At 45.4% G+C, this 230,686-nt stretch carries 187 protein-coding genes, 11 tRNA genes, 8 rRNA genes, 9 pseudogenes and 1 other annotated feature (2 of these 216 running past the window's edge); of the genes and pseudogenes, 152 read left to right on the forward strand and 63 right to left on the reverse strand.

The window, feature by feature from the left end; genetic code table 11:
* From MKX38_RS00945 to MKX38_RS01020, 16 genes are all read left to right on the forward strand, one after another.
* Window positions 1–79 (forward strand): 23S ribosomal RNA (locus tag MKX38_RS00945) (it extends 2,849 nt beyond the left edge of the window).
* A gap of 55 nt (window positions 80–134) precedes the next feature.
* A 5S ribosomal RNA gene (gene rrf, locus MKX38_RS00950) occupies window positions 135–250 on the forward strand.
* A 45-nt stretch (window positions 251–295) separates the two neighbouring features.
* Window positions 296–370 (forward strand) — tRNA-Asn (locus MKX38_RS00955).
* A 2-nt stretch (window positions 371–372) separates the two neighbouring features.
* Window positions 373–445: transfer RNA gene (locus tag MKX38_RS00960), tRNA-Thr, on the forward strand.
* Window positions 446–505: 60 nt separating this feature from the next.
* Window positions 506–580, forward strand: a tRNA-Gly gene (locus MKX38_RS00965).
* A gap of 31 nt (window positions 581–611) precedes the next feature.
* A tRNA-Arg gene (locus MKX38_RS00970) sits at window positions 612–688 on the forward strand.
* 27 nt (window positions 689–715) lie between these two features.
* Window positions 716–792 (forward strand) — tRNA-Pro (locus MKX38_RS00975).
* A gap of 8 nt (window positions 793–800) precedes the next feature.
* A tRNA-Ala gene (locus MKX38_RS00980) sits at window positions 801–876 on the forward strand.
* 171 nt (window positions 877–1,047) lie between these two features.
* Window positions 1,048–2,597: ribosomal RNA gene (locus MKX38_RS00985) — 16S ribosomal RNA — on the forward strand.
* Between the two features lie 170 nt (window positions 2,598–2,767).
* Window positions 2,768–5,695 (forward strand): 23S ribosomal RNA (locus tag MKX38_RS00990).
* A 55-nt stretch (window positions 5,696–5,750) separates the two neighbouring features.
* Window positions 5,751–5,866, forward strand: a 5S ribosomal RNA gene (gene rrf, locus MKX38_RS00995).
* A gap of 187 nt (window positions 5,867–6,053) precedes the next feature.
* A 16S ribosomal RNA gene (locus MKX38_RS01000) occupies window positions 6,054–7,603 on the forward strand.
* A gap of 170 nt (window positions 7,604–7,773) precedes the next feature.
* Window positions 7,774–10,701: ribosomal RNA gene (locus tag MKX38_RS01005) — 23S ribosomal RNA — on the forward strand.
* A gap of 55 nt (window positions 10,702–10,756) precedes the next feature.
* Window positions 10,757–10,872, forward strand: a 5S ribosomal RNA gene (rrf, locus tag MKX38_RS01010).
* The 16S, 23S and 5S rRNA genes sit together here with 6 tRNA genes alongside, the layout of an rRNA operon.
* 770 nt (window positions 10,873–11,642) lie before the next feature.
* On the forward strand, window positions 11,643–13,079 hold the full coding sequence (locus tag MKX38_RS01015) for a SulP family inorganic anion transporter (protein WP_015252977.1): 1,437 nt from the start codon (window positions 11,643–11,645) through the stop codon (window positions 13,077–13,079).
* A gap of 145 nt (window positions 13,080–13,224) precedes the next feature.
* Complete coding sequence (locus MKX38_RS01020; protein WP_167407840.1) at window positions 13,225–14,145, forward strand: bile acid:sodium symporter family protein; 921 nt, start codon at window positions 13,225–13,227, stop codon at window positions 14,143–14,145.
* Between the two features lie 9 nt (window positions 14,146–14,154).
* Here MKX38_RS01020 and MKX38_RS01025 read toward each other — a convergent pair whose 3' ends face one another.
* The 13 genes from MKX38_RS01025 to MKX38_RS01085 all read right to left on the reverse strand — a co-directional run bounded on the left by MKX38_RS01025 (window position 14,155) and on the right by MKX38_RS01085 (window position 28,586).
* Window positions 14,155–14,907, reverse strand: coding sequence for an alpha/beta hydrolase (locus tag MKX38_RS01025; protein ID WP_327847395.1), 753 nt, complete (start codon window positions 14,905–14,907; stop codon window positions 14,155–14,157).
* The gene (gene feuC, locus MKX38_RS01030) at window positions 14,904–15,914 is read right to left on the reverse strand and encodes an iron ABC transporter permease FeuC (protein ID WP_003234980.1); all 1,011 of its coding nucleotides are present in this window, start codon (window positions 15,912–15,914) and stop codon (window positions 14,904–14,906) included. Before feuC ends, MKX38_RS01025 begins: the two co-directional genes overlap by 4 nt.
* Window positions 15,907–16,911: an iron ABC transporter permease gene (locus MKX38_RS01035; protein WP_327847394.1), complete on the reverse strand. Its 1,005-nt coding sequence runs from the start codon at window positions 16,909–16,911 to the stop codon at window positions 15,907–15,909. Before MKX38_RS01035 ends, feuC begins: the two co-directional genes overlap by 8 nt.
* Window positions 16,912–16,929: 18 nt before the next feature.
* Complete coding sequence (gene feuA / locus MKX38_RS01040) at window positions 16,930–17,883, reverse strand: iron ABC transporter substrate-binding protein FeuA (protein ID WP_128992326.1); 954 nt, start codon at window positions 17,881–17,883, stop codon at window positions 16,930–16,932.
* 90 nt (window positions 17,884–17,973) lie between these two features.
* Window positions 17,974–19,563: a bacillibactin transport transcriptional regulator Btr gene (btr, locus tag MKX38_RS01045; protein WP_339188313.1), complete on the reverse strand. Its 1,590-nt coding sequence runs from the start codon at window positions 19,561–19,563 to the stop codon at window positions 17,974–17,976.
* Window positions 19,564–19,753: 190 nt separating this feature from the next.
* On the reverse strand, window positions 19,754–20,998 hold the full coding sequence (locus MKX38_RS01050) for an exo-beta-N-acetylmuramidase NamZ domain-containing protein (protein WP_064911734.1): 1,245 nt from the start codon (window positions 20,996–20,998) through the stop codon (window positions 19,754–19,756).
* Between the two features lie 13 nt (window positions 20,999–21,011).
* A complete protein-coding gene (nagZ, locus tag MKX38_RS01055) occupies window positions 21,012–22,940 on the reverse strand; it encodes a beta-N-acetylhexosaminidase (protein WP_339188317.1) in 1,929 nt (642 codons plus the stop codon).
* A 27-nt stretch (window positions 22,941–22,967) separates the two neighbouring features.
* Complete coding sequence (amiE, locus tag MKX38_RS01060; protein ID WP_339188320.1) at window positions 22,968–24,293, reverse strand: N-acetylmuramoyl-L-alanine amidase; 1,326 nt, start codon at window positions 24,291–24,293, stop codon at window positions 22,968–22,970.
* 56 nt (window positions 24,294–24,349) lie between these two features.
* Entirely contained in the window at window positions 24,350–25,717 is a 1,368-nt protein-coding gene (locus MKX38_RS01065) for a PTS transporter subunit EIIC (RefSeq protein WP_339188322.1), read from the reverse strand.
* A 25-nt stretch (window positions 25,718–25,742) separates the two neighbouring features.
* Window positions 25,743–26,594 carry a MurR/RpiR family transcriptional regulator gene (locus tag MKX38_RS01070; protein ID WP_032722858.1) on the reverse strand — a complete coding sequence of 284 codons (852 nt, stop codon included), beginning with the start codon at window positions 26,592–26,594 and terminating at the stop codon, window positions 25,743–25,745.
* Between the two features lie 16 nt (window positions 26,595–26,610).
* Window positions 26,611–27,525, reverse strand: coding sequence for an N-acetylmuramic acid 6-phosphate etherase (murQ, locus tag MKX38_RS01075; protein ID WP_043940263.1), 915 nt, complete (start codon window positions 27,523–27,525; stop codon window positions 26,611–26,613).
* Window positions 27,526–27,635: 110 nt separating this feature from the next.
* Window positions 27,636–28,118, reverse strand: coding sequence for a GNAT family protein (locus MKX38_RS01080; protein WP_014475628.1), 483 nt, complete (start codon window positions 28,116–28,118; stop codon window positions 27,636–27,638).
* Window positions 28,119–28,130: 12 nt separating this feature from the next.
* Complete coding sequence (locus MKX38_RS01085; RefSeq protein WP_021481932.1) at window positions 28,131–28,586, reverse strand: DUF523 domain-containing protein; 456 nt, start codon at window positions 28,584–28,586, stop codon at window positions 28,131–28,133.
* Window positions 28,587–28,765: 179 nt separating this feature from the next.
* Here MKX38_RS01085 and MKX38_RS01090 point away from each other — a divergent pair.
* The 12 genes from MKX38_RS01090 to MKX38_RS01145 all read left to right on the forward strand — a co-directional run bounded on the left by MKX38_RS01090 (window position 28,766) and on the right by MKX38_RS01145 (window position 36,827).
* Window positions 28,766–28,840: transfer RNA gene (locus tag MKX38_RS01090), tRNA-Glu, on the forward strand.
* Between the two features lie 3 nt (window positions 28,841–28,843).
* A tRNA-Val gene (locus MKX38_RS01095) sits at window positions 28,844–28,919 on the forward strand.
* A gap of 4 nt (window positions 28,920–28,923) precedes the next feature.
* Window positions 28,924–28,996 (forward strand) — tRNA-Thr (locus tag MKX38_RS01100).
* A gap of 22 nt (window positions 28,997–29,018) precedes the next feature.
* Window positions 29,019–29,103, forward strand: a tRNA-Tyr gene (locus tag MKX38_RS01105).
* A gap of 4 nt (window positions 29,104–29,107) precedes the next feature.
* Window positions 29,108–29,179 (forward strand) — tRNA-Gln (locus MKX38_RS01110).
* A 230-nt stretch (window positions 29,180–29,409) separates the two neighbouring features.
* Complete coding sequence (gene sigW, locus MKX38_RS01115) at window positions 29,410–29,973, forward strand: RNA polymerase sigma factor SigW (protein WP_264099428.1); 564 nt, start codon at window positions 29,410–29,412, stop codon at window positions 29,971–29,973.
* 13 nt (window positions 29,974–29,986) lie between these two features.
* On the forward strand, window positions 29,987–30,613 hold the full coding sequence (gene rsiW, locus MKX38_RS01120) for an anti-sigma-W factor RsiW (protein ID WP_106074128.1): 627 nt from the start codon (window positions 29,987–29,989) through the stop codon (window positions 30,611–30,613).
* Between the two features lie 160 nt (window positions 30,614–30,773).
* Window positions 30,774–31,595: a diadenylate cyclase CdaA gene (gene cdaA, locus MKX38_RS01125; RefSeq protein WP_003223651.1), complete on the forward strand. Its 822-nt coding sequence runs from the start codon at window positions 30,774–30,776 to the stop codon at window positions 31,593–31,595.
* Window positions 31,588–33,039, forward strand: a complete 1,452-nt coding sequence (gene cdaR / locus MKX38_RS01130) for a CdaA regulatory protein CdaR (protein WP_046380735.1) — start codon at window positions 31,588–31,590, stop codon at window positions 33,037–33,039. The genes cdaA and cdaR overlap by 8 nt, the downstream gene beginning before the upstream one ends.
* Window positions 33,040–33,057: 18 nt before the next feature.
* Entirely contained in the window at window positions 33,058–34,404 is a 1,347-nt protein-coding gene (gene glmM, locus MKX38_RS01135) for a phosphoglucosamine mutase (protein ID WP_014478651.1), read from the forward strand.
* A gap of 433 nt (window positions 34,405–34,837) precedes the next feature.
* Window positions 34,838–36,640, forward strand: a complete 1,803-nt coding sequence (gene glmS, locus MKX38_RS01140) for a glutamine--fructose-6-phosphate transaminase (isomerizing) (RefSeq protein WP_015252962.1) — start codon at window positions 34,838–34,840, stop codon at window positions 36,638–36,640.
* A 46-nt stretch (window positions 36,641–36,686) separates the two neighbouring features.
* Window positions 36,687–36,827 carry a hypothetical protein gene (locus MKX38_RS01145; protein WP_129010101.1) on the forward strand — a complete coding sequence of 47 codons (141 nt, stop codon included), beginning with the start codon at window positions 36,687–36,689 and terminating at the stop codon, window positions 36,825–36,827.
* 266 nt (window positions 36,828–37,093) lie between these two features.
* Here the strand turns inward: MKX38_RS01145 and alkA are convergent, their stop codons facing one another.
* Entirely contained in the window at window positions 37,094–38,005 is a 912-nt protein-coding gene (alkA, locus tag MKX38_RS01150) for a DNA-3-methyladenine glycosidase II (protein WP_032722864.1), read from the reverse strand.
* Window positions 38,006–38,277: 272 nt separating this feature from the next.
* On the opposite strand from alkA, the gene adaA reads away from it, so the two are divergent.
* The 21 genes and pseudogenes from adaA (at window position 38,278) to MKX38_RS01255 (ending at window position 57,792) form a co-directional block, all read left to right on the forward strand.
* The gene (adaA, locus tag MKX38_RS01155) at window positions 38,278–38,913 is read left to right on the forward strand and encodes a bifunctional transcriptional activator/DNA repair enzyme AdaA (protein ID WP_069322324.1); all 636 of its coding nucleotides are present in this window, start codon (window positions 38,278–38,280) and stop codon (window positions 38,911–38,913) included.
* Window positions 38,900–39,439 carry a methylated-DNA--[protein]-cysteine S-methyltransferase gene (gene adaB / locus MKX38_RS01160; protein WP_015252959.1) on the forward strand — a complete coding sequence of 180 codons (540 nt, stop codon included), beginning with the start codon at window positions 38,900–38,902 and terminating at the stop codon, window positions 39,437–39,439. The genes adaA and adaB overlap by 14 nt, the downstream gene beginning before the upstream one ends.
* A 518-nt stretch (window positions 39,440–39,957) precedes the next feature.
* Window positions 39,958–41,475 carry an NADH dehydrogenase subunit 5 gene (locus MKX38_RS01165; protein ID WP_072173700.1) on the forward strand — a complete coding sequence of 506 codons (1,518 nt, stop codon included), beginning with the start codon at window positions 39,958–39,960 and terminating at the stop codon, window positions 41,473–41,475.
* Between the two features lie 14 nt (window positions 41,476–41,489).
* A complete protein-coding gene (locus MKX38_RS01170) occupies window positions 41,490–44,102 on the forward strand; it encodes a YbcC family protein (RefSeq protein WP_339188338.1) in 2,613 nt (870 codons plus the stop codon).
* A 76-nt stretch (window positions 44,103–44,178) separates the two neighbouring features.
* The gene (locus MKX38_RS01175) at window positions 44,179–44,709 is read left to right on the forward strand and encodes a carbonic anhydrase (RefSeq protein ID WP_088325228.1); all 531 of its coding nucleotides are present in this window, start codon (window positions 44,179–44,181) and stop codon (window positions 44,707–44,709) included.
* A gap of 60 nt (window positions 44,710–44,769) precedes the next feature.
* Complete coding sequence (locus tag MKX38_RS01180; RefSeq protein WP_014475635.1) at window positions 44,770–45,060, forward strand: DUF6407 family protein; 291 nt, start codon at window positions 44,770–44,772, stop codon at window positions 45,058–45,060.
* Window positions 45,061–45,117: 57 nt separating this feature from the next.
* On the forward strand, window positions 45,118–45,492 hold the full coding sequence (locus MKX38_RS01185) for a DUF2294 domain-containing protein (protein WP_003246482.1): 375 nt from the start codon (window positions 45,118–45,120) through the stop codon (window positions 45,490–45,492).
* Between the two features lie 496 nt (window positions 45,493–45,988).
* Window positions 45,989–46,291, forward strand: coding sequence for a metalloregulator ArsR/SmtB family transcription factor (locus tag MKX38_RS01190; protein ID WP_003234907.1), 303 nt, complete (start codon window positions 45,989–45,991; stop codon window positions 46,289–46,291).
* A 126-nt stretch (window positions 46,292–46,417) separates the two neighbouring features.
* Window positions 46,418–47,590: an MFS transporter gene (locus tag MKX38_RS01195; RefSeq protein ID WP_339188341.1), complete on the forward strand. Its 1,173-nt coding sequence runs from the start codon at window positions 46,418–46,420 to the stop codon at window positions 47,588–47,590.
* 95 nt (window positions 47,591–47,685) lie between these two features.
* Window positions 47,686–48,028, forward strand: a pseudogene (locus MKX38_RS01200) (glutamine--fructose-6-phosphate aminotransferase); the annotation flags it as partial.
* Between the two features lie 471 nt (window positions 48,029–48,499).
* Window positions 48,500–48,667: a sporulation killing factor gene (gene skfA, locus MKX38_RS01205; RefSeq protein WP_009966416.1), complete on the forward strand. Its 168-nt coding sequence runs from the start codon at window positions 48,500–48,502 to the stop codon at window positions 48,665–48,667.
* Window positions 48,668–48,733: 66 nt separating this feature from the next.
* A complete protein-coding gene (skfB, locus tag MKX38_RS01210; RefSeq protein WP_003234902.1) occupies window positions 48,734–49,966 on the forward strand; it encodes a sporulation killing factor system radical SAM maturase in 1,233 nt (410 codons plus the stop codon).
* Window positions 49,963–51,453 carry a sporulation killing factor biosynthesis protein SkfC gene (gene skfC, locus MKX38_RS01215; protein WP_003246417.1) on the forward strand — a complete coding sequence of 497 codons (1,491 nt, stop codon included), beginning with the start codon at window positions 49,963–49,965 and terminating at the stop codon, window positions 51,451–51,453. The genes skfB and skfC overlap by 4 nt, the downstream gene beginning before the upstream one ends.
* An 18-nt stretch (window positions 51,454–51,471) precedes the next feature.
* Window positions 51,472–52,191: a sporulation killing factor ABC transporter ATP-binding protein SkfE gene (skfE, locus tag MKX38_RS01220; protein WP_003234899.1), complete on the forward strand. Its 720-nt coding sequence runs from the start codon at window positions 51,472–51,474 to the stop codon at window positions 52,189–52,191.
* On the forward strand, window positions 52,184–53,599 hold the full coding sequence (gene skfF / locus MKX38_RS01225) for a sporulation killing factor system integral membrane protein (protein WP_003234898.1): 1,416 nt from the start codon (window positions 52,184–52,186) through the stop codon (window positions 53,597–53,599). Before skfE ends, skfF begins: the two co-directional genes overlap by 8 nt.
* Before the next feature lie 46 nt (window positions 53,600–53,645).
* On the forward strand, window positions 53,646–54,161 hold the full coding sequence (gene skfG, locus MKX38_RS01230; protein WP_003234897.1) for a sporulation killing factor biosynthesis/export protein SkfG: 516 nt from the start codon (window positions 53,646–53,648) through the stop codon (window positions 54,159–54,161).
* A gap of 4 nt (window positions 54,162–54,165) precedes the next feature.
* Complete coding sequence (gene skfH / locus MKX38_RS01235; RefSeq protein WP_003246390.1) at window positions 54,166–54,591, forward strand: sporulation killing factor biosynthesis/export protein SkfH; 426 nt, start codon at window positions 54,166–54,168, stop codon at window positions 54,589–54,591.
* A gap of 248 nt (window positions 54,592–54,839) precedes the next feature.
* Complete coding sequence (locus MKX38_RS01240; protein ID WP_015715154.1) at window positions 54,840–55,817, forward strand: alpha/beta hydrolase; 978 nt, start codon at window positions 54,840–54,842, stop codon at window positions 55,815–55,817.
* Window position 55,818: 1 nt separating this feature from the next.
* Entirely contained in the window at window positions 55,819–56,490 is a 672-nt protein-coding gene (gene ybdJ, locus MKX38_RS01245) for a two-component system response regulator YbdJ (protein WP_003234895.1), read from the forward strand.
* Window positions 56,487–57,473: a two-component system sensor histidine kinase YbdK gene (gene ybdK / locus MKX38_RS01250; protein ID WP_017694961.1), complete on the forward strand. Its 987-nt coding sequence runs from the start codon at window positions 56,487–56,489 to the stop codon at window positions 57,471–57,473. The genes ybdJ and ybdK overlap by 4 nt, the downstream gene beginning before the upstream one ends.
* Window positions 57,474–57,531: 58 nt before the next feature.
* Entirely contained in the window at window positions 57,532–57,792 is a 261-nt protein-coding gene (locus MKX38_RS01255) for a hypothetical protein (protein WP_339188344.1), read from the forward strand.
* On the opposite strand, the gene MKX38_RS01260 is transcribed toward MKX38_RS01255, so the two are convergent.
* Together MKX38_RS01260 and MKX38_RS01265 are read right to left on the reverse strand one after the other, a co-directional pair.
* Window positions 57,777–58,547, reverse strand: coding sequence for a protein kinase (locus MKX38_RS01260; RefSeq protein WP_017694962.1), 771 nt, complete (start codon window positions 58,545–58,547; stop codon window positions 57,777–57,779). The genes MKX38_RS01255 and MKX38_RS01260 overlap by 16 nt on opposite strands.
* 85 nt (window positions 58,548–58,632) lie before the next feature.
* Window positions 58,633–59,490, reverse strand: coding sequence for a hypothetical protein (locus MKX38_RS01265; RefSeq protein ID WP_101501811.1), 858 nt, complete (start codon window positions 59,488–59,490; stop codon window positions 58,633–58,635).
* 131 nt (window positions 59,491–59,621) lie between these two features.
* Between MKX38_RS01265 and MKX38_RS01270 the strand changes: the two genes are divergently transcribed.
* From MKX38_RS01270 to MKX38_RS01285, 4 genes are all read left to right on the forward strand, one after another.
* Window positions 59,622–60,806, forward strand: a complete 1,185-nt coding sequence (locus MKX38_RS01270; protein WP_339188348.1) for a DUF4885 domain-containing protein — start codon at window positions 59,622–59,624, stop codon at window positions 60,804–60,806.
* Between the two features lie 317 nt (window positions 60,807–61,123).
* Window positions 61,124–62,512, forward strand: a complete 1,389-nt coding sequence (locus MKX38_RS01275; RefSeq protein ID WP_015252942.1) for an amino acid permease — start codon at window positions 61,124–61,126, stop codon at window positions 62,510–62,512.
* A gap of 111 nt (window positions 62,513–62,623) precedes the next feature.
* Window positions 62,624–62,872 (forward strand): sigma-G-dependent sporulation-specific acid-soluble spore protein CsgA, encoded by a 249-nt coding sequence (gene csgA / locus MKX38_RS01280; protein ID WP_003234887.1) that lies wholly within the window; start codon window positions 62,624–62,626, stop codon window positions 62,870–62,872.
* Between the two features lie 16 nt (window positions 62,873–62,888).
* On the forward strand, window positions 62,889–63,080 hold the full coding sequence (locus tag MKX38_RS01285; protein WP_003234886.1) for a DUF5370 family protein: 192 nt from the start codon (window positions 62,889–62,891) through the stop codon (window positions 63,078–63,080).
* 26 nt (window positions 63,081–63,106) lie between these two features.
* Here the strand turns inward: MKX38_RS01285 and blaOXA are convergent, their stop codons facing one another.
* Window positions 63,107–63,910, reverse strand: coding sequence for a class D beta-lactamase (gene blaOXA, locus MKX38_RS01290; protein ID WP_339188351.1), 804 nt, complete (start codon window positions 63,908–63,910; stop codon window positions 63,107–63,109).
* Window positions 63,911–64,082: 172 nt separating this feature from the next.
* Here blaOXA and cypC point away from each other — a divergent pair, with 172 nt between their 5' ends.
* Entirely contained in the window at window positions 64,083–65,336 is a 1,254-nt protein-coding gene (gene cypC, locus MKX38_RS01295) for a fatty-acid peroxygenase (protein WP_021481914.1), read from the forward strand.
* Between the two features lie 40 nt (window positions 65,337–65,376).
* Here cypC and MKX38_RS01300 read toward each other — a convergent pair whose 3' ends face one another.
* Entirely contained in the window at window positions 65,377–65,637 is a 261-nt protein-coding gene (locus MKX38_RS01300; RefSeq protein WP_003234883.1) for a hypothetical protein, read from the reverse strand.
* Window positions 65,638–65,904: 267 nt separating this feature from the next.
* Between MKX38_RS01300 and MKX38_RS01305 the strand changes: the two genes are divergently transcribed.
* Complete coding sequence (locus tag MKX38_RS01305) at window positions 65,905–67,524, forward strand: APC family permease (RefSeq protein ID WP_003246447.1); 1,620 nt, start codon at window positions 65,905–65,907, stop codon at window positions 67,522–67,524.
* 46 nt (window positions 67,525–67,570) lie between these two features.
* Here MKX38_RS01305 and MKX38_RS01310 read toward each other — a convergent pair whose 3' ends face one another.
* Both MKX38_RS01310 and glpT read right to left on the reverse strand, forming a co-directional pair.
* Complete coding sequence (locus MKX38_RS01310; RefSeq protein WP_003246382.1) at window positions 67,571–68,452, reverse strand: glycerophosphodiester phosphodiesterase; 882 nt, start codon at window positions 68,450–68,452, stop codon at window positions 67,571–67,573.
* Between the two features lie 98 nt (window positions 68,453–68,550).
* Complete coding sequence (glpT, locus tag MKX38_RS01315) at window positions 68,551–69,885, reverse strand: glycerol-3-phosphate transporter (RefSeq protein ID WP_003246460.1); 1,335 nt, start codon at window positions 69,883–69,885, stop codon at window positions 68,551–68,553.
* A 296-nt stretch (window positions 69,886–70,181) separates the two neighbouring features.
* On the opposite strand from glpT, the gene MKX38_RS01320 reads away from it, so the two are divergent.
* The 3 genes from MKX38_RS01320 to MKX38_RS01330 all read left to right on the forward strand — a co-directional run bounded on the left by MKX38_RS01320 (window position 70,182) and on the right by MKX38_RS01330 (window position 72,686).
* Complete coding sequence (locus MKX38_RS01320; protein ID WP_003234879.1) at window positions 70,182–70,430, forward strand: YbeF family protein; 249 nt, start codon at window positions 70,182–70,184, stop codon at window positions 70,428–70,430.
* 91 nt (window positions 70,431–70,521) lie between these two features.
* Entirely contained in the window at window positions 70,522–71,439 is a 918-nt protein-coding gene (locus MKX38_RS01325; RefSeq protein ID WP_003246419.1) for a helix-turn-helix domain-containing GNAT family N-acetyltransferase, read from the forward strand.
* A complete protein-coding gene (locus tag MKX38_RS01330) occupies window positions 71,436–72,686 on the forward strand; it encodes an MFS transporter (RefSeq protein ID WP_339189365.1) in 1,251 nt (416 codons plus the stop codon). The genes MKX38_RS01325 and MKX38_RS01330 overlap by 4 nt, the downstream gene beginning before the upstream one ends.
* Before the next feature lie 256 nt (window positions 72,687–72,942).
* Here the strand turns inward: MKX38_RS01330 and MKX38_RS01335 are convergent, their stop codons facing one another.
* Both MKX38_RS01335 and MKX38_RS01340 read right to left on the reverse strand, forming a co-directional pair.
* Window positions 72,943–73,863: a DMT family transporter gene (locus MKX38_RS01335; protein WP_041339995.1), complete on the reverse strand. Its 921-nt coding sequence runs from the start codon at window positions 73,861–73,863 to the stop codon at window positions 72,943–72,945.
* Entirely contained in the window at window positions 73,860–74,687 is an 828-nt protein-coding gene (locus MKX38_RS01340; protein ID WP_282915647.1) for an AraC family transcriptional regulator, read from the reverse strand. The genes MKX38_RS01335 and MKX38_RS01340 overlap by 4 nt, the downstream gene beginning before the upstream one ends.
* Before the next feature lie 215 nt (window positions 74,688–74,902).
* Here MKX38_RS01340 and purT point away from each other — a divergent pair, with 215 nt between their 5' ends.
* The 11 genes from purT (at window position 74,903) to MKX38_RS01395 (ending at window position 84,507) form a co-directional block, all read left to right on the forward strand.
* Window positions 74,903–76,072, forward strand: coding sequence for a phosphoribosylglycinamide formyltransferase 2 (gene purT / locus MKX38_RS01345; protein ID WP_339189367.1), 1,170 nt, complete (start codon window positions 74,903–74,905; stop codon window positions 76,070–76,072).
* A 143-nt stretch (window positions 76,073–76,215) separates the two neighbouring features.
* Entirely contained in the window at window positions 76,216–77,157 is a 942-nt protein-coding gene (gene mpr, locus MKX38_RS01350) for an extracellular metalloprotease Mpr (RefSeq protein WP_088325242.1), read from the forward strand.
* Window positions 77,120–77,518: a YbfJ family protein gene (locus tag MKX38_RS01355; protein ID WP_088325243.1), complete on the forward strand. Its 399-nt coding sequence runs from the start codon at window positions 77,120–77,122 to the stop codon at window positions 77,516–77,518. The genes mpr and MKX38_RS01355 overlap by 38 nt, the downstream gene beginning before the upstream one ends.
* Before the next feature lie 165 nt (window positions 77,519–77,683).
* On the forward strand, window positions 77,684–78,574 hold the full coding sequence (gene cesB, locus MKX38_RS01360) for an enantioselective carboxylesterase CesB (RefSeq protein WP_088325244.1): 891 nt from the start codon (window positions 77,684–77,686) through the stop codon (window positions 78,572–78,574).
* Between the two features lie 195 nt (window positions 78,575–78,769).
* Window positions 78,770–79,303: a CDP-diacylglycerol--serine O-phosphatidyltransferase gene (gene pssA / locus MKX38_RS01365; RefSeq protein ID WP_009966430.1), complete on the forward strand. Its 534-nt coding sequence runs from the start codon at window positions 78,770–78,772 to the stop codon at window positions 79,301–79,303.
* Entirely contained in the window at window positions 79,294–79,782 is a 489-nt protein-coding gene (locus MKX38_RS01370; RefSeq protein ID WP_003234861.1) for a DedA family protein, read from the forward strand. The genes pssA and MKX38_RS01370 overlap by 10 nt, the downstream gene beginning before the upstream one ends.
* A complete protein-coding gene (locus MKX38_RS01375; protein WP_003234858.1) occupies window positions 79,775–80,566 on the forward strand; it encodes a phosphatidylserine decarboxylase in 792 nt (263 codons plus the stop codon). Before MKX38_RS01370 ends, MKX38_RS01375 begins: the two co-directional genes overlap by 8 nt.
* A gap of 55 nt (window positions 80,567–80,621) precedes the next feature.
* Window positions 80,622–80,900 (forward strand): hypothetical protein, encoded by a 279-nt coding sequence (locus tag MKX38_RS01380; RefSeq protein ID WP_014478692.1) that lies wholly within the window; start codon window positions 80,622–80,624, stop codon window positions 80,898–80,900.
* 103 nt (window positions 80,901–81,003) lie between these two features.
* Window positions 81,004–82,344 carry an erythromycin esterase family protein gene (locus tag MKX38_RS01385; RefSeq protein ID WP_339188357.1) on the forward strand — a complete coding sequence of 447 codons (1,341 nt, stop codon included), beginning with the start codon at window positions 81,004–81,006 and terminating at the stop codon, window positions 82,342–82,344.
* Window positions 82,345–82,451: 107 nt separating this feature from the next.
* Window positions 82,452–83,339, forward strand: coding sequence for an AraC family transcriptional regulator (locus MKX38_RS01390; RefSeq protein ID WP_003246240.1), 888 nt, complete (start codon window positions 82,452–82,454; stop codon window positions 83,337–83,339).
* 199 nt (window positions 83,340–83,538) lie between these two features.
* Complete coding sequence (locus tag MKX38_RS01395; RefSeq protein WP_003234849.1) at window positions 83,539–84,507, forward strand: rhodanese-related sulfurtransferase; 969 nt, start codon at window positions 83,539–83,541, stop codon at window positions 84,505–84,507.
* Window positions 84,508–84,543: 36 nt separating this feature from the next.
* On the opposite strand, the gene gltP is transcribed toward MKX38_RS01395, so the two are convergent.
* From gltP to nagB, 3 genes are all read right to left on the reverse strand, one after another.
* Window positions 84,544–85,788, reverse strand: a complete 1,245-nt coding sequence (gene gltP / locus MKX38_RS01400; protein WP_003234847.1) for a glutamate-aspartate/proton symporter GltP — start codon at window positions 85,786–85,788, stop codon at window positions 84,544–84,546.
* Window positions 85,789–85,932: 144 nt separating this feature from the next.
* Entirely contained in the window at window positions 85,933–87,828 is a 1,896-nt protein-coding gene (ptsG, locus tag MKX38_RS01405; RefSeq protein ID WP_069322333.1) for a glucose-specific PTS transporter subunit IIBC, read from the reverse strand.
* A gap of 20 nt (window positions 87,829–87,848) precedes the next feature.
* A complete protein-coding gene (gene nagB, locus MKX38_RS01410; RefSeq protein WP_339188361.1) occupies window positions 87,849–88,598 on the reverse strand; it encodes a glucosamine-6-phosphate deaminase in 750 nt (249 codons plus the stop codon).
* A 218-nt stretch (window positions 88,599–88,816) separates the two neighbouring features.
* Between nagB and gamR the strand changes: the two genes are divergently transcribed.
* The 3 genes from gamR to MKX38_RS01425 all read left to right on the forward strand — a co-directional run bounded on the left by gamR (window position 88,817) and on the right by MKX38_RS01425 (window position 91,111).
* Entirely contained in the window at window positions 88,817–89,524 is a 708-nt protein-coding gene (gene gamR / locus MKX38_RS01415) for a transcriptional regulator GamR (protein ID WP_003234841.1), read from the forward strand.
* A 33-nt stretch (window positions 89,525–89,557) separates the two neighbouring features.
* Entirely contained in the window at window positions 89,558–89,833 is a 276-nt protein-coding gene (locus tag MKX38_RS01420) for a DUF1648 domain-containing protein (RefSeq protein WP_043858201.1), read from the forward strand.
* A 207-nt stretch (window positions 89,834–90,040) separates the two neighbouring features.
* Entirely contained in the window at window positions 90,041–91,111 is a 1,071-nt protein-coding gene (locus MKX38_RS01425) for a branched-chain amino acid aminotransferase (protein ID WP_273796438.1), read from the forward strand.
* 36 nt (window positions 91,112–91,147) lie between these two features.
* Here the strand turns inward: MKX38_RS01425 and mmuP are convergent, their stop codons facing one another.
* From mmuP to MKX38_RS01445, 4 genes are all read right to left on the reverse strand, one after another.
* Complete coding sequence (gene mmuP, locus MKX38_RS01430) at window positions 91,148–92,560, reverse strand: S-methylmethionine permease (RefSeq protein WP_339188365.1); 1,413 nt, start codon at window positions 92,558–92,560, stop codon at window positions 91,148–91,150.
* 119 nt (window positions 92,561–92,679) lie between these two features.
* Window positions 92,680–93,627: a homocysteine S-methyltransferase gene (gene mmuM, locus MKX38_RS01435; protein ID WP_339188368.1), complete on the reverse strand. Its 948-nt coding sequence runs from the start codon at window positions 93,625–93,627 to the stop codon at window positions 92,680–92,682.
* Window positions 93,628–93,750: 123 nt separating this feature from the next.
* Entirely contained in the window at window positions 93,751–95,187 is a 1,437-nt protein-coding gene (locus MKX38_RS01440; protein WP_003234831.1) for an alanine/glycine:cation symporter family protein, read from the reverse strand.
* A 22-nt stretch (window positions 95,188–95,209) separates the two neighbouring features.
* Entirely contained in the window at window positions 95,210–96,193 is a 984-nt protein-coding gene (locus tag MKX38_RS01445; protein WP_076458359.1) for a glutaminase, read from the reverse strand.
* Window positions 96,194–96,493: 300 nt separating this feature from the next.
* Here MKX38_RS01445 and glnK point away from each other — a divergent pair, with 300 nt between their 5' ends.
* From glnK to MKX38_RS01520, 15 genes are all read left to right on the forward strand, one after another.
* Window positions 96,494–97,726: a two-component system sensor histidine kinase GlnK gene (gene glnK, locus MKX38_RS01450; protein WP_339189371.1), complete on the forward strand. Its 1,233-nt coding sequence runs from the start codon at window positions 96,494–96,496 to the stop codon at window positions 97,724–97,726.
* A gap of 10 nt (window positions 97,727–97,736) precedes the next feature.
* The gene (gene glnL, locus MKX38_RS01455) at window positions 97,737–98,681 is read left to right on the forward strand and encodes a glutamine utilization two-component system response regulator GlnL (protein ID WP_339188371.1); all 945 of its coding nucleotides are present in this window, start codon (window positions 97,737–97,739) and stop codon (window positions 98,679–98,681) included.
* A gap of 228 nt (window positions 98,682–98,909) precedes the next feature.
* Window positions 98,910–99,836 carry a 5-dehydro-4-deoxyglucarate dehydratase gene (gene kdgD, locus MKX38_RS01460; RefSeq protein WP_339188374.1) on the forward strand — a complete coding sequence of 309 codons (927 nt, stop codon included), beginning with the start codon at window positions 98,910–98,912 and terminating at the stop codon, window positions 99,834–99,836.
* Window positions 99,837–99,865: 29 nt separating this feature from the next.
* A complete protein-coding gene (gucD, locus tag MKX38_RS01465) occupies window positions 99,866–101,332 on the forward strand; it encodes an alpha-ketoglutaric semialdehyde dehydrogenase GucD (protein ID WP_339188377.1) in 1,467 nt (488 codons plus the stop codon).
* Between the two features lie 84 nt (window positions 101,333–101,416).
* The gene (gudP, locus tag MKX38_RS01470) at window positions 101,417–102,784 is read left to right on the forward strand and encodes a glucarate transporter GudP (protein WP_128992362.1); all 1,368 of its coding nucleotides are present in this window, start codon (window positions 101,417–101,419) and stop codon (window positions 102,782–102,784) included.
* A 36-nt stretch (window positions 102,785–102,820) separates the two neighbouring features.
* The gene (gene gudD, locus MKX38_RS01475) at window positions 102,821–104,188 is read left to right on the forward strand and encodes a glucarate dehydratase (protein ID WP_339188381.1); all 1,368 of its coding nucleotides are present in this window, start codon (window positions 102,821–102,823) and stop codon (window positions 104,186–104,188) included.
* Window positions 104,189–104,257: 69 nt separating this feature from the next.
* The gene (locus tag MKX38_RS01480) at window positions 104,258–104,959 is read left to right on the forward strand and encodes a FadR/GntR family transcriptional regulator (protein WP_003246338.1); all 702 of its coding nucleotides are present in this window, start codon (window positions 104,258–104,260) and stop codon (window positions 104,957–104,959) included.
* A gap of 90 nt (window positions 104,960–105,049) precedes the next feature.
* Window positions 105,050–106,582 carry a galactarate dehydratase gene (gene garD, locus MKX38_RS01485; RefSeq protein ID WP_014478709.1) on the forward strand — a complete coding sequence of 511 codons (1,533 nt, stop codon included), beginning with the start codon at window positions 105,050–105,052 and terminating at the stop codon, window positions 106,580–106,582.
* Between the two features lie 278 nt (window positions 106,583–106,860).
* Window positions 106,861–107,781, forward strand: coding sequence for a macrolide 2'-phosphotransferase MphK (mphK, locus tag MKX38_RS01490; RefSeq protein ID WP_015252911.1), 921 nt, complete (start codon window positions 106,861–106,863; stop codon window positions 107,779–107,781).
* Between the two features lie 56 nt (window positions 107,782–107,837).
* Window positions 107,838–108,085, forward strand: a binding site (T-box leader).
* A 97-nt stretch (window positions 108,086–108,182) separates the two neighbouring features.
* Window positions 108,183–108,344 carry an anti-TRAP regulator gene (gene rtpA, locus MKX38_RS01495; RefSeq protein ID WP_003234807.1) on the forward strand — a complete coding sequence of 54 codons (162 nt, stop codon included), beginning with the start codon at window positions 108,183–108,185 and terminating at the stop codon, window positions 108,342–108,344.
* Between the two features lie 20 nt (window positions 108,345–108,364).
* Window positions 108,365–109,303 (forward strand): EamA family transporter, encoded by a 939-nt coding sequence (locus tag MKX38_RS01500; RefSeq protein ID WP_003246325.1) that lies wholly within the window; start codon window positions 108,365–108,367, stop codon window positions 109,301–109,303.
* Window positions 109,304–109,399: 96 nt separating this feature from the next.
* The gene (ycbL, locus tag MKX38_RS01505; RefSeq protein WP_076458515.1) at window positions 109,400–110,080 is read left to right on the forward strand and encodes a two-component system response regulator YcbL; all 681 of its coding nucleotides are present in this window, start codon (window positions 109,400–109,402) and stop codon (window positions 110,078–110,080) included.
* A gap of 1 nt (window position 110,081) precedes the next feature.
* A complete protein-coding gene (ycbM, locus tag MKX38_RS01510; protein ID WP_015252907.1) occupies window positions 110,082–111,017 on the forward strand; it encodes a two-component system sensor histidine kinase YcbM in 936 nt (311 codons plus the stop codon).
* Window positions 111,018–111,108: 91 nt separating this feature from the next.
* Entirely contained in the window at window positions 111,109–112,032 is a 924-nt protein-coding gene (locus MKX38_RS01515) for an ABC transporter ATP-binding protein (protein WP_076458364.1), read from the forward strand.
* An 18-nt stretch (window positions 112,033–112,050) separates the two neighbouring features.
* A complete protein-coding gene (locus MKX38_RS01520) occupies window positions 112,051–112,737 on the forward strand; it encodes an ABC transporter permease (RefSeq protein ID WP_080121049.1) in 687 nt (228 codons plus the stop codon).
* On the opposite strand, the gene MKX38_RS01525 is transcribed toward MKX38_RS01520, so the two are convergent.
* Together MKX38_RS01525 and MKX38_RS01530 are read right to left on the reverse strand one after the other, a co-directional pair.
* Window positions 112,698–112,832, reverse strand: coding sequence for a hypothetical protein (locus tag MKX38_RS01525; RefSeq protein WP_119122840.1), 135 nt, complete (start codon window positions 112,830–112,832; stop codon window positions 112,698–112,700). The genes MKX38_RS01520 and MKX38_RS01525 overlap by 40 nt on opposite strands.
* Window positions 112,792–113,178 (reverse strand): YndM family protein, encoded by a 387-nt coding sequence (locus tag MKX38_RS01530; RefSeq protein ID WP_014478718.1) that lies wholly within the window; start codon window positions 113,176–113,178, stop codon window positions 112,792–112,794. The genes MKX38_RS01525 and MKX38_RS01530 overlap by 41 nt, the downstream gene beginning before the upstream one ends.
* A gap of 313 nt (window positions 113,179–113,491) precedes the next feature.
* Between MKX38_RS01530 and cwlJ the strand changes: the two genes are divergently transcribed.
* The 6 genes from cwlJ (at window position 113,492) to tatC (ending at window position 117,799) form a co-directional block, all read left to right on the forward strand.
* The gene (cwlJ, locus tag MKX38_RS01535) at window positions 113,492–113,920 is read left to right on the forward strand and encodes a cell wall hydrolase CwlJ (protein WP_003246500.1); all 429 of its coding nucleotides are present in this window, start codon (window positions 113,492–113,494) and stop codon (window positions 113,918–113,920) included.
* Window positions 113,921–114,025: 105 nt separating this feature from the next.
* Window positions 114,026–114,757, forward strand: coding sequence for a VWA domain-containing protein (locus tag MKX38_RS01540; RefSeq protein WP_003246379.1), 732 nt, complete (start codon window positions 114,026–114,028; stop codon window positions 114,755–114,757).
* A gap of 81 nt (window positions 114,758–114,838) precedes the next feature.
* A complete protein-coding gene (locus MKX38_RS01545) occupies window positions 114,839–115,015 on the forward strand; it encodes a hypothetical protein (RefSeq protein ID WP_003246278.1) in 177 nt (58 codons plus the stop codon).
* 18 nt (window positions 115,016–115,033) lie between these two features.
* Complete coding sequence (gene phoD / locus MKX38_RS01550) at window positions 115,034–116,785, forward strand: alkaline phosphatase PhoD (RefSeq protein WP_038427315.1); 1,752 nt, start codon at window positions 115,034–115,036, stop codon at window positions 116,783–116,785.
* 12 nt (window positions 116,786–116,797) lie between these two features.
* Window positions 116,798–117,010: a sec-independent protein translocase protein TatAD gene (gene tatAD, locus MKX38_RS01555; RefSeq protein WP_003223835.1), complete on the forward strand. Its 213-nt coding sequence runs from the start codon at window positions 116,798–116,800 to the stop codon at window positions 117,008–117,010.
* 60 nt (window positions 117,011–117,070) lie between these two features.
* Window positions 117,071–117,799, forward strand: coding sequence for a twin-arginine translocase subunit TatC (gene tatC, locus MKX38_RS01560; RefSeq protein WP_339188384.1), 729 nt, complete (start codon window positions 117,071–117,073; stop codon window positions 117,797–117,799).
* Here tatC and pcp read toward each other — a convergent pair.
* On the reverse strand, window positions 117,796–118,443 hold the full coding sequence (gene pcp, locus MKX38_RS01565; protein ID WP_339188386.1) for a pyroglutamyl-peptidase I: 648 nt from the start codon (window positions 118,441–118,443) through the stop codon (window positions 117,796–117,798). The two genes, tatC and pcp, sit on opposite strands and share 4 nt — an antisense overlap.
* Window positions 118,444–118,521: 78 nt before the next feature.
* Here pcp and MKX38_RS01570 point away from each other — a divergent pair, with 78 nt between their 5' ends.
* Window positions 118,522–119,634, forward strand: coding sequence for an aminotransferase class V-fold PLP-dependent enzyme (locus tag MKX38_RS01570; RefSeq protein ID WP_326132465.1), 1,113 nt, complete (start codon window positions 118,522–118,524; stop codon window positions 119,632–119,634).
* 42 nt (window positions 119,635–119,676) lie between these two features.
* Here the strand turns inward: MKX38_RS01570 and lmr(B) are convergent, their stop codons facing one another.
* Together lmr(B) and lmrA are read right to left on the reverse strand one after the other, a co-directional pair.
* On the reverse strand, window positions 119,677–121,116 hold the full coding sequence (gene lmr(B), locus MKX38_RS01575; protein WP_010886396.1) for a lincomycin efflux MFS transporter Lmr(B): 1,440 nt from the start codon (window positions 121,114–121,116) through the stop codon (window positions 119,677–119,679).
* Between the two features lie 38 nt (window positions 121,117–121,154).
* On the reverse strand, window positions 121,155–121,721 hold the full coding sequence (gene lmrA, locus MKX38_RS01580) for a transcriptional regulator LmrA (protein ID WP_014478725.1): 567 nt from the start codon (window positions 121,719–121,721) through the stop codon (window positions 121,155–121,157).
* A gap of 216 nt (window positions 121,722–121,937) precedes the next feature.
* Between lmrA and ansZ the strand changes: the two genes are divergently transcribed.
* Window positions 121,938–123,065 (forward strand): asparaginase AnsZ, encoded by a 1,128-nt coding sequence (gene ansZ / locus MKX38_RS01585; RefSeq protein WP_029726973.1) that lies wholly within the window; start codon window positions 121,938–121,940, stop codon window positions 123,063–123,065.
* Between the two features lie 161 nt (window positions 123,066–123,226).
* Window positions 123,227–123,865, forward strand: coding sequence for a lipase LipA (lipA, locus tag MKX38_RS01590; protein WP_038428323.1), 639 nt, complete (start codon window positions 123,227–123,229; stop codon window positions 123,863–123,865).
* Window positions 123,866–123,902: 37 nt separating this feature from the next.
* On the opposite strand, the gene MKX38_RS01595 is transcribed toward lipA, so the two are convergent.
* Complete coding sequence (locus MKX38_RS01595; protein ID WP_029317228.1) at window positions 123,903–124,286, reverse strand: RDD family protein; 384 nt, start codon at window positions 124,284–124,286, stop codon at window positions 123,903–123,905.
* A 234-nt stretch (window positions 124,287–124,520) separates the two neighbouring features.
* Here MKX38_RS01595 and MKX38_RS01600 point away from each other — a divergent pair, with 234 nt between their 5' ends.
* On the forward strand, window positions 124,521–125,597 hold the full coding sequence (locus MKX38_RS01600) for a helix-turn-helix domain-containing protein (protein ID WP_003246276.1): 1,077 nt from the start codon (window positions 124,521–124,523) through the stop codon (window positions 125,595–125,597).
* Window positions 125,598–125,636: 39 nt separating this feature from the next.
* Here the strand turns inward: MKX38_RS01600 and natK are convergent, their stop codons facing one another.
* The gene (gene natK / locus MKX38_RS01605) at window positions 125,637–126,593 is read right to left on the reverse strand and encodes a two-component system sensor histidine kinase NatK (protein ID WP_339188392.1); all 957 of its coding nucleotides are present in this window, start codon (window positions 126,591–126,593) and stop codon (window positions 125,637–125,639) included.
* Window positions 126,594–126,605: 12 nt separating this feature from the next.
* Complete coding sequence (gene natR / locus MKX38_RS01610) at window positions 126,606–127,307, reverse strand: two-component system response regulator NatR (protein ID WP_003234759.1); 702 nt, start codon at window positions 127,305–127,307, stop codon at window positions 126,606–126,608.
* 143 nt (window positions 127,308–127,450) lie between these two features.
* Here natR and natA point away from each other — a divergent pair, with 143 nt between their 5' ends.
* The 3 genes and pseudogenes from natA (at window position 127,451) to MKX38_RS01625 (ending at window position 130,420) form a co-directional block, all read left to right on the forward strand.
* On the forward strand, window positions 127,451–128,191 hold the full coding sequence (gene natA, locus MKX38_RS01615) for a sodium ABC transporter ATP-binding protein NatA (RefSeq protein WP_015252894.1): 741 nt from the start codon (window positions 127,451–127,453) through the stop codon (window positions 128,189–128,191).
* Window positions 128,192–129,352: a sodium ABC transporter permease NatB gene (gene natB / locus MKX38_RS01620; protein ID WP_069963962.1), complete on the forward strand. Its 1,161-nt coding sequence runs from the start codon at window positions 128,192–128,194 to the stop codon at window positions 129,350–129,352.
* Window positions 129,353–129,487: 135 nt separating this feature from the next.
* A pseudogene (locus MKX38_RS01625) lies at window positions 129,488–130,420 on the forward strand (aldo/keto reductase).
* Window positions 130,421–130,458: 38 nt separating this feature from the next.
* Here the strand turns inward: MKX38_RS01625 and MKX38_RS01630 are convergent.
* Together MKX38_RS01630 and MKX38_RS01635 are read right to left on the reverse strand one after the other, a co-directional pair.
* The gene (locus MKX38_RS01630) at window positions 130,459–131,523 is read right to left on the reverse strand and encodes a DUF4352 domain-containing protein (protein WP_003234750.1); all 1,065 of its coding nucleotides are present in this window, start codon (window positions 131,521–131,523) and stop codon (window positions 130,459–130,461) included.
* 22 nt (window positions 131,524–131,545) lie between these two features.
* Window positions 131,546–131,677 carry a hypothetical protein gene (locus MKX38_RS01635; RefSeq protein WP_003246334.1) on the reverse strand — a complete coding sequence of 44 codons (132 nt, stop codon included), beginning with the start codon at window positions 131,675–131,677 and terminating at the stop codon, window positions 131,546–131,548.
* A 173-nt stretch (window positions 131,678–131,850) separates the two neighbouring features.
* On the opposite strand from MKX38_RS01635, the pseudogene MKX38_RS01640 reads away from it, so the two are divergent.
* Together MKX38_RS01640 and MKX38_RS01645 are read left to right on the forward strand one after the other, a co-directional pair.
* Window positions 131,851–133,273 (forward strand): annotated as a pseudogene (locus MKX38_RS01640) (YcdB/YcdC domain-containing protein).
* A gap of 186 nt (window positions 133,274–133,459) precedes the next feature.
* Window positions 133,460–134,821, forward strand: a complete 1,362-nt coding sequence (locus MKX38_RS01645; RefSeq protein WP_339188395.1) for a YcdB/YcdC domain-containing protein — start codon at window positions 133,460–133,462, stop codon at window positions 134,819–134,821.
* Window positions 134,822–134,828: 7 nt separating this feature from the next.
* Here the strand turns inward: MKX38_RS01645 and cwlK are convergent, their stop codons facing one another.
* A complete protein-coding gene (gene cwlK, locus MKX38_RS01650) occupies window positions 134,829–135,332 on the reverse strand; it encodes a peptidoglycan L-alanyl-D-glutamate endopeptidase CwlK (RefSeq protein WP_069322342.1) in 504 nt (167 codons plus the stop codon).
* A 122-nt stretch (window positions 135,333–135,454) separates the two neighbouring features.
* Here cwlK and rapJ point away from each other — a divergent pair, with 122 nt between their 5' ends.
* From rapJ to znuB, 6 genes are all read left to right on the forward strand, one after another.
* Window positions 135,455–136,576 (forward strand): response regulator aspartate phosphatase RapJ, encoded by a 1,122-nt coding sequence (gene rapJ / locus MKX38_RS01655; RefSeq protein ID WP_003246478.1) that lies wholly within the window; start codon window positions 135,455–135,457, stop codon window positions 136,574–136,576.
* Window positions 136,577–136,682: 106 nt separating this feature from the next.
* On the forward strand, window positions 136,683–137,459 hold the full coding sequence (locus tag MKX38_RS01660) for an SDR family oxidoreductase (protein ID WP_015382686.1): 777 nt from the start codon (window positions 136,683–136,685) through the stop codon (window positions 137,457–137,459).
* A 24-nt stretch (window positions 137,460–137,483) separates the two neighbouring features.
* Complete coding sequence (locus tag MKX38_RS01665; protein ID WP_080528888.1) at window positions 137,484–139,169, forward strand: alpha-glucosidase; 1,686 nt, start codon at window positions 137,484–137,486, stop codon at window positions 139,167–139,169.
* Window positions 139,170–139,356: 187 nt separating this feature from the next.
* Window positions 139,357–140,316, forward strand: a complete 960-nt coding sequence (locus MKX38_RS01670; RefSeq protein WP_003234733.1) for a metal ABC transporter substrate-binding protein — start codon at window positions 139,357–139,359, stop codon at window positions 140,314–140,316.
* 54 nt (window positions 140,317–140,370) lie between these two features.
* A complete protein-coding gene (znuC, locus tag MKX38_RS01675) occupies window positions 140,371–141,066 on the forward strand; it encodes a zinc ABC transporter ATP-binding protein ZnuC (RefSeq protein ID WP_014475714.1) in 696 nt (231 codons plus the stop codon).
* Window positions 141,024–141,866: a zinc ABC transporter permease ZnuB gene (gene znuB, locus MKX38_RS01680; RefSeq protein WP_014478745.1), complete on the forward strand. Its 843-nt coding sequence runs from the start codon at window positions 141,024–141,026 to the stop codon at window positions 141,864–141,866. Before znuC ends, znuB begins: the two co-directional genes overlap by 43 nt.
* Window positions 141,867–141,903: 37 nt before the next feature.
* Here znuB and MKX38_RS01685 read toward each other — a convergent pair whose 3' ends face one another.
* Window positions 141,904–142,899, reverse strand: coding sequence for an LLM class flavin-dependent oxidoreductase (locus MKX38_RS01685; protein ID WP_339188401.1), 996 nt, complete (start codon window positions 142,897–142,899; stop codon window positions 141,904–141,906).
* A gap of 283 nt (window positions 142,900–143,182) precedes the next feature.
* On the opposite strand from MKX38_RS01685, the gene MKX38_RS01690 reads away from it, so the two are divergent.
* From MKX38_RS01690 to niaP, 7 genes are all read left to right on the forward strand, one after another.
* Window positions 143,183–143,782 (forward strand): TerD family protein, encoded by a 600-nt coding sequence (locus MKX38_RS01690; RefSeq protein WP_042977278.1) that lies wholly within the window; start codon window positions 143,183–143,185, stop codon window positions 143,780–143,782.
* A 21-nt stretch (window positions 143,783–143,803) separates the two neighbouring features.
* Window positions 143,804–144,385 (forward strand): TerD family protein, encoded by a 582-nt coding sequence (locus MKX38_RS01695; protein WP_003234723.1) that lies wholly within the window; start codon window positions 143,804–143,806, stop codon window positions 144,383–144,385.
* A gap of 34 nt (window positions 144,386–144,419) precedes the next feature.
* Window positions 144,420–144,998, forward strand: coding sequence for a TerD family protein (locus tag MKX38_RS01700; RefSeq protein WP_339188404.1), 579 nt, complete (start codon window positions 144,420–144,422; stop codon window positions 144,996–144,998).
* Between the two features lie 52 nt (window positions 144,999–145,050).
* Window positions 145,051–145,824 carry a TerC family protein gene (locus MKX38_RS01705; protein ID WP_003234719.1) on the forward strand — a complete coding sequence of 258 codons (774 nt, stop codon included), beginning with the start codon at window positions 145,051–145,053 and terminating at the stop codon, window positions 145,822–145,824.
* 83 nt (window positions 145,825–145,907) lie between these two features.
* A complete protein-coding gene (locus tag MKX38_RS01710) occupies window positions 145,908–147,521 on the forward strand; it encodes a YceG family protein (protein WP_213380069.1) in 1,614 nt (537 codons plus the stop codon).
* A gap of 15 nt (window positions 147,522–147,536) precedes the next feature.
* Window positions 147,537–148,628, forward strand: a complete 1,092-nt coding sequence (locus MKX38_RS01715) for a toxic anion resistance protein (RefSeq protein ID WP_003234715.1) — start codon at window positions 147,537–147,539, stop codon at window positions 148,626–148,628.
* Between the two features lie 121 nt (window positions 148,629–148,749).
* Window positions 148,750–149,952 (forward strand): niacin permease NiaP, encoded by a 1,203-nt coding sequence (niaP, locus tag MKX38_RS01720; protein ID WP_167407821.1) that lies wholly within the window; start codon window positions 148,750–148,752, stop codon window positions 149,950–149,952.
* 252 nt (window positions 149,953–150,204) lie between these two features.
* On the opposite strand, the gene MKX38_RS01725 is transcribed toward niaP, so the two are convergent.
* Together MKX38_RS01725 and MKX38_RS01730 are read right to left on the reverse strand one after the other, a co-directional pair.
* Window positions 150,205–151,377, reverse strand: a complete 1,173-nt coding sequence (locus tag MKX38_RS01725) for an MFS transporter (RefSeq protein WP_339188406.1) — start codon at window positions 151,375–151,377, stop codon at window positions 150,205–150,207.
* Window positions 151,378–151,445: 68 nt separating this feature from the next.
* The gene (locus MKX38_RS01730; RefSeq protein ID WP_339188409.1) at window positions 151,446–151,748 is read right to left on the reverse strand and encodes a metalloregulator ArsR/SmtB family transcription factor; all 303 of its coding nucleotides are present in this window, start codon (window positions 151,746–151,748) and stop codon (window positions 151,446–151,448) included.
* Between the two features lie 289 nt (window positions 151,749–152,037).
* On the opposite strand from MKX38_RS01730, the gene opuAA reads away from it, so the two are divergent.
* Genes opuAA through opuAC form a run of 3 tightly spaced genes read left to right on the forward strand, consistent with a single transcriptional unit; the run spans window position 152,038 to window position 155,025 of the window.
* On the forward strand, window positions 152,038–153,294 hold the full coding sequence (gene opuAA / locus MKX38_RS01735; RefSeq protein ID WP_339188411.1) for a glycine/proline betaine ABC transporter ATP-binding protein OpuAA: 1,257 nt from the start codon (window positions 152,038–152,040) through the stop codon (window positions 153,292–153,294).
* A 1-nt stretch (window position 153,295) separates the two neighbouring features.
* The gene (gene opuAB, locus MKX38_RS01740; RefSeq protein WP_003234703.1) at window positions 153,296–154,144 is read left to right on the forward strand and encodes a glycine/proline betaine ABC transporter permease subunit OpuAB; all 849 of its coding nucleotides are present in this window, start codon (window positions 153,296–153,298) and stop codon (window positions 154,142–154,144) included.
* Window positions 154,144–155,025, forward strand: a complete 882-nt coding sequence (gene opuAC, locus MKX38_RS01745; protein ID WP_024571579.1) for a glycine/proline betaine ABC transporter substrate-binding protein OpuAC — start codon at window positions 154,144–154,146, stop codon at window positions 155,023–155,025. The genes opuAB and opuAC overlap by 1 nt, the downstream gene beginning before the upstream one ends.
* Window positions 155,026–155,063: 38 nt before the next feature.
* On the opposite strand, the gene MKX38_RS01750 is transcribed toward opuAC, so the two are convergent.
* Complete coding sequence (locus tag MKX38_RS01750) at window positions 155,064–156,215, reverse strand: M20 peptidase aminoacylase family protein (protein WP_029317212.1); 1,152 nt, start codon at window positions 156,213–156,215, stop codon at window positions 155,064–155,066.
* A gap of 149 nt (window positions 156,216–156,364) precedes the next feature.
* Here MKX38_RS01750 and MKX38_RS01755 point away from each other — a divergent pair, with 149 nt between their 5' ends.
* The 5 genes and pseudogenes from MKX38_RS01755 to MKX38_RS01775 all read left to right on the forward strand — a co-directional run bounded on the left by MKX38_RS01755 (window position 156,365) and on the right by MKX38_RS01775 (window position 163,442).
* Window positions 156,365–157,798: a YfcC family protein gene (locus tag MKX38_RS01755; RefSeq protein WP_003246402.1), complete on the forward strand. Its 1,434-nt coding sequence runs from the start codon at window positions 156,365–156,367 to the stop codon at window positions 157,796–157,798.
* A 115-nt stretch (window positions 157,799–157,913) separates the two neighbouring features.
* Window positions 157,914–158,515, forward strand: a pseudogene (locus MKX38_RS01760) (DUF6773 family protein).
* Between the two features lie 148 nt (window positions 158,516–158,663).
* Window positions 158,664–160,643: an alpha-amylase gene (gene amyE, locus MKX38_RS01765; RefSeq protein WP_339188416.1), complete on the forward strand. Its 1,980-nt coding sequence runs from the start codon at window positions 158,664–158,666 to the stop codon at window positions 160,641–160,643.
* Between the two features lie 176 nt (window positions 160,644–160,819).
* Window positions 160,820–161,785 (forward strand): L-lactate dehydrogenase, encoded by a 966-nt coding sequence (locus MKX38_RS01770; protein ID WP_339188418.1) that lies wholly within the window; start codon window positions 160,820–160,822, stop codon window positions 161,783–161,785.
* 31 nt (window positions 161,786–161,816) lie between these two features.
* The gene (locus tag MKX38_RS01775) at window positions 161,817–163,442 is read left to right on the forward strand and encodes an L-lactate permease (RefSeq protein ID WP_339188421.1); all 1,626 of its coding nucleotides are present in this window, start codon (window positions 161,817–161,819) and stop codon (window positions 163,440–163,442) included.
* Window positions 163,443–163,485: 43 nt separating this feature from the next.
* Here the strand turns inward: MKX38_RS01775 and bmr3 are convergent, their stop codons facing one another.
* A complete protein-coding gene (gene bmr3, locus MKX38_RS01780; protein ID WP_003234681.1) occupies window positions 163,486–165,024 on the reverse strand; it encodes a multidrug efflux MFS transporter Bmr3 in 1,539 nt (512 codons plus the stop codon).
* A gap of 112 nt (window positions 165,025–165,136) precedes the next feature.
* Here bmr3 and MKX38_RS01785 point away from each other — a divergent pair, with 112 nt between their 5' ends.
* From MKX38_RS01785 to MKX38_RS01795, 3 genes are all read left to right on the forward strand, one after another.
* Window positions 165,137–165,601, forward strand: coding sequence for a MarR family transcriptional regulator (locus MKX38_RS01785; RefSeq protein ID WP_003246360.1), 465 nt, complete (start codon window positions 165,137–165,139; stop codon window positions 165,599–165,601).
* A 73-nt stretch (window positions 165,602–165,674) separates the two neighbouring features.
* Window positions 165,675–166,304 (forward strand): LysE family translocator, encoded by a 630-nt coding sequence (locus MKX38_RS01790; protein WP_015252870.1) that lies wholly within the window; start codon window positions 165,675–165,677, stop codon window positions 166,302–166,304.
* Between the two features lie 69 nt (window positions 166,305–166,373).
* Window positions 166,374–167,135: a YqcI/YcgG family protein gene (locus tag MKX38_RS01795; protein WP_044052645.1), complete on the forward strand. Its 762-nt coding sequence runs from the start codon at window positions 166,374–166,376 to the stop codon at window positions 167,133–167,135.
* Window position 167,136: 1 nt separating this feature from the next.
* Here MKX38_RS01795 and MKX38_RS01800 read toward each other — a convergent pair whose 3' ends face one another.
* Window positions 167,137–168,477: an amino acid permease gene (locus MKX38_RS01800; protein WP_003234675.1), complete on the reverse strand. Its 1,341-nt coding sequence runs from the start codon at window positions 168,475–168,477 to the stop codon at window positions 167,137–167,139.
* A 129-nt stretch (window positions 168,478–168,606) separates the two neighbouring features.
* Here MKX38_RS01800 and MKX38_RS01805 point away from each other — a divergent pair, with 129 nt between their 5' ends.
* Both MKX38_RS01805 and nadE read left to right on the forward strand, forming a co-directional pair.
* Window positions 168,607–169,203: a DUF1989 domain-containing protein gene (locus MKX38_RS01805; protein ID WP_003246345.1), complete on the forward strand. Its 597-nt coding sequence runs from the start codon at window positions 168,607–168,609 to the stop codon at window positions 169,201–169,203.
* A 129-nt stretch (window positions 169,204–169,332) separates the two neighbouring features.
* On the forward strand, window positions 169,333–170,151 hold the full coding sequence (nadE, locus tag MKX38_RS01810) for an ammonia-dependent NAD(+) synthetase (RefSeq protein ID WP_019712417.1): 819 nt from the start codon (window positions 169,333–169,335) through the stop codon (window positions 170,149–170,151).
* 49 nt (window positions 170,152–170,200) lie between these two features.
* Here nadE and tmrB read toward each other — a convergent pair whose 3' ends face one another.
* On the reverse strand, window positions 170,201–170,794 hold the full coding sequence (tmrB, locus tag MKX38_RS01815) for a tunicamycin resistance ATP-binding TmrB (protein WP_339189373.1): 594 nt from the start codon (window positions 170,792–170,794) through the stop codon (window positions 170,201–170,203).
* Window positions 170,795–171,071: 277 nt separating this feature from the next.
* Between tmrB and MKX38_RS01820 the strand changes: the two genes are divergently transcribed.
* The gene (locus tag MKX38_RS01820; RefSeq protein WP_019712415.1) at window positions 171,072–171,632 is read left to right on the forward strand and encodes a shikimate kinase; all 561 of its coding nucleotides are present in this window, start codon (window positions 171,072–171,074) and stop codon (window positions 171,630–171,632) included.
* Between the two features lie 27 nt (window positions 171,633–171,659).
* Here MKX38_RS01820 and MKX38_RS01825 read toward each other — a convergent pair whose 3' ends face one another.
* The gene (locus MKX38_RS01825; protein WP_258185527.1) at window positions 171,660–172,463 is read right to left on the reverse strand and encodes a class I SAM-dependent methyltransferase; all 804 of its coding nucleotides are present in this window, start codon (window positions 172,461–172,463) and stop codon (window positions 171,660–171,662) included.
* 75 nt (window positions 172,464–172,538) lie between these two features.
* Between MKX38_RS01825 and MKX38_RS01830 the strand changes: the two genes are divergently transcribed.
* The 7 genes from MKX38_RS01830 (at window position 172,539) to putR (ending at window position 181,006) form a co-directional block, all read left to right on the forward strand.
* Window positions 172,539–173,513 (forward strand): LysR family transcriptional regulator, encoded by a 975-nt coding sequence (locus MKX38_RS01830; protein ID WP_019712413.1) that lies wholly within the window; start codon window positions 172,539–172,541, stop codon window positions 173,511–173,513.
* 71 nt (window positions 173,514–173,584) lie between these two features.
* Window positions 173,585–174,541, forward strand: a complete 957-nt coding sequence (cah, locus tag MKX38_RS01835) for a cephalosporin C deacetylase (protein WP_015382711.1) — start codon at window positions 173,585–173,587, stop codon at window positions 174,539–174,541.
* Between the two features lie 84 nt (window positions 174,542–174,625).
* The gene (locus tag MKX38_RS01840; protein WP_003246492.1) at window positions 174,626–175,408 is read left to right on the forward strand and encodes a nucleotidyltransferase domain-containing protein; all 783 of its coding nucleotides are present in this window, start codon (window positions 174,626–174,628) and stop codon (window positions 175,406–175,408) included.
* 189 nt (window positions 175,409–175,597) lie between these two features.
* Window positions 175,598–176,509, forward strand: coding sequence for a proline dehydrogenase PutB (gene putB, locus MKX38_RS01845; protein ID WP_003246421.1), 912 nt, complete (start codon window positions 175,598–175,600; stop codon window positions 176,507–176,509).
* Window positions 176,510–176,525: 16 nt separating this feature from the next.
* A complete protein-coding gene (gene pruA, locus MKX38_RS01850; protein WP_042977246.1) occupies window positions 176,526–178,073 on the forward strand; it encodes an L-glutamate gamma-semialdehyde dehydrogenase in 1,548 nt (515 codons plus the stop codon).
* Window positions 178,074–178,196: 123 nt separating this feature from the next.
* The gene (putP, locus tag MKX38_RS01855) at window positions 178,197–179,618 is read left to right on the forward strand and encodes a sodium/proline symporter PutP (protein ID WP_010886399.1); all 1,422 of its coding nucleotides are present in this window, start codon (window positions 178,197–178,199) and stop codon (window positions 179,616–179,618) included.
* 152 nt (window positions 179,619–179,770) lie between these two features.
* Entirely contained in the window at window positions 179,771–181,006 is a 1,236-nt protein-coding gene (gene putR / locus MKX38_RS01860; RefSeq protein ID WP_003234651.1) for a proline utilization transcriptional regulator PutR, read from the forward strand.
* A 36-nt stretch (window positions 181,007–181,042) separates the two neighbouring features.
* On the opposite strand, the gene MKX38_RS01865 is transcribed toward putR, so the two are convergent.
* From MKX38_RS01865 to MKX38_RS01875, 3 genes are all read right to left on the reverse strand, one after another.
* The gene (locus MKX38_RS01865) at window positions 181,043–181,900 is read right to left on the reverse strand and encodes a TIGR03943 family protein (protein ID WP_003234649.1); all 858 of its coding nucleotides are present in this window, start codon (window positions 181,898–181,900) and stop codon (window positions 181,043–181,045) included.
* A gap of 4 nt (window positions 181,901–181,904) precedes the next feature.
* On the reverse strand, window positions 181,905–182,786 hold the full coding sequence (locus tag MKX38_RS01870; protein WP_072557077.1) for a permease: 882 nt from the start codon (window positions 182,784–182,786) through the stop codon (window positions 181,905–181,907).
* 99 nt (window positions 182,787–182,885) lie between these two features.
* Entirely contained in the window at window positions 182,886–183,740 is an 855-nt protein-coding gene (locus MKX38_RS01875) for an alpha/beta hydrolase (RefSeq protein WP_076458386.1), read from the reverse strand.
* A gap of 161 nt (window positions 183,741–183,901) precedes the next feature.
* Here MKX38_RS01875 and ffoR point away from each other — a divergent pair, with 161 nt between their 5' ends.
* Window positions 183,902–184,912, forward strand: a complete 1,011-nt coding sequence (gene ffoR / locus MKX38_RS01880; RefSeq protein WP_144527514.1) for a ferredoxin--NADP(+) reductase — start codon at window positions 183,902–183,904, stop codon at window positions 184,910–184,912.
* 31 nt (window positions 184,913–184,943) lie between these two features.
* On the opposite strand, the gene cobA is transcribed toward ffoR, so the two are convergent.
* The 5 genes from cobA to nasB all read right to left on the reverse strand — a co-directional run bounded on the left by cobA (window position 184,944) and on the right by nasB (window position 193,800).
* Window positions 184,944–186,395: a uroporphyrinogen-III C-methyltransferase gene (cobA, locus tag MKX38_RS01885; RefSeq protein ID WP_326248735.1), complete on the reverse strand. Its 1,452-nt coding sequence runs from the start codon at window positions 186,393–186,395 to the stop codon at window positions 184,944–184,946.
* A gap of 60 nt (window positions 186,396–186,455) precedes the next feature.
* Entirely contained in the window at window positions 186,456–186,776 is a 321-nt protein-coding gene (gene nirD, locus MKX38_RS01890) for a nitrite reductase small subunit NirD (RefSeq protein ID WP_014475751.1), read from the reverse strand.
* Between the two features lie 31 nt (window positions 186,777–186,807).
* Complete coding sequence (gene nasD, locus MKX38_RS01895) at window positions 186,808–189,225, reverse strand: NADPH-nitrite reductase (RefSeq protein WP_339188433.1); 2,418 nt, start codon at window positions 189,223–189,225, stop codon at window positions 186,808–186,810.
* Between the two features lie 120 nt (window positions 189,226–189,345).
* On the reverse strand, window positions 189,346–191,478 hold the full coding sequence (gene nasC, locus MKX38_RS01900; RefSeq protein WP_339188435.1) for an assimilatory nitrate reductase catalytic subunit: 2,133 nt from the start codon (window positions 191,476–191,478) through the stop codon (window positions 189,346–189,348).
* Window positions 191,479–191,484: 6 nt separating this feature from the next.
* A complete protein-coding gene (gene nasB, locus MKX38_RS01905) occupies window positions 191,485–193,800 on the reverse strand; it encodes an assimilatory nitrate reductase electron transfer subunit NasB (RefSeq protein WP_256683194.1) in 2,316 nt (771 codons plus the stop codon).
* 179 nt (window positions 193,801–193,979) lie between these two features.
* Here nasB and MKX38_RS01910 point away from each other — a divergent pair, with 179 nt between their 5' ends.
* The 5 genes and pseudogenes from MKX38_RS01910 (at window position 193,980) to zinU (ending at window position 198,299) form a co-directional block, all read left to right on the forward strand.
* Window positions 193,980–195,185: a nitrate/nitrite transporter gene (locus MKX38_RS01910; protein ID WP_015252853.1), complete on the forward strand. Its 1,206-nt coding sequence runs from the start codon at window positions 193,980–193,982 to the stop codon at window positions 195,183–195,185.
* Between the two features lie 116 nt (window positions 195,186–195,301).
* Entirely contained in the window at window positions 195,302–196,216 is a 915-nt protein-coding gene (folE2, locus tag MKX38_RS01915) for a GTP cyclohydrolase FolE2 (RefSeq protein WP_144500918.1), read from the forward strand.
* Window positions 196,213–196,797: a L,D-transpeptidase gene (locus tag MKX38_RS01920; protein ID WP_339188437.1), complete on the forward strand. Its 585-nt coding sequence runs from the start codon at window positions 196,213–196,215 to the stop codon at window positions 196,795–196,797. Before folE2 ends, MKX38_RS01920 begins: the two co-directional genes overlap by 4 nt.
* A 95-nt stretch (window positions 196,798–196,892) precedes the next feature.
* Window positions 196,893–197,078: pseudogene (locus MKX38_RS01925) on the forward strand (hypothetical protein).
* 27 nt (window positions 197,079–197,105) lie between these two features.
* Complete coding sequence (gene zinU / locus MKX38_RS01930; RefSeq protein WP_088325286.1) at window positions 197,106–198,299, forward strand: zinc metallochaperone ZinU; 1,194 nt, start codon at window positions 197,106–197,108, stop codon at window positions 198,297–198,299.
* 48 nt (window positions 198,300–198,347) lie between these two features.
* Here zinU and MKX38_RS01935 read toward each other — a convergent pair whose 3' ends face one another.
* Both MKX38_RS01935 and MKX38_RS01940 read right to left on the reverse strand, forming a co-directional pair.
* Entirely contained in the window at window positions 198,348–199,028 is a 681-nt protein-coding gene (locus MKX38_RS01935; protein WP_339188441.1) for an amino acid ABC transporter permease, read from the reverse strand.
* Between the two features lie 9 nt (window positions 199,029–199,037).
* Complete coding sequence (locus MKX38_RS01940; RefSeq protein ID WP_185184463.1) at window positions 199,038–199,901, reverse strand: transporter substrate-binding domain-containing protein; 864 nt, start codon at window positions 199,899–199,901, stop codon at window positions 199,038–199,040.
* Window positions 199,902–200,062: 161 nt separating this feature from the next.
* On the opposite strand from MKX38_RS01940, the pseudogene MKX38_RS01945 reads away from it, so the two are divergent.
* From MKX38_RS01945 to bglC, 4 genes and pseudogenes are all read left to right on the forward strand, one after another.
* Window positions 200,063–200,260: pseudogene (locus MKX38_RS01945) on the forward strand (hypothetical protein).
* A 35-nt stretch (window positions 200,261–200,295) separates the two neighbouring features.
* Window positions 200,296–200,616, forward strand: a pseudogene (locus MKX38_RS01950) (RDD family protein); the annotation flags it as partial.
* Between the two features lie 81 nt (window positions 200,617–200,697).
* Entirely contained in the window at window positions 200,698–201,030 is a 333-nt protein-coding gene (locus tag MKX38_RS01955; RefSeq protein ID WP_015252849.1) for a YckD family protein, read from the forward strand.
* 152 nt (window positions 201,031–201,182) lie between these two features.
* Window positions 201,183–202,616: a 6-phospho-beta-glucosidase gene (bglC, locus tag MKX38_RS01960; protein WP_339188443.1), complete on the forward strand. Its 1,434-nt coding sequence runs from the start codon at window positions 201,183–201,185 to the stop codon at window positions 202,614–202,616.
* A gap of 36 nt (window positions 202,617–202,652) precedes the next feature.
* Here the strand turns inward: bglC and nin are convergent, their stop codons facing one another.
* The 5 genes from nin to hxlA form a co-directional block, all read right to left on the reverse strand.
* A complete protein-coding gene (nin, locus tag MKX38_RS01965) occupies window positions 202,653–203,051 on the reverse strand; it encodes a DNA-entry nuclease inhibitor (RefSeq protein WP_339188445.1) in 399 nt (132 codons plus the stop codon).
* A 26-nt stretch (window positions 203,052–203,077) separates the two neighbouring features.
* Window positions 203,078–203,527 (reverse strand): DNA-entry nuclease, encoded by a 450-nt coding sequence (gene nucA, locus MKX38_RS01970; RefSeq protein ID WP_131227100.1) that lies wholly within the window; start codon window positions 203,525–203,527, stop codon window positions 203,078–203,080.
* Window positions 203,528–203,694: 167 nt separating this feature from the next.
* Window positions 203,695–205,416, reverse strand: coding sequence for a methyl-accepting chemotaxis protein TlpC (gene tlpC / locus MKX38_RS01975; RefSeq protein WP_326248731.1), 1,722 nt, complete (start codon window positions 205,414–205,416; stop codon window positions 203,695–203,697).
* 110 nt (window positions 205,417–205,526) lie between these two features.
* Window positions 205,527–206,084, reverse strand: coding sequence for a 6-phospho-3-hexuloisomerase (hxlB, locus tag MKX38_RS01980; protein ID WP_069322365.1), 558 nt, complete (start codon window positions 206,082–206,084; stop codon window positions 205,527–205,529).
* A gap of 5 nt (window positions 206,085–206,089) precedes the next feature.
* Window positions 206,090–206,722, reverse strand: a complete 633-nt coding sequence (gene hxlA / locus MKX38_RS01985) for a 3-hexulose-6-phosphate synthase (RefSeq protein WP_003234604.1) — start codon at window positions 206,720–206,722, stop codon at window positions 206,090–206,092.
* A 231-nt stretch (window positions 206,723–206,953) separates the two neighbouring features.
* Here hxlA and hxlR point away from each other — a divergent pair, with 231 nt between their 5' ends.
* From hxlR to srfAC, 6 genes and pseudogenes are all read left to right on the forward strand, one after another.
* Window positions 206,954–207,316 carry a transcriptional activator HxlR gene (gene hxlR, locus MKX38_RS01990; RefSeq protein ID WP_003246265.1) on the forward strand — a complete coding sequence of 121 codons (363 nt, stop codon included), beginning with the start codon at window positions 206,954–206,956 and terminating at the stop codon, window positions 207,314–207,316.
* Window positions 207,317–207,890: 574 nt separating this feature from the next.
* A complete protein-coding gene (gene srfAA / locus MKX38_RS01995; protein WP_339188451.1) occupies window positions 207,891–218,654 on the forward strand; it encodes a surfactin non-ribosomal peptide synthetase SrfAA in 10,764 nt (3,587 codons plus the stop codon).
* A 12-nt stretch (window positions 218,655–218,666) separates the two neighbouring features.
* Window positions 218,667–221,756: pseudogene (srfAB, locus tag MKX38_RS02000) on the forward strand (surfactin non-ribosomal peptide synthetase SrfAB); the annotation flags it as partial.
* Window positions 221,757–221,799: 43 nt separating this feature from the next.
* Window positions 221,800–221,940, forward strand: coding sequence for a competence protein ComS (gene comS / locus MKX38_RS02005; protein ID WP_010886404.1), 141 nt, complete (start codon window positions 221,800–221,802; stop codon window positions 221,938–221,940).
* A pseudogene (srfAB, locus tag MKX38_RS02010) lies at window positions 221,886–229,415 on the forward strand (surfactin non-ribosomal peptide synthetase SrfAB); the annotation flags it as partial. The gene comS and the pseudogene srfAB (MKX38_RS02010), both read left to right, overlap by 55 nt.
* Window positions 229,416–229,451: 36 nt before the next feature.
* Window positions 229,452–230,686 carry the start of a surfactin non-ribosomal peptide synthetase SrfAC gene (gene srfAC, locus MKX38_RS02015; RefSeq protein ID WP_339188454.1) on the forward strand. Its footprint extends 2,593 nt past the window's final position, so only the first 1,235 of its 3,828 coding nucleotides appear in the window; the start codon lies at window positions 229,452–229,454; the stop codon falls past the right edge of the window.

Below are 230,686 nucleotides of genomic sequence, written 5' to 3' on the forward strand. Positions count from 1 at the left end.
GATCAGGTTGATAGGTCTGAGGTGGAAGTGTGGCGACACATGGAGCTGACAGATACTAATCGATCGAGGACTTAACCATATTTTTGAATGATGTCACACCTGTTATCTAGTTTTGAGAGAACACTCTCAATTTGTTTGGTGGCGATAGCGAAGAGGTCACACCCGTTCCCATACCGAACACGGAAGTTAAGCTCTTCAGCGCCGATGGTAGTCGGGGGTTTCTCCCTGTGAGAGTAGGACGCCGCCAAGCAGATTTATTAATTCTACCATGTTTGTTTATGAAGCTTTATATTATTCCGCAGTAGCTCAGTGGTAGAGCTATCGGCTGTTAACCGATCGGTCGTAGGTTCGAATCCTACCTGCGGAGCCATTGCTTCCATAGCTCAGCAGGTAGAGCACTTCCATGGTAAGGAAGAGGTCAGCGGTTCGAGCCCGCTTGGAAGCTTTATTTAATGTATTATTACCAAGGTTTCTCATAAGGAGAAAGCTTTTTTTATTGCGATATGCGGAAGTAGTTCAGTGGTAGAACACCACCTTGCCAAGGTGGGGGTCGCGGGTTCGAATCCCGTCTTCCGCTCCATTTATCCCAACGGGATATTGTAAATTGAATTGCGCCCGTAGCTCAATTGGATAGAGCGTTTGACTACGGATCAAAAGGTTAGGGGTTCGACTCCTCTCGGGCGCGCCATATCTTTTAATAGAATAGATGGGAAATCGGGAAGTAGCTCAGCTTGGTAGAGCACATGGTTTGGGACCATGGGGTCGCAGGTTCGAATCCTGTCTTCCCGACCATTTTTTATGGGGCCTTAGCTCAGCTGGGAGAGCGCCTGCTTTGCACGCAGGAGGTCAGCGGTTCGAGCCCGCTAGGCTCCACCAAAAGTTTTTAAAAAGTTGTTGACTTTGAAGAAGTGACGTTGTACACTAAGAAAGTTGCTTTAACAAAGCAAGCAAACAAAATGATCTTTGAAAACTAAACAAGACAAAACGTACCTGTTAATTCATTTTTTTATAAATCGCACAGCGATGTGCGTAGTCAGTCAAACTACTTTATCGGAGAGTTTGATCCTGGCTCAGGACGAACGCTGGCGGCGTGCCTAATACATGCAAGTCGAGCGGACAGATGGGAGCTTGCTCCCTGATGTTAGCGGCGGACGGGTGAGTAACACGTGGGTAACCTGCCTGTAAGACTGGGATAACTCCGGGAAACCGGGGCTAATACCGGATGGTTGTTTGAACCGCATGGTTCAAACATAAAAGGTGGCTTCGGCTACCACTTACAGATGGACCCGCGGCGCATTAGCTAGTTGGTGAGGTAACGGCTCACCAAGGCAACGATGCGTAGCCGACCTGAGAGGGTGATCGGCCACACTGGGACTGAGACACGGCCCAGACTCCTACGGGAGGCAGCAGTAGGGAATCTTCCGCAATGGACGAAAGTCTGACGGAGCAACGCCGCGTGAGTGATGAAGGTTTTCGGATCGTAAAGCTCTGTTGTTAGGGAAGAACAAGTACCGTTCGAATAGGGCGGTACCTTGACGGTACCTAACCAGAAAGCCACGGCTAACTACGTGCCAGCAGCCGCGGTAATACGTAGGTGGCAAGCGTTGTCCGGAATTATTGGGCGTAAAGGGCTCGCAGGCGGTTTCTTAAGTCTGATGTGAAAGCCCCCGGCTCAACCGGGGAGGGTCATTGGAAACTGGGGAACTTGAGTGCAGAAGAGGAGAGTGGAATTCCACGTGTAGCGGTGAAATGCGTAGAGATGTGGAGGAACACCAGTGGCGAAGGCGACTCTCTGGTCTGTAACTGACGCTGAGGAGCGAAAGCGTGGGGAGCGAACAGGATTAGATACCCTGGTAGTCCACGCCGTAAACGATGAGTGCTAAGTGTTAGGGGGTTTCCGCCCCTTAGTGCTGCAGCTAACGCATTAAGCACTCCGCCTGGGGAGTACGGTCGCAAGACTGAAACTCAAAGGAATTGACGGGGGCCCGCACAAGCGGTGGAGCATGTGGTTTAATTCGAAGCAACGCGAAGAACCTTACCAGGTCTTGACATCCTCTGACAATCCTAGAGATAGGACGTCCCCTTCGGGGGCAGAGTGACAGGTGGTGCATGGTTGTCGTCAGCTCGTGTCGTGAGATGTTGGGTTAAGTCCCGCAACGAGCGCAACCCTTGATCTTAGTTGCCAGCATTCAGTTGGGCACTCTAAGGTGACTGCCGGTGACAAACCGGAGGAAGGTGGGGATGACGTCAAATCATCATGCCCCTTATGACCTGGGCTACACACGTGCTACAATGGACAGAACAAAGGGCAGCGAAACCGCGAGGTTAAGCCAATCCCACAAATCTGTTCTCAGTTCGGATCGCAGTCTGCAACTCGACTGCGTGAAGCTGGAATCGCTAGTAATCGCGGATCAGCATGCCGCGGTGAATACGTTCCCGGGCCTTGTACACACCGCCCGTCACACCACGAGAGTTTGTAACACCCGAAGTCGGTGAGGTAACCTTTTAGGAGCCAGCCGCCGAAGGTGGGACAGATGATTGGGGTGAAGTCGTAACAAGGTAGCCGTATCGGAAGGTGCGGCTGGATCACCTCCTTTCTAAGGATATTATACGGAATATAAGACCTTGGGTCTTATAAACAGAACGTTCCCTGTCTTGTTTAGTTTTGAAGGATCATTCCTTCGAAACGTGTTCTTTGAAAACTAGATAACAGTAGACATCACATTCAATTAGTAACACAAGATATCACATAGTGATTCTTTTTAACGGTTAAGTTAGAAAGGGCGCACGGTGGATGCCTTGGCACTAGGAGCCGATGAAGGACGGGACGAACACCGATATGCTTCGGGGAGCTGTAAGCAAGCTTTGATCCGGAGATTTCCGAATGGGGAAACCCACCACTCGTAATGGAGTGGTATCCATATCTGAATTCATAGGATATGAGAAGGCAGACCCGGGGAACTGAAACATCTAAGTACCCGGAGGAAGAGAAAGCAAATGCGATTCCCTGAGTAGCGGCGAGCGAAACGGGATCAGCCCAAACCAAGAGGCTTGCCTCTTGGGGTTGTAGGACACTCTGTACGGAGTTACAAAGGAACGAGGTAGATGAAGAGGTCTGGAAAGGCCCGCCATAGGAGGTAACAGCCCTGTAGTCAAAACTTCGTTCTCTCCTGAGTGGATCCTGAGTACGGCGGAACACGTGAAATTCCGTCGGAATCCGGGAGGACCATCTCCCAAGGCTAAATACTCCCTAGTGACCGATAGTGAACCAGTACCGTGAGGGAAAGGTGAAAAGCACCCCGGAAGGGGAGTGAAAGAGATCCTGAAACCGTGTGCCTACAAGTAGTCAGAGCCCGTTAACGGGTGATGGCGTGCCTTTTGTAGAATGAACCGGCGAGTTACGATCCCGTGCAAGGTTAAGCAGAAGATGCGGAGCCGCAGCGAAAGCGAGTCTGAATAGGGCGCATGAGTACGTGGTCGTAGACCCGAAACCAGGTGATCTACCCATGTCCAGGGTGAAGTTCAGGTAACACTGAATGGAGGCCCGAACCCACGCACGTTGAAAAGTGCGGGGATGAGGTGTGGGTAGGGGTGAAATGCCAATCGAACCTGGAGATAGCTGGTTCTCTCCGAAATAGCTTTAGGGCTAGCCTCAAGGTAAGAGTCTTGGAGGTAGAGCACTGATTGGACTAGGGGCCCCTACCGGGTTACCGAATTCAGTCAAACTCCGAATGCCAATGACTTATCCTTGGGAGTCAGACTGCGAGTGATAAGATCCGTAGTCGAAAGGGAAACAGCCCAGACCGCCAGCTAAGGTCCCAAAGTATACGTTAAGTGGAAAAGGATGTGGAGTTGCTTAGACAACCAGGATGTTGGCTTAGAAGCAGCCACCATTTAAAGAGTGCGTAATAGCTCACTGGTCGAGTGACTCTGCGCCGAAAATGTACCGGGGCTAAACGTATCACCGAAGCTGCGGACTGTTCTTCGAACAGTGGTAGGAGAGCGTTCTAAGGGCTGTGAAGCCAGACCGGAAGGACTGGTGGAGCGCTTAGAAGTGAGAATGCCGGTATGAGTAGCGAAAGAGGGGTGAGAATCCCCTCCACCGAATGCCTAAGGTTTCCTGAGGAAGGCTCGTCCGCTCAGGGTTAGTCGGGACCTAAGCCGAGGCCGAAAGGCGTAGGCGATGGACAACAGGTTGATATTCCTGTACCACCTCCTCACCATTTGAGCAATGGGGGGACGCAGGAGGATAGGGTAAGCGCGGTATTGGATATCCGCGTCCAAGCAGTTAGGCTGGGAAATAGGCAAATCCGTTTCCCATAAGGCTGAGCTGTGATGGCGAGCGAAATATAGTAGCGAAGTTCCTGATTCCACACTGCCAAGAAAAGCCTCTAGCGAGGTGAGAGGTGCCCGTACCGCAAACCGACACAGGTAGGCGAGGAGAGAATCCTAAGGTGATCGAGAGAACTCTCGTTAAGGAACTCGGCAAAATGACCCCGTAACTTCGGGAGAAGGGGTGCTCTGTTAGGGTGCAAGCCCGAGAGAGCCGCAGTGAATAGGCCCAGGCGACTGTTTAGCAAAAACACAGGTCTCTGCGAAGCCGTAAGGCGAAGTATAGGGGCTGACGCCTGCCCGGTGCTGGAAGGTTAAGAGGAGCGCTTAGCGTAAGCGAAGGTGCGAATTGAAGCCCCAGTAAACGGCGGCCGTAACTATAACGGTCCTAAGGTAGCGAAATTCCTTGTCGGGTAAGTTCCGACCCGCACGAAAGGCGCAACGATCTGGGCACTGTCTCAACGAGAGACTCGGTGAAATTATAGTACCTGTGAAGATGCAGGTTACCCGCGACAGGACGGAAAGACCCCGTGGAGCTTTACTGCAGCCTGATATTGAATGTTGGTACAGCTTGTACAGGATAGGTAGGAGCCTTGGAAACCGGAGCGCCAGCTTCGGTGGAGGCATCGGTGGGATACTACCCTGGCTGTATTGACCTTCTAACCCGCCGCCCTTATCGGGCGGGGAGACAGTGTCAGGTGGGCAGTTTGACTGGGGCGGTCGCCTCCTAAAAGGTAACGGAGGCGCCCAAAGGTTCCCTCAGAATGGTTGGAAATCATTCGCAGAGTGTAAAGGCACAAGGGAGCTTGACTGCGAGACCTACAAGTCGAGCAGGGACGAAAGTCGGGCTTAGTGATCCGGTGGTTCCGCATGGAAGGGCCATCGCTCAACGGATAAAAGCTACCCCGGGGATAACAGGCTTATCTCCCCCAAGAGTCCACATCGACGGGGAGGTTTGGCACCTCGATGTCGGCTCATCGCATCCTGGGGCTGTAGTCGGTCCCAAGGGTTGGGCTGTTCGCCCATTAAAGCGGTACGCGAGCTGGGTTCAGAACGTCGTGAGACAGTTCGGTCCCTATCCGTCGCGGGCGCAGGAAATTTGAGAGGAGCTGTCCTTAGTACGAGAGGACCGGGATGGACGCACCGCTGGTGTACCAGTTGTTCTGCCAAGGGCATCGCTGGGTAGCTATGTGCGGACGGGATAAGTGCTGAAAGCATCTAAGCATGAAGCCCCCCTCAAGATGAGATTTCCCATTCCGCAAGGAAGTAAGATCCCTGAAAGATGATCAGGTTGATAGGTCTGAGGTGGAAGTGTGGCGACACATGGAGCTGACAGATACTAATCGATCGAGGACTTAACCATATTTTTGAATGATGTCACACCTGTTATCTAGTTTTGAGAGAACACTCTCAATTTGTTTGGTGGCGATAGCGAAGAGGTCACACCCGTTCCCATACCGAACACGGAAGTTAAGCTCTTCAGCGCCGATGGTAGTCGGGGGTTTCCCCCTGTGAGAGTAGGACGCCGCCAAGCAATTGCACGTTAGTGTAATTTTTTAAAAAAAGTTGTTGACTTTGAAGAAGTGACGTTGTATACTAATAAAGTTACTTTAACAAAGCGGACAAACAAAATGATCTTTGAAAACTAAACAAGACAAAACGTACCTGTTAATTCAGTTTTTAAAAATCGCACAGCGATGTGCGTAGTCAGTCAAACTACTTTATCGGAGAGTTTGATCCTGGCTCAGGACGAACGCTGGCGGCGTGCCTAATACATGCAAGTCGAGCGGACAGATGGGAGCTTGCTCCCTGATGTTAGCGGCGGACGGGTGAGTAACACGTGGGTAACCTGCCTGTAAGACTGGGATAACTCCGGGAAACCGGGGCTAATACCGGATGGTTGTTTGAACCGCATGGTTCAAACATAAAAGGTGGCTTCGGCTACCACTTACAGATGGACCCGCGGCGCATTAGCTAGTTGGTGAGGTAATGGCTCACCAAGGCAACGATGCGTAGCCGACCTGAGAGGGTGATCGGCCACACTGGGACTGAGACACGGCCCAGACTCCTACGGGAGGCAGCAGTAGGGAATCTTCCGCAATGGACGAAAGTCTGACGGAGCAACGCCGCGTGAGTGATGAAGGTTTTCGGATCGTAAAGCTCTGTTGTTAGGGAAGAACAAGTACCGTTCGAATAGGGCGGTACCTTGACGGTACCTAACCAGAAAGCCACGGCTAACTACGTGCCAGCAGCCGCGGTAATACGTAGGTGGCAAGCGTTGTCCGGAATTATTGGGCGTAAAGGGCTCGCAGGCGGTTTCTTAAGTCTGATGTGAAAGCCCCCGGCTCAACCGGGGAGGGTCATTGGAAACTGGGGAACTTGAGTGCAGAAGAGGAGAGTGGAATTCCACGTGTAGCGGTGAAATGCGTAGAGATGTGGAGGAACACCAGTGGCGAAGGCGACTCTCTGGTCTGTAACTGACGCTGAGGAGCGAAAGCGTGGGGAGCGAACAGGATTAGATACCCTGGTAGTCCACGCCGTAAACGATGAGTGCTAAGTGTTAGGGGGTTTCCGCCCCTTAGTGCTGCAGCTAACGCATTAAGCACTCCGCCTGGGGAGTACGGTCGCAAGACTGAAACTCAAAGGAATTGACGGGGGCCCGCACAAGCGGTGGAGCATGTGGTTTAATTCGAAGCAACGCGAAGAACCTTACCAGGTCTTGACATCCTCTGACAATCCTAGAGATAGGACGTCCCCTTCGGGGGCAGAGTGACAGGTGGTGCATGGTTGTCGTCAGCTCGTGTCGTGAGATGTTGGGTTAAGTCCCGCAACGAGCGCAACCCTTGATCTTAGTTGCCAGCATTCAGTTGGGCACTCTAAGGTGACTGCCGGTGACAAACCGGAGGAAGGTGGGGATGACGTCAAATCATCATGCCCCTTATGACCTGGGCTACACACGTGCTACAATGGACAGAACAAAGGGCAGCGAAACCGCGAGGTTAAGCCAATCCCACAAATCTGTTCTCAGTTCGGATCGCAGTCTGCAACTCGACTGCGTGAAGCTGGAATCGCTAGTAATCGCGGATCAGCATGCCGCGGTGAATACGTTCCCGGGCCTTGTACACACCGCCCGTCACACCACGAGAGTTTGTAACACCCGAAGTCGGTGAGGTAACCTTTTAGGAGCCAGCCGCCGAAGGTGGGACAGATGATTGGGGTGAAGTCGTAACAAGGTAGCCGTATCGGAAGGTGCGGCTGGATCACCTCCTTTCTAAGGATATTATACGGAATATAAGACCTTGGGTCTTATAAACAGAACGTTCCCTGTCTTGTTTAGTTTTGAAGGATCATTCCTTCGAAACGTGTTCTTTGAAAACTAGATAACAGTAGACATCACATTCAATTAGTAACACAAGATATCACATAGTGATTCTTTTTAACGGTTAAGTTAGAAAGGGCGCACGGTGGATGCCTTGGCACTAGGAGCCGATGAAGGACGGGACGAACACCGATATGCTTCGGGGAGCTGTAAGCAAGCTTTGATCCGGAGATTTCCGAATGGGGAAACCCACCACTCGTAATGGAGTGGTATCCATATCTGAATTCATAGGATATGAGAAGGCAGACCCGGGGAACTGAAACATCTAAGTACCCGGAGGAAGAGAAAGCAAATGCGATTCCCTGAGTAGCGGCGAGCGAAACGGGATTAGCCCAAACCAAGAGGCTTGCCTCTTGGGGTTGTAGGACACTCTGTACGGAGTTACAAAAGAACGAGGTAGATGAAGAGGTCTGGAAAGGCCCGCCATAGGAGGTAACAGCCCTGTAGTCAAAACTTCGTTCTCTCCTGAGTGGATCCTGAGTACGGCGGAACACGTGAAATTCCGTCGGAATCCGGGAGGACCATCTCCCAAGGCTAAATACTCCCTAGTGACCGATAGTGAACCAGTACCGTGAGGGAAAGGTGAAAAGCACCCCGGAAGGGGAGTGAAAGAGATCCTGAAACCGTGTGCCTACAAGTAGTCAGAGCCCGTTAACGGGTGATGGCGTGCCTTTTGTAGAATGAACCGGCGAGTTACGATCCCGTGCAAGGTTAAGCAGAAGATGCGGAGCCGCAGCGAAAGCGAGTCTGAATAGGGCGCATGAGTACGTGGTCGTAGACCCGAAACCAGGTGATCTACCCATGTCCAGGGTGAAGTTCAGGTAACACTGAATGGAGGCCCGAACCCACGCACGTTGAAAAGTGCGGGGATGAGGTGTGGGTAGGGGTGAAATGCCAATCGAACCTGGAGATAGCTGGTTCTCTCCGAAATAGCTTTAGGGCTAGCCTCAAGGTAAGAGTCTTGGAGGTAGAGCACTGATTGGACTAGGGGCCCCTACCGGGTTACCGAATTCAGTCAAACTCCGAATGCCAATGACTTATCCTTGGGAGTCAGACTGCGAGTGATAAGATCCGTAGTCGAAAGGGAAACAGCCCAGACCGCCAGCTAAGGTCCCAAAGTATACGTTAAGTGGAAAAGGATGTGGAGTTGCTTAGACAACCAGGATGTTGGCTTAGAAGCAGCCACCATTTAAAGAGTGCGTAATAGCTCACTGGTCGAGTGACTCTGCGCCGAAAATGTACCGGGGCTAAACGTATCACCGAAGCTGCGGACTGTTCTTCGAACAGTGGTAGGAGAGCGTTCTAAGGGCTGTGAAGCCAGACCGGAAGGACTGGTGGAGCGCTTAGAAGTGAGAATGCCGGTATGAGTAGCGAAAGAGGGGTGAGAATCCCCTCCACCGAATGCCTAAGGTTTCCTGAGGAAGGCTCGTCCGCTCAGGGTTAGTCGGGACCTAAGCCGAGGCCGAAAGGCGTAGGCGATGGACAACAGGTTGATATTCCTGTACCACCTCCTCACCATTTGAGCAATGGGGGGACGCAGGAGGATAGGGTAAGCGCGGTATTGGATATCCGCGTCCAAGCAGTTAGGCTGGGAAATAGGCAAATCCGTTTCCCATAAGGCTGAGCTGTGATGGCGAGCGAAATATAGTAGCGAAGTTCCTGATTCCACACTGCCAAGAAAAGCCTCTAGCGAGGTGAGAGGTGCCCGTACCGCAAACCGACACAGGTAGGCGAGGAGAGAATCCTAAGGTGATCGAGAGAACTCTCGTTAAGGAACTCGGCAAAATGACCCCGTAACTTCGGGAGAAGGGGTGCTCTGTTAGGGTGCAAGCCCGAGAGAGCCGCAGTGAATAGGCCCAGGCGACTGTTTAGCAAAAACACAGGTCTCTGCGAAGCCGTAAGGCGAAGTATAGGGGCTGACGCCTGCCCGGTGCTGGAAGGTTAAGAGGAGCGCTTAGCGTAAGCGAAGGTGCGAATTGAAGCCCCAGTAAACGGCGGCCGTAACTATAACGGTCCTAAGGTAGCGAAATTCCTTGTCGGGTAAGTTCCGACCCGCACGAAAGGCGCAACGATCTGGGCACTGTCTCAACGAGAGACTCGGTGAAATTATAGTACCTGTGAAGATGCAGGTTACCCGCGACAGGACGGAAAGACCCCGTGGAGCTTTACTGCAGCCTGATATTGAATGTTGGTACAGCTTGTACAGGATAGGTAGGAGCCTTGGAAACCGGAGCGCCAGCTTCGGTGGAGGCATCGGTGGGATACTACCCTGGCTGTATTGACCTTCTAACCCGCCGCCCTTATCGGGCGGGGAGACAGTGTCAGGTGGGCAGTTTGACTGGGGCGGTCGCCTCCTAAAAGGTAACGGAGGCGCCCAAAGGTTCCCTCAGAATGGTTGGAAATCATTCGCAGAGTGTAAAGGCACAAGGGAGCTTGACTGCGAGACCTACAAGTCGAGCAGGGACGAAAGTCGGGCTTAGTGATCCGGTGGTTCCGCATGGAAGGGCCATCGCTCAACGGATAAAAGCTACCCCGGGGATAACAGGCTTATCTCCCCCAAGAGTCCACATCGACGGGGAGGTTTGGCACCTCGATGTCGGCTCATCGCATCCTGGGGCTGTAGTCGGTCCCAAGGGTTGGGCTGTTCGCCCATTAAAGCGGTACGCGAGCTGGGTTCAGAACGTCGTGAGACAGTTCGGTCCCTATCCGTCGCGGGCGCAGGAAATTTGAGAGGAGCTGTCCTTAGTACGAGAGGACCGGGATGGACGCACCGCTGGTGTACCAGTTGTTCTGCCAAGGGCATCGCTGGGTAGCTATGTGCGGACGGGATAAGTGCTGAAAGCATCTAAGCATGAAGCCCCCCTCAAGATGAGATTTCCCATTCCGCAAGGAAGTAAGATCCCTGAAAGATGATCAGGTTGATAGGTCTGAGGTGGAAGTGTGGCGACACATGGAGCTGACAGATACTAATCGATCGAGGACTTAACCATATTTTTGAATGATGTCACACCTGTTATCTAGTTTTGAGAGAACACTCTCAATTTGTTTGGTGGCGATAGCGAAGAGGTCACACCCGTTCCCATACCGAACACGGAAGTTAAGCTCTTCAGCGCCGATGGTAGTCGGGGGTTTCCCCCTGTGAGAGTAGGACGCCGCCAAGCAAGCTTAAACCCAGCTCATTGAGCTGGGTTTTTTGTTTTATATCTGTGCCGATTTGCTTTCGTCAGTATCCATTTTATCAAGCTTCTGCTTTTTAAAGTTTTCTAATACTTTTGAATTCCAATACAATCCCTAGCATGATCAACATGAGAGTCATAAATAATCAAAATGCAGTTTGTACGGGAGACTCATCCAGACTCCATCCGACTGCGATTGGCAGGATAGAGCCGCCAATCCATTGGCAGCGAACAGCATGCTTGTCGTTTGTTCTGTTTTTCCATGATAAAATTGATTGGTGACAATAAAATAATGGCGAACATGCCGGCCATAAATAAGTCCTAAGAAAAAACTAAGAATAATCCCTGCAAAAGCTGTTTTATTGATTGCCAAAATACAGAGTTAAATGAGGCCGCTCATATTTATCAGCCTGAGATAATGATGATAGGTTATTTTTTCGGAAACCGGCTCGGATTGCCAAATGAGAGAAAAGATATTACTGTCATTAAAACGATTCTTGGTTTCATCCGGATATGATAAAATGTCTCAGACTATATTTGAGCCATTTTTTTCTTCAGCATTCATCTTGCGTAATTGATAAAAATTTATTATGATGCTCTTTGTATGACAACTCCTTGCCTCAATACAATATACTCAACGTTTCCCCGTTTTCTCCGGTCGTTTTTCTTTTCATTTTCTCCCGTAAAATAAAAAAAGCTCCCAATACAATAGATATGGTGCGGATTTATTTTTTACTAAAAAGGAGTCGTTATATTTGAATAATAGTTTTACATTAAAACAGCAATGGTTCGGGAATATCCGAAAAGACATTCTTGCTGGCATTTTAGTTGCGTTAGCGTTAATACCTGAAGCGATTGGCTTTTCTATTATAGCCGGTGTGGATCCGATGGTCGGTCTTTATGCGTCATTTTGCATCGCCATTATTATTTCTATTTTTGGCGGCAGACCTGGCATGATTTCAGCTGCGACAGGCTCAATGGCAGTTGTTATGGTGTCGCTGGTTGCTGATCATGGGCTTCAGTATTTATTTGCAGCTACGATTTTGACTGGCATTATTCAAGTGATTTTAGGTATCAGTAAAATTGCAAGATTAATGAAATTCATCCCGCGTTCTGTGATGATCGGGTTTGTGAATGCGCTGGCGATCCTTATCTTCTCTGCGCAGCTTCCCCAGTTTGAAGGTGCTTCTTGGAGCATGTATGCGATGCTTGCCGGGTCGTTGGTTATTATTTATGTGCTGCCAAGGTTTACGACTGCTGTTCCGTCTCCGCTTGTGGCGATTATTGTGATGACAATTATTGCGGTCACTTTCCATGTGGATGTGCGGACGGTTGGTGATATGGGCAATATTTCTAGTTCATTGCCTCATTTCTTAATCCCTGATGTTCCGTTTACCTTTGAAACACTGCAAATTATTTTTCCTTATTCAATTGCTTTAGCGTTTGTCGGGTTGCTTGAATCTTTGCTGACAGCACAGATTATTGATGAAATGACGGATACGGACAGTGATAAAAATAAAGAGAGCCGCGGACAGGGAATTGCGAATATCGTGACTGGATTCTTTGGCGGAATGGCAGGCTGCGCTATGATCGGACAATCTGTCATTAATACAAAAGCGGGCGGTCGCGGACGTTTGTCAGCATTTGTTGCCGGTGCTTTTCTGATGTTTTTAATTGCGGTGTTAAGTCATGTCGTGGTGAAAATCCCAATGGCGGCGTTAGTGGCTGTAATGGTTATGGTGTCTGTCGGCACTTTTGATTGGTCTTCTTTAAAAGGTCTCAAAAAAGCGCCGCTCACGGACTCGATTGTCACGGTTGTGACTGTGGTTACGGTTGTTGTGACGGATGACTTATCTAAGGGTGTATTTGTCGGTGTTCTTTTAAGTGCCGTGTTCTTTGTAGCAAAAATCTCGAAGCTGAAAATCGTTTCTCATGCAGAGGATCAAAAGCTTAGAACGTATCAAGTGAAGGGGCAAATCTTTTTTGCGTCAGTGACTGATCTTACGAATGCGTTTATATATCAAGAGGATATTGAGCGGGTTGTGATTGACTTAACTGAAGCTCACGTATGGGACGATTCTGGTGCGGCCGCACTTGATAAGATTGTTGCGAAGTTTAAGGAACAAGGCATTGAAGCTGAGTTAAAAGGTTTGAATAAAGCGAGTAAATCTCTAATGAAACAGATGGCATAAAATAGAGAAGCCCAGATGAATGAGATCTGGGCTTTTTTATATAACATACACTTAAGCAGCATTGATATAATAGAGAGAAGAGAAATTTTAAATAGGGGACTTGCATATGATGCTTCAGAAGCTGAACCGTGTATTGGGGAGAGTGATGCCGCTGTTAACGCCGACTAGTGTGGTGTTGGGCGTGCTGCTGTCTCAGTTTTTAAATGGGTATGAATGGGCTGTGCCTTGGATCTTTGCTTTTATTACGTTTGCAGGCAGTTTGAGCGCGAACTTTCAATCTTTGAGACATGCATTGTCTCACCCTCTCCCTATGATTCTTGCACTATTCGTTCTTCATATTTTCATGCCGCTTTTTGCTTGGGGCAGCGGCCATCTTATATTTAAAGGTGATCCTTTGACGATTACCGGTTTAACATTGGCTGTTGTGATTCCTACGGGGATTACAAGCTTGATTTGGGCAGCGATGTACAAAGGGAATGTCGGTTTGACACTTTCGATTATTTTAATTGATACTGTGCTGTCACCGCTAATCGTACCGCTGAGTCTTTCATTGCTGGCCGGCGCTCAGGTTCATATGGATGTGTGGGGAATGATGAAAGGTCTGATTGTAATGGTCGTGATTCCTTCTTTTCTGGGCATGCTGTTTAATCAGATGTCATCTCCAGAAAGAACTGCGTCTGTGAGCAGTGCGCTGTCGCCTTTTTCAAAGCTTTGCTTGATGGCAGTGGTTGCGATTAACAGTTCAGCGATTGCTCCTTATTTCAAAGCCATTGATTTGAGATTTGCAGGAATAGCTGTAACGGTATTCTTTATCGCGTTAACAGGCTATGCCGCTGCTTGGCTGATCGGAAAAATGATGAAAAGGCGGCAAGAGGAAATAGTCTCTCTTATATTTACGGGAGGCATGAGGAATATTAGTGCTGGCGCAGTTCTTGCCGTTACGTTCTTCCCGTCTCAGGTTGCCGTTCCTGTTGTGATCGGCATGCTGTTTCAGCAGATATTGGCTGCTTTGTTTGGCTATATGCTGAATCGTTTTGAATTAAAACCAATGTTGCAGAAAGCATAAAAAAACCGCTCATAGGGTTGAGCGGTTTTTTCCGTATAGCCATTCGAGCGCGTTGATGAACTGTTTGCAGAAATACTTGCGGTGGTGCACCGCTCCTTTTTCAATTGAAAGACACAACTGGTCTTCAGTGAAGCCTTTTTCTTTTAGACTTTGATGAACTTGCTTTGTTTTTTTCAGCATATGTCGCTGAATGGATTGTTTTTCACGGCCTTCTTCACTCCCGACAGACATGAAAACACGTGTAGTGCCGGGCTTTAAAGAAGATATATGAATGGTTTCCGCTGCGTTCTCGTACCAGTATGAACCTGATATAGAGCCTATTTTCCCGAACATTGACGGATATTTTAATAAGGCGAACATTGAGATGAGGCCGCCTAATGAGGCACCGATCATTCCTCTTGACTGCGGTTCCCTGGTGACGTTCCAGTTTTCTTCGATTAGCGGAATGAACTGGTTCGTTATATCAGACAGATAGTGATATCCCATTCCGCCGAAGTCCGTGAACCGATCACTGAGTGATGCAGCCGGCCAAGGTGTGTATTCATTTAGCCGGTTTTCGGGTTCGATACCAATTAGCACGAGTTCAGGGAGCTTTTGCTGTTGAAACATGCTTTCTAATAATTCGATTTGGTTTTGGAACAAACAACTGCCATCCTGCACGTAAACAGCAGGAAATCCCCCGCTGTCTGTGCTGTAGGAAGGAGGGAGGTACAGCGTGAACCTCCTGTTGCCGGCTTTGTGTTCTGAAAGAGATCCTTTCAAGCATTCTCCCCCTTTTTTTGCTTGAAAAGCAGATATAAGAAATAAGGAACTCCGAGGATCGCCAAAATGATGCCTGCGGGCACTTCTGCGGGCTGAAAAAACAGTTTTCCAGCAAAGTCTGCGCTTATCACAAGAAGCATCCCGATTAAACCGCTCAGTGGCAGGATATAGCGATGTTCGACGCCAGCCAGTCTCCGTGAGATATGGGGAGCAATTAAGCCAACAAACGCCATGCTTCCCGCTACGGAGACACAGGCGCTGATGATTGCTACACAGGCTACGAGCAGGATGGTTTTTTCTTTATTTGATGAAATGCCGAGGCTTCTGACTGTGTCTTCATCAAAACGAATGGTGTCGAGCAGGCGGGATTTGCCGATAAGAATCGGTATAAACAGCAGCATCCATGGGAGAACGGCTGTGATATACGTCCAGTTGGCAGACCAGATGCTTCCGTTTTTCCACACCATGGCCATTTGATAGTCTTGCGGGTCCATTTTTAAAGATAAAAACAAAGACAGGGCGCTGAATCCTGAATTGATCGCAATCCCTACCAGAATAATTCTTCCTGAATCTAAATTGCCTCTGTGCCATGCAAATATGTAAATCAGGATCGCCGCGATGAGCCCGCCTATCAATCCAAAGAGCGGCATTCCCATCGCTGCAGCTATGGATGTCACTTCCTTCTGGCCTTGGAATAAGAGCATAAACGCTACAATGCCGGCTCCTGCCCCTGCGTTGATTCCGAGAATTCCAGGGTCAGCAAGCCCGTTTCTCGTGATGGCCTGGATAACAGCGCCTGCAATGCCAAGACCGAGTCCAATAATAGCAGCCATGACAACCCGCGGCAGTCTTAAATCGAACAACAAAATTTCATACTGCGGATTCGGGTCGATTTGAAAAAGAGTGGAGAGCAGCTCAGCAGGACGAACAGAAAATGATCCGCTCGTTAAGCTGAAATAGCTGACAACAAGAATCAAAGCGATGAACAATGCATATTTTTTAGCCATTTTGCTCCCCTCCTTTTCGTTTAATTAAATAAAGGAAGAAAGGTACGCCGATAATGGATGTTACGACCTCAATCGGTGTTTCAAACGGATAGTTGATAAATCTGCTTGCGAGATCACACAAGGTTAAAAAGATTCCGCCCAAAATACAGGAACACGGAATCAGCCTGCTGTAATCAGAGCCGACGAGAAATCTCGTGATATGCGGAACAACCAACCCGACAAACGCAATTTTTCCGGCCAGCGCTACGGCACTGCCGGTTAGAATGATGACGGAAAGCATCGCCATGATTTTAATGGTTTTTTTCTTTTGTCCTAAGCTTTTAGAAATGTCGTCCCCTAATGATACAGCGGTCACCTTTTTGCTGAGAGAAATGGCCATTATAATGCCAATCAGGAAAAACGGAGCGGCAAGCTTCAGGAAATCCGGACTCATTTGATGAAGTCTGGCACTGTACCAGAAACTGAGATCCTGAGAAATTTGAAAATAAATCGACATGGCCGCTGATAAGCTGCTGAGCAGCATGCTTGTGACTGTGCCGATGATGGCGAGCTGCACGGGGGTAAATCCGTTTGGCATCATGGCGGCAAGGCCGAATACTAACACTGCTCCTAACGCTGAGCCGATAAAAGAGTATATCATCATTTCAATCGAAGATGATTGCGGGAGCAGAACCATGCAAAGCGTAATGATAAACGCTGAACCATCTGAAACACCCATAATGGATGGCGAAGCTAAATAATTGCGCGTAATGCCCTGCATAAGCGCTCCAGAAACAGCAAGGGCTGCCCCTATGAGCAGAGCGCCGGCAGCCCTTGGAATCCGGGAATGCCATATAATTTGATGGTCTGTGTTTTCCGGATCGAAATGAATAAGAGATGTAAAAACAATATCTGTGCTGAGATGCTTTGCCCCATAAAGGATTGAAAGCAAAAGTGACAGCGCTATAGCAAATGGAGAAGTAATCAATATGATACGTGTCCACTGTTTTGAATACATACAAAAACCTACTCTGAATTAGTTTTGTGTCAATTTTTCAGCAGCTGCTTTCAGGAAACGGACTTTGCTCCAAGCTGTGCCGCCTTGTGCGAGAGGGTCCACTGAGTTGACATACACATGATCTTCTTTGACTGCTTTAAGGCTTTTCCAGATTGGATTTTTCTCTAAATCTTTTAAGGCATCAGGTTTGTCTGCATTTTCATCATCAGAAAATTGGACGAAAATATGGTCCGGGTTCATTTCACTTAATTTTTCTAATGAAATCAGCTCTTGCGCTTTTGCAGCTTTTACTTCGTTCGGCGCCTTAAGGCCTAAATCACCGTATAGTGTGGAGTTAAAATACACCTGTTCAGGGTAAATGTAAATGTTGCCTTGTCTAATTCTGATGACAAGCGCTTTTGAATCTTTCGCTTTATCATTGATTTTTGTTTTTGTTTCCTTTAGATCCTGTTCATAGTCTGCAATAATTTTCTTTGCTTTTTTCTCTTTTCCGGTCAGCTGGGCAAGCAGCATCATGTTTTCCTTCCAGTTTGAAGAGATATGAGAAACTGGGATCGTCGTGCCTGCTGTGCTGATTTTTTGCAGCGTTTTTTCCGGAAACTTTGTTGAAGCAAGGATAACATCTGGCTTCATTTCAAGAATCTTTTCAATATTTGGCTCCATTTTTTCTCCGGTTGGTTTGGCTTTATCAGTGATGTCTTTGAACATATCAGGGAATTTGCCGGAGAATGAAATTGCGCCTTGCGGATGAACGTCAAGCAATTTCGCGTCTTCCATTGATTCAACGCTTCCCGTAATGGCAATTTTGTTTGTCGGTACAGTTACTTCATATGTTTTATCAAGGTATTCAATTTTCTTCTTCTCAGATGCTGTGCCGCTTGCCTTGCTGGCAGTTGATTCATTTTTGCTGCCGCAAGCTGCCGCTGTCAGCGCGAGAAGCAAGATTAATAAAGTAAGAGATATCTTTTTCATCTATAGAGCCTCCTGTTCAATTGATAACTATTATCAATTGGAATTATAGAGAATGAACAGATATAACACCATGGATAAATTCCTGATTTATCATGGACAATCTCCGGGTAGTAAAGAAACAGTTTGCTGAACGATGCGTTCGTGCCCGCAAGCTGAGTATTCATTCCACGGATCAAGGGATAGAAGATAAACACGGTTATTCCGTACCGCGCTTAGGTTTTGCCATGCTTCTGTCTGCTGTAATTGCTGGTAGTAAGCTATGGTCTCCGGCTCTTTAAAAAGAAAAAGCATCATACAGTCAGCTTGGTAATTTGCGATATTTTCTAACGAAATCGCTTGTTCTGAAGGTGTGTCAGCCGTTGTTGCCGAGCTGAATCCTAAATCCCCAAAGAAAACTTCGCGGACACTTCGGTTATGTGCCAGATAGAAGTTTTGCTTATGCAGCCTCAAAAAGAGAAAACGCAGCCCTTGAACGTGCTGAAGTGTTTTTTTGGCGGCTGTTGTCTGCTGGTCATAATCCGCTAGCCACTTCTCTGCTTCGGACTCCTCCTTTAAAAATGAGGCAGTTTGCAGAAAGTGGGTTCTCCAGCTTTCTTCTGAAGGAAGGTACATGACTTCTGCGATGCGATTCAGGCGATCTTGTTCTTCTGGAGAAATAGAATCCATGCTGACAATCACATCTGGTTCTGCCTGCGATAACGTGTACAGGTTTTCTTCCCACTTTTCATTAAACCGGTATGCACTGAGCTGGACGGGTATATCTGTCGAATAATGCTGATAGTAGTAAGACGTCCATTTCGGATGCAGAGCGGCCGCAAAAGGTATGTGGTGAAGAGGGATGAGATGGCCCATTGTGCCCCTTCCGTATGCGGCGATTTTCTTTCGGCGTTTTTTCATATAGCTTGTAGGTGAACAGCCTGTATATTTTTTAAAGATTCTGCTGAAATAAAATTCATCTTGATAACCGGTTTGGTGTGCGATTTCTTTTAATTTGCAGTTTGATTTTGCCATGAGCCGTTTTGCCTTTGTGATTCGTGTTTTCGTAATAAATTCTGTTACGCTCTGTCCTGTCCATTTTTTAAAGCTTTCACTGTAGTGTTTGGCACTGATTCCTGCCATTTGCGACAGCTGGGCAAGCGTGATTTTTGTATCGGCATGGGTTTCGATATAGTGTTTTGTTTTTTCGATTGCTGAATGTGTATCCGTTTGATCAGATAAACTGGCAGTAAAAAGATCATAAATCAGGCTTTGTACTTCAATCACACATTTTAGCTGAGAAAGCTGAGACGATTCATTCCATAGTGCGGCAAGCTCTTGAAGCCGGACTGCAAGATTTTCGATATGTGAAACATTCATAAGCTTCAGTTTGGCTAATTCCGATTCTGTGCACGGTGTGTAAATATCTTGGCCGGCTTCCTTGATATAGCTTTGAAGCCTGATCAGACAGGCATCTATATGTCCATCGGCTGCTGGCATAAAGCCAAAGGTCTCGTTAGGCGGACAAACATAAAGTGTCTTTTTTTGCAGAGGATTGGTGTTTGTTCCGATCGAAATATAGCCGTTTCCTTTTAAATGAAAAATCAGCACGAATGAATCGGCTAATTGCTGTTCTGAGAAGAGATCACTTGTCTTTTTTAGATATTCAATTTGTATCGGTTGATAAATCACTGCATTTTGCACGAGTAGACCACCTTTTCAGAAGCTTTCAATTGATAATCATTTTCAATAAAAATTGTACCAAATAAATGAAAGTTTTCCTATATAAAGCGGGTGGGTTTTTAGCATGAAAAAAACCCTTACTTATGTGTAAAAGTAAGGGTCTTTCGTTCAATAAGAATATGTTACACGTGTAACATACGATGCTTATGTTCTAATAAATGAGATACTTTTTTCTTGTTTTGCTGAATTGTTGGAGTGTTTTTTCATAGCTGTTTATGATGTTCTCAACCGAAGTTCCATTTTCAATTTTTGTCCTGATCCAGCCGTTGCCTGCCAGTTTATCGAATGAACCTGTTGACAGGAACTCAAAATCCTCAGGATAGAGATCGTGTATGGTTTTAATGACTGAAAGACCCGTTTTAACGGCTTCAAACTTATCTCTGTCTGTCACATAGAGCTGCACACCGTGGCAAAGCGTTCCTTGATGTTTAGAAAACGTCGGTGTGAAGGATGCTGCCCTAAATGTAACGCCCGGCAAATGGAGGCTGTTTAATGTTTCTTCAAGTTCTGTGCTTTTGATAAAGGGAGCTCCGATCAATTCGAATGGCTTTGTTGTCCCTCGCCCTTCGGATATATTTGTTCCTTCAATCAGCCCGGTTGCAGGATAAACAAATGTGCTTTCCACCGTCGGCATGTTAGGCGAAGGGAGGACGAAAGGCAATCGGGTATCGTCAAAATCCATTTTTCGTTTCCAGTGTTTCATTTTTACCACTGTAAGATCGGCATCAATACTAAATTCTTTGTTGAACAGTGAAGCCAATTCGCCTATCGTCATCCCATGCTTCAATGGAATGGGATACAATCCGACAAATGAGGCGTATTCAGGTTCTAAGATTGGTCCTTCAATATGATTCCCGCCTTGAGGATTCGGACGGTCCAGCACCATAAATGGAATGCCGTTTTCTTTAGCGGCTTCCATTGCGTATGCCATTGTATAAATGTACGTGTAGAAACGGGTCCCGACATCCTGAATGTCAAACATTAGAATATCGACATTTTTAAGCATTTCTGGAGTCGGTTTTTTCGTTTTTCCGTAGAGGCTGTATACGGGAACCCCGGTTTTTTCGTCAATGTAAGAGCCTACTTCGTCTCCAGCCTGGGCGTCACCGCGGACGCCGTGTTCAGGGCCGAATAAAGCTGTCAGTTTGATATCCGGGTTCTCGTAAAGGATATCGACACTGCTTTTTAGAGATGCGTTTACTCCGGTTGGATTGGTGATCAGTCCGATACGTTTTCCCTTGAGCTGTTTTTTATAGTCTGGCAAGAGCGTGTCTATCCCAGTCTGGACTTTAGGTTTTTTAGCTGTTTGATTCTTTGAATCGGGTGAAGCAGAGGCAGCGGTTATCGTTCCGAACATCATGAGCCCTGTCAGAAAAGCGAATATTGTTTTTCTCATGTGTCCCTCCTTATTAAAGCGGTCTTCCCGTTTTGATATTTAATCCGTAGCCAAATGGGTAAAGGGTGTTCCCTGGTTTCGTGACTGACGGAATGTCAACTGGAAGTGTGCCTTTAGGTTTTGCCTGGCCGAATATCGCCATCACTCCGGCCGGAATATTAGGTTGAAGATAACGGCCATTTGCGTATCCTTTAAAGCCATAGACTGCAATCAGTGCCTTTGCTTCTTCGAAATTGGCTGCATCATAGGGGTTGCGCAGGCTCATTAAGACAAATGGTTTGTTGTGCTGCAGTGCGGCTTTCATGACAGCTCTCGGAAACACGGTGGCCCATTTGCTTGAATCTGATATTGTGTCGTCGATGACACCGTCGTTGACGACAGGGTCATTTTTGACGACATAGGAGCCGGTTATGATATAATCAGCCTTTTTTACTTGTTTTGCATGCTCGGCATTAAATATTTGGTTGGCAAAATTCATTTTGTCGACAGATACGGGTTTGATTTTCTTTCGCTTGATGAGATCGTGAATGGTTTGTTCGATTGAAGCAGTTTGTTCTTCGTAAGGTGCCACAATTAAGATTCGGCTGCCTTTTTTAGGCTTGAACGGCAAAGTGTGCTGTTCATTTTTTAATACAGTTACTGCTTTTTCAGCTATTTTTTTCTCTGCTTTCAGGTGATGCTTGCTTCCTACGATTTTTTGGGCTTTGGCTATTTTTTCATTTGTACTGTCGCTGTTTCGCGCTGGATACATGCCGCGTTTTATTTTCAGGGAAATGATTCTTTCAACTGATTTGTTGATTTGTTGTTCAGGGATATCCCCGTTTTTTACGGCTTCTTTTAAAGATTGAATGACACGTGCGAATTTCTGTTCTTCTTTCATTGAAGTGACTGAGGCTGGCATTAATGCAATATCGACACCAGCTTTTACGGCCATGACCACAGCCTCTTCCTGTCCGAAATGATCTGCGATTGCCTTCATATTGAGCGCATCGGTAACGATGACCCCATTAAAGCCCATTTCCTGACGAAGAAGACCTGTCATCACTTTTTGCGAAAGTGTAGCTGGAACCAGAATGTCCGATCCATCGAGTTTGCTTTTGTATGTGGTGTCGTCGAAGGCAGGGAATTGAACATGGGCTGTCATCACCATATCAGCACCAGCATCAATTGCTTTTTGAAAAGGATAAAGCTCGACCTCCCGAAGCCGTTCTTGGCCATGGGAAACGAGCGGCAGTCCATAATGGCTGTCAACGTCCGTGTCTCCATGTCCCGGGAAATGTTTGAGGGCAGACGCGATATCCTGCCGCTGCAACCCTTTCATCGTGTATAAACCGAGACGTGATGTCAGTTCTCGATTGGAGCTGAATGACCGTACGCCGATTACAGGATTATCGGGATTATTGTTAATGTCCACGACAGGGCTGAAATCTGTATTGATGCCTAAGGCAGAGAGCTCTTTCCCGATGATGCTGCCGGTCTGATACGCATTGATTCTGCTTCTGGCTGCGCCCAGCGCCATATTCCCTGGGAAATTAGTGCCCTCCCCTAACCTCGTTACAATGCCGCCTTCCTGATCAATACTCAGCATGAGCGGGATTTTTGGACTTGCCTTTTGGTAATCGTCTGTCAGCTGGACAGTTTGTTTTGTTGTTTTTACATTTTCTGCAAAAAGGATGATGCCTCCGAATTGATATTTCTTGACGAGGCTGGCGACTTCACCATTCATTTCTGTAAGGGCTTGCGGAGAGGACTCGCCTTCCTTTTGCCAATTTCTAAAATCAGGCATCAGCATCTGGCCGAGTTTTTCATCTAACGACATACGATTGACAATCTGATTGGCATCGATTGCACGTTTGGATGCAGAGGCTTCTGTCTGTCTGGCCCCGAAAAAGCATGAAAGAAAGAGAACGGCTGAAAGGATAAGCGGAAAGACAGGTCTCATAGAAACTTCCTCCTATCGTCTAATCATTCACTCCATCGCTTCATAAATCGCGGTTATGACACTTCCATAACTGCCTGTTGCAAATTGATCACCCTCAAAGACGTTTGGATTTTCTTCTGGATCAATAACTGGTGTATGCTTTTTATTTGTTAACAATGCGATGCCTAAATTGTATGCTGGATCAATAATTGTAACTGTCCCCGTCCAGCCGGTATGCCCGTAAGCATTTTCGCTGGCATGAGGGCCAAACATCCATTCCATGCTTTTACTTCCGTTCCGCCTCCAGCCAAGAGCGAATGTCGGATCTGTTGCTGAAGGTGCTGTAAACAGGTCGGCTGTTTTCTGATCAAATAAAGAAATGTTTCGGTATGAACCTTTGTTTAACATGACTTGCAGCAGTATGGCCATATCATCTGCATTTGAGAACAATCCGGCATGCCCAGACACGCCACCCATTGAGTAAAACGCTTTTTCGTCATGCACTTCTCCTTGCAGCGAGTTTGTGCGGATGTTAGGGAATTGAATAACGCCGTCACGTGTATTGCCCATGCGTTCAGTAGCTGCGAACTGTTTCGGTTTAAAGCCCTTTTGCAGCGGATTGTACAAGGTATGCTTCAGCCTGAGCGGTTTGTAGAGCTCTTGCTCCGTGTAGACATCAAGCCGTTTGCCGGTGAGTTTTTCGACAATACATCCGAGTAGCATATATCCAATGTCACTGTATACGTGCTTTGTCCCAGTTCGATAATCGAGCGGAATTTTCGTCAAATATTCAATCGTTTTGTCCCGTTCCTGGGAATAGTACTTGTCGGCTTTTTCCGGCGTGTAAAAGTAAAAGCTTGATGGGAGTCCCGATTGGTGCTGGAGGACATCGATGACACGTATCTTGTCTTTTCCTTTTATGAGGTCACCCGGCTGATCCTTGAAACCCGGCAAATATGCAGAAACTTTTTCATAGACGTCAAGTTTTCCTTGGCTGACTAAGTGCTGCAATGCAAAATTTGTTGCGTACATTTTTGTATTTGAGGCTAAGTCAAACATCGTGCGGGTTTTCATTTTGGCCGGACGGCGCAGCAGTTCTGATCCTTCGTACTTTTTACTGTAGCCGTATGCTGCTTTTTTTATGATGCGTCCATCCTTCACCACCACAAGAACGGCGCCTGGAAATCCTGCTGCAATATCCCGTTCTATCATCTGATCTACCTTCCTTAGCTTCTTCGTCGAGAATTGTGCAGTTTCTGCATTTATGGTTTTCGGCTCAATCAAGTTGTCTGCTGTTTGTGCGAAGGTTTCATTTGGCGCAAATATCGATAGGGTTAAAATGGCACTGAATATGAACAGTGTCTTTGTTTTCACAGGCTAGCCCCTTTCTGTGCTTCTATCCCGTTTACTATCCCTAAAACAGAAACAATTTAATCGAACTGAGAAGCCATTTCATCTTTATATCCGAAGGCATAGGTGAATAAAAAGCCGGCCGCGTAGGAAATAAAGAGTCCAACGATATACAGGATGATTTGCGAAGGCAGGACTAGAAAAGATAGCGGCAGTCCGGAGACACCAATCGCAATGGTGGCTACTTGAAAATAAGCTTGAAAGGCGCCGCCGATTCCAGCTCCTAAACATGCTGTTAAAAACGGACGGCCGAGCGGCAGCGTGACTCCGAAAATAAGCGGTTCACCAATGCCGAGCAGTCCCGATGGAAGCCCGCCGGCGATTGCTTTCCTCAGTGTTGTTTTTTTCGTCTTCACGAAAACGGCAAAGGCCGCGCCTACCTGTCCTGCACCTCCCATAGCCAAAATAGGGAGCAGAGGATCATTGCCAATTGAATTGATCAGTTCCATGTGCACAGGCGTCAAGCCTTGATGCAGTCCGGTTACGACGAGAGGAAGGAAGGTTGCGCCCAGAATAAAGCCTGCAGCGATGCCGCCGATGTCCAGGATGGACAGTAGGCCGGATGTAATAGCATCAGAAATGAATCCGCCTAAAGGCATAAATACGACATACGTTACGATTCCGGTGATTAACAGTGAAACGGTGGGTGTGACAATGATATCAAGTGATTGAGGAATAAAACGGCGAATAAATTGTTCGGTGTAAGCAATGAATATGGCTGCGAAAAGGACGCCGATCAGACCTCCCCTGCCCGGGAGAAGCTCTTCTCCAAATAAACTGATTTTTGCGATCTCCGGATTGATAATCAAGATCCCGGCCAAAGCCCCAAGTGCGGGTGTCCCGCCAAATTCTTTCGAAGCGTTAATACCGACGAGAATGCCGAGATAAGTGAACAGCCCTGATCCAATGACTGTCAGGATAATCGCAATTTGTGAGTCTGCAGAGAGCCAGCCTGCTTGAATAATTGCTTTGGTAATCCCAGTAATTAAACCGGAAGCGACTAGAGCAGGAATAAGAGGGATAAAAATGCTGGCAATTTTACGTAAGAAAAGTTTAAAAGGAGTGGCGTTTTTTCGATTGATATCGGCTTTCTTTTTGGCCGCTGCTTCTTTGACATCGGCACCTTCTTCTGCTGACACGAGCTTTGAGAAAGCAGCTGTAACATGATTGACAACTCCTGTGCCGAGGATAATTTGTAAGGTTTCAGCTTCAACGACCCCCAATACGCCGTCAAGCTTTCTTAAACCCTGAGCATCTGCTTTGCTTTCATCGTAAGGCGTAATGCGCAGGCGTGTCATGCAATGCGTATATGAAGAAATATTGGATTTTCCTCCGCATAGCTCAAGGATTTTCTGTGCGAGATGATGGTAGTTATTTTCTTTGCTCATTAAAACCCCTCCCCTTCAAGATGCCTTATTTTATTCTCATAGATTGTATGGCTGCTCTCGTTTTATCTATATAACCGGTTGTCGTTTCATACTGCTCAGCCGCCATGCCTAAAAACAAAACATCAATTATAAAAAGCTGGGCGAGGCGGGAGGAAGTGGCTGCACTTCGAATCAAGGCTTCATTGGAATGGGCTGTATACAAAGGGACATCAGCCAGTGCGGAGACGGATGTCTGACTGAATTGTGTGAGGCTGATCGTTGTGATGCCTTTTTCCTTGGCCATGGCAAACAGTTCAATGATTTCCTGTGTCTCTCCTGAAAACGAAATGGCGAATACGATGTCGTCTTTATCTGCATTTGCGATTAAAGATGCCACAAGATGAGTGTCTGTAAACGCGGTTGCTTGTTTATGAATGCGAAGCCACTTTTGCTGGGCGTCCTTGGCGACAATGCCGGAAGCCCCGAGGCCGATAAAATGCACGGTATGAGCTTTGAGAAGCATAGAAACCGCTCGCTCAAGCTCTTTGTAGTCCATCAGGTCTGAAGTATCCTGAATGGCTTGAATGGCATTGCCGGCCGTTTTTTCGGAAATGGAGGGCAGCGGCTCGTGGGGAACAATATCCCGGTAGCCCTGAAAAGTAGGCTTTGCCAGATCGCCCGCTACTCTCATTTTTAAATCTTGAAATCCTTTCAAACCGAGTGATTTGCAGAGCCTGATGACGGCAGCGTCACTTGAATTGGCTAAGGCGCTGATTTCGTTGACCGTGCTTTCGATTGCTTTGTGGGGATGGGCTAGGATATAATCTGCAAGTTTGCGCTCGGATGGAGGGAGCTTATGCTTCATTGATTGGATGATCGCTAAACCGCCTGTGGCCATTCTAGTTCTCTCCTTATCATGGATGGGAATGTTCGATTGCTTTGTCAATGAAACCGTTTGCTTCATCGAGTAATGTCTTTGCTTGTTTCTGATCTGTGCTTGTTTTGAGCATGACGATTGCTGTTTTGACGTGATGATCGGCTTGTTCCAGAGTGTATCTGGCTGTGTCGTATGAAGCGTTTGTAAGGCTTTGGATGATGCTGATGGCGCGTTCTTTTAGTTTTTTGTTGCTAACGTTGACGTCTACCATCAAGTTTTCGTAAACCTTGCCGATTTTGACCATTACAGCGGTAGATATCATGTTTAGAATCATTTTATGTGCGGTTGCGGCTTTCATACGTGTTGATCCTGTAATGGCCTCAGGTCCGACGACAACCTCAATGCTGTGATCCGCATCCTTGCTGATGGCGGAATTTTCATTGCAAGTAAGGGCGATGGTGTGTGCTCCGACTTTGCGGGCGTATCTTAGGCCGCCTGCGGCGTACGGTGTGCGGCCGCTTGCTGCGATGGCAATGACGGTGTCATTTGAAGTGAGCTGTATGTTTCTTAAATCTTCAGCTCCTGCTTCTTCACTGTCTTCAATGCCCTCTGCTGCCTGTAAAAAGGCTTTGGGGCCTCCAGCCATGATTCCGATGACTTGATCAGGGCTTACGCTGTAGGTGGGAGGACATTCAACAGCATCCATGACGCCGAGTCTGCCGCTTGTGCCGGCGCCTGTATATATGAGCCGGCCTCCATTTTGAAACGATTCATATGCGCAGTCTACAGCTGTTTTGATGTCGGGGAGAACCTCCTGAACGGCTGCAGCGACTTTCATATCTTCGTTGTTGATCATTTTAAGGATGCCGAGAGTGTTTGCTTTGTGGATTTCAACTGTTTGACTATTGCGTGATTCCGTTGTAAGACGGTGAAGGTTTAATGGTTCTGACATGAGGATGCCCCCCTGTTTTAAAATGTTATATCTCAATATTCAGTATATTCATTGCTGTTATGATATTTCAACTATGTTTTTAAATTTTTGAAATTTTATTTCACTCAAGACTATAAGAAATGATGAAGGATCAACTGTTCTCCAAGCGGGCCGATTCTTCGCCGTCCTTTATCAAGGAACCCGCTTTTCATATAAAGGTGTTTTGCGCGTATGTTCAGATGATTGACGGCCAAGATGATTTCGTCGCACCATGGAAAATATCCGCTCACAAAAGCGGGAAGCAAAAGCATGGCTTTTTTCGCATAGCCTTTTCCGTGATGCACAGCGTTTAAAGACAGGGAGCTGAGCAGTAAAGCAAATGGATTGTTAGAATAAGAAGCAAGCGTTTCTTTTGATGCATGTAAAATGAAAAAACCGACTGGAAGGTCGTCTTTTAAGATGACAACCGGATATCGGTCCTGTATGCCCAAAGCCTGAGACAGCACCTCTTTCGGGAGGGAGGTAAAGCGTTTGTCATCGTTGGTGAGCGTGAATGATTGAAGCTCGGGCAAGTGTTCAGGCTTATAGAAGGATAAAGAAATGTCTTGAGTCATGGGGTGGCCTCCTTACAATATGTCGTCAAGCTCGTTTTCCGAAATGACGCGGTAGCCCGCTTGTTTTAACAGTGCGGCGGTTACTCCGCTGCCGGTGATTTTTTTGCCAGAGAATGTGCCGTTATAGATAAAACCGCTTCCGCAAGATGGACTGTTTTCTTTTAATATGACGGCAGAAGCGTTGATTTCTTTTGCGTAAGCCAATGTTTTCGCGGCGCCTTCCATATATAGCTCTGTGACGTCTTCTCCTGAAGCTGTCACGATTTTCGCTGTTCCATTGAGGACATCCTCGCCGGTGCCTCCTATGATTTCTGCGGGTTCGCGTGGGGTAGAGAAGCCGCCGAGAAGTTCAGGGCAAGCCATGACTGCTTTCTTTTCATCGACTAGTTTTCTGATTTTCTCCGACGCTGCGTGAGAGCCGTTATATCTGCATTCAATGCCTCCAAGGCAAGAACTGACTAGAATCATATTGGTTTCTCCTCTCTTGCTTTGCTTGTCTCTATCATAAAATAAATGGCTTTAGTTGGGAGGCTTTTTCAGTTAAAAAAGGAGTTAAAAAGTTTGAAAATAAAAAATTTAATTTTTCTCTTTACAAACAGGGGGTGACCTGTATATAATAACTTTTGTCAGCTCGACGAGAACACAACGGCCCGTTGGTCAAGCGGTTAAGACACCGCCCTTTCACGGCGGTAACACGGGTTCGAATCCCGTACGGGTCACCATTTGGAGGATTAGCTCAGCTGGGAGAGCATCTGCCTTACAAGCAGAGGGTCGGCGGTTCGAGCCCGTCATCCTCCACCATCTTGCCGGTGTAGCTCAATTGGTAGAGCAACTGACTTGTAATCAGTAGGTTGGGGGTTCAAGTCCTCTTGCCGGCACTGTTTTTTCAAAATTTTATGTGGAGGGGTAGCGAAGTGGCTAAACGCGGCGGACTGTAAATCCGCTCCCTCAGGGTTCGGCAGTTCGAATCTGCCCCCCTCCACCATTATTGGGCTATAGCCAAGCGGTAAGGCAACGGACTTTGACTCCGTCATGCGTTGGTTCGAATCCAGCTAGCCCAGTCACAGACACCTTTTGATCAAAGGTGTCTTTTTTCTTTTCGGAAAAATCATTCCAACTTCTAACTGTTCAGTCTGTATAATAATTTTAAAAATATGTTAAGGTAGTTTATTCACGAATTACCATCTACACCCTGCCAAAAATTTGATAAACTTATTTTATAAAAAAATTGAAACCTTTTGAAACGAAGCTCGTATACATACAGACCGGTGAAGGCAGAGGTTAGATAAATATGGAAATGATGATTAAAAAAAGAATTAAACAAGTCAAAAAAGGCGACCAGAATGCATTTACGGACATTGTAGATATTTACAAAGATAAAATTTATCAGCTTTGCTACCGTATGCTTGGCAATGTGCATGAGGCGGAGGATATTGCACAGGAAGCTTTCATCAGAGCGTACGTTAATATCGACAGTTTTGATATTAACCGGAAATTTTCAACTTGGCTTTATCGAATCGCGACCAATTTGACCATTGACCGCATTCGCAAAAAGAAGCCGGATTATTACCTCGATGCAGAGGTGGCTGGTACGGAAGGCTTGACCATGTATTCTCAAATCGCCGCAGATGGTGTTTTGCCTGAAGATGCAGTTGTGTCGCTGGAGCTCTCAAACACGATACAGCAGAAAATTTTAAAGCTTCCTGACAAATACAGAACAGTCATCGTATTAAAGTATATTGACGAACTCTCATTAATTGAAATCGGGGAGATTCTAAACATTCCTGTGGGGACTGTGAAAACGCGGATTCACAGAGGCAGAGAGGCTCTTAGAAAACAATTAAGGGATCTTTAAGTGGGGTGATGAAATGAGCTGTCCTGAACAAATTGTGCAGCTTATGCATATGCATCTTGATGGAGATATCCTTCCAAAAGATGAACACATATTAAATGAACATCTGGAGACATGCGAGAAATGCAGAAAGCATTTTTACGAGATGGAGAAATCCATAGCGCTCGTACGGAGCACATCGCATGTCGAAGCCCCCGCGGATTTTACCGCTAATGTCATGGCAAAATTGCCTAAGGAGAAGAAAAGAGCTTCTGTAAAAAGATGGTTCAGAACCCATCCCGTTATCGCAGCTGCTGCGGTATTCATCATTTTGATGGGCGGGGGTTTTTTTAACAGCTGGCATAATGACCACAATTTCAGCGTGTCCAAGCAGCCGAATCTTGTGGTTCATAACCATACTGTAACCGTGCCAGAAGGTGAGACGGTCAAAGGCGATGTCACTGTTAAAAACGGCAAGCTGATTATTAAAGGTAAAATAGACGGGGATGTAACCGTCGTAAACGGCGAAAAGTATATGGCCTCTGCTGGACAAGTCACCGGTCAGATTGAAGAAATCAATCAGTTATTCGACTGGACATGGTACAAGATGAAGTCTGCGGGGAAAAGTGTACTCGATGCATTCAGTCCGAAGGGAGAAGAGTAAAGCGCGTTAGCCGCTTTGCTCTTTTTTTGCGGGCTGAGAGGGCTGGCACATTTCACTTGCTAAATCGAAATGTGGTATAATGGGCTCGCTATGTAAAGTACATATGCGTAACACGTAAAACACAAAATACGAAATGACTGAAATCTTGGAGGACGAGGAAATGGCTTTTGAGGATATCCCTTTTTTGCAGTACCTCGGCAATGCCGTTGATATTCTCCTTGTTTGGTATGTGATATATAAATTGATTATGGTGATACGCGGCACGAAAGCGGTTCAGCTGTTAAAAGGAATTGTAGTCATCGTGCTTGTTCGTATGGCCAGCCAATATTTGGGCCTCAGCACACTTCAATGGCTGATGGACCAAGCGATAACATGGGGATTTTTAGCAATTATTATTATTTTTCAGCCTGAGCTGAGAAGAGCGCTTGAACAGCTAGGCCGCGGCCGCTTTTTTTCGAGGAGCGGCACGCCTGTTGAAGAAGCGCAGCAGAAAACGATTGAGGCCATTACAAAAGCGATCAATTATATGGCGAAACGCCGTATAGGCGCCCTGCTGACCATTGAGCGGGATACTGGAATGGGGGATTATATTGAGACCGGCATACCACTGAATGCCAAAGTCAGCTCTGAGCTGCTGATCAATATTTTTATCCCAAACACCCCGCTTCATGACGGTGCGGTAATTATGAAAAATAATGAAATTGCCGCGGCCGCCTGTTATCTGCCGCTTTCTGAGAGCCCGTTTATTTCAAAAGAACTGGGCACGCGACACAGAGCGGCTGTCGGTATCAGTGAAGTAACAGACAGTTTGACGATTATTGTGTCTGAAGAGACCGGCGGCGTCAGTGTGGCAAAGAACGGCGACCTTCACAGAGAGCTTACAGAAGAAGCGCTGAAAGAAATGCTTGAAGCCGAGTTTAAGAAAAACACCAGAGACACTTCTTCTAACCGCTGGTATTGGAGGGGCAAGAAAAATGGATAAATTCTTAAACAACCGCTGGGCTGTGAAAATCATTGCTCTGCTTTTCGCGCTCTTGCTTTATGTGGCGGTTAACAGCAACCAAGCACCGACTCCAAAAAAACCGGGTGAATCTTTCTTTCCGACATCAACAACTGATGAAGCAACTCTGACTGATATTCCGGTTAAAGCGTATTATGATGATGAAAATTACGTCGTGACGGGTGTTCCGCAAACGGTTAATGTCACGATAAAAGGCTCGACAAGCGCCGTGAAAAAGGCTCGGCAGACCAAAAACTTTGAAATATATGCCGATATGGAACATTTGAAAACCGGCACACATAAGGTTGAGCTTAAGGCCAAAAACGTGTCGGATGGGCTGACAATCTCAATTAATCCGTCTGTTACGACAGTGACCATTCAGGAACGGACGACCAAAAGTTTTCCCGTAGAAGTGGAGTACTACAACAAAAGCAAGATGAAAAAAGGCTATTCTCCGGAGCAGCCGATTGTCAGTCCGAAAAATGTGCAGATTACCGGATCGAAAAATGTCATCGATAATATTTCTCTTGTAAAAGCTTCAGTGAATTTGGAAAACGCAGATGAAACGATTGAAAAGGAAGCGAAAGTGACTGTCTATGATAAAGACGGAAACGCGCTTCCTGTCGACGTGGAGCCCTCGGTCATCAAGATTACCGTTCCGGTGACAAGCCCGAGTAAAAAAGTGCCCTTTAAAATTGAACGGACAGGAAGCCTTCCTGACGGTGTCAGCATAGCGAATATTGAATCCAGCCCCAGTGAGGTAACGGTTTACGGCTCACAGGATGTGTTGGATTCTCTTGAATTTATTGACGGCGTCAGCTTAGATTTAAGTAAAATTAACAAGGATTCCGATATCGAGGCAGATATTCCGCTTCCTGACGGTGTCAAAAAAATCTCACCGTCAAAGGTGACTTTGCATATAGAAGTCGATAGTGAAGCGGATCAGAAGTTCGAGAATGTCCCTATCAAGACTGTAGGGCTGAGCAGCTCACAAAACATTGAATTTCTTGATCCTGAATCACAAGCGATAGATGTAACGGCTAAAGGCTCTCCCACGAATATAAAAAAGCTAAAAAAATCAGATATTGAATTGTATGTGAATGTTTCAGATTTAGAGGACGGGGAGCATAGCGTGAAGCTTGAAGTGAACGGGCCACAGAATGTAACTTGGTCCTTGGGGCGTAAAAACGCCAAAATCAAGCTGACGTCTAAGAAAAGCAATACATCAACGAATGATAACAGCAGCAATACATCAGGGAACCAGGACACAGATAAACAAACAAATGATCAAAAGAACAATCAGCAAGAAGATACAAAGAACACTGATAAAAACAACAACGATCAAAACCAAGACGAAAATAAAGATCAAAACCAAGATCAGGATGAGGATGAATCCACTGCGAATTCACAATCCTCATCGGAATAAAAAAGGAGCGATTATAAAATGGGCAAGTATTTTGGAACAGACGGTGTAAGAGGTGTCGCCAATAGTGAGCTTACACCTGAGCTGGCCTTTAAAGTCGGACGTTTCGGCGGTTATGTGCTGACAAAAGACAAACAACGTCCAAAAGTGCTGATAGGCCGCGATACACGCATCTCCGGCCATATGCTGGAGGGAGCCCTTGTCGCCGGACTTTTATCCATTGGCGCAGAAGTCATGCGCCTGGGTGTCATTTCTACACCAGGTGTATCTTATTTGACAAAAGCGATGGATGCAGAGGCGGGCGTCATGATTTCCGCTTCTCATAACCCAGTGCAGGATAACGGCATCAAATTCTTTGGGGGAGATGGATTTAAGCTTTCTGATGAACAAGAGGCTGAAATTGAGCGCCTGATGGACGAACCTGAGGATAAGCTGCCAAGACCTGTCGGAGCAGACCTTGGACTTGTAAACGATTATTTTGAAGGCGGACAAAAATATCTGCAATTCTTAAAACAGACAGCTGATGAAGATTTCACAGGCATTCATGTGGCATTGGACTGTGCCCATGGCGCAACGTCATCCTTGGCGACACACCTGTTTGCTGATTTAGATGCAGATGTTTCTACAATGGGGACTTCCCCGAACGGATTAAACATTAATGACGGCGTCGGTTCGACTCATCCCGAAGCGCTCAGCGCGTTTGTCAAAGAGAAAAACGCGGATCTCGGTCTTGCGTTCGACGGTGACGGCGACCGCCTGATTGCTGTCGATGAAAAAGGAAATATTGTAGACGGCGACCAAATCATGTACATATGCTCAAAACATCTGAAATCAGAGGGCCGTTTAAAGGATGATACTTTGGTTTCAACCGTGATGAGCAACCTCGGCTTCTATAAGGCGCTCGAAAAAGAAGGCATCAAAAGCGTACAGACAGCTGTCGGCGACCGCTACGTAGTAGAAGCAATGAAAAAAGACGGCTACAACGTCGGCGGAGAGCAGTCAGGACATCTTATTTTCCTTGATTACAACACGACAGGGGACGGATTATTGTCTGCTATTATGCTGATGAACACTTTGAAAGCCACAGGCAAGCCACTGTCAGAGCTTGCAGCTGAAATGCAGAAGTTCCCGCAGCTGTTAGTCAATGTGAGAGTGACTGATAAATATAAAGTTGAAGAAAATGAAAAAGTAAAAGCAGTTATTTCTGAAGTTGAAAAAGAAATGAACGGCGACGGCCGGATTTTGGTGCGCCCTTCAGGAACTGAACCGCTCGTCCGTGTCATGGCTGAAGCGAAGACGAAAGAGCTGTGCGATGAGTATGTCAATCGCATTGTTGAAGTCGTCCGGTCAGAAATGGGATTAGAGTAACGAAGTCTATTATCAGAGAGTGAACAAGACAAGCGAGGTTTACATAAGATAATTGTGAGACATACGGCAAAGTTGTTTAAAAAACAATTGACCGTTTATGCCACATGTTGTAAAATCAAGCTTGTCTTGTTCTTATTTTCTCAATAGGAAAAGAAGACGGGATTATTGCTTTACCTATAATTATAGCGCCCGAACTAAGCGCCCGGAAAAAGGCTTAGTTGACGAGGATGGAGGTTATCGAATTTTCGGCGGATGCCTCCCGGCTGAGTGTGCAGATCACAGCCGTAAGGATTTCTTCAAACCAAGGGGGTGACTCCTTGAACAAAGAGAAATCACATGATCTTCCAAAAAACATGTAGGAGGGGACGATTGAAAGTCCCCTTGAAATTTGACTTTCTTCGTCTCCTTTTACAATCTTAGGAGGAAGAAAAATATGTGTGGAATCGTAGGTTATATCGGTCAGCTTGATGCGAAGGAAATTTTATTAAAAGGGTTAGAGAAGCTTGAGTATCGCGGTTATGACTCTGCTGGTATTGCTGTTGCCAACGAACAGGGAATCCATGTGTTCAAAGAAAAAGGACGCATTGCAGATCTTCGTGAAGTTGTGGATGCCAATGTAGAAGCGAAAGCCGGAATTGGGCATACTCGCTGGGCTACACACGGCGAACCAAGCTATCTGAACGCTCACCCGCATCAAAGCGCACTGGGACGCTTTACACTTGTTCATAACGGCGTGATCGAGAACTATGTTCAGCTGAAGCAAGAGTATTTGCAAGATGTAGAGCTCAAAAGTGACACCGATACAGAAGTAGTCGTTCAAGTAATCGAGCAATTCGTCAATGGAGGACTTGAGACAGAAGAAGCGTTCCGCAAAACACTTACACTGTTAAAAGGCTCTTATGCAATTGCTTTATTCGATAACGACAACAGAGAAACGATTTTTGTAGCGAAAAACAAAAGCCCTCTATTAGTAGGTCTTGGAGATACATTCAACGTCGTAGCATCTGATGCAATGGCGATGCTTCAAGTAACCAACGAATATGTTGAGCTGATGGATAAAGAAATGGTTATCGTCACTGATGACCAAGTTGTCATCAAAAACCTTGATGGTGACGTGATTACACGTGCGTCTTATATTGCTGAGCTTGATGCCAGTGATATCGAAAAAGGCACGTACCCTCACTACATGTTGAAAGAAACGGATGAGCAGCCTGTTGTTATGCGCAAAATCATCCAAACGTATCAAGATGAAAACGGCAAGCTGTCTGTGCCTGGTGATATCGCTGCCGCTGTAGCGGAAGCGGACCGCATCTATATCATTGGCTGCGGAACAAGCTACCATGCAGGACTTGTCGGTAAACAATATATTGAAATGTGGGCAAACGTGCCGGTTGAAGTGCATGTAGCGAGTGAATTCTCCTACAACATGCCGCTTCTGTCTAAGAAACCGCTCTTCATTTTCCTTTCTCAAAGCGGAGAAACAGCAGACAGCCGCGCGGTTCTCGTTCAAGTCAAAGCGCTCGGACACAAAGCCCTGACAATCACAAACGTACCTGGATCAACGCTTTCTCGTGAAGCTGACTATACATTGCTGCTTCATGCAGGCCCTGAGATCGCTGTTGCGTCAACCAAAGCATACACTGCACAAATCGCAGTTCTTGCGGTTCTTGCTTCTGTGGCTGCTGACAAAAACGGCATCGATATCGGATTTGACCTCGTCAAAGAACTCGGTATCGCTGCAAACGCAATGGAAGCTCTATGCGACCAGAAAGACGAAATGGAAATGATCGCCCGTGAATACCTGACTGTATCCAGAAATGCTTTCTTCATCGGACGCGGCCTTGACTACTTCGTATGTGTCGAAGGCGCACTGAAGCTGAAAGAGATTTCTTACATCCAGGCAGAAGGTTTTGCCGGCGGTGAGCTAAAGCACGGAACGATTGCCTTGATCGAACAAGGAACACCAGTATTCGCACTGGCAACTCAAGAGCACGTAAACCTAAGCATCCGCGGAAACGTCAAAGAAGTTGCTGCTCGCGGAGCAAACACATGCATCATCTCACTGAAAGGCCTAGACGATGCGGATGACAGATTCGTACTGCCGGAAGTAAACCCAGCGCTTGCTCCGTTGGTATCTGTTGTTCCATTGCAGCTGATCGCTTACTATGCTGCACTGCATCGCGGCTGTGATGTTGATAAACCGCGTAACCTTGCGAAGAGTGTTACTGTGGAGTAATAAATGTTTAACCCCTTTGGATAAGATTATCTAAAGGGGTGTTTTTATGTCCAAAAGAGAAAGAACGTCTACAGTGGAAAAATGGATTAAAGAAGTTGATGGTACAGGACCCGACTATCGATCGACCATGGCTATAGATTTAAGATGTTTCCTCATTAGGTCGGTCAATCAGGTTAAAAGGCATTAAAACTTTTGCCTAACTGAGTTTTCTAATGTTAATACAGATATAAGAGAGCAGTTCCTCATTATGATACGCTTTTGATAGCAGTTGGAATAAAGCATGCTAGAAATCCGAAAACCGGAGAGCCTATTGGAATGATAACGTGTTTTTTTATTGTCAATTAATAAAGGCAAAAGAATTCTAGAAGTCGCACTTACAATGTACTTGTGGGCCTTAGGTTTTAAAGCTCATTCTTTTTTTATTGAGTACATTCCGGTTTAAGTTGAAATGATTCAGTAAAGGACACGCCATAAATAAAAGGTAGCGTATGATTGCCATTCTTTCCATGGAACCGATATTTCTAAGATTTCATCTTTCGTAGGCTTTCGGTTCATATTACGTAATATTTTTATCGAATGAATAAGACCCACATCATCGATTGGAAAAGCTGTCGGGAACCTAAGGCAGCGCATTAGAACATAATTGGCTGTCCAAGGACCGATTCCTCGTATTTTAATTAAGTTTTTTTCAGCATCTTTAAAGTTCATTTTCATTAATTTTTCCCTCGATAATTCTCCACTTGCCATTAATCTGGCTATTCCAATGATATATTCACTTTTTTTCACCGTCATTTTAATATCTGCCAGGTCGGTAGGGGTTAACCGTGCAATTCGCTCGTACGGTGGGAACACCCAATACTTTTTACCATTCCATTCAATAGAATCGCCAAATGCTTCTACAAATTGCTTCTTTAAGGAGTACGCGAAGGCTAAGTTAATTTGTTGCCCTAAAACTCCCCAACATAAAGCTTCAAATAAATCGGGAATGCCGATCACTCGCAACCCATAAAATTTTCGGGCAGGCATTTTAAGTAATGGATCTGCTTTTGCCATTTCATAAAATGGAGTTAAATCGTTATCAAGATCAAACCATTCATGAATATATTTTACAATCTCTTCCCGTTTCCACTGCTCAACAGGTCTAGAATCGTTTAGGAATTGAACAATCATTTGTTTATTATTGATTACGCTTACCTGCACTAAGGACCGAATTTCCCCAATGGCTATAACTTTTGTAATGATATTGTTCTCTATTTCATACATGCATTCATTTTTTTCCCTGGTTAGGTAGCCTAGGTTCGCATTCATGTCGAAAATTTCAGGTAATGTAATGACAATAACATCATTGACTTCATGCCATGCCACTTTTTCATTCTCCTTATCTTAAATAATTATAAGAAAACTCACGCTGGTTGAAATTAGTTTATCACATAATCATCTTTACTCATTTTGTTATCTTGCTATTACATTCTAACCATCTTATTTTTTTCTATTTATGAGGTTATAGTGTAGTTATCAAGAATGCTAAACGGGAGTAGATAAAAATGGCCCAAGATATAAAAAACGCGTGTCGAAAATTTAAATTGGGATTCAATTCAAAATGAATTAGATGAGCCATGTAAGGAGAGGTGAGATAAATGCCGGATAGTATCAATAACGGACATAAAGAGAGCCATGATCATAGAATTTCGAATGATGTAGAAATGATAACAGATGAAAAGTGGCAAGCAATTATAAATAATGATGCAGCGTACAATAATCAATTTTTCTACGCTGTTAAATCGACAGGGATATTCTGTAAACCATCCTGTAAATCTCGCGTTCCGAAAAAAGAAAATGTATGCATTTTTCCAAACGCAGAACAAGCTCTCCGCGCAAATTTTCGCCCTTGTAAACGTTGCAAGCCCACTAATGAAAAAATGCCTGATAGCGAGTGGGTTGATTTAATTACTGAATACATTGATAAAAATTTCACAGAAAAATTAACGCTAGAATCGTTAGCAGATATTTGTCATGGGAGTCCGTATCATATGCATCGAACATTTAAAAAGATTAAAGGCATTACGCTGGTTGAGTATATACAACAAGTTAGAGTACACGCGGCTAAAAAGAATTTGATTCAGACAAATAAATCGATTGGAGATATCGCTATATGTGTGGGTATAGCTAACGCGCCTTATTTTATTACTTTATTTAAAAAGAAAACTGGACAGACACCAGCACAATTTCGTCAAATGAGTAAAATGGAGGAAACGTACAATGGAAACAAATAAACCAACCCTTTATTGGTCTTTACTAATGTTCAAGAATTGGAATTTTTATATTGCTTCAACTTTAAAGGGGCTTGTGTTTGTAGGTTCACAGAACAAACCAATCGAGGAATTGTTCGAATGGGCTAGGAAACGCTTTCCGGGAAGTCTTCTTGTTGAAGATGATGATAAGCTTGAACCCTATGCCGTTGAAATCACTCAATATCTAGAAGGAAAGCGGAAAAACTTTACTGTTCCAGTTGAGTACGCCGGTACGCAATTTCAGCTAGCCGTCTGGAATGCACTTTGTGAAATTCCTTATGGACAGACGAAATCCTATTCCGACATTGCAAATGATATAAATAAACCAGCAGCTGTTCGTGCTGTAGGTGCGGCTATTGGGGCTAATCCGGTATTAATTACTGTACCGTGCCATCGTGTAATAGGAAAGAATGGCTCATTAACTGGCTATCGGGGCGGATTTGAAATGAAGACACTGCTCCTCGATCTGGAAAAGCGAGCTTCATCTGAAATGGATGTTCCTCATTGAAAGTGAATCATCTATAATGGGTTGGATTATTTTAGAGGAAAGTAAAGACCAGTTTACTGATAAACTTGACAACTTTTAAAATTTATCATATCTTATACGTAACTTAATAATCGATGCCGATGTTTATTTTTCCTTTTAAAATATGTAGGCCTTTAGCATTCTTTTCATATTTCATTTTAAATATTGATAGGATGAAAAAGCATCCTAACTAAAAAGGAAGAGAAACATAAGTCGATTTATTTGATAATCAGGACTATATTAAAGGAAATTAAACATAGCATAAAGTAAAGACCAATAATAAGGTAGCTCTTCAAAAAACTTCGCTGAAGTTAGTTGAAGTGAAGCCGACAATTTTCAGGATTCAATGATCTAACATAATCATTGAAATTTTGAAGTTGTCGGCTTTTTTGTTGGAAAAAAATAGAGATAAATAAAAATTGAAATAAATAATAGACAAATATGATCTGATTGAAAGGTCTTTTGACCAATAATGAGTTTTAAAAAAGGGAGAATTTAGAATGTTAGTTTCGCTGAGTTTGTCATCATTATTAACATTATTTTTTATTATGCTTATGGCTTCTGGGATTAGTGGACTATTGTTTTTACATCCGCGAGTACCCTTGAGTTTTGTTCGCATTCATATTGGGATCTTGGCTTTACCACTTTTGGTTTCCTTACTGATTCTTGCCAATAGTGGTGTGAGTGGAAATGTTGGCCCTTGGCACTTAGATTCCTTAGCTTGTTTAATGACTTTCTTTGTTCTTGCAATTGGATTCATCATTCAGCGTTTTTCTGTACGTTACTTAATGGGGGATCGATCTTATCGAAAATATTTTACGCTTTTTACTTTCACAACAGGAGCTGCTTCAATGACATGGTTAAGTGGTGATCTCCGCTTGATGGTTCTATTTTGGGGAGCGACTCTTGTTGGATTAACCTTACTTATTAGGTTAAACAGTGCTTGGCAAGTGGCTAGTGAAGCAGCCAAAATTTCTGGACGGTTATTTTTGTTAAGTTGGTTTTCTTTGTTTTTTGCGATGACGTGGCTTTTTCATGCCACAGGTCAATGGCAGTTATCATTGGTTGTAACAAATGAAAGTATAGCTGGGCTGGGAGAATGGGAGAGAACAGGGATTCAGCTATTGATTGTACTGGCGGTGATCATTCCTGCAGCTCAATGGCCGTTCCAAAGATGGTTGGTTGAGTCTATTGTTGCTCCAACCCCTGTTTCTGCAATTATGCATGCAGGTTTAGTAAATGCAGGAGGAATAATACTAACTCGATTTTCACCTCTATTTCATGGTGGTATCGCTTCGATTATCTTACTTCTGCTTGCTAGCATTTCTGTATTGATTGGAACTGGAATTAGTTTAGTCCAGGTTGATTATAAACGTCAGTTAGTAGGCTCCACGATTGGACAAATGGGGTTTATGCTCATTCAGTGTGCATTAGGCGCCTATATAGCAGCCATTATTCATCTTATTTTACATGGTTTATTCAAAGCTACGTTGTTTCTACAAGCTGGTTCAGCAGTAGGGCGTCATGAAGTATCGGCTCGCACTAATGAAAGAACATCCTATTTATGGGTCATGGCTGGTCGGATTTTATCCTTAGTAATAGGCGTTGCTTTTTGGCTCGCTGCTCCTGGAGAGGGATATCAATTCATTAGTGCGCTGATCTTAGGGTGGTCATTGTCCGTTTCTTGGAATCAGCTTGTCGCTTTTGGAGAGGGTCGAATTGGCCGAATTGCCGGCTTAACTGTTTTAGGAGGAGCAGCCCTCGTATATTTTATCATTCATAACCTTTTCTATAAGTGGCTGCATACAACCATTTTTCAAAGTGTTCAACCTCCAATGTCAGCTGTCATGATTGTCGTATGTCTCTTATTATTTGGCAGTGCTTTAGGTACATGGGTTGCTCGTTATCGTTCTTCCGTTTTTTTCGCGGTGCTCTATCTTTGGTTAGTTCGATTAGGTGAAGCAAAACCAAAGTCAGTAGAGAGTCACCCAGACTACCTTAAACAATATATTTCATAAGGAGCTAATCTGAGATGGGCATTACATCCGTATTAACGAAAGATAATGTAAAAAAGATAGATACAGATATTGATGTTCAAGAAAGGGATCTTAACGTTTTCATTACATCTGCCAGCCGAGTGATTGCGCCACTTTGGCCTATTTCTACATTTGCTGCACGTAATCCGTGGATGGGACTTGAAAACCAACCTTTTGATCAGGTTGCAAGTTGGTTGAAAAACACTCGCGATGTTGATATATACCCTAGTGCGTCTATGATCCGTTCAGCAAAGAATAAAGGTGAGATTGATGAAGATTTTGTGGAAATGGGGCTGCAGCGTTGGCTTGATTCACATTCTTATCACATCCCACGGGACGTGGCAGAGCGATTTTGTCATGCTGCATTAAAGTTAGATCCCCTGCCTTCCGACCTTTTATCATCACATGAGCTGGAGAAATTAGTAGGTGAATGTAGTGGATTGGATTATATCGAGAATGTGTTTATGCAGCCACTAAGTTCGTATATAGAGAATCAAGATGGTGAAAGGCTAGTCAATATACTAGATCATCATGTCATTAAATGGAGTAAATTATATCTTGATGACTCTCAAGCAGGCTGGACAATGCCTAATCGTGAGGAAGGTTTCTATCGTGCTTGGCAGCATCTCATTCAATATGATCCAGCACTTAGTAAAAAGCAGCGAGAAAGGGTAAAAGGTTGGCCGAAAGAGGCACATTTGGCTTTACAGGAAGCCTTATTCGCACTAGAAATCCCAGAGTCAGAAATCCAGACTTATCTTGAAGGTCATTTACTTTCATTACCTGGATGGGCAGGGATGATGCTTTGGCGCTCCCAGCAATCGAGCCACGAACATGCACTCCTAACAGAATACTTAGCGGTTCGAATATCCATGGAGTGGGCTCTTATAAAGCCATACTTACCTTTGAATGAACGATCTAAGAAAACAATTTCAATTGCTCCCCTTATAGCAGCTTGGATTCATTGGGGTGGGCATACATTAGAAGAATGGTCACAGATGACGGCCATTGAACAAAACGAATATTTATCATTTGCCTACAGCTTTGATGAGAAACTTCGCAAGAAACTTTGGTTAGAAGCTTGGGAACAAACGTACACTGATCGATTAAGCCAGAAGATCATCTCGAAACAACGTGAAACCGGCGGTGAAAAATCTGCATTAGCTCAATTAGCATTCTGCATCGATGTACGATCAGAACCTTTTCGTCGTCAACTAGAAAAAGAAGGCCCGTTTGAAACGATTGGTATTGCTGGTTTCTTCGGGGTGCCAATTGCAACTTGTGAACTTGGCAGTAAACACAGTCATGCTTCCTTGCCGATCATACAAAAACCGCAAAATAAAATAAAAGAGTTCGCAGATGAGGATGTATTCAAAAAATACAATCAACGGAAGCAAGCAATTCATTCTTTAAGCCATACCTTTAAAACGATGAAGCAGAATGCGCTTTCGAGCTTACTACTGCCTGAGCTAAGCGGACCTTGGCTTACTCTGCAAATGGCAGCCCGTAGCTTTGTGCCAAGAAAGGCGGGTCGTTTCATTCGTAATCTCCGTGAGGCTTGGTTACGCAAACCTGATACAAAACTCTCGCTTCATCATGATGCTACAGAGGCAGAAATACCTGTGGGTTTTACTGATGAAGAAAAAGTGAACTATGCTCGCCAAGCATTAAAAATGATGGGGTTAACAGAGAACATCGCACCATTGGTCGTAATTTGCGGGCATGGCAGTCAAAGCACTAATAATCCTTATTCTGCAGCCCTTGATTGTGGTGCCTGCGGTGGAGCGGCCGGTGGATTCAATGCAAGAGTTTTAGCTGCTTTATGTAATCTATCAGAGGTACGAGAAGCTCTTTTAGCTGAAGGAATTAAAATTCCTGAGGATACGGTTTTTGCAGCAGCTGAACATAATACAACAGTAGATGAATTACATTGGCTTTATGTACCAGAGCTTTCCGAAGCTGCACAAGAAGCATTTGAACAAATTGAAGCCGTTATGCCGAAAGTGAGACATCATGTAAACGCAGAACGTCTAGCCCAATTACCGAATTTCCAATCGAAGCTAAAAAATCCGAAGGCTGAGGCAAACCGATTTGCGGAAGATTGGAGTGAGATACGTCCGGAATGGGGACTGGCTCGTAATGCCGCTTTTATTATCGGTAAACGTGAACTAACTCAGGATTGTGATTTGGAAGGCAGAGCCTTTCTCCATAATTATGATTGGAAGCAGGATGAAAGCGGTGAACTCCTAGCAAATATTATTGCAGGACCTGGAACTGTAGCCCAATGGATTAATTTACAATATTACGCATCAACGGTAGCACCTCATTATTATGGCAGCGGAAATAAAGCAACTCAAACCGTTACTGCAGGTCTCGGCGTTATGCAGGGGAATGCAAGCGATTTGTTAGCCGGACTGCCTTGGCAATCCGTCATGGAATCAGATCACGAGGCCTATCATTCTCCTCTTCGTTTATTGATACTCATCCAAGCACCTAGAGAATATGTAGAACGGTTATTAAATAATGATTCAGCATTTCTGCAAAAAGTTCAAAATGGATGGGTCCGACTGGCTAGTCTTGATCCAGAAGGATGTTGGGAAAGCTGGTAATGATGAATCTAAGCATTTATCAAATGGATTTGTTATTCAAAATAAAAATGATAAACATAAGGAAGAGGTGTGCTGTATGAATGTAAACCAAAATAAAAAAGTATTATTTTTGACGGATATTGAAAACGGTTTGGAGCCTATTTTACAAGAAGCGACTAACACTTCTGCAGAGAATATGTTGACTATACAAAGCTATGGTGCCAGTATTTCACATCCTTATGGAGAAATCATGAGGTCTGTTATTTTTGCGATTTACCAGGAAGATGTTGAGGAGATTTTTGTAGTAGGAACAAAAGATAAGAAGACTTCCGCAGGTAATGGACTAACTCAACTTGAAACAATGAAAGATAAAATACAAACATTGGATTATCTGTTTCAAAATTGCAAGCCTGAATTTTTAGGTGGTACGGTCGATGAATGGCTAAATGAAAATAGCAGTGACACCATTGAAAAAAGTGTTGATATGATTCGACATCATCCACTAGTGCCGTCATATGTTAAAGTTAGAGGTTTATTCGTTCATCATAATGATGGAAAACCCTCAATCGTGGAGGTTCCTGATGTTAAAACAGGTCAAGCCATACCTGATCATTGCTTGTCACGATGAAATACAGGTTCAACTTCTAAACGCACCTATATATGGAGAAAGCAGTTCTAAGGAGATTGTATGAGCGCTAATTTAACTGATTTTGTCACGAAAACAATCGAGGAAATGAACTCGTTTGATCGTGAAAATATGGAATGTATGAAAAAACTAATTAGAAAAGCAATTGATTTTTATCATCTAAAATCTTATGAAGAAGTTGAGGAAACCCATTCAGGAAACGTTCGATTTTTGCATGTCCACTCTATGATGGAAGAAAATATGTTATCCAAAATGATAGTGGTCACAAGAAACGGTAAAACTGATTTGGATATTGAAGGTGTATATGAAGGATATGTTGTAAGAGAATATTAATGAGATGAAATCACAAATAGAATATGCCAATTTTTTTGCTCAGGAGATGTATTAGATATGAAAAAGTCGAAGGGTTCTATTGAATCAGAGATCAGTAAGTCCATTACTCAATGGGAGAAGGATTATCTTGGGCGGGGGTCTGTATCTGTTAAGACTGATATACTGCGGGACATGATCATCGTCAATTTAAAAGGGATTTTAACACCAGCTGAATATGTAGTTTGTGGATCAAAAGAGGGTATGTTATCTATCAAACAAACTCGTTCGGAGTTAGTCGAATCAGGTATAGAAGGCCTTAAGGATATTATCTTAAAAATAACCGGAGAAAAAGTGAAAAGTTTTCATACTGATTTAAGCTCCCGGACAGGTGAACGAGTGATGGTATTTAAATTATGTAATGATCTAGAGAAAAATTTGGAAAAGATCTTATAATCTAAAGAAAATAAATGTTTTGACGGTATGGAATTTGTTGTGAATTGAACATAAAGAAATGCCGATTCTTTTGTTTTACAATTATGGCATCATTGATAACTTTTATTCATATCCTAAGCGGACATAAAGAGATGTCAATTCATAGTACACTGACTTGTTATTCCTGTCGAAAGATCTAACATCCGCTGTTGTTATGAGCGGATGTTTTTTTACATCTATTTTAAATACATGAATTTGATGCTGGTGATTAGTCACTTGAACAATATTAAATTCATTTTAATTGAAAACATCCTTGTCACCTGCCAGGTTCACCCAAGTGTTTTGTGAAATGATTATGAGACCAATTTCGTAAAGCTTGATGATAAATTTAAGCGGTGAACAAAATTGATATGCTGTCTTCAGTTTCATTTCACGGAATTAGTCAGAGATAAACCTTTAATTAAATATATCCAAAAAACGGATTGACATATCGAAATATAACGATATAATAATCGATATGGAACCAATTGAAGTATTCAAAGCCTTATCAAATGAATCAAGGCTGCAAATTTTACAATGGCTGAAGGAGCCCGATCGTCATTTTGCACCCCATGAAGGGATTGATATGAACACAATCGGGGTATGTGTCAGTCAAATAACAGACAAATTGAAAATGACGCAATCGACAGCTTCTCAATATCTTACCATCCTTTTAAGAGCCGGCCTAATTAAGGCGGAGCGAATCGGAAAGTACACGTATTACAAAAGAGATGAAGAAGCCATTGGGAAACTTGCTGACTTTCTTAAAACAGAGATATAAAAATAAACATCAAAAGATGTTTATTTTTACACCATACATATCGACATATTACGATGTGTTTATTTTTTATAATAACATATCGATAATTCGTGATATGTTTATTAATAATTAAGGAGTGAATGTTTTATGTCTAACACTTGGAAAATTTATATTTTAGCCATTGTCAGCTTTTTAGTTGGAACCTCAGAGTACATCATTTCCGGAATTTTGGATCAAATTGCTCATACTCTCGGGATCACTTTAGCTGCCGCGGGCCAGCTTATTACCATTTTCTCACTTGTATATGCTCTTTCTACACCCATACTTATGGCGTTGACAGCAAGTATGGATAGACGCAAATTGATGATGTATGCCCTAGGTTTGTTTGTGTTCGGTAATGTCCTGGCTTTTGTACTGCCTGGTTATGGATGGTTTATTGCAGCGCGGATCATTATGGCGATGGGAGCAGGTGTGGTTGTTGTCACCGCATTAACGATTGCCGCTAAGATTGCATCGGAAGGGAAGCAGGGAAGTGCCATCGCTACGGTCGTGATGGGATTTACCGCTTCTTTAATCATTGGTGTTCCGCTTGGAAGAATGATAGCAGTAGCATTAGGCTGGAAGTCTGTATTTGGAGCAATTGCTTTGTTGGGATTGATCGCAATGGTCGTTATTTTCTTTACTCTTCCGCATACTGAAGGGGATAAGCCTGTGCCTTTGCTTCAACAGCTTGCTCTTTTCAAAAAACGGAAAGTGGCTATGGGATTATCAATCACTTTCTTCTGGCTCGGGGGATATTCTGTTGCTTACACTTATTTGTCACCGTATCTCTTGAACATCTCAGGTATAAATGGCAAGTTGCTTAGCGGTGTTTTGCTTATATTTGGAATTGCCAGTTTGGTTGGATCAAAGTTTGGGGGATATAGCACCGATAAATGGGGAGTACCCTTTACACTCGTTGGCGGGATGACATTGCATATCGTCACACTGATTCTGCTGTCACTTGTCACTCATTCCTATATCGGAGTGTTGGTGATTCTCATATTATGGTCGTTTGCCGCATGGTCTACAGGTCCGACACAGCAATTTCACCTGGCTACAATAGAACCGGAAATGTCAGGTGTTTTGCTTAGCATGAATCAGTCAATGATGCAATTCGCCATGGCGGTCGGCGCAGGAATAGGAGGGGTTTTTGTGGAAAACATATCATTGGCCTCGATTACCTGGGTTGGTGCGTTAGGGATTATGATTGCCATTATTACATCATTGCTGATTTTCAATTCGCAACCGAAACAAGCGCTAAAAGATATCAATCAATAATTTCGAAAGATCTAACATCCGCTCGTTATACAAGCGGGTGTTTTTTTTAGCGTAGTCAGTCCATGCATGAGTCTTCCAAGGGCCGACATCGTTCTGTATGTGTCGAAGGTGCACTGAAGCTGAATGAGATTTCTTAAGGCTTTGCCGCGGCGAGCTGAAGTACAGTACGATTGCCTTGATCGAACACTGGAAACACAAGAGAACGTAAACCTGAACATCCGCGTAAACGTCAAGGAAGTTGCCACTTGGGGAGTAAACACTTGCATCATCTCGCTGAAAGGCCTAGACAATGCGGATGACAGATTCGTATTGCCGGAAGTAAACACAGCGCTTGCTCTGTTTCCGTTGTCGATTGCAGCTGATTGCTTACTAATGCTGCCCTGCATCTCGGTTGTGATGTCGATAAGCAGCGTAATGAAGAGTGTTACTGTGGAGTAAGATGTTTAACCCCTCTGGATATTTTAGCCGAAGGGGTTTTTAGTATAGATATTTGATTTAAATTACAGGAGACTTCATTCATTTAACCAAAGTCATTGCTTTCTTAATCACTAAAGTTTATTTGAAAATAATCTCTTGATTTAATTTCCTCGAAGAGATTTTTTGTCAATCTATTAGGAATCAGAATTTTTATAACATAATGGACCGTCTTTTTGACGTTTTGTTTATAGAACAAGAAAATATTCAAAACATAAGTGGAAAATTAGGGGTGAGCTCCTGTTTTTCTCGAGAGGATAGCTTGTCAGCTTTTCTATTTTTAAAGGGTTAAAATATTCTATTTATACTAATTAATGTAATTTTTAGGATAATATACAAAATCCCCCTTACTTCGACAATTGCAATCTGGTATTATCGTATCGCATGGGAGCTATGTCAATAGACTCTATGCAAAAATTGAGAGGAGGTTTACTTATGAAAAGAAACCAAAAAGAATGGGAATCTGTGAGTAAAAAAGGACTTATGAAGCCGGGAGGTACTTCGATTGTGAAAGCTGCTGGCTGCATGGGCTGTTGGGCCTCGAAGAGTATTGCTATGACACGTGTTTGTGCACTTCCGCATCCTGCTATGAGAGCTATTTAACATTTGAGAATAGGGAGTTGAGCGTATTTGCTTATACTCCTTATTTTCTCTTAAGGGGGATTTTATATGTCATATGATCGTGTTAAAGATTTTGATTTGCCAGAGTTAGCGGTTCATTTACAGCCTCATGGTGCTGTAATGATTGATAGAAAAAGTATGTTTTATTTCAGACTCAGTGGACGTGGAGCACAGTTGGCGTTTCTGTTATCAAAAAACAAAAATCTTCATAAAACGGCACGTATTTGGGAGATTATGAAAAAAGAAGAGATGAGTGCTGACCAATTAAAAGAAGAGCTTAGTGCCCATCCATTTACGGAGGCTTGGACGGAAGGGCTGTTAGATCAGCCTTTACACGTTTCGGGTTCGCTAGATTCATATTTACCTATTAGTTGTACCTTACAGTTGACAAATGCTTGTAATTTAAGCTGTTCGTTTTGCTATGCCAGCTCAGGTAAACCATATCCTGAGGAATTATCTAGTGAACAATGGATATTGGTTATGCAAAAGCTAGCAGCCCATGGAGTTGCTGATATTACGCTGACCGGGGGTGAAGCAAAGCTGATCAAAGGGTTTAAAGAATTAGTCGTTGTTGCAAGTTCGTTGTTTACCAATGTGAATGTATTTAGTAATGGATTGAACTGGCGAGATGAAGAAGTTGAATTACTTAGTCACTTAGGCAATGTTTCTGTACAGATTAGTATTGATGGTATGGATAATACACATGACCAATTAAGAGGCAGAAAAGGCGGCTTTAAAGAAAGTATGAATACCATTAAAAAATTATCAGAAGCAAACATTCCAGTGATTGTCGCTATGACCATTAATGAGTCCAATGCTGATGAAGTATCAGATGTGGTGGAGCAATGTGCCAATGCGGGTGCTTTTATCTTTCGTGCAGGAAAAACGTTATCTGTTGGACGTGCGACAGAAGGCTTTAAGGCTTTGGATATTGATTTTGAAGAAATGGTTCAAATACAGCTTAGGGAAGCACGTCATAAATGGGGAGATCGCCTGAACATAATTGATTGGGAGCACGAAGAGAGTTCGTTCACAACAGATTTTTGTACACCAGGATATCTTGCTTGGTATATAAGAGCAGATGGATACGTAACTCCTTGCCAATTAGAAGATTTGCCGCTAGGGCATATTTTAGAAGATAGCATGGCTGACATTGGTTCACCTGCTCGTTTGCTTCAGTTAAAATGTGAAGCAAAAAATTGCAAATGTATAGGGAAAATTGAGCTATCTGAACCGGACTTACCTTTTCAAAAAGAAGTCAAGGCAGGGATTCAGGAATGAATAGTCTATCATTGGTGTTCTGGAGTATTTTAGCAGTTGTTGGATTACTGTTATTTATTAAATTCAAACCCCCAACAATTGCTTCACTACTCTTAAGCAAAGATGAGGCAAAAGAAATAAGCATTCAATTTATAAAAGAGTTTGTTGGGATAGATGTAGAGAACTGGGATTTTTATTCAGTATATTGGTATGACCACGATACAGTAAATAAACTTCATCACTTAGGCATACTTAAGAAAAATAGAAAGGTTTTATATGATGTTGGGTTGGTCGAATCATGGAGAGTCCGTTTCGTTCACCAGAATCAATCATTTGTAGTTGGTGTCAATGCCAATCGAGAAATCACTTTTTTTTATGCGGATGTTCCGAAAAAAACCCTTTCGGGGAAGTTTGAACAAGTTTCTCCAGAGACACTCAAGCAGAGGTTAATGGCTTCACCTGATGGACTTTGGTCTAGAGCAAATATGACTGGTACTGGTAAAAAAGAGGAGGATTTTCGCGAGGTCAGTACTTATTGGTACATAGCGGAAGCGGGAGATATTCGGCTCAAAGTGACTGTTGAATTACAGGGCGGCCGAATTTCTTATATTGGTACTGAACAAGAAATACTAACAGATCAAATGAGTAAAGTCATTCGAGATGAACAAGTGGAATCGACATTCGGAGTATCTGGTATGCTGGGTTCAGCTTTAGCGATGATCCTTGCGATTCTCATCCTTGTATTTATGGATGTGCAAACAAGCATAATCTTCAGTCTTGTTCTGGGTTTGTTGATTATAATATGCCAGTCATTGACGCTGAAAGAAGATATTCAATTAACAATTGTAAATGCTTATGATGCAAGAATGAGTGTCAAAACGGTCAGTTTATTAGGTATTTTGTCTACACTTCTTACAGGATTATTAACAGGATTTGTAGTATTTATATGTTCATTGGCAGGAAATGCGCTTGCTGGTGATTTTGGATGGAAAACGTTTGAACAACCAATAGTTCAGATTTTCTATGGAATAGGAGCAGGGCTCATTAGTTTAGGAGTGACTTCTCTGCTGTTTAACTTATTGGAGAAAAAGCAATATTTACGAATTTCACCTGAGCTTTCTAACCGAACTGTCTTTCTATCAGGTTTTACCTTTAGGCAAGGATTGAATATGAGCATACAAAGTTCAATTGGAGAAGAGGTCATCTATCGGCTATTAATGATTCCAGTCATTTGGTGGATGAGTGGAAATATCCTCATCTCCATTATTGTATCTTCCTTTTTATGGGCGGTGATGCACCAAGTAACTGGATATGACCCAAGGTGGATACGTTGGCTGCATCTATTTATATTCGGTTGCTTTCTGGGAGTTCTCTTCATCAAATTTGGTTTTATTTGTGTATTAGTAGCTCATTTCATTCATAATTTAGTACTCGTCTGTATGCCGCTGTGGCAGTTCAAGCTTCAGAAACATATGCATCATGATCAGCCAAAGCATACTTCACTCTAATGATTAGGAGAAGATTTGATGCAATTGATGCAAGTACAAAATTTAAGCAAATGCTATCGAAATGGTGATGGGGTTGAACATTTGTCTTTCTCAATTCAACGAGGAGAAATCGTGGCGCTATTGGGGCCAAATGGAGCTGGAAAAACAACGACAATTCGATGTTTGACAGGTCTCTATAAGCCGGATAAAGGAGATATCCTCATTGAGGGTTCTCCTCCAGGAGATATAAATGTTCAAAAAAAAGTCGCGCTTATTCCTGATCAGCCATATTTGTATCCCGCTTTAACTGCTGCTGAACATATTCAGTTTAGGGCAAGAGGATATCATCCAGGTAAAAAAGATGTAAAAGAAAGGGTTTATCATGCATTGAAGGAAGTGCACTTGGAGGAGAAAGCAAACCAATTGTGTGGTCAGCTGTCAAGAGGCCAAAAGCAGCGGGTTGTCCTGGCGGGGGCGATTGTTCAAGACGCTTTGCTGTATATATTAGACGAACCGACTGTGGGCCTTGATATCCCATCAAAACAGTGGCTCTCTAACTGGTTAAAAACTAAAACCGATCAAGGGTGTTCAGCATTTGTATCAACTCATAGTCTAGAGTTTGTTATAGAGACAGCAGACAGGGTGATATTAATTAGAGACGGCAAACTCATGCAGGATTTGTATGTTCCTCAATTCGAAGAACAAGCGGAATGGAGAAAAGAAGTGATTCGTCTTCTAGGGGAATGGTCAGATGAATAATATCATTTCTTTTTTATGGCTTCAGTCAAAAAGGCGTTTTGTAAGTCAAGGTCAGGAAAAAAAAATGCCTTTTTTGATCATGCTCCTTTTTGTTGGGGCCATCGGATTTCAAGTAAGTTTTGTTTCTAGATCTACGACATGGGATATGAGTATTGCTGGTTGGGTACTTACAGGTGTTTTTATCCTTTATACGGCATTTGGACTTTTTTCAAATCGATTACCAAGTCAAATGGCAGATATTATATGGCTTTATGGCACTGCCACATCTTTTTCAAAAGTTGTGTATAGTGTTTTATTTTTCAGCGTCACTTGGAAGGCGTTGCTTTGGATCATCTCAGCCATATTCGGTGATGTATTAATTGTGCTTCTGTCTGGTGATCATATCAATTTATTAGGCCGATCCATAATTTTTGTAGGGCTCTTTTTTATCGCTGAAGTGTGGTTGATGTCGGTCTCTTGTGCCAGAACAGTGAAGAAAATGAAAAGGGTATACGTTTTAGTCTTTCTTCTAATGTTAGGCATTTACTCCATATGTCTTTATCGCTTCTTCTTTCTCCAACATTCATCTGGGATATGGGAGAGCATTGCCCGTTTTATTAGTGGCGTTGGATTAGTGTTTGATACATTGTCACCGTTGTATGTGGTTGTATTTATTGGGATTATCACAGTCTCTTTTATGACAATTGCTTTTACGAGCCGTCAGGTAGAAATGAAGGAATCGTTGGTGAAAGAAGCTGAATTCTGGGAGGAATTTCAAGAACGTCAATTTGGTTCAGGTCAAATTATACAGAAACCAAAAACGACTTGGTGGGGCTTGCAAGGTCTAAATGGCATTTGGTCTTTTCTGTGGTTGGAACTGTTGCTTTTTAAAAAATATTTATTTTTTCATAGCATTCATACGGTCATGCTCAGTGGCGTCTTTTATGTCGTCATTTTCATGTATCCAGAATGGTTTTATCTTCTTTTCTTTCTTATCGTCTCGGCAGTCATGTTAAGTTCCTATTATTCAGGAATTGTCAGACATTCTCAATCAGGCACCCTTCATTTATTCCCCGGTGCCCTTTGGAAAAAAATCATTATTCTAGAGCTGACGAATACAGTCTGGTTGTATATTCTTTACTGTGTTTCTATTACTTTTATGGCAGTTGGGAATTTAGTTTATTGGTATATATATGGCTTAGGGATATATATATGGTTCATGACAATAAGGCTTTTTGCTTTTACCCATACAAACCGAAACGATATTAAGCTTTCATTGCCTCAATACTACAAGTCATTTTTTATGGCATTAGGCCTGAGCGGCATTTGTTTGTATGTCATTCATTTATTGACTGCTGACTGGTATACATTAGTGGTGGTCGTCTGCATAGGGAGCCTAAGTTGGTGCCTGTTTTATCGTTTCAGATAGTGGTTATGTAGAGTTATTGTTTTAAAACGAGGAGAGGGGCTCTTTTATGAATTCAAATGGTGATAAATTGTCGTTATCTGTTCAGAATTTAGCGAATACAAATGAGATCACAATTGTTCAAGCGATAGGTGAGCTAAAGAAATCGGGAAAAGATGCAATACCAGTTTTGGTTGAGGCCTTAAAAGAGGAAGGCTCTTTGTGTAATATTGCTGCAGCTGTTTTAGGTGAGTTTGGGGAAGACGCGAGTGAAGCAGCGGAGGAGCTATCATGTTTATTAAAAAGTCATGCCGAAGATACAAGAATGGCAGCGGCGATTTCATTAATGAGAATCGGGAAGCCCAGTCTGCCCTTTGTCATCAAAATCGCTCAAGAAAGTGAAGGGCAATCGTGCTTTTGGGCATCTTGGTGTATTGCATGGATTGATCCGTCTTGCATTGAACCTAAGATGTATAAATGTCTAAAATACGAGCATGAACATCCTTCAGGAATAGTTGCTCCGTTTGCGGCTGAAGAGGCGTTAGGAAAGCTGATTGCTTTTCAGCTGAAAGATAAGGAGGACTGAAAGGATGAAAGATGAACAAATGTTGACTGAATGGCCAAGTCATTTACCATGGTTGAATCAATCACAGAATGATTTTACATTTCCAAGTGACACATATCTTCTTCTTTATTTTTGGTCAATGAGCTGTCCAAACTGTCACCAATTAACAGACAAAGTCCTTCAAGATATAAAGGATATGAATGTGAAAGTAATCGGAGTACATGTCCCCTATATAGAAGAAGAGAAATCTATGGAGGTTGTCTTGACGTATGCTCTTGATAGGGGACTAGCTATTCCGATTGTATTAGACCAAAACTATGAGATCGTCACAACTTGTCACGTACAAGGCATCCCCAGCTTTTGTCTATTAAGTCAATACGGTCAGATCATTACTAAAACGATGGGAGATGTTGGTTGGGATAAGATGTTAAAAAAGATTGCAGGCTTGTGAAATTTTCCGTCTTGTATGTGCGACAAACGGTTGAATATTATGATGAAACGGTCCTTCCTATAAGCAGGAAGGTTTTTTAATGAAATATTTTTTTATTAGTAGGTAAATTCATCAAATGTTCTGCTATGCTCCAAATGTACACCTTTCCGTAAGGGCAAAGTTAAATGTGAAAATAAAACTGTTCCAAAGTTAATCAGAAATTTATTTTCATATTGTATCCTTTCAGTATCACGTGAAAGGAGCATCATATGAAAACATTATGGAAAGTCCTAAAAATTGTTTTTGTCAGCTTGGCTGCCTTGGTTTTGCTTGTATCCGTCTCGGTATTTATTTATCACCATTTCCAGCTAAATAAGGAGGCGGCACTGCTGAAAGGTAAAGGCACAGTAGTCGATGTTGACGGGAAAAAGATGAATGTGTATCAAGAGGGAAGCGGGAAGGATACGTTTGTGTTTATGTCCGGTTCGGGGATTGCTGCGCCTGCTTATGAAATGAAGGGGCTGTACAGCAAGTTTTCAAAAGAAAATAAGATTGCTGTTGTAGATCGGGCAGGTTATGGATACAGTGAAGTGTCTCACGATGACAGAGATATTGATACAGTATTGGAACAGACGAGGAAAGCGCTTATGAAAAGCGGAAATAAGCCTCCTTATATTTTAATGCCTCATTCGATATCCGGGATTGAAGCGATGTATTGGGCACAGAAATATCCTAAGGAAATCAAGGCCATTATTGCGATGGATATTGGATTGCCCCAGCAGTACGTCACGTATAAATTGAGCGGAGTTGACAGATTGAAAGTGAGAGGGTTCCACCTGTTAACCTCGATTGGTTTTCATCGGTTTATGCCTTCCGCTGTATATAATCCTGAGGTGATTCGGCAGTCGTTTTTAACTGATGAAGAAAAAGAAATCTATAAAGCCATTAACTTTAAGCAATTTTTTAATGCAGATATGGAGCATGAGCTTTTACAGTCTTACCAAAACGGCAGCAAATCTGTGAATCTGCCGGCGCCAAAGGAAACTCCCGTCTTGATTTTAGATGCGGTCTCTGACCAAAATAGACATTCAAAGTATGCTATACAAAACCGAAAAGACTATGAAGCGTTTGCGGCTCAATTCAATACTGCCGATATAAAGGAACTGAGGGGAACACACAGTATTTATTTATATCAGCCTGATCAAATATATAAACTTTCCATGGAGTTTATGAGAAAGGTTCGCTAGGATGAAGGGTTATCGTATTTTAATCGTTGAGGACGATGTGATGATTGGTGATTTGCTGCAAAAGATTTTGCAGCGTGAGGGATATCGTGTGATATGGAAAACAGATGGAGCGGATGTGCTTTCGGTGATTCAGAAGGTGGATTTGGTCATTATGGATGTGATGCTGCCGGGTGAAGACGGGTATCAAATGTCTGCAAAAATCAAAAAGCTGGGGCTGGGCATTCCGGTTATTTTTCTCTCAGCCCGCAATGACATGGACAGCAAGCTTCAAGGTTTGCAGATCGGCGAGGATTATATGGTAAAGCCCTTTGATCCGAGAGAGCTGCTATTAAGAATGCGGAATATGCTTGAGCATCATTATGGGACCTTTACGCAAATCAAACATTTGTATATTGATGCGGTAACGAAAAAAGTGTTCAATGAAAGCCTGCATGATGAGGTATTATTTACTGCGATTGAGCGGAAAATTTTCTTTTATTTATATGAAAATAGAGACAGTATCCTGACAAAGGAACATTTCTTTGAATATCTATGGCAGCTCGAAGATAGAAACCCGAATATTGTCAATGTGCATATTAAAAAAATCAGAGCTAAAATCAATGATCAAGCGGGTGAGATGATTGAAAATATATATGGAGAAGGGTATCGGCTGAATACCGTTGTGAAGAAATGAAGCTCAAGACAAAATATCAGTTGTTATTGTTTACGGCTGTCATTAGTGTTCCGATGCTGTTGCTGGCGGTCAGTGTTTTGATGTCTGTTATTTATGACAGCATGTTTAAACCGATGAATCATGGTATGCCCTTTCACAGGTCGTTTGCGTACCCGGCAATGATCGTTGTATTTTTGATATCGCTCTTATTGTTAGCTTTTTTATTTTCAAAGTCGATTCATTCTCTGTTGCATAAAATCAATCTATTAAATCAAACCATTCGGCATTTGGCGAGTGATCAAAGGGTGCCCGATAAAATTGAAGTGAAGCGTGCTGATGAAATCGGGGAACTGATCAAGTCGGTCAATTTGTTAATTGAACGGACGACATATCGTGAACTGGAGCTGAGACAGCAAGAGGAAATCAAAAAGGAGCTTTTGCAAAAACTGCGGCATGACATTAATACACCTTTAACGGCTCTCAGGCTGCAGTTATTTTATTTGGAAGACCAATGTCATGGTCAGGCTGTATTCGAATCATTGTATCAGCAAATCGAATATATCTCGGAATTAACCAATGAATTCAATCTATATTCCGCTGAGACGCTGGAAAGCTCTTATATTGTAAATGAAGAAGTGCGTCTAAACGAGCTATTAGAAACAGCGGTGAAAAAGTGGGATTATTTATACAGTATGAGTGGGATTGAGCTGCACTATAAGGCGGCAGATCAAGATGTGATATGGATGAGCAACGCGTTATGGATGCAAAGGCTGTTTGATAATATTTTTCAAAATACGTTAAAGCATTCAAAAGCTGAAAAGATGGAAGTCACGATTGAACATGACAATGTTTTTATTCGTGATGACGGTATTGGATTTGATCGGAATGAGAGCAGTGAGGGACTTGGATTAAAGATTATTGAGGATACATGCAGGCTGCTTGCGATTACTTATGAGCTGCATACAAATGATAGCGGAACGGGGTTCTTGTTTTCAAAAGAGTGACCCCGCTGATGTTTTTCTTTCTCCTATAAAATTTATATAATAGGGAGAAAGAAATGGGGTGAACAGCATATGTTTAAAAAAATCATCAAAACGATTAAGTACCTCTCAAGCAGTTCTAGTGACCGATATCGCAGACACCGGCATTACAGCAGCAGCCGGCGCAGACATTATCGCAGCTACAGCAGCTCGGGCAAAAGAAGACACTACGACCGTTATGGCGGCAGTCATCGTTACAAACGCCGGAGCTACAGCAGCAGTTAATCCAAAAAAAGTTCTTGTTCCGCTTTTGGGACAAGGGTTTTTTTATGTGACCGATTGAATGGCCCGGTTTAGATCCTCGCGAATGGAAGCGGTGTGCTGATACTCTTCCTCAATGCCCAATAATCTTTTCAGCAGCAAGGTTACTTCCTTTGTCAGTGTTAATTCCTCCAGCCAAGTGCCGTTTTTCTTCTTTTTTCCTTTATATTGAGAGTACAGCAGGAATAACAGCGTTTCTCCGAGATCGAAGAAGTCATCCTGTTTTCGTACCTTTATTTCCTCCATTTCTTCAGGAGTCAATTGTTTGGCAAGGCCGAAATCGATGAGGCAGAGCCTGCCGTCATTGATGATGATATTAGGCGTTCTGATGTCGCTGTGGAAGATAAGGCGATCATGCAGGTATTCTATAATCTCAAGCAGCTGCGAAATCAGTTGTAATGCCATAAGCTCTGTGAACGGCTGTTTTCGAAAAAATAATAATTCTTCTATATTCTCTCCCTCAATGAACTGCATGACATAATAAGCCTGTCCGTCTATGATGAACTCATCTATGAAGCCCGGAATTTGCGGGTGGTGAATGCTATTGAGCAGTTTTATTTCCTGTTGGAATCGGACTTTCTCTTTTTCCTTTTTCGCTTTTGTCGGCCGAAGCTGTTTTAAGACATAAGGTGTTTGAGTTAGGATATCGGTGCACAAATAAACCAAACCGTAGCCTCCCATACCGAGGCACTCTTCGATTTTGTATTGATGATTTAAGATAACGCCGTTCTTTAGAGGGCGGTCAAATAGCAGTTTTTTTAGAAGTTTTAATGCCATGTCTGCACTTCCCTTGGTTGTACTGACTATAGTTTACCTTCTAGACTGAGAATAAAAAAGAGCCGGATAACCGGCTCGGTATAAGTTAAAACTGCTTTGTCACGTCGTATTCATAATCTATTTTTGCTTTTACGTTGCTCATCGTCGATCTGGCTGTCGCTAATGTATTATATTTAAAACTCCATACCTTTGCCACACTGAGTTGATCTGACAAAGAGATATCATAAGACCCTGAAGTCGAGCTGTTTACAAGAGCACGGCGCCATTCGTTGTTTTCGCTCGTCATGATCAGGTGGCGTGTATTTCCCTGGCTTGGTGTTTGAGTGGCGGTTGTCTGAACTCTGGTTACAATGGCATCACGCGGTATCCCAGATTGGTTTGTTAAATCAACCTTGATCACGCTGGAGTCAGAACCTGAGGGGCTAAGGCTTGTATTTCCTTTATTTTCAGCAACGCCGCTGAATTGGAACGTTCCGCTGCCTGATTTGATTCGGTCTTCAATTGAAAGTGTAAAATACATGTTTCCGGTATAGGTGCCTCGTGACACTTTCACATAAAAGGTATCTGTCGTGTTTTGGGCGTCTGCATTTGCATAAATAAAAGAAGAAAACGTATTAGGGTTAATGACTTCTGTCCCTTGAGAAACAGGTATTCTATTCTTATCATAAATTTCAATTTTCATCCCTGTATACGCGCTCTGGTATGTACTCCTCACGTATACTCTTTCTCCCTTATTAGCCGTAAAAGTGAAATAGGCTTCATCTTGACCAGCTTCCAGTATTGTTGTATCGATATTTTTATATTTCCAATAACCGATCGGCATTGCGGTATCAAATGAATTGTTTCCTGTGATAGCAGTGACTCCGGCAGCTGATGCCGAATACGTAAAGGTGAATAAGACAGACAGCATAACAGCGAATGGAATAAGCCATTTTTTCACCATGCAAACAACCTCCTTTTATTTCCATCATACATAATAACGATTTGGGTGTAAATAAATGTTTTTTGAGGTTAATATATACATTATCTTTGTCGATAAAAAAGAATAAGAGAGAATACTCGGGAGGGAATTCAATGCGTCTGAATCGGCAATTTATACGCACTCAGCTGATGGCACAGAACATATTGAGCAAGAATGCGCCTGCCAAACGGGAGAATGCGACTGAAAATCCAGCGGCAGTTCTGGAAAAGGCATACAGCAGGCTTAAATCACAATCTTCAACTGGGGGAATCAATCAGTTCAATTATTCTAAAACCAGCGTGTCGGGAAACAGCGGGACGTTCAGCAAAGTGTATCAATCAGCGAATGATCGAACAGTGACAGACACAGGGGAAGAAACAGTGATTCAATCCCAAAACCCCTATGAATCTGAGAGTGATATCAGAACCAAAATACTAGATGAAAAATACAGCAGGATGAATGCGATTAACAAAACAAAGTCTGATCCCCTAGGCTATATTAAGGATAAGTACCAAAATTCAAAGTCTCCTTATTTCAGAAGTGATCTGTCAGCTGCAGAAAGACAGGCCGCTTACGATAATGAAACAGAATGGTTATTCAAAGGGAAGGCGCAAAACTATAACCTTCAGGATGCTGCGTTTCGGAATGTCACATTTCATGGGGAAGTGGAAGCTGAGAATGAAAAGGTGTATCAGCGGGGACAGGTTAACCAGCAGCTGCAAGTGCTGTTGAATCGAAACCATATTCATATTCCAGAGGGGACAGAGCTGACGTTTACAATCACACCGATTGACTATCAGGTGCGGGTAAGCGGGACAGACGATCAGGATCTGATCAAGCAGATTAAGCAAGTGCTGCAATCTGGAGACAACAGCAAAGAACTATTTTTGCACATCATGAAAAGCCAAAGCAGTGATTCAGCACAATTTTCCGAAGAGGCCTATCAAAAGTATCAGGCTGCTCGTGAGATGTACGAAGTTACAGGCTACCATTTGAAGGATTTAGAAGTGATTGATGGGCGGTATGTCACGCCTGATGGACGTGACTTATTAGACGTCTATAAAGAAGAACTTGAAAAAGATCCAGTGCAGAAACAAACGGCTTCTTATGCTATATCTTACTATCGTTCAGAGCTCAGTAAAATCGCGGAAGCCGGGTATAATGCCATTCCGGATTTCATCCTATCAATTGATTACAGCAATGGATCTCTGAGAGATGTGGGACAAAGCAAGAGCTATGGGACCGGAGATACCGGGTGGCTTGAAGCATTAAAGCGTCAAACGGGTGTGAATTATTAGGTAAGCTGTTCATGTAGAACAGCTTATTTTTTATGAGAATCTAAGGGGGGTATTAATTTCAATATTCAAACAATTTTATTATTTTTATATAAAAGATTTTAAAAGAAGTGAACGATTCAAAACTCTGAACAAAGGTGTTTACCTGAAAAAAACAATTGTATTTTCCAGAGAAATTTATTATGATGAAATAAGTAATTTAGGAGATTATATAACAATTTTAAGTTTGAATTTTCTGATTGTTATCACTGATTCATGTGAAGGCAAGCAGGTCTGCTGTTTTCTCATTTATGAGTATTTTGTTAGGAGGAGGAAGAGGAGTGGCAAATAAAGAATTAAAGAGGGGCCTGGGTGCGCGCCATATTCAGATGATCGCCTTGGGCGGTACGATCGGTGTTGGCTTGTTTATGGGTTCTGCCAGCACGATTTCATGGACTGGTCCATCTGTCCTTCTGGCTTATGCAATATGCGGAATTTTTATCTTTTTTATTATGCGTGCGATGGGTGAAATGCTGTATGTCGAGCCGAGCACAGGTTCTTTTGCGACGTTCGGCCATCAATATATTCATCCGATGGCAGGTTATATAACAGCATGGAGCAACTGGTTCCAGTGGATTATCGTCGGCATGTCAGAAATTATCGCTGTCGGTTCTTATATGAAGTATTGGTTCCCGGATTTGCCTGCTTGGATACCTGGTATCGTGGCAATGGTGATTCTTGGTGCGGCGAATTTAATTTCTGTTAAGTCGTTTGGGGAATTTGAGTTTTGGTTTGCGATGATTAAAATCGTGACGATTATCTTGATGATTATTGCGGGAATCGGAATTATTTTCTTCGGTTTTGGCAATGGCGGAGATGCGATCGGTTTGTCGAACCTGTGGTCTCACGGGGGCTTCTTTGCAGGAGGTTTCTCAGGTTTCTTCTTTGCACTGTCTCTTGTCATTGCGGCCTATCAAGGAGTTGAGCTGATCGGGATTACAGCGGGTGAAGCAAAGGATCCGCAAAACACGCTAAGAAATGCGATTCAAAGTATTATCTGGCGTATTTTGATTTTCTACATTGGCGCTATTTTTGTGATCGTGACGGTGTATCCTTGGGATGAGCTCAACTCACTCGGAAGTCCGTTTGTGTCTACGTTCTCGAAAATCGGAATTACGGCAGCGGCCGGCATTATTAACTTTGTCGTGATTACTGCGGCAATGTCCGGCTGTAACAGCGGTATTTTCAGCGCGGGCCGCATGCTGTATACACTGGGTGTCAATGGACAAGCACCGAAATTCTTTAAGAAGATTTCACGCAATGGTGTGCCGCTGTATGGCACAATTGCGGTGCTGATCGGTTTGGCTGTCGGTGTTGTACTGAACTATATCGCGCCGCCGAAGATCTTTGTCTATGTATACAGCGCAAGCGTGCTCCCAGGGATGATTCCTTGGTTTATCATTTTGATCAGCCATATCGGATTCAGAAAAGCGAAGGGTGCTGCATTAGATAAACATCCATTCAAAATGCCGTTTGCTCCTTTTACTAACTATTTGACGATTGCTTTCTTGCTGATGGTTCTGGTTGGCATGTGGTTTAACGATGATACTCGTATCTCTCTGATTGTAGGCGTAATTTTCTTAGCGCTTGTGGTCATTAGTTATTATGTGTTTGGGATTGGCAAACGCACGCAGGCCAATTTGACAAAAAGCGAACAAGCAGCTGAATAACGATAAAAAAGAGACATTCACGGATGTCTCTTTTTTTATTTTTCGCGTATGGATTTTCCCTATTTTAGCAAGCTATAGGGTAAAGATAGCAGAAGGAAAGGTGTTCATGAAATGGATGTTACACTCGGTTATTTGCGCGAATCACTTTCGAATCATCTAGAAAATGAAGTCTGCCAGCGTATTTGCAAGAAGATGCTGGCGAAGCGTTATGCAAATGAAGAGGAATTTGTAAAAGACTTAGATGATAATGAAATGTCTTTTTTGAACCATGTATTAGAAAAAGAAATTAAGTATGCCCAGAATGAACAGGATCAAAAACGGGCCAAGGAATTAAACGAGGTGTATGAATTACTGCTTTGAGAAAGGCGGGTAAGAAATGGGAGCAATTGAACGAAGCGGATATACATTTCAGCCGGAGTTTAGCGTTGTCCGTCAAAACGGAGCCATCCATGTGTACCATCAAGGAGAGTTTGTGGAAGAAATCGAATTTGAATTTAACGGGGAATATCCCGATCATGATTTGATTGAAGAGCTTGTGAATCATTATTGTTTTGAGCATGAGATTTAGAGCCCTGCCGTGCAGGGCTCTTTTATTTAGGATGTGATCAGGCCATACTTTTTCAGGATATCCACGGTGATGTTTTTGGCTTTTGTGCCGGAATCATCGACATTGGTGACAAAGACATAAGAGCCATGCTCTGTTTTGATGAATCCGACAAACCATCCTAATCCCATATCAGTCAGGCGGGTTCCGGTTTTCCCGTAGAGCGTGTAATGATCGCCTTCCTCTTGAATCATCATGCGCTTGACGGTTTTCATCACCGGTTTGTCAAATGGAAGCTCCTCTTTAAATAGTTTCTCCAAAAAGGTTTCTTGTTCCAGCGGAGATATTGTGAGCGAGCTTTGCAGCCAAAACTGGTCAATTCCCCCGCTGATATCCTTGTTGCCGTAAGATAGTGTATGAAGCCATGTTTTCATTCTTTCCTCGCCGATATCTCTCGCTAATGCCTGATAATACCAGATTGCGGATTCACGCATGGCCGAGCCAAGCGTATGGTCGCGGTTCCATGATTCGAATTCACGCTTGACCCCGTCCCATCGTTTAACATTGTATTCATCTCTTACAGCTTTGACCTGCAAACCGATTAAAGCGTTCACGACTTTAAAGGTGGATTGCGGAGTTTGTCTTTGATTTGCCCGTTTTCTGTTATAGACAAATGTCTGCTCCTTTTGTAAATCGTGAAGAATGAAGGTTCCATCCGTATCCTTGAATTCATCATCGACATTCATTCTGCTGACATTCAAGTATTTTTCATGAGCAGATGACGCTGCGTGGACGGAGAAGCCGCCGATCCCTGCAATACTCAGCACAAGCACAACATATATCCATTTTTTCATTTTGTTCTCCCCTTTGTTTTGATTAACTACCTTTTCTCTCTTTCATTTGTTCTTCCTTTAAAAAATAATCAAAAAGCGCTTAAATTTGGTTTTGTAAACAAATACTGTTACTGGGTTTATATTCGGAAGATAACGTGAAAATAGAGGGTAAAAAGGAAGGCAGGGTAAGCGGATGAATGAGCAGATTCCACATGACAAAAGTCTCGATAACAGCCTGACGCTGCTGAAGGAAGGGTATTTATTTATTAAAAACAGAACAGAGCGCTACAATTCAGATCTGTTTCAGGCCCGTTTGTTGGGAAAAAACTTTATTTGCATGACTGGCGCTGAGGCGGCGAAGGTGTTTTATGATACGGATCGATTCCAGCGGCAGAACGCTTTGCCTAAGCGGGTGCAGAAATCGCTGTTTGGTGTTAATGCGATTCAGGGAATGGATGGCAGCGCGCATATCCATCGGAAGATGCTTTTTCTGTCATTGATGACACCGCCGCATCAAAAACGTTTGGCTGAGTTGATGACAGAGGAGTGGAAAGCAGCAGTCACAAGATGGGAGAAGGCAGATGAGGTTGTGTTATTTGAGGAAGCAAAAGAAATCCTGTGCCGGGTAGCGTGCTATTGGGCAGGTGTTCCGTTGAAGGAAACGGAAGTCAAAGAGAGAGCGGATGACTTCATTGACATGGTCGACGCGTTCGGTGCTGTGGGACCGCGGCATTGGAAGGGAAGAAGAGCAAGGCCACGTGCGGAAGAGTGGATTGAAGTCATGATTGAAGATGCTCGTGCCGGCTTGCTGAAAACGACTCCCGGAACAGCGCTGCATGAAATGGCTTTTCACACACAAGAAGATGGAAGCCAGCTGGATTCCCGCATGGCAGCCATTGAGCTGATTAATGTACTCCGGCCTATTGTCGCCATTTCTTACTTTCTTGTGTTTTCAGCTTTGGCGCTTCATGAGCATCCGAAGTACAAGGAATGGCTGCGGTCTGGAAACAGCCGGGAAAGAGAAATGTTTGTGCAGGAGGTCCGCAGATATTATCCGTTCGGCCCGTTTTTAGGGGCGCTTGTCAAAAAAGATTTTGTATGGAATAACTGTGAGTTTAAGAAGGGCACATCGGTGCTGCTTGATGTATATGGAACGAACCACGACCCTCGTCTATGGGATCATCCCGATGAATTCCGGCCGGAACGATTTGCGGAGCGGGAAGAAAATCCGTTTGATATGATTCCTCAAGGCGGGGGACACGCCGAAAAAGGCCACCGCTGTCCAGGGGAAGGCATTACAATTGAAGTCATGAAAGCGAGCCTGGATTTCCTCGTCCATCAGATTGAATACGATGTTCCGGAACAATCACTGCATTACAGTCTCGCCAGAATGCCGTCATTGCCTGAAAGCGGCTTCGTAATGAGCGGAATCAGACGAAAAAGTTAAATCAAAAAGCTCTCTTCCTTTATCGAAGAGAGCTTTTTGATTACTTCTTTTTTTCATCGTAGTATTGGACGGGATACATGGAGCCTTCTGATACCATTTTGTTATCCTCGATATCTTGCGGGTCCGGGTGGCCGGCTTTATCAACTGGGAACGTTTCCATATCGGGCTGTTTTGTTATTTTCATCTTCATGCTGTGAATGAATTCTCTTGCCTTTTGGCGATTTGACGGGTCTTTTAATAGATAAGAAGTGATGCCGACAGTTGAAACAGCGAGACCTGAAAGTAACAGCTTTTGTTTCATGGTGATACTCCTTTCTATTTTAAGAATAGTGTTTCCTGTATCATTCCCGTTTTGGAAATAGCTAAACCTATTGTGTTTTTATCGTCGGGATTAACAGTAAATTCCATTTAAGAAGAAACTAGTGACTTCATTCCTGTATTGGAAGGTAATATACATTGACTTATTATAGTTTCAGTCAAAATTCGATAAATATTGACAAAGTAAAGTAATCAGAATAATAATATAATTAGCAAGAGAATGTCATCATACATGAAAGGTGTTTACGATATGAATCAATTGCATCGAAGAATGGGAACGTTTTCCCTCATGATGGTCGGGCTAGGGTCGATGATCGGTTCAGGCTGGCTGTTCGGGGCTTGGCGTGCGGCTCAAATAGCAGGACCAGCTGCTATTATTTCATGGGTTATTGGAATGGTCGTCATTTTATTTATTGCTCTTTCTTATAGTGAACTAGGTTCTATGTTCCCTGAAGCGGGGGGAATGGTCAAATACACGCAATATTCACACGGTTCGTTTATCGGTTTTATTGCGGGCTGGGCCAACTGGATTGCGATTGTGTCCGTCATTCCGGTTGAAGCGGTGGCCTCCGTTCAATATATGAGTTCTTGGCCTTGGGAATGGGCGAAATGGACAAGCGGTTTGGTGAAGAATGGAACGCTGACTGGGGAAGGACTAGCGTTTGCCTCTGTATTGCTTCTCATTTATTTTCTGCTGAACTACTGGACAGTCAATCTATTTTCGAAAGCGAATTCATTAATTACGATTTTTAAAATTATTATTCCGGGTCTTACGATTGGAGCTTTGCTGTTTGTCGGATTCCACGGAGAAAACTTTACTGGCGGTCAAAGCATTGCGCCGAATGGCTGGGCAAGTGTGCTGACGGCGGTTGCCACTTCAGGTATCGTTTTTGCGTTTAATGGTTTCCAAAGCCCGATTAATATGGCGGGTGAAGCAAAAAATCCGGGGAAATCAATCCCGATTGCGGTTGTTGGCTCTCTTTTCGTTGCGACAGTGATTTATGTCCTGCTGCAGATCGCCTTCATTGGAGCTGTGAATCCTTCTGATATTGCTCACGGCTGGAGCCATCTGAATTTTAATTCTCCTTTTGCTGATCTGGCGATTGCGCTGAATATTAACTGGCTAGTTATTGTGTTATATGCGGATGCATTTGTATCACCGTCTGGAACAGGGATTACGTATACGGCGACAACGTCCCGAATGATTTACGGAATGGAAAAAAACAAATACATGCCGAGTATATTCGGGAAGCTTCATCCGATTTACGGCGTTCCGCGACAAGCAATGTTCTTTAACTTGATTGTGTCGTTCATCTTTTTGTTCCTGTTCAGAGGGTGGGGCGTATTAGCGGAAATTATTTCCGTTGCTACGTTAATTTCTTATATCACCGGCCCGATCACAGTCATGACATTGAGACGGACGGGGAAAGACCTGTACAGGCCTCTTCGTTTAAAAGGCTTAAACGTGATTGCGCCGCTTGGATTTATCTTCGCGTCACTGGTGCTGTATTGGGCGCGCTGGCCGTTAACAGGGCAGGTCCTGTTTATTATCCTGATCGGTCTTCCGATTTATTTCTATTATCAGGCGAAGGCGAAATGGAAAGGGTTTGGCCGGAACTTTAAAGCCGGCGTCTGGATGGTGTTTTATCTGCTGGCCATGATGGTCATTTCTTATTTGGGCAGTGATAAATTCGGCGGCCTGAATGTCATTCATTATGGCTGGGATATGGTTCTGATTGCGATGGTATCACTTGTATTCTATGTGTGGGCGCTGAAGAGCGGCTACCAGACAGAATACTTAAAGGATGCGAAAGAGATAAATTCTCAGCTGCTTAATGGACAGTCAGAAGCTGCTGCCGGAAAAGAATAAAATATAGAAGAAAACCTTGCGATAGTTGTCGCAAGGTTTTTTGCTTTTAATAACCCTTTTTTACTTTGTGGAAAAGATCAGGATAGTTGGTGAACACTCCTGTTACGCCCCAATCAAGCAGGCGATGCATATCAGCTTCATTATTGACTGTGTAAGGATGAAGCAGGAGGCCGTGGCTGCGGATCATACGGACGTTTTCTTGATTTAAAGCTTTATAATCCGGGCCCGCACCGACAGCGTATGTTTTGATTTCTTCCAGGGCAGCATCTGTCATTGACGCCATTTGTTTGGCTTCCAGCAATTGAACGGTCGGCAGGTTTGGCTGTAATTGATGGACTTTTACCAGGCTTTCTTTGCTGAACGATTGAATGATCACCTGGCCTGGCTTAGAATGCTTTCCCAGTAATTTATGTTTCTGCAAAGAAGCGATCAGTTTTTCTTCCATACCTGGGTAGGTGTCAGGCGATTTTGTTTCAATGTAGTAGTTCGCGTGCTTTCCGAAACGGTCTAATACCTCTTCTAATGTAGGAACTTTAAGGCCGACGTACTGCGGCTTTGCTTTTTCCGGATAGGCTTCATTAAACCAAGAACCGGCGTCAAGCTTCTTAATGTCTGCGAGCGTATGGTCTTTCACCCAACCCATTCCGTTTGTGGTGCGGTCCAGTTTTTCGTCATGCATGACAATCAATTTTCCGTCTTTTGTCATTTGCAGATCCAATTCAATAAAATCAGCTTTCATTTTCTGAGCGGTTTCGTAAGACAGAATCGTGTGCTCAGGCACATATCCAGAAGCCCCTCTGTGCGCGACGGTCAGGATACGGTCAGGTGACAGCAGGTTTCCTTTTGACGCTGCCGACACTGGCGTTACCATAAATGAGAGTAAGCCCAGCGACAGAACAAACAAGGCCAGTATTCTATTTTTTCTCATGATTTCTCCTCCTTATAGATAAGCACTACCTGTCTTTCATAATAAAAAACGGATGTAAACGGCGTGTTGGAAAACTATTAATCTTTTATGTGTCTTTCTTAAACATGCTCTGCCCGTTTTCCTGTATTCCACGTCAAAGCCAAGAAGACGATGGCAAGAATGCAGGATGAGATCAGCATGATAAAGCCGCCGTTCCAGTTAAAACGGTCCACGACAAAGCCCATAATGGCGTTTGCGAAGGCGGATCCGCCGATGTATCCGAAAAATCCGGTCAAACCGGCTGCAGTTCCGGCTGCTTTTTTCGGTGCTAGGTCAATTGCTTGAAGGCCGATCAGCATAACAGGTCCGTAGATTAAGAAGCCAATGCTGATCAGGGCGATATTGTCCACGAGCGGATTGCCGGCCGGATTCAGCCAGTACACCAATACGGCAATGAAAACACCCGCCATAAACAAAACGCCTGCCGGTGCCCGGCGGCTTTTGAAGAATCGGTCACTGATCCAGCCGCACAAGATCGTTCCCGGTATGCCTGCGTATTCGTAAAGAAAATACGACCAGCGTGAGTCTTCAGGAGAAAAGCCTTTGGCTTCTGTTAAGTAAGTAGGCGCCCAGTCAACCACGCCGTATCGCACGAAATAAACAAATACATTGGCAAAAGCGATGTACCAAAGAAATTTGTTGTTCAGCACATATTGAAAAAGAATTTCTTTTGTTGTTAATTCTTTTTCCTGATTTTTAAAAGCGTGTTTTGGATAGTCATTCCGATACTCTTCAATTGGCGGGAGTCCGCAGGATTGAGGCGTATCACGAACCAATAAAACAATTAAAAATGAAATGATAATGGCGATGATGGCAGGGAAGAAAAACACGCTTTTCCAAGTGACGAACATCGCGATCCCAAGAGTGACAAGCGGAGCAAGAATACCGCCGCCTATGTTATGGGCGACATTCCAGATCGACATTTTTGTGCCGCGTTCACTTATGGAGAACCAATGGGCCATCGTCCTGCCGCATGGCGGCCAGCCCATTCCTTGAAACCATCCGTTGATAAACATAAAAATAAACATGATGGTGACGCTCGAAGTCACCCAAGGCATTGAAACGAATAGAATATTAACGATTGCTGATAAAAATAGGCCTGTCGCCAGAAAATATCTCGGATTACAGCGGTCAGACACCATTCCCATGATGAATTTGCTGAAGCCGTACGCAATGGACACAGCGGCCAGCACCAAACCCAGTTCTGTTTTCGAAAATCCCTGTTCCTGCAGATAAGGAATGGCAAAGGCAAAGTTTTTCCGCAGCAGGTAGTAGCCTGCGTAGCCAATGAAAATACCAATGAATACTTGCAGTCTGAGCCGTTTGTATGCCGCATCCATCTTTGAATCATCCAGTCTCTCAATATGAGGAGCCGGTTTAAATATATTAAGCATTAATAATTATCCCCCTTTGCTGTTTGTGCTGGATGTGTGGCGTGCCTCCTTTCCCGAAAAACAAAAAGAGCCAGAAAACACCCCTTGTCAAAAGGGGTTGGATTCCTGGCTCTCCTCATCTCCATCCAAGCTATTAACTTATCATGATAGCGCTTTCTTAAATTATCATAGTCCGGAGCGAATGTAAACGGGTAATTTTCAAATTGGGCCTTAGGGAAGTGAATATTATCCTTTTACTAAATGCAATTATATTTTTTTACTAGTAACATAAAAATCTGGAGGGAGGCTGTTTAAAGATGGATGAATTAGATATCGCATTCTTTATTTTACCGTTAGGAATTATGCTGCTATCGATTGTCGGGACCTGTATTTGTAAAAACCCGTATCTGATGCCAATGCTTAGTTTGGTGATTTCTCTTGTGCTCACCTTTACCATTTTTAATCAATCATTTTTGGGATGGGCTGTTGTCTATAGCTTGGTTTCTCTGGCTTTATCCTATATCACATTGATTGTGGTAAGGAAAAGGAAGGAATCAGGAAATTAAAAAGACCTCACTTTCTAACATATCGTTGACTAAAGCAACTATATGTGATTATAATTGCTTTAGTCAACGATATTAGAAAGTGGGGATTGATTTGAAAACAAGAGAATCATCTGTCGGGTTAAAATTCAGAAAGTTCAATCGATTTTATACAAACGTCCTTGGTTTCCTTAATGAGCACATTTACGACAGCCCGTTTTCCTTAACAGAAACACGGATTTTATTTGAGATTTATAATACGCCTAATTGTACGGCAAAAGCTCTTCAGGATAAGCTGGGGCTTGACCGGGGATATGTCAGCAGGATTGTGAAGCAGTTTGAAAAAGAAGATTTGATTTATAAACAGAGGAGCAAAGATGACGCCCGCCACCATTACATTTTTGTCACAGAAACAGGAAAAACGATTTATAAAAAGCTGGAGGAGAAAGCCAACGAACAAGTAGAACTGATGCTGAAGGTAATCAACCAAAAGGAGCAGCACAAGCTTGCCGAGGCGATGGCAGAGATTGAAGCGATCCTTTCACAGTCGCTTTCTGCCAGAGCATCAGAGATATCGATTAGAGATTATTTTCTTTCGGAGGATCTTCAACTCCTTATTGAGAAACAAAGACAATTTTACGCGGAGGCTCACGGTTGGGATGACACGTTTTTAGCTTATCTTCAGGAGACATTTGACGCTGACATCGAAAAAATATGGATTGCGGAAAGCGGCGGGAAATTTGCCGGCTCTGTCGGGTTGGTCAAGCACGATGAAAAGACAGTCCAGCTCAGATGGTTTCTGGTTGATGCGGATTTTCGGGGCAGGGGGCTTGGCACGCAATTGCTGGAGCATCTGGTTGCATACTGCCAAGACATGAAGTTTGACCGCATTTTCCTTTGGACGGTGAGCACGATGGCTGAGGCTCGTCCGCTCTATAAAAAATTTGGATTCAGGATAAGTGAAGTAAAACAAGAAGCGCCATTATGGGGACAGCAGCTGACAGAAGAACGGTGGGATTTGGAGCTGTCATGAAAAGACTGCATTATGCGTGGATCATCGTCTCCGTCACCTTTTTGATCTTATTGGCGGTTCAGGGGGTGCGGCTGTCGTTTGGTGCGTTTGTGGAGCCGTGGGAACGGCAGTTTTCAATCGATAGAAGCACCATCTCGCTGATTTCGACGGTGAGTTTTATTGTTTATGGCATATCACAGCCTGTGATCGGTCGGCTTGTGGACAAATGGGGTGCCCGGGCTGTTTTGGCATGGAGTGCGTTACTGACAGGAGTCAGCATTTTCTTAACATACCTTGTGACTTCGCCTTGGCAGCTGTTTTTGCTTTATGGGCTGGGTGTCTCGCTTGGAGTGGGCGGAGCATCGAATGTGGCGGCAAGTGTATTGGTCGTCAATTGGTTCAGCAAAAAGCGGGGACTAGCCTTTGGGATCATGGAAGCAGGCTTTGGCGCGGGGCAAATGCTTCTCGTTCCCGGCTCACTCATGTTGATCCATTGGTTTAGCTGGAAGCTGACGGTTGTGGTGTTGGGACTGCTGTTAATCGTGATTGTCTTTCCGGCTGCGCTGCTGATGCTGCGGAACAATCCTTCAGAAAAGAATACAGAGCCGATAGGCGGACTGGCTGCATCAGAAAAAGAAACAGCACCCAAAACAACAGCTCTTTCAGTGGCCGGGATGTTTCGTATGAGGCAATTCTGGTTCTTGATTTTTCCGTTTTTGATCTGTGGATTTACGACCGTGGGGCTGATGGATACCCATTTGATTCCGTTTTCTCATGATCATGGCTTTTCAACGACAGTCACGAGTGCTGCTGTCAGTCTGCTAGCAGGCTTTAATATTGCTGGGATCTTGCTGTCCGGAATTGTAGCGGACCGGTGGAGCAGCCGGAAAATCCTGTGCATTTTATATGTGGTGCGGGCGCTGTCGATCGTGATTCTTATTTACAGCCACGAGCCTTACTTGCTTTTAGCCTTTGCGATTCTGTTTGGATTAGTGGACTTTGCAACGGTAGCACCGACTCAAATGCTCGCCACCCAGTACTTTCAAAACTACTCGATCGGCCTCATGATTGGCTGGCTGTCACTCGCCCATCAGATCGGATCGGCACTAGGTGCGTATGTGCCCGGCGTCATCTACACGGTAACGGGTGAGTATACACTAGCTTTTTATTTGTCGATTGGAATGCTCGTGCTTGCGAGCGTAATGAATGTGATGCTGAGGGAGCCTGCGGCGGTCACGCGTGACAGTGCGTCTGTGGTAGACAAGTGATGAGGACAAAGGGAAAGCATCTCTGATTTGGGATTATTCAGAGATGCTTTTTTTGTATTTTTGTTCTAATACGAAGTCGATCATACCGACTATGCGGGCGTTTTCGGATTTTTGTTTGAAGCGTTCTGAACGATTATAAGCGTAAAACCTCAAACATCTATTGGGAAGTTGAGACTATTTAACATATTTTCACAATAGTTGATTTGTAACGCAGCGTGAGATGTCTGTCGTCTACCCATAAACTGTAATTTAGACATTAAGCATCCATTTTACATCCGTTCTCCATCAGCTTCGCTTTCGGTTTCATCTCCGAGATGTAGAGGCCTAAAAGCGTAAGGGCGCCTCCTAGAAGAGCGATCCATGTCATGTTTTCATGCAGGACCAGGACGGAAGCGGCGATCGTGATAACCGGGACCATGTAAATATACGCACTGGATTTGACGGCTCCGAGCACGCCAACTGAATAATTCCAAGTGGCGAAGCACAGGGCAGAAGCGCCAATCCCTAAGAAAAGCATGTTGAGTATATTTGAAGCAGATGAAAATCGGCTTAGGTCAAAATGGAAGTCGAACAAAAATAAAGCGGGAACCATAAATAATAGGCCATACAAAAATACTCTCTGTGTCAGCTCGATGATGTGGTATTCGTAGGCGCTTAATTTTTTCATGAATATCGAGTATCCGCCAAACACGAGAGCAGCCCCGGCTGCCATGATGTCTCCGAGTGGATTTAGACGAAGTACCACATTGCCGTTAAACGTAATCAATAAAAGCCCGATCAGTGCCGAGACAAATCCAATCAAAAAAGTCAGACGCAGTTTTTCGCCTTCGAGCAGAAAATGGGCCAAAACCGCAGTGATCATCGGTATAATGGACACGATCATGCCGACATTGGATGCGTATGTATAGGTGAGAGCTATATTTTCTAATAGAAAGTATAAGGTTACGCCAAATAAACCAGCCCCGGCAAACAACAGCTCCTGCCGCCAATTCCTGAACGGAATCATGTTGGGACGGACGAGGATAAGAGCGATAAAGCCCATCAAAAACCGATAAAATAATATTTCCATTGGAGAGAAGTCAGCCAGCAGAACTTTTGTCGAAATAAAGGTCGTCCCCCAAATCAGAATGGTCACAATGGCTGCGATATGCCCCGAAGTTTCTCTTTGTATGTTCATCTGTGAAGCTCCTTTTCAAAAATCTTCATGTATTGCTTCGGCGTCAGCCCCACCTGCCGTTTAAAAAACTTCGTCATATGGCTCTGATCGCTGAATCCTGTATGAAATGCCGCATCAATCGGCCTTACCCCTTGTTCAAGGAGTTTTTTCGCTTGATTAATCCGGATTGTTTCCATGTAGCTATTAGGGGTAATGCCTTTTTGTTTTGTAAATGAACGCAATAAATGATACTTGCTCCAGCCTGTTAATTCACTCAAATCATTGAGTGTGACATTTTCGGCATAATGCTCTTCTAAAAATTCACAAACCATTTTGACTTCGTCTGATGGTTCTGGAACGCTGCTAAGGAACGTGACATCTGAATAATGGCGGATCAGCTCCTCTAATAGATGAAGAAACAGCTCCTCCTTACGCAAAGCTTGTTTTTCCTCGGATATCAAAATATGCAATTCCTGCAGGCTGGCTGTCAGCTCATGGCGGAATAACACATGCTGGGAGAAATAAGGGAGATGCCCGGAGCCAGTAATCTCTTTCACCGCCTTCTCCATGATATCCGGCATGACATTGATACACCGATAATCAAGCGTCCGGCCGTCAATCTGTTCACAGCTATGCGTGTCACGGGGGTTAAAGAGGAGAAGATCACCTGGATTGATGATATATTCTTGATCCTGACAGGCCAGATATCGCTGCCCTTTTTCAATAAATCCAATCACATAATGATCGTGAAAGTGGTTCGGGAACTTTTGCATAATTCCCTTGAAGCGGTAGGCTTCTATATGAAGGTGTGGGTCAAGCTGCAGTGTGCGGGTTTCGTTTTGCATGGGATGCCTCCTGTCGGTGTGGTGGTCTTGGATTAAGTGTAGCATGATTTTGGGGGATTTCTTGTATGATGTTGCTGTTTAGGAATAGAGAAAGCAGACCGTTATTGATCTGCTTTCGTTTAAGAATTTAAAAGATTTTAACCCCCAATAATAAGTTTATCTTTTTTAATAAAAATTTATTTTTCAAATATTTCAGTTATAATGGTTTGGAACAGATAGGAGGGGCAAAGATGTATCAATCAAAGAAGGTTTTATTGTTAGGTTCAGGTGAATTAGGTAAAGAGGTAGTGATTGAAGCCCAGCGTCTTGGGGTACAGACGGTGGCAGTTGACAGTTACGAGCATGCTCCGGCGATGCAGGTCGCGCATAACAGTTATGTCGTTGATATGCTGGACCCAGAGCAGATCAGAACCATTATTGAGAAAGAAAAGCCGGATTTGATTGTGCCTGAGGTGGAGGCGATCGCGACGGATGAATTGCTGAAGCTTGAAGAGGAAGGATTTCACGTTATCCCGAATGCCCGTGCGGCCAAGCTGACGATGGATCGGGAAGGCATCAGACGGCTTGCGGCGGAAACGCTTGGACTTGCGACGGCTGGCTATGAATTTGCGAATACATATGATGAATTTATACAAGCGGCAGCACAGATCGGTTTTCCTTGTGTCGTTAAACCATTGATGAGTTCTTCTGGAAAAGGCCAAAGCATCTGCCGCTCTGAAGCGGATTTAGAGAGCTGCTGGGAGACGGCGATGGAAGGCGGACGGGTGAAAAACGGCCGCGTGATCGTTGAGGAGTTTATCCCATTCGAATCAGAAATCACACTCTTAACCGTACGTGCGGTTAACGGTACGGCATTTTGCGAGCCGATCGGTCATGTGCAAAAGGACGGGGATTATATCGAATCGTGGCAGCCGCATCATATGACAGAGCAGCAAATAGAAGAAGCGAAGCATATTGCGAAAACGATCACGGATGAGCTTGGCGGATACGGCCTGTTTGGTGTTGAGCTGTTCCTTGCGAAAGATAGGGTATATTTCAGTGAGGTATCTCCTCGTCCGCATGATACGGGTCTTGTCACGCTGGTGACGCAAAATTTGTCAGAATTCGCACTGCATGTCCGGGCGATTCTGGGCTTTCCGATTACAGAAATCACACAGCTTTCTCCTGGCGCCAGCAGGCCCCTCAAAGCACCGGAAGAATTAGCGGATTACACTGTTGAAGGACTGGAAAACGCACTGGCAGTCCCAAAGACTCAAGTGCGCGTCTTTGGAAAGCCGATAACGAAAGCCGGACGTCGGATGGCAGTTGCGCTTTCTGCTGCTGATTCAGTTGAAACGGCAAGAGAGAATGCAAAGAAAGCGTTGGACCAGCTAATTTTAAAATAGAGTTTGAGCAGGCTTTGTCATGGTACAAGGCCTGTTTTTTTCTTCCTTCATAAAAGTTTTATCATAAGAATCAGAAACCTGATTATAATGTAAAAGTCTTCCATCCCTACGGGTGGTTGACACTAAAGGAGGGAGATGACAAAATGAAATTAGTTCCAAGATTCAGAAATCAATGGTTCGCTTACTTAACAGTTTTGTGTTTGGCTTTAGCAGCAGCGGTATCTTTTGGCGTACCGGCAAAAGCGGCAGAGAACCCGCAAACTTCTGTATCGAATACCGGTCAAGAAGCTGATGCCACGAAAAACCAAACGTCAAAAGCAGAACAGGTTTCCGCCCCTTATGAGGGAACCGGAAAAACAAGTAAATCGTTATACGGCGGCCAAACGGAACTGGAAAAAAACATTCAAACCTTACAGCCTTCGAGCATTATCGGAACTGATGAACGCACCAGAATCTCCAGCACGACATCTTTTCCATATAGAGCAACCGTTCAACTGTCAATCAAGTATCCCAACACTTCAAGCACTTATGGATGTACCGGATTTTTAGTCAATCCAAATACAGTCGTCACGGCTGGGCATTGTGTGTACAGCCAGGATCATGGATGGGCTTCGACGATAACTGCCGCGCCAGGCCGCAATGGTTCGTCATATCCGTACGGTACTTATTCAGGCACGATGTTTTACTCCGTCAAAGGATGGACGGAAAGCAAAGACACCAATTATGATTACGGAGCTATTAAATTAAACGGTTCTCCTGGAAACACGGTTGGCTGGTACGGCTACCGGACTACAAACAGCAGCAGTCCCGTGGGTCTTTCCTCGTCAGTGACAGGATTCCCGTGTGACAAAACCTTTGGCACGATGTGGTCTGATACAAAGCCGATTCGCTCCGCTGAAACGTATAAGCTGACCTATACAACCGATACGTACGGCTGCCAAAGCGGCTCGCCTGTTTATCGAAACTACAGTGATACAGGACAGACAGCTATTGCCATTCACACGAACGGAGGATCGTCATATAACTTGGGAACAAGGGTGACGAACGATGTATTCAACAATATTCAATATTGGGCAAATCAATAAATACAGCAAACTAGCCATATTCATGTCTATTTTGTTTTTATGCGGATGCAGTTCGCAGACGCATTCCTCTCAAAAAGAAACGACTATTCCTGTCACTCTTCATGTGGAGGATGCTAAGGGGCTGCCGGTCGAAGGGGTTCAAGTGACGATTGTCAAAGCGCCTGCCTCAGACGAGGAGCCGAGTACAGAGATTGGCGAGATACTCGGTAAAACAGACAAAAACGGAGATATCAAATGGGATACCGGCAGAAAAGGCGATTACTCAGTCGCGTTGACGAAGGGTGAAACATCAGTAACCCATCACATCTCGTTAACAGAGGATAAAAAAGATCATGCCATTCCATTAGTCTTCAAAGAATAGCAGTTTCCTTGATTTTAAGGGAACTGCCTTTTTTATTTATTGCAGGAAACCAAACTATATACTGGAAATTTATTATGTGAGATAATAAGAAATAGGTATTTTTTCTTACGAGACAAAAGGGGCGTTATCCTTTATATCAATCAAACCCGGAGGAAAAAGAAGAAGATGATACAAGATTCAATGCAGTTTGCCGCGGTTGAAAGTGGTCTGCGCTTTTACCAGGCATATGATCAAAGCCTTTCTTTGTGGCCGATTGAGTCGGAAGCATTCTATGTTTCTACTCGTTTTGGAAATACACATATCATTGCAAGTGGGCCAAAGGACGCACCTTCGCTCATTTTGCTTCACGGAGGCCTTTTCAGCTCTGCGATGTGGTATCCGAATATCGCAGCGTGGAGCAGTCAATTTCGTACATATGCGGTCGATATAATAGGAGACAAAAATAAAAGTATACCATCAGCAGCCATGGAAACGAGAGCTGATTTTGCAGAATGGATGAAAGATGTCTTTGATTCTCTTGGACTTGAGACGGCACACCTGGCCGGCCTTTCGCTTGGCGGGTCCCATATCGTGAATTTCTTACTCCGCGCGCCTGAAAGAGTAGAGCGGGCGGTTGTTATGAGTCCCGCTGAAGCGTTTATTTCATTTCATCCGGATGTCTATAAATACGCTGCAGAGCTTACAGGGGCAAGAGGAGCTGAATCATATATCAAGTGGATCACAGGCAACAGTTATGATCTGCATCCTTTACTGCAAAGACAAATTGTGGCGGGCGTGGAATGGCAGGATGAGCAAAGGAGCCTGAAGCCGACAGAAAACGGGTTTCCGTACGTGTTCACAGACCAGGAATTGAAATCGATACAAGTCCCGGTACTGCTGATGTTCGGTGAGCACGAGGCCATGTACCATCAGCAAATGGCCTTTGAGCGGGCTTCGGTATTGGTGCCGGGAATTCAGGCTGAAATCGTAAAGAACGCCGGACATCTGTTATCTCTGGAGCAGCCAGAGTACGTCAATCAACGCGTCTTGTCCTTTTTATGCGGGGGGATAAACTAGTAAGGAACATGAAAAGATTGGCATTCATTTTTCAAAAGGTAACAAATGTTGTATAATAATAGAATTTGAATGCTGCTTTTTTTGTGAGCATTCTATGTTATCATGCTTATTGGAGAAAAATTTTTCCTGTAACGCTATTCGATCACTATCGTCAAATAATATAGATGGTTTTACAATTGGAGGTTTGGTTACACTGTGAATTACATCCCCTGTATGATTACGATAGGAAACTTCATTTGCGGATTGCTGGCGATTCATTCCTTGCTATATCACAACATTCATTCAGCAGTGCTTTTTATTTTTACAGGCATGTTCCTTGATTTCTTTGACGGGATGGCTGCTCGTAAGCTGAATGCCGTTTCTGATATGGGGAGAGAACTGGATTCGTTTGCCGATCTGGTTACGTTTGGAGTGGCTCCTTCTATGCTTGCTTACAGTGTCGCGTTGTATACCCTGCCATTTATCGGGATCTTATGCGCATTGACGTACAGCATTTGCGGAATGCTTCGCCTCTCTAAATTTAACATTGAACAAAGCAAGCTCCCGACGTTTATCGGTATGCCGATTCCGTTTGCGGGCATGTGTCTCGTTATTCTAAGCTTCACCTATAACCCGATCCTTCTGGCAATCGGCACTTGCGGACTCTCATATTTGATGGTGAGTAAAATAAAATTCCCTCATTTTAAAAAACATGCGGCAGAAAACCTGGAGTCCGGGAGATGGAATTAGTTCAGCAGCTCATAGCGGATTACGGTTATCTCGCTATTTTTTTGATGTTGGTATTAGGGATTGTAGGATTGCCGATTCCAGATGAAGTAATGATGACCGTTGTTGGCTATTTCACGCATACCGATGTATTGAATTATGAGCTTTCGATATTGATTAGTTTTGTCGGGGCTTTGTTAGGTATGCTGATCAGCTACATGATTGGCAGAAAAGCCGGACGCCCGTTTATCGATAAGTACGGCAAGTGGGTCGGCTTAAAAGAAAAGAGAATGATGAAAGTGGAAAAATGGATGAAGAAATACGGTCCATATTCTCTTATTTTAGGTTATTTTATTCCCGGCGTCAGACATGTGACGTGCTACTTTTCGGGGATTGGCAAAATGGATCTGAAAACGTATGTTGCGTTTGCGGCAATCGGCGCCTTTTTATGGTGCTTTGTTTTTATTACAATCGGAAGGGTTATAGGGATTATTCATGTTTAATACGGCTGTAAAGATTCTGTATCGATCATTGATAGAGCTGACGAATCATCGTCTGTCATCCTATCTGATTAAAGGATTTTGCGAGTCAAAAATTAGCAAACCGGTCATTCCGCTTTTCTCAAAACATTTTCGGCTGAATTGGGATGATGTGGACGGTACGGCTGCTGATTACGGATCGCTGTCCGAATTGTTCATTCGACAAATAAATCTGGAGCGGCGCCCTGTGTCAAAAGAGGCGCATGCGGTGGTCAGCCCTGTTGATGGTGTAGTTCAGACGGTAGGAATCATCAACCCGAATCAAACCTTTACGGTGAAGGGAAAAGATTACTCATTCGCTGAGCTGACCGGCTGTAAAAGCGCAGACCATCAATACAATGGCGGTTACTTCGTCGTGCTGTATCTAAGCCCGAGGCATTATCACCGTTTCCATTCTCCGATCAGCTGCAGGTATCAAAAGCTGGCCGAGCTCGGAAATCGCTCATACCCGGTAAATCAACTAGGCTTAAAATACGGGAAAGATGTGCTGTCGAAAAATTACCGGTTTGTGTACGAGCTGAATAGCGGAAGCCGAAATGTCCTGATGATTCCTGTCGGCGCGATGAATATTAATTCTATCGTGCAGACGAGCACCCGTGCTGAATTGGAGATCGGCGAAGAGCTGGGATACTTTTCATTTGGCTCAACCGTCATTTTGATTTTTGAAAAAGACGCGTTCCAGCCGTCCGCCCATTTAGCAGAAGGCCAAGAAGTTCAAGTCGGAGAACTGATAGGTTACGAAGAGTAAGAAGAGGAGCTTGCATAAACGCAGCGCCTCTTTTTTTTGAAGAAAGGTGAGATTCATGGAGAAACAAATCATCAGCTGGATTACAGATTATCAGAACACCGGAGATGAAGCCGTCCTGCGGCAAGTGCGAGAAGTGTGCTGGCCGATCATTGAAGCGGTTTTGCAAGAGAAGGCAATAGATGATGAACAAGCGAACAATTTGCGCGAAAAAGGAATCGAGCGGTTTCCATTCATCATCAGCAAATACCAAGCGGATGTGCAGCTTCCGGTTGAGACATTTTTACGAAATACGTATCGGTTTTACTTTCATCAGGTGATGAGAGAATCCAGCTAAAGCTTCTTTCAACAGAGAAGCTTTTTTTGTTGGTGAAAAAAGGAATCTTTTTCTATATCTATCTCGTAATGCTAGAGAACCTAGCAGAAAAGGAGAGATAGAATTGAAACGAATGATAGTGAGAATGACTCTGCCGCTGCTGATTGTCTGTCTGGCGTTTTCTTCTTTTTCAGTCTCGGCACGTGCTGCTTCTGAAGAAAAACATTGGGAGCGCTGGATTGAACGACATGCACAGCCACTGGATGCTTCCGATGCTTCAAACAAAGACCTTCGCTTTCTGAAGAAGGTGCTGAAGGGAAAACGAATCGTTCAGTTAGGGGAAACGACACACGGCGCTGGTGAAATCAACGCCACAAAGGTCAGAATGATCAAATATCTCCACGAAGAGCTGGGATACGATGTATTGGCATTTGAGTCTGGCTTTCCTGATACAAATGCATCCTACCTTAATATGGACCAATTAACCCCTAAAAGCACGATGAAAAACTCCATTTACGCTGTATGGCACAGAGAAGATGTCGTTGAATTGTTTGATTACATGAAAGAGCAAAAAGAGAAAGGCGATCCGCTGATCCTTACCGGTTTTGATATTCAAAGCATGAAGAATTCATTCAATGATGCTGCGACTCAATGGGTAAAAGCGGTGGACCCTGAGAAAGCAGAGTTGCTCTCCCAATCAGAAAATGATTTTTCAACATTAGTGACAGACAGCAATACGTTTGATGAATTTTCGCAAAAGAAGGAAAAGCTTGTGAAAAACTATCAGAAGCTGATCAAGTTCGCTGAAACACATGCTTCAGAGCTAAAAGAAAACCTTCCAAAAGAGCCGAAAGCTTATGAGATGTTTATGCATTCTCTTCAGCTGAGAATTGACGTAATGGAAACGTATATGCTGGAAGAAATGAAAGAAAAACTAGAGGAGTATCCGGAGAATATTGAGGATTTTTCATTCTTTATGAGAGACCGCATGATGGCTGAGCAATTTCAGTGGGTAGCTGACACCCTTTATTCGAAAAAGAAAATCATTGTCTGGGGCCACAATTACCATCTACGCAAACAGAATACGAAGATGATAAAGGACTGGGTACAGCTAAACGGCCCTAACATGGGTGATTATTTGCCGGAGCGGCTGAAAAAACAAACATATACGATTGGCATTTATGCTTACTCAGGTGCAAGTCTGGATAGTTCTGATAATAAGACTGTTATGCCGGTTACAAGCCCGCCGCCGTCTGGAAGTCTTGAAGCTTTGCTGAAAGCGGCGGACCGACCGGCTGTTTTTGTTGATTTTCTCCATACAAAAAACAAGAAAGGCACTTCGTGGATGTATACCCCGCGGACTGCGCTCTATTGGGGGTACATGGAAGAGCAGATGATCCTGAAGGAACAATATGACGGTGTCATTTGGCTGGAGCATATCACGCCCTCTGTCATTATCAAGTGAGCGGTGTCCCCTGTGGTAAACAGGGGATTTTTACATATCGCAAAAATAATCAAAACATATAATCCGTGATCCATTATTCTAAAACAGAAAGGAGATTGGAGCGTGCAATGTATTATGAAAAAGCTGTCCAGAAAACAATCAATTGGATTGAATCACATTTACATGAGCAAATATCAAACGAGGATATTGTTAACGTTTCAAGCTTTTCAAAATTCCATTTTCATCGGATTTTTCAAAAAGAAGTCGGCATGTCGGTTGCTTCTTATATTCGGTTAAGACGTCTTGCGAATGCGGCGGCAGCTTTGCTTTATACAGATCATCGTATTATCGATATTGCTTTGTATTATCAGTTTGAATCTCAAGAAGCATTTACGAGGACGTTCAAAAAGATGTATCACATGCCGCCAGGAGCATACCGAACATTTATGAAACGCTTTACTTCAAAAAAGGAGGAATCTTACATGGAGAAAAAAATGAAAGGCTGGGTATTGAGCGGGAGCCATCCGTTCCAATTCGAAATGGGGATTGACCGGGAAAATGTACATCAGGGAAAAGCTTCAGGGTATTTAAAGTCAACGATGGTTCAGGATATCGGTGAATTTGCGACGATGATGCAGCAATTCAAAGCAGATCGCTATCTAGGAAAAAGGCTTCGTCTATCAAGTTTTATCAAAACAAAGGGGGTGCAGCATTTTGCCTCACTTTGGATGCGGGTTGACAGTGCTGCTGATGATGTTCTCCAATTTGATAATATGAGCAACAGACCTATTACCGGAACAACCAATTGGAATCATTATGCTATCGTTTTAGATGTCCCAGAAAATAGCGCTGTGATATCTTTTGGCGTTCAATTATCTGGGCCGGGTCAGGTGTGGATGGATCATGTTGTTTTTGAAGAGGTAGATGAGAGCGTTCCTTCAACAAACCTTGAAATGCCGGGAGAACTTTTAGATGAACCGGTAAATTTATCTTTTGAAGAGGAACTACAAAAATAGTTTTCAGACAACTACTTTTATTAGTGAGTTAATGGAAAATACTATTTGTTATTAATAAACCCTTGTGCTGCTTAGGTTTGTAAGAGCTTGGTTATTTTTATCAGTCTGGGCGGATCTGTTCATCTTTGCGGCATTTTCCTGTATGATATAGTAAGAGTGTGCATAGCAACTAACTATAATTGAACAGGGTGTTTAAAACATGGAAAAACAATACAGAGTATTACTTTACTATAAATATGTTCCGATTGAAGATCCAGAGGCGTTTAGAGAGCAGCATCTGGCTTTTTGTAAGGAGCTTGGTTTGTTAGGCCGTATCCTTGTTTCTTCTGAAGGAATTAACGGTACGGTATCAGGTACGGTTGATCAGACTGAAAAATATATGGAAACAATGAAAGCTGATCCTCGTTTTGCGGACATGGTATTTAAAATTGATGAAGCAGAAGGCCATGCCTTCAAAAAAATCTTCGTCCGCCATAAAAAAGAGCTTGTAACGCTTCGTCTTGAAGATGATGTCGATCCGAACGAAACAACAGGCCAGCATTTGAAGCCTGCAGAATTTTATGAGAAGATGCAGGATCCAAACACAATTGTAATCGACGCGCGTAACGATTACGAGTATGACCTTGGCCATTTCAGAGGTGCGGTCCGTCCTGACATCGAAGCCTTCCGTGAATTACCTGAATGGATTGAAGAGCACAAAGATATGCTTGAAGGCAAAAAGATTTTAACGTACTGTACAGGCGGCGTGCGCTGTGAAAAGTTCTCAGGATGGCTGGTGAAGCAAGGCTTTGAAGATGTAGCACAGCTTGACGGCGGAATCGTGACATACGGAAAAGATCCAGAGGTGCAAGGCAAGCTTTGGGACGGCCAGTGCTACGTATTTGATGAAAGAATCAGCGTGCCTGTCAACCGTGTTGAGCATGTGATTGTCGGTAAGGACTACTTTACAGGAGAACCGTGTGAGCGTTATGTGAACTGCGCAAATCCATCTTGCAATAAAAAAATGATATGCACACCGGAAAATGAGTATAAATATATGCGCAGCTGCAGCCACGAATGCCGCACGAACCCAAGAAACCTGTATGTGAAAGAGCATAATATGACAGAAGAAGAAGTAAACGCAAGACTGGCAGCGATTGAAACAGAAGATCACGCTGCTGCTGAATAAAAAAAGAACACCTCGTATTGAGGTGTTCTTTTTTTTCTATATGCTTTCAGTTTGGCTGTTTGCGGAAACCCATTCTTTTTGGCGGAAGGCCTTTTCCCATTTTGATACCACGATACAGGCGATCGCATGTCCCGGTACGTTCACGCCCGTTCTCGCCATGTCCATGACGCGGTCAACACCCGCGATAATGGCAACGCCTTCAGCCGGCAGTCCTACAGCATTGGCAGTCGCCAGAAGAACTACAAGCGATCCTGAGGGTACAGCTGCAATGCCTTTACTGGTCATCACAAGCACAAGCATCATGAGCAGCTGCTGGGACAATGTCATGTCTACTTGAAAGGCCTGTGCGAGAAAGATACAAGAAACTGATAAATATAAGCTGGAGCCGTCACAGTTCAATGACAAGCCGGAGGGAACGACAAATGATACCACTCGTTTGGGACAGCCGTATTTCTCCATTCTATCCATCAGCTGAGGGAGAATGGTTTCAGTGCTGGTGGTGGAAAATGCAATTAAAAACAGATCCCATATCATTTTCAATACTTCGAAATACTTAATCTGAAAGATGAGACCGACAAGCGGAAAGAGGACAAAGAGGATCAGGAACAGGCCAAGGAATACGGTGCCAACCAGCTTAAACATAGGGAGGAGGAGTTCAATGCCGTATTGGCCTACAGAAGCTGCCATCAGGGCTAACACGCCGATAGGAGCAGTGACCATGACGATTTGTGTGAGCTTGAACATAATCTGAGCGGTAGATTCAAAGAACTTCATTACTGGTTCAGAAGCTTTGCCGATACCAGCTGCGGCGACACCAAATAAAATGGCGAAGAAAATAACGGCAAGCAAATCATTTCTGGCCATGACATCAATAATGTTTGTAGGGATAATATCCAGGATCATTTGCTTGAAATCAACAACTTTGTCTGTGTAGCCGGAAAGTTCATGGATATCTTTTTTTGCCAAATGGGAGAGGTCAAGCCCGACACCTGGTTTTAAGACATTCGCTAATAAAAGTCCAAGCCCTAATACCAACGTTGTAATCACTTCGAACCAAATGATCGTCTTGATACCAAGGCTGCCCATTTTTTTCATGCTTCCGCTTCCTGCGGCTCCAATGACAATGGTAGAAAACACAATCGGCACAACAATCATTTTAATCAGGCGGATAAATCCATCTCCGACAGGCCTCAGTGCCATCCCGAAATCAGGAAAAAAGTGGCCGATCACTGCGCCGACAGCCAAAGCGATTAAAATTTGAAACGCGATTAATTTTTTCAAATGAATCCCCCTTTAGAACGATAGAATGTAGGCATATTCATATCATTCGTGATTCAAATGCAAACACCTTTTTTCAAGTTATTTTATTTTGACAGCGCTTTCATTATGTTGGCGAAAAAGTCCCCCGCAGCAGGGGGGACTTTTTTACTTCATTTGAATGTGCTTTAGATCTTCTTCAGAGGTATTTGTGAAAATAACCGGTGTTATGGCTGAAGCGGCATGCTGCTTGATGTAATTGAGATCAAAGGTGAGAAGCAGTTCGCCTTGTTTGACGGCTTGTCCGCTTGTGACATGTGCTTCAAAGCCTTCCCCATTCAGTTTGACGGTATCGATGCCGACATGAATCAGGATTTCAGTGCCGCCGGCGCTCATAAAGCCGATGGCGTGTTTTGTCGGAAAAATCGAGACGATCTCGCCGTCCGCAGGTGCAACGACTTTTCCTTCTGATGGTATAATCGCAAATCCCTCGCCCATCATTTTTTCTGAAAAGACTTGATCAGGCACATCCCCTAAAGAGACTGTTTCTCCTTTAATCGGATAAATAAAGGTCTCACCGGAATCGGGCTTCTGCGGTTTGTCAGTTACCGTGTCCAGCGTGGCGGCGGTGGCAGGGACGCCTCCGGCCATGATTGTTTTGATGTCGTCTTTTAAGGCATCGGACTTGGTTCCGAATATTACCTGGAAGTTGTTGTTGACCTCCAGCACACCTACTGCACCAAGCCGTTTTAATTCATCCTTGCTGACTTGGCTTGGCTGATGAACGGTCACACGAAGCCTAGTGATACACGCATCCAGGTTAGCGATATTTTGCTGTCCGCCCAAGGCCTGCAGCACGTGAAAGGCAAGCTGGTCTTTTGCAACTGGAGTTTTCTCCTCATTCTGACCGTCTTCATCTGTCTCACGGCCGGGCGTTTTCAAATTCCATTTCAGAATCGCAAATCGGAACAAATAATAATAAATGAAAGCAAACACGATCCCGACAGGAATGACAACCCAGCCGTTTGTAGACAGTCCGTAGTTCAAGACGTAGTCAATTCCGCCGCCTGAGAACGTATAGCCGTGGCGGACATGGAATAAATCACAAACGACAAAGATGACGCCAGCAAGAATAGAGTTAATCAAATAGAGCACGGGCGCAACGAACAAGAAAGAAAACTCAACCGGTTCTGTAATTCCGGTCAGCATAGATGTGAGCGCCGCAGAAATCATCACGCCGGAGATCATTTTTTTCTTTTCCGGACGCGCGGTATGGATAATGGCAAGTGCAACTGCCGGCAGACAGAAAATCATGTAAGGGAAATCCCCCATCATAAAGCGCCCGGCTGTCGGGTCTCCCGCGAAAAACCTTGTCAGGTCTCCGGTTACGGTGTTGCCTGTTGATGGGTCTGTGTATTCTCCCATCATAAAATAGAAAGGCGTATAAAAAATATGATGCAGGCCAAAAGGAATCAGCAAACGATAGATCGTTGCATAAAAGAACAGGCCGACTGTTGAATCGGCAATTAAACTGCTGGCTGCGTTAATTCCGTTTTGGATCAGCGGCCAAACGAATGAGAAAAAGACGCCGATCACCAATGAACTGACGGAAGTAATAATCGGGACAAAGCGTTTTCCAGAGAAAAATCCAAGGACCGGATGCAGCTCGATTGATGAAAATCGCTTATATAAATAGGCGGCGAGAAGCCCGATAATGATTCCTCCGAAAACCCCCATATCAATCAGGTGCTCGGCTCCTTCATACGGAGGCTGAAGGCCGAGTAATTTCCCCATATTGTCGAGAGTGACGGTTAAAATTAAGTATCCGATGACAGCGGCAAGTCCGGCTACACCTTCTCCGCCGGCTAATCCGATCGCGACCCCCACGGCGAAAATCAGCGGGAGATTATCGAATACAACGCCGCCCGCATCCTTTATAATAGGGATGTTCAGTAAATCCTTGTCTCCGAAACGGAGCAAAAGACCTGCTGCCGGCAGGACGGCAACCGGGGTCATCAACGCGCGGCCAAGCTGCTGCAGAATTTGAAATGCCTTTTTAAACATGACAGTCTCCTTTTATTGTGTTATGAGAATGATGCACTCTTTAATTTTTGAGCTGCTTTATAATCGGCGATAACGGTTACATGATTGTGATTTTGAAGAATGGAGGCTGGTACTTCTGTCGTGACAGGACCTTCAGCCATCTTTTGAATGGCGTCTGCTTTTTCCTCGCCGCTTGCTAAAAGCACAATATGTTTGCTGAATTCCATGATGGTTTTAATGCCCATTGAAATCGCGAGTCTCGGCACCAGCACCGGATCACCGCCGAAGAATCTGGCATTTGCCTGTATCGTGCTTTCCGAGAGCTTCACAACACGTGTCCGGTCTTCAAAATCAGATCCCGGTTCATTGAAACCGATATGGCCATTGGCGCCGATGCCGAGAATTTGGACATCAATGCCTCCCGCCTGGCGGATGAGATCCTCGTATACTTTGCATTCCGCCTCAAGCTGCGGATTGTCTCCTTGCGGGATATGAATATGATTAGGCTTGATATTGATATGCTGAAAAAGATGCTCATGCATAAAATAGTTATAACTTTTCGGATGAGATGGAGAGAGACCAGCGTATTCATCCAAATTAAATGTAGTAACCTTTGAAAAATCAATTTCGCCTGCCTGATAGTCTGAAATCAACTGCTTATACAAGCCGACCGGTGTGCTTCCTGTTGCCAGGCCGAGAACGGCATCTTTCTTAGCTTGTATTTGTTCTTTAATAATGGCAGCGCTTAACTTACAGAGTTCTTCGTAGTGCTCGGCGATCAGAATCTTCATGTGACACCCCCTCAAAGAGATAGACAAGCACCATATTTGTTATGACCAATTTATGATACTTGTCATTACGAATTTAGCACCGCCCTTATCAAACTGTCAATATTAATTTCTGAAAATTTGTTATAAAAGAAGGATACAAATCTTTCATATTGGGAGGGCAAATGGTATTATGGTCTCAATGAAAAAGAACGGATTGCATACAGAATGGGGAGAATGAAATGACAGCTTTATATTCTGTTATCAAGTTTAAAATCATTGAGTTAATTAAATCGGGCAAATATCAGGCGAATGATCAGCTGCCGACGGAGAGTGAGTTTTGCGAACAATATGATGTCAGCAGAACAACTGTGAGACTGGCTCTGCAGCAGCTAGAGCTTGAGGGATATATTAAAAGAATTCAAGGAAAAGGGACATTTGTATCGGCGGCCAAAATACAAACGCCGATTCCGCATAAGATTACGAGCTTTGCAGAACAAATGAGAGGACTTCGTTCTGAATCAAAAGTGCTTGAGCTTGTGGTGATTCCTGCCGATCATTCCATTGCCGAGCTTTTGAAAATGAAAGAGAATGAACCTGTCAACAAGCTTGTCAGAGTCAGATACGCCGAGGGGGAACCTTTGCAGTATCATACCTCATATATTCCCTGGAAGGCGGCACCGGGGCTGGCACAGGAGGAATGCACCGGCTCACTGTTTGAATTGTTAAGGACAAAATACAATATTGAAATCAGCAGGGGCACGGAATCGATCGAACCGATTTTAACGGATGAAACGATCAGCGGCCACTTATTAACCAATGTCGGAGCGCCTGCGTTTTTATCAGAATCCCTTACCTATGATAAAAATGAAGAAGTGGTGGAATATGCGCAAATTATTACCCGTGGAGACCGAACGAAATTCACCGTTGAACAGTCATATCATTCATAAAGCAATGTGTTTTAAGAAGGGAATGGTGGTTCTATGTTTTTATTGACGAATGGAAAAGTGCTGTGGGGAGCAGTGATTGCTGCATTCATCCTTTCAATTGTATTTTACCCTTTTCTGCCGACGCAGATGCCGATTCATTATGATGTTGCGAACAGTCCGGATCTGACGGTTAACAAGCTGGCGGGGACTGTGATGCTGCCTGTTTTGATGGTGGTGTTTGCATGGGCGCGGAAGATCAATTGGCAATTAGTGTTCGCAGTGTATATTTTGCTGATTTGCCACATTGTCGTCCTTTGTTTAGCGCTCTAAATCAAACAGCCAGAATAAAACTGGCTGTTTTCTTTAATTTCAGCTTCATCTGACAATGAATGTGGTGTATAATAGCTGATGATCCTAAAGAATATTCTGAAATTTATCGGTGTGGAGCGGCGTATCATGAAAGGAAGGCTGTATGTTTTTTGCAGCTTTAAAAAGACTGAATATTTAAACAATTATATGAAAGGTGTGCTGATCAGATTGAATAAGCTTATTGAACGAGAAAAAACTGTATATTATAAGGAAAAGCCCGACCCGTCTTCCTTGGGGTTTGGACAATATTTTACAGATTATATGTTTGTGATGGACTACGAAGAGGGAATTGGATGGCATCATCCAAGAATTGCACCGTACGCACCGCTTACGCTCGATCCGTCTTCATCTGTTTTTCATTACGGCCAGGCTGTTTTTGAAGGATTAAAAGCATACAGAACAGAGGATGGCAGGGTGCTCCTGTTCCGTCCGGATCAAAATATCAAACGGCTGAACAGATCGTGTGAGCGCATGAGCATGCCCCCTTTAGACGAAGAGCTGGTCCTTGAGGCATTGACACAATTAGTTGAGCTGGAGAAAGATTGGGTTCCAAAGAAAAAAGGAACGTCACTGTATATTCGTCCTTTTGTCATTGCCACAGAACCGAGTCTCGGTGTGAAGGCATCCAGGAGCTATACATTTATGATCGTGCTTTCGCCTGTCGGCTCCTATTATGGCGACGATCAGCTGAAGCCGGTTAGAATCTATGTCGAAGATGAGTATGTGCGGGCAGTCAACGGAGGAGTCGGGTCTGCAAAAACGGCTGGAAACTATGCCGCCAGTCTTCAGGCACAGCGGAAAGCGAATGAGCTGGGCTATGACCAGGTGCTGTGGCTGGACGCCATCGAAAAGAAATATGTGGAAGAAGTAGGGAGCATGAACATCTTTTTCGTCATAAACGGGGAAGCTGTCACACCTGCTTTAAGCGGAAGCATTTTAAGCGGGGTTACACGTGCGTCTGCGATTGAATTGATTCGAAGCTGGGGCATTCCGGTTCGTGAAGAGAGAATATCGATTGATGAGGTGTATGCGGCCTCTGCACGCGGAGAATTGACAGAGGTCTTCGGCACAGGCACGGCAGCCGTCGTTACGCCTGTCGGTGAACTCAACATTCATGGAAAAACGGTGATTGTAGGAGACGGGCAAATCGGGGACCTCTCGAAAAAGCTGTATGAAACGATAACAGATATTCAGCTTGGCAAGGTGAAAGGCCCATTTAACTGGACAGTGGAAGTGTGAAAATCGAAAAAGAACCTGCCCGGAGGCAGGTTCTTTTTATTTTGAATGAGTCATATCAGCAGCCGGCTGGCTTTTGCGGTTTTTCACATAATACATTGCATAGCAAATGGCCATAAACGGAACGCCGCAATACAGTGCGATTCTTTGATTCGGATCAAAGGCAATGCCAACAACGGAAGCCAGGCATAACAGGAACGCGGCAATCGGCACGAACGGATACAAAGGGGTTCTGTATTTCAAATCAGTAACCTTGTTTCCCGCTTCGATATAACGTTTTCTGAACATGAATTGAGAAGCAGCGATCCCCATCCACACGACAACGACGGCAAAACCGGAAATCGACACGAGCACAACGTATACAGTGTCTGGCGCAAATACGCTGGACAGCAACGACAGAATGCCGCCGATCATGCTGAACACCAGCGCGTTAAACGGGGTTCCTTTTGACGTCAGCTTTGCAAATGTCGGATGAAGCGTTTTTTCTTTTGATAAAGACCACAGCATCCGGGAAGAAGCGTAGAGTCCGGAATTAGCCGCTGACAGGATCGCTGTCAGGATAACAAAGTTCATGATATCGGCTGCGTATGGTACACCGACTCTGTCAAAGACAGCGACAAACGGGCTTTTGATGACACCTGCATCTTGAATCGGAATCAGCCCTGACAGCACAAAAATTGTTCCGACAAAGAAGAGTGAGAGACGCCAGACCGTTGTTTTAATCGCTTTTGGTATCGTCTTGTCAGGATCAACGCTTTCACCGGCTGCGATTCCGATTAGTTCCGTTCCCGAAAAGGCAAAATTGACGGACAGCATCGTCATCAAAATCGGGACAAATCCATTTGGAAAAAGCCCGCCTTCCGCCATGAAGTTGGACAGCATCGGAGCGGCTTCTCCGCCTTTGATCGGAATGATGCCGAACATGGCAGAGCCGCCTAAAAGAATAAATAATACAATGGCTAATACTTTGATGCTGGAAAACCAAAATTCTGATTCAGCGAAAAACTTGACCGAAAATGCGTTAAGCAAGAAAATGAACAGCGCAAAGACGGCACTCCACATCCAAACCGATGTATGGGGGAACCAGCGCTGCATTAACAGGCCGGCTGCTGTGAATTCTGATCCCAATGCCACGGTCCATGTCAGCCAGTACAGCCAAGCAACCGTAAATCCGGTGCCCGGCCCTATGTATTTGGCTGCATAGGTGTGAAAGGCGCCGGTCACAGGCATGGCGACTGACAGCTCACCGAGGCATAGCATGACCAGATAGACGATGCCGGCCCCGACTAAGTAGGCGAGTATCGTTCCGGCCGGGCCTGCTTGCTGAATGGTATAACCTGAGCTTAAAAACAGCCCGGTTCCGATGACACCTCCCAAGGAAAGCATAAAGAGGTGCCGGCTTTTCATACTTCTCTGAAAGTTTGTCTCATTCTTGTTGTGGGCAGAGTTCATCTTTTTCCAACTTTCTATCAGCGATTTATTTCCTCCTAATAAAAAATCTCATGTCAGAAAGTGACACGAGACTCCGGCGAACCGGCTTTAAGTTAGAATATACAAACTATTCCGATAAGTCAAGTTGTTTTTAAAGAGCGGGCCCACGCCGCAATTTCTTGAATATTTTCGGGTTTTGTCCGGCAGCAGCCGCCAATCAGCCTCGCTCCTTTTTCATGCCAGGTGCGGGCGCTCGCCCCGTAAGATTCTGCGCATGCTGCGCCGTTCCACGTTTTTGTTTCCGGATCATATTGCTCACCTGAATTCGGGTAGACAATGATCGGTTTTGACGTGTTCTTTTTTAACTCCTCTATCAAGGAAGGGATATGCTGAAGCGGCGTGCAGTTGATGCCGAGTGTTGCAATTTGGCGGTGTTCATCAAGCCACGATGCACAGTCAGCTGCAGGTGTTCCGTCACTGATATGCAGGCCGTCTTTAGCGCTGAAGCTGATCCATGCATACGTTTCAGGAAATTCCTTCAACAGCCGAACAATCGCTTTGGCTTCAGTCAGACACGGAATCGTTTCGCATGCCAATACATCAGCTCCGGCTTCAATCAGCGCCTTCATCCGGGGGCGATGAAACTCAATCAGTTCATCTTCTGATATTGCGTAGTTGCCGCGATACTCAGACCCGTCTGCAAGATAAGCGCCATAAGGGCCTATAGAAGCCGCAATGATCGGTTTTGGCCGATTCAAACGGTTCTCTTTAAGCGACCAAAATTCATCACGTGCTTCAGCTGCGATGCTGACGGACAACTCGATAAGCCGGCGTGCTTCCGCTTCGCTCAGCCCGCGTGCGGCAAAGCCTTCAAATGTAGACTGATAGCTGGTGGTGATTGCACAATCGGCACCTGCCGCAAAATAATCAGTATGAACTTGTTTAATCAGCTCCGGCTCTTCCATCAGGATTTTTGCTGACCACAGACTGTCGTTCAAATCACAGCCCTTGCGTTCAAGCTCGGTCGCCATGGCGCCGTCTAGAACAATAAGCGGGTATGTATCTAGTATGTGTTGGATAGGATTCATAGAATGTACCTTTCTTTCAGATTTTTTTGAAAAAGATATGAAAATCGTAATGGAGGCTTACGTGTTTGTCAATAAACGCAAAAAGAGAAAGGTGTTCAGCCCATATGTCTGAACACCCTTTTCTTATGATATTTGTTTGTTGTGCGTGTCAGTCTTTGTGTCTGAAACCGGCCAGCACTCAATGCCATTGTGGTTTTTGAGCACATCTTTATAAAAGACAGGATCTTTGCCTGCTTTTTTCTGGCGTGTATAGTCTTTCAGCGCCGTAAAAACAACCTTTGATAGTAAGAAAATAGCGATTAAATTCACGACGACCATCAAACCCATGAACAAATCAGCAAGATCCCAGACGAGCTGGACTTTGGCAACACAGCCAAACACGATCATTGCCAGCACGCCGATACGGTAGACAAAAATCAGTTTTTTGCTTTTGTTCAAAAAGCCGATATTGGTTTCGCCATAATAATAGTTTCCAATTAGAGCACAGAATCCGAATAACAAAATCAGAATCGCGAGAAAGCCTGATGCCCATGATCCGACATGGGAGCTGAGGGAGGCTTGTGTCAAGGCGATTCCGCTCAGACCCGGAGTATGATAGGCATCCGAAAACAGAATGATAAAAGCGGTGCTTGTACAAATGACCAGTGTATCTGTCAGTACACCAAAAGCTTGGATCAGCCCCTGTTTGACGGGATGGCTTGTTGTGGCGGTGGCAGCGGCATTCGGTGCGCTTCCCATTCCCGCTTCGTTTGAAAAGATTCCCCGTCTGACGCCTTGCATGAGTGCCGCGCCCAAAGCCCCGCCGGCGGCCTGATCAAAACCAAACGCATTTTTCACGATTAGCGCAAGCACACTTGGCAGCTGCGTAATGTTGGTGAAAATGACGAAAAACGCAACTCCGATATACAGGACAGCCAATACGACGACAATGGATTCAGCCAGCTTTGCAATGCGCTTGACTCCGCCAAAAATAATCGTGCCGAATACAGCAATTAAAATGAGTCCCAATGTCAGGCGGTTTGTGCCAAACGCGTTTTCAAAGGCAAGGCTGACTGTATTGGATTGAACCGAGTTGAAGACGATACCGAACGATAAGGTGATTAACACAGCGAACAGCGCGCCCATCCACCTTTTGTTCAGCCCTTTTTCCATGTAATACGCCGGCCCGCCGCGGAAGCCGTTTACATCTTTTACTTTATAAATCTGAGCCAGTGTGCTTTCCACAAAGCTGGATGCTGATCCGATAATGGCGATAATCCACATCCAGAAGATTGCACCGGGCCCGCCGAGTGCAATGGCGATGGCAATGCCCGTAATATTTCCCGTTCCGACACGGGCCGCCATGCTGATGCAAAAGGCTTGAAACGGAGAAATGCTGTTTTTTGACCGGGAAGCAGCACCTTCTCTTAATACCCTGACCATTTCTTTCAGCATGCGAACCTGTAAAAACTTAAGCCTGAACGTAAAATAGATTCCCAGAGAAAGGAGCAAAACAATCAATAGCTTTGACCACAAAAGATCATTTGCAATACCGACGATATGTTCCAGGATTTGCTGCATACAATCACCTCTTTTTTCATATTTAAAAAATGCTGAGCTCCCATTCCTGCGCCATATGCTTCAGCAGCATACCGCCAGTGAGGCTGTTGCCGTATTCATCAATGGCAGGCCCGTAAATGCCGATGCCGCATCCGGATTGAAAAGGCTGTTCTCTTCTAGCGCTTGGAGGCACCAGCGCCATGATGCCGCCGGAGACGCCGCTTTTGGCCGGCACGCCGACAAACGCCGCATATTTGCCTGAAGCGTTGTACATGCCGCACGTCAGCATTAATGCCTTGGCCAATTTTGCCACATCTTTTGGAATCACCTGCTCGTGTCGAATCGGATGATACCCGTCATGAGCAAGGATCAGGCCGATCAACGCAATATCTTCTGTAGTGCTCTCCATAGCGCATTGCTTCAAGTACACCTCAAGTGTTTCTTCTACTTCAGCTTCTAAAAAGTTTGTTTCTTTTAAATAGTAGGCCAGCGCTCTGTTGCGGTGGGCGGTTTCCCATTCAGAACGGAATACTTCCTCATGAATTCTCGGCCGTTTTCCTATCAAAGTTTCCATCACCGAGTAAAGAAACTCGAGCTTTTCGTATGCCGATTCTCCGGGAAGGATCGAAGCGATGGTGAGGGCACCCGCGTTGATCATGGGATTGAAGGGCTTTCCCGGCTTGTTGATTTCGAGCCGAATGATTGAATTAAAGGCGTCACCTGTCGGCTCGACATCTACGCGGTCAAGCACATAGGGAATGCCGCGGCTCATGCAGGCGGCAATAAAGCTAATCACTTTTGAAATGCTTTGCAGGGTAAAAGAGACGTTCCAGTCGCCGGCGTGTATCATCGTTCCATCAGGCTCCAATACACAGATGCCGAGCTGTGAATCATTGACTTTTCCTAATGCGGGGATATAGTTTGCGCTTTGTCCATTGGCGGCAAAAGGGCGATAGTATTCAACCCAATCATGAAGCTGTAACGCCGGGTTTATGTCTTTCTGGTGCTCTTTTATCAATTCTTTCATCGAATTCCTCCTCACTGATTTTTTCTTAAAGGACTGAGGTGTATCAAAACGAAGGCTAAAGGGGCGTTAAACGCTTTCATAATAGCGGAAGGTATAATTACTGTATAATGGAGACTACAGAATCATACAAAATACGACAAAAACATTTTGAAAATAAGCAGTAAGATTTATAAAAACCTCATGTTCTGGGTCAAAAGCAATTTGCAGGTTTTCTCCCGATTCCCCAAAATAAAAAGCGAGGATGTGATCAACATAAAACTTGAACGGTTTATTGAAAAAGACGGATATATACTGGCTCTCATGCTGATTACGGTGCCGCTGGCCGGTGAACTGAAATTTTATCCCCTCAATGAAGAATTCCGGGTCAGCTTTGGGGCACCGGTTTTTTTCTTCTTTTTATCATTGTTGCGGCATGTGCCCGCTGTGCTGCCGGGTTTTCTGACTGGAGCGGCTGTTTTTATTTTCCGCGTCTTTCTGGAATTATGGGGCGGAGGACACAATGGACTGACTCCGATTCTGTATGATCAAGCGTCTGGCTTTTTCTTTTATATGACTTACGCCTGTCTGTTTTCCATATTAAAGGCCAATCGTTTCCGTGAACGGCCGATTATGCTCGGTTTCATTGGGTTTATGATTGAAGTTGTGTCAGATTGTGTCGAGCTGGCTGTGCAATTTCTCATTTTTCATACGGTTGTCACGCCTGAGAAAATCACTGACATTGCGGTGATTGCGATTTCTCACACATTTATTGTGATGAGCTTTTATAGTGTGCTGAAGCTGTATGAAACACAATCGAGAGAAAAACAGACAAGGCAGCAGCACGAGCACATGCTGATGATCGTTTCCAATTTATATGAAGAAACGGTGCACCTAAAAAAGACATTGAAAACGACAGAGAAAGTGACAAACGATTCGTATCAGCTCTATCGGGAAATGAAGGGCAAGGATGTTCAGCTGAGCGGCAGAATCCTGAGACTGGCCGGAGAAATTCATGAAGTGAAAAAGGACAACCAGCGGATATTCGCAGGGCTTTCAAAACTGATTTCGAATGAGAGTTTGAGAGATTATATGAGGGCTTCTGATTTGCTGCAGCTCGTGATTCGAATGAATGAAAAGTACGCTGAAGCACTAGGGAAGCAGATTGATTTTTACTGCTCGATCGAGGGAGAGCATGACGAATATCACGTATTTATCGTGCTTTCGATCATTAATAATCTAACAGCAAATGCGGTAGAGGCTATGGATGAAGAGGGAATGGTCATCCTGAGGCTCCGTAAGCCAAATGAGAGTATGGTAGAATTCCAGGTGGAAGACAATGGCCCAGGGATTTCCGAGAAAATCGGAGACATTGTGTTTGACCCGGGCTTTACTTCAAAATATGACGAATTTGGCACGCCTTCTACAGGTATCGGACTTTCCTACGTAAAGGAAATCGTGACTGAGCTAGAAGGGGATATCACGTTTGATAATCAGCAGCGGGGAGTGGTGTTTGCCATCAGGCTGCCTGTCCGGCATTTGATTCAGAAAGGGTGAACCGAAAGCTATGCGTTTTTTTATTGCAGATGATGACCGTGCAGTGCGGTCAATTTTAAGGCAGATCATTGAGGACGAAGATCTCGGGGAAGCTGTTGGTGAAGCTGACGACGGAAGCCAAGTGGAAGGGCATATGCTGCAATTTAAGCAGATTGATATTTTATTAATCGATCTGTTAATGCCCGGAAGAGACGGCATTGAGACGATTCGTCAGATCCAGAATACGTACTCCGGCAAAATCATAATGATCTCTCAAGTGGAGGCGAAGGAAATGGTCGGGGAAGCGTACTCGCTCGGCATCGAATATTTTATCCATAAGCCGATTAACCGCATTGAAATTGTCACGGTTCTCCAAAAGGTGAAGGAGCGGATTGAGCTTGAACACTCGATTGGAGCCATTCAGCATTCTCTAAGCCGGCTTGTCAATCGGACTGAACGGAAAGCGCGTCCCCAGCAGAAGAGTGACAGCGGTTTAAAAGAGGCAGGAACATTCCTGTTGTCCGAGCTGGGCATGATGGGAGAAGGCGGCGCACATGATCTCATGGCGGTCCTGCAGTATTTAGCAGAACACGAGCAATCCGAGCCGCACGAAAAACAAAGCCCTTCGCTAAAACAAATATTCACCCAAGTAGCGGTACGGAAGCTGGGAGCAGGGGCCTCACAGACGGAAGTCAATCGCGAAATGAAAGCCTCGGAGCAGCGTATCCGCAGAGCGATTATTCATTCGCTGCACCATTTTGCTTCACTGGGCACAACTGATTTTTCGAATCCAAAATTTGAAACCTATGCATCGAAATTCTTTGATTTTCCGGTTGTCAGCCAGAAAATGAAAGAACTCCAATCCAAGGATGCAAAACCCCTTGCACCTGCTAGAATAAATATGAAAAAATTCATCCACGTGTTTTTTTTGGAAGCAAAGCTTTTGCATGAGACGATGAAACAAAGAAGGATATAAACCAAACAGCCGGCTGACCAGGCTGTTTTTTTTGCTGCGCAAAATCCCGGCCGGACAGTGATTCACCGCTTTTTTATAAAATATCAGAAAATAAAGATATTGACTTATTGTTTATTTGTCTTACAATTAAACAAAAGGATATATGGGGAAGGAGCGGATGTGAAAGAAAAATTAATAAAAGCGCTTACAGATAGAGGCTGTATACACAAATAACAGGAGGTTATGTTGATGAGCCGTAGCAGAAAAGCACCCGCTGGAATTTTAGGTTTTCCGGTTGCTCCTTTTAACACACAAGGAAAACTGGAGGAAGAAGCTCTTTTTCAAAACATTGAGTTTTTGCTGAATGAGGGCTTGGAAGCGATATTTATCGCTTGCGGGTCTGGTGAATTCCAATCTCTCAGCCAGAAGGAATATGAGCAAATGGTGGAAGTCGCAGTCTCGGCAGCCGGAGGAAAGGTGCCGGTCTACACGGGGGTGGGCGGCAACCTCAGCACAGCGCTTGATTGGGCGCAGCTGTCGGAGAAAAAAGGCGCCGACGGCTACTTGATTCTGCCTCCGTATTTGGTGCATGGCGAACAGGAGGGGCTGTACCAGTATGCGAAAACGATTATTGAAAGCACTGACTTGAACGCGATTCTTTATCAGCGCGATAACGCAGTTCTCTCTGTTGAACAGATCAAACGTCTGACCGAATGTGAACAGCTTGTCGGTGTCAAAGACGGGGTAGGAAATATGGATTTGAATATCAACCTCGTCTATACGATCGGCGACCGCTTGGGATGGCTCAACGGAATGCCGATGGCTGAAGTGACGATGCCGGCTTATCTGCCGATCGGGTTCCACTCTTACTCTTCAGCGATTTCAAATTATATCCCGCATATTTCGCGAATGTTCTATGATGCATTGAAAAACGGAAATGACGAGCTTGTGAAGGAACTCTATCGGCATGTGATTCTGCCGATCAACGACATTCGCAAACAACGAAAAGGCTACGCCGTATCCTTGATTAAAGCCGGTATGGAAATCATGGGTTTGAATGTAAGGAATACAGCCAGACCGCCTGTCGGCCCGGTTGAAAAAGATCATTATCAGCAATTGGAAGCAATTTTGAAGCAGGCGGCTGACCGTTTTCCGAAAAAAGCCGCGACGGTTTGACCAGAAAAAACACGAAAGGGGCAATGGGCATGTCTGTGATCACGGAACAAAACACGTACCTCAACTTTATTAACGGAGAGTGGGTTAAGTCTCAATCAGGCGATATGGTCAAGGTCGAAAACCCTGCCGATGTGAATGATATTGTCGGATATGTACAGAATTCAACGGCTGAAGATGTGGAACGTGCCGTCGCCGCCGCCAATGAAGCCAAAACGGCTTGGAGAAAGCTGACGGGTGCCGAGCGCGGCCAATACTTATACAAAACAGCGGATATCATGGAGCAGCGCTTGGAGGAAATCGCCATCTGTGCAACGCGTGAAATGGGTAAAACATTGCCGGAAGCGAAGGGAGAAACAGCCCGTGGGATTGCCATTCTGCGCTATTACGCCGGAGAGGGCATGCGAAAAACGGGTGACGTCATTCCGTCTACTGACAAAGCCGCGCTCATGTTTACCACCCGTGTTCCGCTCGGTGTGGTCGGCGTGATTTCTCCGTGGAACTTCCCAGTGGCGATTCCGATTTGGAAAATGGCGCCGGCATTGGTATACGGCAATACCGTTGTCATCAAACCGGCGACAGAAACAGCTGTGACATGCGCGAAGATCATTGCCTGCTTTGAGGAAGCGGGGCTCCCGGCAGGGGTCATCAATTTGGTGACAGGCCCGGGTTCTGTTGTCGGGCAGGGGCTTGCTGAGCATGACGGTGTAAACGCCGTTACGTTTACCGGTTCAAATCAAGTCGGAAAAATCATCGGGCAAGCCGCTTTAGCGAGGGGAGCTAAGTACCAGCTTGAGATGGGCGGCAAAAACCCTGTCATCGTAGCTGATGACGCTGACCTTGAAGCTGCGGCCGAAGCTGTCATAACGGGGGCCTTCCGTTCAACCGGCCAGAAATGCACCGCGACAAGCCGTGTCATTGTACAAAGCGGAATTTATGAGCGCTTTAAAGAAAAACTGCTCCAGCGCACAAAAGATATTACAATCGGAGACAGCTTAAAAGAGGATGTCTGGATGGGACCGATTGCCAGCAAGAATCAGCTTGATAACTGCCTGTCATACATTGAGAAAGGCAAACAGGAGGGGGCTTCCCTTTTAATAGGAGGAGAAAAGCTGGAGAACGGAAAGTATCAAAACGGCTATTATGTTCAGCCTGCCATCTTTGACAATGTGACATCTGAGATGACAATTGCCCAGGAGGAAATTTTCGGTCCGGTGATCGCCTTGATCAAGGTGGACTCGATGGAGGAGGCACTGAACATCGCCAATGATGTGAAGTTTGGTTTAAGTGCATCCATCTTTACGGAAAACATCGGCCGAATGCTTTCTTTCATTGATGAAATCGATGCCGGACTGGTTCGGATCAATGCAGAAAGCGCAGGTGTTGAGCTGCAGGCTCCCTTTGGCGGCATGAAGCAGTCGAGCTCCCACTCCCGAGAACAGGGTGAGGCAGCGAAGGACTTTTTCACAGCGATCAAAACTGTTTTTGTGAAGCCGTAATGGTGCTGGAAAGAGGCATGCGTCTCTTTCCCAGCTTTATCACAGCCAGCATATGATTCTCTACTTTGAAAAGGAGAAGATACTATGAAAAAAGACTTTGCGAATGTTACACCGGCGGGCAAAAAAACGTCCGTGCGCTGGTTCATCGTGTTTATGCTGTTTCTTGTGACCTCTATTAACTACGCGGATCGCGCGACGCTTTCCATCACCGGAGATTCCGTCCAGCACGATTTGGGATTGGACTCGGTCGCCATGGGATATGTCTTTTCTGCCTTTGGCTGGGCCTATGTCATCGGACAGCTTCCGGGCGGCTGGCTGCTGGACCGTTTTGGTTCAAAGACTATCATTGCGTTAAGCATCTTTTTCTGGTCGTTTTTTACGCTGCTGCAAGGGGCGATTGGCTTTTTCTCCGCCGGCACAGCGATTACCCTGCTGTTTGCACTGCGTTTTCTGGTTGGTTTATCAGAAGCGCCTTCATTTCCCGGAAACGGCAGAGTTGTTGCCTCATGGTTTCCAAGCTCCGAGCGCGGGACAGCTTCAGCCTTTTTTAATTCAGCACAATACTTCGCAATCGTCATTTTTTCTCCTTTAATGGGCTGGCTTACCCACTCTTTCGGCTGGCATTCCGTCTTCGTTGTTATGGGTATTGCGGGCATTCTTCTGGCTGTCATCTGGCTAAAAACGGTGTATGAACCGAAAAAACACCCAAAGGTTAATGAAGCTGAGCTTGCGTACATCGAACAGGGCGGCGGGCTGATTTCCATGGATGACAGTAAAAGCAAACAAGAGACAGAATCGAAATGGCCGTATATCAAACAGCTGTTAACGAACCGCATGCTGATTGGCGTGTACATCGCGCAATACTGTATTACGACTCTCACCTATTTCTTTCTCACATGGTTTCCGGTATATTTGGTTCAGGCCCGCGGCATGTCTATTCTTGAAGCTGGGTTTGTCGCTTCCCTGCCGGCGCTGTGCGGATTTGCCGGCGGCGTGCTTGGGGGCATTGTGTCAGACATCTTGCTCAAAAAAGGCCGTTCACTGACCTTTGCTAGAAAAGTGCCAATCATTGCCGGCATGCTGCTGTCTTGCAGTATGATTGTCTGCAACTACACAGATTCAGCATGGCTCGTCGTTGTCATTATGTCGCTCGCGTTTTTCGGAAAAGGCTTCGGCGCATTGGGCTGGGCTGTCGTGTCGGACACGTCTCCGAAAGAATGTGCAGGATTAAGCGGCGGTTTGTTCAACACTTTCGGGAATATTGCCTCAATTACAACACCGATTATTATCGGATACATTGTCAATGCCACTGGATCTTTCAATGGCGCGCTTGTGTTTGTCGGCGCTAACGCGATTGCGGCGATCCTCAGCTATTTGCTGCTGGTCGGGCCGATCAAACGGGTCGTGTTAAAGAAACAAGAACAAGACCCCGATCAATCGTTGCCTGTCTAATATTTATGAAAGCGCTTTATAAAGGGAGGGAAATGCATGAGTTCACCGATACAAGAGCAGGTTCAAAAAGAGAAGAGATCGAATATTCCATCAATTTCTAAAATGAAGGTGATTCCTGTTGCGGGACATGACAGCATGCTGCTGAATCTAAGCGGAGCACACAGCCCGTTTTTTACCCGGAATATCGTAATCTTAACGGACAGCAGCGGAAATCAGGGAGTCGGCGAGGTGCCTGGCGGAGAGCATATTCGCCGCACGCTGGAGCTGTCAGAGCCGCTTGTTGTCGGAAAATCTATCGGTGCGTACCAGGCGATATTGCAAACGGTCAGAAAGCAGTTTGGCGATCAGGACAGGGGAGGGCGAGGAAACCAGACGTTTGATTTGCGCACCACTGTGCACGCCGTCACCGCACTGGAAGCGGCTTTGTTAGATTTGCTTGGAAAGTTTCTTCAGGAACCGGTCGCGGCTTTACTGGGCGAAGGGAAGCAGCGTGATGAAGTAAAAATGCTCGGTTACCTCTTTTACATCGGCGACCGAAAGCGGACGACCTTGCCGTATCAAAGCGATGAGCAGTCAGATTGTGCGTGGTTCCGTCTGCGCCATGAGGAAGCGCTGACGCCGGAGGCCATTGTGCGTCTTGCCGAATCCGCACAGGAGCGCTATGGCTTTCAGGATTTCAAGCTGAAAGGCGGGGTGCTGCGGGGAGAAGAGGAAATCGAAGCTGTTACCGCATTATCGAAACGTTTTCCAGAGGCAAGGATCACTCTTGATCCGAACGGGGCATGGTCATTAGAGGAAGCTATTGCATTATGCAAAGGAAAGCAAGATGTGCTCGCGTATGCGGAAGATCCATGCGGGGATGAGAATGGCTACTCCGCTCGTGAAGTAATGGCTGAATTCCGCCGCGCGACAGGGCTTCCGACTGCGACAAATATGATTGCGACTGACTGGCGGGAAATGGGTCACGCGATTCAGCTCCATGCGGTCGATATACCGCTGGCTGATCCGCATTTTTGGACGATGCAAGGGTCGGTGCGGGTTGCGCAAATGTGCCATGATTGGGGTTTGACATGGGGCTCGCATTCCAACAACCACTTTGATATTTCCCTTGCGATGTTTACCCATGTGGCAGCAGCGGCTCCGGGGCGGATCACGGCGATTGATACCCATTGGATCTGGCAGGACGGGCAGCGATTAACGAAACAGCCTTTTGAGATTTCTTCTGGCTGTGTCAAGGTGCCGGATAAGCCTGGACTAGGCGTCGATATTGATATGGAACAAGTGGAAAAAGCGCATGAGATCTATCGGAAAATGAATTTAGGCGCACGGAATGACGCGATCCCAATGCAGTTCCTGATCAGCAACTGGGAATTTGACCGGAAGCGTCCATGTCTTGTGCGATAAGTTTGATTGTAAATATTGTCATATCCACTATTTTGTCTTACAATTGAACAACTGAAAGGAGAGTTGTTCGTGTACGAAGGTTTAGAGGATTTGAAAGTCGATACAGTCAATCGGAAAACATTAGCCAAGCAGGTCATCGAACGGATTGTCCATTTATTATCGAGCGGACAGTTGAGGGCCGGAGACAAATTGCCGACAGAAATGGAACTGATGGACATTTTGCATGTCAGCAGGCCGGTGCTTCGGGAGGCACTCAGTTCACTTGAAACGCTGGGCGTCATTACGAGAAAAACACGAGGGGGCACATATTTCAACGATAAAATCGGCATGCAGCCGTTTTCCGTCATGCTTGCTTTGGCCACTGATAATCTTCCGGCTATCATTGAAGCGCGGATGGCGCTAGAACTCGGACTCGTGACAATTGCAGCGGAAAAAATCAATGAGGAAGAGCTTCAGCGTTTGCAGAAGACGATCGACGATATTGCCAACAGCACTGACAATCATTATGGTGAAGCGGATAAAGAGTTCCATCGAATTATTGCGTTAAGCGCCAATAACCCCGTCGTTGAAGGGATGATTCAGTCCCTGCTGATCACCCATGCGAAAATTGACAGCCAAATTCCGTACAGGGAGAGAGATGTAACGGTCGAATATCACAAAAAAATCTACGACGCCCTTGCCAAAAGAGATCCGTACAAAGCACATTACCACATGTATGAGCATCTGAAATTTGTCCGTGACAAAATTCTAAAAGGAATGGATGAAAAATAATGGTGAGCAACCGCAGTTGAAACGTAAGAGCTGCGGTTTTTTTAAACCAATTTAGAAAACGCTTACTAAAATATGAGGAGTGATTTTCATATGGCGATGAACCTCAGGAAGAACCAAGCCCCCCTTTACATCAAAGTGCATGAAATAGATAACACCGCGATTATTGTAAATGATGGAGGACTGCCAAAGGGCACTGTTTTCTCATGCGGGCTCGTACTTGAAGAGGATGTTCCTCAAGGCCATAAGGTGGCCCTCACCGATCTCAATCAAGGGGATGAGATCGTGCGTTACGGAGAGGTGATCGGATTTGCTGATGAGACGATCAAACGCGGGAGCTGGATACGGGAAGCCCTCGTGAGAATGCCCGCTCCTCCGGCGTTAGACGATCTTCCTCTCGCAAACAGGGTGCCGCAGCCGCGGCCGCCTCTTGAAGGCTACACTTTTGAAGGATACCGTAATGCGGATGGCAGTGCGGGGACAAAAAATATCCTCGGCATCACGACAAGTGTTCAATGTGTTGTTGGCGTTTTGGATTATGCAGTCAAACGAATAAAAGAAGAGCTGCTGCCGAAATACCCAAATGTCGATGACGTTGTGCCGCTGCATCATCAATACGGATGCGGCGTGGCGATCAATGCGCCCGACGCTGTCATTCCGATCCGCACGATTCAAAATCTTGCGAAGCATCCGAACTTCGGCGGAGAAGTAATGGTCATCGGATTGGGATGTGAAAAGCTCCTCCCGGAAAGAATTGCCTCCGAAAATGATGATGACATTCTATCGCTCCAGGATCACCGAGGTTTTGCGGCGATGATCCAATCCATTTTGGAAATGGCGGAGGAACGGTTAATCAGGCTGAACAGCAGAACCCGGGTGTCATGCCCTGTTTCGGATCTGGTAATCGGCCTGCAATGCGGCGGCAGTGATGCGTTTTCCGGCGTGACGGCGAACCCTGCCGTGGGGTATGCGGCTGATTTATTGGTTCGCGCAGGTGCAACGGTTTTGTTTTCTGAAGTGACAGAGGTGCGGGATGCCATTCATTTATTAACGCCGCGGGCTGTCAGTGAAGAGGTCGGACAATCGCTGATCAAAGAGATGAAGTGGTATGACAGCTATCTTCGGCGGGGAGACGCAGACCGTAGCGCAAACCCGTCACCAGGCAATAAAAAAGGCGGATTATCCAATGTGGTGGAAAAAGCGTTAGGCTCGGTAGCGAAATCAGGCACAAGCCCCATCTCCGGCGTGCTCGGCCCTGGTGAAAGAGCAGAGCAAAAAGGCCTGCTGTTCGCGGCGACACCGGCAAGCGATTTTGTGTGCGGTACCCTGCAGCTGGCTGCGGGCATGAATCTGCAGGTGTTTACGACAGGAAGGGGAACACCATACGGCCTGGCTGCTGCGCCGGTGCTGAAAGTATCGACGCGGCATTCCTTATCAGAGCATTGGGCTGATTTAATCGATATCAATGCCGGCCGAATCGCGACAGGAGAGGCCAGTATTGAAGACGTAGGCTGGGAAATCTTCAGGACGATTTTGGATGTGGCAAGCGGCCGCAAACAAACGTGGGCTGACCGTTGGGGCCTTCATAATGATTTGTGCTTGTTCAATCCTGCTCCAGTGACTTGATTCATTTTTTTATAGCGATTAGATGGAATATGATGTAAAATACAATTAACGTATAGGAAACGGAGGGGTTACAGCATGGCATTCATTAGATTCCGAGTGACACGAATTCAATAGTGAGCAACTCTCGCCTGAATGCGGGAGAATCGGGATGAATCCGCCTATGTATGAGCCCTTATATGGTTATTAAAAAAGAGGGTGGCGATGCCTGCCTTCTTTTTTCTGCCTCCAAACATCCCCTCTCTCTCCTTCAGGGCGGAGCATGAGAAAGGGGAAATGGGATGACAAACCTTACCGAAAAACAGATGATCACGGAGATTGTCGGGCTTGCACGCAGCCAAGGTTTGACGGTTCATTCTGAGAACGCGCAATTGAATGAAACCGGAATGGACTTTCAAGTTGTATTTGCCAAGGACGACACAGGTATGCCATGGGTGCTGCGAAAACCGCGGCGAAGTGATGTTGTGGAAAGAGCATCTGCAGAAGGCATAACGCTTGCCTTTCTCCGCGCGAATCTGACTGCTGATGTGCCGGATTGGAGAATTCATACACCGGAATTGATCGCTTACCCAATGTTAAAAGGAACGCCGGCTGCTGGAATTGATTTGGAACAAAAGCAATATGTTTGGAATATGAATCATCAGCCGCCATCAGACGATTTTGTCCGTACACTTGCTGGCATACTGGCTGAATTACATGGCACGGATCAAATATCTGCTGGGCAATCCGGAATAGAAGTGATAAGGCCAGAAGATTTCAGGCAAATGACAGCAGACTCTATGGTTGATGTGAAGAATAAGCTTGGCGTATCTACGACGCTTTGGGAAAGATGGCAAAAATGGGTAGATGATGATGCATACTGGCCGGGTTTCTCTTCTTTGATACACGGCGATCTCCACCCGCCGCATATCCTTATCGATCAAAATGGACGTGTCACAGGACTTCTGGATTGGACAGAAGCGAAGGTTGCTGACCCAGCCAAGGATTTTGTTCTTTATCAAACCATTTTCGGAGAAAAAGAAACTGCCCGTTTGCTTGAATACTATGATCAAGCAGGCGGCCGAATATGGGCAAAAATGCAGGAACACATCTCAGAGATGCAGGCGGCGTATCCGGTGGAAATCGCCAAGCTAGCTCTGCAAACACAGCAGGAGGAACACATCAATATGGCGCTGGAAGCACTTGGTGTAACATCGGATTAAGAATTGACTTCGTTTCATGAACCGAGTATTATAAACTCTACAAATAATAGAACGGATTAACAATCGTGAGGAAGAGCAAGTACGCATCAGAATGGAGGTTCAGAGAGTCGGTGGCAGGTGTGAACCGATCCTCCCCTGATGCCGAATGGGCTTCTGAATTGCTTTGCTGAACGGATAGTAGGCGATGCCGGGTTTCTCTCCCCGTTACCAAGAGAGGAGTATCGAAACATAGGTTTTCTGTACTTAGAGTGAACGGCTGTATAGCTGTTAATAAAGGTGGTACCGCGAGACCCTCGTCCTTTGCATAGGACGGGGGTTTTTTGTGTTTCTTAAAGGAGGTGACGGCCAATGGACGATGGCTGGTGGTGGCATAGCAGATGAGTTAGAAAGGAGGATATCAAATGGTCATTGCAACTGATGATCTTGAGGTCGCATGTCCTAAATGTGAAAGAGCGGGAGAAATCGAAGGAACACCTTGCCCGGCCTGCAGCGGAAAAGGTGTTATTCTGACTGCTCAAGGATATACGCTTCTCGATTTTATCCAAAAGCATTTGAATAAGTAAAGGAGAAAAGCTGAGCTGAGATGAGAGCAGAAGAGCAGAGTAAGATTCGTGAGGCCGCAGCAGGTACGATTTTTTTGCTGATCGGAACAGTTTGTTTTGCGTCTAAATCGATTTGGATAAAATGGGCATACCAAATGGGTGCTGAGCCAGATGCCGTGCTGCTATACAGGCAGCTGCTGGCTGTTCCGCTGTTTTGGCTGATTTTTTTAATATACCGTCCTCCAATGCCAGACGGTAAGAAAAAAGGAGACCTATGGAAGGCTTGTGGCGCGGGAGTGTTTTGTTTTTTTCTGTCTCCCTTGCTTGATTTTATCGGGCTGAACCATGTATCCGCAATGGTTGAACGTATATTGCTGATGAGCTATCCGTTGTTTGTGTTTGGATTCACCGCGTGTCGTGACCGGAAAATGTCCTCAATTCAGGACCTTTTCGCAGTTCTGGCGGTCATGTTTGGGCTTTTCTTGGCGCTGGGCGGCTGGAATGCTGAGCTTTTCCAGGCGAATATGATTGGAGCTGTATTCATTTTGTTATCTTCGGCCGTCTATGCTGGTTATCTTGTCCTTTCCGGGCATCTCGTCCATCAAATCGGAGGGATCCGTCTCAATGCATACGGGATGACAGCTGCTGGAGCTGCCATGATGCTTTACACAGGGATAAAATCGGCGGCTGGCATGAATACGCCAATGGCAGCATATCCGCTTTCTATGTATGGTTTGTTCGCAGTAATTGCAGTCGTTACCACAGTGATTCCATTTGTGCTAATGCTTGAGGGCATAAAACGAATCGGGGCACAGCGAGCCGCCGCCATTTCAATGGCAGGGCCTATCCTGACGATTTTCTATGGAGCTTTATTTCTCGGTGAACGGCTCGGGCTCATTCAAGTCATTGGATGCGGTGGCGTATTTTTTGTCATTACGGGCATGGAATACAGGAAGCTGAAAACAGGAAAAAAAGAATAATTTATATAAAACACACACGTTTTTCAATTACAATAAGTGTAATTACGTGTGTGTTTTTTGATTTTGTAAAGGTTAGGTGAGAAGATGCAGCGCATATTGCTTGTAGAAGACGACCACTCAATCAGTGAAATGGTGGATCATTATTTAACAAAAGAAGGCTTTGGAATTGTGCATGCTTTCGACGGAGAAGAGGGCATCCGGCTGTTTCAGCAGGGTTCATACGATTTGGTCCTCCTTGATATCATGCTCCCGAAGCTGAACGGCATGGATTTTCTGAAAATCATCCGGGAAAAAAGCAACGTTCCGGTCTTAATGATTTCGGCAAAAGACGGAGATGTGGACAAGGCATTGGGACTGGGCTTTGGGGCGGATGATTATATCGCCAAACCGTTTTCGATGATTGAGCTGACAGCCAGAGTAAAAGCCGCGATACGGCGGGCGACGCAATATTCGGCAGAGGAGCCGGCTGTGAATAAGGTGATCCGGATTCACCAGCTTGCGATAGATATAGACAATGTTTCCGTTTTGAAAAACGGAGAGCCGCTCCAGCTGACGTCAACAGAATGGCAGCTGCTGTGCTTATTTGCATCAAATCCTAAAAAAGTGTTTACGAAAGAACAAATCTACCGTTCCGTCTGGAATGAAGAGTACTTTGATGATCAGAACATCATTAACGTACATATGCGGCGGCTCAGAGAAAAGATTGAGGATGACCCCTCCTCCCCTCAATATATTAAAACGTTATGGGGCATCGGTTATAAATTAGGAGAGTTTTAGAATGACAGTGCTATGGGTGGCCGCTGTCATCGCGCTGGCGTGTCTGAATGTGATTCAATTCATAATGAAAAAGAAGCGGGACGGGAATCTGGCTTACACGGCTGACCAGCTTAGCTACATGCTCAGCCGGGATTCGGCAGGACAAATTTTGCTTCCTACAGACGATCATGCGCTCAAAGACTTGCTTGTTAACATTAATCTTTTCGTTGAGAATCGTCAGCAGATCAGCGCCCAATTTGCCAAAACAGAGCAATCCATGAAGCGGATGCTGACCAATATGTCGCACGACCTGAAAACGCCGTTAACGGTCATTCTCGGTTATATCGAAGCCATTCAAAGTGACCCGAACATGCCGGAAGAAGAGCGGGAAAGATTGTTGGGGAAGCTCCGCCAGAAAACAAATGAACTTATTCAGATGATCAATTCCTTTTTTGATTTAGCGAAATTAGAATCTGAAGATAAAGAGATCCCGATCACCAAAGTACATATGAACGACATATGCAAACGAAATATCCTGCACTATTATGACGTTGTTCAGTCAAAAGGCTTTCAAGCAGCCATCGATATACCGGATACGCCGGTGTATGCGCAGGCGAATGAAGAGGCTCTGGACAGAATCCTGCAAAACCTATTGTCCAATGCGATTCAATATGGCGCGGCCGGCAAGTTAATCGGACTGACGCTGTCTTATGATGAGAGGAACATCGCCATCACCGTATGGGATCGCGGAAAAGGGATTAGTGAAACCGATCAGCAGCGGGTGTTTGAGAGGCTGTACACACTTGAAGAATCCAGAAATAAAGCATTTCAAGGAAGCGGTCTCGGTTTAACCATCACGAAACGGCTTACAGAAAAAATGGGAGGCACCATATCCGTCCAAAGCAAGCCGTACGAACGGACTGCATTTACGATCACCTTGAAACGTATGACATATTAATCGTAAGAATTTCTTAAGGTTTGAGAAATAAAAATGACAGGGCTCGCCGCTACAATAGAAAACAGGAAAAGAGAGGGAAGGAGAAACAAAGTTGACTTATATCGTACAAACAAACGGGCTGACCAAAACGTATCAGGGCATAGAGGTCGTATCCAATGTCAGCATGCATATTAAAAAAGGTGAAATCTACGGCTTTCTCGGCCCGAACGGCGCGGGGAAAACAACCATCATGAAAATGCTGACGAGCCTTGTCAAACCGACAAGCGGTGAAATCATCATCCTTGGGAACAAGTTCACCCACACGTCATATGAGGTGCTGGGGAACATCGGCAGCATGATTGAATATCCGATTTTTTATGAAAACCTGACAGCTGAAGAAAATTTAGATCTGCATTGTGAATATATGGGATACCACAATAAAAAAGCCATACAAGAAGTGCTGGATATGGTGAATTTAAAACAAATCGATAAAAAACCCGTCAAAACCTTTTCCCTCGGGATGAAGCAGCGCCTTGGAATTGCGCGTGCCATCCTCACGAAGCCGGACCTGCTTATTCTGGATGAGCCGGTGAATGGTCTTGACCCTCTCGGCATTAAAAAGATCAGGCAATTGTTTCAAGTGCTGAGCAAAGAGTACGGTATGACGCTGCTGATCTCAAGCCACCTGCTGGGTGAAATCGAACAAATCGCGGACACAATCGGCGTCATTCGGGACGGCAGGCTGCTTGAAGAGGTATCAATGGAGGATGTCAGGGGCCAGAACACTGAATACATCGAGCTTGTCACGCCGAATCAGACAAGGGCCTGCTTTGTGCTGGAGAAAGAGCTGCAATTAACCAACTTTAAAATATTAAATGAGAAAACGATTCGAATTTACGAGGCTGAAGCCTCTCAGGCTGCCATATCCAAAGCATTGATTTTAAATGATGTAGACATTGAATCAATGAACAAAAAGTATACGTCGCTGGAGGATTATTTTATCAAATTGATCAACGGCAATAGCATCAGTGCGTAAAGGAGGAGAGACACGTTGATGAATTTGATCAGAATCGAATTAAGAAAAATGAAAATGGGCTGGTATATCAGAGGTGCCCTCATTGCCAACGTGATCATTATGGGTTTTATGTGGCTGATCAGTTATTCCGAAAAAGCCGATGGCGGGGTTTCGTTCCAAAGTACGGATGAAGCATTCCTCATCATCGGCACCTTCGTCAGAGCGGTATTTATCGTATTTGGCGCTGTGCTGATCGTAAAATTGGTGATTTCGGAATATAAAAACAAAACCATTCTTGTGATGTTCACGTACCCGATCAGCCGTAAAAAGCTGCTCACCGCTAAGCTCATGATCGCGGGCGGACTGACGTTTATCACGATTTTACTTTCAAATATACTCATAGCCGCCGGTTTCTTTTGGCTGAACTCGATCTACCATTTCATACCGGGAGAGCTTACTTCCGAGATCATTTCTCAACAGGCGGTCAAAATGGCGGTTTTCGCTTTTGGCGCCGCTGGAACCAGTTTAGTTCCCATCTTTTTTGGGATGCGTAGACACTCGGTTCCGGCGACCATCATTTCATCTGTAGTAATTGTGATGCTCATCAGCTCAACAAGTCCGGGCTTCTCGATTTCATCTGTTGTGTATATCCCGTTATCGTTAGCGGCATTCGGATTGTTCTTTTCCTACATGGCGATCAGGAATGCGGACAAGCAGGATGCGTAAACAAAGGCGCCCAATATGTATAAAAGGCCGATGCTGTCAGCACCGGCCTTTCCATTATGAGTCTGTTCTTGTTTCAAGATAATGCTTCTTGCCAATCTCTTTGCTCATCATATAGAAATGGAAGCAATATTCACCGATTGCCATGACGATCGCGCCGAATAAAGCCGCCAACGCAACTTCACCGCCAGTCATCCCCAGGGAAAGCGGCATGCCCATCAGCCAGATCACAAGAAAGGCCAAGCCAAAATCAGCCAAAGTTGCAATCATATTATTCCATCTCGGCAATACATAAAGATCGCCCAGCAAATAAGAAATAACCCCTAACACAATCGTCATTAGCAGCGTATCACCAAACGTGAACCCAAAGCCCAGACCAAGCACCAGATACAACACAATAATCGTCATAATACCTTTAATCGCGAGCGCTTTCACATGTGTCATTACAATTCCTCCTTTTGTCATTTGATTTGTTATGTATAATTCCTCAAATGTAAAAAGTTAAACCTTATTTCTTTTCGGAGGCGGGTGCAAATCTGCTGGGGAGGGGTCAATGATGTGAATCCAGGAATTGAGGCTGCGGCGCTTCGACAGCGGAAACGTGAAGCTTGTACTGCACCGGACGCTGCTTTGATGCCCAACAGCCCATTATGTTTGCTGTTTTTAGATGAATAAATTTAAAAACTTCTCCTGTCCCTCCGTCATCACTTCTGAAGTAATGAAATATGATGAAAAGAGATCAAGGGGAGGTGACGTGATGGCGGTCGTGAGAGCAACGAGTGCGGATGTCGATTTGATGGCAAGGCTGCTCAGAGCGGAAGCGGAAGGCGAAGGCAAGCAGGGGATGCTGCTTGTCGGCAACGTTGGAATTAATCGGCTGCGGGCGAATTGCTCAGATTTTAAAGGCCTCCGCACCATCAGGCAGATGATTTATCAGCCACACGCGTTTGAGGCTGTGACTCATGGATATTTTTATCAAAGGGCGCGAGATAGCGAGCGTGCCCTTGCACGCCGGTCGATTAATGGTGAAAGGCGCTGGCCTGCAAAATTTAGTTTATGGTACTTCAGGCCGCAGGGGGACTGTCCAGCCCAGTGGTATAACCAGCCGTTTGTGGCCAGATTTAAGTCACACTGCTTTTATCAGCCGACGGCGGAGACGTGTGAAAATGTATATAACACATTTTAGAGACAGGACACCGTTCAAATTGAACGGTGTTTTTCTTTGAAAAGATGCAATGCAAAATATTCCTGTGAGATAATCAAAGAAAAAAGAGCTGACGGAGATGACAGAATGGCAACAATTGACCTGCAAAAGAAAAGTGTAAAGATCGTACTGGAGAAAAAGCAGTTAACGAAGGTGACGGCTCGTGTTGGACTGGTTCTTGATATTACGGGATCGATGAGACCGCTCTACAAAAACGGGACGGTTCAAAATGTGGTGGAGCGGATTTTGGCAGTGGCTGATCAGTTTGATGATAACGGTTTGCTGGATGTATGGGTGTATGATAATGAATTTTCCCGATTAAAGCCAGTTTCAGAAAAGGATTTTTCGGGCTATGTCGATCGTGAAATTTTAAATAATGACCGCTTGCATAAATTCGGCAGAAATGATGAGCCGCCAGTCATGAAGGACGTGCTGCGCAAATATGTTACGGAGGAACCGAGCTCGTATCCTGCTTTCATTGTTTTTATCAATGACGGGGGCTGTAAAAAGTCAATCAAACCGATAATTGAAGCTTCTTCTGATAAACCGGTGTTCTGGCAGTTTGTCGGCATCGGAAACGGAAACTTTGATTTTCTCAATAAACTGGATACGTTAGAAGGGCGTGTCATTGATAACACGAACTTCCTGCATATCGAAGAGATTGACCGCATTTCTGATGATGAGCTTTATGATGCTCTGCTTGCTGAATTTCCATTTTGGCTGAAAGAAGCGAAGGAAAAAGGGATTGTAAGAGAACAAGAGCCTCCTGCTGAAAAGCCGAAAAAGAAGGGCTTTTTCAGCAGATTGTTTTCGAAATAACTGATAAAGAGCACTAAGTCATTCTGCGAAATGGCTCGGTGTTTTTGTTTTTTTAAGATCATGTGAAGAAAAATAGGCCGAATGGGCGGTTTGCAAACGACAGGATATGCAGAAAACGCGTCATTCAGCCAGCTTTCGGCATGTTTCAGCAGCAGGCTTGTGAGGGAAGACCTGTTTTTAATGTTCAGCGCTTACAATCAGTTCACACTTCTTCACAGTCGTTTAACAATGATTTCCTATAATGGAGACGATCAATGAGGAGAGAGGGGATCTTGAATGGCATACGACAGTCGTTTTGATGAATGGGTACAGAAACTGAAAGAGGAAAGCTTTCAAAACAATACGTTTGACCGCCGCAAATTTATTCAAGGAGCGGGGAAGATTGCAGGACTTTCTCTTGGATTAACGATTGCCCAGTCGGTTGGGGCCTTTGAAGTAAATGCTGCGCCTAAATTCTCAAGCTATCCGTTTACATTAGGGGTAGCGTCAGGTGATCCGCTTTCTGACAGTGTCGTGCTTTGGACACGTCTGGCACCAGATCCGCTGAATGGCGGGGGAATGCCGAAGCAAGCAGTGCCTGTCAAATGGGAGGTCGCAAAGGATGAGCATTTCCGCAAAATCGTAAGAAAAGGCACTGAAATGGCTAAACCAAGTCTTGCCCATTCCGTTCATGTGGAAGCGGACGGGCTTGAGCCAAACAAAGTGTACTATTACCGTTTCAAAACCGGCCATGAACTAAGCCCTGTCGGAAAAACAAAAACACTGCCTGCCCCTGGCGCCAATGTGTCGCAAATGACCTTTGCATTTGCTTCCTGCCAGCAATATGAGCACGGATATTATACGGCCTACAAGCATATGGCAAAGGAAAAGCTTGATCTTGTCTTCCATCTCGGTGATTACATATATGAATACGGGCCAAATGAATATGTATCAAAAACAGGCAATGTCCGCACGCACAACAGCGCTGAAATCATTACGCTGCAAGACTATCGGAACCGTCACGCTCAATACCGTTCTGACGCCAATCTTAAAGCTGCACATGCGGCATTCCCTTGGGTTGTAACTTGGGATGACCATGAAGTTGAAAACAACTATGCCAATAAAATACCTGAAAAAGGACAGTCGGTTGAAGCATTCGTGCTCCGCCGCGCGGCAGCATACCAGGCATACTATGAACATATGCCGCTCCGCATTTCCTCTTTGCCGAATGGCCCAGATATGCAGCTGTACCGGCACTTTACGTACGGAAACCTGGCGTCCTTCAATGTGCTTGATACCCGCCAGTACAGGGACGACCAAGCCAATAACGACGGCAATAAGCCGCCTTCTGATGAATCGCGCAATCCGAATCGGACCCTGCTTGGAAAAGAACAGGAGCAGTGGCTCTTCAACAATTTGGGCAGCTCGACTGCCCACTGGAATGTGCTGGCGCAGCAGATTTTCTTTGCCAAGTGGAATTTCGGGACAAGCGCAAGCCCGATCTACAGCATGGATTCGTGGGACGGCTACCCGGCTCAGCGCGAACGGGTGATCAATTTCATTAAAAGCAAAAATCTGAATAATGTTGTCGTACTGACAGGTGATGTACACGCAAGCTGGGCATCGAATTTGCATGTCGATTTCGAGAAGACAAGTTCAAAAATATTCGGAGCCGAATTTGTCGGAACCTCGATCACATCCGGAGGAAACGGCGCCGATAAGCGGGCGGATACGGACCAAATTTTAAAAGAAAATCCGCACATCAAGTTCTTTAACGACTATCGCGGATATGTCCGCTGTACAGTGACGCCTCACCAGTGGAAAGCCGATTATCGGGTGATGCCGTTTGTGACCGAGCCGGGCGCAGCCATTTCCACGCGGGCTTCATTCGTTTACCAGAAAGACCAAACTGGGTTGAGAAAGGTATCATCCACAACAATCCAAGGCGGGGTGAAGCAATCCGATGAGGTCGAAGAGGATCGTTTCTTTGCGCACAACAAAGCCCACGAAAAACAAATGATTAAGAAGCGGGCAAAAATCACGAATTAAGGAGTGGAAATTATGTTTTCAAACATTGGAATACCGGGCTTGATTCTGATCTTCGTCATCGCCCTCATTATTTTTGGCCCTTCCAAGCTGCCGGAAATCGGGCGTGCCGCCGGACGGACACTGCTGGAATTTAAAAGCGCCACAAAATCACTTGTGTCTGGTGATGAAAAAGAAGAGAAATCAGCTGAGCTGACAGCGGTAAAGCAGGACAAAAACGCGGGCTGAATGCTGATGAGGCAGACACCGGGTCTGCCTCTTTTTTTATGAAAGGGAGGGCTTTTTTGAATGGATAAAAAAGAAACCCATCTGATCGGGCATTTAGAAGAGCTTCGCCGCCGGATTATCTTCACCCTCGCGGCATTTTTTCTATTTCTCATCACGGCTTTTTTGTTCGTACAGGACATTTATGACTGGCTAATCAGGGATTTGGATGGAAAGCTGGCTGTGCTTGGGCCGAGTGAAATCCTCTGGGTGTATATGATGCTTTCCGGCATTTGTGCCATTGCGGCTTCTATCCCTGTTGCCGCGTACCAGCTGTGGCGTTTCGTTGCACCGGCGCTGACTAAAACGGAGCGCAAGGTGACGCTCATGTACATACCAGGTTTATTTGCGTTGTTTTTGGCGGGCATCTCCTTCGGATACTTTGTCTTGTTTCCGATCGTGCTCAGCTTTTTGACTCATTTATCCTCCGGCCACTTTGAAACGATGTTTACGGCTGACCGCTACTTTAGGTTTATGGTGAATTTGAGCCTGCCGTTCGGCTTCTTGTTTGAGATGCCCTTGGTGGTGATGTTTTTAACAAGGCTGGGCATCTTAAATCCTTACAGACTGGCCAAAGCGAGAAAGCTTTCCTATTTTCTGCTGATTGTCGTGTCCATATTGATTACACCGCCTGATTTTATTTCTGATTTTCTCGTGATGATCCCGCTTCTTGTCCTGTTTGAAGTGAGTGTCACCCTATCGGCGTTTGTCTACAAAAAGAGGCTGAGGGAAGAAACAGCGGCGGCCGCTTAGTGCAGCGTACCGCCCGGTGACTTCACATCCTCATCATATTGTGCGGCCGTAACAGCGGCGATTCTCAATGCCCGGACAATCGTGTCCAGGCTGAGGCTCGGCGCTGTTTTGTCGATTGTTTGCTGCGGAATGTAAGGAATATGAATAAAACCGCCGCGAATGTGCGGGGATGTCCGGCTAATGTGATCCATTAACCCGTAGAACAAATAGTTGCATACAAAGGTCCCCGCTGTGTAGGAAACCGAAGCTGGAATGCCGTGTTCCTTCATCTTAGCAGTCATTCGTTTCACGGGAAGCCCTGTCCAGTAAGCGGCGGGCCCATCTGGAGAAATCTCTTCATCAATCGGCTGATGTCCTTCGTTATCGGGGATTCGCGCATCTGCAAGGTTGATCGCCACCCGTTCCGGTGTAATCTGCATCCGTCCTCCTGCTTGGCCGACACAAATCACGATATCCGGCTGATGTGTTTGAATGGCTTGGCGCAGAGTGTCCAGAGCGGATCTAAAGACAGTAGGAATTTGTTCCGCTGTAATAATGGCTTCTTCCGTCTCGAAGCCATTAAGCCGTTTCGCCGCTTCCCATGATGGATTGACGGTTTCTTTGTCAAAAGGGTCAAAGCCAGTGATCAGCACTTTTTTTCTCATTCTCCCATCTCCTTTTTCTTTTATTCTATTGTTTATTTATGGGTTTTTCATCAAAATAATGTAAAGGAGTGAATCATAATGGAGCATTTGCCGCAGCAGTATCGTCATTTATTCCCAACCTTGCAGACGCATACGATGCTTGCCAGCTGTTCTCAGAGCGCTTTGGCAGAGCCTGTATCAAGGGCGATCCAGGATTATCATGATAGCCTGTTGTATATGGGGACGAACTGGAAAGAAGCGATCGAAAAAACAGAGTTTGCGAGAAACGAGTTTGCAAAGCTGATCGGGGCTGAACCGGATGAAGTGGCGATTGTGCCGTCAGTTTCTGATGCGCTGGTTTCTGTAGCATCGTCCTTAACTGCATTTGGAAAGAAGCACGTTGTATATACAGATATGGATTTTCCGGCGGTGCCTCATGTTTGGCAGGCACACTCCGATTATACCGTATCCGTCATTCCATCAATAGACGGCGTGCTGCCGCTTGAACAATATGAAACGCATATTTCGGATGAAACAGTACTGACGTGTGTTCCTCACGTTCATTATCGTGACGGCTATGTTCAGGATATAAAAGCGATTGCCGAGATTTCTCAGAGAAAGGGCTCTTTATTGTTTGTAGATGCTTATCAATCAGCCGGGCATATTCCCATTGATGTGAAGGAATGGGGCGTAGATATGCTGGCAGCAGGCACCCGGAAGTATTTGCTCGGCATACCGGGTGTGGCGTTTCTTTATGTGAGAAAGGAGCTGGCTGACGCACTGAAGCCGAAAGCATCAGCTTGGTTCGGAAGAGAGAGCGGATTTGATGGGGCTTATGCAAAAGACGCGCGCCGTTTTCAAACGGGCACCCCAGCTTTTATCAGCGTATACGCAGCTGCAGCGGCTTTATCGCTGCTGAATCATATTGGGGTTTCTCATATCAGGGATCATGTGAAAACGATCTGTGCCGATGCAGTTCAATATGCCGCTGAAAAAGGCCTGCAGCTGGCGGCGGCACAAGGTGGGGATCAGCCGGGCATGGTTGCGATCCGGGATGAGCGGGCATCGGAAACGGCGGCGTTGCTGAAGAAGAAAAAAGTGATTTGCGCGCCGCGGGAAAATGTGATCCGTCTCGCTCCCCATTTTTATAATACGAAGGAGGAAATGCGGCGCGCGATTGATGAAATCGCGGCGAAAACGATCCACAAGTAAACATAAAAAAAGCCCCTGAACATTAGTCAGGGGCTTTTCATATTAATGATCTACCTTCACGCGCTTCATAAAGAAAGCGCCAATTAAACCGATAATGGCAACAATCATTGCAAACACAAATGCGTGCTGTACACCCGCTGTCAAAGCTTGTGGGATGACTGCCGGATCGGCAGGGTTTTTAACTGTACTCATATAATCATGCTGGCCTGCAGCCATAATGCTGACCGCAACCGCTGTTCCGATAGCGCCAGCCATTTGCTGCAGCGTGTTCATAATGGCGGTGCCGTCTGGATAAAATTCACGCGGCAGTTGGTTTAAACCGTTTGTCTGTGCAGGCATCATGATCATAGAAATCCCGATCATCAAGCAGGTGTGCAGGATGATAATCAGCACAGCTGTTGAAGTGGTCGTGACATTTGAGAAGAACCATAGTACAACGGTGACAATCACAAATCCCGGAATGACAAGCCATTTCGGCCCGTATTTATCGAACAAGCGGCCTGTAACAGGGGACATAAATCCATTTAAAATACCGCCCGGCAAGAGAACAAGACCAGATGCAAATGCAGTCAGGACTAAGCCGCCTTGCAGATACATCGGCAGAAGCAGCATAGATGACAGAATGACCATCATACAAATGAACACCATGATCACACCCAAAATAAACATTGGGTATTTGAACGCACGGAGGTTCATCATCGGCTGCTTCATTGTCAGCTGGCGGATTGAAAATAGGATAAGGCCGACAACGCCGACAATCAGCGACACGATAACAGTCGGGCTGGACCATCCCCCGGAACCTTCACCCGCGTTGCTGAATCCGAACACAATGCCGCCGAAGCCAATCGTCGACAGGATGATAGACAATACATCGATTTTCGGCTTTGTCGTTTCAGATACATTCTGCATATATGCGATACCGAAAACAAGCGCCAGCACAAGGAACGGAAGAGAGATCCAGAAAATCCAGTGCCAGTTGAGATGCTCCAGAACCAATCCTGAGAAAGTTGGGCCGATGGCGGGCGCGAACATAATGACAAGCCCGATCGTTCCCATTGCGGCACCCCGTTTATGAGGCGGGAAAATCACCAAGATTGTGTTAAACATTAGGGGCAGTAAAAGACCGGTTCCAAGTGCCTGAACGATCCTTGCCGCTAATAAAAACGAGAAGCTCGGCGCAAGCGCCGCAATGAATGTACCTAAAATTGAAAAGATAAGTGACACGGTAAAAAGCTGTCTTGTTGTGAACCACTGCAACAGCAGTCCTGAAACAGGAACAAGGATACCGAGTACAAGCAGGTAGCCCGTCGTTAACCATTGGACGGTTGCCGCTGTAATGTTCAATTCCTTCATAAGGTCGGTTAACGCAATATTCAGCGCTGTTTCACTGAACATGCCGATAAAACCGGCCAACAGCAAGGAAATCATAATCGGCATCACTTTGTATTGCTGAGATGCTTTAGCTGTTGTTTCCAAAATCATTTCCCCTCTCTATCAACTGCATGTAGTATGTCGTTTTTTTATCTCTTCAGCAGGTCAGGAATGCAGCTGGAGATATGAAGGAGCGGCGTACTGTTTTTTGCCGTCAAAGATAAAAGGATGCCGCCTTCAATCATCGCGTTAACCACAGTGCTGGCTTCTTTTGCACGGCTCTCGCTGCAGCCAGTCTGCCGCAGTTTTTCCTCATACACAGAGGCCCATTCTTTGTAGGCTTCATGACAGGCTTCGCGCAACGGTTCGCTTTTCAATGACGTCTCAGCCGCTAGCAAGCCCACAGGCAAGCCTTCAATGTCTTCTGTACATGAAAACTGGCAGGAGAGCTCCTTCAAAAAGGCTTGAATGCCTTCCGCTGGATCGGTGTAGGATTCCATGCAGTCCGCGATTTTCTGACGGATATACTCCTTCATCTCATTCACGGCTTCGATCGCAAGCTGTTCTTTACCCCCGGGAAAGTGGTAGTAAAGAGAGCCTTTAGGCGCGCCGCTTTCCTTTATAATCTGGTTCAGCCCCGTGCCGTAATACCCTTGCAGCTGAAAAAGCCGGGTAGCTGCCGAAAGGATTTTCTCACGGGAATCTCCATAACTCATAACATTCCCACCTTACTGAATTGCAATCAAAAATATAGTGACTGGTCTATTATCTTGATTCAATCATCAATTGTCAAGAAAAATTCATTGTATGAAAAGACAAAAAAAGAAGGATATGACAACAAAAAATACTGAGAGAAAAGCTGACTGATCTTTTGACTGAATAGATAAAATGTACAATGATTAATCATCATATGGATGTAAGGAGAGAAATAGATGAAAAAACAACGAATGCTCGTACTTTTTACCGCACTATTGTTTGTTTTTACCGGATGTTCACATTCTCCTGAAACAAAAGAATCCCCGAAAGAAAAAACGCAGACACAAAAAGTCTCTTCGGCTTCTGCCTCTGAAAAAAAGGATCTGCCAAACATTAGAATTTTAGCGACAGGAGGCACGATAGCTGGTGCCGATCAATCGAAAACCTCAACAACTGAATATAAAGCAGGTGTTGTCGGCGTTGAATCACTGATCGAGGCAGTTCCAGAAATGAAGGACATTGCAAACGTCAGCGGCGAGCAGATTGTTAACGTCGGCAGCACAAATATTGATAATAAAATATTGCTGAAGCTGGCGAAACGCATCAACCACTTGCTCGCTTCAGATGATGTAGACGGAATCGTCGTGACTCATGGAACAGATACATTGGAGGAAACCGCTTATTTTTTGAATCTCACCGTGAAAAGTGATAAACCGGTTGTTATTGTCGGTTCGATGAGACCTTCCACAGCCATCAGCGCTGATGGGCCTTCTAACCTGTACAATGCAGTGAAAGTGGCAGGTGCCCCTGAGGCAAAAGGGAAAGGGACGCTTGTTGTTCTTAACGACCGGATTGCCTCAGCCCGATATGTCACCAAAACAAACACAACCACAACAGATACATTTAAATCAGAAGAAATGGGCTTCGTCGGAACAATTGCAGATGATATCTATTTTAATAATGAGATTACCCGTAAGCATACGAAGGACACGGATTTCTCGGTTTCTAATCTTGATGAGCTGCCGCAGGTTGACATTATCTATGGATACCAAAATGACGGAAGCTACCTGTTTGACGCTGCTGTAAAAGCCGGAGCAAAGGGGATTGTATTTGCCGGTTCTGGGAACGGGTCTTTATCTGACGCAGCCGAAAAAGGGGCGGACAGCGCAGTCAAAAAAGGCGTCACAGTGGTGCGCTCTACCCGCACGGGAAATGGTGTCGTCACACCAAACCAAGACTATGCGGAAAAGGACTTGCTGGCATCGAACTCTTTAAATCCCCAAAAAGCACGGATGTTGCTGATGCTTGCGCTTACCAAAACAAATGATCCTCAAAAAATCCAAGCTTATTTCAATGAGTATTGAAGAAAAGAAGGCGAATAAGCCTTCTTTTTTTGGCTTTTTAGGACCAATAATGACCTCTGAATCTTAAAATTTCTTTAAAAATAAGCCAAAATTACCCTTTACTTAATTAATTTGGTAACGTAATATAATTGAAGAATTTGTTACAAAAAAAGGAGGATATTATGAAATTTGTAAAAAGAAGGATCATTGCACTTGTAACAATTTTGATGCTGTCTGTTACATCGCTGTTTGCGTTGCAGCCGTCAGTAAAAGCCGCTGAACACAATCCAGTCGTTATGGTTCACGGCATTGGAGGGGCATCATTCAATTTTGCGGGAATTAAGAGCTATCTCGTATCTCAGGGCTGGTCGCGGGACAAGCTGTATGCAGTTGATTTTTGGGACAAGACAGGCACAAATTATAACAATGGCCCGGTATTATCACGATTTGTGCAAAAGGTTTTAGATGAAACGGGTGCGAAAAAAGTGGATATTGTCGCTCACAGTATGGGGGGCGCGAACACACTTTACTACATAAAAAATCTGGACGGCGGAAATAAAGTTGCAAACGTCGTGACGCTTGGCGGCGCGAACCGTTTGACGACAGGCAAGGCGCTTCCGGGAACAGATCCAAATCAAAAGATTTTATACACATCCATTTACAGCAGTGCCGATATGATTGTCATGAATTATTTATCAAGATTAGACGGTGCTAGAAACGTTCAAATCCATGGCGTTGGACACATCGGCCTTCTGTACAGCAGCCAAGTCAACAGCCTGATTAAAGAAGGGCTGAACGGCGGGGGCCAGAATACAAACTAATGAGATAAATAACCTTGAAGAGCCCTATTCTTCAAGGTTATTCTGCTTTCAGCACAATGGTTTTCGCCGCCATATCATGAACGGTTTGTTTTTTCTTCGTAAATGCGGCTGTCAAATAGATCAGGCGGGAGAATACATGCACCCACGCTATGATGTAACGGACAATCGCCTGTAGGAAAGAAATTTTCTCGTGTGTTTCGTCCCTCACGATTTGCAGCCCGATGATTTTTTTGCCCAGTGTGCCCTTCCAATTTGTCAGCGGCATCAGCAAAGGGTACACAATAAGCATCAATATGGCGACAATAATGACACCAGCGGACCCATCGCCAAACGTAAATCCGGCTGCCAAAATCACTGCTGCGGCAATGATTACATCAAGTAAAAGAGCGCAGGCGCGCAGCATGAAACCAGCTAGTTCCAATAGAAACACTCCTTAAAATGTTAAATAAACACCTAATGATTGTAAAAAAGAAGGGCCTAAAGTGGGAATAGGTGATAAGCCTTAAATCACAAAAGTTGGTGAAAATGTCATAGGTAAATTGGCATAATCAGCCAGCTTATCACATTACCAAATTCTTTTTTAGCCCGAAACCAAGCCCTCAGAAGTTATTTTTGTTAAAATAGAAAAGTTACAACAGAATTCGGAGGGTTTATTGTGGGAAAAGTGAAACGAAATGCCCCTTGCCCATGCGGCAGCGGCAAGAAATATAAAAAATGCTGCGGAAGTAAAGTTGTCGACTTCCCGGCGGAACTAGCGGCAAAAGAAGCGAAACAAATTCAGGAAGACTTAGTGGAGTATGCCTTCACAGTACATAGAGAAAGCATTTCAGGCTTTATCAACCAGCATGATTTTCTTTCTGCTATGGACAGACAGACGAAAGACATCAGCGTATTTAACTTAGGAATCTGGGGAATCTTCTTCCACCCGCTTGCTGGTGAGAAGACAATCTTCGAAGAGTACCTTCAGAAAAAAGGCGATTCGATCACTCGTCCGAAAACGCGTGAGATCGTAGAATCATGGCAGAGCATGACGCCTGCTTTATTGCTGCTGAAGGACCTGAAGGAAGGCATCATTCACTTTGAAGATGTCATTACGGCAAAACAATTCGAAGTGGAAATGGACGCCAGCAATCAAGACCTTCCTCCAGTGGGAAGCCTGATTCTTGGATACCCAATCCACGAAGCGGAAAAAGCAGAATTCTTCATGCAGTTCACGATCTTCCCGGTGAAGAGAACAGAAGCGCTGATCAGCAAGGTGAAGAAATATGCGGATGCCGCTGTGAAGGACGGCAAAACGCCGGAGGACTTCATGAAGCAGGAATTCAACAACGTTCTGTTCGCGTTGTTAGCTGAGAAAGATGAAGAGCCACAAGCAGAGAAAGCGGAAGTAAGCACTGTTGAGTGGGCAAACGACTTGGAGAAAGAAACCGCTGCGGCTATTGAAGAAGGCATGAGCGGGGAAGAGTATCCGACTGAATTGATCCCAGCTGTTATTGACATCTGGAAAACATTCTGCGAGAAAAAATCACCTGTCATCAGAAAGCCGGAAGCTTTTGCGGCGGCAGTTGAATATTATGTAAACGCAATTTCTCTTAACGGCGCGTCCGTTTCCCAGGCTAAACTGGCGAAAAAATACGGCGTTAGCGCATCAACGATTTCCAGCCGTTACAAAGAAATTGAAAGCACGCTGCAAGATGAAGCAGATCGTTTTGCACAAGCGTTATCCTCATAATGGAAAAAACCTTGAAAAGCCAGGCTTTTCAAGGTTTTTTTATTTCTGAAACGGAATTTTGATTTCTAACCGGAAGACGGGGTGGCGGTAGGTAAAATCCAGCCTGCCAAAAGCGCTCTTCACCAGTTTTTGAATGATATATGTGCCCATGCCTTCATGAGCGCCGTTTTTCGTTGAGCGGCCAAACGATTGATAAATTGTATCGAGCACTTTTGGGTCCATCCCGGGAGTGCTGTTTTCACAAGTCAGTACATAAAGTCCGCTGCGCAGTGAAGTTTCCAGTTTAATCTCTGCTTTTTCTCGGGCCTCCGCTGCGCTGTCGAGCGCATTTTCTAATATGTTGCCGACCAAGCTGACCTGATCAGCAGGCGAAAACGGAAGGGAAGAAAGCGGTGTATGCATATGCAGCGAAACACTCACATTCGAGGCGCGGGCTTTTTCTAAAAAATCATAAAGCACCCCTGCAACGTACGCGTTCTCTCCTTTCAAAAAACGGTCATATTGCCTGAATTGATCCGCCCAGTTTTGAATATATGCTTGTGTATCTGCCTTGGGCTGAGCTGATTTGATTGCAGTGATATGTTTCATTGTGTCATGATTCCGGCTTCTGACATCAATCAGCATTTGATTGGCGTGCTGTTCAGCTTGAGTCAGCTTATCAATTTGATCAGAAAGCCTTGCCTGTAAAGCAGACTGTCCGATACGGAGCCCTTCACACCCTGCAAATATCGCGATTACACATAATACCGGCATGATGTCTGTGCCAATCAACACTACTCCCGCCGACATCACTTGAATCACCGCAATCCACGCACAAAGCCCTGAGGAACAGTGTTTCCACACCCGCTTCGTATTCCAAATGTACAATCCTGCAGCAGCTGCGCCTAAAGCAGCGGTGAGCCAAGAGACGGCTGTGCTGTGTGAAAGAGCAGCAGCTCCCTGATAACATATGAAACTAAATAAAACCAGATAAAGACATTGAAAAAGGGTAATCACGTTCCGAACTCCTCAAAAATAGTAGTTTTGAAAATAATCAAGCTGCTGCTTAGTGATCATCGCTTTTTTAGACGTTCCCTCAAAGGAAACTGTGAATGAATGCTTGGTATAAGCGGAAAAATGCTTTATGTAATGAATGTTGATAATAAAGGAACGATGCGAACGAAGAAAATCCTTTTCGGGCAGGTCGCCTTTAATATCATTTAATGTTTGATACGTTTGCACCTCTTCGGCGGTTGTCACAATCGTCGTCGAACGTCCCGTCCGTTCTGCGAAAATAATATCCTTCTTTTGCAGGACGTGCATTTCAGACTTTTGCTTTATCAATATACGCCCATTCAAACTCGTTTCCGTTTTCTTTTTCAAGTACCGGTCGAAGGAAGCGGCCAGACGGTCGGCATAGTACGGCTTCATAATATAATCATGGACGTTCAGGTCAAAGGCGTGAACCGCATAACCGCCGTGGCCGGTAACAAAAATCACATCCACATCAAGTGAATGGGATTTGATCAAATCAGCAAGCTCGTAGCCAGACATATGGGGCATCTCGATATCGGCAAGCAGCAGATCAATGTCTCCGTTCTTTACCCGCCTGTAGGCTTCCTTCGCTGAATCGGTGGAAAAGACAATTTCGACGTCCTGCATTCTGGACACGATCGCTTCCAGCTTCTCTAAATCTACTCGATAATCATCTACAAGTCCGACTTTTACCATTATCATTCCCCTAGTTACATAGAATCATCTTTATTCTATCCCATTTCGCGACATAAAAAGAACTCTTCGCGACAACTTTATCCAACTAATCCAGCTTTTCGTATATAGTCATTACTAGAAATAAAGATAAGGGAGATTGTGACATGATTACACTGACCGATTGCAGCCGCAGGTTTCAGGATAAGAAAAAAGTAGTCAAAGCGGTGCGAGATGTAAGCTTAACAATTGAAAAAGGAGAAGTCGTCGGCATTCTCGGAGAAAACGGTGCCGGCAAAACGACGATGCTGAGAATGATTGCTTCCTTGCTTGAACCATCACAGGGTGTAATCACAGTAGACGGCTTTGACACGGTCAAGCAGCCGGCTGAAGTCAAAAAAAGAATCGGTGTCTTATTCGGAGGAGAAACCGGGCTTTACGACAGGATGACCGCTAAAGAAAATCTCCAATACTTCGGCAGGCTGTATGGGCTGAACCGCCACGAGATCAAAGCAAGAATAGAAGATTTATCGAAACGGTTCGGCATGCGCGATTATATGAACCGGAGAGTGGGCGGGTTTTCGAAAGGCATGAGGCAGAAAGTCGCCATTGCCAGAGCGCTGATTCACGATCCGGACATCATTTTATTTGATGAGCCGACAACTGGGCTTGATATTACGTCAAGCAACATCTTCCGCGAATTTATACAGCAGCTGAAAAGAGAACAAAAAACGATTCTTTTCTCCAGCCACATTATGGAGGAAGTGCAGGCGCTCTGTGACAGTGTCATCATGATTCACAGCGGAGAGGTGATTTACCGAGGGGCGCTTGAATCACTATACGAGAGCGAGCGCAGTGAGGATTTGAATTACATCTTTATGTCTAAGCTTGTCAGGGGGATTTCTTAAATGCTGAGCCATATTTATAAAAAAGAAATGATCGACGCTTTGCGCGACAGAAAAACGATTTTACTTACAATCTTAGTGCCGATGATTATGATGCTTGGACTTGTCTTTTTTTATGAAAGCATGCTGTCCGACAAAGGGGAGCAGTACACGCTGGCTGTCGGCCATTCGCTTCCGCCCGCACTGGAAAGCAAGCTTAATGAGATTGACGAAATCAGCTTAAAAACATTTGCAAAGCCTGAAGAGGCAGTTGATGAAGGAAAAGCAGATGCCTATCTGAACGTCCCGAAAGAGTTCGACTCATATGTCAACAGCATGACACCTTTTAAGGTTGATGTTTACGGCAATTCAATCGATCAAGGGTCTTCAAATGCCATGCAGCTTGTGCAGTCTGCCTTAGATCAGTACAAAAATGAAATTGTGCAGCAACGTTTAACAAATAAGCGCATTGATCAATCGGTCATCCAGCCATTTACGATTCAGCAAAAGGAAGCGGATGAGGAGAAAGGGACTTCCGCTATTATGCTTTCCGCCATTCTGCCCATGCTGATTCTGACTTCCATTGTTTCCGGCGCAATGCCGATCGCTCTTGATATCATGGCCGGTGAAAAGGATCGGAAGTCAATCGAGGCGCTGCTATTAACGCCAGTCAGCAGAAACAAAATGCTGGTCGGCAAGTGGCTTGCGGTTTCCACTTTTGGCGTGGCTTCAGGTGTATTGGCTTTGGTGTTTTTGATTTTGTCCACCGTGTTATTTACCGAAAATTTAAAAACGGCCTTCCAGCTGGGAGATCATATGTGGAGTGTAATCGGCGCTTCAGCGCTAATCATTGTGCTCTCTGCATTGCTGATATCTGCGATGGAGCTTTTCATCAGCATCATGTCCAGCTCGGTAAAAGAAGCACAAAGTTATATGTCTCTCGTCGTCTTTTTGCCTGTATTCCCGATGTTTTTCATCTTCAGCAAGGCACCGAACCAATTTGACTTATCATACTTTCTCATCCCGTTTCTGAACCTGCATGCGTTATTTAAACAGCTCTTATTCGGGATGGTTGATCCGGCTGCCATTTTGTCTACGTCAGGAACCATCGCCGTGCTGATCGCCATCTTCTTTTTACTAGCCAGAGCCTGCTTCCTGAAAGACAAATGGGTTCTCCCAAAATAAACTTGCGAAAGGAGAAATACACTTTCTCCTTTTTGTATATCCTGAAAAAAGAAGGAAAATAGAAAAAGGATATCTAATACAAAAAGTGACCCTGCACTATTTTTCATCAAAATTGGTTTCAAAGGAGAAGGAACAATGGATCAAACACGTACACTCGGCAAAACGAAGCTGAAGGTGAAGCGGATCGGATTCGGCGCGAATGCGGTCGGCGGGCATAATCTATTTCCAAATCTAAATGATGAAACAGGGAAGGATTTAGTGCGCACGGCATTGGATGGCGGCGTCAATTTTATCGATACCGCCTTTATATATGGATTGGGGCGATCTGAAGAATTAATCGGCGAAGTCGTACAGGAACGCGGCGTGCGGAATGAGCTCATCATCGCCACCAAAGGAGCTCATAAAGAAGTGAACGGCAGCATTGAATTAGACAATAGCCGGGAGTTTCTTCGCAGCGAGGTCGAGAAGAGCCTAAAGCGGCTGAAAACAGATTACATTGATTTGTATTATGTTCACTTTCCGGATGGAAAAACACCTCTCGCTGAAGTGGCGGGCACTTTGAAAGAGCTGAAGGATGAGGGGAAAATCAAAGCAATCGGCGCTTCGAACCTCGATTATCAGCAATTGCAGGATTTTAATGCTGACGGCTATTTGGAGGTCTTCTAGACCGAATATTCTCTCATACAGCGTGATGCCGAGAAAGAGCTTCTTCCATACTGTGAAAAACAAGGCATCTCCTTTATTCCTTACTTTCCGCTTGCGTCCGGACTGCTGACAGGAAAATTCACGCAAGACACAGTCTTTGATGATTTCAGAAAGGATAAACCTCAATTTCAGGGTGAAACATTTATCCACAATCTCAAAAAAGTAGATAAGCTGAAAGCAGTAGCGGAGGAAAAACAAGCGGATACGGCACATGTCGCCTTGGCGTGGCTGTTAACGAGACCGGCGATTGATGCCATTATTCCAGGAGCTAAACGACCTGAGCAATTACAGGATAACCTGAAAACCTTGAACATTGAACTCACCGAAGACGAAGTGAATTTCATCAGCGACATTTTTAAATAAAAAGGAAATAGCCGTCAAGGCTATTTCCTTTTGGTGTTTTATTCTTTGATGAATGCTTCGACTAATTCTGCTGCTCTGTAATCATCCATATCAAGCTGCCATTGATCGATGTCATTTTTCTTCATTTTCACTTCAACTGTTTTTTCAGATGAAGCAGGTCCAAGCTTTTTGAATTCCTCAGGGTAGACTTGAAGCGCGTATTTCACTGCCTCTTCATAGCTGGCACTAGAGTTTTTACTGTAGTAGTCTTTCACTTTGTCTTCGATACGGTCTGAAAGAGAAGATGCATCTACAGGTTTAACTGTGGCTTCAACAATTGCTTCGTCTTTAGAGATTGAAGTCGTTTTTGCTTGAATGGAAGAGTTTTTGCTTAATCCCTCTTTAATGCCGTTCACGATATTATCAAGCGCTTTGCTGTCCGCATATGTGCTGGAAAGGCCGGAAGCTGAGAGATAACCGTCTTTGGCTGATTCATTGAAATCATTTACAATTTCATTTTTGTTAGCGCCGGTGATTTTTTCGAAATCGGCGTTATCTTTGCCGAAAAGAAGGACATCAACATAAGCTGATAACGCTTTTGCAGAATCTTGAAGCTTATCTGCCGTCGCCAGGATTTTTTTGTCTTTTCCGTCAATTTTAAAAGTAACTGATTTTGGCTTTTTATCACCGTAAGATTCCGGCGTATAGTTGAGCTCGTATTGCTTGCCTTTATCTACAACGAAGAAAAGATTTCCTTCAACGGATTTGTCAGCGTTAATCGTGCTGCCTTGAAGCTTTTCGCTATAGTCTTCAGGGTCTGTGTCAGACATTTTGGTATCACCTTGATACAATGTGAAATCCATACTGTCTACATTCAGCGGGTCTTTTCCTGTGTTTTTCACCGCGACATTGACTTTTAACACAAGCTGGTCATCTGAAGTGGACTTATCATATTTAGACGGAAGTGTGTAAGAGACATCCTTGATTTTGACTTGAGCTATATCTGAGCTTTTTTCTGTTTCTGATTCTTTCTTCTCCGCGCTTGTTTTGCTGCCGGAACAAGCAGCTGTAAACATCATCAGCAGAAGAATTAGGAAAACAGCGTACGTTTTTTTCTGAAACATTCATTTTTCCTCCTCAAATGGTTTAGGAAAGGGGAGTCTTTTGTCTTTGAGAAATGGATCTTTTTGAATGGATTAGCATCATATAACCAAAAAAATCAGTTCTTTTCTCACGGTTTTCACCGGATTTTCTGGAAACTCCGCCCTCCTTTGTCATGAATGGACCTATAAAAAGTTACAACGGAATTAATTTTAAGATTATTAGCTTTTATATTGAATAGGTTCATCATCCTATTTTTGGTGAAAAATGTTCTGGTAAAACTGGTAAACTCAGAAAACTGTGTATTTTAGACTATTACTTTTTGATTAGTTGGAGGGAACTTAAGAAGGATGAAAGGGGCCGCCTTTGTGAAGAAAGAGGGACTGAAACAAAAAGCACTGGAAATCGGCCGGGTGCCGACACACTTAAAACTGGAAATTGAAGATTATGGCGGTGATGATAAAAGAGCTCATTTTTGTTGGGCAGATCCTCAGGATGAGAATACCGGCATTATCGTGGAGCTTGGACCGGACGGAGAGCTGGAATCCCTTTCCCGTGATATTGAGCCTGAAAGCGGAGAAAGGCTGTCTGAGGAGAAACTAGAGGATATCATGCGCCAATTTGTCGAGACTCATCATCCGGGGGCACTCTCTGCCTTTGTTCGTGAAGAAAATGACCGTGCATACGGCGATAAAGTGAGATTTTCATATGTTCAAATGGAGGCTGGGCTTCCTCTCCCCATGAGCGGATTTATGGCTGATGTTTCCTTATCAGGTGAGATCGTTTACTTCCGCTATTACGGCGAAGCAGGCAGCATCATCAAGCCAAAGAGGGTCGCGGATGTTGAAGAGGCACTTGCCTTTATCAAGAAGGACGTGGAGTTCGACCTTTTGTTTGAGGTTCTCCATCGTTCTGTTTACAAAAACGGAGATGATCAGCCGCATTTGGTGTATGAGCCTGAATGTAGGGCGATTACCGTACCTGCGGATTTGGTTCAAGAAGAACAAGGAGGAGTTGATGATGACGATGATTACAGGGAGCCGGAGAGCTTTCCTCTCCCTTTATTCGAGGGCATCCGCGAAAAGGCCGATCCTGACAGCATGATTGGTATTGAAAATGGGTTTGTCAAAGAGCGGGAAGCGGATTTGGGAGATGGGAGAATCGGAATCGTTTGGCGGAATCCGGATGACCCTGTGTATCAGCCGGCGGATAAAAGCATGGACAGCTGGTTTAAGGGACGGACTCATCAAGTGCTGAAAACCATCTATAACAAAGAAACCGGAAAACTCGAAGGCGTCATGTCATTTATGGAGGAAAAAGGGCCGCTGACAGTAACTTTGGCAGAGTGCGAAAAAATCGCGCTTCGCTTTCTGTTTGCTTTATTTCCGAATGCCGATCAATATTTTAGGATCAGATACGACGAAAAGGATGAAGAAGAAAACGCAGTCGCTGGTTTTACGTTTGAAGCGCATTGTCACGGGGTTCCGATCCGATTTGGGCAGATCAGAATTTGTGTCAGCCGCCAGACAGGGGATATCACTGTTTATATGGGACCGGATATTGACCCAAATAAGCTGGCAGCCATTGATCCCATTCCGGCCATTTCAGTTGAACAAGCCAAGGCTATCTTTTGGCAGCATTTTAAAGTTGAGCTTGGCTGGGAAAGAGAGTACGGAGATGATGAAGAACCACAGCTACCGGCTCGTCTATAAGCCGGTGTATCCGCGTTTTATCGATGCACATACAGGAGAGCCTGTCTTCAGCTCATGGTAAAACAGCCAAAAGTCACGCAATTGCCTCAGGTATAGAAGAGAGTGCGTGATGAAAGTAACAGAAAGAATCTCGAAAAACAATGACAATAATAGAAAAGGACCTTTCTTCACTTTAAAAGAAGAAAGGTCTTTTTATATAATAAACAGGATTCTCTTTGTCGTAGACTCTTTGAAAGGGATGACTTCATTGGTTAATAAACAGCTGAAAAAGAAGGCGCAGGAGATCGGAAATGTACCGACGCATTATGAGCTTGAGATAGAAGATTATGGCCAAAAGCAAAAGAAGAACGGGCAGGCATATTTTATCTGGAAGAACCCTAAAGATCCGGAAAAGCACATTACAGTTGAACTTAGAAATGACGGCGCTTTGCTCACCTTTTCAACAACTGTCCGCTCCGAGACAGACAAACAACTTCCAGATGCCGAGCTGAAGCTGACGGCTCTTCAGTTTGCCGCTGCGAATCATCCCGGCACATTTATGAATTTTCATTTTCAAGGCAAGGAAGAACGGGGGCAGCACATCCGGTTTGTCTATACCAAAATGGAGCTGGGGCTTCCGATTCCCAATTCAGGCTTTTTAATTGATATGACACGCAACGGTCAGATTGTCCACTTTCTATATTACGGGGAAGGGCATAAAGCCGAAGTTCCGACGGAATTTGTAGCAAAAGAGAAGGTTGTGTCCCATTACTTAAACACAATGTCTTTTGAGCTGATGTACGATGTCATTGATGGCGAACAGGAACCAAGGCTTGTTTATGAACCGATTCTCCCGGGATACAGCTATCCCGCAGATGTAGACGAAATTGTGCCCGACCAGCATATCGCAGATGAAAGAATAGAAAACACGGCGCCACTACCGCCGCTTCAGTACAAGGAAGAAGTTGATATATTTGCCTTGCTGGGTTTTACCTCTGATATGCAGAAAGTCAGTGAAAGAGACTTTGGAGAACAAATTGGAAGCACGTGGCGCAGAGGCGCTGCGCCGGAGCGTAAGGATTTAAGCATAGGAAGCTATTTTGAAACGAGAAATAAAAACACAATCAAAATGAAGACGGATAAAAGAACAGGAAAATTAAAAGCAGCGCTTTCTTTTATGGAGCGGCCGAACAACCGCCAATGCTCCACGGAAGAATGCCAAGAGATAGCGCTTCAATTTTTGTATGCCCTTTATCCGAGAGCGGCTGAGTTTTTCAGGGTGAATCCCGTCCGAATTGATGAAAGAGGGAGAGTCCGCAACCATTTTTCTGTCTGGTATAAAGGAGTGCCGCTGCGGTTCGGCGCTGCCCGCATCATTGTCAATCCGGAAACTGGGTTGATTGACGCTTTTATGGCGCCTGATATTGAACCTGAACAATTGGAAGCGATAAATCACAGGCCGGATGTTTCCGCTGAAGAAGCAAGAGAAGCGTTTTTAGCCGCTTTTGATGTGAAACTGGAATGGCAGCCTGATTTTACAGCAGGCAGTGACCAGCACTGCAAACTTGTCTATAAGCCGGTTTACCCTTCCTATATTGATGCGCACATAAGGAAAAAGAAAAGGCTGTGAGGGGTGTCTAGTTAGGAATCATCTCCAAGTGGGGGTAGTCCTTGAATCGTTTCCAATCCCCGCCCCATTCGAAACCGAGTGTCTTAGCGATCTCGACAACCTCCAGCCAATCTGATTTTCCGTTTTGATTGCCGTCATATTCCATATCCCATATGATGCTGCCATCCTTTTTTTGAAGGGCGAAATCAATCGCTAAACCATAGTTATGATACGATTCCCCTCCTCTTGCATAGGTGACAATATTCCCTTTTTTTGTACGTCCCTGTTTATATAATTCATCTTGTTCCTTAAAGGACCTGAATCCTTCAGTAATGACGACGTCAATGCCCTTATTCGCTGCAGCGGCTTTGAGTGCATCGGCATTCTGCTTCACAATCGGATGAAGATCCGAGGGGACAGGCATGTCCTGCAAGGCGTTTTGAGAATGCCATTCATGCCGAATATAACTAAAACAAAGATCTAGAAGAAATAGAATACATAAGATAACAAATGTTTTTGCGGGTAACTTCATATCGGTCTCACTTTCTCAAGATGTGCTGAATGTTAACGCTTTTAAGTGATTGACTCTCTCTAAAAGCGAACAGCTATGATAAAATATAACATAAATAGTAGCAGGAGGAAGGAGGCAGACCGATGAGAGCAAAGATTCCATCAGAAGAAGTAGCAGTAAAGCTGAATGAATGGTACAAGCTCATTCGCGCATTTGAAGCAGATCAAGCAGAAGCGTTAAAGCAGGAGATTGAATACGATTTAGAAGATATGGAAGAGAACCAGGACTTGCTTTTATATTTTTCTTTGATGGAATTCCGGCATCGAATCATGCTTGATAAGCTGATGCCGGTGAAAGACAGCGACACCAAGCCTCCGTTCTCTGATATGCTGAACGAAATTGAAAGCAATCAGCAAAAACTCACGGGCTTACTGGAATACTACTTTTATTATTTCAGAGGAATGTACGAATTCAAGCAGAAAAATTTCATATTAGCGATTGACCATTATAAACATGCCGAGGAGAAGCTCGAGTATGTCGAGGATGAGATCGAAAAAGCTGAGTTTCTTTTTAAAGTCGCAGAAGTGTATTATCACATCAAACAAACGTATTTTTCCATGAATTATGCGAGCCAGGCGCTTGATATCTATACGAAATATGAACTGTACGGTCGCCGCCGGGTTCAGTGTGAATTTATCATCGCCGGAAATTTGACCGATGTGTATCATCATGAAAAAGCACTGACCCACTTGTGCAGCGCTTTAGAACATGCCAGGCAGCTTGAAGAAGCGTACATGATCGCCGCTGCCTATTATAATGTCGGACACTGTAAGTACAGTCTGGGTGATTACAAAGAAGCGGAGGGCTATTTCAAAACAGCCGCCGCCATTTTTGAGGAGCACAACTTTCAGCAAGCTGTTCAAGCTGTATTTTCACTGACCCATATCTACTGTAAAGAGGGAAAATACGACAAGGCAGTAGAGGCGTATGACCGCGGGATAAAGAGCGCGGCTGAATGGGAGGATGACATGTACTTGACGAAATTCCGCCTCATTCATGAGCTGTATCTTGGAAGCGGCGACCTGAACGTGCTTACAGAATGCTTTGACCTGCTGGAATCCAGGCAGCTTCTTGCCGACGCCGAAGATCTGCTGCATGATACAGCGGAACGTTTCAATCAACTGGAACATTACGAGTCCGCCGCTTTCTTTTACCGCAGGCTGATGAATATTAAAAAGAAGCTTGCCGAGCAGCGTTTTCAATAGGAAATGGCAGAGAACTACAGGTTCTCTGCTTTTTTTGTGCTGTTTTCAACTCGGAAAAACAGGGTATTTTCCACTGCATAGTGAGAAACAGAGGAGGATATCAAGTATGTACAAAGATTTAACCGGAAAAACAGCGATTGTGACAGGGTCTTCAAAAGGAATCGGGAAAGCCATTGCGGAACGGTTCGGACAGGAGAAAATGAATGTTGTTGTAAACTACCACAGCGACCCGTCTGGAGCCGATGAAACCCTGGAAATCATTAAGCAGAACGGAGGGAAAGCCGTCGCAGTTGAGGCGGACGTGTCAAAAGAAGAGGGGATTCAGGCGCTCTTGGACACAGCTTTAGAGCATTTCGGCACGCTCGATGTGATGGTAAACAACTCCGGTTTTAACGGCGTTGAGGCGATGCCGCATGAGATGAGTCTTGAAGATTGGCAGAGAGTGATTGATGTCAATGTTACCGGAACCTTTCTGGGAGCGAAAGCAGCACTTAACCACATGATGAAAAACAATATCAAGGGCAATGTGCTGAATATCTCAAGTGTTCATCAGCAGATTCCGCGCCCTGTCAACGTTCAGTATTCCACATCCAAAGGCGGCATCAAGATGATGACGGAAACGCTGGCGCTCAATTATGCGGATAAGGGAATCCGCGTCAATGCGATAGCGCCCGGCACCATTGCCACAGAATCAAATGTTGATACGAAAAAGGAAGAGAGCAGGCAAAAACAATTGAAAAAAATCCCGATGAAAGCCTTCGGAAAGCCTGAAGAAGTGGCGGCAGCAGCGGCTTGGCTCGTATCTGAGGAAGCAAGCTATGTGACCGGCACAACACTTTTCGTCGATGGCGGGATGACACTTTATCCGTCTCAGCTTGAATAGAACACAAAACAGGGGGATTGCGGGATGAAAACAGACTGGTGGAAGGATGCAGTGGTGTACCAAATTTACCCGAGAAGCTTTCAGGACAGCAATGGAGACGGAATTGGGGACTTGCGGGGGATTATTTCCCGTCTTGACTACATAAAGGAGCTCGGGGCAGATGTGATTTGGATTTGCCCGATCTATCCTTCTCCGAATGTTGATTACGGCTATGATGTGACAAACCATAAGGCGATTATGGATTCTTACGGAACAATGGACGATTTTCACGAGCTGCTGGACCAGGTGCATCAGCGGGGATTAAAGCTGGTGATGGACTTTGTGTTAAATCACACCTCGGTCGAGCATCCGTGGTTTAAAGAAGCGGAGCTGGACAAAAACAGCAAATACCGTAGCTATTATTATTGGCGTCCCGGCACAAAGAACGGCCCGCCGACGGACTGGCTCTCAAACTATGGATGCCCGGTCTGGCAATACGAAGAGCACACCGGAGAATACTATCTCCATATGAATGCCGTCAAACAAGCTGATTTAAACTGGGAAAATCCCGAAGTTCGCCGGGCGGTGTATGACATGATGAAATTTTGGCTCGATAAAGGGGTCGACGGTTTGCGAATTGATCAGCTCCATCTCATTTCTAAGAAAGAATATCTTCCTTCGTATGAGGACTATATCAATCAGCAGGCAGAGCCGAAGCCCTTTCAGCCAAATGGCGAACGAATCCATGACTATTTAAAAGAAATCACAGATGAAGTGTTTTCTCATTATGATGTCATGTCTGTCGGAGAGGTCGGCAGTGTCACACCGGAAGAAGGCTTGAAATATACGGGAACAGATAAGCATGAGCTGAATATGATTTTTCACTTTCAGCATATGGAGCTTGATCAGCAGCCCGGAAAAGAACATTGGGATTTGAAGCCCCTTGAGCTTTCTGATTTAAAATCGGTTTTGACAAAATGGCAAAAGAAGCTTGAACATCAAGGCTGGAATACATTGTTTTGGTGCAACCACGACCAGCCCCGGATTGTGTCCAGATTCGGAGACGATGGGGAATACCGCAAAGCATCAGCGAAAATGCTGGCAGCCGTAATTTATTTTATGAAGGGCACGCCGTATATTTATCAGGGAGAAGAAATCGGGATGACAAACGCGCCGTTCACCCGGATTGAAGACTACAAAGATATCCAAACGATCAATATGTATCATAAACGGGTGTTTGAAAAAGGCTATGATCCAAATGATGTGATGAGATCGATCTTAGCCAAAAGCCGGGATCACGCCCGGACCCCGATGCAGTGGAACAGCGGCAAAAATGCCGGATTTACTGACGGCACGCCTTGGCTGAAGGTCAATCCGAACTTCACCGCAATCAATGTGGAGGAAGCGCAGGGAGATCCTGATTCTGTCTTAAACTATTACAAAAAGCTGATCAGCCTGAGAAAGCAGTACGCTGACCTCATGAAAGGGAGCTTTGATCTTTTGCTTCCGGACGATCCGCAGTTGTTTGTATACATGAGAGAAAACAGTAAACAACAGCTTTTGTCGGTCAATAATTTTTCAAAAGAGCAGGCTGTTTTTCAGTGGCCTAAGAACTGCGGCAAAGCTCAGGCCTCACTGCTTCTCAGCAATTATAACAACGATGATCTTGATGACGAAATGGTGTTCCGGCCTTATGAGAGCAGGGTCTATCTTCTGGACAAAACAAACTAATGATTGAAGTAGCCCGGCATTTTTAGCCGGGTTTTTTTAGTACATATATTCGCTCTGCAGGCGGGAAGAATAAATGAAAATGAAATTTATTCTTGCAAAACGTAATGACTTCGGTTTATTATGATATAGGATTACAAAATCGTTATCATTTTGATTTAAAGTTACTGAAAAAGAGGGGATATACGATATGTTTAAAAAATGGAGCGGTTTGTTTGTGATTGCAGCGTGCTTTTTATTGGTTGCAGCATGCGGCAACTCATCAACAAAAGGGTCGGCGGATTCAAAGGGTGATAAACTGCACGTTGTCACAACGTTCTACCCGATGTATGAATTCACAAAACAAATTGTAAAAGACAAAGGCGATGTGGATCTGTTAATCCCATCTTCCGTTGAACCGCATGATTGGGAACCGACGCCGAAAGACATTGCTAACATTCAGGATGCTGATTTGTTCGTTTATAATAGTGAATACATGGAGACATGGGTTCCGTCAGCTGAAAAAAGCATGGGCCAAGGCCATGCCGTTTTCGTTAATGCAAGCAAAGGTATTGATTTAATGGAAGGCTCTGAAGAAGAACACGAAGAGCATGATCATGGGGAGCATGAGCACAGTCATGCAATGGATCCTCACGTATGGCTCAGCCCTGTTCTGGCACAGAAGGAAGTTAAAAATATTACGGCTCAAATCGTGAAGCAGGACCCGGATAACAAAGAATACTATGAGAAAAATAGTAAAGAATATATTGCAAAACTGCAGGATCTTGATAAACTATATCGTACAACCGCAAAAAAAGCGGAGAAAAAAGAATTTATCACGCAGCATACAGCTTTTGGCTATCTGGCAAAAGAATACGGCTTGAAGCAGGTTCCGATTGCAGGGCTGTCACCTGACCAAGAACCGAGTGCAGCCAGCTTGGCAAAGCTGAAAACATATGCCAAAGAACATAATGTAAAAGTCATTTACTTTGAAGAAATTGCATCCTCAAAGGTCGCAGATACGCTCGCCAGTGAAATCGGCGCGAAGACAGAAGTGCTGAATACATTGGAAGGCTTGAGCAAAGAAGAACAGGATAAAGGTTTAGGGTATATCGACATTATGAAACAAAACCTCGATGCCCTGAAAGATTCACTATTGGTTAAATCATAAGATAGTGTGCGCCGGAGGGTGCACACTATTTCTTTGTGAGAAAGGAAGATTAACATGAATCTCGTCTCATTGAAAGATATCGTTTTCGGCTATTCCCATACGCCTGTTTTAGATAAAGTATCACTTGATATTGAAAGCGGTGAGTTCGTCGGCATCACTGGACCAAACGGCGCCTCTAAATCGACGCTCATAAAGGTAATGCTCGGCATGCTGAAACCGTGGGAAGGCACAGTGACGATCAGTAAAAGGAATACAGAAGGGAAACGCCTGACCATAGGGTACGTCCCGCAGCAAATTTCTTCATTTAATGCCGGCTTTCCGAGCACGGTGCTGGAGCTTGTTCAGTCAGGCCGCTATACAAAAGGGAAATGGTTTAAACGTTTAAATGAAGAAGATCATCTTGAAGTAGAAAAAGCACTGAAAATGGTGGAAATGTGGGAGCTCCGTCATCGTAAAATCGGTGATTTATCAGGCGGACAGAAACAGAAAATCTGTATCGCCAGAATGCTCGCCAGCAACCCGGATCTGCTGATGCTGGACGAACCGACGACAGCTGTTGATTACGACAGCAGAAAAGGATTTTACGAATTTATGCATCACCTTGTGAAAAATCACAACCGCACAGTTGTGATGGTTACTCACGAACAAAACGAAGTACAGCAATTTTTAGATAAAGTGATTCGATTAGAGAGAGGAGAAAAAGGCGGATGGAAATGTTTGACTTGGAATTCATGCGACGAGCTTTTCTAGCAGGCGGCATGATCGCCGTTATGGCTCCGATACTAGGAGTGTATCTCGTTCTCAGAAGACAGGCCTTAATGGCTGACACACTTTCACATATCTCATTGTCAGGTGTTGCCATCGGCTTTTTTCTCAGCACCAATATAACCGCAGCAAGCATAGTCGTCGTGACCATTGGCGCGATCGGAATTGAATACATGCGGCGGGCGTATCGGACTTATTCAGAAGTGTCCATTGCCATCTTAATGGCAGCTGGTTTGTCCTTCGCGATGTTTTTAATCAGCCTTTCCAAAGGCACAGCCAATATGAGCATCGATCAATACCTATTTGGATCGCTTGTGACAGTAAACCAGCAGCAGGTCTATATTATCAGTATTATCACACTGCTGATCCTGCTTTATTTTATCGTACTGAGAAGGCCGCTCTACCTGCTGACGTTTGATGAAGCAACAGCCAAAACATCGGGAATCAATACAAACGTTCTCTCGTTGTCATTCAGTATTGTCACAGGCCTTGCGATTTCAGTCATTATTCCGATCATCGGGGTCCTTCTTGTATCAGCCCTGCTCGTATTGCCGGCAGCATTCGCCATCAGAATTGCAAAAGGCTTTAACATGGTTTTCATTACAGCCATACTCATTTCGTTATTCAGCGTATTTACGGGACTGACATCATCCTATCAGCTCGGGACGCCGCCAGGTCCGTCTATTACCCTGCTATTGATTGTTTTGCTATTAATCGGATTTGCAGTTCAGGGAGTTTGGACGTTTATCAAAAAAGAAGCTCAGCGCAAAAAAAGGCACCGATAACATGAAAAGCAGTTTTCCCTAGGGAAAACTGCTTTTTTTATAGAACCAATCCAGCAAGGCGCTCATACGATTCTTTTTTCGCCTCAAAATTAAACACATTGCACAGAACCATGATTTCATTTGTTTCATAGCGGCCTGTGAGGTCTAACAGCTGTTGTTTGACAGTGGTTGGAGAACCGATCACCATCCGCTTTCTGTTTTCTTCTATGAGTTTTTTATCGGACGCTGTATAGGGATGGGCTTTAGCCTCCTCGATGCTTGGCACGCGGCTGTCCAAGCCTTTTCCGACGCGAAGAAGCCACAAATCCTGGCTTAATGCGAGTTCTTCTGCCTCTTCATCTGTTTTCGCGCAAATGACAAAAATCGTAAAAAGTGCGGATGGATTCGAAAAATGGGCTGAGGGCCGAAAGCTTTCCCGGTAGATGCGGAATGCATTTTCTCCTCGCTCGGGATTAATGAAATGCCCAAACACATATCCAATCCCCTGGTGCGCCGCGCGTCTTGCGCTGTTTTCACCAAGACCAAGCACCCATAGCTCGGGTGCCGTGCCAATAAGGGGCGCCGCTTTGATTCCGGCATACGGATGGTCGGGAGGAAGGGAATCTGTTAGAAAATAAGAGACATCCTGCAGCTGTCTGTTAAATTCGGTTAAGCTTTTTTTCACCCCGTCCGTTAATGCAAGTCTGGTTTTTGTCGTGCCGCCGGGGGAGCGACCGACGCCGAGGTCAATCCGGTTTGGATACAGGGCTTCAAGCTGGCGAAAGGTTTCAGCCACTTTAAATGGGCTGTATTGGGGCAGAAGCACGCCGCCTGATCCGACACGAATGGTGTTTGTCTGTGCTGCGATGCGGGCGATCATGATTTCAGGCGCTGTGCTTGCCAGTCCTTTCGTGCTGTGATGCTCGGCAAACCAATAACGCTTATAGCCCCACTGTTCGCTTAATTGGGCAAGCTCAACCGAATGCTGGAGAGTTGTCACAGGGCTTTCTCCTTTAGAAACAGGTGCCTGATCAAGTATGCTTAAATGAATCAAAAGGCCGCTTCCTTTCTGTCTGTTTTTAGATGGTGACACAAGAATAGGCAAAATGACTTGCCCGCGTCAAATGGTTTGTTTAAGAAGCGCACTTTATAGCATTTGCAAATCATATATCAAATATGGAAGTTTTTTTTCGAGGTTTTTCGTCAATTATTCTTAACTTTTACGAAACTTTGATATAATAACAAACGTATATATTAGTAATTTACGGCTTATTTTCCTTGTGAGCGTAAAAATAAATGTGACTATCTTCACATTTTGATGAGTAGGAGTGAATCGTGTGGCAATTTCTTTAGAAAAAGGTCAACGAATTGATTTAACAAAAGGAAAAGCCGGTCTGTCAAAATTGATGGTCGGTCTCGGCTGGGACCCAGTGTCCTCAGGCGGAGGATTCTTCAGCAAACTGCTTGGCGGAGGCGGTCCGAATATCGACTGTGACGCTTCAGTGCTGATGCTGGAAAACGGAAAATTCACCGATAAGAAAAACCTGATTTATTTCGGCAACCTGAAAAGCCGCTGCGGCGGTGTACAGCATACAGGCGACAACCTGACGGGTGACGGTGCAGGCGATGACGAGCAAATTATGATAGATTTAGATAAAGTGCCTGCAAACATTGATAAGCTTGTATTTGTAGTGAACATTTACGATTGTGTCAGAAGAAAACAAGATTTTGGCATGATTCAAAATGCGTTTATCCGCGTAGTTGATCAATCTAATCACGAGGAAATGCTCAAGTACAATTTGAGAGACAATTACGCCGGCAGAACAAGCCTGATTACAGCAGAAATCTACCGCAGCGGCAGTGAGTGGAAGTTTGCGGCGATCGGTGAAGGCACAAACGATACGAGATTAGAAGATATTATCAGCCGATATGTATAAAAGAAAAGGAGTGGATGAAACATGACAATTTCATTGGCAAAAGGACAAAAAGTAGATTTAACAAAAACAAATCCGGGTCTTTCAAAGGTTGTTGTCGGTTTAGGTTGGGATACGAACAAGTATGACGGCGGACACGACTTTGATCTTGACTCAAGTGTGTTTCTGTTAGACGCCGCAGGCAAATGCGCGTCACCAAACGACTTTATTTTCTACAACCAGCTTGAAGGCGGCAACGGTTCAGTCGTTCATTCAGGCGACAACCTGACTGGTGCTGGCGAAGGCGACGATGAGAATGTAAAAGTAAATCTCAGCGCTGTACCGGCAAACATTGATAAAATCTCATTTGTTATTACCATTCACGATGCAGAAGCGCGCAGCCAAAACTTTGGACAAGTATCAAACGCGTTTGTCCGCATCGTAAATGAAGAAACAAATGAAGAGCTCATCCGTTACGATCTTGCAGAAGATTTCTCTATTGAAACGGCAATCATTGCAGGGGAGCTTTACAGACATAACGGCGAGTGGAAATTCTCAGCAATCGGCTCAGGCTACCAAGGCGGCCTTGCCCGCATTGCAACAGACTACGGTTTGCAAGTCGGTTAAGACAAATACGAAGAGCAGAAAGGAGAGAGGCAGTATGGCCATTCAATTATCAAAAGGACAGCGCATTGATTTAACAAAAACAAATCCGGGACTGACTAAAGCGATGATCGGCTTAGGCTGGGATACAAACAAGTACTCCGGCGGACACGATTTTGACCTGGATGCTTCGGCCTTTTTAGTTGATGCGCATGATAACTGCGTAAATGATCTCGATTTCGTCTTCTATAATAACCTTGAACATCCGAGCGGCGGTGTCATCCATACGGGTGACAACCGCACGGGTGAGGGCGACGGAGATGATGAGCAGATTATCGTTGATTTCTCAAAAATCCCTGCTCACATTGAGAAAATCGGCATCACAGTGACCATTCACGACGCTGAAGCACGCAGCCAAAACTTTGGACAAGTTTCCAATGCATTTGTCCGCGTTGTGGATGAAGAAACGCAGAATGAGCTTCTTCGCTTCGATTTGGGAGAAGACTTCTCCATTGAAACAGCTGTTGTCGTTTGTGAGCTTTACAGACACGGCGGCGAGTGGAAATTCAATGCGATCGGCAGCGGATTTTCCGGCGGGCTGGCTGCATTGTGCCGGAATTACGGTTTGCAAGTGTAAGCGAGTGACCAAATAGAGAAGTCACCGTTTCAAATTAATAGGAGGAAAAAACTTGGACTTTTTACATCATATTTTGTCTACGTATGCTTCATTTTTCGATTGGAAAATGTGGGGGGAAGTTCTGACTGATCCTGTTTCCTGGGGTTTGATCGGTTCCCTTGTTGTTCTGGAAGGCCTTTTATCGGCCGATAACGCGCTTGTTCTTGCGGTCATGGTTAAACACCTGCCGGAAAAACAGCGGAAAAAAGCGTTAACGTATGGTTTGTTTGGAGCTTATATTTTCAGGTTTATTTTCATCGGGCTCGGTATGCTTCTCATTAAATTCTGGTGGATCAAGGTGCTTGGCGCGCTTTACCTGGCTTGGCTCGTCATTAAGCACTTCTGGATTGGCGAAAAAGAAGAGGAAGCGGACGGCATCAAGAAAAACTCTTGGATGGTCCGCACGTTTGGGATCTTCTGGGCGACTGTCATTTCAGTAGAATTAATGGATCTTGCCTTCTCTGTGGACAGCATCCTGGCCGCGTTTGCAGTATCTGAAAAAGTATGGGTGCTTCTGATCGGCGGTATGCTTGGTATTTTAATGATGCGTACAGTGGCAAAAGTGTTCCTTGTGCTGATTGATAAAATTCCTGAGCTGGAAAACACAGCATTCGTCTTAATCGGCATTATCGCGCTGAAAATGGCGGGGAGCGCTTTCCATTACGAAATGCCGCACTCTGTATTCTTCATCATCATTATCGCTGCATTTGCGGTAACATTGATCATTCACTACATCAATAAACAAAAGCAGGTGCGCGAACAAACAGCCGCTTCAAAAGAAGAATAAAACAAAACAAGGAGGGAGGTTCAATGTCCTTCCTTTTTTGTTACCGAAATATCGTTCAATGACAAACCGGAAAGGAGGATATGATGAGACAAGAAGAACTAACCATTCATAAAGCACTTCCGGCTGATGGCGATTGGAAAAGCCTGCTGTTTCAGCCATTGCCGGAGCGGGATCACTATGAAACTGCACAAGGCCTTTCTTTTTCTCGTCTTGCCGGACAGATATTGGGCACGCCTATTGATGAGACGGACTACTATAACGAGCTGTATGAGCTGTCTGTAAACGACCGCATAACGATTTTGAGTGAAACGCTTGATAAAACAATCGAACCGGAAACATTTCAAAAGCTTCAGCATATTCATTCCATCAATCAGAAAGAAAAAGGGCTGTCAGTCAGCCGCTTTGTTGCCTTTCTGGACGGGGAAAAGCTGATTGCGAAGCACTCAAATCCCTTGATGCACCGCCATTTAAGAAAAGCGTTGATGACGCTTTTACATACCTTTGCGGACAGTCATGAAAAGGGGCTGAATCATCCTGATTTTCGCAGAGTGCTGCTTGATGTCTCGAAGTTTTCCTTAAACCATCTGAACCCTTGGCTGGAAAAAACCGATATAGAGCGGGAGATGCCGAAGGTTGTTTGGTATGGAGATGCGACGAAAAGCCAGCTCTATTTCTTATATTATCTGATGCTAGTCGGCTGTGATGTACTACTGTTCCATCCGGCGGGAACCGATCAGCTGGCGCTTGTCGATCCGAAGCAGGATCTCAGTTTTACGGAAAAGCTCCCGGATGTTTCGGAGCTTCAGCCGTTTCCGAAAGAAAAACCAGACCGGAAATCAACAGTGGCTTACCGCTCAACAAAGGAAATTGAACATGTGCTGAATCACGAGGAATCCATGCTGTATAAGCCGTGGCAGTTCAGAGATCACACACCGGTGTCCGTTACGCTGAAAACGACCTATGATGAATTGTTTTTAATCACGAAAGAACGCGCCTTTATTCGGCCGAATTTCAAAGCAGATAAAAATTCCATTGAGATTCCGAATGTATTCGCCAAAATTATGGGCGTGTCGAAAGACAATAAGGAATATTGGAACAGGCTTCATACTCTAGCGGATTATCAGGAAACAGAAATGGTAAGAAGCTTTCCATTTACAGAAGAAATAAAGTCGAACTATCAATTTCACTACAGCCACGCACTTGATCAAGAAGGGAACATTGATCCGGACAAGCTGATGGCAAGCAATGTGTGGCAGTACAAACAGCTGCCGGCAGGCGTTCAGACTGCCATTGCCAAAACGATTTCGAGAATGTGCAGGCACCCGCGGCTTAAGGCTTTGCATCAGGAACAAGTCAAGGATGTTCAAATCTATTTGTTTAAACAAACAACAAACCTGCCTGCTAATCTGCTGAAATTGATTCAAATGTTCGACTATGCGCAAACCGTTCCGAAACTTGTTTTATATCATACGGAAATGAGCGGCGGACTCACGCGTTCGGATGCTGCCGCCCTGCTGTTCCTGAATGAAATCGGAATCGATATCATCATTTATAATCCGCCCGGACACCAAGATATTGAGCAGTTTATTGAAGAGGATCAGTATGATATCCACTGGCTGGATGACATGGTGTTTCAGCAGGACTACAAAGAGCCTTCGCTTGTGAAAAGGCTCTTCAGAACTATTACCCAAAAATAAGGAGAGAAGAAAAGCATGACAACAGAAAATCAAAATCCGCTTGTTCTCGATAAAAATGAAGAGATTTCCCAGCAAAAAGCTGACGATATCCGTCTTCAGCTCCGTCAGGAACCAGAAGTGAAGCGGCTTGCTCAACAAATTGACGTCAAAAACCAAATGGAGCTGCTTGAGTACGGCAAGGAGCCGGCCGTTGAAATATCCAAGTTCTCTGACCGCATCTTAGGGATGATGAAAACAACAAGCGTGACAGACTCCGGCACAATGCTGACTCAGCTTGGGAAAATCATGGACCGCTTCGACAAAAATGATTTTGATGAGCCAAAGGGATTAATGGCGAAGATTTTCAAACGCGGCGGCAGCATGATTGAAAAAATCTTTAAAAAGTATCAGACACTTGGCGGAGAGATTGAAAAAATCCACGTTGAGATTTCTAAATACAAAGATGAGATGACGAAGACGAACTACACGCTCGATGAAATGTATGAAAACAATATCAAATACTATATGGAGCTTGAAAAATACGTCGTTGCCGGGCAGATGAAACTGGAAGAGATGCAGTCGATCCTTCCTTCATATGAGGAAAAAGCGGCAAGCGGGAACCAGCTGGCGCAAATGCAGCTCGATACGTTGCGCAACGGCATTCAGGCGCTTGAGGAACGGGTGTATGATCTGGACATGGCACGGATGGTGGCGCTTCAAACTGCACCTCAAATCCGTCTCCTGCAGCGAGGAAATGCAAAGCTGATCGGGAAAATCAACTCCGCGTTTATCATTACCATTCCGATTTTCAAAAACGGCATTATTCAGGCTGTTACGGTAAAGCGGCAAAAGCTTGTGGCTGATTCCATGAGCGAGCTTGACCGCCGGACAAACGAGATGCTGAAACGAAATGCTGAAAACATCTCGAGCCAAAGTGTTGAAATTGCGAGAATGGCCGGCAGACCGAGCATAGATATTGAAACGATTGAATCGTCTTGGAACACGATTGTCAGCGGCATGCAGGAAACAAAACAAATCGAAGAAGAAAACAAGCGCCTCCGCGAAGACGGCGCGAGACGAATTGCCCAGCTTCAGGATAATATTAAAAAAGCAGCATTGCAGCAATAATAAAAACCCCGCTTGTGGAACATAAGCGGGGTATTTCAATTACATCATTTAGTTAATGACAATGTGTAAAGACAGGTGTAAACTTAAACGGTAATCATTTTGCATATCAGAGGTGTTGGCAATGGGAAAACAACAGCCTATATCCCAGCGTAAACTGCTGGGCGTCGCCGGTTTGGGGTGGCTGTTTGATGCAATGGATGTCGGAATATTATCGTTTATTATCGCCGCGCTCCATGTAGAGTGGAATCTGTCGCCCGAAGAAATGAAATGGATCGGAAGCGTCAATTCCATCGGCATGGCTGCGGGTGCGTTTTTGTTTGGTTTGCTTGCTGATCGAATCGGCCGCAAAAAAGTGTTTATCATCACCCTTTTATGCTTTTCCATCGGAAGCGGCATTTCCGCTTTTGTGACAAGTTTATCGGCATTTCTAATCCTTCGTTTCGTGATTGGTATGGGACTTGGCGGCGAGCTTCCAGTCGCTTCAACACTCGTTTCGGAAGCGGTTGTGCCTGAAAAGCGGGGCAGAGTGATTGTGCTTTTGGAAAGCTTTTGGGCCGTGGGCTGGCTCGCAGCGGCCTTGATTTCTTACTTTGTGATACCAAGCTTCGGCTGGCAGGCTGCACTTCTGTTAACTGCGCTGACTGCTTTTTATGCGCTGTACCTGCGGACGAGTCTGCCTGATTCGCCGAAATATGAATCGCTTTCTGCCAAAAAGAGGTCGGTGTGGGAGAATGTAAAAAGCGTCTGGGCAAGACAGTATATACGGCCGACCGTGATGCTGTCGCTCGTTTGGTTCTGTGTGGTGTTTTCTTATTACGGCATGTTCCTATGGCTCCCGAGTGTCATGCTGCTGAAAGGCTTCAGCATGATTCAAAGCTTTGAATATGTCCTGCTGATGACGCTTGCTCAGCTACCGGGCTATTTCTCTGCCGCATGGCTGATTGAAAAAGCGGGCCGGAAGTGGATACTCGTCATTTACTTGATTGGCACAGCAGGAAGCGCCTATTTCTTCGGAACGGCGGATTCCTTAAGTCTTCTGCTTACGGCTGGAATGCTGTTATCGTTTTTCAATCTCGGTGCATGGGGCGTGCTGTATGCTTATACCCCGGAGCAATACCCGACTGCGATTCGAGCAACAGGTTCAGGAACGACAGCAGCGTTTGGAAGAATCGGCGGCATCTTCGGGCCTTTGCTCGTCGGAACTCTGGCAGCCCGTCATATTTCATTTTCGGTCATCTTTTCAATCTTTTGCATTGCAATCTTACTCGCGGTTGCTTGTATTTTGATTATGGGGACAGAAACGAAACAAACTGAGCTAGAATAGGAAAAGCACCTCTTGAAAGAGGTGCTTTCAGCGTGTCGACAAACCCTCGCATTCGTTGTCAGGACTGCGCTTCGGTGCTCAATGCGAAGTGGATCAACGGCTAAATTCTCAGGCGTCCTGCCTAAACGCCGTCGTCATCACATCCTGTGAATGTCCGCTCCTATGCTCGTCCTTCCTAGACTTCAAGGGTTTTCAATCACGCTGAAAAGATTTTGTCAACAATCTGAGGCACCTCTTGAATGAGGTGCTTTTTTACAATTGCGCCCGGGCTGTGGATTGGCGTTTCCCGGTTTTACTGATTGTCTGGTAGAGCGTCATAGAAAGTATGAACAGAATGGCAGTAAATCCTGTGACAGCTCCGAAATGCTGTGTGCTTTGATATAAAAAACCTGCAATACTTGTACCGACAGTGGTTCCGGCATACATAGCGGCATTGGAAAGGGAAGCGATGGTTCCTCGCGCATTTGGTGCAATGGATTGAAAGACACCCATCATTAACGGAAAGATGATGCCAGCTGTAAAGAACGTGAGAAAAAAGCCGGCTTCTACTAAAAACAAGTTTGGAAAGAACGGAAGAGCGAAATAGAGAGCGCCCATTAGCAGCATCCCGCTGATCAGTGTTTTAAACATGCCCAGCTTTTCTGAAACCCGGCTGCCGATAAGGCTCCCGAGCATATTTCCCAGTCCGAGTACAAGCATAGCTGCGCCAATTTGTGACACGGTTAAATGATAATCCGCGGAAAGCCAAGTACCCAGAAAGCTGAACGATGCGAAGTTTCCGGTTTGAAACAGAAAATAGGCAAGCAGAATGACCGATATTTTCGGCAATGAAAAAAGCTCCCGATAGGGGTTGACAATTGATGGGCGCGCCAATGGTTCAGAAGGCCGGATGCCAGGCATGACCGCCGCCAGGATCAATAGAAGAATAAGCGAGCACGCTGACAAAACGAAAAATGGCGTATGCCATGTAAAGGAAGCGAGAAACCCTCCAATAGGAAGTCCGAGCATTTGTGAAGCGGCCAAACCTGCTGTCGCAATCCCCATGCCTTTTATGATCTGAGAAGGCCGGACAATGACTGGGATGGACGCCCAAATTTGAGGCGTCACAAACGCAGCGCTAACGCCTGCGGCAAAACGGAACAGGCACATGGCGGCAAAAGAGGGAGCGATGCCGCATAAAAACGTGGATACGATAAAGCCTGCAAGTCCCCACAGCATGACTGTTTTCCTGTTCAGCCGGTCTGAGATTGGGCCTGCAATGAAAGCGAAGAGCGCATAACCGAGTGCATAAGCACTGACCATCCAGCCTGACAAATCAGTAGAGACATGAAACTGATTCTGTAAAAGGGGGAGAAGCGGCGAAAGCAAAAAGGTATCCGTGCCAATGACAAACATGACACTGAAGAAAAGCCAAATGCGATTCAAATTTTATCACTCCTATTGTTTTATAACTTTGAAACTATGAAACAAATATGTATAGAGAAAACCCTTTGTTAGAGGGTTTCCAAAAAGCCAGGCAGGTATGTGTGAAAGGTGTCTTCACGCAGACTGACGTATTTTGTCCGCGAATCTTTCCGGGTTGACGTCAATCCCGCTTCACGCAGCGTTTTAAAATGATAAGATGCCGTGGTTTTGACAATATTGCACTTTTCACCTACTTCACCGCAGCTGAGTTCTTTTCCGCTGACATAAAGCGTACGAATAATGGCAAGCCTTGATTCATCAGACAGTGCTTTAAAAATTTGCGCTCTGATTTGATCATCTGATTGTTTCATAGTCATGAAACTATAATACATAATTGATGTTGAAAAAGCAACTTATTTTTCCAGTAAAGGAGCAGGAAGTCATAAGAGGAAGAAGGAATTCAATTCCAATAAAAGCGTTTTCAACTAAAGATAGGCGAAAAATCACCCGTAAAATACAATCATATAGGAGGATTACAGAGCATTTAGAAGCATAAATAAGATCATGTGGTCACATGGATGTTTATAAAGAAATGGTACAGAATAAAAGAGAATATGCTGTTTGTGTGGGAAGTTACATAAATGTTACGGTAATAAAGATTGCTTAATATGGAGGGAAAATATGAGTGTAGATGAGAAACCAATTAAGATAAAAGTCGAGAAAGTCTCTAAGATTTTTGGGAAACAAACAAAGAAGGCAGTTCAAATGCTTGCCAACGGAAAGACAAAAAAAGAGATCCTGAAAGCAACCGGATCAACCGTTGGGGTTAATCAGGCAGATTTTGAAGTATATGATGGTGAGATATTTGTCATCATGGGTCTATCAGGGAGCGGTAAATCAACTTTAGTACGGATGTTAAACCGGCTTATTGAACCGACTGCCGGAAATATTTACATTGATGGTGACATGATAACAAATATGTCTAAAGACCAGCTCCGGGAAGTCCGCCGGAAAAAAATCAGCATGGTCTTCCAAAAGTTCGCTCTGTTCCCGCACAGAACGATACTTGAAAACACAGAATACGGACTGGAACTTCAAGGTGTAGACAAACAAGAGCGGCAGCAAAAAGCGCTTGAGTCTCTTAAGCTCGTCGGGCTCGAAGGATTTGAACACCAATATCCAGACCAGCTTTCCGGCGGGATGCAGCAGCGTGTCGGCCTTGCCCGCGCGTTGACAAATGATCCGGACATCCTTCTGATGGACGAAGCGTTCAGTGCGCTTGATCCACTGATTCGTAAAGATATGCAGGATGAGCTTCTTGATCTTCACGATAATGTCGGAAAAACAATTATCTTTATTACGCATGACCTGGACGAAGCGTTGCGGATCGGCGACAGAATTGTCCTAATGAAGGACGGCAATATCGTTCAAATCGGCACGCCTGAAGAAATCCTGATGAATCCATCTAACGAATATGTTGAGAAATTCGTCGAAGATGTTGATTTGTCTAAAGTCCTCACAGCAGGCCACATTATGAAACGCGCTGAAACAGTGCGGATTGATAAAGGGCCTCGCGTAGCATTGACACTGATGAAAAACCTTGGAATTTCTTCAATTTATGCAGTGGATAAACAAAAGAAATTGTTAGGTGTTATCTATGCGTCTGATGCGAAAAAAGCGGCTGAGTCTGATTTGTCACTTCAAGACATCTTGAATACAGAATTTACGACTGTACCAGAGAATACGTATCTGACTGAGATTTTTGACGTTGTGTCCGATGCGAATATTCCAATTGCGGTTGTGGATGACAAGCAAAGAATGAAAGGAATTGTCGTAAGAGGCGCGCTGATTGGCGCACTTGCCGGCAATAACGAGTATATCAATGCTGAAGGCACTGGCGAACAAACACAAGATCCTTCTGTACAGGAGGTGAAGTAAGATGGATAGACTGCCTAGAATACCTTTAGCAGATATCATTGACCGTTTTGTTGACTGGATTACGATGACGTTTGGCGGATTCTTCGACGGAATTGCAAACGGATTGGCCGCTTTTGTAAATGGAATTGTCACCGGTCTTGGATTTATTCCATCTATTTTGTTAACGATTATTTTCGCCGCACTTGCTTGGTGGATCAGTACAAGGGGAATTGCGTTATTTACGTTGATTGGATTCCTCCTGATCGATTATTTAGGATATTGGGACCCAATGCTGCAAACATTGGCGCTTGTTTTGACATCTGTGATTATTTCGATTGTGGTCGGGGTTCCGATCGGAATTTGGGCGTCTCAGAAAGAAACGGTTCGCCGTATTGTAACGCCAATTCTTGATTTAATGCAGACAATGCCTGCTTTCGTATATCTATTGCCGGCGATTTTCTTCTTTAACATCGGTGTTGTGCCGGGTGTTGTTGCATCTGTTATCTTCGCGATGCCGCCGACAATCCGCATGACTGTTCTCGGTATTAAACAAGTGCCGGCGGATTTGATTGAAGCGACTGAGGCATTCGGTTCTACAACAGCTCAGCGTTTGTTTAAAGTTCAGCTTCCGCTTGCGACAAAAACGATTTTGGCCGGAATTAACCAGAGCATCATGCTTGCGTTATCAATGGTTGTTATCGCCGCAATGGTCGGTGCACCGGGACTTGGTTCTGAAGTATACAGTGCCGTTACACAGCTGAAAACCGGGGTCGGAGTAGAGGCCGGTATCGCCATCGTTATCGTTGCCATTACGCTGGACCGTATTACTCAAAATATTAAAGTGAAGAAGAAAAGCAGGGGGAATGCCTGATGCTTAAAAAAATCATCGGCATCGGCGTTTCCGCCATGCTGGCGCTCTCACTTGCGGCTTGCGGTTCAGAAAACGATAAAAATGCATCCGCAGCAGAACAGGTGAATAAGACCATCATCGGGATTGACCCCGGTTCAGGGATTATGTCCCTGACTGACAAAGCGATGAAGGATTATGACCTGAATGACTGGACATTGATTTCAGCGTCAAGTGCTGCGATGACCGCTACGCTTAAAAAGTCATACGACCGTAAGAAACCGATTATCATTACAGGATGGACACCGCACTGGATGTTCTCTAGATATAAGCTGAAATATCTCGATGATCCGAAACAATCTTATGGCAGCGCAGAGGAAATCCATACGATCACACGCAAAGGCTTCAGCAAAGAACAGCCGAATGCCGCAAAGCTTCTGAGCCAGTTTAAATGGACGCAAGACGAAATGGGCGAAATCATGATCAAGGTGGAAGAAGGCGAGAAACCAGCCAAAGTTGCTGCTGAGTACGTCAATAAACACAAGGATCAGATTGCCGAATGGACAAAAGGCGTTCAAAAGGTGAAGGGAGACAAAATCAACCTTGCCTATGTGGCGTGGGACAGTGAGATTGCAAGTACAAACGTCATAGGCAAAGTCTTAGAAGACTTGGGCTATGAGGTAACACTTACTCAGGTAGAGGCTGGGCCGATGTGGACTGCAATTGCGACGGGAAGTGCGGATGCATCACTTTCCGCATGGCTGCCGAATACCCATAAAGCATACGCCGCTAAATATAAAGGCAAATATGACGATATTGGCACCAGTATGACTGGTGTGAAGATGGGGCTTGTTGTTCCTCAATATATGAAAAACGTCAACTCAATTGAAGATTTGAAGAAGTAATGAAGAAAGCAGCCTGTAGCCAGGCTGCTTTTTTTGCGTTAAGAAGCGTTAGCGGCAGCAAGTGATTCCGCCTTCTGAAATGTTTTGAGCACGGCATTCGCTAAAATGTGAATGCCGTTGAACATCGCATTTCTGTCAAAGGTCATGTGCGGATGATGGAGCCCCGGCTGGAGCCCGCAGCCTAGTCCGAGCATCGTTGTTTTCAGATTCGGCACCTTCACGGCGTAAAAATGGAAATCCTCTCCGCCGGTAGTGACAAGCGGGTCATCAAGCCGCTCAGCCCCGATGATATCTGTAATGGCTTCTGCCATGATCGCTTCAGCTTCTTTGTTTTGTGTTGCCGCAGGAAGGCTGTGTTCTTTTTGCAGCTCGATTTTTGCGCCGAATGCAGCGGCGGCCGCTTCACAGGCTCTTTCTGTTTCGGCGATTAACGCCTCCATGGCTTCATTGGTCTGTGCGCGCAAATCAAGGCTGAACGATGCTTTTCCTGGAATGATGTTAGAGCTTTCACCGCCGGCTTGAAGTTTTGTCATTTTGACGGTATGCGGGATTTGCGGGTCAATATGAATGAGTCCGAGCTTATGTACAAGAAATGCCGCAATTTCAATGCTGTTTTTCCCGAGGTGCGGACGGGCGCCATGAGCCTCTTCCCCGATGATCGTTCCCTCAATGTGCTGGCTTGATCCGTGCAGAATAGACGGAGCGCAGCGGCCGTTCTGTGTTTCCTGGATCGGACGGACGTGAACGCCATACAAATAGTCGATATCATCAAGCACGCCTTCTTCTATCATTTTCAAGGCGCCGCCGCCTTTTTCTTCTGCCGGCTGAAAGATAAAACGGATTGTGCCCTTCGGAAGCTCAGGTTGTTTTTTGAGCAGCATTAACGTGCCCAATGCCATTGTCATATGTGAATCGTGTCCGCAGGAATGGTTGGCGCGAAATGTGCCGTTAACCTCCTGCCACAGCGCGTCAATATCAGCGCGTACCGCTACAACAGGTGAGCCTGAGCCGATTTCGCCGACAACCCCGGTGCAGTCTGAAAACGTGCGCGTCCGGCACCCTAAATCCTCAAGCTTTTGTTTCAAAAATGAAGTTGTCTCATATTCCTTCCAGCTGACTTCAGGGTTCGCGTGCAGATGCTCGAAGATGTCCATAATGGTTTGTTTCATGTCTTCTGAAAGCTTTTGCATGGTAAGAAATACCTCCTTCTATCAGAATGAATTTTTACCTTCTTTACTTTATTTATATTGAAACAGGAAGAGAGGCTGTATATAATATAGCACATATTGCTACTATTCAGAATAATTAATATTTTCAAATAGAGGGGATGGATCGAAATATGAGTATGCCAGCAGCCGAAACACAGCCTAAGAAAAAACGTATGACATTTAAAATGCCTGACGCCTATGTCCTCTTATTTATGATTGCTTTCATTTGCGCAATCGCTTCATATATTGTGCCGGCAGGTGAATTTGACCGCGTGACAAAGGGGGATGTCACGACCGCTGTTCCGGGAAGCTATCATTCAATTGAACAGTCTCCGGTCAGCTTGATCAGCTTTTTTACTTCTCTACAGGATGGAATGGTTGGATCAGCACCCATCATCTTTCTGATTTTATTCACAGGCGGCACCATTGCTATTCTAGAAAAAACGGGTGCCATCAATGGCCTGATTTACAATGTCATCAGCAAATTCCGCACAAAGCAATTATTATTTATTTGTATTGTCGGCGCATTGTTCTCCATTCTCGGAACAACCGGGATTGTCGTGAATTCAGTTATCGGTTTTATCCCCATCGGCCTCATTGTGGCACGATCCTTAAAATGGGACGCAGTCGCGGGAGCCGCTGTTATATACATCGGCTGCTACGCTGGATTTAACTCCACCATATTATCACCGTCACCGCTCGGTTTATCACAATCAATCGCGGAGCTCCCTCTTTTCTCAGGAATCGGCCTGCGAGTTGTGATATACATATGCTTTTTGCTGTCTTCTATTATTTATATCTATTTGTATACGAGAAAATTAAAAAAATCAAAAGATGCCAGTGTGTTAGGAACAGATTGGTTCCCTGCGGCAGGAATGGGCGAAGCCGGTAAAGAAGAAGATCAGTCAGTGCCGTTTACCGTTCGCCATAAGCTGATTTTGGCTGTGGCGGGACTCTCACTTGTCGGATTTTTATACGGCGCTTTGAAGCTTGGCTGGTCAGATTCCCAAATGGCTGCGACATTTATTTTTATTTCTGTCCTTGCCGGTTTAATAGGCGGGCTTGCGGCGAACGATATTGCCAAAACCTTCATTACGGGCTGCCAAAGTCTTGTATACGGGGCGCTGATTGTCGGGATGGCACGAAGCATTTCCGTTATCCTTGAAAATGGAAAGCTTCTCGATACTGTCGTCAATGCTTTGGCTTCACTTTTGGATGGATTCAGCCCGATTGCTGGGGCAATCGGCATGTATATCGCCAGTGCGCTGCTTCATTTTCTCATCTCTTCAGGTTCTGGCGAAGCCGTTGTATTTATTCCAATCCTGGCGCCGCTCGCTGATTTGATGGGAATCACGAGACAGGTTGCGGTTGAAGCGGTTATGCTTGGAGAAGGGGTCGTCAACTGTGTGAACCCGACATCCGGCGTTCTCATGGCGGTGCTTGCCGCCAGCGGTATTCCGTATGTCAAGTGGCTGCGGTTTATGGTGCCGCTTGCTCTGATTTGGTTCTTGATCGGGCTTGTCTTTATCGTGATCGGCGTCATGATCAATTGGGGGCCGTTTTAACGATTGCTGCCCGCCGGCTTGTACGGCGGGCTTTTGAGTTATTCATTGCAGAAGCGCAGGCTGTTATTGTAACATGTAAGCCATAAGCCATTCGTAAAAGTGCGGGAGGAAGGTCATGAATAATCTGCGTAATAGACTTTCAGGCGTGAATGGGAAAAATAAGAGAGTAAAAGAAAAAGAACAAAAAATCTGGTCGGAGATTGGGATGATAGCGGGAGCATTTGCGCTGCTTGATGTGATCATCCGCGGCATTATGTTTGAATTTCCGTTTAAAGAATGGGCTGCAAGCCTTGTGTTTTTGTTCATCATTATCTTATATTACTGCATCAGGGCTGCGGCATCCGGAATGCTCATGCCGAGAATAGACACCAAAGAAGAACTGCAAAAACGGGTGAAGCAGCAGCGAATAGAATCAATTGCGGTCGCCTTTGCGGTAGTGGTGCTTACGATGTACGACAGGGGGATTCCCCATACATTCTTCGCTTGGCTGAAAATGATTCTTCTTTTTAGCGTCTGCGGCGGCGTTCTGTTTCTGCTTCGGTATGTGATTGTGAAGCTGGCTTACAGAAGAGCGGTAAAAGAAGAAATAAAAAAGAAATCATCTTAAAAAATAGATGGTTTCTTTTTTTGTTTGGAAAGCGAGGGAAGCGTTCACAGTTTCGGGCAGCTTTTTTTATAGGAACATTGATTTGTATTCACTCTGCCAAGTTGTTTTGATAGAGTGATTGTGATAATTTTAAATGTAAGCGTTAACAAAATTCTCCAGTCTTCACATCGGTTTGAAAGGAGGAAGCGGAAGAATGAAGTAAGAGGGATTTTTGACTCCGAAGTAAGTCTTCAAAAAATCAAATAAGGAGTGTCAAGAATGTTTGCAAAACGATTCAAAACCTCTTTACTGCCGTTATTCGCTGGATTTTTATTGCTGTTTCATTTGGTTCTGGCAGGACCGGCGGCTGCGAGTGCTGAAACGGCGAACAAATCGAATGAGCTTACAGCACCGTCGATCAAAAGCGGAACCATTCTTCATGCATGGAATTGGTCGTTCAATACGTTAAAACACAATATGAAGGATATTCATGATGCAGGATATACAGCCATTCAGACATCTCCGATTAACCAAGTAAAGGAAGGGAATCAAGGAGATAAAAGCATGTCGAACTGGTACTGGCTGTATCAGCCGACATCGTATCAAATTGGCAACCGTTACTTAGGTACTGAACAAGAATTTAAAGAAATGTGTGCAGCCGCTGAAGAATATGGCATAAAGGTCATTGTTGACGCGGTCATCAATCATACCACCAGTGATTATGCCGCGATTTCCAATGAGGTTAAGAGTATTCCAAACTGGACACATGGAAACACACAAATTAAAAACTGGTCTGATCGATGGGATGTCACGCAGAATTCATTGCTCGGGCTGTATGACTGGAATACACAAAATACACAAGTACAGTCCTATCTGAAACGGTTCTTAGAAAGGGCATTGAATGACGGGGCAGACGGTTTTCGATTTGATGCCGCCAAACATATAGAGCTTCCGGATGATGGGAGTTACGGCAGTCAATTTTGGCCGAATATCACAAATACATCTGCAGAGTTCCAATACGGAGAAATCCTGCAGGATAGTGCCTCAAGAGATGCTGCATATGCGAATTATATGAATGTGACAGCGTCTAACTATGGGCATTCCATAAGGTCCGCTTTAAAGAATCGTAATCTGGGTGTGTCGAATATCTCCCACTATGCATCTGATGTGTCTGCGGACAAGCTAGTGACATGGGTAGAGTCGCATGATACGTATGCCAATGATGATGAAGAGTCGACATGGATGAGCGATGATGATATCCGTTTAGGCTGGGCGGTGATAGCTTCTCGTTCAGGCAGTACGCCTCTTTTCTTTTCCAGGCCTGAGGGAGGCGGAAATGGTGTGAGATTCTCGGGGAAAAGCCAAATAGGCGATCGCGGGAGTGCTTTATTTGAAGATCAGGCTATCACTGCGGTCAATAGATTTCACAATGTGATGGTAGGACAGCCTGAGGAACTCTCGAACCCAAATGGAAACAACCAGATATTTATGAATCAGCGCGGCTCACATGGCGTTGTGCTGGCAAATGCAGGTTCATCCTCTGTTTCTATCAATACGCCAACAAAATTGCCTGATGGCAGGTATGACAATAAAGCTGGAGCGGGTTCATTTCAAGTGAACGATGGTAAACTGACAGGCACGATCAATGCCAGGTCTGTAGCTGTGCTTTATCCTGATGATATTGCAAAAGCGCCTCATGTTTTCCTTGAGAATTACAAAACAGGTGTAACACATTCTTTCAATGATCAACTGACGATTACCTTGCGTGCAGATGCGAATACAACAAAGGCCGTTTATCAAATCAATAATGGACCAGAGACGGCGTTTAAGGATGGAGATCAATTCACAATCGGAAAAGGAGATCCATTTGGCAAAACATACACCATCCTGTTAAAAGGAACGAACAGTGATGGTGTAACGAGGACCGAGGAATACAGTTTTGTTAAAAGAGATCCAGCTTCGGCCAAAACCATCGGCTATCAAAATCCGAATCATTGGAGCCAGGTAAATGCTTATATCTATAAACATGATGGGAGCCGAGTAATTGAATTGACCGGATCTTGGCCTGGAAAACCAATGACTAAAAATGCAGATGGAATTTACACGCTGACGCTGCCTGCGGACACGGATACAACCAACGCCAAAGTGATTTTTAATAATGGCAGCGCCCAAGTGCCCGGTCAGAATCAGCCTGGATTTGATTACGTGCAAAATGGTTTATATAATGACTCGGGTTTAAGCGGTTCTCTTCCCCATTGAGGGCAAGGCTAGACGGGACTTACCGAAAGAAACCATCATAGATGGTTTCTTTTTTGTTCATAAATCAGACAAAACTTTTCTCTTGCAAAAGTTTGTGAAGTGTTGCACAATATAAATGTGAAATACTTCACAAACAAAAAGACATCAAAGAGAAACATACCCTGGAAGGATGATTAATGATGAACAAACATGTAAATAAAGTAGCTTTAATCGGAGCGGGTTTTGTTGGAAGCAGTTATGCATTTGCGTTAATTAACCAAGGGATCACAGATGAGCTTGTGGTCATTGATGTAAATAAAGAAAAAGCAATGGGCGATGTGATGGATTTAAACCACGGAAAGGCGTTTGCGCCACAACCGGTCAAAACATCTTACGGAACATATGAAGACTGCAAGGATGCTGATATTGTCTGCATTTGCGCCGGAGCAAACCAAAAACCTGGTGAGACACGCCTTGAATTAGTAGAAAAGAACTTGAAGATTTTCAAAGGCATCGTTAATGAAGTCATGGCGAGCGGATTTGACGGTATTTTCTTAATCGCGACAAATCCGGTTGATATCCTGACTTACGCAACATGGAAATTCAGCGGCCTGCCAAAAGAGCGGGTGATCGGAAGCGGCACAACACTAGATTCTGCGAGATTTCGTTTCATGCTGAGCGAATACTTTGGCGCAGCGCCTCAAAACGTGCACGCGCATATTATCGGAGAGCACGGCGACACAGAGCTTCCTGTTTGGAGCCACGCGAATGTCGGCGGTGTGCCGGTCAGTGAACTCGTTGAGAAAAACGATGCGTACAAACAAGAGGAGCTGGACCAAATTGTAGATGATGTGAAAAACGCAGCTTACCATATCATTGAGAAAAAAGGCGCGACTTATTATGGAGTTGCGATGAGTCTTGCTCGCATTACAAAAGCCATTCTTCATAATGAAAACAGCATATTAACTGTCAGCACATATTTGGACGGGCAATATGGTGCAGATGATGTGTACATCGGTGTGCCGGCTGTCGTGAATCGCGGAGGGATCGCAGGTATCACTGAGCTGAACTTAAATGAGAAAGAAAAAGAACAGTTCCTTCACAGCGCCGGCGTCCTTAAAAACATTTTAAAACCTCATTTTACAGAACAAAAAGTCAACTAACCGCAACTTTAGAGTAAAGGGCTGATTGTCAATGTGGGAGCAGTTGTATGATCCGTTTGGAAACGAGTATGTGAGCGCACTTGTGGCGCTCACTCCGATTCTCTTTTTTCTTTTGGCTTTAACTGTTTTGAAAATGAAAGGCATTCTTGCGGCATTTCTTACCCTAGCCGTCAGTTTCTTCGTCTCCGTTTGGGCATTTCATATGCCGGTTGAAAAAGCGATTTCTTCTGTTTTGTTAGGAATCGGGAGCGGGCTGTGGCCCATTGGCTACATCGTCCTGATGGCGGTGTGGCTGTATAAAATCGCAGTGAAAACCGGGAAATTTACCATTATTCGGTCCAGCATTGCCGGCATTTCGCCTGACCAACGATTACAGCTATTATTAATTGGTTTTTGTTTTAACGCGTTTTTAGAAGGCGCGGCCGGTTTTGGTGTTCCGATTGCGATTAGTGCGGCGCTGCTCGTCGAACTTGGTTTTAAACCGTTAAAAGCGGCAGCGCTCTGCTTGATTGCAAACGCCGCCTCCGGAGCCTTTGGGGCGATCGGGATTCCTGTCATCACAGGGGCGCAGATTGGTGATTTGTCTGCTCTTGAGCTGTCACGGACATTAATGTGGACACTGCCGATGATCTCATTTTTAATACCATTCCTGCTTGTATTCTTATTAGACCGAATGAAAGGAATCAAACAGACATGGCCCGCTCTTCTGGTTGTGAGCGGTGGGTATACAGCGGTTCAGACACTGACAATGGCGGTGCTCGGGCCGGAATTAGCAAACATTTTGGCGGCCTTATTCAGCATGGGCGGGCTTGCCCTCTTCCTCCGCAAATGGCAGCCGAAAGAGATTTACCGCGAGGAAGGGGCCGGCGATGCTGGTGAGAAAAAGGCATACCGTGCTGCTGATATTGTGAAAGCGTGGTCTCCTTTCTACATTTTAACTGCGGCGATCACCATCTGGAGCCTTCCTGCCTTCAAAGCGCTTTTCCAAGAAGGCGGGCTGTTATATCAATCAACGCTCCTGTTCAAAATGCCTTTTCTGCATCAGCAAATTATGAAAATGCCGCCGATTGCGCCATCTGCCATGCCGTTAGATGCAATCTTTAAAGTTGATCTGCTGTCAGCGACTGGAACAGCGATTTTAGCGGCGGTCATCGTGACAGGGCTGTTCAGCAAAAATTTCTCTTATCGGGATGCCTTTGCTTCCTTGAAGGAGACGGGAAAAGAGCTGTGGGTGCCGATTATCACGATCTGCTTCGTGATGGGGTTTGCCAATCTGGCCAACTTCGCAGGGCTCAGCTCTTCAATTGGGTTAGCATTGGCGAAAACAGGAGACCTGTTCCCGTTTGTCAGTCCTGTTCTCGGCTGGATTGGCGTGTTCATCACCGGTTCTGTTGTCAGCAATAATGCTTTGTTCGGCCATTTGCAGGTTGTCACGGGAGCGCAGATCGGTGCGGGTTCAGACTTGCTGTTAGCCGCAAATACGGCGGGCGGTGTCATGGCGAAACTTGTTTCTCCTCAATCTATCGCCATCGCTGCCGCAGCGGTCGGCCAAACAGGCAAGGAATCTAAACTGTTTAAAAGGACAGTGGCGTACAGCCTGATTCTGTTATTGATCATTTGTATATGGACGTTTATTCTTGCAAGATTAGGAGTGTAATATAAAAAAGCAGTACATGCCCAGCATGTACTGCTTTTTTATGTTAATTTGCTTTCTTTGTCATTTCGGCTGTTGTTTTCACTCTGGCTTTCCCCATAAATAAAATGGTAACCGCCGCGAGGACAATTGGAATCAAAGCGAGCAAAAACACATACGTAATACTTGATGACATCGCGTCAATAATGCGATTCAGGATCGCATCAGGAATCTGGGAACGTGTTCCCGCTTGGAATATCTCCTGCGGGTCGCCAATATTTTGCGCAGCACCTGATCCCGCTGAGCCTTTCATACCGCTGAAGGCGTCGCTCAGCTTGTTCGTGAATACGTTTGTTTGCACCGTTCCGAAAATGGTGACGCCTAAGGTCATGCCAAATGATCGCAAAAATGAATTTGTAGAGTTTGCCGTTCCCCGAAAGCGAGGTTCAAGATCATTCATCGATGCCGCCGGCAGCAGGGAGAAGTTAAAGCCTACACCAAAGCCTGAAATCATCATAAAGACTGTCAGCCATACCCGTGCTGTGTCAGGCGTCATATTGGAAAGAAGCAGCATGCCGATAAAGAAAGCTATAACAGATATCAGCATCAAATTGCGGAAGCTTGCCTTCGTTTGGAAGATCCCGCCGATCATGCTTCCGATGACTGATCCAATCATCATCGGCGTCAGAATGAAGCCCGCGCTTGTCGCCGAGCTGCCGTAGACCGCCTGAACGAAAATCGGAATAAATACCGCTAAAATAATAAATGTTCCGCCATACAGGAAAGCGAGAATCTGCGCTGTGGCAAACAAGCGGTTCTTAAACATCCAGAAAGAAATAATCGGCTCTTCTGCTTTTCTCTCCACAATAAAAAAGGCAATGAAGAAAACGGCGAATACAATAAACAGCCCGATGATCTGAATGGAATTCCAATCGTATGTTTTGCCGCCAAGCTCAAGGGCGAACATCAGACATACAATGGATACGACTAAGGTAATCGCGCCGCCCCAGTCTATTTTCTGCTTTCTGTGCTCCAGAGATTCTTTGTAGTAGCGAATAATGAAAAACAATGACAATGCGCCGATCGGCACATTGATGTAAAACACCCAGTGCCAGCTGATCGAATCTGTAATGATCGCGCCTAAGAGCGGACCAAGAACACTGGATAATCCAAATACAGCACCGAACATGCCGGACATTTTTCCGCGTTTTTCCGGCGGAAACAAATCAAAGATAATGGTAAAGGCAATCGGCAGGAGCGCGCCGCCTCCGATCCCTTGAATGGCCCGGAAGATGATCAGCTGATTCATCGTCTGGGCAATCCCGCATAAAGCAGAACCGATTAAGAAAAAAATAAGTCCAAACAGGAAAAAACGTTTTCGGCCGTACATATCGGAAAGCTTGCCGTAAATCGGCATGCCAGCCATAACCGCCACCATATAGGATGCCGTCACCCAGGCAAATTTATCGAAGCTTCCAAGATCGGCTACGATATTGCCCATCGCGGTGGCAACAATCGTATTGTCCATTGCAGACATCAAGATGCCCAGCAGGAGACCGAGGACCACAAATTTGGTGGAAGCCTGTTTTGCTGTTGTTGTGTCCATTTGTTCTACCTCCTCTTACTTTTCTATGTAAGTTCTGATATCATGATAATAGTTTGATTGTTGAATATCTCGATTATCAAGATAAACTCGATTTTATAGGGAGGACTGTCAGTTGTCAACAAGAAATTCCAGAAGTGAGTTGGAAAAGACTGCTGTTCAGCTTTTTCGAAAACTGGGCACAAGAACGGTTCTGTTTCATCAGGCAGCCGCTCAAGCTCTCGGTCTGTTTCCCACCGATTTGAAATCAGCTGACATTTTAAATGAAGCAGGGCCGATGACGGCCGGAGAGTTGGGGAAAAAAACCGGCCTCAGCACGGGTTCCGTCACGGCGCTTGTTGACCGGCTGGAAAAAGCGGGGTATGTGGCTCGTGAAAAGGACCCGAACGATCGCAGGAGAGTCGTAATCGTCCCTTTGACTGCTTCGAAAAAACATATAAAGGATTTGTTCCGTCCTCTGTCTGAGTCAACGATGGATTTGTGCCGCGAATATACGGAAGAGGAGCTGGAACTCATTTTCAGTTTTGTAGGCAAAGCCGCCGATATTATGGAGGAAGAGCTTGAACGTCTGAAACAGTAAGTGAATTTGTGCATAGCTTGGCCCGTTCCCGAATAAATTGTACAAGTTACATAAGAGAAGGGAGTACGGGCCGGTGAACATTTTTTTGAGCTATATTGTGCTGGGACTGTCCTTGTCTGCGCCTGTGGGGCCAGTGAATGCGGCGCAAATAGACAAAGGAATTAAAAACGGTTTTTGGCATGCATGGATTTTCGGTTTAGGCGCCATGACAGCGGATGGGCTGTACATGCTTTTTATCTATTTCGGGTTGTCGCAGTTCTTGACCGCTCCATTTGTGAAAACGTTTTTGTGGCTCTTCGGCTTTTTTGTCCTGACCTATACCGGAATTGAAACGCTGAAAAACGTCAGAGAACCGATGGATGTGCGAAGCTCGCGGGGGAAACCGTCATACAGGAAAACATTCGCATCGGGTTTTCTCATTTCATTGTCAAACCCATTGAGCATCCTTTTTTGGCTTGGAATTTACGGAAGCATTCTTGCGAAAACAGCAGAGGCCTACAATATGAATCAGCTTCTAATCTATAGCTCCGGCATCATGATCGGCATTTTAATCTGGGATTTCTGCATGGCTATCACAGCCAGTACGTTCAGAAACCTGCTTCATGAAAAGCTATTGAGAGGATTGACCGGAATCGCCGGTGTATCCCTCCTTGTGTTTGGCTTTTACTTTGGTTATCAGGGCATCCAACAGTTATTGGGCTGATTCATGAAGGACAGTCACCTGCCGCTTCCAGTTTTAATATAGTATCCAGATGATACTGGAGGTGGATCAATGGTGAATGGGATTTACACCAAAAGTTTTCTGGAACGTATTCAGGAAGAGCTTCCTGAATGGCAAAGAATCGCTTTTGAGCTGCTGGCAGAAACTCTGGGGGACGACGCGGATACGTTTCCGTGCATTCCCGGACGCCAGGCGTTTCTGACTGATCAGCTTCGGATTGCTTTTGCCGGAGATCCGCGGGAAAACTGTACAGCGGAGGAACTGGCTCCGTTGCTTGCGGAGTACGGCAAGATATCGCGGGACACGGGAAAATATGCATCCCTCGTTGTGTTGTTTGATACACCGGAAGATTTGGCGGAGCATTATTCGATTGAAGCGTATGAAGAGCTGTTTTGGCGCTTTTTAAATAGACTGAGTCATCAAGACGAAAAAGAATGGCCGGAAGACATTCCGGCCGATCCTGAGCATTATAAATGGGAGTTTTGTTTTGACGGCGAGCCGTATTTCATTCTGTGCGCTACACCGGGGCACGAGGCAAGAAGAAGCCGGAGCTTTCCTTTTTTTATGGTCACGTTTCAGCCAAGGTGGGTGTTTGATGACCTAAATGGATCAACTGCATTTGGCCGTAACATGAGCAGGCTGATCCGATCTCGTTTAGAGGCCTATGATCAGGCTCCGATTCACCCGCAATTAGGCTGGTACGGAGGAAAGGATAATCGTGAATGGAAGCAGTATTTCCTCCGTGATGACGAAAAACAGGTATCGAAGTGCCCGTTTTCTTATTTAAAGAACATGTTCAACAAAATGAAATAAATCAAGGACTGGCAGGGCGATCTTTATGACCCTGCTTTTTTTGATAGATCATGGTAACGATGGCGATGATCACGAGAAAACCTATGCTGACGAAAAAACCGGGCCGGCTTGATTTTTCAAACAATGTACCGGACACAGCCGCAGCAATCAGAACCATCGCTAAATAAATTTGCGTTTTTCCCATGCCCTCGGGATCAGTCAGCTTTTTGCTGGAGAACAGGATAAACAGCCAAGTGTATAAAAGCATAAGCCCCGCAGCTGTTGTCATATGCTCATAAATGTTTTTAGGCAGCACTAACGACAGAATAATGGAGAGAACAAGCCCCGCAAACGTCAGCCCAAGTGCCGGCCAGCATATTTTTTTGCCTTCCTTTAGAGTAAAGCATTTCGGCGCGTCGCCGTCATCAGCCATTGTACAAAGCAATGTCGTAACGGCAAAAAGCGAAGCGACAAGGGTCGAGAACCCGGCGATGATGAAAATCCCGTTAAATATATCAAGGATGATCTCAAGGTTATATCCTTTTAATGATGTAATGAACGGACTGTCCTGTTCAGTAAACGCGTGTAACGGAACCAAAAGCAGAGCCAGCCCGATTGAAATAATATAAATAATCGCCAGCGTTGCCAGCATCAGTTTCCCTGATTTAGACGCTTCCTCAGGTTTTTTTAAGTGAACCGCCATCAGCCCCATGACCTCAATTCCGCCAAAAGCGTAAAACGCGTAGATTAAACCTGTCCACAGCCCCATGGCGCCGTATGGGAAAAACTCAATCGTCTTATTTGGAACATGTATGCCATGATTTCCGCCGGACAGGATACCGCATAAAGCCAGGATGGCAATGACAATAAACATAAAAATAGCAGCTGTTTTAATCACTGCCAGCACGTTTTCTGTTTTTTCAAAGACGGACAGGCCGGTGAAAATAATAAGGAGCCCAAGTACTGCGTAGATTGAGGCAAACACCCATAGCGGCACTTGAGGAAACCAATGCTTCGTAAAGAGCGAAATGGCTGTCAGCTGGCTTCCGGTAATCAGCATTTCTGATGTCCAGTACACCCAGCCGTTGCTGAAGCCTGCCCATTTGCCGAATGCTTTTCGGGCATACGCACAAAACGAGCCCTTTTCCGGCTGCTTCGCCGACAGCTTGGCGAGCTGTTCAAAGACAAAATACGTACCGATCCCTGCGATCAGAAATGAAAGGAGAACGGAAAAACCGCTTTTTACAATTGCGATGCTGGAACCGAGAAAAAAGCCTGTTCCAATCGTGCAGCCGACTCCGATCAGTGACAGCTGCCACCAAGCCAGATTCCCTTTTGGCTGGTCTTTTTTTGTTTGGCTCATTATTTATTCAACCCCTTTTATCTAAGGTTAGATTGTGATCTGTCCAAAGCTTATATACATCGGATTTTTGCCTCTTTTTACATGGAGAAGGAAGCGGACGCTCATACTAATGAAAAAAGGAGCAAACCAATGACACAGCAATATATTGTGGAGCCGAAAAAAGGGCTTGGGCTGAAGCTGAAAAAGGGTCAGATTTTAAAGGTGGTTGATGTAGAAGGGCAGCAGGTGGCTGATTTTGTCGCATACCATGCCAAGGATTTTTATGAACACCTTGATCAGGGAGCGACGATAGACGCCAATCACTCCATTCATGTGAAGGTCAACGACCATCTCTACTCCAACCTGTATAAGCCGATGTTAACCCTGATTGAAGATACGGTCGGCAAGCATGATCTGCTGCTGCCCGCCTGCCGTCCTGATATGAACAGGCTCTTATATGGGAAGCAAAAGGATGAGTTTCAGGATACGTGCTATGACAATATGAACCGTGCGCTTGAGCAGTTTGGCGTACCGAAGCCTCACATGCATTACCCATTTGCGATTTTTATGAATACTGTCCTTGATGAGAAAGGGAATCTGTCTGTGGAAACGCCGCTTTCGAATGCCGGAGATTATGTAAGGCTCAGGGCGGAGATGGATTTAATTGTCGCGTTTTCTTCCTGCCCGATTGAAAAAGGGAAATGCAATGGCGACAGTGTGACATCCATACGGGTTGAAGTCAGCTGATCTCTCTTGTTCACTGTGAATGAAGACCTGTGCTATATTAAATAGGGATACATAACAGTCATGATTCATTTTCATTGATTTGGGGAAATGATCAGTAACAAGGGAAAATGTACAGGAGGAATGATTGGGATGAGCATGCAGGAAAAGATTATGCGTGAGTTACATGTGAAGCCCTCAATTGATCCAAAGCAAGAAATTGAGGACCGAGTCAATTTTTTAAAACAATATGTAAAGAAAACCGGTGCTAAAGGCTTTGTATTGGGAATCAGCGGCGGCCAGGATTCAACACTTGCGGGAAGGCTCGCTCAGCTTGCGGTGGAGAGCATTCGCGAGGAGGGCGGAGACGCTCAATTTATCGCTGTCCGTCTTCCGCATGGCACACAGCAGGATGAAGACGATGCCCAGCTTGCTTTGAAGTTTATTAAGCCGGATAAATCATGGAAGTTTGATATTAAATCGACAGTCAGCGCTTTTTCTGAACAGTATCAGCAGGAAACAGGCGATCAGCTGACGGACTTTAATAAAGGAAACGTAAAAGCAAGAACAAGAATGATCGCGCAATACGCGATCGGCGGCCAGGAAGGTCTTCTTGTGTTAGGAACAGACCATGCTGCTGAAGCAGTGACTGGTTTCTTTACGAAGTACGGTGACGGCGGAGCAGACCTCCTGCCGCTGACAGGCTTGACGAAGCGCCAGGGAAGAACCCTGCTGAAAGAGCTGGGTGCACCGGAACGCTTATACTTAAAAGAACCGACTGCCGATCTGCTCGACGAAAAACCGCAGCAGTCGGATGAAACAGAGCTTGGCATTTCCTACGACGAGATTGACGATTATCTCGAAGGAAAAGAAGTATCAGCGAAAGTATCAGAAGCGCTGGAAAAACGCTACAGCATGACTGAACATAAACGCCAGGTTCCGGCGTCTATGTTTGATGACTGGTGGAAATAAGTTGAAGAAAGCCCGCTCTCGGAGCGGGCTTTTGTCGTGTACAGGAGCTTTATTTGATGCGGATATGATTCAGCTTTACCATTAATCTGTCGGTGAACCTTCGGAGGCTGCCTCTCGTATCAGGATCTAATGGGAGTTCGGCTCTCGCGGCAATGTTCTCTGCCACATCCTGAATCGACAGGTTGTCTGTTTGAATGTGGTCCTCAAAAATGGGTGATGATAATCCTTCAACACAGCGGTCGATTTGTTTGGCGGCCCATGAGTTTTTTCCTTCTGCTCTGGTGCGCAGCCTTTTTAACAAGGTTTCCTTTGAAGCCATTAGTGTAAAGTGGTGAACGATCTTGCCTTCCTGTCTGAGCCTGCCGATGATCTCATTGAAGTATTCAGGATGTACAATCGTCATAGGCACAATAATGATGCCGCGGTATGTATCTGTCAGAGAAGCTAGCAAACTGTAATTGAACGCCCGCCATAAGGGATAGCTTTGAAAATCGTCCTTTGCGATCTCCTGCGGCACCATGGAGCGCAGCGCAAAACCCATTTTCTCGGGATCATACACGTAAGATGGGTTCAGCCTTCTGTGCAGTTCGAAGGCTGTTTGTGTTTTTCCGGAACCGAATGCCCCTTTTATCCAAATGATCATCGCCATTTCTCCCTTCCTATTCATCATACAGAAAAAGACCCTTCCATCGAAGAGTCATTTGGAAAAACAATAAAGGCGGAAGGTTTTAACGCTTTTTTGCGTCGAAGTATTAAAATACCTGCAGAAATGTTGTACAATGAATGTCATTCAGGCAAAAATGGCTAAACAACAAAGCGCACTATAAGCTTGACCGGTAAAGCCGGTATCTATATAAATATTCGTTAAATAAGCATATAATGAATATAAAATTTCATTCCTTAGGAGGATTTCGCCGAAGATGAACGCTAAACGAGCCATCCCAGTAAGAGAAAGAAATATCGTCCTGATCGGATTCATGGGTGTAGGAAAAACAACAATCGGCCAATTGGTCGCTAAAAAATTATATAGAGATTTTATTGATATTGACCAAGAGATCGAAAAGGATTTCAATATGACAATTCCTGAGATATTTGAGAAAAAGGGAGAAGACTTTTTCCGGAAAACGGAGAAGGAATATATTTTAGACATCTGCCATCATAAACGATTCAAAATCGTATCTCTGGGCGGGGGATCTTTTAAACAAGAAGAAATCAGAAATTGCTGTCTGGAAAACTGTCTCGTGCTTCATCTGGACCTGTCATGGGAGAACTGGAAGCAGCGCGCGGATTTATTGATCGAAAGCCGCCCTGTACTGCATAACCGTTCAATGGATGAAATGGAACAGCTGTTTAACGAAAGAAAAGTCATTTATGACAAGCACAATTCAAAAGTGGCAACAGACAACCTTTCCCCGGAAGAGGTTGCCGATTACATTGTTGAGACATTAAAAATTGGCTGGGATCTTTATCAGCCGATGTAAAAAGCCGTGCGCAGCGCACGGCTTTTTTTATCGTTTTATCCCTTGTATCAAAATCGCTTTTAAACAAAAGGAGATGGGCTGTCCGTTTTGGTTCAATGTAATACAGAACGTGTCGCGTGCTTCGTCTGATGCGTGGTTCAAGTGGGCAATGATTTGTTTTTCTCGGTCAGCGGGGGTTCCGCCTCGTTTGATCCAGCTATCGTATTGAATCGGCAAGTTCCACTTTTGGATGTCTTGATAGGCCAGTTGATTGGCGCTGAACATCGACTGCCATTCTGATAATGAGCTTTCTCGAACATGGGAAGGGTCTCGAAGCCGGTTCAAATGATTGACAAACTCATCAAGAATGGGATCTTCAGGCGCGTAATGATCAACTAAGAGAAAACGTCCGTCCTGTTTTAGTACGCGTGCAACCTCGCTGACAGCTTTGCGGACATCTGAAAAATGGTGGGCTGCGTATCGGCAGGTGATGATGTCAAATGAATCGTCGGGGAAGGGGAGTGACTCTGCCGTTCCTTGCTGAAAGCGTACGTTTTCAACTCCTTTTTCTTGCGCGAAGGAGGACGCAACCTCAACCATCTCTTTCGTCGCATCAACACCGATGCACTCCTGTACATAAGGAGAAAATGCCAGGGCCGTATGGCCGGCGCCCGCTCCGATATCCAGCACCCGATGCTCTGCCCGGCATTCCGCTGTTTTGATCATCAACCCCAAATCTTCCCCCTCGGCAAATACCTTTTCATCCCGATACATCTCGGCGTTTTTAGAAAACGGTGTTTCATTTGTCATTTGAACCAGCTCCTTCTTTTCGTAAATGATGATATGGATTATGTTAGCAATTTTTGTTATGATTCGTCCAAGATATAAAAATGATGAAAATGATAGGTTCAACCTATGGAGGCTGAAATGGATATTAAAGTGATGGAATATGCAGCGGAAATTGCCCGGCGCCAAAGCTTTACAAAGGCGGCGGAACATCTTCATATCGCACAGCCGTCTCTCAGCCAGCAAATCAAAAAGCTTGAGGCTGAGCTGGGGCTTACCCTTTTTCACAGATCCCATGGCTCTGTTACACTGACACCTCACGGCAGGCGTTTCATTGAAAAAGCCGAGGACATCATTCGTTCCAGAGATGATTTGCTTCGGGAAATGCAGGAGCGATCACAGGGAATCGGTCATAAATTATCCATCGGGATTCCTGCTGTAACAGGGAGATATCTCTTTCCCCCGCTGCTGAAGCAGTTTTTGGCGCGCTATCCTCATGTGGAGGTTCAGCTTGTTGAAAAAGATCCGGTTTCATTAGAGGAGATGACGGCAAAGGGAGAAGTTGACCTTTCTGTTTTATCCTTGCCCATCGAGGATGAACGGCTCTCCATTACACCCTTGCTCACGGAACCGGTTGTTCTCGCGATGCCGAAGGAAAAACAAAGGTGGATGCCGCCGGAAATGGTCGCGCTGATTGAGAAAGCGCTGGAAGGTAAGGAGGGACACCAGCCGTGTGTGCCGATTGACATGGTAAGGAACGTGCCCTTTATTCTGTTAAAAGAAGGCTTCGGCTTTCGCAGGACAGTTCTCGATCTCTGCGCGGAAAGCGGCTTTAAGCCGAATGCTGCCTTTAAGACGAGCCATATTGAAACCGCCCAATCTCTTGTGGCTAATGGATTAGGTGTGACTATGGCACCGAATATGGTCAGAAGGGATAAAGATCCAGGTGTGATCTATTTATCGATTCAATCCGCGCCATCACGAACCCTCGTCTTTGTCTTTTTAAAGAACCGCTATGTCAGTCTGACGGCCCAGGCCTTTATGGAACTAAGCCGGGAAAGTCTTAAACAAACGTTTGATGAAGGCTGTCTGGGAAACAAAGATGAAAATATTTAGAAAACAAAGACGAAACGTGGTAGTATAGGAATACAAACTAAATCTTATAAAACAAAGGGGAATAATCGGAAATGCAACTATTCGATCTGCCGCTCGACCAATTGCAAACATATAAGCCTGAAAAAACAGCACCGAAAGATTTTTCTGAGTTTTGGAAATTATCTTTGGAGGAACTTGCAAAAGTCCAAGCAGAACCTGATTTACAGCCGGTTGACTATCCTGCTGACGGAGTAAAAGTGTACCGTCTCACATATAAAAGCTTCGAAAACGCCCGCATTACCGGATGGTACGCGGTGCCTGACAAGGAAGGCCCGCATCCGGCGATCGTGAAATATCATGGCTACAATGCAAGCTATGATGGTGAGATTCATGAAATGGTAAACTGGGCACTCCATGGCTACGCCGCATTCGGCATGCTTGTCCGCGGCCAGCAGAGCAGCGAGGATACGAGTATTTCACCGCACGGTCACGCTTTGGGCTGGATGACGAAAGGAATTCTTGATAAAGATACATACTATTACCGCGGTGTTTATTTGGACGCCGTCCGCGCGCTTGAGGTTATCAGCAGCTTTGACGAGGTTGACGAAACAAGGATCGGTGTGACAGGAGGAAGCCAAGGCGGAGGTTTAACCATTGCCGCAGCGGCGCTGTCAGACATTCCAAAAGCCGCGGTTGCCGATTATCCTTATTTAAGCAACTTCGAACGGGCCATTGATGTGGCGCTTGAACAGCCGTATCTTGAAATCAATTCCTTCTTCAGAAGAAATGGCAGTCCGGAAACAGAAGTGCAGGCGATGAAGACACTTTCATATTTCGATATTATGAATCTCGCTGACCGAGTGAAGGTGCCTGTCCTGATGTCAATCGGCCTGATTGACAAGGTCACGCCGCCGTCCACCGTGTTTGCCGCCTACAATCATTTGGAAACAGAGAAAGAGCTGAAGGTGTACCGCTACTTCGGACATGAGTATATCCCTGCTTTTCAAACGGAAAAACTTGCTTTCTTTAAGCAGCATCTTAAAGGCTGATAAAATGTGAAAAGCCGCCGCATATCATCAGGCGGTTTTTTTCTGCAAACTGCCGGAATGAGAACAGACTGGAGACGAATAGATATGAAACAAAGAATCATTGATGAATTAAAACGGATCGAGCAGTCATACGGAGTCAAAATCGTGTATGCCGTCGAGTCAGGAAGCCGCGCATGGGGATTTCCCTCGCAGGATAGTGATTACGACGTCCGCTTTATTTATGTTCCGAAAAAGGAGTGGTACTTTTCAATTGAGCAGGAGCGTGATGTCATTGAGGAACCGATTCACGATTTGCTGGATATCAGCGGCTGGGAGCTGAGAAAAACGCTTCGGCTTTTCAAAAAGTCAAACCCTCCGCTACTCGAATGGCTGTCCTCAGACATTGTGTATTATGAAGCATTTACGACCGCAGAGCAGTTAAGAAAACTGCGCACGGAGGCATTTAAGCCTGAAGCAAGCGTGTATCACTATATCAATATGGCGAGAAGGAACGTCAAGGATTATCTACAAGGACAAGAGGTCAAAATTAAAAAGTACTTCTACGTTCTTCGGCCTATTTTGGCCTGCCAATGGATTGAAAAGCACGGAACCATACCGCCAATGGACTTTACTGTTTTGATGAATGAACTTGTTGCTGAACCCGAGCTGAAGGCTGAAATGGAAACCTTGCTTGAACGGAAAAGAAGAGGGGAAGAGCTTGACCTCGAAGCAAGAATCGATGTTATTCACCAATTCATTGAAACGGAAATCGAAAGAATCATGGAAGCGGCAAAAGAACTGAAGGCAGAGAAAAAAGATATGACATCTGAATTGAACCGTTTGCTTTTGAATACGGTTGAAGAAGTGTGGAAGGATGGAGGAAGCTGATGTTTTTTGTCGCTTCCTTTTCTCCTTTATTCGACAGAATCCCCCCCGACTTTCTAACTATCTGATTGTGGCAAACCCACAAAAATAATCAGAATCTTTGTATTTTGAGAATATTGTGAACGGTGGTTTTGTCCATTTACAATAAACTCATACAAATACTTCTTAGATTGCGGGGTGTTGAGGTTGGAAGTGATCACAAGAGATTTTTTCTTATTTTTATCCAAAAGCGGCTTTCTCAATAAAATGGCGAGGAACTGGGGAAGTCGGGTAGCAGCGGGTAAAATTATCGGCGGGAATGACTTTAACAGTTCAATCCCGACCATTCGACAGCTTAACAGCCAAGGCTTGTCAGTTACTGTCGATCATTTAGGCGAGTTTGTGAACAGCGCCGAGGTCGCACGGGAGCGTACGGAAGAGTGCATTCAAACCATTGCGACCATCGCGGATCAGGAGCTGAACTCACACGTTTCTTTAAAAATGACGTCTTTAGGTTTGGATATAGATATGGATTTGGTGTATGAAAATATGACAAAAATCCTTCAGACGGCCGAGAAACATAAAATCATGGTCACCATTGACATGGAGGACGAAGTCAGATGCCAGAAAACGCTTGATATTTTCAAAGATTTCAGAAAGAAATACGAGCATGTGAGCACAGTGCTGCAAGCCTATCTGTACCGGACGGAAAAAGACATTGACGATTTGGATTCTTTAAACCCGTTCCTTCGCCTTGTAAAAGGAGCTTATAAAGAATCAGAAAAAGTAGCTTTCCCGGAGAAAAGCGATGTCGATGAAAATTACAAAAAAATCATCCGAAAGCAGCTCTTAAACGGTCACTATACAGCGATTGCCACACATGACGACAAAATGATCGACTTTACAAAGCAGCTTGCCAAGGAACATGGCATTGCCAATGACAAGTTTGAATTTCAGATGCTGTACGGCATGCGGTCGCAAACCCAGCTCAGCCTCGTAAAAGAAGGTTATAACATGAGAGTCTACCTGCCATACGGCGAGGATTGGTACGGCTACTTTATGAGACGCCTTGCAGAACGTCCGTCAAACATTGCATTTGCTTTCAAAGGAATGACAAAGAAGTAAAAAAGGAGAGATTATCATGACAACACCTTACAAACACGAGCCATTCACAAATTTCCAAGATCAAAACAACGTGGAAGCGTTTAAAAAAGCGCTTGCGACAGTAAGCGAATATTTAGGAAAAGACTATCCGCTTGTCATTAACGGCGAGAGAGTGGAAACGGAAGCGAAAATCGTTTCAATCAACCCAGCTGATAAAGAAGAAGTCGTCGGCCGAGTGTCAAAAGCGTCTCAAGAGCACGCTGAGCAAGCGATTCAAGCGGCTGCAAAAGCATTTGAAGAGTGGAGATATACGTCTCCTGAAGAGAGAGCGGCTGTCCTGTTCCGCGCTGCTGCTAAAGTCCGCAGAAGAAAACATGAATTCTCAGCTTTGCTTGTGAAAGAAGCAGGAAAGCCTTGGAACGAGGCGGATGCCGATACGGCTGAAGCGATTGACTTCATGGAGTATTATGCACGCCAAATGATCGAACTGGCAAAAGGCAAACCGGTCAACAGCCGTGAAGGCGAGAAAAACCAATATGTATACACGCCGACTGGAGTGACAGTCGTTATCCCGCCTTGGAACTTCTTGTTTGCGATCATGGCAGGCACAACAGTGGCGCCGATCGTTACTGGAAACACAGTGGTTCTGAAACCTGCGAGTGCTACACCTGTTATTGCAGCAAAATTTGTTGAGGTGCTTGAAGAGTCCGGATTGCCAAAAGGCGTAGTCAACTTTGTTCCGGGAAGCGGAGCGGAAGTAGGCGACTATCTTGTTGACCATCCGAAAACAAGCCTTATCACATTTACGGGATCAAGAGAAGTTGGTACGAGAATTTTCGAACGCGCGGCGAAGGTTCAGCCGGGCCAGCAGCATTTAAAGCGTGTCATCGCTGAAATGGGCGGGAAAGATACGGTTGTTGTTGATGAGGATGCGGACATTGAATTAGCGGCTCAATCGATCTTTACTTCAGCATTCGGCTTTGCGGGACAAAAATGCTCTGCAGGTTCACGTGCAGTAGTTCATGAAAAAGTGTATGATCAAGTATTAGAGCGTGTCATTGAAATTACGGAATCAAAAGTAACATCTAAACCTGACAGTGCAGATGTTTATATGGGACCTGTCATTGACCAAGGTTCTTATGATAAAATTATGAGCTATATTGAGATCGGAAAACAGGAAGGGCGTTTAGTAAGCGGCGGTACTGGTGATGATTCGAAAGGATACTTCATCAAACCGACGATCTTCGCTGACCTTGATCCGAAAGCAAGACTCATGCAGGAAGAAATTTTCGGACCTGTCGTTGCATTTTGTAAAGTGTCAGACTTTGATGAAGCTTTAGAAGTGGCAAACAATACTGAATATGGTTTGACAGGCGCGGTTATCACAAACAACCGCAAGCACATCGAGCGTGCGAAACAGGAATTCCATGTCGGAAACCTATACTTCAACCGCAACTGTACAGGTGCTATCGTCGGCTACCATCCGTTTGGCGGCTTCAAAATGTCGGGAACGGATTCAAAAGCAGGCGGGCCGGATTACTTGGCTCTGCATATGCAAGCAAAAACAATCAGTGAAATGTTCTAAGCGGGACTAAATGGGCATCCTCCCTGCGGGGGTGTCCATTTCATCCATATACTATAAAAAAGAGGAGGAAGTGCCATAGAAAACACACAGCTGATTATTTCGATTTGTATTTATATGGCGGGAATGCTGCTAATCGGCTACTTTGCTTACAAGCGTACGTCGAATCTGACGGATTATATGCTGGGAGGACGCTCTTTGGGTCCGGCAGTAACCGCTCTCAGTGCCGGCGCTGCCGATATGAGCGGCTGGCTGCTAATGGGGCTTCCGGGCGCCATGTTTTCTACTGGTCTGAGCGGCGCTTGGATCGTCATCGGACTTTGCCTTGGAGCGTGGGCGAATTGGCTTTACGTCGCACCGCGGCTGAGAACCTATACTGAAAAAGCGGGGAATTCGATTACAATTCCCGGATTCCTGGAAAATCGCTTCGGAGATCAAACAAAGCTTCTCAGACTGTTTTCGGGAATTGTCATTTTAGTCTTTTTCACGTTTTATGTATCGTCCGGAATGGTGTCCGGCGGCGTCTTATTCAACAGCATCTTGGGGATGGATTATCACACCGGCCTGTGGATTGTGACGGGTGTTGTTGTGGCATATACCCTGTTTGGCGGCTTTTTGGCAGTCAGCTGGACAGATTTTGTTCAGGGGATCATTATGTTTGCCGCACTCATTCTTGTGCCGATCGTTACGTTTTTCCACACGGGAGGAGCAGGTGATACAGTTGCTGAAATCCGCTCTGTAGATCCTGATATGTTTAATATTTTCAAAGGAACGAGCGTCCTTGGCATTATTTCTTTGTTTGCCTGGGGGCTGGGATACTTTGGCCAGCCGCATATTATTGTGCGTTTTATGGCGATCACGTCTGTCAAAGAGATCAAAAGAGCGCGCAGAATTGGGATGGGCTGGATGATTTTGTCTGCAGTAGGCGCAGTGCTGACCGGTTTGGGCGGAATCGCTTATTACCATCAGCGCGGCATGACACTGAAGGACCCAGAGACGATTTTTATTCAATTAGGGAATATCTTGTTCCATCCGATTATCACGGGTTTTCTGATTTCAGCGATTTTGGCCGCGATTATGAGTACAATTTCTTCCCAGCTGCTTGTGACATCAAGCTCTCTAGTAGAAGATTTGTATAAGTCGATGTTCAGACGCTCAGCTTCAGATAAAGAACTGGTGTTTTTAGGCCGACTGGCTGTTCTGGCTGTTTCAATTGTCGCGTTGGTTCTGGCTTGGGAGAAAAATAACACCATCCTTGGATTGGTCAGCTACGCGTGGGCGGGCTTCGGTGCATCATTCGGGCCGGTTGTACTGCTCAGTCTGTTTTGGAAACGAATGACCAAATGGGGGGCACTCGCCGGCATGATTGTGGGAGCAGCGACTGTAATCATTTGGGCGAATGCCGGTCTTTCGGACTTTCTGTATGAAATGATACCTGGTTTTGCTGCGAGTCTATTATCTGTCTTTTTTGTCAGCATATTGACGCAGGCTCCGTCACAAGCTGTCACAGACCAGTTCAACGACTACCAAGATACAATGTCGCAATAAAGATCGAAAGGAGGAGGAAGGGGCTGTCCCTTTTTCCTCTTTTCTCCTTTTAAGCGGCCATTTTTTTCTTTTGGAAACAAACGTATTTTTTTCTATACAAAAAGACCCCGTATGGATATGATTAAAGTAAAAAAAGTATAGGAGAAAAAGGTATGGAAGAGCTTTTAGAGAGAGTTTTTTCATTTTCAGATGTTGATAAGCTGATTGATTTTATTAGCTATGAACTGCAAAAGCCAGTGATACTGGAAAGCGCGGATTTCTTTTTGTTAGCCTATAATTCTTACTATATTAACCATTTTGATTCTGCCAACCAGCAGACTATTTTTTCGAAAAAGTGTCCGGTCCAGATTTTTGAGAGGTTTCTGAAGGACGGAATTATTGAAAAATTGAAAACAGAGCCTGAGCCTTTTCGCGTCAATAAAATTGAAAGCATTGGGTTAAACCAGAGGGTGGTCGTGAGTGCAAAGCACAAAGGGGAAGTCATGGGCTACATCTGGATTCAGGAGCTGGACCAAAATCTGACGGATGAAGAGCTCGACTTTTTGTACGAGACCTCCTTCCATGTCGGGAAAATTATTTATAAAACGAATAAATTGAAACAGGAAAAGGAAGAAAAAGCAGAGGATCTCATCAAACGGGCGATCTATCAGCAATTTACCTCTGAGAAGGAACTCAGACGGGAAGCTGAAAGGATCAACACCGTGCTGCCTTCCATGTTTTCAGTTGTTATCCTGCACGCCGCAAATGGGGATGGGGAAGCGGTAGAGGATTTAAAGGAAAATATCAGGTCGTACCTGAATTTACGGGATAAGGTCAGTCATGTCTTAACGATCGAATCAAATATTGTCATCGTCGTAGCGAGTTTTTCCCAAAAAAGCTCCGTCTCCTCAGCAGCTTCTGAGTTTATTAACAAGCTGTTAACACATTTTCACTTTCAGAAAATACCTACCCCTATTTATATCGGTATCGGAAACGAATATAATCACCTATTAAAACTTGGCAAGAGCTACACAGAAGCACTTGAAGTCATCAAAGCCGCAGAAATCACCGGCAATCAGGAAAACATTCCATATGAATATGCCAAACTCGGCATTTACCGCTATTTAGAAAGCATCGAACAGAAAAATGAATTTTTAGAATACGAGAATAAAGATTTAGCTTTATTAAAAGCAAAAGACGAAGAAAGCAGCACTGAGCTGCTCAAAACCTTGGAAATCTATCTCCTCAACAACTGCAAAACAAAACCAGCGGCGGAACAGCTGTTTATTCACCAAAATACATTGAATTACCGCATCAAACAGATTACTGAGATGACGTCGATCGATTTAAGCGATTTCAGAACGCGGTGCCAGCTCTATCTCGATTTGATGCTGATGAAAAAGAAATAAAAAAGAAACCAGTACTTGTACTGGTTTCGTCTTCACTTAAAATCCTCTGTAAACATACGGATCATCAGGTTTTTTAATGGTATTCCAGTCAGTTACTTTGACGACAGGGAGAGTTGACTTGAATGGCTGGTAATATTCTGAGGCCAGAGTGCCCTTAATGTGAATCCATTCATCATCCTTGATGTCCATGTCCTTCGGAAATTCCACAAGCATCCCGTACACGCCGGAATCAGCGATACAGTGAATGATGCCAAACCTTAATACGAACAGCTGATTTTTGTTAATTGCGTTTCCTTTGTAAGCAAATCCATGAAATTCTATCGTCCGTCCGAGAAATTCACCCGGATAGTTATAGATGGTTTCCATTCCTTTTAGGAAATCGTCATCGGTCAGAGAAATCTCTTTTTTGCTGGAATACTTATTAAACAGCTGTTTCATTTGTTTGTCATAGCTGTCTTGCGCGTAATAAAGGCTGGCATCAGGCCGCAAATACTGTGTTTGGGAGTAGTGATCTCCGCTCTCCATCGCCTTAAACGAAAACCCTTTTGTTTTGACAATGGATGAGTCAAGCGTTGCAATCGGGAAGAAGATGCCTGACACCAAAGGAAAAAGAAAAACAACATAAATCAAATAACGCTGATAAAATGGCTTGTTTTGTTCATGGTCATGCTCGTGATCATGGCCGCACCCGCAATCATGGTCATGGTGATGTCCGCTTTTTTCAGGCGACTTGATAAATAGATATGCTTGGACGGCGGTCAGAATGGCCAGCAGGAAGATCGCAATAAAGGAAAGATAGGCATATTTCATATTGATATATTTTGTTAGATTTCCTGAGGCATGCAGATGATAAAAGAAAAACGTAAATCCCATCAGCACCAATAAACGAAACATCCAATCACCCCTTTACCAGTAGTGATCCCGCTAAAACAATCACGACAATGTATGTAATCAGCAGGAAAACAAATCGTTTTTTGAAGGCCGCAAGCATCATCAATAGATTCTTAATATCCACCATTGCACCAAAGACGAGAAAGGCGATTAACGATCCTAATGAAAACGTGCTGCTGAAGGAAGACGCGATGAACGCATCAACTTCTGAACAAAGCGACAGGACAAACGCCAGACCCATCATCACGAGGGAAGAGGATACATCATTCTGCCCGATCGCAAGCAGAGTGGATGTTTTGACATACGTCTGCATAGCGGCTGCGATAAAGGCGCCGATGATTAAATATTTCCCCACGGAGAAAAATTCATCAATGGCATGCCGCAAGGTCCCGCCCAGTTTTTGGAGCAAGGTGCCGTGATGATGATGGTGCCCGGGTTCATCAGGCTTTAAAAGCTGGGTATCCTTAAATTGATAGGATAAGATGACCCCGATGATCAGCGAAACGGCGAGAGCCAGTCCGCCTCTGTAAAAGACCACGCTCCATCTATTCCCGAACGCAATATAAGTAGAAAATAAAACGATAGGATTAATGATAGGCGCGGTCAGCATGAAAGCAACGCCCGCATGCAGAGGAACTCCCTTTAACAGAAGCCGCCTCGTAATCGGGATGATGCCGCATTCGCAGGCGGGAAATAAAACGCCGGCCAGCGCACCGAATAAAACGGCGAGAAAACGGTTTTTCGGCATGATTCTTGCAATCATTTCTTCAGAAACAAACATTTGAATGATTCCGGAAAGTATGACGCCAATCAGAATAAACGGAATGGCTTCTATTAAAATGCTGATAAAAATAGAATTCAGCTGAAGAAAAGATGATTGTGCTGTCACAATAAAACCTCCGCTCATGTTAAGCTGCCTTTCTTATGATACCAGAAAAAAAGGCACTGCTTGTTTGACGGAGGAAGGGAAAGGATCGTTTCACTTTGGTTAGGATTCCAAAAAGCCGAGTAGGATACTGTCTGTTTCTGCAGCTTCTTTTCCGAGCCAAATCAGGTGCCCCCATGAGTGAAGCAAACAGAGAGCAGCGCCACGAATGTGCTCTTTTGCATGATGTGCATGTGACAAGCCAACCAATCCATCATAAACACTTTGCATAATCAGCACGGGACATATGATGGCTTGCAGGTCTTTTAAAGAGACAGCGGCGGTTTGTGACAAGTCAATCAGAAATCCTTCACCCGAGCGCTGCCGGCTGTTCATTTTCCGAAATGCTTCTATGTCTTTTTCATTCATCAAGGACTTGATTCGCTGAAACGGAAGCGTGCTGAATTGGGGGCTCATAGATCGAAACATCAAACGTGGGAAAGCGTTATTCAAAGAAGAAATCAGCTTCCATATCCACTTTTCCACCGGCGGGCGGAAGAGAATTCTCCCCAATTTATATTCAGTGTCTTTTGGGGTGAGCCACTCTTTGGTGACCGCGGATTGCAGGGTCAATGTATTTACTCTTTCCGGATAATGTGAGGCAAAGCATATGCCGCTCGGCCCTCCTGCTGAGATGGCGATCACATGGACACTGTCGATTTGTAAATGATCTAATAATTTCACATAGAAACGGCAGGCGTTGGCAAGACTTTTTCCAATTTCTTTTGACGTTCGTCCATAGCCGGGCCTTGAAGGCGTAATGATGGAATACCCTTGCTCAATCAACGCTGTGTATCCGAATTCCTCGTAACAATTTGAATGCCCGCCATGCATGACAAGGATGGGGGCACCCTTTCCAGCCACTGAATATTCTAGTGTATGTCCTTCGAAGGTGATCGTTTCGACTCGTCTTTTCATCTGTTACTCCCATTTGTTTTTTTGCCTATTATAGGGTTTTCAACAATTGATCACAAGGTGAAGAAATGAATAAACACAGGCTCGTGAAATATGATATACTTTGTATTGATATTCATTCTCAATTAAAACTTTGATATAGATGTGAACGGGAGGCAGGACGGATGGCTGAGAATCAAGAGGTATATGACGTTACGATAATAGGGGGCGGGCCGATCGGGCTGTTTACTGCTTTTTACTGCGGGATGCGGGAGCTGAAAACAAAGGTAATCGAATTTTTGCCGAAGCTCGGAGGGAAGGTGTCTTTATTCTTTCCTGAGAAAATCATTCGCGATATCGGCGGCATACCGGGGATTGCGGGAAAGCAGCTGATCGAGCAGCTGAAGGAGCAGGCGGCAACGTTTGATCCTGATATCGTATTGAATCAGCGTGTGACCGGGTTTGAACGCCTGAATGACGGCACCATTGTACTGACGGGTTCTGAAGGGGAAAAGCACTATACAAGAACTGTGATTTTGGCTTGCGGCATGGGTACACTTGAGGTCAATGAGTTTGACAGCGAGGATGCGGCCCGATATGCGGGCAAAAATCTTCATTATGGAGTAGAAAAGCTTGATGCATTTAAAGGCAAGCGCGTGGTGATATCAGGCGGCGGAGATACTGCGGTCGATTGGGCTAATGAGCTTGAACCGATTGCGGCGTCTGTGACTGTCGTTCATCGGCGTGAGGAATTCGGCGGAATGGAAAGCAGCGTGACGAAAATGAAACAATCATCGGTGCGGGTGCTTACTCCTTATCGGCTGGAGCAGTTGAACGGAGATGAAGAGGGCATCAAAAGCGTGACCGTTTGTCATACTGAGTCTGGCCAGAGGAAAGACATAGAAATTGATGAGCTGATCATTAATCATGGGTTCAAAATTGATCTCGGGCCGATGATGGAGTGGGGGCTGGAGATTGAAGAAGGAAGGGTGAAAGCTGACAGACATATGCGAACGAATCTTCCGGGCGTGTTTGTGGCGGGCGATGCGGCTTTTTATGAAAGCAAGCTGAGATTAATTGCCGGCGGCTTTACCGAAGGCCCGACAGCAGTCAACAGCGCAAAGGCTTATTTGGATCCTAAGGCTGAGAATATGGCGATGTATTCAACCCATCATAAAAAATTGGTACATAAATAAAACAGCCCTTGGGGGAAAGGGCTGTTTGCCATCAGCTGTGAAGGAGTTTTCTTTCCGCTTGTTGATTTTGGATGAAAGCAAATAATTCATCCTGTTCTTGGATGGCTGTGAATCCATAAGCCCCGGCAGCTGAGTCATCGCCTATACAGACGATAGGGGGCCGGCTTGCTGACGGTTCCGGCGAAATGCCAATTTGTTCGCCACCATTGATCAATTGCTGAACGGACAGCTTGTTTGGGCAAATGACCATGTGCAGCGGGGATTCACTGATGGTACGCTGAATCATGTGGGTGAACCGGTCATCTATGACGTTTTCATGAGTGATATAAAACGAACAGGATTCATGCTTTTGCATGAATTCCACTGCATGGCGGCTCCCGACAACAAGACGTTTTTCTGAATCAGGCTGAATGGCGGTGACAAGAAAGCCCCGTTTTTCAAGCTCCGTCTTTGCTTGCTCAGATGCTGCACTCAGTTCGGCTGTCAGCTGGCGGATGTCGATTTTCTGAGAAGCCAGTGCTCTGAAAAATTCACAAACCGCCCGGCGCGATGTGAAAAAAATGTCTTCAAAGGTGCCAATCTTTCGAAGAATGTCTTCATTGACAGGCATGTTTTCGGTCCGCCATTTCGGCCACTCGATGACATCGGCGCCGGAATCGCGCAGCTTGTCTGCAAGCTGGTCTTCATCTTCGCCATGAGTCACAACCATCAAATGCCGGCCGATGAGCGGTTTGCTTTCAAACCAGCTGTGTGTTTGAAAGTTGACGATGTCTCCAATGACGATAATCGCAGGGTTTGTAATCTGGTGTTCTTGCACTTTTTGCTGAATGTTCTCAAGTGTTCCTTTCACACTCCGCTGGCGGCCCCACGTTCCCCATTGGATGACAATGACAGGGACAGAAGGCGATTTCCCGTATGAAATAAGCTGCTGGCAAATATAAGACAAGTTCTTGACACCCATGTAAAAAACAAGGGTTTGAACGCTTCGGGCCAGCCCTTCCCAGTCAAGGTTCGGCGTGCCTTTTAATGATTTATCATGCGCTGTAATCATGGCAAAAGACGATGCAAAATCCCGATGCGTGACGGGGATGCCCGCATATAGCGGCGCTGCAATTCCAGAGGTGATTCCCGGCACCATTTCATAGCGAATGCCGTGCTCATGAAGAGCATCTGCTTCCTCGCCGACTCTGCCGAATACGCTCGGATCTCCGCCCTTCAAGCGAACGACGGTTAACCCATTTAATGCTTTTTCAACCAGCAGGGCGTTAATTTCTTTTTGTTTCATAAAATGGCGGTCTGGCAGTTTTCCGCAATAAATAAACTGGCAGTCCGGTGATGCAAATTCGAGCAGCTTCGGGTTGGCGAGCCGGTCATATAAAATCACATCTGCTTCCTCGAGCGCCTGTTTTCCTTTGATGGTGAGCAGTCCTGGGTCGCCGGGTCCGGCTCCCACGAAATATACGATTCCGTTCTTCATGATCATGTCATCCTTCCGTCACTGTAAAAAATGAAGGACCACTAGAAAAGTGATCCGGTCTTTTGATCAATATACGAGATAAACATGTTCTCCTTCGATCAGCGTTTCATATGTTTTGACGCATCCGTGGTCAGGTTCTTGGACGATTCCGTCTTCTAAGGAAATTTTCCAGTCGTGCATCGGGCAGAAAACATATTCACCGCTGACGATGCCTTCTGCCAGGACGCCGCCCTTATGCGGACAGCGGTTTTCGATGGCGCGGATGCTTCCGTCTGAAAGCTTGAAAACCGCGAGCTCCTTATCTTCAATATACACTGTTTTGCCTAATTGTTCAGGCAATTCTTCAATTTTTCCGATACATACTTTTGTTACGTCTTTGTTTACCATGTCCATTCCTCCTCAATGATTGTTTTTGTCATTATGATGTGGTCACGACATTTTCAAATAATTCTTTAGAGGTTTGTTTATCCTCTAAAAAGTCTTTCCACGGATCCTTGTGGACAGAGAGTGTTTCATTCATTCGGCCGTTCAGCTCCTGCCGCTTTTCCGGATCGTTTAACACGGATTGGACATGGGATAAACCGACGCGCTCAAGCCATGCGGACGTACGCTCCAGATAGTTTGCGGTTTCCCTGTAATATTGCAGGTAAGCGCCTGCGTATTCTAAGACTTCTTCATTTGTTTTCACCTTCATCAGCAAATCGCCGGCACGCAAATGGGTTCCGCCGTTTCCGCCGACATAAAGCTCCCAGCCTCCGTCGATGCCGACAACGCCAAGGTCCTTAATGCCGGATTCCGCACAGTTTCGCGGGCAGGCAGACACGGCCATTTTGACTTTGTGAGGCGTGTTCAGCCCTTCGAATTTTTTCTCAAGCGCAATGCCCAGTGCCATGGAGTCTTGTGTGCCGAAGCGGCAGAATTGCTCGCCTACACACGTTTTCACTGTGCGGAGCGTTTTTCCGTACGCGTAGCCCGATGGCATATCAAGATCTTCCCATACCTTCGGAAGGTCTTCTTTTTTCACGCCGATAAGATCAATTCGCTGGCCGCCTGTCATTTTCACGAGCGGGATCTCATATTTGTCAACGACATCGGCGATCTTGCGCAAATCTGTGGAGTTGGTCACGCCGCCGTACATCCGAGGAACGACTGAGTATGTTCCGTCTTTTTGAATATTGGCGTGCATTCGTTCATTAACAAAGCGGGATGTCCGGTCATCCTCGTATTTGGTTGGATTGATCATGCCTAAGTAGTAGTTCAGAGCCGGGCGGCATTTGGAACAGCCTTCTGGCGTTTTCCAGCCGAGCACATTCATGACTTCTCTTGTATGTGACAGCCCTTTGGCTTTGATTTCTTCTACGACTTCATCTCTCGACAATGTGGTACAGCCGCAAATGGATTCTTTTTGCGCTGACGCATCAAAGTCTGATCCGAGCGTATGCTGGAGGATTTCTTCTACGAGTGGCTTACAGCCTCCGCATGAGCGGGATGCGCCGGTGCATGCTTTGATTTCGTCCGTTGACGAGCAGCCCTTTTCCTGTATGGCTTGAATAATCGCACCTTTTGACACGCCGTTACAGCCGCAGATGATTTCATCGTCGCTCATCGCTGCGGTTATGCTTGTGCCTGCTTCCTGGCTGAGGGGCTGTAAGATTGATATTTTAGAGGTTTCAGAGATATCGGCTTCTTTTTGAATCATAGAAAACAGGCGATTGCCTTCGCTGCTGTCGCCGAATAAAACAGCACCGACAATTTGATTGCCTCTCAGGACTATTTTTTTATAGATGCCGTCCTGCTCATCGAAGACTTTAATCGCTTTTTTCTCCTCTGATTCGTTAAAGTCACCGGCAGAGAAGACCTCGACGCCTGATACCTTTAACTGTGTGGAGAGAACGGAGCCCTCATACGGTTTTGTTTCGATGCCGCACATATGCTTTGCCAGCACTTTTGCCTGTTCATACAGCGGCGCCACAAGCCCGTAGGCGATTCCTCGGTGCTCGGCACATTCGCCGACCGCGTAAATGTGCGGGATTTCAGTCTGCATATAATCGTTGACGATGATGCCGCGGTTAACCGGAATGCCGCTCTCGGCCCCGAGCGTTGTATTTGGGCGGATGCCGACAGCCATGACGACTAAATCAGCTTCAATGCTTGTGCCATCCTTGAATCGGAGGCCTTCGACACGGTCGTCACCGACAATTTCTTCTGTTTGCTTTTCAAGTAAAAAGGTCATACCTTGTTTTTCTAACTCGTTTTGCAGCAGGCGTCCTGCCGTTGCATCAAGCTGGCGCTCCATCAGGAATGGGGCAAGGTGGATGACGGACACATCCATGCCAAGATTCAGCAGTCCGCGAGCTGCTTCCAAACCAAGAAGTCCTCCGCCGATGACGGCAGCTTTTTTATATTGTTTTGACGCGGCGAGCATTGTGTCTGTATCTTTTATGTCCCGGAAAGCTGTGACGCCTTTTTTGTCTGCGCCCGGAATCGGAAGGATAAAAGGGACCGAGCCTGTCGCCAGGATCAATTCATCGTAAGGCTGGATTCTGTCTGCATCTGTGATGACTGTTTTGTTTTCCGTGTCCACTTTGATGACTGTTTCATTTGTATACAATTGAATGTTGTTTTCTTCGTACCAGTCCCAATCGTTTAACGTAATATCTTTAATATCTGTATCGCCTTGAAGCACTTTTGACAAAAGGATTCGGTTGTAATTGGGATGCGGTTCGGCACCGAAAATTGTGATCTGAAACTCGTCTTTAGCAATACTCAGTATCTCTTCAATGGCCCTTACCCCGGCCATTCCATTACCAACAAGAACTAGCTGTTTTTTTCCCATCAGATGATCCGCTCCTTATCAATGTTTTTTCCAGCGTAGCACAGCAAAAAGGAATATTTAAGATACATGTTATAAAATGTAACAAAATATACGAAAAGTTCTAAAAATTTTATGAAAAATTTAAATAGGTCTGATTCGGACGGCGCATACCTTAAAACCGGGCATTTTACAGGCTGGATCTAAGGCTTCCCCGATTAAATCATTCACATTTTGAGCGTCTGCCCAATGGATGGGAACAAAAACAGTATCTTTTCTGATTTGTTCTGATAATTTGCTGCGGACGGTGATGCTTCCCCGCGGCGATTCTATTTTTACCAGTACACGGTCCTCGATATTGTAGGTCGCTGCTGTTTGCGGATGGATTTCCATAAACGATTCAAAATGTCTCGCGGCAAGGGCGGCGCTTTTTCTTGTTTGGACGCCTGTTAAGTAGTGAGACATGACTCTGCCTGTCGTTAAATAAAGCGGATAATCGGCTGTCGGCTTCTCTTTTGGAACAGGTGGTTCGTTTGGAATCACACTTAATGCCGCTTTTTGATCCGGATGAGCAAATGATTCTGTAAACAAGCGCCCAGTTCCGGGATGATCAGATTCCGGACACGGCCAATGAATGCCGCCTTCACGTCTGAGCCTGCCGTATGAGATGCCTGAATAATCGGCAATCCCGCCTCGGCTCGCTTCTCTCAATTCATTAAAAATATCCTCCGCTGACGTATAAGAAAAGTAGCGGCCCTTGCCGAGAGCGGATGCGAGATCACAAATGATCTGCCAATCATGCTTTGCTTCGCCGGGGCATGGCCGGCTTGCTTCTCTTAATGTCACGCGTCCTTCTACATTTGTCATGGTGCCTTCATCTTCTAAGTAAGAGGAGGCAGGTAAAATCACATCTGCGTATTTCGCAGTCTCAGAAATAAACAAATCGATTGCAACAAAGAATGTCAGTTTCCTTAAAGCCTTTTTCACGAGATTCGCATTTGGGCTGGAGACAGCAGGATTGGAGCACATGAGGAACAATCCTTTGATGTCGCCGTCGTTGATTTTTTCCATCATTTCATAGGCTGAGACACCTTTTCGCGGCAGATCATCCTGATGGATTCCCCACACTTTCGCAACATGTGCCCGGTGTTGTTCGTTTTCAATAGATCGATAGCCCGGAAGCTGATCGGCTTTTTGGCCATGCTCTCTTGCACCTTGCCCGTTGCCTTGTCCGGTGATCGCCCCGTAACCTGAGTAAGGCTTGCCGATTTTTCCTGTGATCAGCACCATGTTTAAGAAGCCTTTCACAGCCGCTGTTCCATCGGTTTGCTGTTCAATCCCGCGGGCTGTAAACAGCATGCCGGACGTTTCCTTGGCAAACTTTACAGCCGCTTTTCTTATATCCACCAGGGGGACACTCGTCTGTTCGGCGATGTCATTCAGGTCCAACGAGTCAGTATGCTGCTTCAGCTCTTCGAATCCATTTGTTCGTGATTGAATGAAATCCTCGTTTATAAGCTGTTCGTCGATGATGATTTTGACGAGACCGTTGGCAAGAGCGGCGTCTGTGCCGGGTTTGATTTTCAAATGAAGATCGGCGATTTTTGTTGTCGCTGTTTCACGCGGATCAATAGCAATGATGTAAGCTCCGTTTTCTTTCGCTTTTTCAAAATACGGCATAATCGTAGGCTGGCATTCCGCGATATTGGTGCCGGCCAGAATGATCACACGGGTGTGGGGAATGTCTGATAAAGGATTCGTTAAGCCTCTGTCTGCGCCGAATGTTTGGTTGGCTGCGGTTGCTGCGGCGGACATACAAAGCCTCCCGTTGTAGTCGATGTATTTTGTCTGTAAGCCCACCCGTGCGAATTTCCCTAACAAATACGCTTCTTCATTTGTAATCGAGGCGCTTCCGTATACCGCCATGGCGTCATGTCCGTGTTCAGTTTGGATCATTGTCACTTGGTCTTTGATATGATTCAGTGCTTCTTCCCAGGAAACAGGCATAAACTCGCCGTTTTTCTTCAGCAGCGGCCGGGTGATGCGGGAGGAGTTCAGGGCATGCTGGTGGGCGTTCATGCCCTTCATGCATAACCTGCCCTGTGTCGTAGGATTATCAATCCCGATTGCAGTATACTTTTTGCGCGTGACGATGGTTTGTTCCACGAGCTGCATTTTGCACTGCATACTGCAAAACGGGCATTGAGTGTCATATGTTTTTTCTGATTGGACGTCTTGCTGTTTATCACGGAAATATCTAAGCAGTCGTTCAGTCAAAATGCCTCATCCTTTCTTATATGCACCCGTCTCTACAGTCGGGTTTTGAATCAGTGACAGATCTGTTTGGAGGCTTTCCAGCAGCTGTGCCCTTAGGTCTTCTTCGAATAGCACTTCTCTGATATGAACGATCCCGAGACGGTCTATCCACTGATGAACACCTTCTAAGTAATGAGCCGTTTCCCGATAATACTGGATCAGTCCTTTGATCATGCCGGCAGTGCTGTCTTCGTTCTCAGTCACGCAAAACAAAGCTCCTGAACGGGCATGAGTTCCCCGGACGCCGCCGATGTGAATGTCCCAGCCAGCTTGTCTCCGAATTGCGCCGACATCTTGCAGGGCGGCATCGGTGCAGTCTGTTTCACATGATAAGCTGATAGAAATGGGAGCGGGTAAGGGAAGCATCTCAAGTTGTCTTTCGATTTGGGCTGCCAGCTGCTGAATTGATCGATTTTGCCCGCATGTACATGCTTTGATGCTTTGCAGCGCGTGTCGGTGTTCATTAGTGTAAACGGGCATCTTCAGGTCTTTTTTTATGTTCGGGAGATCCGCAGGCTTGATCCCGGAAAGCTTCAGCCTTTGGCCGTGAGTGATGGATACGTCGGGAATGCTGTATGCCTCAATGATGTTGGCGATGGTTCTTAGCTGCTCCGCGTTTGTCCGCCCGCCGTACATTTGCGGGATCAGGATGCATGTCTCTTCAGTGGCTGGCTCAGGCTGGACAAACCCAGGGTACAGCATTTCCAGATAGTATTGAATCGCAGGAACACAAGTACTGCATCCGTTTTTTGTTTTCCAGTCAAGCTGGTTCATCACTTCTGCCGGATTAGTGAATGGCCTGCGCTGAAGCTCAGCGATGATGTCGTCTTCTGTAAAATCAGTACAGCTGCAAAACGAAGGTGTGCCGGCGGGCTTCGTATATTCGCTGTTGGTCATGTGCCTCAAAAGGTCTTCAACGAGCGGTTTGCATCCTCCGCAGGACCCAGTGGCTTTGGTGCAGTGCTTGACTTCCTCAACAGTTGTTAAGCTATTCGTGTGCACCGCTTCTTCAATCGCGCCTTTCGTCACTGTGTTGCATTGGCAAATCGTTTCACTGGAAGGCATGGATTCAAATAAAGGGCCGCTTGTCTCCGGTTCGATGATCTGCTTTTTGACAATGGAGATGTCTCGTTGTTTAAGGAGGCTGTCGAGAAGCCGCTGCTTGTCACGGGTGTCTCCGAATAAAATAACGCCGGCCAGTTTTTCATCTACAAAAAGCGCTTTTTTATAAACTCCTGCTTGTTCGTCGTAGATTTTGATGCTCGTCGTGCGTTCATCCTCTTGGATCTTTCCTGCTGACCACACATCGATTCCAGCTATTTTTAACGCCGCTGATAGTGCTGAGCCTTGATATTCCTCACATGGAACGCCGCAAATATGACTGGCGAGCGCTTTTCCCTGCTCATAAAGCGGAGCCACCAATCCGTACACCGTTCCGTTATGCTCAGCGCATTCACCAACGGCGTAGATATTCGGTTCGCTTGTCTGCATGAAGTCATTCACGATGATCCCGCGGTTCACTTTGATTCCAGCGGATACAGCCAATTCAATATTCGGTTTGACGCCGGCCGCCATCACAATCAAGTCTGCTTTTAATGAAGAGCCATCTTTAAAATGGATTCGGTCTGCCTTCGTGGCGCCGGAAATGGAGACGGTGTCTTTCTCCAAAAGAAAGGTTAGGCCTTTTTGTTCCAGCTCTGTTTGCAGCAGCCGCGCCGCTGTTTGATCGAGCTGTTTTTGCATAATGCCGGCGGAGTGGTGAATGACGCTGACATCCATACCGAGATGCTGTAAACCTACTGCAGCTTCCAGTCCTAATAAGCCGGCTCCGATTACCGCAGCCTTTTGAAAGTGCTGGGCCATGTTCATCAGCGCTTGGCAGTCTTCTATTGTCCGAAATCCATAGACACCTTTTTTGTCTGCCCCGGGGATAGGGAGAATATGAGGGGAGGAGCCTGTTGCCACTATTAATTTGTCATACGACAGAGTGCGTTTCCGATCTGTGATGACCTGCTGCTGATCTGTATCAATCTGAATAACCGTTTCGCCTGTGTAAAGCGTGATCCCGTGCTTGTCGTACCAATCCTTGCTGTTCAGTGTAATATCATCGAGTGACGCTTCACCCTGCAATACAGAGGATAAGAGAATGCGATTGTAATTGGGATGCGGCTCGCTTCCGAAAATGACAATCTCAAACATGTGGCGATTCAGCTTTAATACTTCTTCAATACAGCGGATTCCGGCCATGCCGTTTCCCGCTAACACCAATCTTTGTTTCTTCATGTATCAGACCTCCTTTGGCGAAGCTCGTAAGTTTTCTCCTATTAAAAATTATGTCACAATGCATTGTTAACGCATTAAACGTGTCACAAAAACTTACACATGTCTTTTCCAGAAAATAATGGTCCTATATCCTTGATTCAGAAAATGTAAAATAATGAGGGTCTAGAAAGGGGAATCTTATGAAGCTGTCGGAACTGAAAACTAGCGGTCATCCACTCACTTTGCTCTGTTCCTTTTTATACTTTGATGTCAGTTTTATGATATGGGTTATGCTTGGGGCGCTGGGTGTTTATATTTCTCAGGATTTTGGCCTGTCTCCTTTTGAGAAAGGGCTTGTCGTAGCTGTGCCGATTTTATCTGGATCTGTGTTTCGTATCATTCTTGGTATTTTAACGGACAGAATCGGACCGAAAAAAACGGCAGTGATCGGGATGCTGGTGACGATGATTCCGCTGCTTTGGGGGACATTCGGCGGCCGTTCCCTGACTGAGCTGTATGCCATCGGGATTCTGCTTGGCGTGGCGGGGGCAAGCTTTGCTGTAGCGCTGCCTATGGCCAGCCGCTGGTATCCGCCTCATTTGCAGGGACTTGCGATGGGGATTGCCGGAGCGGGGAACAGCGGCACGTTGTTTGCAACCCTGTTTGGCCCTCGTCTGGCAGAGCAGTTCGGCTGGCACATTGTCATGGGAATTGCGCTAATTCCATTATTGATCGTCTTTATTCTTTTTGTATCCATGGCAAAGGATTCTCCTGCACAGCCGGCTCCGCAGCCGCTCAAAAGCTATCTGCATGTGTTCGGGCAAAAGGAAACATGGTTTTTCTGCCTGCTGTACAGCGTCACATTTGGCGGATTTGTCGGGCTCTCAAGCTTTTTATCTATTTTCTTTGTTGATCAATACCAGCTGTCAAAAATTCACGCAGGGGACTTCGTTACATTATGTGTGGCGGCGGGGAGCTTTTTCCGGCCTGTCGGGGGCTTGATTTCGGATCGTGTCGGCGGCACGAAAGTTCTTTCTGTATTGTTTGTCATCGTGGCACTGTGTATGGCCGGAGTCAGCAGCCTGCCATCTCTTTCAATGGTTATTGTTCTATTGTTTGTCGGAATGATGGGGCTCGGAATGGGAAACGGCGCAGTATTCCAGCTTGTACCGCAGCGTTTTCGCAAAGAAATTGGCATGGTGACGGGAATCGTCGGTGCGGCCGGAGGAATCGGAGGGTTTTTCCTGCCGAACATCTTAGGATCTCTCAAACAGATGACAGGCACATATGCTATCGGTTTTATCACGTTTTCCTGTATCGCGCTGCTGGCGTTTGCACTTGTGCTTGCCGCAGGCTATTACTGGCGGAAAAGCTGGAGCGCGGAAAGCAGCCCGGCGGATGTTTAGGATTTTGACGGACACGCGTTTGTGCGTGTCTTTTTTATTTTCTCTTGATTTTCAACAGTGAAAAGATCAAAATAAATAGTAATTATTACGATTTGTTAGCGAGAGGAGTTTTCTGAATGAATCAACATACGCTGCTCCCGAAAAAAACGGAGCGTCTTCAATACTTTGGATCGGTCAGTCCGATCAAAGGCGAGAAACCAGTGGAAAAAGAGAAAATGAAGGACCTGCAAAATATCAGGAAGGATTATTTTTTTGACATTCAGCATGTAGGTGTCGCTAATGTGTCCCATCCAGTCACAATCACTTCTGCCATGATGCCTGCCGAGCAAACAACGGCTGCGAACTTTACAATGACTTGTAATTTGCCGAGAAATCAGAAAGGGATTAACATGAGCCGGTTAACAGAGCTGCTGCAAGTCTATCATCAAAATGGTTGGATTCTCTCATTTTCCTCTCTTCAGCAATTTACGAAAGAGCTTGCAGAAAACATGGACACATCATCTGCCACAGTTGAAGTGAGGTTTCCGTGGTTTTTCGAACGGAAAAGCCCGAAGCTTGAGAAAGCGGGTTTGATGCATGCTGATATATTCATGTCTGTCACCTATCGCAAAGATCAGCCGTTTAAACAGCGTGCCGGCATCTCAGCAAAAGTAACGACTCTGTGCCCTTGCTCCAAGGAAATCAGCGAATACAGTGCCCATAATCAGAGGGGAACGGTCAGCATTTGGGCGGATATTCACCCGGCCGCATCGCTGCCAAGTGATGTTAAAGCTGATTTGCTTCACGCCGCAGAATCAAATGCTTCTGCGAGACTGCATCCGGTATTGAAGCGGCCTGATGAAAAAGCCGTGACAGAAACGGCCTATGAAAACCCGAGATTTGTTGAGGATCTCGTCCGGCTGATTGCTGCTGATTTGTTTGAGCTTGAATGGGTGTCGGCCTTTGAGATTGAATGCCGCAATGAAGAATCGATCCATCTCCACGATGCCTGCGCGAAGCTGCGTTTTTCGAAACAGGTGGATAGAATATGAAACGCTCATTATTCATTATTGCAGTTCTTGTGCCGGCCAGCCTGCTGTCAGCGTGTTCTTATCATACGGAAGAACACGCAAGTTTAAATACGAAGAAAACGGACGAGCACATGACGGCCGCCCGAAAACCAGAAAAAACAAGCATTGATTGGACAAAGCCTTCGGGCGGAGAATACCCGGATATTAAACAGAAGCATGTCTGGATTGATGTGAATGTGAAGGAGCAGAAGGCTTACATCAAGGAAGGAAGCAACACCATCTATACAATGATGATCTCTTCTGGTCTTGATCAAACAAAAGATGATGCTACGCCAAAGGGCTCCTTTTATGTAGAGCCTGAACGGGGAGAATGGTTTTTCTCCGAAGGATACCAGGAAGGCGCAGAATACTGGGTATCATGGAAAAATCACGGTGAATTTTTATTTCATAGTGTGCCAATGACTAAGGATCAAAAAGTCATCAAAACGGAAGCAGAAAAACTAGGAACGAAAGCATCTCACGGATGTATCAGGCTGACCATTCCAGATGCGAAATGGGTATATGAAAATATCCCTGAACATACAAAAGTGGTGATCAGCTGAATTGAAAACCGTTGACAAAAAGGAAAAAAGACCATACAATTTAAATCGTAACAATTACGTTTTATGATAAATGGCTTATCATTGTCTGTGCATCTGTGAAAAGCGGAAAGGCATCGATTAAGGATCTTGCTGTCGGCAAGGGCAGGGATTTGCGATGGGGAAAAGGATTAAACGCGGTTGGAGCCTTTACTGATTTATAAATCGGGCGGCAGCGAGAAATGAGCGCGAAAAGCTGCTCTACACCATTGTACATATGGCAAAGTATACAATTTAAATCGTAATCATTCTATTTTAATGGAGGCATTATTATGAAAAAAATTCCGGTTACCGTACTGAGCGGTTATCTCGGTGCGGGAAAAACAACATTGCTGAACAGCATTCTGCAAAATCGCGAAGGCTTGAAAATAGCGGTTATCGTAAACGATATGAGCGAGGTGAACATTGACGCGGGCTTGGTTAAGCAGGAAGGGGGCCTTTCCAGAACAGATGAAAAGCTTGTGGAAATGTCAAACGGCTGCATTTGCTGCACGCTTCGCGAAGACTTATTAATTGAAGTTGAGAAGCTGGCAAAAGACGGACGGTTTGATTATATCGTCATCGAATCGACAGGAATCAGTGAACCGATCCCGGTGGCCCAGACTTTCTCTTATATCGATGAAGAGATGGGAATCGATCTTACAAAATTCTGTCAGCTGGATACGATGGTGACAGTGGTTGATGCCAACCGTTTTTGGCATGATTATCAGTCAGGCGAAAGCCTTCTGGACCGCAAAGAAGCATTGGGGGAAGAGGATGAAAGAGAAATCGCCGACCTCTTGATCGATCAAATTGAGTTTTGCGATGTACTGATCTTAAATAAATGTGATTTAGTCAGCGAGCAAGAGCTCGAACAGCTTGAAAAAGTTCTTCGTAAACTGCAGCCAAGAGCCAAGTTCATTCGTTCCGTCAAAGGAAATGTAAAACCGCAGGAGATTTTGCATACAGGGTTATTTAACTTCGAGGAAGCGAGCGGATCGGCCGGCTGGATTCAAGAGCTGACGGCAGGCCATGCGGAACACACCCCGGAAACAGAAGAATACGGTATCTCTTCATTTGTATATAAGAGACGTTTGCCGTTTCATTCTACACGGTTTTATCAATGGATGGATCAAATGCCAAAGACCGTGGTTCGGGCCAAAGGAATTGTCTGGTGCGCATCTCATAACAACCTCGCTTTGCTGATGTCGCAAGCAGGTCCGTCGGTTACGATTGAGCCTGTATCTTATTGGGTGGCGGCGCTGCCGAAGCTTGAGCAGGAGCAAGTCAAACAGCAGGAGCCGGAAATCCTGGAGGAGTGGGACCCGGAGTTCGGCGACCGCCTAACGCAGCTAGTTTTTATCGGAACTGACCTGGATGAAGAAACGATCACGAAAGAGCTTGATCAATGCCTGCTGACTGAATATGAATTTGATTCCGACTGGTCGCTGTTTGAGGACCCGTTTAAATGGAAGCTGAATCAATAGAAAAAAAGCCGTCCCCTGGGGAGCGGCTTTTTTTAATGAAACGTTTGTTTAAACATAATGAGCGTATTTTTTCTCAAGGATATTCTGAAAGACCGCGGCAATGGAGCAGATGGCCCAATAAATGAGAGCGATCAGAATATACATGGTCATATAATCAAACTCTCTGCCCCCGATGATTTTCGCATGCTGGAGCAATTCCGGCACTGTAATCATCGCAGCGAGAGATGACGCCTTGATTAAGTCGAGCAACACATTGGCAAGCGGAGGCAGCGCAATACGTATCGATTGCGGCAAAATGATGCCCCTCATCGTCTGCCAATAGGAAAGACCCAGCGAGGATGCGGCTTCCCACTGTCCTTTTTCGACGGATGAAATGGCTGAACGGTTAATTTCCGCAATGTAGGCGGCGCTGTTTAGGCTAAAGCCGATTAAAGCAGCCGTGACCGCGGAAAATTGAATGCCGATATAAGGAAACCCGAAATAAAGGATAAACAAAATCACTAAAATCGGAACGCCCCGCATAAATGAGATATAGAGCTTCGCTGGCCATCTTAACAAAGCAAGCTTAGACATTCTGGCGAGTGATATGAACAGGCCGATCACAGTTCCTGCAAACATGCTTACAAAAGAGATGAGCAGTGTATACCCAATGCCTTTTATGACATAAGGGAACGATTCAATAGCCAGCTTCGTGTTGAAAATATATTCCCATTGAATGCTATTGATCATGGCGTCCGATTATAAATCAACGTCCTGAACGTCGGCATCAATTTTTTTTGATACATCTGCTTTATTGAAGAATTGTTTCGACAGTTTAGTCAAAGAGCCATCCTTGCTCATCTCTTTCAATGCTTCGTTCATCTTTTTCTGAAGTGCCTCATTGCTTTTTTTCATGACAAGGGCCTGTTTGTTCGGCATGTACTTGATGTCAGGATGAATTGTAATGTTGAGATCCGGGAATGCCGCGAGCGCAAGTGTCTGCAGGTAATAGTCGTTTAAAATGACGTCAGTGCGTCCGTTGGCAACATCTTTTAAATATTGCTCATTCGTCGCATTATCATAAATCACTTCTTTGGCGCCGTATTTTCTCGCGACATCCATGTAGACGGTCGTAGCCGCGCCAGCCGCTTTCTTCCCTTTTAAATCCTTAAGCGTTTTAATCCCTGATAAATCGTCTTTTCGGACAATTGCCGTACCGTATGAATATTTATATGGAGTAGAAAATGCGAACTTCTTCTCGCGGTCCTTCGTCACATCGATGTCATTCGCGGCTGCGTCAACCTGTCCGCTGTTCACCGCTGTCAGCATCCCGTCAATGCCCATCTCCTTGAACTCAACCTTCAGTCCCAGGCGTTTTGCCGCTTCACGAACGACTTCAACCTCGTAGCCCGTCAGCTTATCGGAGCCAGAGTCGGTATCATGATAAGAAGTGGGATAAAGCGTACCTGATGTAGCGACTACGATTTTCCCTTTGTCCTTGATTTGCTCCCAGCCTGTATCCTTGGAATCGGCTTCATTTTTGCCGGAACAGGCTGCCAATATAAGAAAGAAAGCCATTGTGAAACTGAATATAACGGCTTTGGATTGCATGAATGATTTCACCTATAGTTCCCCCAATCTGTTAATCAACTAAAAAGATAGCATTGAACATAAGGGGTTGCAATATGTTGATCGCGTTTTCAAAAAGTTCGAATTGTGTATACAAAAGGCATGGGTGGGTATTTAAAAGCGTCTATGAAGGGAAGAGGTGATGAAAAAAGGAGTTGTCCAAGGATGAATGCCAGACGTACCAAGGAAACGCATGTGAAAGTGAAGGATGCCGCAGACCCGTCACTCATCTATGCCAATACCGTAAGAAATGGTCAAGAAGCATGAAATCGATCTTCAGAATAAATTAAAGTCTTGCTGATGCCCCTAAGGCATATGATATATTCGATGAGAAAGAAAATGGAAACATTTAAACCATAATGGGGAGTCAAATGAATAGTTACAAACCAGCCTGTTTGTTCTGCTGTATTCTATTTTGCTGCCGGTGTTTTGGCGCGGTTATCTTATCGGAAAAAGGATCTGCGGAATCAGAATCGTAAAAAAAGACGGATCACAGGTTAGTCTGTTAACAATGTTTTAACAGGTTATTGTAGCCGGCCTGGTTTACTGTATAACCTTCGGACTCGGCTTGATCGCCAGCCTGATTCTGATTGCCGTACGAGAAGACAAACGGACCCTGCATGATTTAATCGCGGGAACATATGTCACTTATGCGACACTAGGTGAAGAGGAACTTAATGCTGACGAAGAGATTAGAAAGAGCGAATAATGGTTCGCTCTTTTTATTTTTATGCATAAAAAATACAAGGCAGCAAAACATATGAAAAATAGGATTGGAGGAATAAACTGGATGAAACGAATAACCATCAACATCATCACAATGTTCATTGCAGCGGCTGTCATTTCTCTGACCGGTACAGCTGAGGCCGCTGAAAAACAGCAGCAGCCTCCCGCAAATGTTACACTGACAGATCAGCAAAAGAAAGAGATTGAACAACTGGAAGCAGAGATTCTTAAAAAGCGCAAAGACGTGATCTCAAAGTATGTACAATACGGTATCCTGCCTAAAGAAAGAGGAGAACACATCAAAAATCACTTGGACAAACACTTTGAAATGATGAAACAAAACGGCTTTGTTCCAAAGCACCATCCTCATCCGCATAAATTTGAAAAAAGACATTAAAATGGTAAGCATCCAATTGGAATTGGGTGCTTTTGCGTTATTTACAGGTAGGCAATATTAGCTGAGCTGTTCCGCGACTAACATCGAGTTGATATGAAACGCGTTTCATAGCCTATGATAGGTTTATCAATAATTCAGGAGTGATAAACACTATGATCCACCAGCATTCAGAATCTTTTCCGAAACATTTTTTGTGGGGCTCTGCTTCTGCAGCGTACCAGATTGAAGGCGCTTGGAATGAAGATGGCAAAGGCCCTTCTGTTTGGGATGTGTTTACGAAAATACCGGGCAAAACGTTTAAAGGAACCAATGGCGACATTGCGGTTGACCATTATCACCGATTTAAAGAAGATGTCGCTCTGATGGCTGAGATGGGGTTAAAAGCATATCGATTTTCCGTCAGCTGGCCACGGGTTTTTCCAAAAGGAAAAGGAGAGATCAATGAAGCAGGTCTAGCGTTTTACGATAGTATGATTGATGAATTGCTTTCTCATCACATCGAGCCGGTTCTGACTTTATATCACTGGGATTTGCCTCAAGCGCTTATGGACGAATACGGCGGGTTTGAATCCAGAAACATCATAGAGGATTTTAATCACTACTGTATTACTCTTTATAAACGTTTTGGAGACAGGGTGAAATATTGGGTTACGTTAAACGAACAGAACTACAATTTTAATCACGGATTTATTACAGCCATGCATCCGCCTGGAGTGAAAGACAGAAAACGATTTTACGAAGCAAACCATATTGCGTTTCTGGCTAATGCAAAAGCCATCGAATCATTTAGAGAATATGTGCCTGAAGGCAAAATAGGTCCTAGCTTTGCTTATTCTCCGGCTTACCCTTTATCAAGCCATCCAGAGGATATACTGGCATTTGAAAACGCCGAAGAATTTACGAACAATTGGTGGCTTGACATGTATTGCAGGGGAACCTACCCGCAAATTCCATTCCGCTACTTGGAAAAACAGGGATGGGCGCCGACAATTGAAGCAGGAGATATGGACCTGCTCGCCAAAGGGAAGCCTGATTTTGTAGGTGTCAATTATTATCAGACGATCACCTATGAACGAAATCCGCTTGATGGTGTGTCAGAAGGGAAAATGAATACGACAGGCCAAAAGGGAACCAATCAGGAGACGGGGATACCCGGAGTGTTCAAAACGAAAAAAAATCCGCATCTGACAACGAGCAACTGGGATTGGACAATTGACCCAATTGGGCTGCGTATCGGTCTTCGCCGAATTACAAGCCGCTATCAGCTTCCAGTGTTTATAACAGAGAACGGTTTGGGTGAATTTGATAAAGTTGAGGACGGCACTGTACAGGATGATTATCGAATTGATTATTTGCGTTCGCATCTTGAGCAATGCAGACAAGCCATCAGTGACGGTGTCGATTTAATCGGCTATTGCAGCTGGTCGTTTACTGATCTGTTAAGCTGGCTGAACGGCTACCAAAAAAGATACGGATTTGTATATGTCAATCGTGATGAAGAAAGCACATACGATTTAAAACGCTTGAAGAAAAAAAGCTTTTATTGGTATCAAGATGTCATCAAGACGAACGGAGAAAGTTTATAAAGAGTCCCTGAGAGTTATTCTCTCAGGGGTTTTTCATTACACAGAAACAGCATCAATAATATAAGTGTCGGCGTGCAAATCTGACATTTCAGCCGACACAGTCCAGCATGTCAATTGATAGTCTCCTTTAGGCAGATCAAAGGACAGTCTTTTAGACATGATGCTTTCAATATGAATTCCGTTTTCTGTGACATGAAAAGGAACAGTCACTTTTTTTTCGTAGGAGTTTACTGTTTCTGAACTGTTCAGGCGCAAAAGAATAAAGGCCTTTGTATTTCGCTGTGCCTCAAAGGAAATGGCTCCGTTTGCCGCAGCATATCCTTTTTCAATCGCTTCGTCAGTCCAATCCATTACAGGAGGTGTAGAATCCTTTTGAAATACAGTAAATTGATGATATGAAATCGAAAGTTCTTGCGGCTTCCATGATTTGATCAATGTGCTGTTCCTCCTCTATGTACTGTTTACTGAATTGTGAATAAAACCTTTGTGCCGTCTGGGTAATCGGTAAGCTGATGCCCGACCCAAGAGCCTGCTCCGCGGTTGTCAGCGGGAGAAATGTATTCTACAGAAGCTCCCTCACCGCCTTCTTTGCACATGGCCATTGGCCATTCATCTCTGTCATACCCCTTTTTGGAAGGTACGTCCTTTAATGATTGCTCGCGGCGTTCCTCAGCTCCGTCTCTGTCAATAGTGCACACCTCTGAGTGTCCCTCATTTATCGCATCCTTAATATGCTTGGCAGTTTCGGGATACCGGTCAGATGGGAAGGCGATTGTTTCATCATATTCTTTCGTTTGAGACGTTTTTTGATCAGTTGAGAAAAAGTCTCCTTTTATCAGACCGACAGTTGCAGCTGCTATGATGACGATGACGAGAAGTATCGTTTTTATGATGTCCGTCGTGATGTTCACCTCCCGCTTTTAAAACTGACACAAGAGTAATCCAGAAAGCATTTGGTGTAAAGGTTTAAATTTTATGTTTTACGCTCAGTTTATTGCAGAAATCGTAATTTTAGCAGATCGAAATATTTGTTTTCAGCAAAATACGATTGCCAATTTACAATAATGATAGTAAGTCATCAGCCGTTTTCGGCTTGATTAATCATTTTAAATTGGCTTATGATACCGGTAAGCTCCTCAGCTAATTGAGAAAGTGTTTCAGAAGCTGCGGTAATCTCCTCCATTGCAGCAAATTGCTCCTCTGTTAATGCAGCCGCTTGCCGGGTATTTTTAGTAGATTCTTTAATGTCGGTCGTATTGGCTGCAAAGGAATCATTTATATGATGTGCACTGGCTGAAATGTTTGTTACAGATGCTGATAAATCACTAATCTCGGCGCTGATTTCACCTGTTGCAGCTGCAATTTCCTTAAATGCATCTCTGGTGCGCTGGATCATGGTGACTCCTTCTGCAGCTTCTGTTTTCACATACTCAACAGATCTTGCAGACCGGTTCATATCCTTTTGTATTTCTATGATCAGTTTTGAAATCTGCCCCGCAGACTGTTGAGACTCTTCCGCTAATTTCCGTACTTCATCAGCAACAACAGCAAAGCCTTTTCCTTGTTCACCGGCTCTGGCAGCTTCAATCGCTGCATTCAGCGCAAGCAGGTTTGTCTGATCGGCAATTTGGGTGATGACCGATAAAATTTGCTCAATTTGTTTAGAGCGGCCGTCTAACTGGTGTATGATTTCTCCGCTTTTCTGAATTGACTGGTGAATCGCATCCATTTGCGCCTGTACATTTGCAATTTCCTTTTGTCCAATGTCTGCTTTTGATTGAGCGAGCTGCCCTTTGTCAGCGATAGCGGCAGTATTTGCAGAAATATCCCGGATGTCTGCTGAAGCTTGTTTTAATGAGCTTTCACTATTTTCAATTCGGGTGATCTGATCTTGGGCTCCATTTGCAATCTGCTGTACAGCTTCTGTGATTTTTTCTGAAGCTTGATTTGTTTCCTCTGCTCCGGCTGAGAGCTGCTGAGAGGCTGACGCAAGCTGAAGGGCTGATTGTTGTACGGTTTGTATGGTATCGTTCAGCTTCATTCTCATCTTATTATAATAGACGCTTAGTTCTGATAGCTCGTCACCGGTTTTGTCTGACACCTCTATTGTCATATCTCCGTTTCCGGCACTTTCAAAGGCACTTTTTAAAGCGTTCAGCCGCTTGTTGATTTTTCTGGTGAAAACCAAGACAAGGATGACTGATACCATAATGACGATAACAAGAACGATAGCGAATTGAGTGAAAAGTGATTGTGTAAGTGATGCTAAAATACTTTGATTAGCTCCGGTATACAGCATGCCGATGATGTTCCCATTTTGATCTTTTAACGGCATGTATGCAGTCTGATAAGAAGAACCTGCTACATCTGCTTGTCCGTAAAAACGCTTTCCTTTCTTTAAAACAGCGGCAATAACTTCAGAAGAAGCCTGGGTGCCGACAGCTCTTTCGCCATTTTTCATGACATTGGTTGCAACACGAGTATCGCCTTGGAAAATGGTAATGGTATCACCTGTTTTTTCGCCAAGCAGATCAACAATATCTTCATTTCCATTGATTTGTGTTTGCCCTTTATAGAGCTTATTGTTTTTCACCTGCCAGTCGCCTGACATGACATCATCAATATAAGTGCTGCTTAAAGCGAGATCACCTTTCGCTTTTTCAGTTGCCATTTGTTTCATGCTTTCTGTAATTTCCTTAAGCATCACAGTGCCAACTGATGCCGAAAACAAAAGAATCACCACGAAAACGAGGCAAAGAATTTTAGTTCCTAGCTTCATCTCAAGTCGTTTTATCAACATAATTCCTCCCTTTATGATTTGTAGGTCATATTACTTATCGGGTTTTTGGGTTTAAAGTTTTATTTTAGAAAAAATAAAACCGGCCTGATCTTCAGGCCGGTTGTGTGATGCTATTCAAGGTTTGCGTGGTGAGTGAACATAGTTTCAGAATCGAGTCCTTTTTTCTCCATGAGTTTTAAAATCACTGCATCATAGAATAGCAGCAAAATTTGTTCAAATAATGATCCCATTGGCTGAATGGTTTTATAGCTTCCGTTTGACTGGTCTTTAGGAGAACCAGGCATTCTGATGATGAGGTCAGCTTGTTTTCCGATGCTTGATTCCGGATTGATGGTTAAAGCGGCAACAATTCCGTGTAAGCTTTTTGCTTTTGCTGCGGTATGAATCAAGCTTTTTGTCTCGCCTGATCCTGAGCCGATAATAACTAGATCTCCTTTGGCGAGCGGCGGAGTGAGAATCTCACCTACAATATGGGCGTTGAAGCCCATGTGCATCAGTCTCATCGCGAAGGATTTTGCCATCAGGCCAGACCGCCCCGCACCCGCGGTGAAAATTTGGTGGGATGAAAGAATGTGATCGGCAAGCTGGTCAGCTTCTTCATTAGAAATATAAGCTACTGAATTGTGTAACTCATTGAGAATTTCCGCTACGTATTCAGTCGTTTTCATAGGAGTTATCCTTGGACAATCAGCTGCTTCATTTTTGAAGCTGTTTCCGCCTTATCAGCTGCGCTTGTAATTCCGCCCCCAACAATGACAAGGTCAGGGTTTTGCTTGATCACTTCTGGCAGTGTATCAAGTTTGATGCCGCCCGCGATTGCGGTTTTTGCGTTTTTTACGGTATTTTTGATTGTCGTTAATTCTTCGAAAGAGTTTTTGCCCTCTGCTTGAAGATCATAGCCAGTGTGGACGCAGATGTAGTCAACGCCTAGTGCGTCAATTTCTTTCGCACGGGATTCGATATCTTTCACGTTAATCATGTCCACTAAGATTTTCTTCTTTTGTTTTTTGGCTTCTTCTACTGCGCCTTTAATCGTTGCATCGTCTGTAGCCCCTAAAACGGTGATGATGTCAGCGCCTGCTTCCGACGCTTTCATAATTTCGTAGCCTCCGGCATCCATGATTTTCAGGTCTGCAAGAACCTTCAATTGAGGAAATGCTTCTTTTATTTCTTTAACGGCTCTTAGGCCTTCATTGATGACGACCGGTGTTCCGATTTCAACTACGTCGATGTATTGTTCTACCTCTTTGACGAGCTCAATGGCTTCCGGGATGTTGACGAGGTCTAATGCAAGCTGTAATTCCATTGTTGATTCACTCCCTTTTTCGAATTATTTTTCATTCTATAGGTTCTCTTATTTGATGAGAAGTAGGCACTTTGAAGTCAACAAGTTACTTGGAGGATACTGTGAGGAGAGACAATCAGATTTCTTTCGCTTGATTTTATGAGTGAGTATAATGAAAAAAGAGTCTGCAAAAAAGTAAGTAAGTGATGATACGTATCTAACATACAAAAAGATTACTAAGGGGGGATTCTATTGAGCCGGATGGACGACAAAAGGTTTAATTGTGAGAAGGAATTAACGCTTGCAGTGATTGGCGGTAAATGGAAGATGCTCATTTTATGGCATTTAGGAAAAGAAGGCACAAAACGGTTCAATGAATTAAAAACATTGATTCCTGATATTACGCAGAAGATCCTCGTGAATCAGCTGAGAGAGCTTGAGCAGGATATGATTGTTCACAGGGAAGTGTATCCGGTCGTCCCGCCGAAGGTTGAATATTCTCTGACCCCGCACGGAGAAAGCCTCATGCCTATTCTTGAAGCCATGTATGAGTGGGGGAAAGGCTATATGGAATTGATTGATATCGACAAAAATGTCATGAAAGAATCGTTGTAAGACGCTCTTCGCAAGGGTGTCTTTTTTTTGCCTTTTTTTCGGTTTTTGCGCGGTACACATAGTCATGTAAAGATTGTAAATTGCATTCAGCAATAAAAAAAAATTGAACGCAGCAGTTTGGTTTAAAAATTTTTATTTTTCTGTAAATAATGTTTAGTGGAAATGATTGCGGCATCCCGCAAAAATATCCCTGTAAATAAACTGGAATCTTTCGGCATCCCGCATGAAACTTTTCACCCATTTTTCGGTGATAAAAACATTTTTTTCATTTAAAGTGAACGGTAGTAAGATAAAAAATATTGAAAACAATGAATAAATAGCCAAAATTGTTTCCTGTTAGGATAGGGGTTCTTGCGGTCTTTATCCGCTTATGTTAAACGCCGCAATGCTGACTGACGGCTGCCCGTTTTAATAGCGGCAATCTGTTTTTTGTTTGGAAGCACTGCTTTTTAAGTGTAGTACTTTGGGCTATTTCGGTTGTTAGTTCATAAGAATTAAAAGCTGGTATGGATAAAAAAGAGAAAATGCTCTGCACAAGTTCACTGCTTATGAAGACTAGGGGAGGTATGAAAATATGGAAATAACTTTTTATCCTTTAACGGATGCACAAAAACGAATTTGGTATACAGAAAAATTCTATCCTCACACGAGCATTTCAAACCTTGCGGGGATTGGTAAGCTGGTTTCAGCTGATGCGATTGATTATGTGCTTGTTGAGCAGGCGATTCAAGAGTTTATTCGCAGAAATGACGCCATGCGCCTTCGGTTGCGGCTAGATGAAAACGGGGAGCCTGTACAATATATTAGCGAGTATCGGCCTGTTGATATAAAACATACTGACACTACTGAAGATCCGAATGCGATAGAGTTTATTTCACAATGGAGCCGGGAGGAAACGAAAAAACCTTTGCCGTTGTACGATTGTGATTTGTTCCGTTTTTCCTTGTTCACCATAAAGGAAAATGAAGTATGGTTTTACGCAAATGTTCATCACGTGATTTCTGATGGTATCTCCATGAATATTCTCGGGAATGCGATCATGCACATTTATTTAGAATTAGCCAGCGGCTCAGAGGCAAAAGAAGGAATCTCGCATTCATTTATCGATCATGTTTTATCTGAACAGGACTATGCTCAATCGAAGCGATTTGAAAAGGACAAGGCGTTTTGGAACAAGCAATTTGAATCGGTGCCTGAACTTGTTTCCCTGAAACGGAATGCTTCCGCAGGAGGAAGTTTAGATGCTGAGAGGTTCTCTAAAGATGTGCCTGAAGCGCTTCATCAGCAGATTCTGTCGTTTTGTGAGGCGAATAAAGTCAGTGTTCTTTCGGTATTTCAATCGTTGCTCGCCGCCTACTTGTACAGGGTCAGCGGCCAGAATGATGTTGTGACGGGAACCTTTATGGGCAACCGGACAAATGCGAAAGAGAAGCAGATGCTTGGCATGTTTGTTTCTACGGTTCCGCTTCGGACAAACATTGACGGCGGGCAGGCGTTTTTAGAATTTGTCAAAGACCGGATGAAGGATCTCATGAAGACACTCCGCCACCAAAAGTACCCGTATAATCTCCTGATCAACGATTTGCGTGAAACAAAGAGCTCTCTGACCAAGCTGTTTACTGTTTCTCTTGAATATCAAGTGATGCAGTGGCAGAAAGAAGAGGATCTTGCCTTTTTGACTGAGCCGATTTTCAGCGGCAGCGGATTAAATGATGTCTCAATTCATGTAAAGGATCGATGGGATACTGGGAAACTCACCATAGATTTTGATTACCGCACTGATTTATTTTCTCGTGAAGAAATCAACATGATTTGTGAGCGCATGATTACCATGCTGGAGAACGCGTTAACGCATCCAGAGCATACCATTGATGAATTAACGATGATTTCTGATGCGGAGAAAGAGAAGCTGCTTGCGAGGGCCGGCGGTAAATCTGTGAGCTACCGTAAGGACATGACGATCCCGGAACTGTTCCAAGAAAAGGCTGAGCAGCTTTCAGATCATCCAGCGGTTGTATTCGAAGATCGTACATTGTCCTATCGAACGTTACATGAACAATCCGCACGCATCGCCAATGTGCTGAAACAGAAAGGGGTTGGCCCGGACAGTCCTGTCGCGGTTTTGATTGAACGTTCTGAACGGATGATTACAGCTATCATGGGAATTTTAAAAGCCGGCGGAGCCTATGTGCCGATTGATCCGGGTTTTCCTGCAGAGCGGATTCAATATATTTTGGAGGACTGCGGGGCGGACTTCATCCTGACTGAATCGAAGGTTGCAGCGCCTGAAGCCGATGCTGAGCTGATTGACTTAGATCAGGCAATTGCGGAAGGTGCAGACGATATGACGGAGGCTGATGTAAACGCGCGGAATCTTGCCTACATTATTTACACATCGGGAACAACCGGACGTCCGAAAGGCGTTATGATCGAGCATCGCCAGGTTCATCATTTGGTTGAATCTCTGCAGCAGACGATTTACCAAAGCGGCAGCCAAACCCTGCGGATGGCATTGCTTGCGCCGTTCCACTTTGATGCGTCAGTGAAGCAGATCTTCGCGTCGCTTCTTTTGGGACAAACCCTTTATATCGTACCGAAGAAAACAGTGACGAACGGGACCGCCCTTACTGCATATTATCGGAGAAACAGCATTGAGGCGACGGATGGAACACCGGCTCATTTGCAAATGCTGGCAGCAGCGGGCGATTTTGAAGGCCTAAAACTGAAGCACATGCTGATCGGAGGAGAAGGCCTGTCATCTGTTGTTGCGGACAAGCTGCTGAAGCTGTTTAAAGAAGCCGGCACAGCGCCGCGTTTGACTAATGTGTACGGGCCGACTGAAACGTGCGTTGACGCGTCTGTTCATCCGGTTATCCCTGAGAATGCAGTTCAATCAGCGTATGTGCCGATCGGGAAAGCGCTGGGGAATAACCGCTTATATATTTTGGATCAAAAAGGCCGGCTGCAGCCTGAAGGCGTGGCGGGTGAGCTTTATATCGCGGGAGACGGTGTGGGCCGAGGCTATTTGCATTTGCCTGAATTAACGGAAGAGAAGTTTTTACAAGATCCATTCGTGCCGGGCGATCGCATGTACCGGACCGGGGACGTGGTGCGCTGGCTTCCAGATGGAACAATCGAATATTTAGGCAGAGAGGATGACCAGGTCAAAGTCCGCGGATACCGGATTGAGCTTGGGGAAATTGAAGCCGTGATTCAGCAGGCGCCAGACGTTGCAAAAGCCGTTGTTTTGGCACGCCCTGACGAACAGGGAAATCTTGAGGTTTGCGCATATGTTGTGCAGAAGCCTGGAAGCGAATTTGCGCCAGCCGGCTTGAGGGAGCATGCGGCCAGACAGCTTCCTGACTATATGGTGCCGGCTTACTTTACAGAAGTGACAGAAATTCCGCTTACGCCAAGCGGCAAAGTCGACCGCCGCAAGCTGTTTGCACTAGAGGTGAAGGCTGTCAGCGGCACTGCCTATACAGCGCCGCGAAATGAGACTGAAAAAGCAATCGCAGCCATTTGGCAGGACGTGCTGAACGTTGAGAAGGCGGGGATTTTTGACAATTTCTTTGAAACGGGCGGGCATTCATTGAAGGCCATGACCCTTTTAACAAAGATTCATAAGGAAACAGGCATCGAGATTCCGCTTCAATTTTTGTTTGAGCATCCGACGATTGCGGCTCTTGCAGAGGAAGCTGATCACAGAGAAAGCCGGGCATTTTCGGTGATTGAACCTGCTGAAAAACAGGAGCATTATCCGCTTTCTCTGGCACAGCAGCGAACATATATCGTCAGCCAGTTCGAGGATGCGGGAGTCGGCTACAACATGCCTGCGGCAGCAATTCTGGAAGGGCCTTTAGATATTCAAAAACTGGAGCGCGCATTTCAGGGGTTAATCCGACGCCACGAGTCATTGAGAACATCATTTGTTCTTGAAAACAGCACGCCGAGACAGAACATTCACGATAGCGTTGATTTCAACATCGAAATGATTGAAAGAGGCGGCCGCTCAGATGAGGCAATTATGGCTTCATTCGTTCGGACATTTGATTTGGCGAAAGCTCCGCTGTTCAGAATCGGTTTGCTGGGGCTTGAAGAGAACCGTCATATGCTGCTGTTTGATATGCACCATTTGATTTCTGACGGTGTATCCATTGGCATTATGCTGGAGGAGTTAGCACGCATTTATAAAGGCGAACAGCTTCCTGAGCTTCGTCTCCAGTATAAGGACTACGCTGTATGGCAAAGCAGACAGGCTGCTGAAGGGTACAAGAAGGACCAGGCTTATTGGAAGGAAGTCTTTGCAGGCGAGCTCCCGGTGCTTCAGCTTCTGTCCGATTACCCAAGACCGCCTGTTCAAAGCTTTGAAGGGGATCGGGTGTCAATCAAGCTGGATGCGGGGGTAAAGGATCGCCTCAATCGTTTGGCTGAACAAAACGGCGCCACTTTATATATGGTGATGCTGTCCGCTTACTATACGCTTTTGTCAAAGTATACGGGGCAGGATGACATCATTGTCGGGACACCGTCAGCGGGCAGAAATCACTCCGATACAGAGGGCATTATCGGGATGTTTGTCAATACGCTTGCGATTCGCAGTGAGGTGAAGCAAGATGAGACGTTTACCCAATTGATCTCGCGTGTCCGCAAACGGGTGCTGAATGCCTTTTCTCATCAGGACTATCCGTTTGAGTGGCTTGTTGAAGATTTGAACATCCCGCGTGATGTTAGCAGGCATCCGCTGTTTGACACGATGTTCAGCCTTCAAAATGCGACAGCAGGCATTCCGGCTGTCGGCGATCTGTCCTTGTCTGTTCATGAGACCAATTTCAAGATTGCCAAATTTGATTTGACCGTGCAGGCGAGAGAAACCGATGAAGGCATTGAGCTTGATTTGGATTACAGCACAAAGCTGTTTAAACAAAGCACGGCAAACAGGCTGCTTACGCATTTTGCGCGTTTGCTTGAAGATGCTGCGGCTGATCCAGAGAAGCCGATTTCTGAGTATAAGCTTCTTTCTGAAGAGGAGGCCGCTTCGCAAATTCAGCAGTTTAACCCGGGCAGAACACCTTATCCGAAAGATAAAACAATTGTTCAGCTGTTTGAGGAGCAAGCGGCGAATACGCCAGACCACACTGCGCTTCAATATGAAGGCGAATCACTCACTTATCGTGAACTGAATGAACGGGCCAATCGTTTAGCCCGCGGCATTCTTTCTCTTGGAGCTGGCGAAGGCAGAACTGCGGCTGTCTTATGCGAGCGGTCAATGGATATGATTGTGTCGATCTTGGCAGTATTAAAATCAGGTTCGGCTTATGTTCCGATCGATCCGGAACATCCGATTCAGCGGATGCAGCATTTCTTCCGTGACAGCGGAGCAAAGGTGCTTCTCACTCAGAGGAAATTAAAGGCTTTGGCGGAAGAAGCGGAATTTAAGGGCGTTATCGTGCTAGCCGATGAGGAAGAAAGCTATCATGCCGATGCGCGAAATCTCGCACTGCCTCTTGATTCTGCAGCAATGGCCAACCTGACGTATACTTCCGGAACGACTGGAACACCTAAGGGGAATATCGTGACACATGCCAATATCCTCCGCACGGTAAAGGAAACGAATTATCTCAGCATTACAGAACAGGATACGATTCTCGGTCTTTCTAATTACGTGTTTGACGCGTTTATGTTCGATATGTTCGGCTCTTTGTTAAACGGAGCCAAGCTGGTGCTGATACCGAAGGAAACCGTTTTGGACATGGCTCGCCTGTCCCGCGTCATTGAACGGGAGAACATCAGCATTCTCATGATTACAACCGCTTTGTTCCACTTGCTTGTGGACTTGAATCCGGCATGCTTGTCAACGCTTCGCAAGATTATGTTTGGCGGGGAACGGGCTTCGGTTGAGCATGTCAGAAAAGCTTTGCAAACGGTTGGAAAGGGCAAGCTCCTTCATATGTATGGACCGTCTGAAAGCACGGTTTTCGCGACGTATCATCCGGTTGATGAATTGGAGGAGCACACGCTGTCTGTTCCGATTGGAAAACCGGTCAGCAATACGGAAGTATACATTCTTGACCGTACGGGACACGTGCAGCCTGCCGGGATTGCCGGAGAGCTTTGCGTCAGCGGCGAAGGACTCGTGAAAGGCTATTACAACCGTCCAGAACTGACTGAGGAGAAATTTGTTCCCCATCCGTTTACATCCGGCGAACGCATGTATAAAACGGGAGACCTTGCGAGATGGCTGCCGAATGGCGACATCGAATTTATCGGGCGAATCGACCATCAGGTGAAGATTCGCGGACAGCGCATCGAGCTTGGAGAAATCGAACATCAGCTGCAAACCCATGATCGTGTTCAGGAGAGTGTTGTGCTTGCCGTTGATCAAGGAGCGGGAGATAAACTGCTTTGCGCTTACTATGTCGGAGATGGAGACATCTCATCACAAGAGATGAGAGAGCATGCTGCGAAGGACTTGCCGGCATATATGGTTCCTGCGGTGTTTATCCAAATGGACGAGCTGCCGCTGACAGGGAACGGAAAAATTGACCGGAGAGCGCTGCCGATTCCTGATGCCAACGTTTCAAGAGGTGTTTCATATGTTGCGCCACGCAATGAAACGGAACAAAAAGTCACGGACATTTGGGCACATGTGCTTCAGGCTGAACAAGTCGGCGCTTATGACCACTTCTTTGACATTGGCGGACATTCATTAGCAGGCATGAAGATGCTTGCCTTGGTTCATCAGGAACTGGGCGTTGAGCTGTCACTCAAGGATCTCTTCCAGTCACCGACGGTTGAGGGCTTGGCACAGGTGATTGCCTCTGCTGAAAAAGGGACAGCCGCAAGTATCAGCCCGGCAGAGAAACAAGATACGTATCCTGTTTCTTCACCGCAAAAACGGATGTACGTGCTTCAGCAGCTTGAGGATGCGCAAACGAGCTATAACATGCCGGCGGTTCTGCGCCTGACAGGTGAGCTTGATGTTGAAAGGCTTAACAGCGTCATGCAGCAGTTAATGCAGCGTCATGAAGCTCTGAGAACCACGTTTGAAATAAAAGATGGAGAAACGGTGCAGCGGATCTGGGAAAAGGCTGAGTGTGAGATAGCCTATTTCGAAGCCCCGGAAGAAGAGACAGAGCGGATCGTTTCTGAGTTTATTAAGCCTTTCAAAATCGACCAACTTCCACTGTTCAGAATAGGGCTTATCAAGCATTCAGACACTGAGCATGTGCTGCTGTTCGATATGCATCATATTATTTCTGACGGTGCATCTGTCGGTGTGCTGATTGAGGAGCTTTCAAAGCTGTACGACGGAGAAAACCTTGAGCCGCTCCGTATTCAATATAAGGATTATGCCGTGTGGCAGAAGCAGTTCATTCAGTCTGAGCTTTACAAGAAGCAAGAAGAGCATTGGCTGAAGGAGCTGGACGGAGAGCTGCCGGTGCTGACGCTTCCGACTGATTACAGTCGGCCTGCCGTTCAAACATTTGAGGGAGACCGCATTGCATTTTCATTAGAAGCAGGCAAAGCTGATGCTCTGCGCAGGCTTGCAAAAGAAATGGATTCCACGCTTTACATGGTGCTTCTGGCTTCATACAGTGCGTTTTTATCAAAACTGAGCGGGCAAGACGATATCATCGTCGGTTCACCTGTGGCCGGACGATCTCAAGCGGACGTCAGCCGCGTCATCGGAATGTTCGTCAATACATTAGCGTTGCGCACGTATCCGAAGGGTGAAAAGACGTTTGCTGACTATCTTAACGAAGTGAAAGAAACGGCACTCAGCGCTTTTGATGCGCAGGATTACCCGCTTGAGGATTTGATCGGAAATGTTCAGGTTCAGCGTGACACAAGCAGAAATCCGTTATTCGATGCAGTTTTTTCAATGCAAAATGCGAATATAAAGGATTTAACAATGAAAGGGATTCAGCTTGAGCCGCATCCGTTTGAACGGAAAACAGCCAAGTTTGACCTCACGCTGACGGCTGACGAAACCGACGGAGGGCTTACATTCGTACTCGAATACAATACAGCTCTGTTTAAGCAGGAAACGATTGAACGATGGAAGCAATATTGGATGAAGCTTTTAGATGCAGTTACTGGGAACCCGAACCAGCCGCTTTCCAGCCTGTCACTGGTCACCGAGACAGAAAAGCAAGCGCTTCTTGAGGCATGGAAGGGTAAAGCGCTGCCTGTGCCGACAGACAAAACGGTTCATCAGCTATTCGAAGAGACTGTCCAGCGCCACAAAGACCGCCCGGCTGTCACATACAACGGCCAGTCTTGGACGTACGGCGAGCTGAATGCGAAGGCGAATCGTCTCGCGCGGATTCTGATGGACTGCGGCATCAGTCCGGATGACCGCGTCGGCATTCTCACGAAGCCGTCGCTTGAAATGTCCGCCGCGGTGCTCGGCGTCTTGAAAGCCGGAGCGGCGTTTGTGCCGATTGATCCTGACTACCCGGATCAGCGGATTGAGTATATTTTACAGGACAGCGGCGCGAAGCTTCTCTTGAAACAGGAAGGCATTTCAGTGCCGGACAGCTTTACGGGAGATGTCATTCTTCTCGACGGAAGCCGCACGATTCTAAGCCTGCCGCTTGATGAAAACGACGAGGGAAATCCAGAAACCGCTGTAACCGCGGAGAACTTGGCGTACATGATTTACACGTCTGGAACGACCGGACAGCCGAAGGGTGTCATGGTCGAGCACCATGCGCTTGTGAACCTGTGCTTCTGGCACCATGACGCGTTCAGCATGACAGCGGAGGACCGCAGTGCGAAGTACGCGGGCTTTGGGTTCGACGCTTCCATTTGGGAGATGTTCCCGACCTGGACGATCGGTGCCGAGCTTCACGTCATTGATGAAGCGATCCGCCTCGATATCGTCCGCCTGAACGATTATTTTGAAACGAACGGCGTAACGATCACGTTCCTGCCGACACAGCTTGCGGAACAGTTCATGGAGCTTGAGAACACATCACTTCGCGTCCTCTTGACCGGAGGAGACAAGCTGAAGCGCGCAGTGAAAAAGCCGTACACACTCGTCAACAACTACGGGCCGACAGAAAATACGGTCGTTGCCACAAGCGCAGAAATCCATCCGGAGGAAGGCTCGCTTTCCATCGGAAGGGCCATTGCCAATACGAGAGTATACATTCTCGGAGAGGGCAATCAGGTGCAGCCGGAAGGCGTAGCCGGAGAGCTTTGTGTGGCGGGACGCGGATTAGCGCGAGGCTATCTGAATCGAGAAGAAGAAACCGCGAAGCGGTTTGTCGCTGATCCGTTTGTGCCGGGTGAACGCATGTACCGCACCGGCGACTTGGTGAAGTGGGTGAACGGCGGCATCGAATACATCGGCCGGATCGACCAGCAGGTCAAGGTCCGCGGCTACCGGATCGAGCTCTCAGAAATTGAAGTCCAGCTCGCCCAGCTTTCTGAGGTGCAGGATGCGGCGGTAACAGCTGTCAAAGATAAAGGCGGCAATACAGCGATCGCGGCGTATGTCACCCCGGAAACAGCTGATATAGAAGCGCTGAAATCAGCACTGAAGGAAACCCTGCCGGATTACATGATCCCGGCGTTCTGGGTGACACTGAGCGAGCTTCCGGTCACGGCAAACGGCAAAGTCGACCGCAAAGCCTTGCCTGAGCCGGACATCGAAGCGGGAAGCGGAGAATACAAAGCGCCGACGACCGACATGGAAGAGCTGCTTGCCGGCATCTGGCAGGACGTGCTTGGAATGTCTGAAGTCGGTGTCACCGACAATTTCTTCTCGCTTGGCGGAGATTCCATCAAAGGAATTCAAATGGCGAGCCGCTTGAATCAGCACGGCTGGAAGCTGGAAATGAAAGATCTCTTCCAGCATCCGACGATCGAAGAGCTTACCCAATATGTAGAGCGTGCCGAAGGCAAACAGGCAGACCAAGGCCCGGTAGAGGGCGAAGTCATCCTGACGCCGATCCAGCGCTGGTTCTTTGAAAAGAACTTCACGAACAAGCACCACTGGAACCAATCGGTGATGCTTCACGCCGCGAAGGGCTTTGACCCTGAACGGGTGGAGAAAACATTGCAGGCGCTGATCGAGCATCATGACGCGCTCCGTATGGTCTATCGTGAGGGACAGGAAGACGTCATTCAATACAACAGAGGTCTTGAAGCTGCTTCCGCTCAATTGGAGGTCATCCAGATTGAGGGCCAAGCTGCAGATTACGAAGACCGTATAGAGAGAGAAGCAGAGCGTTTGCAAAGCAGCATCGACTTGCAGGAAGGCGGCTTGTTAAAAGCAGGCTTGTTCCAAGCGGAAGACGGAGACCACTTGCTTCTCGCCATTCACCACTTAGTGGTTGACGGCGTCTCGTGGCGGATTCTACTGGAGGATTTCGCCGCAGTATATACACAGCTTGAGCAAGGCAATGAACCGGTTCTCCCGCAGAAAACACATTCATTTGCAGAGTATGCAGAGAGATTGCAAGACTTCGCGAACTCCAAAGCCTTTTTGAAAGAAAAAGAGTATTGGAGACAGCTTGAAGAACAAGCTGTCGCGGCAAAGCTTCCGAAAGACCGCGAATCTGGTGATCAGCGAATGAAACATACAAAGACAATTGAATTCTCGCTGACTGCTGAAGAGACAGAACAGCTCACCACAAAGGTGCATGAGGCATATCACACAGAAATGAATGATATTTTGCTGACGGCATTCGGATTGGCAATGAAGGAGTGGACGGGTCAGGATCGAGTAAATGTTCATTTAGAGGGGCACGGACGTGAAGAAATCATAGAAGACCTGACCATTTCCCGCACAGTCGGCTGGTTTACAAGTATGTACCCAATGGTGCTCGATATGAAGCATGCGGATGATCTGGGCTACCAGCTGAAGCAAATGAAAGAAGATATCAGACATGTGCCGAATAAGGGAGTCGGATACGGCATTCTGCGCTATCTGACGGCATCGGAACATAAAGAAGATGTGGCGTTCTCGATTCAGCCGGATGTCAGCTTCAACTATTTAGGTCAGTTTGACGAAATGTCGGATGCAGGTTTGTTTACGAGATCAGAGCTGCCATCAGGACAGTCATTAAGCCCTGAAACAGAAAAACCGAATGCGCTGGATGTTGTCGGATATATCGAAAACGGAAAACTGACGATGTCACTGGCCTATCATTCTCTTGAATTTCATGAAAAAACAGTACAAACATTCAGTGACAGCTTTAAAGCGCATCTTCTCAGAATCATTGAACATTGCCTATCTCAAGACGGTACGGAACTGACCCCGAGTGATCTTGGTGACGACGATTTGACGCTGGATGAGCTGGATAAATTAATGGAAATTTTCTAATAGAGGTGGCATATGAGCAAAAAATCGATTCAAAAGGTGTACGCACTGACACCAATGCAGGAGGGAATGCTGTATCATGCGATGCTTGATCCGCATTCTTCCTCGTACTTCACACAATTAGAGCTTGGGATTCACGGCGCTTTTGATCTTGAAATCTTTGAGAAAAGCGTCAATGAACTGATTCGGTCATACGATATTCTCCGTACGGTATTTGTGCATCAGCAGCTGCAAAAACCGCGTCAGGTCGTGTTAGCGGAACGCAAAACAAAGGTGCATTATGAGGATATCAGTCATGCAGACGAGAATCGCCAGAAGGAGCACATTGAGCGTTACAAACAAGACGTTCAGCGCCAAGGCTTTAACCTGGCAAAAGACATATTGTTCAAGGTGGCGGTTTTCCGCCTTGCTGCAGATCAGCTGTATCTTGTCTGGAGCAATCATCATATTATGATGGACGGCTGGAGCATGGGCGTCCTCATGAAAAGCCTGTTCCAAAACTATGAAGCGCTCAGAGCAGGCAGGACACCGGCAAACGGTCAGGGCAAGCCTTATTCCGATTACATCAAGTGGCTTGGAAAACAGGACAATGAAGAAGCGGAGAGCTACTGGAGCGAGCGCTTGGCGGGTTTTGAACAGCCAAGCGTGCTCCCGGGCCGCCTGCCTGTAAAAAAAGACGAATACGTCAATAAAGAATATTCATTTACATGGGACGAAACACTGGTTGCCCGTATTCAACAAACCGCAAATCTCCATCAAGTGACAGGACCTAACCTATTTCAGGCCGTTTGGGGCATTGTTCTTAGCAAATATAACTTTACGGATGATGTTGTCTTCGGAACGGTCGTCTCGGGACGACCGTCTGAAATCAACGGAATCGAAACGATGGCGGGGCTGTTTATCAACACCGTTCCAGTGCGGGTGAAAGTTGAACGAGATGCTGCATTCGCTGATATTTTCACAGCTGTTCAGCAGCATGCAGTAGAGGCAGAGCGTTACGATTACGTGCCGCTCTATGAGATTCAAAAACGCTCAGCTCTTGATGGCAATCTCTTAAACCATCTGGTTGCATTTGAAAATTATCCGCTTGATCAAGAGCTTGAAAACGGCAGCATGGAAGACCGCCTCGGGTTTTCGATTAAGGTAGAAAGCGCATTTGAACAAACGAGCTTCGATTTCAACCTGATTGTGTATCCGGGCAAAACGTGGACCGTCAAAATTAAATATAACGGAGCCGCCTTTGATTCCGCTTTTATCGAACGGACAGCGGAGCACCTTACCCGCATGATGGAAGCAGCTGTCAATCAGCCGGCCGCTTTTGTGCGTGAGTACGGGCTTGTGGGAGACGAAGAGCAGCGGCAAATTGTCGAGGTGTTTAACAGCACGAAAGCCGAACTCCCTGAAGGAATGGCTGTTCACCAAGTGTTTGAAGAGCAAGCGAAACGGACGCCGGCGAGCACTGCCGTCGTATATGAAGGAACCGAGCTGACGTACCGCGAGCTGAATGCAGCGGCTAACCGTCTGGCGAGAAAGCTTGTCGAACAAGGGCTTCAAAAAGGGGAAACAGCAGCGATTATGAACGATCGCTCAGTAGAAACCGTTGTCGGCATGCTGGCTGTGTTAAAAGCAGGTGCCGCATATGTGCCGCTTGATCCAGCGCTTCCTGGGGATCGTCTTCGTTTCATGGCAGAGGACAGCTCCGTTCGAATGGTTTTGACCGGAAATTCTTATACAGAGCAGGCACATCAGCTGCAAGTGCCGGTTCTTACACTGAACATAGGCTTTGAAGAGAGCGAAGCTGACAATCTCAACCTGCCATCCGCCCCGTCTGATTTGGCATACATCATGTACACATCCGGTTCAACGGGCAAACCGAAAGGCGTCATGATCGAACATAAAAGCATTCTGCGCCTCGTCAAAAATGCCGGGTACGTTCCTGTTACTGAAGAGGACCGCATGGCGCAAACGGGGGCAGTCAGCTTTGATGCCGGAACGTTTGAGGTATTCGGCGCACTGCTGAATGGCGCAGCGCTTTATCCGGTCAAAAAAGAGACACTGCTTGATGCGAAACAATTTGCTGCATTCCTGCGTGAGCAAAGCATCACAACCATGTGGCTGACATCACCTTTATTCAACCAGCTTGCTGCAAAGGATGCGGGTATGTTCGGCATACTGCGCCATTTAATCATCGGCGGTGACGCCCTTGTCCCGCATATTGTCAGCAAAGTAAAACAGGCATCGCCGTCGCTTTCATTGTGGAACGGGTACGGCCCGACAGAAAACACGACGTTTTCAACCAGTTTTCTGATCGACCGCGAGTATGGCGGCTCTATCCCAATCGGGAAGCCGATCGGAAATTCCACTGCCTATATCCTGGATGAGCAGCAATGCCTGCAGCCAATCGGCGCGCCTGGTGAGCTTTGCGTAGGCGGAATCGGTGTAGCGCGAGGATATGTGAATCTCCCTGAGTTGACGGAGAAGCAATTTCTCGAAGACCCGTTCAGACCGGGTGAGAGAATTTATCGCACTGGTGACTTGGCAAGATGGCTGCCGGACGGCAATATCGAATTTTTAGGCAGAATCGACAACCAAGTGAAGGTGCGCGGCTTCCGAATTGAGCTTGGCGAAATTGAAACAAAACTGAACATGGCTGAGCATGTGACAGAGGCTGCGGTGATCATCCGCAAGAACAAAGCGGATGAAAATGAAATTTGCGCGTACTTTACGGCGGACCGTGAAGTGGCTGTGAGCGAGCTGAGAAAAACACTGTCTCAGTCTTTGCCTGACTATATGGTCCCTGCCCACCTGATTCAAATGGACAGTCTGCCGCTCACGCCAAACGGGAAAATCAACAAAAAAGAACTGCCTGCACCGCAATCAGAAGCCGTGCAGCCGGAATACGCAGCACCAGAAACAGAGAGTGAAAAGAAATTAGCGGAGATCTGGGAAGGAATACTCGGCGTCAGAGCAGGCGTTACCGATAACTTCTTTATGATCGGCGGCCATTCTTTGAAAGCGATGATGATGACGGCGAAAATTCAAGAGCATTTTCATAAGGAAGTTCCGATAAAAGTGCTTTTTGAAAAGCCGACTATTCAAGAACTGGCACTGTATTTGGAAGAGAACGAAAGCAAGGAGGAGCAGACGTTTGAACCGATCAGGCAAGCATCTTATCAGCAGCATTATCCTGTATCCCCGGCCCAGCGGAGAATGTATATCCTCAATCAGCTTGGACAAGCAAACACAAGCTACAACGTCCCCGCTGTACTTCTGCTGGAGGGAGAAGTAGATAAAGACCGGCTTGAAAACGCGATTCAGCAATTAATCAACCGGCACGAAATCCTCCGAACATCGTTTGACATGATCGACGGAGAGGTTGTGCAAACCGTTCATAAAAACATATCGTTCCAGCTGGAGGCTGCCAAGGGACGGGAAGAAGACGCGGAAGAGATCATCAAAGCATTTGTTCAGCCGTTTGAATTAAACCGCGCGCCGCTCGTCCGTTCGAAGCTTGTCCAGCTGGAAGAAAAACGCCACCTGCTGCTCATTGATATGCATCATATTATTACTGACGGAAGTTCAACAGGCATTCTAATCGGTGATCTTGCCAAAATATATCAAGGCGCAGATCTGGAACTGCCACAAATTCACTATAAAGATTACGCAGTTTGGCACAAAGAACAAACTAATTATCAAAAAGATGAGGAATACTGGCTCGATGTCTTTAAAGGCGAACTGCCAATACTGGATCTTCCCGCGGATTTCGAGCGGCCAGCTGAACGGAGCTTTGCGGGAGAGCGCGTGATGTTTGGGCTTGATAAGCAAATCACGGCTCAAATCAAATCGCTCATGGCAGAAACAGATACGACAATGTACATGTTTTTGCTGGCGGCGTTCAATGTACTCCTTTCCAAGTACGCGTCACAGGATGATATCATTGTCGGCTCGCCGACAGCTGGCAGAACACATCCTGATCTGCAAGGTGTGCCGGGTATGTTTGTCAACACGGTGGCACTCAGAACGGCACCAGCGGGAGATAAAACCTTCGCGCAATTCCTTGAAGAGGTCAAAACAGCCAGCCTTCAAGCATTCGAGCACCAGAGCTATCCGCTTGAGGAGCTGATTGAAAAGCTTCCGCTTACAAGGGATACAAGCAGAAGTCCACTGTTCAGCGTGATGTTCAACATGCAGAATATGGAGATTCCTTTATTAAGATTAGGAGATTTGAAGATTTCCTCGTATTCCATGCTTCATCATGTTGCGAAATTTGATCTTTCCTTGGAAGCGGTCGAGCGTGAAGAGGATATCGGCCTAAGCTTTGACTATGCGACTGCCTTGTTTAAGGACGAGACGATCCGCCGCTGGAGCCGCCACTTTGTCAATATCATCAAAGCGGCCGCGGCTAATCCAAACGTTCGGCTGTCTGATGTAGATCTGCTTTCATCTGCAGAAACGGCTGCTTTGCTAGAAGAAAGACATATGACTCAAATTACCAAAGCAACCTTTGCAGCACTTTTTGAAAAACAGGCCCAGCAAACACCTGACCATCCTGCGGTGAAGGCTGGCGGAAATCTGCTGACCTATCGCGAGCTTGATGAACAGGCGAACCAGCTGGCGCATCATCTTCGTGCCCAAGGGGCAGGAAATGAAGACATTGTCGCGATTGTTATGGACCGGTCAGCTGAAGTCATGGTATCGATTCTCGGTGTCATGAAGGCGGGGGCAGCTTTCCTTCCGATTGATCCTGATACACCTGAAGAACGAATCCGTTATTCATTAGAGGACAGCGGAGCAAAATTTGCGGTCGTGAATGAAAGAAACATGACGGCTATTGGGCAATATGAAGGGATAATCGTCAGCCTTGATGACGGTAAATGGAGAAATGAAAGCAAGGAGCGCCCATCATCCATTTCCGGGTCTCGCAATCTTGCATACGTCATTTATACGTCCGGTACGACCGGAAAGCCAAAGGGCGTGCAGATTGAGCATCGCAATCTGACAAACTATGTCTCTTGGTTTAGTGAAGAGGCGAGCCTGACGGAAAATGATAAGACTGTATTGCTTTCATCTTACGCATTTGACCTTGGCTATACGAGCATGTTCCCTGTACTTCTGGGCGGGGGCGAGCTCCATATCGTACAGAAGGAAACCTATACGGCGCCAGATGAAATAGCGCACTATATCAAGGAGCATGGGATCACATATATCAAACTGACACCGTCTCTGTTCCATACAATAGTGAACACCGCCAGTTTTGCAAAAGATGCGAACTTTGAATCCTTGCGCTTGATCGTCTTGGGAGGAGAAAAAATCATCCCGACTGATGTTCTCGCCTTCCGTAAGATGTATGGTCATACTGAATTTATCAATCACTACGGCCCGACAGAAGCAACGATCGGCGCCATCGCCGGGCGGGTTGATCTGTCTGAGCCGGATGCATTTGCGAAACGCCCGACAATCGGACGGCCGATTGCGAATGCCGGCGCGCTTGTCTTAAATGAAGCATTGAAGCTTGTGCCGCCGGGAGCGAGCGGACAGCTCTATATCACGGGACAGGGGCTTGCGAGAGGGTATCTCAACAGGCCTCAGCTGACAGCCGAGAGATTTGTAGAAAATCCATATTCGCCGGGAAGCCTCATGTACAAAACCGGAGATGTCGTACGGAGACTTTCTGACGGTACGCTTGCATTTATCGGCCGGGCTGATGATCAGGTGAAAATCCGCGGCTACCGCATTGAGCCGAAAGAAATTGAAACGGTCATTCTCAGCCTCAGCGGAATTCAAGAAGCGGTTGTACTAGCGGTTTCCGAGGGCGGTCTTCAAGAGCTTTGCGCGTATTATACGTCGGAACAAGCTATTGAAAAAGCAGAACTCCGGAAGCAGCTTTCCCTAACACTGCCGTCTCATATGATTCCTGCTTTCTTTGTGCAGGTTGACGCGATTCCGCTGACGGAAAACGGAAAAACCGACAGAAACGCTTTGCCGAAGCCGAACGCGGCACAATCCGGAGGAAAGGCCTTGGCTGCACCGGAGACAGCGCTTGAAGAAAGCTTATGCCGCATTTGGCAGAAAACGCTTGGCATAGAAGCCATCGGCATTGACGACAATTTTTTCGATTTAGGCGGCCATTCATTAAAAGGGATGATGCTGATTGCCAACATTCAGGCGGAATTGGAGAAAAGCGTACCGCTTAAAGCACTGTTCGAGCAGCCGACTGTTCGCCAGCTGGCGGCTTATATGGAGGCGTCTGCTGTTTCAGGCGGCCATCAAGTCCTCAAACCGGCTGACAAGCAGGCTATGTATCCATTGTCATCCGCACAGAAACGGATGTACGTGCTCAATCAGCTTGACCGCCAGACGATAAGCTACAACATGCCATCTGTTCTTCTAATGGAAGGAGAGCTTGATATTTCGCGCCTGCGCGACTCACTCAATCAGCTCGTGAACCGTCACGAATCATTGCGGACGTCATTTATGGAAGCTAATGGTGAGCCTGTTCAGCGCATCATTGAGGAGGCAGAGGTTGATCTTCATGTGTTTGAAGCTGAAGAAGACGAAGCGGACCAAAAGATTAAGGAATTTATCCGGCCATTCGACTTAAACGACGCACCGCTCATTCGCGCAGCTTTGCTTCGAATAGAAGCGAAAAAACATTTGCTGCTTTTAGATATGCATCATATCATCGCAGACGGCGTCTCAAGAGGCATTTTTGTAAAAGAATTGGCGCTGCTTTACAAAGGAGAGCAGCTTCCGCAGCCGGCGCTTCATTATAAAGATTTCGCCGTTTGGCAAAATGAAGCTGAGCAAAAAGAACGGATGAAGGAGCATGAGGCGTACTGGATGTCAGTTCTTTCAGGCGAGCTGCCAGAGCTTGATCTCCCGTTCGATTATGCCCGTCCGCCTGTGCAAAGCTTTAAAGGAGATACGATCCGTTTCCGTACGGGAAGTGAGACGGCAAAGGCGGTAGAAAAATTGCTTGCGGAAACCGGAACGACCTTGCACATGGTGCTCCATGCTGTTTTCCACGTCTTTTTAAGCAAAATTTCCGGACAGCGGGATATCGTCATCGGCTCCGTTACTGCCGGCCGGACGAATGCTGATGTTCAGGACATGCCGGGAATGTTCGTCAATACACTTGCCCTGAGAATGGAAGCGAAAGAACAGCAAACATTTGCGGAGCTTTTGGAGCAAGCAAAGCAGACGAATCTGTCAGCGCTTGAGCATCAGGAGTATCCGTTTGAAGATCTGGTTAATCAGCTTGATCTCCCTCGGGATATGAGCCGAAACCCATTGTTTAATGTGATGGTGACGACAGAAAACCCTGATAAAGAACAGCTTACATTGCAAAATCTGAGCATTTCACCTTATGAGGCTCATCAGGGAACTTCTAAGTTTGATCTGACACTGGGCGGATTTACTGAAGAAAATGGCATTGGCTTGCAGCTCGAATATGCGACAGATCTGTTCGCGAAAGAAACAGCTGAAAAATGGAGCGAATACGTTCTGCGGCTACTAAAGGCTGTTGCGGATAACCCGAACCAGCCGCTTTCCAGCCTGTCACTGGTCACCGAGACAGAAAAGCAAGCGCTTCTTGAGGCATGGAAGGGCAAAGCGCTGCCTGTGCCGACAGACAAAACGGTTCATCAGCTATTCGAAGAGACTGTCCAGCGCCACAAAGACCGTCCGGCTGTCACATACAACGGCCAATCTTGGACGTACGGCGAGCTGAATGCGAAGGCAAACCGTCTTGCGCGGATTTTGATGGACTGCGGCATCAGCCCGGATGACCGCGTCGGCATTCTCACGAAGCCGTCGCTTGAAATGTCCGCCGCGGTGCTCGGCGTCTTGAAAGCCGGAGCGGCGTTTGTGCCGATTGATCCTGACTACCCGGATCAGCGGATTGAGTATATTTTACAGGACAGCGGCGCGAAGCTTCTCTTGAAGCAAGAGGGGATTTCAGTGCCGGACAGCTTTACGGGAGATGTCATTCTTCTCGACGGAAGCCGCACGATTCTAAGCCTGCCGCTTGATGAAAACGACGAGGAAAATCCAGAGACCGCTGTAACCGCTGAGAACTTGGCGTACATGATTTACACGTCAGGAACGACCGGACAGCCGAAGGGTGTCATGGTCGAGCACCATGCGCTTGTGAACCTGTGCTTCTGGCACCACGACGCGTTCAGCATGACAGCGGAGGACCGCAGTGCGAAGTACGCGGGCTTTGGATTTGACGCCTCCATTTGGGAAATGTTCCCGACCTGGACGATCGGCGCTGAGCTTCACGTCATTGATGAAGCGATCCGCCTCGATATTGTCCGCCTAAACGATTATTTCGAAACGAACGGCGTAACGATTACGTTCCTGCCGACACAGCTGGCGGAACAGTTCATGGAGCTTGAGAACACATCACTCCGTGTCCTCTTGACTGGAGGAGACAAGCTGAAGCGTGCCGTGAAAAAGCCGTACAAGCTCGTCAACAACTACGGGCCGACAGAAAACACGGTCGTTGCCACAAGCACGGAAATCCATCCGGAGGAAGGCTCGCTTTCCATCGGACAGGCGATCGCCAATACGAGAGTGTACATTCTTGGCGAGGGCAATCAGGTGCAGCCGGAAGGCGTAGCCGGAGAGCTTTGCGTGGCGGGACGCGGACTGGCGCGAGGCTATCTGAATCGAGAAGACGAAACCGCGAAGCGGTTTGTCGCTGATCCGTTTGTGCCGGGTGAGCGCATGTACCGCACCGGTGATTTGGTGAAGTGGGTGAACGGCGGCATCGAATACATCGGCCGGATCGACCAGCAGGTCAAGGTCCGCGGCTACCGGATCGAGCTTTCAGAAATTGAAGTCCAGCTCGCGCAGCTTTCTGAGGTGCAGGATGCGGCAGTGACAGCCGTGAAGGATAAAGGCGGCAATACAGCGATCGCGGCGTATGTCACACCGGAATCAGCTGACATAGAAGCACTGAAATCAGCACTGAAGGAAACCCTGCCTGATTACATGATCCCGGCATTCTGGGTGACACTGAGCGAGCTTCCGGTTACGGCAAACGGCAAAGTGGACCGCAAAGCCTTGCCTGAGCCGGACATCGAAGCGGGAAGCGGAGAATACAAAGCGCCGACGACCGACATGGAAGAGCTGCTTGCCGGCATCTGGCAGGACGTGCTTGGAATGGCTGAAGTCGGTGTCACCGATAATTTCTTCTCGCTTGGCGGAGATTCTATCAAAGGAATTCAGATGGCGAGCCGCTTGAACCAGCACGGCTGGAAGCTGGAAATGAAAGATCTCTTCCAGCATCCGACGATCGAGGAGCTGACCCAATACGTAGAGCGTGCCGAAGGCAAACAGGCAGACCAAGGCCCGGTAGAGGGCGAAGTCATCCTGACGCCGATCCAGCGCTGGTTCTTTGAAAAGAACTTCACGAACAAGCACCACTGGAACCAATCGGTGATGCTTTACGCCAAGAAGGGCTTTGATCCTGAACGGGTGGAGAAAACATTGCAGGCGCTGATCAAGCATCATGACGCACTTCGCATGGTTTACCGTGAGGAAAACGGGGACATCATTCAGGCGTATCAACCGATCGGTGAGAGTAAGGTAAGTTTCGAAATCGTGGATCTATACGGCTCTGATGAAGAGATGCTGAAAAACCAGATTAAGATTCTGGCGAACAGGCTGCAAAGCAGTATCGACCTGCAAAACGGGCCCCTTCTAAAGGCGGAGCAATACCGCACGGAAGCTGGGGATCACCTGCTCATCGCTGTACACCATCTTGTGGTCGACGGTGTGTCATGGCGGATTTTGCTTGAAGATTTTGCTTCAGGCTACATGCAGGCTGAGAAAGAAGAGAGCCTTGTCTTCCCGCAAAAAACAAACTCCTTCAAGGACTGGGCGGAAGAACTGGCGGCATTCAGCCAATCAGCACATCTTTTACAGCAGGCTGAATACTGGTCGCAAATTGCCGCTGAGCAGGTTTCTCCTTTACCGAAGGATTGTGAAACAGAGCAGCGGATCGTCAAGGATACATCATCTGTCCTATGCGAATTAACGGAAGAAGACACGAAGCATCTTTTAACAGATGTTCATCAGCCATATGGAACTGAAATCAACGATATACTTCTCAGCGCGCTTGGTTTGACAATGAAAGAATGGACAGACGGTGCCAAAATCGGCATTAACCTTGAGGGACACGGCCGGGAGGACATCATCCCGAATGTGAATATCTCCAGAACGGTCGGCTGGTTTACGGCACAATACCCAGTTGTGCTCGACATGTCTGAAGCAGATGCCTCAGCTGTGATCAAAACAGTCAAAGAAAACCTGCGCCGCATTCCGGACAAAGGTGTTGGCTACGGCATTCTTCGTTATTTCACAGAAACAGCGGAAACAAAGGGCTTCACACCGGAGATCAGCTTCAACTATTTGGGCCAATTCGACAGTGAAGTCAAAACCGATTTCTTTGAACCGTCCGCTTTCGATATGGGGCGCCAAGTAAGCGGAGAATCAGAGGCGCTGTACGCTTTAAGCTTCAGCGGCATGATCAGAAATGGCCGGTTTGTGCTTTCCTGCTCCTACAATGAGAAGGAGTTTGAGAGAGCCACGATTCAAGAGCGAATGGAACGGTTTAAAGAAAATCTTCTGATGCTGATCCGCCATTGCACGGAAAAAGAAGACAAGGAATTCACACCAAGCGACTTCAGCGCCGAAGACCTTGAAATGGATGAGATGGGAGATATCTTTGACATGCTTGAGGAGAATTTAAAATAAAACGCAAGGGAATTACAGAAGGCGGGAGCGAAACATATGAGTCAATTTAGCAAGGATCAGGTTCAAGATATGTATTACCTATCGCCGATGCAGGAAGGGATGCTGTTTCATGCCATCCTGAATCCCGGCCAAAGCTTTTACCTTGAACAGATCACGATGAAAGTAAAAGGCAGCTTGAATATCAAATGCCTAGAAGAAAGCATGAATGTGATCATGGACCGGTACGATGTATTTCGTACCGTGTTCATTCACGAAAAAGTAAAAAGACCTGTCCAAGTCGTATTGAAAAAACGGCAGTTCCATATAGAAGAAATCGATCTGACACACTTAACGGGCAGCGAGCAAACAGCCAAAATCAATGAGTACAAAGAACAGGATAAGATCAGGGGTTTTGATTTGACGCGGGATATTCCGATGCGGGCAGCTGTTTTTAAAAAAGCTGAAGAAAGCTTTGAATGGGTGTGGAGCTACCACCACATTATTTTGGACGGATGGTGCTTTGGCATCGTCGTCCAGGATCTATTTAAAGTATACAATGCTCTGCGTGAACAAAAGCCGTACAGCCTGCCGCCAGTCAAACCGTATAAAGACTATATCAAGTGGCTTGAAAAGCAGGATAAACACGCATCACTGCATTACTGGCGCGAGTACTTAAAGGATGTTGAGGGACAAACGACGTTTGCGGAGCAAAGAAAGAAACAAAAGGACGGCTATGAGCCGAAGGAGCTGCTCTTTTCATTGCCGAAGGCGGAAACAAAGGCCTTAACCGAGCTTGCAAAATCGCAGCATACCACTTTAAGCACGGCGCTGCAGGCAGTCTGGAGCGTATTGATCAGCCGCTATCAGCAGTCTGGCGATTTAACGTTCGGTACAGTCGTTTCCGGGCGTCCCGCGGAAATCAAAGGCGTTGAACATATGGTCGGACTGTTTATCAACGTTGTCCCGAGACGTGTGAAGCTGTCTAAGGATATCACATTTACCGGCTTGCTCAAGCAGCTGCAGGAGCAATCGCTGCAGTCCGAGCCGCATCAATATGTGCCGCTTTATGACATCCAAAGCCAGGCCGATCAGCCGAAACTGATTGACCACATCATTGTTTTTGAGAACTATCCGCTTCAGGATGCGAAAAATGAAGAAAGCAGTGAAAACGGCTTTGATATGGTGGATGTTCATGTTTTTGAGAAGTCGAATTATGATCTCAACCTGATGGCTTCTCCAGGTGAAGAGATGCTGATTAAGCTTGCTTATAATGAGAATGTGTTTGATGAAGC

It is taken from the genome of Bacillus sp. FSL M8-0025, assembly GCF_037975475.1.
Taxonomy (GTDB): domain Bacteria; phylum Bacillota; class Bacilli; order Bacillales; family Bacillaceae; genus Bacillus; species Bacillus subtilis.

What these genes read in the sequence shown, in the direction of transcription:
- MKX38_RS01020 (WP_167407840.1), top strand. Translation starts at nt 13,225, where the DNA reads ATGCCGCTGTTAACGCCGACTAGTGTGGTGTTGGGCGTGCTGCTGTCT.
- feuC (WP_003234980.1), bottom strand. Translation starts at nt 15,914, where the DNA reads ATGGCTAAAAAATATGCATTGTTCATCGCTTTGATTCTTGTTGTCAGC.
- MKX38_RS01035 (WP_327847394.1), bottom strand. Translation starts at nt 16,911, where the DNA reads ATGTATTCAAAACAGTGGACACGTATCATATTGATTACTTCTCCATTT.
- feuA (WP_128992326.1), bottom strand. Translation starts at nt 17,883, where the DNA reads ATGAAAAAGATATCTCTTACTTTATTAATCTTGCTTCTCGCGCTGACA.
- MKX38_RS01050 (WP_064911734.1), bottom strand. Translation starts at nt 20,998, where the DNA reads ATGAGAAAAACAATATTCGCTTTTCTGACAGGGCTCATGATGTTCGGA.
- nagZ (WP_339188317.1), bottom strand. Translation starts at nt 22,940, where the DNA reads ATGAGACCTGTCTTTCCGCTTATCCTTTCAGCCGTTCTCTTTCTTTCA.
- MKX38_RS01065 (WP_339188322.1), bottom strand. Translation starts at nt 25,717, where the DNA reads ATGAGCAAAGAAAATAACTACCATCATCTCGCACAGAAAATCCTTGAG.
- MKX38_RS01070 (WP_032722858.1), bottom strand. Translation starts at nt 26,594, where the DNA reads ATGGCCACAGGCGGTTTAGCGATCATCCAATCAATGAAGCATAAGCTC.
- murQ (WP_043940263.1), bottom strand. Translation starts at nt 27,525, where the DNA reads ATGTCAGAACCATTAAACCTTCACCGTCTTACAACGGAATCACGCAAT.
- MKX38_RS01080 (WP_014475628.1), bottom strand. Translation starts at nt 28,118, where the DNA reads ATGACTCAAGACATTTCTTTATCCTTCTATAAGCCTGAACACTTGCCC.
- MKX38_RS01085 (WP_021481932.1), bottom strand. Translation starts at nt 28,586, where the DNA reads ATGATTCTAGTCAGTTCTTGCCTTGGAGGCATTGAATGCAGATATAAC.
- sigW (WP_264099428.1), top strand. Translation starts at nt 29,410, where the DNA reads ATGGAAATGATGATTAAAAAAAGAATTAAACAAGTCAAAAAAGGCGAC.
- rsiW (WP_106074128.1), top strand. Translation starts at nt 29,987, where the DNA reads ATGAGCTGTCCTGAACAAATTGTGCAGCTTATGCATATGCATCTTGAT.
- cdaA (WP_003223651.1), top strand. Translation starts at nt 30,774, where the DNA reads ATGGCTTTTGAGGATATCCCTTTTTTGCAGTACCTCGGCAATGCCGTT.
- cdaR (WP_046380735.1), top strand. Translation starts at nt 31,588, where the DNA reads ATGGATAAATTCTTAAACAACCGCTGGGCTGTGAAAATCATTGCTCTG.
- glmM (WP_014478651.1), top strand. Translation starts at nt 33,058, where the DNA reads ATGGGCAAGTATTTTGGAACAGACGGTGTAAGAGGTGTCGCCAATAGT.
- glmS (WP_015252962.1), top strand. Translation starts at nt 34,838, where the DNA reads ATGTGTGGAATCGTAGGTTATATCGGTCAGCTTGATGCGAAGGAAATT.
- MKX38_RS01145 (WP_129010101.1), top strand. Translation starts at nt 36,687, where the DNA reads ATGTCCAAAAGAGAAAGAACGTCTACAGTGGAAAAATGGATTAAAGAA.
- adaA (WP_069322324.1), top strand. Translation starts at nt 38,278, where the DNA reads ATGCCGGATAGTATCAATAACGGACATAAAGAGAGCCATGATCATAGA.
- adaB (WP_015252959.1), top strand. Translation starts at nt 38,900, where the DNA reads ATGGAAACAAATAAACCAACCCTTTATTGGTCTTTACTAATGTTCAAG.
- MKX38_RS01165 (WP_072173700.1), top strand. Translation starts at nt 39,958, where the DNA reads ATGTTAGTTTCGCTGAGTTTGTCATCATTATTAACATTATTTTTTATT.
- MKX38_RS01170 (WP_339188338.1), top strand. Translation starts at nt 41,490, where the DNA reads ATGGGCATTACATCCGTATTAACGAAAGATAATGTAAAAAAGATAGAT.
- MKX38_RS01175 (WP_088325228.1), top strand. Translation starts at nt 44,179, where the DNA reads ATGAATGTAAACCAAAATAAAAAAGTATTATTTTTGACGGATATTGAA.
- MKX38_RS01180 (WP_014475635.1), top strand. Translation starts at nt 44,770, where the DNA reads ATGAGCGCTAATTTAACTGATTTTGTCACGAAAACAATCGAGGAAATG.
- MKX38_RS01185 (WP_003246482.1), top strand. Translation starts at nt 45,118, where the DNA reads ATGAAAAAGTCGAAGGGTTCTATTGAATCAGAGATCAGTAAGTCCATT.
- MKX38_RS01190 (WP_003234907.1), top strand. Translation starts at nt 45,989, where the DNA reads ATGGAACCAATTGAAGTATTCAAAGCCTTATCAAATGAATCAAGGCTG.
- MKX38_RS01195 (WP_339188341.1), top strand. Translation starts at nt 46,418, where the DNA reads ATGTCTAACACTTGGAAAATTTATATTTTAGCCATTGTCAGCTTTTTA.
- skfA (WP_009966416.1), top strand. Translation starts at nt 48,500, where the DNA reads ATGAAAAGAAACCAAAAAGAATGGGAATCTGTGAGTAAAAAAGGACTT.
- skfB (WP_003234902.1), top strand. Translation starts at nt 48,734, where the DNA reads ATGTCATATGATCGTGTTAAAGATTTTGATTTGCCAGAGTTAGCGGTT.
- skfC (WP_003246417.1), top strand. Translation starts at nt 49,963, where the DNA reads ATGAATAGTCTATCATTGGTGTTCTGGAGTATTTTAGCAGTTGTTGGA.
- skfE (WP_003234899.1), top strand. Translation starts at nt 51,472, where the DNA reads ATGCAATTGATGCAAGTACAAAATTTAAGCAAATGCTATCGAAATGGT.
- skfF (WP_003234898.1), top strand. Translation starts at nt 52,184, where the DNA reads ATGAATAATATCATTTCTTTTTTATGGCTTCAGTCAAAAAGGCGTTTT.
- skfG (WP_003234897.1), top strand. Translation starts at nt 53,646, where the DNA reads ATGAATTCAAATGGTGATAAATTGTCGTTATCTGTTCAGAATTTAGCG.
- skfH (WP_003246390.1), top strand. Translation starts at nt 54,166, where the DNA reads ATGAAAGATGAACAAATGTTGACTGAATGGCCAAGTCATTTACCATGG.
- MKX38_RS01240 (WP_015715154.1), top strand. Translation starts at nt 54,840, where the DNA reads ATGAAAACATTATGGAAAGTCCTAAAAATTGTTTTTGTCAGCTTGGCT.
- ybdJ (WP_003234895.1), top strand. Translation starts at nt 55,819, where the DNA reads ATGAAGGGTTATCGTATTTTAATCGTTGAGGACGATGTGATGATTGGT.
- ybdK (WP_017694961.1), top strand. Translation starts at nt 56,487, where the DNA reads ATGAAGCTCAAGACAAAATATCAGTTGTTATTGTTTACGGCTGTCATT.
- MKX38_RS01260 (WP_017694962.1), bottom strand. Translation starts at nt 58,547, where the DNA reads ATGGCATTAAAACTTCTAAAAAAACTGCTATTTGACCGCCCTCTAAAG.
- MKX38_RS01265 (WP_101501811.1), bottom strand. Translation starts at nt 59,490, where the DNA reads ATGGTGAAAAAATGGCTTATTCCATTCGCTGTTATGCTGTCTGTCTTA.
- MKX38_RS01270 (WP_339188348.1), top strand. Translation starts at nt 59,622, where the DNA reads ATGCGTCTGAATCGGCAATTTATACGCACTCAGCTGATGGCACAGAAC.
- csgA (WP_003234887.1), top strand. Translation starts at nt 62,624, where the DNA reads ATGGATGTTACACTCGGTTATTTGCGCGAATCACTTTCGAATCATCTA.
- MKX38_RS01285 (WP_003234886.1), top strand. Translation starts at nt 62,889, where the DNA reads ATGGGAGCAATTGAACGAAGCGGATATACATTTCAGCCGGAGTTTAGC.
- blaOXA (WP_339188351.1), bottom strand. Translation starts at nt 63,910, where the DNA reads ATGAAAAAATGGATATATGTTGTGCTTGTGCTGAGTATTGCAGGGATC.
- cypC (WP_021481914.1), top strand. Translation starts at nt 64,083, where the DNA reads ATGAATGAGCAGATTCCACATGACAAAAGTCTCGATAACAGCCTGACG.
- MKX38_RS01300 (WP_003234883.1), bottom strand. Translation starts at nt 65,637, where the DNA reads ATGAAACAAAAGCTGTTACTTTCAGGTCTCGCTGTTTCAACTGTCGGC.
- MKX38_RS01305 (WP_003246447.1), top strand. Translation starts at nt 65,905, where the DNA reads ATGAATCAATTGCATCGAAGAATGGGAACGTTTTCCCTCATGATGGTC.
- MKX38_RS01310 (WP_003246382.1), bottom strand. Translation starts at nt 68,452, where the DNA reads ATGAGAAAAAATAGAATACTGGCCTTGTTTGTTCTGTCGCTGGGCTTA.
- glpT (WP_003246460.1), bottom strand. Translation starts at nt 69,885, where the DNA reads ATGCTTAATATATTTAAACCGGCTCCTCATATTGAGAGACTGGATGAT.
- MKX38_RS01320 (WP_003234879.1), top strand. Translation starts at nt 70,182, where the DNA reads ATGGATGAATTAGATATCGCATTCTTTATTTTACCGTTAGGAATTATG.
- MKX38_RS01330 (WP_339189365.1), top strand. Translation starts at nt 71,436, where the DNA reads ATGAAAAGACTGCATTATGCGTGGATCATCGTCTCCGTCACCTTTTTG.
- MKX38_RS01335 (WP_041339995.1), bottom strand. Translation starts at nt 73,863, where the DNA reads ATGAACATACAAAGAGAAACTTCGGGGCATATCGCAGCCATTGTGACC.
- MKX38_RS01340 (WP_282915647.1), bottom strand. Translation starts at nt 74,687, where the DNA reads ATGCAAAACGAAACCCGCACACTGCAGCTTGACCCACACCTTCATATA.
- mpr (WP_088325242.1), top strand. Translation starts at nt 76,216, where the DNA reads ATGAAATTAGTTCCAAGATTCAGAAATCAATGGTTCGCTTACTTAACA.
- MKX38_RS01355 (WP_088325243.1), top strand. Translation starts at nt 77,120, where the DNA reads ATGTATTCAACAATATTCAATATTGGGCAAATCAATAAATACAGCAAA.
- cesB (WP_088325244.1), top strand. Translation starts at nt 77,684, where the DNA reads ATGATACAAGATTCAATGCAGTTTGCCGCGGTTGAAAGTGGTCTGCGC.
- MKX38_RS01370 (WP_003234861.1), top strand. Translation starts at nt 79,294, where the DNA reads ATGGAATTAGTTCAGCAGCTCATAGCGGATTACGGTTATCTCGCTATT.
- MKX38_RS01375 (WP_003234858.1), top strand. Translation starts at nt 79,775, where the DNA reads ATGTTTAATACGGCTGTAAAGATTCTGTATCGATCATTGATAGAGCTG.
- MKX38_RS01380 (WP_014478692.1), top strand. Translation starts at nt 80,622, where the DNA reads ATGGAGAAACAAATCATCAGCTGGATTACAGATTATCAGAACACCGGA.
- MKX38_RS01390 (WP_003246240.1), top strand. Translation starts at nt 82,452, where the DNA reads ATGTATTATGAAAAAGCTGTCCAGAAAACAATCAATTGGATTGAATCA.
- MKX38_RS01395 (WP_003234849.1), top strand. Translation starts at nt 83,539, where the DNA reads ATGGAAAAACAATACAGAGTATTACTTTACTATAAATATGTTCCGATT.
- ptsG (WP_069322333.1), bottom strand. Translation starts at nt 87,828, where the DNA reads ATGTTTAAAAAGGCATTTCAAATTCTGCAGCAGCTTGGCCGCGCGTTG.
- nagB (WP_339188361.1), bottom strand. Translation starts at nt 88,598, where the DNA reads ATGAAGATTCTGATCGCCGAGCACTACGAAGAACTCTGTAAGTTAAGC.
- gamR (WP_003234841.1), top strand. Translation starts at nt 88,817, where the DNA reads ATGACAGCTTTATATTCTGTTATCAAGTTTAAAATCATTGAGTTAATT.
- MKX38_RS01420 (WP_043858201.1), top strand. Translation starts at nt 89,558, where the DNA reads ATGTTTTTATTGACGAATGGAAAAGTGCTGTGGGGAGCAGTGATTGCT.
- mmuP (WP_339188365.1), bottom strand. Translation starts at nt 92,560, where the DNA reads ATGAACTCTGCCCACAACAAGAATGAGACAAACTTTCAGAGAAGTATG.
- mmuM (WP_339188368.1), bottom strand. Translation starts at nt 93,627, where the DNA reads ATGAATCCTATCCAACACATACTAGATACATACCCGCTTATTGTTCTA.
- MKX38_RS01440 (WP_003234831.1), bottom strand. Translation starts at nt 95,187, where the DNA reads ATGCAGCAAATCCTGGAACATATCGTCGGTATTGCAAATGATCTTTTG.
- MKX38_RS01445 (WP_076458359.1), bottom strand. Translation starts at nt 96,193, where the DNA reads ATGAAAGAATTGATAAAAGAGCACCAGAAAGACATAAACCCGGCGTTA.
- glnK (WP_339189371.1), top strand. Translation starts at nt 96,494, where the DNA reads ATGCTGATTACGGTGCCGCTGGCCGGTGAACTGAAATTTTATCCCCTC.
- glnL (WP_339188371.1), top strand. Translation starts at nt 97,737, where the DNA reads ATGCGTTTTTTTATTGCAGATGATGACCGTGCAGTGCGGTCAATTTTA.
- kdgD (WP_339188374.1), top strand. Translation starts at nt 98,910, where the DNA reads ATGAGCCGTAGCAGAAAAGCACCCGCTGGAATTTTAGGTTTTCCGGTT.
- gucD (WP_339188377.1), top strand. Translation starts at nt 99,866, where the DNA reads ATGTCTGTGATCACGGAACAAAACACGTACCTCAACTTTATTAACGGA.
- gudP (WP_128992362.1), top strand. Translation starts at nt 101,417, where the DNA reads ATGAAAAAAGACTTTGCGAATGTTACACCGGCGGGCAAAAAAACGTCC.
- gudD (WP_339188381.1), top strand. Translation starts at nt 102,821, where the DNA reads ATGAGTTCACCGATACAAGAGCAGGTTCAAAAAGAGAAGAGATCGAAT.
- garD (WP_014478709.1), top strand. Translation starts at nt 105,050, where the DNA reads ATGGCGATGAACCTCAGGAAGAACCAAGCCCCCCTTTACATCAAAGTG.
- mphK (WP_015252911.1), top strand. Translation starts at nt 106,861, where the DNA reads ATGACAAACCTTACCGAAAAACAGATGATCACGGAGATTGTCGGGCTT.
- rtpA (WP_003234807.1), top strand. Translation starts at nt 108,183, where the DNA reads ATGGTCATTGCAACTGATGATCTTGAGGTCGCATGTCCTAAATGTGAA.
- MKX38_RS01500 (WP_003246325.1), top strand. Translation starts at nt 108,365, where the DNA reads ATGAGAGCAGAAGAGCAGAGTAAGATTCGTGAGGCCGCAGCAGGTACG.
- ycbM (WP_015252907.1), top strand. Translation starts at nt 110,082, where the DNA reads ATGACAGTGCTATGGGTGGCCGCTGTCATCGCGCTGGCGTGTCTGAAT.
- MKX38_RS01520 (WP_080121049.1), top strand. Translation starts at nt 112,051, where the DNA reads ATGAATTTGATCAGAATCGAATTAAGAAAAATGAAAATGGGCTGGTAT.
- MKX38_RS01530 (WP_014478718.1), bottom strand. Translation starts at nt 113,178, where the DNA reads ATGACACATGTGAAAGCGCTCGCGATTAAAGGTATTATGACGATTATT.
- cwlJ (WP_003246500.1), top strand. Translation starts at nt 113,492, where the DNA reads ATGGCGGTCGTGAGAGCAACGAGTGCGGATGTCGATTTGATGGCAAGG.
- MKX38_RS01540 (WP_003246379.1), top strand. Translation starts at nt 114,026, where the DNA reads ATGGCAACAATTGACCTGCAAAAGAAAAGTGTAAAGATCGTACTGGAG.
- MKX38_RS01545 (WP_003246278.1), top strand. Translation starts at nt 114,839, where the DNA reads ATGGGCGGTTTGCAAACGACAGGATATGCAGAAAACGCGTCATTCAGC.
- phoD (WP_038427315.1), top strand. Translation starts at nt 115,034, where the DNA reads ATGGCATACGACAGTCGTTTTGATGAATGGGTACAGAAACTGAAAGAG.
- tatAD (WP_003223835.1), top strand. Translation starts at nt 116,798, where the DNA reads ATGTTTTCAAACATTGGAATACCGGGCTTGATTCTGATCTTCGTCATC.
- tatC (WP_339188384.1), top strand. Translation starts at nt 117,071, where the DNA reads ATGGATAAAAAAGAAACCCATCTGATCGGGCATTTAGAAGAGCTTCGC.
- pcp (WP_339188386.1), bottom strand. Translation starts at nt 118,443, where the DNA reads ATGAGAAAAAAAGTGCTGATCACTGGCTTTGACCCTTTTGACAAAGAA.
- MKX38_RS01570 (WP_326132465.1), top strand. Translation starts at nt 118,522, where the DNA reads ATGGAGCATTTGCCGCAGCAGTATCGTCATTTATTCCCAACCTTGCAG.
- lmrA (WP_014478725.1), bottom strand. Translation starts at nt 121,721, where the DNA reads ATGAGTTATGGAGATTCCCGTGAGAAAATCCTTTCGGCAGCTACCCGG.
- ansZ (WP_029726973.1), top strand. Translation starts at nt 121,938, where the DNA reads ATGAAAAAACAACGAATGCTCGTACTTTTTACCGCACTATTGTTTGTT.
- lipA (WP_038428323.1), top strand. Translation starts at nt 123,227, where the DNA reads ATGAAATTTGTAAAAAGAAGGATCATTGCACTTGTAACAATTTTGATG.
- natR (WP_003234759.1), bottom strand. Translation starts at nt 127,307, where the DNA reads ATGGTAAAAGTCGGACTTGTAGATGATTATCGAGTAGATTTAGAGAAG.
- natA (WP_015252894.1), top strand. Translation starts at nt 127,451, where the DNA reads ATGATTACACTGACCGATTGCAGCCGCAGGTTTCAGGATAAGAAAAAA.
- natB (WP_069963962.1), top strand. Translation starts at nt 128,192, where the DNA reads ATGCTGAGCCATATTTATAAAAAAGAAATGATCGACGCTTTGCGCGAC.
- MKX38_RS01630 (WP_003234750.1), bottom strand. Translation starts at nt 131,523, where the DNA reads ATGTTTCAGAAAAAAACGTACGCTGTTTTCCTAATTCTTCTGCTGATG.
- MKX38_RS01635 (WP_003246334.1), bottom strand. Translation starts at nt 131,677, where the DNA reads ATGACAAAGGAGGGCGGAGTTTCCAGAAAATCCGGTGAAAACCGTGAG.
- cwlK (WP_069322342.1), bottom strand. Translation starts at nt 135,332, where the DNA reads ATGAAGTTACCCGCAAAAACATTTGTTATCTTATGTATTCTATTTCTT.
- rapJ (WP_003246478.1), top strand. Translation starts at nt 135,455, where the DNA reads ATGAGAGCAAAGATTCCATCAGAAGAAGTAGCAGTAAAGCTGAATGAA.
- MKX38_RS01660 (WP_015382686.1), top strand. Translation starts at nt 136,683, where the DNA reads ATGTACAAAGATTTAACCGGAAAAACAGCGATTGTGACAGGGTCTTCA.
- MKX38_RS01665 (WP_080528888.1), top strand. Translation starts at nt 137,484, where the DNA reads ATGAAAACAGACTGGTGGAAGGATGCAGTGGTGTACCAAATTTACCCG.
- MKX38_RS01670 (WP_003234733.1), top strand. Translation starts at nt 139,357, where the DNA reads ATGTTTAAAAAATGGAGCGGTTTGTTTGTGATTGCAGCGTGCTTTTTA.
- znuC (WP_014475714.1), top strand. Translation starts at nt 140,371, where the DNA reads ATGAATCTCGTCTCATTGAAAGATATCGTTTTCGGCTATTCCCATACG.
- znuB (WP_014478745.1), top strand. Translation starts at nt 141,024, where the DNA reads ATGGAAATGTTTGACTTGGAATTCATGCGACGAGCTTTTCTAGCAGGC.
- MKX38_RS01695 (WP_003234723.1), top strand. Translation starts at nt 143,804, where the DNA reads ATGACAATTTCATTGGCAAAAGGACAAAAAGTAGATTTAACAAAAACA.
- MKX38_RS01700 (WP_339188404.1), top strand. Translation starts at nt 144,420, where the DNA reads ATGGCCATTCAATTATCAAAAGGACAGCGCATTGATTTAACAAAAACA.
- MKX38_RS01710 (WP_213380069.1), top strand. Translation starts at nt 145,908, where the DNA reads ATGAGACAAGAAGAACTAACCATTCATAAAGCACTTCCGGCTGATGGC.
- MKX38_RS01715 (WP_003234715.1), top strand. Translation starts at nt 147,537, where the DNA reads ATGACAACAGAAAATCAAAATCCGCTTGTTCTCGATAAAAATGAAGAG.
- niaP (WP_167407821.1), top strand. Translation starts at nt 148,750, where the DNA reads ATGGGAAAACAACAGCCTATATCCCAGCGTAAACTGCTGGGCGTCGCC.
- MKX38_RS01730 (WP_339188409.1), bottom strand. Translation starts at nt 151,748, where the DNA reads ATGTATTATAGTTTCATGACTATGAAACAATCAGATGATCAAATCAGA.
- opuAA (WP_339188411.1), top strand. Translation starts at nt 152,038, where the DNA reads ATGAGTGTAGATGAGAAACCAATTAAGATAAAAGTCGAGAAAGTCTCT.
- opuAB (WP_003234703.1), top strand. Translation starts at nt 153,296, where the DNA reads ATGGATAGACTGCCTAGAATACCTTTAGCAGATATCATTGACCGTTTT.
- opuAC (WP_024571579.1), top strand. Translation starts at nt 154,144, where the DNA reads ATGCTTAAAAAAATCATCGGCATCGGCGTTTCCGCCATGCTGGCGCTC.
- MKX38_RS01750 (WP_029317212.1), bottom strand. Translation starts at nt 156,215, where the DNA reads ATGCAAAAGCTTTCAGAAGACATGAAACAAACCATTATGGACATCTTC.
- MKX38_RS01755 (WP_003246402.1), top strand. Translation starts at nt 156,365, where the DNA reads ATGAGTATGCCAGCAGCCGAAACACAGCCTAAGAAAAAACGTATGACA.
- amyE (WP_339188416.1), top strand. Translation starts at nt 158,664, where the DNA reads ATGTTTGCAAAACGATTCAAAACCTCTTTACTGCCGTTATTCGCTGGA.
- MKX38_RS01770 (WP_339188418.1), top strand. Translation starts at nt 160,820, where the DNA reads ATGATGAACAAACATGTAAATAAAGTAGCTTTAATCGGAGCGGGTTTT.
- MKX38_RS01775 (WP_339188421.1), top strand. Translation starts at nt 161,817, where the DNA reads ATGTGGGAGCAGTTGTATGATCCGTTTGGAAACGAGTATGTGAGCGCA.
- bmr3 (WP_003234681.1), bottom strand. Translation starts at nt 165,024, where the DNA reads ATGGACACAACAACAGCAAAACAGGCTTCCACCAAATTTGTGGTCCTC.
- MKX38_RS01795 (WP_044052645.1), top strand. Translation starts at nt 166,374, where the DNA reads ATGGTGAATGGGATTTACACCAAAAGTTTTCTGGAACGTATTCAGGAA.
- MKX38_RS01800 (WP_003234675.1), bottom strand. Translation starts at nt 168,477, where the DNA reads ATGAGCCAAACAAAAAAAGACCAGCCAAAAGGGAATCTGGCTTGGTGG.
- MKX38_RS01805 (WP_003246345.1), top strand. Translation starts at nt 168,607, where the DNA reads ATGACACAGCAATATATTGTGGAGCCGAAAAAAGGGCTTGGGCTGAAG.
- nadE (WP_019712417.1), top strand. Translation starts at nt 169,333, where the DNA reads ATGAGCATGCAGGAAAAGATTATGCGTGAGTTACATGTGAAGCCCTCA.
- tmrB (WP_339189373.1), bottom strand. Translation starts at nt 170,794, where the DNA reads ATGATCATTTGGATAAAAGGGGCATTCGGTTCCGGAAAAACACAAACA.
- MKX38_RS01820 (WP_019712415.1), top strand. Translation starts at nt 171,072, where the DNA reads ATGAACGCTAAACGAGCCATCCCAGTAAGAGAAAGAAATATCGTCCTG.
- MKX38_RS01830 (WP_019712413.1), top strand. Translation starts at nt 172,539, where the DNA reads ATGGATATTAAAGTGATGGAATATGCAGCGGAAATTGCCCGGCGCCAA.
- cah (WP_015382711.1), top strand. Translation starts at nt 173,585, where the DNA reads ATGCAACTATTCGATCTGCCGCTCGACCAATTGCAAACATATAAGCCT.
- MKX38_RS01840 (WP_003246492.1), top strand. Translation starts at nt 174,626, where the DNA reads ATGAAACAAAGAATCATTGATGAATTAAAACGGATCGAGCAGTCATAC.
- pruA (WP_042977246.1), top strand. Translation starts at nt 176,526, where the DNA reads ATGACAACACCTTACAAACACGAGCCATTCACAAATTTCCAAGATCAA.
- putP (WP_010886399.1), top strand. Translation starts at nt 178,197, where the DNA reads ATGCTGCTAATCGGCTACTTTGCTTACAAGCGTACGTCGAATCTGACG.
- putR (WP_003234651.1), top strand. Translation starts at nt 179,771, where the DNA reads ATGGAAGAGCTTTTAGAGAGAGTTTTTTCATTTTCAGATGTTGATAAG.
- MKX38_RS01865 (WP_003234649.1), bottom strand. Translation starts at nt 181,900, where the DNA reads ATGTTTCGTTTATTGGTGCTGATGGGATTTACGTTTTTCTTTTATCAT.
- MKX38_RS01875 (WP_076458386.1), bottom strand. Translation starts at nt 183,740, where the DNA reads ATGAAAAGACGAGTCGAAACGATCACCTTCGAAGGACATACACTAGAA.
- ffoR (WP_144527514.1), top strand. Translation starts at nt 183,902, where the DNA reads ATGGCTGAGAATCAAGAGGTATATGACGTTACGATAATAGGGGGCGGG.
- cobA (WP_326248735.1), bottom strand. Translation starts at nt 186,395, where the DNA reads ATGATCATGAAGAACGGAATCGTATATTTCGTGGGAGCCGGACCCGGC.
- nirD (WP_014475751.1), bottom strand. Translation starts at nt 186,776, where the DNA reads ATGGTAAACAAAGACGTAACAAAAGTATGTATCGGAAAAATTGAAGAA.
- nasD (WP_339188433.1), bottom strand. Translation starts at nt 189,225, where the DNA reads ATGGGAAAAAAACAGCTAGTTCTTGTTGGTAATGGAATGGCCGGGGTA.
- nasB (WP_256683194.1), bottom strand. Translation starts at nt 193,800, where the DNA reads ATGAAGAAACAAAGATTGGTGTTAGCGGGAAACGGCATGGCCGGAATC.
- MKX38_RS01910 (WP_015252853.1), top strand. Translation starts at nt 193,980, where the DNA reads ATGAAGCTGTCGGAACTGAAAACTAGCGGTCATCCACTCACTTTGCTC.
- folE2 (WP_144500918.1), top strand. Translation starts at nt 195,302, where the DNA reads ATGAATCAACATACGCTGCTCCCGAAAAAAACGGAGCGTCTTCAATAC.
- MKX38_RS01920 (WP_339188437.1), top strand. Translation starts at nt 196,213, where the DNA reads ATGAAACGCTCATTATTCATTATTGCAGTTCTTGTGCCGGCCAGCCTG.
- zinU (WP_088325286.1), top strand. Translation starts at nt 197,106, where the DNA reads ATGAAAAAAATTCCGGTTACCGTACTGAGCGGTTATCTCGGTGCGGGA.
- MKX38_RS01935 (WP_339188441.1), bottom strand. Translation starts at nt 199,028, where the DNA reads ATGATCAATAGCATTCAATGGGAATATATTTTCAACACGAAGCTGGCT.
- MKX38_RS01955 (WP_015252849.1), top strand. Translation starts at nt 200,698, where the DNA reads ATGAAACGAATAACCATCAACATCATCACAATGTTCATTGCAGCGGCT.
- bglC (WP_339188443.1), top strand. Translation starts at nt 201,183, where the DNA reads ATGATCCACCAGCATTCAGAATCTTTTCCGAAACATTTTTTGTGGGGC.
- tlpC (WP_326248731.1), bottom strand. Translation starts at nt 205,416, where the DNA reads ATGTTGATAAAACGACTTGAGATGAAGCTAGGAACTAAAATTCTTTGC.
- hxlB (WP_069322365.1), bottom strand. Translation starts at nt 206,084, where the DNA reads ATGAAAACGACTGAATACGTAGCGGAAATTCTCAATGAGTTACACAAT.
- hxlA (WP_003234604.1), bottom strand. Translation starts at nt 206,722, where the DNA reads ATGGAATTACAGCTTGCATTAGACCTCGTCAACATCCCGGAAGCCATT.
- srfAA (WP_339188451.1), top strand. Translation starts at nt 207,891, where the DNA reads ATGGAAATAACTTTTTATCCTTTAACGGATGCACAAAAACGAATTTGG.